190 protein-coding genes, 1 pseudogene and 1 riboswitch (1 of these 192 cut by a window edge) are annotated in these 230,686 nt (G+C 39.9%); of the genes and pseudogenes, 91 read left to right on the forward strand and 100 right to left on the reverse strand.

The genetic code is table 11. From position 1 onward, the window contains the following. Nucleotides 1-74: 74 nt before the first annotated feature. From AC27I2_RS09735 to AC27I2_RS09755, 5 genes are all read right to left on the reverse strand, one after another. Nucleotides 75-350 (reverse strand): hypothetical protein, encoded by a 276-nt coding sequence (locus tag AC27I2_RS09735; protein WP_138530108.1) that lies wholly within the window; start codon nt 348-350, stop codon nt 75-77. 233 nt (nt 351-583) lie between these two features. Next, nucleotides 584-1,060, reverse strand: a complete 477-nt coding sequence (locus tag AC27I2_RS09740; protein ID WP_487204152.1) for a GreA/GreB family elongation factor — start codon at nt 1,058-1,060, stop codon at nt 584-586. Between the two features lie 114 nt (nt 1,061-1,174). Continuing rightward, nucleotides 1,175-2,107 (reverse strand): protein translocase subunit SecF, encoded by a 933-nt coding sequence (gene secF, locus AC27I2_RS09745; RefSeq protein WP_487204153.1) that lies wholly within the window; start codon nt 2,105-2,107, stop codon nt 1,175-1,177. Further along, nucleotides 2,100-3,938 carry a protein translocase subunit SecD gene (gene secD / locus AC27I2_RS09750; RefSeq protein ID WP_487204154.1) on the reverse strand — a complete coding sequence of 613 codons (1,839 nt, stop codon included), beginning with the start codon at nt 3,936-3,938 and terminating at the stop codon, nt 2,100-2,102. The genes secF and secD overlap by 8 nt, the downstream gene beginning before the upstream one ends. Before the next feature lie 111 nt (nt 3,939-4,049). After that, the gene (locus AC27I2_RS09755; RefSeq protein ID WP_487204155.1) at nt 4,050-4,511 is read right to left on the reverse strand and encodes a hypothetical protein; all 462 of its coding nucleotides are present in this window, start codon (nt 4,509-4,511) and stop codon (nt 4,050-4,052) included. Nucleotides 4,512-4,605: 94 nt separating this feature from the next. Between AC27I2_RS09755 and AC27I2_RS09760 the strand changes: the two genes are divergently transcribed. The 4 genes from AC27I2_RS09760 (at nt 4,606) to AC27I2_RS09775 (ending at nt 10,912) form a co-directional block, all read left to right on the forward strand. Further along, nucleotides 4,606-6,384, forward strand: a complete 1,779-nt coding sequence (locus tag AC27I2_RS09760) for an ABCB family ABC transporter ATP-binding protein/permease (RefSeq protein ID WP_487204156.1) — start codon at nt 4,606-4,608, stop codon at nt 6,382-6,384. A 172-nt stretch (nt 6,385-6,556) separates the two neighbouring features. Next, entirely contained in the window at nt 6,557-8,635 is a 2,079-nt protein-coding gene (locus AC27I2_RS09765) for a M13 family metallopeptidase (protein WP_487204157.1), read from the forward strand. Between the two features lie 198 nt (nt 8,636-8,833). After that, nucleotides 8,834-9,547 carry a YebC/PmpR family DNA-binding transcriptional regulator gene (locus AC27I2_RS09770; protein ID WP_058404460.1) on the forward strand — a complete coding sequence of 238 codons (714 nt, stop codon included), beginning with the start codon at nt 8,834-8,836 and terminating at the stop codon, nt 9,545-9,547. Nucleotides 9,548-9,580: 33 nt separating this feature from the next. Beyond that, the gene (locus tag AC27I2_RS09775) at nt 9,581-10,912 is read left to right on the forward strand and encodes a leucine-rich repeat domain-containing protein (RefSeq protein WP_487204158.1); all 1,332 of its coding nucleotides are present in this window, start codon (nt 9,581-9,583) and stop codon (nt 10,910-10,912) included. Nucleotides 10,913-10,982: 70 nt separating this feature from the next. Here AC27I2_RS09775 and gap read toward each other — a convergent pair whose 3' ends face one another. The 5 genes from gap to glk form a co-directional block, all read right to left on the reverse strand. Next, nucleotides 10,983-11,987 (reverse strand): type I glyceraldehyde-3-phosphate dehydrogenase, encoded by a 1,005-nt coding sequence (gene gap, locus AC27I2_RS09780; protein ID WP_058404459.1) that lies wholly within the window; start codon nt 11,985-11,987, stop codon nt 10,983-10,985. A gap of 9 nt (nt 11,988-11,996) precedes the next feature. Then, nucleotides 11,997-12,617, reverse strand: a complete 621-nt coding sequence (eda, locus tag AC27I2_RS09785; RefSeq protein WP_058404458.1) for a bifunctional 4-hydroxy-2-oxoglutarate aldolase/2-dehydro-3-deoxy-phosphogluconate aldolase — start codon at nt 12,615-12,617, stop codon at nt 11,997-11,999. Between the two features lie 33 nt (nt 12,618-12,650). After that, on the reverse strand, nt 12,651-14,501 hold the full coding sequence (gene edd / locus AC27I2_RS09790) for a phosphogluconate dehydratase (RefSeq protein WP_058404457.1): 1,851 nt from the start codon (nt 14,499-14,501) through the stop codon (nt 12,651-12,653). A 327-nt stretch (nt 14,502-14,828) separates the two neighbouring features. Continuing rightward, nucleotides 14,829-15,845, reverse strand: a complete 1,017-nt coding sequence (locus AC27I2_RS09795; RefSeq protein WP_487204159.1) for a LacI family DNA-binding transcriptional regulator — start codon at nt 15,843-15,845, stop codon at nt 14,829-14,831. Between the two features lie 31 nt (nt 15,846-15,876). Next, complete coding sequence (gene glk / locus AC27I2_RS09800) at nt 15,877-16,869, reverse strand: glucokinase (RefSeq protein WP_487204160.1); 993 nt, start codon at nt 16,867-16,869, stop codon at nt 15,877-15,879. A 292-nt stretch (nt 16,870-17,161) separates the two neighbouring features. Between glk and AC27I2_RS09805 the strand changes: the two genes are divergently transcribed. Then, nucleotides 17,162-18,178 (forward strand): LacI family DNA-binding transcriptional regulator, encoded by a 1,017-nt coding sequence (locus tag AC27I2_RS09805; RefSeq protein ID WP_138530090.1) that lies wholly within the window; start codon nt 17,162-17,164, stop codon nt 18,176-18,178. A 297-nt stretch (nt 18,179-18,475) separates the two neighbouring features. On the opposite strand, the gene AC27I2_RS09810 is transcribed toward AC27I2_RS09805, so the two are convergent. The 6 genes from AC27I2_RS09810 to AC27I2_RS09835 form a co-directional block, all read right to left on the reverse strand. Further along, nucleotides 18,476-20,887, reverse strand: a complete 2,412-nt coding sequence (locus tag AC27I2_RS09810) for a glycoside hydrolase family 15 protein (RefSeq protein ID WP_487204161.1) — start codon at nt 20,885-20,887, stop codon at nt 18,476-18,478. Nucleotides 20,888-20,896: 9 nt separating this feature from the next. Further along, nucleotides 20,897-22,396: an MFS transporter gene (locus AC27I2_RS09815; protein WP_487204162.1), complete on the reverse strand. Its 1,500-nt coding sequence runs from the start codon at nt 22,394-22,396 to the stop codon at nt 20,897-20,899. After that, a complete protein-coding gene (locus AC27I2_RS09820) occupies nt 22,389-24,248 on the reverse strand; it encodes an alpha-amylase family glycosyl hydrolase (protein ID WP_487204163.1) in 1,860 nt (619 codons plus the stop codon). Before AC27I2_RS09820 ends, AC27I2_RS09815 begins: the two co-directional genes overlap by 8 nt. Before the next feature lie 84 nt (nt 24,249-24,332). Then, entirely contained in the window at nt 24,333-26,189 is a 1,857-nt protein-coding gene (locus AC27I2_RS09825) for a glycoside hydrolase family 13 protein (RefSeq protein WP_487204164.1), read from the reverse strand. Then, entirely contained in the window at nt 26,189-27,682 is a 1,494-nt protein-coding gene (locus AC27I2_RS09830) for a tryptophan halogenase family protein (protein ID WP_487204165.1), read from the reverse strand. The genes AC27I2_RS09825 and AC27I2_RS09830 overlap by 1 nt, the downstream gene beginning before the upstream one ends. 144 nt (nt 27,683-27,826) lie before the next feature. After that, nucleotides 27,827-30,613: a TonB-dependent receptor gene (locus tag AC27I2_RS09835; RefSeq protein WP_487204166.1), complete on the reverse strand. Its 2,787-nt coding sequence runs from the start codon at nt 30,611-30,613 to the stop codon at nt 27,827-27,829. A gap of 660 nt (nt 30,614-31,273) precedes the next feature. Here AC27I2_RS09835 and AC27I2_RS09840 point away from each other — a divergent pair. Further along, nucleotides 31,274-32,896, forward strand: a complete 1,623-nt coding sequence (locus AC27I2_RS09840) for an alpha-glucosidase family protein (protein WP_487204167.1) — start codon at nt 31,274-31,276, stop codon at nt 32,894-32,896. Nucleotides 32,897-32,964: 68 nt separating this feature from the next. Here the strand turns inward: AC27I2_RS09840 and AC27I2_RS09845 are convergent, their stop codons facing one another. Further along, the gene (locus AC27I2_RS09845) at nt 32,965-33,519 is read right to left on the reverse strand and encodes a TIGR00645 family protein (protein WP_058404447.1); all 555 of its coding nucleotides are present in this window, start codon (nt 33,517-33,519) and stop codon (nt 32,965-32,967) included. Nucleotides 33,520-33,750: 231 nt separating this feature from the next. Here AC27I2_RS09845 and AC27I2_RS09850 point away from each other — a divergent pair, with 231 nt between their 5' ends. Continuing rightward, nucleotides 33,751-33,993, forward strand: coding sequence for a hypothetical protein (locus tag AC27I2_RS09850; RefSeq protein ID WP_058404446.1), 243 nt, complete (start codon nt 33,751-33,753; stop codon nt 33,991-33,993). Between the two features lie 159 nt (nt 33,994-34,152). Here the strand turns inward: AC27I2_RS09850 and topA are convergent, their stop codons facing one another. Both topA and AC27I2_RS09860 read right to left on the reverse strand, forming a co-directional pair. Next, nucleotides 34,153-36,861 carry a type I DNA topoisomerase gene (topA, locus tag AC27I2_RS09855; RefSeq protein ID WP_058404445.1) on the reverse strand — a complete coding sequence of 903 codons (2,709 nt, stop codon included), beginning with the start codon at nt 36,859-36,861 and terminating at the stop codon, nt 34,153-34,155. 244 nt (nt 36,862-37,105) lie between these two features. Further along, nucleotides 37,106-40,456 carry an autotransporter outer membrane beta-barrel domain-containing protein gene (locus AC27I2_RS09860; protein ID WP_487204168.1) on the reverse strand — a complete coding sequence of 1,117 codons (3,351 nt, stop codon included), beginning with the start codon at nt 40,454-40,456 and terminating at the stop codon, nt 37,106-37,108. 191 nt (nt 40,457-40,647) lie between these two features. On the opposite strand from AC27I2_RS09860, the gene AC27I2_RS09865 reads away from it, so the two are divergent. Next, complete coding sequence (locus AC27I2_RS09865) at nt 40,648-41,979, forward strand: dicarboxylate/amino acid:cation symporter (RefSeq protein ID WP_010557477.1); 1,332 nt, start codon at nt 40,648-40,650, stop codon at nt 41,977-41,979. 77 nt (nt 41,980-42,056) lie between these two features. Here AC27I2_RS09865 and sohB read toward each other — a convergent pair whose 3' ends face one another. Both sohB and AC27I2_RS09875 read right to left on the reverse strand, forming a co-directional pair. Beyond that, nucleotides 42,057-43,073 (reverse strand): protease SohB, encoded by a 1,017-nt coding sequence (gene sohB / locus AC27I2_RS09870; protein WP_487204169.1) that lies wholly within the window; start codon nt 43,071-43,073, stop codon nt 42,057-42,059. 102 nt (nt 43,074-43,175) lie between these two features. Next, complete coding sequence (locus AC27I2_RS09875; RefSeq protein ID WP_487204170.1) at nt 43,176-45,605, reverse strand: VolA/Pla-1 family phospholipase; 2,430 nt, start codon at nt 45,603-45,605, stop codon at nt 43,176-43,178. 206 nt (nt 45,606-45,811) lie between these two features. On the opposite strand from AC27I2_RS09875, the gene AC27I2_RS09880 reads away from it, so the two are divergent. Next, complete coding sequence (locus AC27I2_RS09880; RefSeq protein ID WP_058551847.1) at nt 45,812-46,558, forward strand: YciK family oxidoreductase; 747 nt, start codon at nt 45,812-45,814, stop codon at nt 46,556-46,558. 71 nt (nt 46,559-46,629) lie between these two features. Here the strand turns inward: AC27I2_RS09880 and rluB are convergent, their stop codons facing one another. The 4 genes from rluB to AC27I2_RS09900 form a co-directional block, all read right to left on the reverse strand. Next, the gene (gene rluB, locus AC27I2_RS09885) at nt 46,630-47,499 is read right to left on the reverse strand and encodes a 23S rRNA pseudouridine(2605) synthase RluB (protein WP_487204171.1); all 870 of its coding nucleotides are present in this window, start codon (nt 47,497-47,499) and stop codon (nt 46,630-46,632) included. Continuing rightward, entirely contained in the window at nt 47,496-48,086 is a 591-nt protein-coding gene (gene scpB / locus AC27I2_RS09890) for an SMC-Scp complex subunit ScpB (protein ID WP_058404439.1), read from the reverse strand. The genes rluB and scpB overlap by 4 nt, the downstream gene beginning before the upstream one ends. A 349-nt stretch (nt 48,087-48,435) precedes the next feature. Then, nucleotides 48,436-48,957 (reverse strand): EF-hand domain-containing protein, encoded by a 522-nt coding sequence (locus AC27I2_RS09895; RefSeq protein WP_058404438.1) that lies wholly within the window; start codon nt 48,955-48,957, stop codon nt 48,436-48,438. A gap of 218 nt (nt 48,958-49,175) precedes the next feature. Then, complete coding sequence (locus AC27I2_RS09900; RefSeq protein ID WP_487204172.1) at nt 49,176-49,607, reverse strand: exonuclease III; 432 nt, start codon at nt 49,605-49,607, stop codon at nt 49,176-49,178. A 240-nt stretch (nt 49,608-49,847) separates the two neighbouring features. Between AC27I2_RS09900 and xthA the strand changes: the two genes are divergently transcribed. The 3 genes from xthA to AC27I2_RS09915 are packed head-to-tail and all read left to right on the forward strand — an operon-like array spanning nt 49,848 to nt 52,101. Then, the gene (gene xthA / locus AC27I2_RS09905) at nt 49,848-50,654 is read left to right on the forward strand and encodes an exodeoxyribonuclease III (RefSeq protein WP_058404436.1); all 807 of its coding nucleotides are present in this window, start codon (nt 49,848-49,850) and stop codon (nt 50,652-50,654) included. A 5-nt stretch (nt 50,655-50,659) separates the two neighbouring features. After that, nucleotides 50,660-51,307 carry an energy-coupling factor ABC transporter permease gene (locus tag AC27I2_RS09910; protein WP_487204173.1) on the forward strand — a complete coding sequence of 216 codons (648 nt, stop codon included), beginning with the start codon at nt 50,660-50,662 and terminating at the stop codon, nt 51,305-51,307. Continuing rightward, nucleotides 51,304-52,101 (forward strand): putative RNA methyltransferase, encoded by a 798-nt coding sequence (locus AC27I2_RS09915; protein WP_487204174.1) that lies wholly within the window; start codon nt 51,304-51,306, stop codon nt 52,099-52,101. Before AC27I2_RS09910 ends, AC27I2_RS09915 begins: the two co-directional genes overlap by 4 nt. 16 nt (nt 52,102-52,117) lie before the next feature. Here AC27I2_RS09915 and yfbV read toward each other — a convergent pair whose 3' ends face one another. After that, nucleotides 52,118-52,564 (reverse strand): terminus macrodomain insulation protein YfbV, encoded by a 447-nt coding sequence (gene yfbV, locus AC27I2_RS09920; RefSeq protein WP_058404433.1) that lies wholly within the window; start codon nt 52,562-52,564, stop codon nt 52,118-52,120. A gap of 283 nt (nt 52,565-52,847) precedes the next feature. Between yfbV and AC27I2_RS09925 the strand changes: the two genes are divergently transcribed. From AC27I2_RS09925 to AC27I2_RS09955, 7 genes are all read left to right on the forward strand, one after another. Beyond that, nucleotides 52,848-54,062: an acetate kinase gene (locus tag AC27I2_RS09925; RefSeq protein ID WP_058404432.1), complete on the forward strand. Its 1,215-nt coding sequence runs from the start codon at nt 52,848-52,850 to the stop codon at nt 54,060-54,062. A 1-nt stretch (nt 54,063) separates the two neighbouring features. Further along, nucleotides 54,064-56,217 carry a phosphate acetyltransferase gene (gene pta / locus AC27I2_RS09930; protein WP_487204175.1) on the forward strand — a complete coding sequence of 718 codons (2,154 nt, stop codon included), beginning with the start codon at nt 54,064-54,066 and terminating at the stop codon, nt 56,215-56,217. A 212-nt stretch (nt 56,218-56,429) separates the two neighbouring features. Further along, nucleotides 56,430-56,816, forward strand: a complete 387-nt coding sequence (locus tag AC27I2_RS09935) for an ACT domain-containing protein (RefSeq protein ID WP_487204176.1) — start codon at nt 56,430-56,432, stop codon at nt 56,814-56,816. 3 nt (nt 56,817-56,819) lie between these two features. Continuing rightward, complete coding sequence (locus tag AC27I2_RS09940; RefSeq protein WP_487204177.1) at nt 56,820-57,317, forward strand: PTS glucose transporter subunit IIA; 498 nt, start codon at nt 56,820-56,822, stop codon at nt 57,315-57,317. Between the two features lie 3 nt (nt 57,318-57,320). Further along, the gene (locus AC27I2_RS09945) at nt 57,321-57,665 is read left to right on the forward strand and encodes an ArsC family reductase (protein WP_058404428.1); all 345 of its coding nucleotides are present in this window, start codon (nt 57,321-57,323) and stop codon (nt 57,663-57,665) included. Then, nucleotides 57,665-58,792, forward strand: a complete 1,128-nt coding sequence (dapE, locus tag AC27I2_RS09950) for a succinyl-diaminopimelate desuccinylase (RefSeq protein ID WP_487204178.1) — start codon at nt 57,665-57,667, stop codon at nt 58,790-58,792. Before AC27I2_RS09945 ends, dapE begins: the two co-directional genes overlap by 1 nt. Then, on the forward strand, nt 58,792-59,478 hold the full coding sequence (locus tag AC27I2_RS09955) for a M15 family metallopeptidase (RefSeq protein ID WP_487204179.1): 687 nt from the start codon (nt 58,792-58,794) through the stop codon (nt 59,476-59,478). Before dapE ends, AC27I2_RS09955 begins: the two co-directional genes overlap by 1 nt. A 10-nt stretch (nt 59,479-59,488) precedes the next feature. On the opposite strand, the gene AC27I2_RS09960 is transcribed toward AC27I2_RS09955, so the two are convergent. Beyond that, nucleotides 59,489-60,358 (reverse strand): DMT family transporter, encoded by an 870-nt coding sequence (locus AC27I2_RS09960; protein ID WP_487204180.1) that lies wholly within the window; start codon nt 60,356-60,358, stop codon nt 59,489-59,491. 308 nt (nt 60,359-60,666) lie between these two features. Between AC27I2_RS09960 and AC27I2_RS09965 the strand changes: the two genes are divergently transcribed. From AC27I2_RS09965 to AC27I2_RS09980, 4 genes are read left to right on the forward strand one after another with little or no spacing between them, the layout of a single operon-like run. After that, nucleotides 60,667-62,031 carry a COG3014 family protein gene (locus AC27I2_RS09965; protein ID WP_487204181.1) on the forward strand — a complete coding sequence of 455 codons (1,365 nt, stop codon included), beginning with the start codon at nt 60,667-60,669 and terminating at the stop codon, nt 62,029-62,031. A gap of 8 nt (nt 62,032-62,039) precedes the next feature. Beyond that, a complete protein-coding gene (locus tag AC27I2_RS09970; protein ID WP_487204182.1) occupies nt 62,040-62,480 on the forward strand; it encodes a YcfL family putative periplasmic lipoprotein in 441 nt (146 codons plus the stop codon). Continuing rightward, nucleotides 62,477-63,091: a penicillin-binding protein activator LpoB gene (lpoB, locus tag AC27I2_RS09975; protein ID WP_010557495.1), complete on the forward strand. Its 615-nt coding sequence runs from the start codon at nt 62,477-62,479 to the stop codon at nt 63,089-63,091. The genes AC27I2_RS09970 and lpoB overlap by 4 nt, the downstream gene beginning before the upstream one ends. A gap of 17 nt (nt 63,092-63,108) precedes the next feature. Further along, nucleotides 63,109-63,576, forward strand: a complete 468-nt coding sequence (locus AC27I2_RS09980) for an outer membrane lipoprotein (protein ID WP_487204183.1) — start codon at nt 63,109-63,111, stop codon at nt 63,574-63,576. A gap of 54 nt (nt 63,577-63,630) precedes the next feature. On the opposite strand, the gene AC27I2_RS09985 is transcribed toward AC27I2_RS09980, so the two are convergent. Both AC27I2_RS09985 and AC27I2_RS09990 read right to left on the reverse strand, forming a co-directional pair. Then, nucleotides 63,631-64,848: a pyridoxal phosphate-dependent aminotransferase gene (locus AC27I2_RS09985; protein WP_487204184.1), complete on the reverse strand. Its 1,218-nt coding sequence runs from the start codon at nt 64,846-64,848 to the stop codon at nt 63,631-63,633. Between the two features lie 166 nt (nt 64,849-65,014). Continuing rightward, the gene (locus AC27I2_RS09990; RefSeq protein WP_058404420.1) at nt 65,015-65,359 is read right to left on the reverse strand and encodes an Hpt domain-containing protein; all 345 of its coding nucleotides are present in this window, start codon (nt 65,357-65,359) and stop codon (nt 65,015-65,017) included. 134 nt (nt 65,360-65,493) lie between these two features. Between AC27I2_RS09990 and AC27I2_RS09995 the strand changes: the two genes are divergently transcribed. Both AC27I2_RS09995 and AC27I2_RS10000 read left to right on the forward strand, forming a co-directional pair. Beyond that, nucleotides 65,494-66,087 carry a tRNA-uridine aminocarboxypropyltransferase gene (locus tag AC27I2_RS09995; protein ID WP_487204185.1) on the forward strand — a complete coding sequence of 198 codons (594 nt, stop codon included), beginning with the start codon at nt 65,494-65,496 and terminating at the stop codon, nt 66,085-66,087. Nucleotides 66,088-66,108: 21 nt separating this feature from the next. Then, nucleotides 66,109-66,894 (forward strand): CLCA_X family protein, encoded by a 786-nt coding sequence (locus tag AC27I2_RS10000; protein WP_487204186.1) that lies wholly within the window; start codon nt 66,109-66,111, stop codon nt 66,892-66,894. A gap of 2 nt (nt 66,895-66,896) precedes the next feature. Here AC27I2_RS10000 and dcd read toward each other — a convergent pair whose 3' ends face one another. Beyond that, the gene (gene dcd / locus AC27I2_RS10005; protein WP_058404418.1) at nt 66,897-67,484 is read right to left on the reverse strand and encodes a dCTP deaminase; all 588 of its coding nucleotides are present in this window, start codon (nt 67,482-67,484) and stop codon (nt 66,897-66,899) included. A 5-nt stretch (nt 67,485-67,489) separates the two neighbouring features. Next, the gene (apbC, locus tag AC27I2_RS10010; RefSeq protein ID WP_487204187.1) at nt 67,490-68,566 is read right to left on the reverse strand and encodes an iron-sulfur cluster carrier protein ApbC; all 1,077 of its coding nucleotides are present in this window, start codon (nt 68,564-68,566) and stop codon (nt 67,490-67,492) included. 187 nt (nt 68,567-68,753) lie between these two features. On the opposite strand from apbC, the gene metG reads away from it, so the two are divergent. After that, nucleotides 68,754-70,775, forward strand: coding sequence for a methionine--tRNA ligase (gene metG / locus AC27I2_RS10015; RefSeq protein WP_487204188.1), 2,022 nt, complete (start codon nt 68,754-68,756; stop codon nt 70,773-70,775). Nucleotides 70,776-70,898: 123 nt separating this feature from the next. Continuing rightward, nucleotides 70,899-71,549, forward strand: a complete 651-nt coding sequence (locus AC27I2_RS10020; protein ID WP_487204189.1) for a bifunctional 4-hydroxy-2-oxoglutarate aldolase/2-dehydro-3-deoxy-phosphogluconate aldolase — start codon at nt 70,899-70,901, stop codon at nt 71,547-71,549. A 77-nt stretch (nt 71,550-71,626) separates the two neighbouring features. Here the strand turns inward: AC27I2_RS10020 and lepB are convergent, their stop codons facing one another. Then, entirely contained in the window at nt 71,627-72,277 is a 651-nt protein-coding gene (gene lepB / locus AC27I2_RS10025; RefSeq protein ID WP_487204190.1) for a signal peptidase I, read from the reverse strand. A gap of 169 nt (nt 72,278-72,446) precedes the next feature. Between lepB and AC27I2_RS10030 the strand changes: the two genes are divergently transcribed. Next, entirely contained in the window at nt 72,447-72,944 is a 498-nt protein-coding gene (locus tag AC27I2_RS10030; RefSeq protein ID WP_487204191.1) for a fasciclin domain-containing protein, read from the forward strand. A 71-nt stretch (nt 72,945-73,015) separates the two neighbouring features. Here the strand turns inward: AC27I2_RS10030 and AC27I2_RS10035 are convergent, their stop codons facing one another. From AC27I2_RS10035 to aceK, 3 genes are all read right to left on the reverse strand, one after another. Then, the gene (locus AC27I2_RS10035) at nt 73,016-73,270 is read right to left on the reverse strand and encodes a DUF2999 family protein (protein ID WP_058404412.1); all 255 of its coding nucleotides are present in this window, start codon (nt 73,268-73,270) and stop codon (nt 73,016-73,018) included. A 69-nt stretch (nt 73,271-73,339) separates the two neighbouring features. Next, the gene (locus AC27I2_RS10040; protein ID WP_487204192.1) at nt 73,340-74,302 is read right to left on the reverse strand and encodes a zinc-binding dehydrogenase; all 963 of its coding nucleotides are present in this window, start codon (nt 74,300-74,302) and stop codon (nt 73,340-73,342) included. Nucleotides 74,303-74,349: 47 nt separating this feature from the next. Further along, nucleotides 74,350-76,131: a bifunctional isocitrate dehydrogenase kinase/phosphatase gene (gene aceK / locus AC27I2_RS10045; RefSeq protein ID WP_487204193.1), complete on the reverse strand. Its 1,782-nt coding sequence runs from the start codon at nt 76,129-76,131 to the stop codon at nt 74,350-74,352. A gap of 117 nt (nt 76,132-76,248) precedes the next feature. On the opposite strand from aceK, the gene AC27I2_RS10050 reads away from it, so the two are divergent. Together AC27I2_RS10050 and AC27I2_RS10055 are read left to right on the forward strand one after the other, a co-directional pair. Continuing rightward, the gene (locus AC27I2_RS10050) at nt 76,249-77,196 is read left to right on the forward strand and encodes a LysR family transcriptional regulator (RefSeq protein WP_487204194.1); all 948 of its coding nucleotides are present in this window, start codon (nt 76,249-76,251) and stop codon (nt 77,194-77,196) included. 586 nt (nt 77,197-77,782) lie between these two features. Beyond that, on the forward strand, nt 77,783-78,220 hold the full coding sequence (locus AC27I2_RS10055) for a hypothetical protein (protein ID WP_487204195.1): 438 nt from the start codon (nt 77,783-77,785) through the stop codon (nt 78,218-78,220). 12 nt (nt 78,221-78,232) lie between these two features. On the opposite strand, the gene icd is transcribed toward AC27I2_RS10055, so the two are convergent. After that, nucleotides 78,233-79,501 (reverse strand): NADP-dependent isocitrate dehydrogenase, encoded by a 1,269-nt coding sequence (icd, locus tag AC27I2_RS10060; protein WP_487204196.1) that lies wholly within the window; start codon nt 79,499-79,501, stop codon nt 78,233-78,235. A 186-nt stretch (nt 79,502-79,687) separates the two neighbouring features. On the opposite strand from icd, the gene AC27I2_RS10065 reads away from it, so the two are divergent. After that, nucleotides 79,688-80,488, forward strand: coding sequence for a M61 family metallopeptidase (locus AC27I2_RS10065; protein WP_487204197.1), 801 nt, complete (start codon nt 79,688-79,690; stop codon nt 80,486-80,488). 40 nt (nt 80,489-80,528) lie between these two features. Here AC27I2_RS10065 and AC27I2_RS10070 read toward each other — a convergent pair whose 3' ends face one another. Further along, nucleotides 80,529-81,083, reverse strand: a complete 555-nt coding sequence (locus AC27I2_RS10070) for a hypothetical protein (protein ID WP_487204198.1) — start codon at nt 81,081-81,083, stop codon at nt 80,529-80,531. Between the two features lie 390 nt (nt 81,084-81,473). On the opposite strand from AC27I2_RS10070, the gene AC27I2_RS10075 reads away from it, so the two are divergent. Together AC27I2_RS10075 and AC27I2_RS10080 are read left to right on the forward strand one after the other, a co-directional pair. Next, complete coding sequence (locus AC27I2_RS10075; RefSeq protein ID WP_008113633.1) at nt 81,474-81,617, forward strand: hypothetical protein; 144 nt, start codon at nt 81,474-81,476, stop codon at nt 81,615-81,617. A 126-nt stretch (nt 81,618-81,743) separates the two neighbouring features. Continuing rightward, complete coding sequence (locus AC27I2_RS10080; RefSeq protein ID WP_487204199.1) at nt 81,744-82,577, forward strand: transporter substrate-binding domain-containing protein; 834 nt, start codon at nt 81,744-81,746, stop codon at nt 82,575-82,577. A gap of 59 nt (nt 82,578-82,636) precedes the next feature. Here AC27I2_RS10080 and AC27I2_RS10085 read toward each other — a convergent pair whose 3' ends face one another. From AC27I2_RS10085 to rnm, 5 genes are all read right to left on the reverse strand, one after another. Further along, nucleotides 82,637-83,215, reverse strand: a complete 579-nt coding sequence (locus AC27I2_RS10085) for a YceI family protein (protein ID WP_219421780.1) — start codon at nt 83,213-83,215, stop codon at nt 82,637-82,639. A 1-nt stretch (nt 83,216) separates the two neighbouring features. After that, entirely contained in the window at nt 83,217-83,768 is a 552-nt protein-coding gene (locus AC27I2_RS10090; protein ID WP_219421781.1) for a cytochrome b, read from the reverse strand. Nucleotides 83,769-83,925: 157 nt separating this feature from the next. After that, nucleotides 83,926-84,750: a segregation and condensation protein A gene (locus AC27I2_RS10095; protein WP_487204200.1), complete on the reverse strand. Its 825-nt coding sequence runs from the start codon at nt 84,748-84,750 to the stop codon at nt 83,926-83,928. Nucleotides 84,751-84,756: 6 nt separating this feature from the next. Further along, on the reverse strand, nt 84,757-85,377 hold the full coding sequence (locus tag AC27I2_RS10100) for an L-threonylcarbamoyladenylate synthase (protein WP_006792208.1): 621 nt from the start codon (nt 85,375-85,377) through the stop codon (nt 84,757-84,759). After that, a complete protein-coding gene (gene rnm / locus AC27I2_RS10105; RefSeq protein WP_058404401.1) occupies nt 85,374-86,228 on the reverse strand; it encodes an RNase RNM in 855 nt (284 codons plus the stop codon). The genes AC27I2_RS10100 and rnm overlap by 4 nt, the downstream gene beginning before the upstream one ends. Nucleotides 86,229-86,671: 443 nt before the next feature. Here rnm and AC27I2_RS10110 point away from each other — a divergent pair, with 443 nt between their 5' ends. Genes AC27I2_RS10110 through trpA form a run of 6 tightly spaced genes read left to right on the forward strand, consistent with a single transcriptional unit; the run spans nt 86,672 to nt 93,259 of the window. Continuing rightward, nucleotides 86,672-88,240 carry an anthranilate synthase component 1 gene (locus AC27I2_RS10110; protein ID WP_487204201.1) on the forward strand — a complete coding sequence of 523 codons (1,569 nt, stop codon included), beginning with the start codon at nt 86,672-86,674 and terminating at the stop codon, nt 88,238-88,240. A 1-nt stretch (nt 88,241) separates the two neighbouring features. Next, the gene (locus AC27I2_RS10115) at nt 88,242-88,844 is read left to right on the forward strand and encodes an aminodeoxychorismate/anthranilate synthase component II (RefSeq protein WP_487204202.1); all 603 of its coding nucleotides are present in this window, start codon (nt 88,242-88,244) and stop codon (nt 88,842-88,844) included. A 10-nt stretch (nt 88,845-88,854) separates the two neighbouring features. Continuing rightward, a complete protein-coding gene (gene trpD, locus AC27I2_RS10120) occupies nt 88,855-89,892 on the forward strand; it encodes an anthranilate phosphoribosyltransferase (RefSeq protein WP_487204203.1) in 1,038 nt (345 codons plus the stop codon). Then, a complete protein-coding gene (trpCF, locus tag AC27I2_RS10125) occupies nt 89,885-91,249 on the forward strand; it encodes a bifunctional indole-3-glycerol-phosphate synthase TrpC/phosphoribosylanthranilate isomerase TrpF (RefSeq protein WP_487204204.1) in 1,365 nt (454 codons plus the stop codon). The genes trpD and trpCF overlap by 8 nt, the downstream gene beginning before the upstream one ends. Before the next feature lie 7 nt (nt 91,250-91,256). Next, a complete protein-coding gene (trpB, locus tag AC27I2_RS10130; RefSeq protein WP_058552009.1) occupies nt 91,257-92,441 on the forward strand; it encodes a tryptophan synthase subunit beta in 1,185 nt (394 codons plus the stop codon). After that, nucleotides 92,438-93,259: a tryptophan synthase subunit alpha gene (gene trpA, locus AC27I2_RS10135; protein ID WP_487204205.1), complete on the forward strand. Its 822-nt coding sequence runs from the start codon at nt 92,438-92,440 to the stop codon at nt 93,257-93,259. Before trpB ends, trpA begins: the two co-directional genes overlap by 4 nt. 73 nt (nt 93,260-93,332) lie before the next feature. Here the strand turns inward: trpA and AC27I2_RS10140 are convergent, their stop codons facing one another. Together AC27I2_RS10140 and AC27I2_RS10145 are read right to left on the reverse strand one after the other, a co-directional pair. Then, a complete protein-coding gene (locus AC27I2_RS10140) occupies nt 93,333-93,911 on the reverse strand; it encodes a type 1 glutamine amidotransferase domain-containing protein (protein ID WP_487204206.1) in 579 nt (192 codons plus the stop codon). Between the two features lie 208 nt (nt 93,912-94,119). Beyond that, nucleotides 94,120-94,389 (reverse strand): HU family DNA-binding protein, encoded by a 270-nt coding sequence (locus AC27I2_RS10145; protein ID WP_487204207.1) that lies wholly within the window; start codon nt 94,387-94,389, stop codon nt 94,120-94,122. Between the two features lie 171 nt (nt 94,390-94,560). On the opposite strand from AC27I2_RS10145, the gene ispZ reads away from it, so the two are divergent. Together ispZ and AC27I2_RS10155 are read left to right on the forward strand one after the other, a co-directional pair. Continuing rightward, entirely contained in the window at nt 94,561-95,136 is a 576-nt protein-coding gene (ispZ, locus tag AC27I2_RS10150) for a septation protein IspZ (protein WP_487204208.1), read from the forward strand. A 62-nt stretch (nt 95,137-95,198) separates the two neighbouring features. After that, complete coding sequence (locus AC27I2_RS10155) at nt 95,199-95,840, forward strand: CPBP family intramembrane glutamic endopeptidase (RefSeq protein ID WP_138530000.1); 642 nt, start codon at nt 95,199-95,201, stop codon at nt 95,838-95,840. 54 nt (nt 95,841-95,894) lie between these two features. On the opposite strand, the gene AC27I2_RS10160 is transcribed toward AC27I2_RS10155, so the two are convergent. Continuing rightward, the gene (locus tag AC27I2_RS10160; RefSeq protein ID WP_058551806.1) at nt 95,895-97,319 is read right to left on the reverse strand and encodes a sodium-dependent transporter; all 1,425 of its coding nucleotides are present in this window, start codon (nt 97,317-97,319) and stop codon (nt 95,895-95,897) included. Nucleotides 97,320-97,508: 189 nt separating this feature from the next. On the opposite strand from AC27I2_RS10160, the gene AC27I2_RS10165 reads away from it, so the two are divergent. The 6 genes from AC27I2_RS10165 (at nt 97,509) to AC27I2_RS10190 (ending at nt 101,805) form a co-directional block, all read left to right on the forward strand. After that, a complete protein-coding gene (locus tag AC27I2_RS10165) occupies nt 97,509-97,811 on the forward strand; it encodes a YciI family protein (protein ID WP_058404391.1) in 303 nt (100 codons plus the stop codon). 155 nt (nt 97,812-97,966) lie between these two features. Then, nucleotides 97,967-98,227 (forward strand): PepSY domain-containing protein, encoded by a 261-nt coding sequence (locus AC27I2_RS10170; RefSeq protein ID WP_487204209.1) that lies wholly within the window; start codon nt 97,967-97,969, stop codon nt 98,225-98,227. A 2-nt stretch (nt 98,228-98,229) separates the two neighbouring features. Further along, nucleotides 98,230-98,904, forward strand: a complete 675-nt coding sequence (locus tag AC27I2_RS10175; RefSeq protein WP_487204210.1) for a response regulator transcription factor — start codon at nt 98,230-98,232, stop codon at nt 98,902-98,904. Next, nucleotides 98,898-100,235 (forward strand): ATP-binding protein, encoded by a 1,338-nt coding sequence (locus tag AC27I2_RS10180; RefSeq protein WP_138529994.1) that lies wholly within the window; start codon nt 98,898-98,900, stop codon nt 100,233-100,235. Before AC27I2_RS10175 ends, AC27I2_RS10180 begins: the two co-directional genes overlap by 7 nt. Beyond that, on the forward strand, nt 100,222-100,632 hold the full coding sequence (locus AC27I2_RS10185) for a hypothetical protein (RefSeq protein WP_138529992.1): 411 nt from the start codon (nt 100,222-100,224) through the stop codon (nt 100,630-100,632). The genes AC27I2_RS10180 and AC27I2_RS10185 overlap by 14 nt, the downstream gene beginning before the upstream one ends. A 102-nt stretch (nt 100,633-100,734) precedes the next feature. Beyond that, complete coding sequence (locus tag AC27I2_RS10190; protein WP_138529990.1) at nt 100,735-101,805, forward strand: flavin monoamine oxidase family protein; 1,071 nt, start codon at nt 100,735-100,737, stop codon at nt 101,803-101,805. Nucleotides 101,806-101,843: 38 nt separating this feature from the next. Here AC27I2_RS10190 and AC27I2_RS10195 read toward each other — a convergent pair whose 3' ends face one another. Continuing rightward, nucleotides 101,844-102,878 carry an AI-2E family transporter gene (locus AC27I2_RS10195; RefSeq protein ID WP_058404385.1) on the reverse strand — a complete coding sequence of 345 codons (1,035 nt, stop codon included), beginning with the start codon at nt 102,876-102,878 and terminating at the stop codon, nt 101,844-101,846. A 170-nt stretch (nt 102,879-103,048) separates the two neighbouring features. Here AC27I2_RS10195 and AC27I2_RS10200 point away from each other — a divergent pair, with 170 nt between their 5' ends. Both AC27I2_RS10200 and AC27I2_RS10205 read left to right on the forward strand, forming a co-directional pair. Then, complete coding sequence (locus AC27I2_RS10200) at nt 103,049-103,939, forward strand: TIGR01777 family oxidoreductase (protein ID WP_138529988.1); 891 nt, start codon at nt 103,049-103,051, stop codon at nt 103,937-103,939. 143 nt (nt 103,940-104,082) lie between these two features. Beyond that, complete coding sequence (locus tag AC27I2_RS10205) at nt 104,083-105,246, forward strand: GGDEF domain-containing protein (RefSeq protein WP_487204211.1); 1,164 nt, start codon at nt 104,083-104,085, stop codon at nt 105,244-105,246. A gap of 108 nt (nt 105,247-105,354) precedes the next feature. On the opposite strand, the gene AC27I2_RS10210 is transcribed toward AC27I2_RS10205, so the two are convergent. Together AC27I2_RS10210 and AC27I2_RS10215 are read right to left on the reverse strand one after the other, a co-directional pair. Further along, nucleotides 105,355-107,904, reverse strand: a complete 2,550-nt coding sequence (locus AC27I2_RS10210; protein WP_487204212.1) for a glycoside hydrolase family 3 protein — start codon at nt 107,902-107,904, stop codon at nt 105,355-105,357. Next, a complete protein-coding gene (locus AC27I2_RS10215) occupies nt 107,904-109,178 on the reverse strand; it encodes a sugar MFS transporter (protein WP_487204213.1) in 1,275 nt (424 codons plus the stop codon). The genes AC27I2_RS10210 and AC27I2_RS10215 overlap by 1 nt, the downstream gene beginning before the upstream one ends. Before the next feature lie 258 nt (nt 109,179-109,436). On the opposite strand from AC27I2_RS10215, the gene AC27I2_RS10220 reads away from it, so the two are divergent. The 3 genes from AC27I2_RS10220 to AC27I2_RS10230 are packed head-to-tail and all read left to right on the forward strand — an operon-like array spanning nt 109,437 to nt 113,203. Further along, nucleotides 109,437-110,765: a GH1 family beta-glucosidase gene (locus tag AC27I2_RS10220; RefSeq protein WP_487204214.1), complete on the forward strand. Its 1,329-nt coding sequence runs from the start codon at nt 109,437-109,439 to the stop codon at nt 110,763-110,765. Nucleotides 110,766-110,817: 52 nt separating this feature from the next. Continuing rightward, nucleotides 110,818-112,155: a glycoside-pentoside-hexuronide (GPH):cation symporter gene (locus tag AC27I2_RS10225; RefSeq protein WP_487204215.1), complete on the forward strand. Its 1,338-nt coding sequence runs from the start codon at nt 110,818-110,820 to the stop codon at nt 112,153-112,155. Nucleotides 112,156-112,198: 43 nt separating this feature from the next. Further along, on the forward strand, nt 112,199-113,203 hold the full coding sequence (locus AC27I2_RS10230; RefSeq protein WP_058404378.1) for a LacI family DNA-binding transcriptional regulator: 1,005 nt from the start codon (nt 112,199-112,201) through the stop codon (nt 113,201-113,203). Nucleotides 113,204-113,250: 47 nt separating this feature from the next. Here AC27I2_RS10230 and AC27I2_RS10235 read toward each other — a convergent pair whose 3' ends face one another. Next, nucleotides 113,251-113,919, reverse strand: coding sequence for a DUF2987 domain-containing protein (locus tag AC27I2_RS10235; protein WP_487204216.1), 669 nt, complete (start codon nt 113,917-113,919; stop codon nt 113,251-113,253). After that, the gene (locus AC27I2_RS10240) at nt 113,912-114,721 is read right to left on the reverse strand and encodes a glucosaminidase domain-containing protein (RefSeq protein WP_487204217.1); all 810 of its coding nucleotides are present in this window, start codon (nt 114,719-114,721) and stop codon (nt 113,912-113,914) included. The genes AC27I2_RS10235 and AC27I2_RS10240 overlap by 8 nt, the downstream gene beginning before the upstream one ends. Nucleotides 114,722-114,890: 169 nt before the next feature. On the opposite strand from AC27I2_RS10240, the gene AC27I2_RS10245 reads away from it, so the two are divergent. Next, complete coding sequence (locus AC27I2_RS10245) at nt 114,891-116,183, forward strand: anti-phage deoxyguanosine triphosphatase (RefSeq protein WP_487204218.1); 1,293 nt, start codon at nt 114,891-114,893, stop codon at nt 116,181-116,183. 90 nt (nt 116,184-116,273) lie between these two features. Here the strand turns inward: AC27I2_RS10245 and AC27I2_RS10250 are convergent, their stop codons facing one another. Continuing rightward, nucleotides 116,274-118,433: a prolyl oligopeptidase family serine peptidase gene (locus AC27I2_RS10250; RefSeq protein WP_138529980.1), complete on the reverse strand. Its 2,160-nt coding sequence runs from the start codon at nt 118,431-118,433 to the stop codon at nt 116,274-116,276. A 156-nt stretch (nt 118,434-118,589) separates the two neighbouring features. Between AC27I2_RS10250 and AC27I2_RS10255 the strand changes: the two genes are divergently transcribed. Further along, on the forward strand, nt 118,590-118,904 hold the full coding sequence (locus AC27I2_RS10255) for an Mpo1-like protein (protein WP_138529978.1): 315 nt from the start codon (nt 118,590-118,592) through the stop codon (nt 118,902-118,904). A gap of 84 nt (nt 118,905-118,988) precedes the next feature. Here the strand turns inward: AC27I2_RS10255 and AC27I2_RS10260 are convergent, their stop codons facing one another. From AC27I2_RS10260 to AC27I2_RS10270, 3 genes are all read right to left on the reverse strand, one after another. After that, nucleotides 118,989-120,035: a branched-chain amino acid aminotransferase gene (locus tag AC27I2_RS10260; protein WP_138529976.1), complete on the reverse strand. Its 1,047-nt coding sequence runs from the start codon at nt 120,033-120,035 to the stop codon at nt 118,989-118,991. A gap of 162 nt (nt 120,036-120,197) precedes the next feature. Next, complete coding sequence (locus tag AC27I2_RS10265) at nt 120,198-121,250, reverse strand: fatty acid desaturase family protein (protein WP_487204219.1); 1,053 nt, start codon at nt 121,248-121,250, stop codon at nt 120,198-120,200. Further along, nucleotides 121,247-122,290, reverse strand: coding sequence for a ferredoxin reductase (locus AC27I2_RS10270; protein ID WP_138529972.1), 1,044 nt, complete (start codon nt 122,288-122,290; stop codon nt 121,247-121,249). Before AC27I2_RS10270 ends, AC27I2_RS10265 begins: the two co-directional genes overlap by 4 nt. Nucleotides 122,291-122,694: 404 nt before the next feature. Between AC27I2_RS10270 and AC27I2_RS10275 the strand changes: the two genes are divergently transcribed. The 4 genes from AC27I2_RS10275 to AC27I2_RS10290 all read left to right on the forward strand — a co-directional run bounded on the left by AC27I2_RS10275 (nt 122,695) and on the right by AC27I2_RS10290 (nt 125,892). Continuing rightward, nucleotides 122,695-123,858 carry a PQQ-dependent sugar dehydrogenase gene (locus AC27I2_RS10275; RefSeq protein WP_487204220.1) on the forward strand — a complete coding sequence of 388 codons (1,164 nt, stop codon included), beginning with the start codon at nt 122,695-122,697 and terminating at the stop codon, nt 123,856-123,858. Between the two features lie 143 nt (nt 123,859-124,001). Continuing rightward, nucleotides 124,002-124,181 (forward strand): DUF6435 family protein, encoded by a 180-nt coding sequence (locus AC27I2_RS10280; RefSeq protein ID WP_010557371.1) that lies wholly within the window; start codon nt 124,002-124,004, stop codon nt 124,179-124,181. Nucleotides 124,182-124,599: 418 nt separating this feature from the next. Then, nucleotides 124,600-125,445 carry a hypothetical protein gene (locus AC27I2_RS10285; RefSeq protein ID WP_487204221.1) on the forward strand — a complete coding sequence of 282 codons (846 nt, stop codon included), beginning with the start codon at nt 124,600-124,602 and terminating at the stop codon, nt 125,443-125,445. 69 nt (nt 125,446-125,514) lie between these two features. After that, nucleotides 125,515-125,892, forward strand: a complete 378-nt coding sequence (locus tag AC27I2_RS10290; protein WP_487204222.1) for a hypothetical protein — start codon at nt 125,515-125,517, stop codon at nt 125,890-125,892. A gap of 372 nt (nt 125,893-126,264) precedes the next feature. On the opposite strand, the gene AC27I2_RS10295 is transcribed toward AC27I2_RS10290, so the two are convergent. From AC27I2_RS10295 to AC27I2_RS10325, 7 genes are all read right to left on the reverse strand, one after another. Then, the gene (locus tag AC27I2_RS10295) at nt 126,265-126,720 is read right to left on the reverse strand and encodes a GNAT family N-acetyltransferase (protein ID WP_487204223.1); all 456 of its coding nucleotides are present in this window, start codon (nt 126,718-126,720) and stop codon (nt 126,265-126,267) included. A gap of 22 nt (nt 126,721-126,742) precedes the next feature. Further along, nucleotides 126,743-127,333, reverse strand: a complete 591-nt coding sequence (locus AC27I2_RS10300) for a DUF2238 domain-containing protein (RefSeq protein ID WP_058404363.1) — start codon at nt 127,331-127,333, stop codon at nt 126,743-126,745. Nucleotides 127,334-127,434: 101 nt separating this feature from the next. After that, a complete protein-coding gene (locus tag AC27I2_RS10305; protein WP_487204224.1) occupies nt 127,435-128,226 on the reverse strand; it encodes an SDR family oxidoreductase in 792 nt (263 codons plus the stop codon). Between the two features lie 18 nt (nt 128,227-128,244). After that, nucleotides 128,245-128,748 (reverse strand): Mpo1 family 2-hydroxy fatty acid dioxygenase, encoded by a 504-nt coding sequence (locus AC27I2_RS10310; RefSeq protein WP_138529952.1) that lies wholly within the window; start codon nt 128,746-128,748, stop codon nt 128,245-128,247. A gap of 88 nt (nt 128,749-128,836) precedes the next feature. Further along, nucleotides 128,837-129,238 carry a hypothetical protein gene (locus AC27I2_RS10315; RefSeq protein WP_487204225.1) on the reverse strand — a complete coding sequence of 134 codons (402 nt, stop codon included), beginning with the start codon at nt 129,236-129,238 and terminating at the stop codon, nt 128,837-128,839. A 268-nt stretch (nt 129,239-129,506) separates the two neighbouring features. Then, nucleotides 129,507-130,184, reverse strand: coding sequence for a Crp/Fnr family transcriptional regulator (locus tag AC27I2_RS10320; RefSeq protein WP_487204226.1), 678 nt, complete (start codon nt 130,182-130,184; stop codon nt 129,507-129,509). 1 nt (nt 130,185) lies between these two features. Then, nucleotides 130,186-131,127 (reverse strand): LysR family transcriptional regulator, encoded by a 942-nt coding sequence (locus AC27I2_RS10325; protein WP_487204227.1) that lies wholly within the window; start codon nt 131,125-131,127, stop codon nt 130,186-130,188. A 113-nt stretch (nt 131,128-131,240) separates the two neighbouring features. Between AC27I2_RS10325 and AC27I2_RS10330 the strand changes: the two genes are divergently transcribed. Further along, a complete protein-coding gene (locus AC27I2_RS10330; RefSeq protein WP_487204228.1) occupies nt 131,241-132,188 on the forward strand; it encodes a sodium-dependent bicarbonate transport family permease in 948 nt (315 codons plus the stop codon). 33 nt (nt 132,189-132,221) lie between these two features. Here the strand turns inward: AC27I2_RS10330 and AC27I2_RS10335 are convergent, their stop codons facing one another. From AC27I2_RS10335 to AC27I2_RS10350, 4 genes are all read right to left on the reverse strand, one after another. Continuing rightward, entirely contained in the window at nt 132,222-132,749 is a 528-nt protein-coding gene (locus tag AC27I2_RS10335; RefSeq protein WP_487204229.1) for a M23 family metallopeptidase, read from the reverse strand. 146 nt (nt 132,750-132,895) lie between these two features. Then, entirely contained in the window at nt 132,896-133,303 is a 408-nt protein-coding gene (locus tag AC27I2_RS10340) for a hypothetical protein (RefSeq protein WP_138529939.1), read from the reverse strand. A gap of 314 nt (nt 133,304-133,617) precedes the next feature. Beyond that, nucleotides 133,618-134,022, reverse strand: a complete 405-nt coding sequence (locus tag AC27I2_RS10345) for a hypothetical protein (protein ID WP_138529936.1) — start codon at nt 134,020-134,022, stop codon at nt 133,618-133,620. Between the two features lie 345 nt (nt 134,023-134,367). Beyond that, nucleotides 134,368-135,180: an alpha/beta fold hydrolase gene (locus AC27I2_RS10350; RefSeq protein ID WP_138529934.1), complete on the reverse strand. Its 813-nt coding sequence runs from the start codon at nt 135,178-135,180 to the stop codon at nt 134,368-134,370. Between the two features lie 203 nt (nt 135,181-135,383). Between AC27I2_RS10350 and sbcB the strand changes: the two genes are divergently transcribed. Continuing rightward, entirely contained in the window at nt 135,384-136,829 is a 1,446-nt protein-coding gene (sbcB, locus tag AC27I2_RS10355) for an exodeoxyribonuclease I (protein ID WP_138529932.1), read from the forward strand. A gap of 612 nt (nt 136,830-137,441) precedes the next feature. Here the strand turns inward: sbcB and AC27I2_RS10360 are convergent. Then, nucleotides 137,442-138,323 carry an NAD(P)-dependent oxidoreductase gene (locus tag AC27I2_RS10360; RefSeq protein WP_138530961.1) on the reverse strand — a complete coding sequence of 294 codons (882 nt, stop codon included), beginning with the start codon at nt 138,321-138,323 and terminating at the stop codon, nt 137,442-137,444. A gap of 121 nt (nt 138,324-138,444) precedes the next feature. On the opposite strand from AC27I2_RS10360, the gene AC27I2_RS10365 reads away from it, so the two are divergent. The 3 genes from AC27I2_RS10365 (at nt 138,445) to AC27I2_RS10375 (ending at nt 140,799) form a co-directional block, all read left to right on the forward strand. After that, nucleotides 138,445-138,966, forward strand: a complete 522-nt coding sequence (locus tag AC27I2_RS10365) for a glutathione peroxidase (RefSeq protein ID WP_487204230.1) — start codon at nt 138,445-138,447, stop codon at nt 138,964-138,966. A gap of 73 nt (nt 138,967-139,039) precedes the next feature. Then, nucleotides 139,040-140,026 (forward strand): 2-hydroxyacid dehydrogenase, encoded by a 987-nt coding sequence (locus AC27I2_RS10370; protein WP_487204231.1) that lies wholly within the window; start codon nt 139,040-139,042, stop codon nt 140,024-140,026. Between the two features lie 104 nt (nt 140,027-140,130). Beyond that, nucleotides 140,131-140,799 (forward strand): NYN domain-containing protein, encoded by a 669-nt coding sequence (locus AC27I2_RS10375; RefSeq protein WP_487204232.1) that lies wholly within the window; start codon nt 140,131-140,133, stop codon nt 140,797-140,799. A 4-nt stretch (nt 140,800-140,803) separates the two neighbouring features. Here the strand turns inward: AC27I2_RS10375 and AC27I2_RS10380 are convergent, their stop codons facing one another. Then, nucleotides 140,804-142,126: a sodium-dependent transporter gene (locus AC27I2_RS10380; protein WP_058404348.1), complete on the reverse strand. Its 1,323-nt coding sequence runs from the start codon at nt 142,124-142,126 to the stop codon at nt 140,804-140,806. Nucleotides 142,127-142,266: 140 nt separating this feature from the next. Between AC27I2_RS10380 and AC27I2_RS10385 the strand changes: the two genes are divergently transcribed. Further along, a complete protein-coding gene (locus AC27I2_RS10385; RefSeq protein WP_487204233.1) occupies nt 142,267-143,016 on the forward strand; it encodes a 4'-phosphopantetheinyl transferase family protein in 750 nt (249 codons plus the stop codon). Here AC27I2_RS10385 and lysC read toward each other — a convergent pair. Further along, nucleotides 143,013-144,392: a lysine-sensitive aspartokinase 3 gene (gene lysC, locus AC27I2_RS10390; RefSeq protein WP_487204234.1), complete on the reverse strand. Its 1,380-nt coding sequence runs from the start codon at nt 144,390-144,392 to the stop codon at nt 143,013-143,015. The genes AC27I2_RS10385 and lysC overlap by 4 nt on opposite strands. 75 nt (nt 144,393-144,467) lie before the next feature. Then, nucleotides 144,468-144,640: riboswitch (Lysine riboswitch) on the reverse strand. Nucleotides 144,641-144,750: 110 nt separating this feature from the next. Further along, the gene (nhaD, locus tag AC27I2_RS10395; RefSeq protein ID WP_058404345.1) at nt 144,751-145,998 is read right to left on the reverse strand and encodes a sodium:proton antiporter NhaD; all 1,248 of its coding nucleotides are present in this window, start codon (nt 145,996-145,998) and stop codon (nt 144,751-144,753) included. Between the two features lie 219 nt (nt 145,999-146,217). On the opposite strand from nhaD, the gene AC27I2_RS10400 reads away from it, so the two are divergent. From AC27I2_RS10400 to AC27I2_RS10415, 4 genes are all read left to right on the forward strand, one after another. Beyond that, nucleotides 146,218-147,504 carry a hypothetical protein gene (locus tag AC27I2_RS10400; protein WP_487204235.1) on the forward strand — a complete coding sequence of 429 codons (1,287 nt, stop codon included), beginning with the start codon at nt 146,218-146,220 and terminating at the stop codon, nt 147,502-147,504. A 5-nt stretch (nt 147,505-147,509) separates the two neighbouring features. Continuing rightward, nucleotides 147,510-148,058 (forward strand): condensin complex protein MksE, encoded by a 549-nt coding sequence (locus AC27I2_RS10405; RefSeq protein WP_487204236.1) that lies wholly within the window; start codon nt 147,510-147,512, stop codon nt 148,056-148,058. Continuing rightward, nucleotides 148,055-150,829 (forward strand): AAA family ATPase, encoded by a 2,775-nt coding sequence (locus AC27I2_RS10410; protein ID WP_487204237.1) that lies wholly within the window; start codon nt 148,055-148,057, stop codon nt 150,827-150,829. The genes AC27I2_RS10405 and AC27I2_RS10410 overlap by 4 nt, the downstream gene beginning before the upstream one ends. Nucleotides 150,830-150,965: 136 nt before the next feature. Beyond that, a complete protein-coding gene (locus tag AC27I2_RS10415; protein ID WP_487204238.1) occupies nt 150,966-151,517 on the forward strand; it encodes a DUF4136 domain-containing protein in 552 nt (183 codons plus the stop codon). Nucleotides 151,518-151,799: 282 nt separating this feature from the next. On the opposite strand, the gene AC27I2_RS10420 is transcribed toward AC27I2_RS10415, so the two are convergent. Continuing rightward, a complete protein-coding gene (locus tag AC27I2_RS10420) occupies nt 151,800-152,285 on the reverse strand; it encodes a peptide-methionine (S)-S-oxide reductase (protein ID WP_487204239.1) in 486 nt (161 codons plus the stop codon). 191 nt (nt 152,286-152,476) lie between these two features. Between AC27I2_RS10420 and AC27I2_RS10425 the strand changes: the two genes are divergently transcribed. Next, the gene (locus tag AC27I2_RS10425) at nt 152,477-154,333 is read left to right on the forward strand and encodes a TonB-dependent receptor plug domain-containing protein (RefSeq protein WP_487204240.1); all 1,857 of its coding nucleotides are present in this window, start codon (nt 152,477-152,479) and stop codon (nt 154,331-154,333) included. Nucleotides 154,334-154,502: 169 nt separating this feature from the next. Here AC27I2_RS10425 and AC27I2_RS10430 read toward each other — a convergent pair whose 3' ends face one another. Continuing rightward, nucleotides 154,503-155,459, reverse strand: a complete 957-nt coding sequence (locus AC27I2_RS10430) for a hypothetical protein (protein ID WP_487204241.1) — start codon at nt 155,457-155,459, stop codon at nt 154,503-154,505. Nucleotides 155,460-155,472: 13 nt separating this feature from the next. Beyond that, nucleotides 155,473-155,778: a hypothetical protein gene (locus AC27I2_RS10435; protein ID WP_128081084.1), complete on the reverse strand. Its 306-nt coding sequence runs from the start codon at nt 155,776-155,778 to the stop codon at nt 155,473-155,475. A 264-nt stretch (nt 155,779-156,042) separates the two neighbouring features. Between AC27I2_RS10435 and AC27I2_RS10440 the strand changes: the two are divergent. After that, a pseudogene (locus AC27I2_RS10440) lies at nt 156,043-157,113 on the forward strand (TonB-dependent receptor domain-containing protein); the annotation flags it as partial. Nucleotides 157,114-157,397: 284 nt separating this feature from the next. Here AC27I2_RS10440 and AC27I2_RS10445 read toward each other — a convergent pair. After that, on the reverse strand, nt 157,398-157,661 hold the full coding sequence (locus AC27I2_RS10445) for a YkgJ family cysteine cluster protein (protein WP_487204242.1): 264 nt from the start codon (nt 157,659-157,661) through the stop codon (nt 157,398-157,400). Nucleotides 157,662-157,829: 168 nt separating this feature from the next. Here AC27I2_RS10445 and AC27I2_RS10450 point away from each other — a divergent pair, with 168 nt between their 5' ends. The 4 genes from AC27I2_RS10450 to AC27I2_RS10465 all read left to right on the forward strand — a co-directional run bounded on the left by AC27I2_RS10450 (nt 157,830) and on the right by AC27I2_RS10465 (nt 163,464). Next, complete coding sequence (locus AC27I2_RS10450) at nt 157,830-159,011, forward strand: efflux RND transporter periplasmic adaptor subunit (RefSeq protein ID WP_487204243.1); 1,182 nt, start codon at nt 157,830-157,832, stop codon at nt 159,009-159,011. Beyond that, entirely contained in the window at nt 159,008-162,157 is a 3,150-nt protein-coding gene (locus tag AC27I2_RS10455) for an efflux RND transporter permease subunit (RefSeq protein ID WP_487204244.1), read from the forward strand. The genes AC27I2_RS10450 and AC27I2_RS10455 overlap by 4 nt, the downstream gene beginning before the upstream one ends. A gap of 141 nt (nt 162,158-162,298) precedes the next feature. After that, the gene (locus AC27I2_RS10460) at nt 162,299-162,472 is read left to right on the forward strand and encodes a hypothetical protein (RefSeq protein ID WP_487204245.1); all 174 of its coding nucleotides are present in this window, start codon (nt 162,299-162,301) and stop codon (nt 162,470-162,472) included. Between the two features lie 101 nt (nt 162,473-162,573). Continuing rightward, complete coding sequence (locus tag AC27I2_RS10465; protein WP_487204246.1) at nt 162,574-163,464, forward strand: dienelactone hydrolase family protein; 891 nt, start codon at nt 162,574-162,576, stop codon at nt 163,462-163,464. Between the two features lie 79 nt (nt 163,465-163,543). On the opposite strand, the gene rhlP is transcribed toward AC27I2_RS10465, so the two are convergent. The 8 genes from rhlP to dapB all read right to left on the reverse strand — a co-directional run bounded on the left by rhlP (nt 163,544) and on the right by dapB (nt 172,900). Beyond that, nucleotides 163,544-164,374, reverse strand: a complete 831-nt coding sequence (gene rhlP / locus AC27I2_RS10470; protein ID WP_487204247.1) for a rhombotarget lipoprotein — start codon at nt 164,372-164,374, stop codon at nt 163,544-163,546. Nucleotides 164,375-164,386: 12 nt separating this feature from the next. Further along, nucleotides 164,387-164,731 carry a VOC family protein gene (locus AC27I2_RS10475; protein ID WP_487204248.1) on the reverse strand — a complete coding sequence of 115 codons (345 nt, stop codon included), beginning with the start codon at nt 164,729-164,731 and terminating at the stop codon, nt 164,387-164,389. A 364-nt stretch (nt 164,732-165,095) separates the two neighbouring features. Then, a complete protein-coding gene (locus AC27I2_RS10480) occupies nt 165,096-165,545 on the reverse strand; it encodes a hypothetical protein (RefSeq protein ID WP_487204249.1) in 450 nt (149 codons plus the stop codon). 124 nt (nt 165,546-165,669) lie between these two features. Next, nucleotides 165,670-166,713 (reverse strand): S66 family peptidase, encoded by a 1,044-nt coding sequence (locus AC27I2_RS10485; RefSeq protein ID WP_487204250.1) that lies wholly within the window; start codon nt 166,711-166,713, stop codon nt 165,670-165,672. 131 nt (nt 166,714-166,844) lie between these two features. Further along, nucleotides 166,845-167,321, reverse strand: a complete 477-nt coding sequence (gene greA / locus AC27I2_RS10490; RefSeq protein ID WP_006792433.1) for a transcription elongation factor GreA — start codon at nt 167,319-167,321, stop codon at nt 166,845-166,847. Nucleotides 167,322-167,368: 47 nt separating this feature from the next. Beyond that, nucleotides 167,369-170,587 carry a carbamoyl-phosphate synthase large subunit gene (gene carB / locus AC27I2_RS10495; protein ID WP_487204251.1) on the reverse strand — a complete coding sequence of 1,073 codons (3,219 nt, stop codon included), beginning with the start codon at nt 170,585-170,587 and terminating at the stop codon, nt 167,369-167,371. A gap of 16 nt (nt 170,588-170,603) precedes the next feature. After that, the gene (gene carA, locus AC27I2_RS10500) at nt 170,604-171,740 is read right to left on the reverse strand and encodes a glutamine-hydrolyzing carbamoyl-phosphate synthase small subunit (protein WP_487204252.1); all 1,137 of its coding nucleotides are present in this window, start codon (nt 171,738-171,740) and stop codon (nt 170,604-170,606) included. 362 nt (nt 171,741-172,102) lie between these two features. Beyond that, nucleotides 172,103-172,900 carry a 4-hydroxy-tetrahydrodipicolinate reductase gene (dapB, locus tag AC27I2_RS10505; RefSeq protein WP_058404328.1) on the reverse strand — a complete coding sequence of 266 codons (798 nt, stop codon included), beginning with the start codon at nt 172,898-172,900 and terminating at the stop codon, nt 172,103-172,105. Nucleotides 172,901-173,248: 348 nt separating this feature from the next. Between dapB and AC27I2_RS10510 the strand changes: the two genes are divergently transcribed. Together AC27I2_RS10510 and AC27I2_RS10515 are read left to right on the forward strand one after the other, a co-directional pair. Then, the gene (locus AC27I2_RS10510) at nt 173,249-174,562 is read left to right on the forward strand and encodes a Na+/H+ antiporter NhaC family protein (RefSeq protein ID WP_058404327.1); all 1,314 of its coding nucleotides are present in this window, start codon (nt 173,249-173,251) and stop codon (nt 174,560-174,562) included. Nucleotides 174,563-174,678: 116 nt separating this feature from the next. Beyond that, the gene (locus AC27I2_RS10515) at nt 174,679-175,467 is read left to right on the forward strand and encodes a nucleoside-binding protein (protein ID WP_487204253.1); all 789 of its coding nucleotides are present in this window, start codon (nt 174,679-174,681) and stop codon (nt 175,465-175,467) included. 79 nt (nt 175,468-175,546) lie between these two features. Here the strand turns inward: AC27I2_RS10515 and AC27I2_RS10520 are convergent, their stop codons facing one another. Next, complete coding sequence (locus AC27I2_RS10520; RefSeq protein ID WP_487204254.1) at nt 175,547-177,451, reverse strand: hypothetical protein; 1,905 nt, start codon at nt 177,449-177,451, stop codon at nt 175,547-175,549. 105 nt (nt 177,452-177,556) lie between these two features. Further along, nucleotides 177,557-178,354, reverse strand: coding sequence for a M48 family metallopeptidase (locus AC27I2_RS10525; protein ID WP_058551744.1), 798 nt, complete (start codon nt 178,352-178,354; stop codon nt 177,557-177,559). Between the two features lie 180 nt (nt 178,355-178,534). On the opposite strand from AC27I2_RS10525, the gene AC27I2_RS10530 reads away from it, so the two are divergent. Further along, nucleotides 178,535-179,737, forward strand: a complete 1,203-nt coding sequence (locus AC27I2_RS10530; RefSeq protein ID WP_219421861.1) for a multidrug effflux MFS transporter — start codon at nt 178,535-178,537, stop codon at nt 179,735-179,737. 30 nt (nt 179,738-179,767) lie between these two features. Here AC27I2_RS10530 and grpE read toward each other — a convergent pair whose 3' ends face one another. Beyond that, nucleotides 179,768-180,382, reverse strand: a complete 615-nt coding sequence (gene grpE / locus AC27I2_RS10535) for a nucleotide exchange factor GrpE (protein ID WP_058404323.1) — start codon at nt 180,380-180,382, stop codon at nt 179,768-179,770. 58 nt (nt 180,383-180,440) lie between these two features. Further along, nucleotides 180,441-181,406 carry an HrcA family transcriptional regulator gene (locus AC27I2_RS10540; RefSeq protein WP_058404322.1) on the reverse strand — a complete coding sequence of 322 codons (966 nt, stop codon included), beginning with the start codon at nt 181,404-181,406 and terminating at the stop codon, nt 180,441-180,443. A gap of 174 nt (nt 181,407-181,580) precedes the next feature. On the opposite strand from AC27I2_RS10540, the gene nadK reads away from it, so the two are divergent. The 3 genes from nadK to recN all read left to right on the forward strand — a co-directional run bounded on the left by nadK (nt 181,581) and on the right by recN (nt 184,850). Then, nucleotides 181,581-182,465, forward strand: a complete 885-nt coding sequence (gene nadK / locus AC27I2_RS10545) for an NAD(+) kinase (RefSeq protein ID WP_058404321.1) — start codon at nt 181,581-181,583, stop codon at nt 182,463-182,465. Nucleotides 182,466-182,543: 78 nt separating this feature from the next. After that, complete coding sequence (locus AC27I2_RS10550; RefSeq protein ID WP_219421864.1) at nt 182,544-183,101, forward strand: hypothetical protein; 558 nt, start codon at nt 182,544-182,546, stop codon at nt 183,099-183,101. A gap of 75 nt (nt 183,102-183,176) precedes the next feature. Continuing rightward, nucleotides 183,177-184,850, forward strand: coding sequence for a DNA repair protein RecN (gene recN, locus AC27I2_RS10555; RefSeq protein ID WP_487204255.1), 1,674 nt, complete (start codon nt 183,177-183,179; stop codon nt 184,848-184,850). A gap of 384 nt (nt 184,851-185,234) precedes the next feature. Here recN and AC27I2_RS10560 read toward each other — a convergent pair whose 3' ends face one another. From AC27I2_RS10560 to gltB, 3 genes are all read right to left on the reverse strand, one after another. Further along, complete coding sequence (locus tag AC27I2_RS10560) at nt 185,235-186,176, reverse strand: GGDEF domain-containing protein (protein WP_487204342.1); 942 nt, start codon at nt 186,174-186,176, stop codon at nt 185,235-185,237. 620 nt (nt 186,177-186,796) lie between these two features. Beyond that, nucleotides 186,797-188,212, reverse strand: coding sequence for an FAD-dependent oxidoreductase (locus AC27I2_RS10565; RefSeq protein WP_487204256.1), 1,416 nt, complete (start codon nt 188,210-188,212; stop codon nt 186,797-186,799). A 9-nt stretch (nt 188,213-188,221) separates the two neighbouring features. Next, nucleotides 188,222-192,679 (reverse strand): glutamate synthase large subunit, encoded by a 4,458-nt coding sequence (gene gltB, locus AC27I2_RS10570; RefSeq protein ID WP_219421868.1) that lies wholly within the window; start codon nt 192,677-192,679, stop codon nt 188,222-188,224. Between the two features lie 878 nt (nt 192,680-193,557). Between gltB and AC27I2_RS10575 the strand changes: the two genes are divergently transcribed. The 6 genes from AC27I2_RS10575 (at nt 193,558) to AC27I2_RS10600 (ending at nt 200,826) form a co-directional block, all read left to right on the forward strand. Further along, the gene (locus AC27I2_RS10575) at nt 193,558-194,811 is read left to right on the forward strand and encodes an efflux RND transporter periplasmic adaptor subunit (RefSeq protein WP_487204257.1); all 1,254 of its coding nucleotides are present in this window, start codon (nt 193,558-193,560) and stop codon (nt 194,809-194,811) included. Between the two features lie 37 nt (nt 194,812-194,848). Further along, nucleotides 194,849-195,559: an ABC transporter ATP-binding protein gene (locus AC27I2_RS10580; RefSeq protein ID WP_138527919.1), complete on the forward strand. Its 711-nt coding sequence runs from the start codon at nt 194,849-194,851 to the stop codon at nt 195,557-195,559. A gap of 3 nt (nt 195,560-195,562) precedes the next feature. Beyond that, a complete protein-coding gene (locus tag AC27I2_RS10585; protein ID WP_058404314.1) occupies nt 195,563-196,876 on the forward strand; it encodes an ABC transporter permease in 1,314 nt (437 codons plus the stop codon). A gap of 11 nt (nt 196,877-196,887) precedes the next feature. Further along, the gene (locus tag AC27I2_RS10590; RefSeq protein WP_487204258.1) at nt 196,888-198,096 is read left to right on the forward strand and encodes an ABC transporter permease; all 1,209 of its coding nucleotides are present in this window, start codon (nt 196,888-196,890) and stop codon (nt 198,094-198,096) included. An 85-nt stretch (nt 198,097-198,181) separates the two neighbouring features. Further along, nucleotides 198,182-199,513, forward strand: coding sequence for a sigma-54-dependent transcriptional regulator (locus tag AC27I2_RS10595; RefSeq protein WP_487204259.1), 1,332 nt, complete (start codon nt 198,182-198,184; stop codon nt 199,511-199,513). Next, nucleotides 199,513-200,826, forward strand: a complete 1,314-nt coding sequence (locus AC27I2_RS10600) for a sensor histidine kinase (RefSeq protein WP_487204260.1) — start codon at nt 199,513-199,515, stop codon at nt 200,824-200,826. The genes AC27I2_RS10595 and AC27I2_RS10600 overlap by 1 nt, the downstream gene beginning before the upstream one ends. Nucleotides 200,827-200,918: 92 nt before the next feature. On the opposite strand, the gene AC27I2_RS10605 is transcribed toward AC27I2_RS10600, so the two are convergent. Continuing rightward, complete coding sequence (locus AC27I2_RS10605; protein WP_006792409.1) at nt 200,919-201,257, reverse strand: Grx4 family monothiol glutaredoxin; 339 nt, start codon at nt 201,255-201,257, stop codon at nt 200,919-200,921. 265 nt (nt 201,258-201,522) lie between these two features. On the opposite strand from AC27I2_RS10605, the gene AC27I2_RS10610 reads away from it, so the two are divergent. From AC27I2_RS10610 to AC27I2_RS10625, 4 genes are all read left to right on the forward strand, one after another. Beyond that, nucleotides 201,523-202,104: a superoxide dismutase gene (locus AC27I2_RS10610; protein ID WP_058404311.1), complete on the forward strand. Its 582-nt coding sequence runs from the start codon at nt 201,523-201,525 to the stop codon at nt 202,102-202,104. A gap of 208 nt (nt 202,105-202,312) precedes the next feature. Beyond that, nucleotides 202,313-204,235: a PrkA family serine protein kinase gene (locus tag AC27I2_RS10615; RefSeq protein WP_487204261.1), complete on the forward strand. Its 1,923-nt coding sequence runs from the start codon at nt 202,313-202,315 to the stop codon at nt 204,233-204,235. Between the two features lie 30 nt (nt 204,236-204,265). Continuing rightward, the gene (locus AC27I2_RS10620; protein ID WP_487204262.1) at nt 204,266-205,549 is read left to right on the forward strand and encodes a YeaH/YhbH family protein; all 1,284 of its coding nucleotides are present in this window, start codon (nt 204,266-204,268) and stop codon (nt 205,547-205,549) included. A gap of 17 nt (nt 205,550-205,566) precedes the next feature. Next, nucleotides 205,567-207,081: a SpoVR family protein gene (locus AC27I2_RS10625; RefSeq protein WP_219421876.1), complete on the forward strand. Its 1,515-nt coding sequence runs from the start codon at nt 205,567-205,569 to the stop codon at nt 207,079-207,081. A gap of 46 nt (nt 207,082-207,127) precedes the next feature. On the opposite strand, the gene AC27I2_RS10630 is transcribed toward AC27I2_RS10625, so the two are convergent. Together AC27I2_RS10630 and AC27I2_RS10635 are read right to left on the reverse strand one after the other, a co-directional pair. Then, nucleotides 207,128-208,099, reverse strand: coding sequence for a sensor domain-containing diguanylate cyclase (locus tag AC27I2_RS10630; protein WP_058404307.1), 972 nt, complete (start codon nt 208,097-208,099; stop codon nt 207,128-207,130). Between the two features lie 3 nt (nt 208,100-208,102). Beyond that, the gene (locus tag AC27I2_RS10635; protein WP_058551725.1) at nt 208,103-209,107 is read right to left on the reverse strand and encodes a response regulator; all 1,005 of its coding nucleotides are present in this window, start codon (nt 209,105-209,107) and stop codon (nt 208,103-208,105) included. A 229-nt stretch (nt 209,108-209,336) separates the two neighbouring features. Between AC27I2_RS10635 and tpx the strand changes: the two genes are divergently transcribed. Next, nucleotides 209,337-209,918, forward strand: a complete 582-nt coding sequence (gene tpx, locus AC27I2_RS10640; RefSeq protein WP_487204263.1) for a thiol peroxidase — start codon at nt 209,337-209,339, stop codon at nt 209,916-209,918. 47 nt (nt 209,919-209,965) lie between these two features. Here the strand turns inward: tpx and adk are convergent, their stop codons facing one another. The 9 genes from adk to AC27I2_RS10685 form a co-directional block, all read right to left on the reverse strand. Further along, nucleotides 209,966-210,610 carry an adenylate kinase gene (gene adk, locus AC27I2_RS10645; protein ID WP_487204264.1) on the reverse strand — a complete coding sequence of 215 codons (645 nt, stop codon included), beginning with the start codon at nt 210,608-210,610 and terminating at the stop codon, nt 209,966-209,968. 154 nt (nt 210,611-210,764) lie between these two features. Next, nucleotides 210,765-212,681, reverse strand: a complete 1,917-nt coding sequence (htpG, locus tag AC27I2_RS10650) for a molecular chaperone HtpG (protein WP_487204265.1) — start codon at nt 212,679-212,681, stop codon at nt 210,765-210,767. Between the two features lie 456 nt (nt 212,682-213,137). After that, nucleotides 213,138-224,153 carry an LPD38 domain-containing protein gene (locus AC27I2_RS10655; RefSeq protein WP_487204266.1) on the reverse strand — a complete coding sequence of 3,672 codons (11,016 nt, stop codon included), beginning with the start codon at nt 224,151-224,153 and terminating at the stop codon, nt 213,138-213,140. Next, a complete protein-coding gene (locus tag AC27I2_RS10660) occupies nt 224,143-225,387 on the reverse strand; it encodes a hypothetical protein (RefSeq protein WP_487204267.1) in 1,245 nt (414 codons plus the stop codon). The genes AC27I2_RS10655 and AC27I2_RS10660 overlap by 11 nt, the downstream gene beginning before the upstream one ends. A gap of 10 nt (nt 225,388-225,397) precedes the next feature. Continuing rightward, nucleotides 225,398-225,634 (reverse strand): hypothetical protein, encoded by a 237-nt coding sequence (locus tag AC27I2_RS10665; RefSeq protein ID WP_487204268.1) that lies wholly within the window; start codon nt 225,632-225,634, stop codon nt 225,398-225,400. Nucleotides 225,635-225,636: 2 nt separating this feature from the next. Then, nucleotides 225,637-226,071 carry a hypothetical protein gene (locus AC27I2_RS10670; RefSeq protein WP_487204269.1) on the reverse strand — a complete coding sequence of 145 codons (435 nt, stop codon included), beginning with the start codon at nt 226,069-226,071 and terminating at the stop codon, nt 225,637-225,639. Between the two features lie 8 nt (nt 226,072-226,079). Next, on the reverse strand, nt 226,080-226,706 hold the full coding sequence (locus tag AC27I2_RS10675) for a hypothetical protein (protein ID WP_487204270.1): 627 nt from the start codon (nt 226,704-226,706) through the stop codon (nt 226,080-226,082). A 2-nt stretch (nt 226,707-226,708) separates the two neighbouring features. Further along, complete coding sequence (locus tag AC27I2_RS10680) at nt 226,709-227,125, reverse strand: hypothetical protein (RefSeq protein WP_487204271.1); 417 nt, start codon at nt 227,123-227,125, stop codon at nt 226,709-226,711. Nucleotides 227,126-227,163: 38 nt separating this feature from the next. Continuing rightward, nucleotides 227,164-230,686, reverse strand: the 3' portion of a protein-coding gene (locus tag AC27I2_RS10685; protein WP_487204272.1) for a phage tail tip fiber protein. It continues 404 nt past the right edge of the window; the window shows 3,523 of its 3,927 coding nt (coding positions 405-3,927); its start codon lies beyond the right edge, outside the window; it ends in the stop codon at nt 227,164-227,166.

Raw genomic sequence — 230,686 nt, forward strand, 5'->3', positions numbered from 1 at the left:
CTAATAATGGGCTAAAAATAGTTTGCTAAAATGTTGAGGAACGAAAACAGCAAACTGTTTTAAGTCCTTATTTATTAGCTTGTTATATGCACTTTAACCTTGTTTTTAATAATGTAAAGAGCATGCATAAACAACAGTGTAAGTGCCGCAACAATTACTGATTTAAATAATACACCAAATATAAAGATTGCATCTAGATCAGGTTGTTTAGCGGTGAACTCTGAGACAAATTCAATAACCAGCCACAGTACACCATTAGCAATAGAAAAGAGGCTCAAGTATTTCTTACTCCAGAAAAGCGGAGCAACAATTGAAATGCTAATTATTAATATAAGTATCGCAATCATCATGTGCATATAACAACTTATTGAACACCATTTTGGTGGTTTATAACACCCCAAAACGGCGTATATTACATAGCTCAATAATTCCACCAAACAACTCTAATGTAAACAATAAATTACGTATGTTATAAAATCTCTGTTGGTAAAATACACCAAAACGACTTTTGATAATGTTGTGAGATACATTAGCTTTGTCGGATGGCGCTTCGCTTATCCGACCTACATCTAAAACCAATGTTTTATAGAATTTCTACCACTTCATATTCATGGCTTTTGCCTGCAATGGTTAAACTTACTTCATCATCAAGCTGCTTGCCTAACAGTTGTTTGCCCAGCGGGGCTTCGGGTGTAACAACTTGAATAGTTTGCCCTTTTACTTCAACCGTTAAACCGCCTGCGGCTGGGCCTAAATAAAACCATTTTTGTGCGGTGTTTTCATCTTCCAAACAAACGAGTGAGCTTATAATCACTTTATGGTGAGCAGGCTCTTTAAAAATAGATTCAAATTGTTTAATGCTTTTGTAGCATTCGTTTACACGCTCGGCTTGGCCTTGTGCTAAATAAGCGGCTTCGAGCCCTAAGGTATCGTATTGCGTTTCTGCTACGCTTTCTTCGTGAGTTGCGGCGTCGTGCGCGGCTTTGGCAGCTTGTTTTGCGCTGTTTAATTGTGCTTCAAGTGCAAATTTAAGGTGTTCAATTACGTGGGTTTTGTTCATGAGGGAGCGCTAATAACCAATGCTGTAAACTATGCGGTTAATTTTAACGTTTTAAGGCGCTTAAAACCATTGTTTTAAGCGCCGTTATGTTTACTCAGTTATTTAAACCCGCATTTATGGCATATCTATTAATGCTTGGGTTTTTACATCTAATTTTTCTTCGTAGTTTTTAGCACTTAACCCTAAAAGCTCAGGCAAGGTTGCCGCTATACAAATAGACGAAAACGTGCCCACTACAATGCCTGTAAATAATGCAATGGCAAAGCCTTGCAGTGGTGCGCCTGCGAGTAACCAAACGCTGGCAACCGTTGCAAGCGTGGTGCCCGATGTAATAAGTGTGCGCGTTAAGGTGCTTTTTATCGCGCTGTTAATAATACTTGCAGGGCTAAGTGCATTATTAGATTTAACACGTAAAAGCTCGCGTACTCTATCACCTACTATTATTGAGTCGTTAAGTGAGTAACCTATAATGGCGAGTAAACTGGCAAGTACGGTTAAATTAAACTCAATATTTAATAGCGAAAATAGCCCCAGTACGAGTAGTAAATCATGTACTAGGGCAACCACAGAGCCTACGGCTAAACGCCATTCAAACCGCACCGCTAAATAAAGCATTACTGCAACCATAGCTGAAAATAATGCTAAACAACCTTGCTCAAACAGTTCATCACCCACTTGTGAGCCAATATACGCTGACGATAATACCTCAGCGTTTATATCTGCGTTTTGAGTAATGGCAGATTGCCAATCATTACTATTTGCTGTTGAATCGCTAGGCGCTTCGCGTAGTTGATAGTGGCTATTGCCTTGCGCGGTTAGCTCAAACTCGCCATTGTGATTTTTAGTAATAAACGATTTAAGCTCTTTTAGCTCAACACCTTGGCTGGTGGTAAATTCCGTTAGGTAGCCACCGGTAAAGTCTAGGCCAAAATCAAGCCCTTTTTGACTAAGTGTAAATACCGATAGCAGCACAAGTATGGCGCTCAAAAGCATGCCTGAAAAACGCAAACGAGTGCCCGCCTCGCCCTTTAAAAAAGTTTTAAGCATGTGCATTTACTCCTGCTTTTTTTGCCAATTTTAAATATAACGTTTGGCTTAGTACTTTTGATACGTACACGCCAGTAAATACTGAAGTAATTAATCCAAGTGCCAATGTTATGGCAAAGCCTTTAACTGGCCCGTAACCTATGCCGTATAAAATAAGCGCGGTGATCATAGTGGTTATATTGGCATCAAATATTGTATTGGCCGCCTGTTTATACCCTTCTTGGATTGCTTGATATGGCGTACGCCCTTTTCGGCGCTCTTCTTTAATACGCTCAAATATAATAACGTTGGTATCTACCGCCATACCAATAGTGAGTACCAGCCCGGCAATACCCGGAAGGGTTAATACAACCCCCGGTAATAACGACATTAGGCCAACTAGCGATGTTAAATTTAACAACAGCGCTACGTTTGCAATAAGCCCTAAACGGCGATACCACAGCGCCATAAAGGCAAGTGTAATACCCATGCCCAGCATGAGTGCAGCTAAACCATTACTAATGTTCTCGCTGCCAAGGCTTGGCCCTATTGTTTGCTCATGCACTATAGTTACCGGCGCGGTTAGTGAGCCGGCGCGTAATAACAAGGCTAAATCTGCCGCTGCTTGCTGGCTTTTCATATTGGTAATGCTAAAGCGTGAACTTAAATGCTGCGCAATATTAGCCACATTTATAACTTCGCTTTTTTTAACGGTTTCACCGCTTGCGTTTTGAGAGTACTCAGAGTAAACCGTGGCCATAGGCTTACCAATATTAGCTTTTGAAAAAGCCGACATAGCATCGCCGCCTTGCCCATCTAGGCTAAGTTGAACCAGTGGCTTACCCCAATCGTCGCGGCCAATGTTGGCATTATTAATATGATCGCCGGTAAAAATAGGCACAGGGTCAAGGTTTATGGTGCCACCCGACTGCATATTAAATGTTTTACCACCCACTTCTTTTAACTGATAAAACCCAAGTGATGCAGTTGCGCCTATAATGCGCTTTGCCTCGGTTGGGTCTTGTACACCTGGCAGCTCAATACGTATACGCTGCTTACCTTGACGCTGTGTTACGGCTTCGGTTATACCTAATTCTTCAATGCGTGAGCGAAGCGTAGTAAGCGTTTGGCTCATTACTTCTTTATCAAAGTTGCTGCGCCCTTGCTCTGAGTAGCTAAACTTGGCGTTTTTGACATTGCCATTATTGGTTGTTGTAACCGCTAAATTAGCAAAGCGACTTTGAAGCTCATCAATCACTGGGGTAAGTTTTTGCACCGCGTTAGGCAGTGCGTTGATTTCAAAACCATGCTCAGTTTGCTGCGCTTTAAGACCGTGCGCTTTTTGCTTAACAATAATTGATTTAGCTTGCTGATACGCACTCACTAATTGCTCATCAATTGCTTTATCTAAATCTACGTCGAGTACAAATAACACACCGCCATTTAAATCAAGACCCAGCTTTATTGGTGATAAACCAAAATTTTGTAACCATGGTGGGCTGGTTGCATGCTCTACAATTTTAACTTGTTTGTTTGGGTACTGCGCCTTTATAGCCGCTTGCGCTTGGGCGCTTTTAGTTGGCTCGTTTAATAAAATATTTATAGTGGATTGCTTATCAAGGCCTTGCTCGACTTTTAAGCCTTGGTTATTTAAAAAAGTAACGAGTGCTTTAGTGCTTGGCACGACTTGGATTTCGCTATGTGGCGCGCTATTTACATGCAACCACGATTTATTAGGGTATAAGTTGGGTAATGCACTAATAGCTAATAAAATCAGTACAATAAGCATGGCTATATAGCTTAATTTAAATTTAGCCATAAATGGCTTTTGATCTTTTTTTACACTTAACATGTTTTTTCCTTATTGCCAGTAAATTACTGGCAACGTACTTATTAAAAGTACAATTAATCTCAAGGCTTAAACGAAAAACGTTAAAACCTAATAAAAATTAAATAAGGAAAATTAAGCGTGGTAGTTAGTGACAGCGGTATAGAGTAAGTTTGCGTCTTTCCAGCCGCTGAGCCGCGACTTCTTGCTATGCGTTACAAGCGTATACCAAGGCTGAATAGTATTTACAGCTTGGGGGCGTAAAAATATTTGCCTTACAAGGTGCTGCGCAAAAAACTCAAAAACAACATCGTATTCTGGCTCACTTTGAACTGTGTGCAAAAAAAGTGACGCATTACTTGCTGTAAGCCTTGGCTGATGTGAGTCAAAATCGGTATGTTGTGTTTTTTTATGCGCAGGTGCGTCTGCAGACTTTGTAGTAGGCTTTGTTTTAGTTATATCAACGGCATCTGTAAATAAAATCTGTGAATTGACAGCTGGATTTAAATGTTGTGTTACCTGCACAGCATTGCTCTGCACACTAAAAAGTGCAGCTAGTAGCAAAAAAGCAGTTATAAAAACACGAAATTTAAACATACTTAAATCAAACTAAAATAAAGGATGCCTAGTATATTAGGGCAACTATTTAAAATACAATGCTTAATAATTAAGTATTTAATCGAGAAAAATAATGCGCTCCAGACAAAACGTTGAAAAACGTGCAGACGCCATGAATTTAAAACAAAGCGTTAAAACATTGTGGCCTTACATTACAAAATTTAAAGGGCGTGTTTTTATTGCGCTTTTAGCGCTTATTGGTGCCAAAGGCGCCACTCTTTTAATGCCTTGGGCACTTAAAGAAATTATCGACTCGGTTGATAAGTCAATAAACCCAGTATTGGTCGTTCCCGCTTTATTGTTACTTATGTACGGCAGCTTACGTTTCGCTAGCGTGTTTTTAGGCGAGGTACGCGATGCAGTGTTCTCGCGTGTAACAGAACATGCCATGCGCAATATTGGCTTAAAAGTATTTAAACATTTACATAGCCAAGAGCTTGCCTTTCACCTAGACAGACAAACTGGTGGAATAAGCCGTGACATAGAACGTGGCACCAGTGGGCTCAGCTTTTTAATGCGCTTTTTAATGTTTAACATTGTACCCACCCTTTTTGAAATACTCACCGTCGCGATTATTTTTGGGACGCTATTTTCTGTCTGGTTTGCTTTAATTACGCTCCTTGCTGTAGGTGTGTATATATTTTTCACTGTCACGGTCACTCAGTGGCGTAACCGTTTTATTCGTGAATCAAACGCGGCTGACAACCTCAGTAACACGCGCGCAATTGACAGCCTTCTAAACTACGAGACTGTAAAGTACTTTAACAACGAAGAGTTTGAAGCCAACACATACGACTCCTTTTTAGCAAACTGGGAAACTGCGCGATTAAAAAATAGAATGTCTCTTTTAGCGCTAAACTCTGGGCAAGCGTTAATTATTGCCAGTGCCATTACCGCTTTAATGTGGTTAGGCTCAAGTGAGGTAGTGACTGGATCACTTAGCATTGGTGAATTAGTAATGATAAACGCGTATATGATCCAACTATTTTTACCACTTAACTTTTTGGGGTTTGTGTACCGTGAAATACGTCGCGCCCTTACCGACTTAGAAAATATGCTGGGCTTACTTAATAAAAAGCCACAAGTAACTAATGCTCCACAGGCAAATACCCTTAATGTAAAAAAGGGAGAAATTGCCTTTAATAACGTCAGTTTTAGCTACAATGCAAACCGCCCTATTCTTGATAATATTAGCTTTAAGGTTAAAGCGGGTAGTAAAGTGGCTATTGTGGGTGCAAGTGGTGCCGGCAAAAGTTCATTAGCGCGCCTGCTCTATCGTTTTTACGATGTAACTTCGGGCAGTATTACTATTGATAACCAAGCAATTAGCTCTGTTACGCTTGATAGCCTTCGTAAAGCCATTGCTATCGTGCCGCAAGATACCGTTTTATTTAATACAACAATTCGTGAAAATATTGCCTATGGCCGACCTTCTGCAAGCGACACTGATATTGATAAAGCCATTGAAATGGCCCATCTAAAAGGTTTCATTAACACGTTGGCTGATGGCGATAAAACGCGAGTTGGCGAACGCGGTTTAAAAGTATCCGGTGGCGAAAAACAGCGCATTGCAATTGCACGCGCAATTTTAAAACAATCCCCTATTTTAATATTTGACGAGGCCACATCGGCACTCGACTCTCAGGCCGAACAAGCAATATTAAAGGCCATGCATGAGGTAGCCAGCGAGCACACCAGTATTGTAATTGCGCATCGCTTATCAACCATTACCGATGCACACTCTATCATTGTGCTTAAATCAGGCCAAATTGTTGAACAAGGCAAACATAATGAGTTACTGGCCTTGGGCGGTGAATATGCAAATATGTGGGCATTACAACAACAAGATTAACCTGTTTATTAATTTATATTGGTCGCTTATTGCTTACGTTGTTTATTGGTTTTATCGGGTCAGGCTGTGATTCACCTCAAAAGAATTGTGTGCCTGTCTTTTATACATAACAATCAAAAATGATATTTTTTATAACAAAAATTAACAAATTCATTATCCAGGGGGATAAACAATGAAAAAGAGTTTAATTGCAGCGGCCTTAGCTGCCACTTTTATAACGGGCTGTTCAGAGCCACAAACTACAAACAGTGAAGTTCAAACTGCAAGCGCTGAAAGTACAGCCATTAGCAATAAAGCCGAACTAGGTAGCTTTGGTGTAGATTTATCAGCGCGTAACGAAGCCATTAAACCCGGTGATGATTTTTTCATGTACGCCAGTGGCACATGGTACGACAACTACAATATGCCAGCTGACAAAACGCGTTATGGTGCGTTTTCAGCATTAGCAGAACGCAGTGAAGACCGTGTTAAAAAAATTATCGAAGACATAGCTGCACGTAAAGAGCTAAACGCTGAAGAGCAATTGGTTGCTGATTTTTATAATTCATACATGGATACCGACACACTTAATGAGTTGGGTGTTAAACCTATTCAACCGCTGTTAAATCAAATTAGTAATATGGAATCAACCGACGACTTAGCTTATGTATTTGGGCAATCGTGGTTATCGGGCCTTCGTACTCCTATTGGTGGTGGTATGTGGTTTAACCGTTTAGATCCAAATAAATACGAAATGTCGTTAGGCGCTGGTGGTTTAGGCTTACCTGACCGTTCTTACTACTTAGAAGATGCTGAGCGTTTTGTTAAAACTCGCGAAGCTTACGTGGCTCATATTGCCGACATGCTAAAATTTGCCAATGTTGATAACACAACAGAACGCGCAAAAGCCATACTAGAGCTTGAAACTAAAATAGCACAAGGGCATTGGCCACGCGAAAAACGACGTAACCGCGACCTGTCGTTAAATCAAATTAAACGTGAAGATTTAGCCGCTACTTACCCTGGTTTTAACTGGGATGTATACTTTGAGCAAACAGGGTACAAAGTACCTCAGCTTAACGTATCTCAGCCTGAACCGGTTAAAGCCATGATTGAGCTTATTAATAATGAAGATATGGCGGTTTGGAAAGATTACCTAACTTACCATGCAATTAGCGGTAATGCGGGTTTACTTTCTGAAGATATTTTTAATACGCGTTTTGCATTTTATGGCAAAGAGCTAAACGGCCAACAAGAGCCGCGTCCTCGTTGGAAACGCGCTATTAACGAAATGTCGGGCACAAGCTCGCTAGGCTTTGCGATTGGTAAAATTTACGTTGACCAATACTTTCCTGAATCATCTAAACAACAAATGTCTGAACTGGTTGAAAACCTGCGTTCAGCTTTAGGTGAGCGTATTGATAACTTAGACTGGATGGGCGCTGAAACTAAAGTAAACGCACGTGCTAAGTTAGCTGCATTTGTTCCAAAAATTGGTTACCCGGATGTATGGCAGTCTTATGATGGTTTAACTATTAGCCAAAACGATTTAGTGGGTAACGTTAAAAACATGCGTGAGTTTTTCCGCGCTGAAAGCGTAGAAAAAGAGCTACAAAAAACGGATCGCAACCGCTGGGGCATGACACCACAACGTGTAAATGCCTACTACAATAGCTCGTTTAACGAAATTGTGTTTCCTGCCGCCATATTACAACCTCCGTTTTTTGATCCAAATGCCGATCCAGCAGTTAACTATGGCGGCATTGGCGCTGTAATTGGTCACGAAATGGGCCATGGTTTTGATGATCAGGGTTCAAAATCTGATGCTAACGGTATTCAACGCAACTGGTGGACAGACGAAGACCGCGCTGCATTTGATGCAAAAGCAGACCAACTTGCCGCACAGTACAGTAAATACGAACCTATTGAAGGTAACTTTGTAAACGGCCGTAACAGCCTAGGTGAGAACATTGGTGATGTGGGTGGCTTAGCCATGGCTTACCACGCGTATAAACTAAGCCTAAATGGTAAAGAAGCGCCTGTAATAGATGGCGTAACAGGCGATCAACGTTTCTTTTTAGCTTGGGCACAAGTATGGAAAGAAAAACGTACTGAGCAAAGCATGTTAAACCAGTTACGCGGTGGAACACATGCTCCAGGTCGCTTTAGAGCGCAAGCACCACGTAACCACGATGCTTGGTACAAAGCGTTTGACGTAAAACCAGGTGATGCCCTGTATTTACCAGAAGAAGAACGCGTTCGTATTTGGTAATTGCCTTATAATATGTAAATCAATACTAAACAGCCCGCAATAGCGGGCTGTTTTATTTAGAACGTATTTTATTCAAATGGCTATATTGGCTTTTTAACTATTAATGTTCCCCAATCCGTACTAGCCCTTAATGTCATTTACCTTTAGAATACGGTCTATTATTTTTTCAGTTATTTATAAAATTAAGGCGAAACGCAGATGGGAAGAGCTTACCAAAACAAAAAAGATTCAATGGCTAAAACTGCGGGTGCTAAAACTAAAGTTTACTCTAAGTACGGTAAAGAAATTTATATTTGTGCTAAAAATGGCGGTGTGGATACAGATGGTAACTTATCATTGCGCCGCTTAATTGAACGTGCAAAAAAAGACCAGGTACCAGCACACGTAATTGACCGCGCAATTGAAAAAGCAAAAGGCGGCGGTGGTGAAGACTACGCTGCAACACGTTACGAAGGCTACGGCCCAGGTAACTGTATGATTATTGTTGACTGCTTAACCGATAACAACAAACGTACATTTGCAGACGTACGTGTTTGTTTTACTAAAGCGAATGCTAAAATTGGCGCTCAGAACTCGGTTTCACATTTATTTGATCACCTCGCTATTTTTGTTTTTGATGGCGACGATGATGAAGCGGTTCTTGAAGCACTTATGATGGCTGACGTTGATGTAACCGATGTTGAAGTTGATAACGGTAAAGTAACCGTATTTGCTCCGCATACAGAGTACAACAATACTCGTACAGCACTTGAAGAAATGGGCATTACTGAATTTGACGAAGACTTAATTGCGTTTGTACCACAAGTAGAAGCGCCAATTGAAGGCGAAGACGTTGAAGTAATGGAGCGCTTTTTAGCCATGCTAGAAGATTGTGACGACGTTCAAAACGTTTATCATAACGCGCAATTCTAAACCTTATTCACATATTAATTAAAGCCAACAGCCATGTTGGCTTTTTTATTTACAGGGCTTTATAAATTAATGAATACCCTTGCAGAGCTTAATACTGGTAAGTTAGCCGGTGCGAAGCACTTACAGCTGGTTGAGCAATTATCTGAGTTTCCAGCAGACATTTTTAAGCTTGCCGATACACTCGAAGTACTTGATCTTTCAAATAACAATTTAAGTGATTTACCAGACGAATTTGCTTGTTTACACCGCCTTAAGCGTGTGTTTTTATCGTTTAATCAGTTTAAGCATGTACCCAAAGTTTTGGCCAAATGCCCTGCTTTAATTATGGTGGCATTTAAAGGTAACCAAATTTCAAAGTTTGCACCTAACAGCCTGCCAAAAAAAATTGAGTGGCTTATTCTCACCGATAATAACCTACACGAGTTACCTGAAGATTTTGGTAATTACACCCAGCTTAAAAAGCTTGCACTTGCGGGTAATAAGTTAAAACATTTACCGACAAGTATGGCTAACTGTACTAATTTAGAGCTCGTAAGGCTCTCTGCCAACAACCTAACAAAACTCGATGATTGGCTAATAGAATTACCCAAACTTGCTTGGCTTGCTTTTGCAGGTAACGACTTTAATAAAGCGCAGTGCTTAACTAAAAGTACGTTGAAAAATACTCCGCTTGAAAGTTTTCAACTTAAAAAAGTAATAGGGCAAGGCGCATCGGGGGTTATACACCTAGCAAAAGCTGAGCAAACTAGTGTTGCAGTAAAGCTGTTCAAAGGTGCAATCACCAGCGATGGTTACCCTCTTGATGAAGTAAATTGCTGCCTTCAAGCAGGTAATCACACTCACTTAATTAATGTACTGAGTTACATAGAGCTAAGTGAACAACTTGGCTTGGTAATGGAATTAATGGATACCAATTATACAAATTTAGGGTTACCACCAAGTTTACAAACATGCACACGCGACACGTTTAATGTCGGTTGTAACTACCCTATTGAAGCTGTTTATAAAATAGCAAAACAGATGGTAAATACGCTAACTCACCTACATTACAATTACGTAAGCCATGGTGATATTTACGCACACAACACCATGATAAACGAACAATATGATATTTTGTTTGGTGATTTTGGTGCAGCTACAAACTTAGCTATGCTCAGCGCATATCAGCAGCAGCGAATACAGTTAATAGAAGTGCGTGCTTTTGGCTGTTTAATAGAAGATTTACTAAGTACTGTTAGCTCAGCAGATAAACAAAACGACCTCTTTGATAAAATGTCCGATATAGCCGCGCGTGCTATAAATACCGCTATTGCATCGCGCCCTAGTTTTAAAGCGCTAAACGCTTTATTAAACGACTTGGTATAAATTAATCAAAAATAAAAAAGCCTGCATAACGCAGGCTTGGTTGGATAAAGCTAAACTTTTACAGGGTCAATTATAAGTACTGACCTAATGCTTTAACTTGGTCTAACATGCGGTTCGAGAAACCCCATTCGTTATCGTACCAAGCCATTACTTTAACTAGTTTACCATCAGCTTTTGTTTGCGTTGCATCAAAAATTGATGACGCTGGATTGTGATTAAAATCAATAGAAACAAGCGGAAGCTCGTTGTACTCTAAGATTTCTTTCATTGAGCCCGTTGCTGCGGCTTTCATTACTTCGTTAATTTCTTCAGCAGTTGTGTCACGTTTAGTAATAAACGTAAAATCAACTAAAGAAACATTGATAGTAGGTACACGTACCGACATACCGTCTAATTTACCCGCAAGCTCAGGAAGTACTAAGCCAACAGCTGCAGCGGCACCTGTTTTAGTTGGGATCATAGACTGTGTTGCACTACGCGCACGGTATAGATCTGGGTGGTAAACGTCAGATAAGTTTTGATCGTTTGTGTAAGCATGAATTGTAGTCATGCTACCTTGCTCAATACCAACTGTGTCGTTAATTGCTTTTGCAATAGGTGCTAAACAGTTAGTAGTACAAGAAGCATTTGAAATGATGTTGCTATCAGCATTAATTACATCGCTGTTAACACCGTGCACTACAGTTGCATCTAAGTCTTTACCTGGCGCAGATACAATTACTTTTTTAGCGCCTGCTGTAATGTGCTTAGCTGCGTCTTCACGTTTAGTGAAAAAGCCTGTACATTCTAAAACGATATCTACGCTTAGCTCTTTCCACGGTAAGTTTGCAGGGTCACGTTCTTGAGTAAGTGTAATTACGTCATCACCAATTAACATGGTGTTATCTGCAAGTGTTACTTTTTTAGAAAATTGACCATGAACTGAGTCAAACTGAGTTAAATGTGCATTTACGTTAGCAGGTGCTAAATCGTTGATTGCTACAATTTTAATTTCACTGTTTTGCTCTGACTCATAAAGTGCACGTAATACATTGCGACCGATACGACCATAACCGTTAATTGCTACATTAATCATTTTAGACTCCTATTTAAGTTCACTTGCTTGGCGAGCAAGCGCTTCAATGGCTTGCCAGTCTTTATTTTCAATAAGTTGTTTATCTAACATCCACGTACCACCAACACAAATAACATTGTTAAGTGCTAAATAGTTAGGTGCAGTTGCTAGGCTAATGCCGCCAGTTGGGCAAAAAGTAACGTGCGGTAATGGGCCACCAATCGACTTAAGCATTGCCGTTCCACCAGCAGCTTCAGCTGGAAAGAATTTTAAAAACTTGAAGCCATGACTTGCTAACTGCATTACTTCGCTCGCAGTTGCAGCGCCTGGTAAAAATGGGATATCAGACTCTTTTGCAAGTGCTAATAACTCAGTGCTCACACCTGGGCTCACCATAAAGTCAGCACCTGCCGCCACTGAGGCTTCAAAACTTGCTTTGTCCACTACAGTACCTGTACCCACAAAAGCTTCTGGCACTTCAGCTTTCATTAACTTTACAGCTTCTGCTGCAACTGGTGTACGCAGTGTAATTTCAAGTGCTTTTAAGCCACCGTTGTATAACGCTCTAGCAAGTGGTGCAGCATCTTCTAATTTTTCGATTACAACCACTGGCACAACAGGTGCCGATGCTAAGATTTTTTCAATACTCATTACTTGTTCCTCATTACCCAGTTCGGCTAATTATTATTCAAGTCCAAAAGCACTCGCGCCTAAATCGGCACTGCTTACTATATTTCTAAATCCTGTAAATAATTCACGTCCAGTACCAAATGTTAAACTTGGTTGGCTAATTTCAAGCTCACGTTTAGCAAGCTCGTCATCACTAACATGTACTTTTAAAATTCCGTTAGGCGCGTCAAGGGTTACTAAGTCACCTTCTTGAATTTTTGCAATAATGCCACCTTCTACAGCTTCTGGGGCTAGGTGAATTGCAGCAGGAACTTTACCAGATGCACCCGACATACGGCCGTCGGTTACAATGGCAACTTTAAAACCTTCGTCTTGAAGAGTTGCCATAACCGGCGTTAATTTATGAAGCTCTGGCATCCCTTTCGCTTTAGGGCCCTGCTCTTTAAGTACGGCTATAAAGTCTTGGTTTAACTCACCGCGGCTATACGCATCTTGAAGTGCCCCTTGCGAGCTAAATACTTTAGCCGGTGCCGTAACCACTTGATGCTCTTGTGCAACAGCAGATACTTTGATTACCGCTTTACCTAAATTACCAGTAAGCAGTTGTAGGCCACCTTGTTTACTAAATGGATTACTTACAGGACGAAGTACTTCTTCATCAAGTGAATTTGCAGGGCAATCAACCCATTTAACTTTGCTTGGGCCATTTGAATCGCTCATGATCAGGCTTTCGTCTTTATCTAAACGTGGCTCTGTCATGTAAGGTGCTAGGCCATCACCAAGCATTGTTTTAACATCAGTATGCAAATAACCTGCGCTTGCTAGTTCGCGCATTAAGAAACCCATTCCGCCTGCGGCTTGGAAATGGTTTACATCTGCTGAACCGTTAGGGTAAATACGCGTAAGTAGTGGTACAACTTCTGATAAATCAGACATGTCTTTCCACGTCACTTGAATACCTGCAGCCTTTGCAATTGCAACAATATGAATAGCGTGGTTTGTAGAGCCACCTGTAGATAGCAAGCCAACTAAACCATTAATAATGGTTTTTTCGCTAATTACCTCTGCTAAACACGGGCTTTCTTTATCATCTGTAAGCTGCTTAAGCATGGTTTCTACAGCATTACCTGTTAGTCCATCACGAAGCTCTGTGTATGGGTTAATAAATGAGCTACCCGGAAGGTGCAAGCCCATTATTTCCATTAACATTTGGTTTGAGTTAGCAGTACCGTAAAACGTACAGGTACCTGCACTGTGGTAAGATGCGCTTTCAGCTTCTAGTAAGTCTTCACGGCTAACTAAGCCTTGTGCAAACTTTTGGCGAATACGTGCTTTTTCTTTATTTGGGATACCTGATTGCATTGGACCCGCTGGTAAAAAGAACACAGGTAAATGGCCAAACGATAGTGCGCCAATTAATAAACCTGGGACAATTTTGTCACACACGCCTAAACAAAAAACGCCGTCAAATACGTCATGCGATAATGAAACTGCGGTAGACATTGCAATAACGTCTCGAGAAAACAGTGATAATTCCATGCCATCACGCCCTTGCGTAACGCCATCACACATTGCAGGAACGCCACCCGCTACCTGAGCGGTTGCGTCGAACTTAGTTGCAATGCTTTTGATTACGTCTGGGTAATCTTTGTAAGGTACATGCGCAGATAACATGTCGTTGTATGAATTGATAATGGCTAGGTTTGGCACTTCATCTGCTTTTAAGCGAGCTTTATCATCGCTACTGCAGGCAGCCATTACGTGGGCAATATTGCCACAACCTAATCCCGCACGAACTCTTGTTTGTTTTTTTGCATGCGAAATACGATCTAAATAATCTTGACGGGTGTTTTTACTGCGTTCAATAACGCGTTGGGTAACTTCTTGAATTCGAGGATGTAACATAATTAACTCATCTCTATTAGTTAGAGGATAAAGGCTCAGTAGCAATTACAGACTCCACGTAAATAACTGTACTGAGCATCTTTGATTGACCCGTTCAAAGGTACGATATCAGGGAGCCTCTCACAACAAACCTGACACCGGTGTCACTGTATTAACTCACAGCTATGACACCGGTGTCAACCCTGGCCGCTAAATTTAATTTAACTTTTTATCATGACCAATTAATGAACACTTAAATTCTTGTGTACATACACACTTTTATCAAGCTGCGGGCAAAAAAAGCCTGAATAAGCGTCACTCATATTCAGGCTACTGTGAAAAAGTATTTTATGGATTTACGCGTGCTGTTGATTCACGCGTTATTAAACGTGATTCAAGCGTGATTTGAAAGGGTTGCTCTTGTGGCTCTGTAATGTGGTTAATTAATTGGGTAACCGCAAGCTTTGTCATTTCTTCTACTGGTTGGGCTATGGTTGTTAACCCTGGCCAAATATGACGTGCAATAGGTGCATTATCAAAACCGGCTATAGAAATGTCGTCAGGTACACGCAATTGCCTTTGTGTTGCGAGTTTGAGTACAGCCGCGGCCATGTAATCGTTTGAAGCAAATACGGCGGTGGGACGAGGTGACAAATCTAAAATGCTGCGCGCGCTGTCTACACCTGAGTGGTAACTAAAGTTACCTTCTTCAACTAATCGCTCGTCAAACTCAATATTGTGATTTGCTAAAGCGCGCCTGTACCCTTTAAAGCGTTGCTGTGTTGCACTATGATCAGGATGACCTTTAATAAATGCAATTGACTTATGCCCAAGGCTGATTAAATGTTCTGTGATTTCAAATGCGCCCTGCTCGTCGTTGCTACGAACAGAAATAGATTCATCTTTTAGAATTGCGGAAGCAACTCTAGCAAACGGAATTTTTTTAGCTGTTAAAAACTCGACCAACTCAGGAAAATCACCAAAAGGTGGCGTAAGTACAATGCCATCTAGACGAGATGTTTGAAGCAACTGCTCAACATTACTAATTAAAGCTTCGCCTCTGTATTCGCATGGATGAATTAGTAAGTTGTAATTGTTTTCTTGGCAAGCGGCTAATGCACCAGTTTGAACACGCGTGATATAACTTTTACTGGGATTGTCGTATAAGCAGCCAATAATAAAGCTTCTGTTTTGTGCTAAACCACGCGCAATAGGATTTGGCGTGTAATCTAGTTCTTTAAACACAGCGAGTACTTTTTCACGTGTGGCTGCACTTACGTTAGGCTCATTATTTAGAACCCGCGACACTGTTTTTTTAGACACACCAGCATGACTTGCTACACTGTTGATTGTTACTTTTTTCATCACTCTATTTTCCACATGCAATCAACAAAAACTACTTGGCGTTGTGCAAACACGCCGCTGCGCCAATTAAAGGTATGTTGTCTTGTGTTACTAATGTAACAGGTATTTGACCTGTGTATTGCGACATAATCCCTTTTTGCGAAAAGCGTTCAACAAAGCGACTTTCGAGCAAGCGGGCTTGCATACGCGGTAGTATTCCACCACCAATAAATAAACCACCTAACGCGCCGTAAGCTAACGATAAATCACCTGCTACACTGCCTATCCAATCACAAAACTGGTTTAATGTTGCATCGCACACATCACACTCGCCACTATTTGCTAAACTGCTAATTTGAGCAGCATCAAGGTTTTTAGGCGATTGCCCTTTAACGGCAGCCATTGCTTTATACAAATGGGTAATGCCTGGGCCAGAAAAAACGGTTTCAACGGAAACGTGTTGATGCTCTTTTTTTAGTTCTTGAATTAATAAAGCGTCGAGCTCTGTCACCGCTGCAAGTGATATGTGTCCGCCTTCGGAGCTTAAAACAGAAGTAGAATGAGATGTTCTAACTAGGCAAGCCGCACCAAAACCCGTTCCTGGGCCCATAACGCCAATGTTTGCGTTATCGTCTGCCTGACCGGCTTTTATAACAACATTTTGCGATGGGCTTAAATAAGGTGCAGCGTACGCAAAAGCAGCAAAATCATTAATAACATCAAGCTCATTCAATTCAAAATGGGCTTTAAAATCGTTAACACTAAAGTGCCAGCCTAAATTTGTTAAGTGAACCTGACCTGCCTTTATTGGGCCTGCTACCGCCAAACATGCACGTTTTGGTGTAATGTGTGGTACGGTTGTTAGGTAATGTTCCAGTGCTTTTTCAAGTGAGCCAAAGTTAGCACTAGGGAATGTATTATTGTGCTCAATAGTAAATTGATTTGTTGTATCATCAAACCATGTAATTAAAGCAAAGCGCGCGTTAGTTCCACCAATATCGGCAACTAAGATAGGATCAAATTGGGTAGAAGAGTTTAGGCTCATGGTGTTATCTCTTTTGTTTAAGCAATCAGTGCTTTTTTGTTCTACAATAGTAAACCATTGGTGTAATTGCTTTAGGCTATCACCCTAAAGCGGCTATCAGAGAAAAAATGCTGCCTGTAGCTATTACAAACAGCCAATTCGTTTTGACAACAAAATGATAAAACATAAATATTATGACACCGGTGTCACAGTCAAATCAATAAATAATTTGCTTTAAACACAAAAAGCTTGAAATATTTAATTAATAAACGAAAATGGCACTATTGTGTATTACATTAACTAAGTTGTGATAATGAAAGGTAAAGCTACATCATTTGATATTGCCCACTATGCAGGGGTATCTCAATCAACTGTATCTCGTGCTTTACGAAATAGCCCGCTTGTAAATGAAGAAACACGCAAGCGTGTTCACGACATAGCAAAAAAGCTCAATTACAAGGTCGACAAAAACGCAAGTAACCTGCGTACTCAGCAAAGCAGCACGCTAGCCTTATTATTATTTGAAGACCCGACTTCTGACGAATCACAAATAAACCCATTCTTTTTATCTATGCTGGGCAGCATTACTCGCGCGTGCGCAAAAGAAGGTTACGATTTGTTAGTGTCGTTTCAATCAGCCAGTGCAGATTGGCAAGCCGATTACGAGGATAGCCACAGAGCCGATGGCATTATTTTACTCGGTTACGGTGATTACATAGACTTTCAGCCAAAGTTTAAAACCCTACTTGATCAAAACACTAAATTTGTATGTTGGGGTGCAACGGTAGACAACAGACCCGATCTAACCGTGTGCTGCGACAATTACGGCGGTGGTAAACAGGCGGCGGCGCATTTTATAGCCCACAACAGGCAAGACTGTGCATTTATTGGCGATGCCTCTGACCACAGCCCAGAATTTTTTGCTCGTTTTCAGGGGTTTAAAGACGAACTAGAGGCTAACAATATTGCTATAAACGAACGTAAAATGGCTAACGCTATTTCAACGGAAGAATCAGGCTATCATGCAACTCGCTCACTCATTGCCAATAATATTAAATTTAACGCGTTATTCGCAGCAAGCGACTTAATTGCAATTGGTGCTATTCGAGCACTCAAAGAAGCAAATATTAACGTCCCTAAAGATGTTGCAGTCGTCGGGTTTGATAATATAGCTATAGCCAGCTTTGTAAACCCACCACTGACAACCATAGAGCAAAACACTACCGTTGCAGGTCAAATGCTCGTTGAAAATTTACTAAAATTAATTCGTGAAGAAGAAGTACAAAGCACCCTTTTACCCCCCGTGTTAATTGCTCGCGGATCGAGTTAAATATTTAACCTGAACTGTGGATAATATATCTATTTAAAGCAGCTATTCTTAGCACTAACTGCGTTAAATTTATTTGCAATAGGCTCGCTGTTGATCCGTAAATTCGCCTTGTTTTCACTTAAAAATTCTTGCTAGAGAAAAACAGAATTAAATTTAGTTAAAATTTAGTTGGTTAATAAATCTCTTAACCAAAGTTCAAGTTATTCAATACACAGCACCCTGTTTCAAATATAACTTTACCTTAAATATAAAAAAACCACGCTATAAGCGTGGTTTTTCTTTACTTAGTAGACAAGTTTACTTTAGTGCTTTTTCTACCACTGGGTAATAATCCCATACTTGTTTATCGCTTAATGAGCGAACTAGCTTTACGTACTCGGCATGTGTCCACGCTAATGGTGTAGCTGAGTTAGTACCTTCGCCCAACTCATAACCGGCTTTATTAACACCTACGCCATCCCAAACTTGCTCAGGCAACATCATGCCTTCATTCGCAAACTGTTCTAGGCCTTTTACGTAACTATTTCTAATATCAGCCTGCTTAGCATCATTAAGTGTTTTGCTAGCGTTAGCTGCAGCAATTTCGTAATGGCCACGTTCACCAGTGAAAAATGGCCATACACGACCACGTTGCCCAGGAGTGTTAGCGCCGCCCTCTGCGTAATTTGTACCTGTTACTTCATCTTCGCCGTAACCGTCGTTACCGTAACGGCGGTAGCCTGCAAATGTGCCAGTGCCATCTTCAAAACTAAAGCTATATTTTACCTGTAGGTTATCTTCAAGCGTTTCATCGTCATATTCAGGCAATGTTTTAACAATGCTTTCGTCGTTAGCGCCACGCACACCGTAGCGTACAAGTTCTAAAAAACCACCATCTAAAATTTGCTTTTTATTAAACCCTTCACGGCCATTATTCGCATTAATTTTGGTGTCTGAATTAGCATCAGTATCTTGGCCTATACGAATAAAGTACTCACCATCGGTATTTTCGCTTTTTAAATTACCCTTTGTGGTAAACATTTGCGATTCTATTTCGCTGTTATACTTCTTAGCCGTTTCTAAATAACGCTTAGCGTTTTTATCGTCACCGCTAAGTGTTGCTATATCGCTGGCTGTTATCAAGCCCGCAACAATTGCAGCCGTCGTAGAAGGCGAGTAACCTTCTTGCTCTTCCCAGCGCTCCTGCTGTGTTGCCGGTGGAGTAATTTGCGTGTCGTTCCATAAAATTTTAGCAAGGCCACCATCAACTAAAAAATCGGCTGCCGGTTTTAGCATTTTACCGTACCAACTTTTTAGTTCATCGTCGCTAAGTACATTGGCTTTATGTAACTTCCAGGCAAGCATAATAGGCATAGCGGTTTGATCTAACTGTACACCTACCCATTCAAGCTCACCATCTACATGTGTTTTTTGTAAAAACCAGCCAGTATCGCCATTATTACCGGGCGTATTGCTGTTAACTTGTACTTTTTCAAGGTACTCAAATGCTGTTTTAGCAGTGGCTGTATCGCCGAGCGCCATAAATGCCATTGCAACTTGGTAAAAATCGCGCACCCATACCGCTTTATAACCAGTAGAACCTTCTTTTGCAGATACAGTTTCACCCCATGGGTTTGACAGTGATGCAATAAGTGCACCCGCGTGTGTTTTATCTTCTTGTGCTTTTAAAACCATGGCACTGGTGTATAAAAGCTTGCCGTTATCGGCAGTTTGCTCAACCATGCTTGCTAGTGGCTCAAGACTTTGTATGTAGTCTTGCCAACCTAGCTCGTCGCCTTTACCGTTGTAGTGATCAAGTACCGCTTTATAGCCCTTTGCCAAGCTTTGCTCACCGTGCTGCATACTTTGCTGCTGCGTGTTACCAAAGCTTAAAGCTAAATCAAATGTAGTGTTGTTACTGATATCACCGAGTTCTGCAAGCATGTTTACATTACCTGAAGCATCACCGGTATTCGTATACTGATTGCTAATTGCTTGTGTTGTTTTAAGTGAGCTTATGCCATCACTTTCACCTGTAAAGCCAACGGTTTGCGCTTTAAAAGGTGAACTTGATTGTAATGTTAAATAGTTATCGCCTTCCCAGGCTACAAGCCCTTGCTCTGTTGTTTTAGCAAAGTCACCTAATCCGTTATTATTAATGTATGGGTTAACGTTAACGTAGGCTTTTAAACCCTCTAATTGAGTATTAAATACACTTCGTACAAATAATGTTTGTGTATCTGGGTCGGTAAATATGTGTTTTTCTAAACTAAAGCGACCTTGCTTGTCGGTACTTGTTACTTTATAAGCTAGTGAAAGTGGTCTGCCTTGCTCATCTTTGTATAAGTAATCAATGGTTACGTCTAAGTCATCAGCCTCGGTTACCGTAAAGTCTTCACCGCTAACAATAAATTGCATGTCTTTTATTTGTGCTTGGTGAATAAGCCCAAACATAGTTTCTGTGATCATCCCTTTAGCAATAGAAAACCACACTTTCGATACATTGCCTGTTGCAGCTGAGTCACTGTACTGACCGTTTTTATATTCTTCAAACGATGTGCCGATACCTGTTTTACCTGCATACGCCCAAAATGGCTCTGCGCCTGGCGCGCCAGGTGCCGATTTAACCTGTGCAGCGATATTTTCATTATCTGTGCTTGTGTTTTGTGCACCGCAGGCAGTTAAACCCAATGTTAAAAGTGAGGCAGTTATAAGGTTATATTTTTTCATTGTGTGTCCTTAATTAGAATTTTTAACGCGCATTACGGCTACAGCGGCAACGACAAATGAGGCTGCGCCAATTAGTAATGCGTAAATAGGCTGATTTGAAAATGCGTGACGTAAAATAAGCCCTAGAATACTGGCTGCTAGCAATTGCGGGATAACAATAAAGAAGTTAAAAATGCCCATGTAAACGCCCATTTTATTACTTGGTAAGGCGTTACTTAACATAGCGTATGGTAGCGATAGAATAGAGGCCCACGCAAAGCCCACACCAATCATAGGTATAAGTAACATTTTAGGATCTTGAATAAACATAAAGCTTGCAAGGCCTAACGCGCCTAGCAATAAATTAAAACAATGCGCGCCTTTTAGACCCATTTTTTTAACTAAAAACGGAATACACATAGCGGCAATAGCAGCAAAACCATTGTAAGCGGCAAATAAAATACCCACCCAATCTGCACCATCGTTAAATGCTTTAGAAGTTGCATCGCTACTACCATAGTGAAAGCTAGTCACCGCGGCAGTGGTGTAAATCCACATGGCAAATAACGTAAACCAGCTAAAAAACTGTACCCATGCAAGCTGCTTCATGGCCTCTGGCATTGTGAATACATCTTGCACTACTTGGTAAAAACCACCTTGGGTTTTATTAGCACTTTTAAGCGCTGCTGCAATCCACTGCACAATCCCAAATGCTAGTAAACCACCAGCAAGTAGGTAAAGCTCTTTTTCAAGCGATAACCCCATTACTAATGCAAGAGTTGCTAAACCTAACACCACAAAAATAATGGCGCCTTTGTTAAAGTTAATATCGGCAATAATTGCAGTGGTAGACTTCGCTGTTTGCTTTTCAAATTCAGCAAGTTGTTCTGGGCTATATTCCTTGGTGCGTGCCACAGTCCATAAAACAGCTACTAATAAAACCACCCCACCCCAGTAAAATGAATATTTGACTGACTCGGGAATTTGCCCTGCCCCTGCCGTATTGCTTACATCAAACCAGTTGGTCATCATCCAGGGTAATGCTGAGGCTAATACCGCTCCAATACCAATAAAAAAGCTTTGTAAACCATAGCCTGTTGCACGTTGTTTCTCTGGCAGGTTATCACCAACCAGCGCTCTGAAAGGTTCCATGGTCACGTTAATCGAGGCATCCATGATCCATAACATACCTGCAGCAATCCAAAGGGTTGGCGAATGCGGCATAATAAATAACGAAAGCGTTGTTAACACTGCCCCTACAAAAAAGAACGGACGACGGCGGCCAAATCGGCCCCAAGTTTTATCGCTCCAATAACCTATAATGGGCTGAACAATTAAACCGGTTAGTGGTGCAGCAACCCATAAAATGGGTATATCATCTACTTGGGCGCCTAATGTTTGAAATATACGGCTCACGTTACCGTTTTGCAGGGCAAAACCAAACTGTATGCCTAAAAAGCCAAAGCACATATTCCATATTTGCCAAAAACTTAGATTTGGCTTGTCACTATTATTATTTTGATTATTCATTATTAGCCTTATTTGTTAATACTGCGCTGCTAAATGCTTCAAGTGTCAGGTTAAATGTGGCGCCTTGCGAGTGTGTTTTAAGTGCCACTTGGTGTTGCTCAAGTAAATCAACAAGTAGTGAGCTTTCACCCAGTTTTGTTACTTGCTCAAGAGATAAATCAACAGAGATACTCTGTGTTTGCTCACTAAAGTTACTGAGTACCAAAATTGTTTGCTGCCCAAGCGCTCGGCTAAACCCAACAATACGATCGCTGCCTGTAATAGTAAGCTCTTGCATATCGCCGCCCACAACAGCAGGTAAAGTATTTAAAGCCATAATTGCTTTGTAATATTCACGCAATGCAGCTTGTTCGTTAGTGAGTTTTGCACCATCAAACTGACCCTTATTCATCCATGCTTGATGAGCGGGAACACCTATATAATCAAAAATACTGGTGCGCGTTGGCGAACCAAATCCAGCATTTTCAGAACCATCTTCACCCACATCTTGACCAAAATATAATAAGCTTGGCGCGCGACTAATTAAGTTAGATACCACCATAGCGGGTTTACCCCACGCTGCATTTCCTGCAAAGTCTGGGCTGGCAATGCGTTGCTCGTCATGGTTTTCTAAAAAATGCAGCATGTGTTGCTCTATATCGGCAACGGTTTTATGCGCATCAAAAATAGTGTTTGCTGGCTGCTTGACTTGCATAATGGCCTTTAACGTATCGTAAAAGCCGACTTTATCGTAAAGGAAATCCATTTTACCTTGATGAATATAAGCACGATACATTTTCGGGTTGTATACTTCAGCCAATAAAAAGGCGTCTGGCTTTTGCATTTTTATTGATGAATTTAAAAAGCTCCAAAATTCAACCGGTACCATTTCGGCCATGTCGTATCTAAAGCCATCAACGCCTTTGTCGAGCCAAAAAAGTGCAATGTCTCTAAATTTATACCAGCTGTTAGGAAGCTCTTTATCTTGCCAAAATTCATAATGAGCACGATAATCTTGCGTCGCTATAGTTTTTGGTAATGTTGGAAAGTCGTAACTGCCATTTGGTTTAACACCGTAATTAACTTTTACGGTTTCGTACCAATCATTTATGTCGGGTTTTGGCGCTCTTGCACCATTACCTGTCCATTTTGCTGGGTTTTCGTCAAAAAAGCCGTCCGCAAGTGGATGAGCATTGCCACCTAGGACTTGGTAATTAGCATCTGTAGGTACTTGAAAAGACTTTCCTGGTACATAGTAAAAATTATTATTTTTATCATACTCTTTGCTGGTGTCATCTTCTTCACCAAAGTCTTTAACACCTTTTGGCTTACCCAGCGATTCGTAGTTACGCGCCACATGGTTAGGTACTATATCAATAATGACCTTCATTCCATGATTATGTGTGCGTTCAATAAGCTCACTAAATTCGCCCATTCGGTTAGTGACGTTAATCGCTAAATCGGGGTTTACGTCGTAGTAGTCTTTAATTGCATAAGGTGAGCCAGCGCGCCCTTTTACAACATCAGGATCGTCTTTAGAAATACCGAACTGCGTATAATCACCCACTAATGCGTGATGCAATACACCCGTATACCAAACGTGCGTGGTACCTAGTTCTTTAATACCCTTAAGCGCAGCGTTGTTAAAGTCGGCAAATTTGCCCACGCCGTTTTGCTCTTTGCTGCCCCATGGCACATTGGCGGTTTGCGTATTACCAAATAAACGAGTGAAAACTTGATATACAACAGGCTTAGCTAACTCATTAGCTTTACTCTGTGTTACTTGGGGTTGCTCATCTTTATTACTTTCTGAGCAGCTACTAATTAATAGTGCGCTACATAAAATTGCAGGTGCATAAACTGATTTTTTCATTGTGTGTCTTTTGTCAGTGCGTATCACTTAATACTAATGATTAGTGCAGCAACCATATAGTTGCTGCATACGTATTCAGGCAAACTATTGTGGTGTATTTATTACTAAAACGGTGGCACTCATTGCCGGTAAAGCCACTGTATCACCTAGTAATTGTGTTTTGTTGGTGAATAAGTTATGCGCTTTAGCATTTTTTGGCATTACTTCCTGCATATACTCAATATTCTTAACTAGCTCTTTTGTGTTTTTATTCATAAATACCAACACAGTTTGCTCGTCGCTAATACGCGCATAACTATACACACCTTGTTGAGGCGTAAAGTGCACTAACTTGCCTTTATCTAGTGCAGTGCTGCTTTTTCTAAAGTTAAGCAAGGTGCTAATTGTTTTATGCATGTCTTTTTGCTGCGAGGTAAGCCCTTTACCTGTAAATCCATTACTCGTTTGGCCTTTAAACCCACCCGGGAAATCTATTCTAATATCACCATGGTCTTTACTTGGGGTGTTATCTAGTAAAACCTCCGTACCGTAATACATTTGTGCAATACCGCGCGTGGTTAAAAATAGGGTCATAGCCATTTTAGTTTTTGCAACATCTTGACCAAGCTCGGTGTATACACGGCTCATATCGTGGTTATCAGCAAACACCATAATGTTATTGGTATCAGGGTATAAAAAGTCATTCGCCAACGACTCATAGACTTTAACCCAGCCCGTGTTCCAACTTTCATCTTCATTTAGCGCTTGAATTACCGACTCTTGTAACGAAAAGTCCATCACACTGGGTAGGCTTGATGTATAGCCATCTTGATTATTTTTACCACGTTGCCAGTAAGAGGCAATTGCAGGGTTAGAGGTCCACTCCTCTCCTACAATATTAAAATCTGGGTATTCTTGCATAATGGCTTTTGTCCAATCGCTCAAAAATGCTTTATCTGAGTAAGAGTAGGTATCAACGCGAATACCGCTTAAATCCGCGTATTCAATCCACCAAATAGCGTTTTGAATTAAATATTCACTTAACAGTGGTTGCCGCTGATTTAAATCAGGCATGGTTTCTACAAACCAACCATCGTTAAACTGGCGCTTGTCGTACTCACTGGCGTGTGGGTCTTGTATAGTTTGGCGTGCATGGCTTGTGGCGTTTTTGCCATTGTTAAATTCACCATTAAAGTTAATCCAATCTTTGGTAGGCTTATCTTTAACCCAAGTATGCTCTGAGCCAAAATGGTTGAGTACCATATCCATTACAAGGCCTATGCCTTGCTCTTTTGCTTTTGCAGATAGCGTTTTATATAACTGATTTGAGCCCATACGTGGGTCAACTTTATAAAAGTCAGTAATTGCATAACCATGGTAAGAATAATCTGGCATGTTGTTTTCAAGTACTGGCGTTAACCAAAGCTGAGTAATGCCTAAATCGTTTAAATACGGTAATGCGTTTATAACACCTTGTATATCACCCCCGTGGCGTCCGCCCTTTATACTAGGATTTGCGGCTTCTAACATGCTAGGAACAGTATCGTTTTGCTCATCACCATTAGCAAAGCGATCTGGGTTGATTAAATAAAGGGTATCGTTAGACGTAAAGCCTTGGCGCTTTGCACTGTTTTTATCACGTGCAAGTAGTGGAAATTCGAAACTTTGGCTCGCTTCGCGGCTATTAAATTGAAGAGTTCCCGCTTGAGCGGCGTCGGTAATGGTAATATTTAAAAATACATAATTTGGATTATCGGTACGGGTTACTTTATTTAACTTAACGCCATTGTATTTAGCTAATTTAATTTGCTCGTTTGCAATGTTTTGCTCATGCACCATGATGGTAATCGTGTTTTTATTCATGCCTACCCACCAATTAGTAGGTTCAACGTCAAGTGCATAGGTTGAGCATGAAAAAGCACACGCTGTTGTAAGTAATAGTTTATTTAAAAATCGCATCATTAAACCCTTTTTATATTGGCTAAAAATTCTTTATGGGTGGGTAATTGTTCTACCGTTGAATTAATAAGCGCTTTTAATGTAGAAAATAAATCGTTTAGTTGTTCACTACTGAGTGAGTCAACAATACTATTGTAATCATCGGGAATAAGGCCTTGCCCAATGCATACCTGTTGCCAAGCCACTTCTGCAAATAGCTCGTCACTTTCTCGAACTACCTTGCCTGTTTGCCTAAATAAATCCATTTTATGAGCTAACGATTGAGGAATATCCATCTGCTTACACTGGCGCCAAAAAGGAGTATCTTCTCGTTCGGTTAACTTGTAGTGTAAAATAATGAAGTCGCGAATATGCTCTATCTCGGTCACACTTTGCTTATTAAATTCAGTAACAAGCGCATCACTAACGCCATTGTGAGGAAATAACTTAATTAAACGTATAACCGCACTTTGAATTAAATGAATACTAGTGGACTCCAGCGGTTCTAAAAAACCACTAGAAAGGCCCACTGCTACTACGTTTTTATGCCATTGCTTTAGACGTCGTCCTGTTTTAAATTTTATTAAACGAGGGGATGTTGTCGGTTCACCCGGTAAGTTGTTGAGTAAAAGCGCGGTAGCTGACTCGTCAGATAAATAGCGGCTGCAATAAACCAACCCATTACCTGTTCTATTTTGCAAAGGTATTTGCCACTGCCAACCTGCGTTATGTGCAATAGAACGTGTATAAGGCCTTAATTCATCACTTCCTGTTGATTGCACTGCTACGGCGCTATCGCATGGTAAATAATGCGACCAATCAACAAAGCCTGTATTAAGTGTTTGCTCAATTAAAAGTGCACGTTGCCCCGTACAATCTATAAATAAATCACCCTCAATTTGGCTATTATTATCAAGCGTTAGACTGTTAATTTGGCCTGTGTTAGGGCATTGCGTGATATGCTCAATTTTTGCATCTATGTGTTTTACACCGCGTGATAACGCCAATTTTTTTAAGTACTCAGCATATAGAGTCGCATCAAAATGAAAAGCGTAGCTAAGCCCAGGCAGTTGTGTATTTGGAATAGATTTAAGTGGTGCAAATTTGTGCTTTTTAGCGGCTTGGTAATTAAGTGAAAAATCCCATAACGAATCTTCACTGCCACTTATTTGCCCTTTTATCCAAAAGTTATAAAAATCACAAAAGGGAAAATCTTTACCAAACGAGCCAAATGCATGCATGTAACTATGAGATGGTGTTTTCCAGTTTTCGAACTCGATGCCAAGTTTTATAGAGGCATTGGTGGCGTTTATAAAGTCTTGTTCATTAATACCCAACGCATTGTTAAGCTGAATAATAGGCGGAATGGTCGCTTCACCGACGCCTATTGTGCCAATGCTACTGGACTCTATAAGCGTGATGTTAATTACTTTACCTAACACTTTATTAAGTAGCGCTGCGGCTATCCAACCAGCGGTTCCACCACCCGCAATAACAACGTTTTTTATTGGTTTCATAGTATTGCCCACGTGTTAATACCAACTCAACATAGCACTTAATGGTTTGATTGGTATAAATCAGATTTTGATAAAATTTAGATAAAGTAGCTATAAAAAAGCCCTTGTAAAATAAATTACAAGGGCTTCTACACACAACGTTTATTATAGCTTGTAACTAAAGCCCAGTAAGAACGTACGACCATAATCTTGGTAGTCACGTACTTGCAGCGCGTTATCGCCACTTAAAGTAGTAAACGGTTCTTCAGTAATATTTTGTACTTGGAAGGTTACATTTAAGCCATCTAAGCTATCAACACCAGCTTCGCCAAAATCAAAGCCCAATTGCGCATCCCAAATTGTTTCACCTTTAATATCAACTTGAGTTGCAGCAAGACCTAATCCGTTTACGTTACCTTTAAAGTCACTACGCTTACGCATGCTTGTACGCGCTTGGAAACCATTACGCTCGTAGTAAACTGTCAAGCTATCTATTTGGTCAGATAAGCCAACAAGTTCATATTCATTACCGTTTTGATCTTCAACGTCTTGCTCAATACCGGTATGACTTGCAATTAAACCAAAGCCATCTAGTGAAGAGTGGAATACATTGAATGGTAACGCAAGTGAAAGCTCGTAACCCCATAGATCACCGCCGCCGCCATTGACTTTACCATTACCAGTACCCGACGAAGTTGCAGGTATTTCACCCGTTGCAGGGTTAGCTACACCAGACATATCGACTTCGTATGTACCGTCGAATATCCATTGATTGATATCTTTATAGAAAACCGCAGCAGAAAAATAACCTTCTGCATTAAAGTAGTTTTCGTAACTTATATCGAAGCCTGTCGCTTCTTTTGGCTCTAGTTTAGGGTTACCACCCGAAATGCTCCAAAAGTTACCATTATCATCTGGTTGTTGTCCGTATGATGCATTAATTGACGCATTCATATCGTTTAACAACGCGCGTGAAATAGTTTTTGCCGCACCAAAACGTAACGTTTGTTCTTCATCGATTGCAAACGATAAGTTAATGCTTGGTAAAACGTGGCTGTAATCGTGACTTACATCTGTTGGTGTAACAACAACCAATCCGTCTACTGTGTTAGCAGCTGAACCTTGTGAAGACTGTTCAGTTTTAACATAACGAACGCCTACATTACCTGTTACCGGAATTGATCCAATCTCTGCATTAATATCGGCTTGAACAAAGAACGCAGTTACTTTTTCTTGTACTGTCCACGACTGCGTTTTGTGTTTTTGGTCAGTTAGGCTTTCTTGAAGTAAATCATAGTAACCATCGTTTATTAAGGCACGAGTATCGTAGGCAATCATATCGCCCATACCAATGAAGTCTAAGCTAGCTGAACCTAAACGGTACTGCTCTGGAACAGAAACCATACCCGGGTTTGACAGTGAAAAATCTTTAAGTGTTAAGAAATAACCTTCAGACAATTTTGATTTTTCACGGTCACGATAAGACATACCAAATTTAACAGCATTTACGTATTCGTTATCAAGAATTTTAGTTGCAGCAAGTTTTAACGTGGTTAGTTCATCATTCACTTCTGGCGCATTGATAAAGCCATCTTGTGCTGTATTTTGAAATGGAGTGTCAGTTAAACCATATTTGTCATTTAGGGCTTTACTTCCGCCCCACGATAACGGACCACCTAATTGAATTAGGTTATAGTCGCTGTAATCTAGCTCATGAGAGAACTGTGCACCTGTGTTACCACCATCAAGCATATAACCTATGTTGTCAGCAACGCCATTAGCATCACCTCGGCCTGTGCCTGAATAACTTTCAATGCTCCACAACTGACGCTCAACCTCAGAGCGACTAATATCAAACTCTGTGCTCCAACTGTCATTAATGTCGTACTTTGCATTAAAACCAAACTGCGTCAATTCTGCTTTTCGTTCTTGATGATCGTTACGAACAACAACACGTTGGCCTTCAGTCACAGCACTTGTAATAAAACCAGTCTCGGCATCAACCGTTGTTGAATCAGGGCTAATTGAACCTTGACCCCATGCAAATGGAATTTCGATACCGCGTAAAATTTGCTCATCTGCAAAATCGATGTAAAGCGCATCAAACGTCATGTTTAATTTATCAGTAGGAGCCGCTTCTAATACAAGCATAGCTGAGTCACGCTCAAGCGTTGAAGAACGTACGTAAGGCTTAGCGCCACCTAAAATAGAATATGACTGACCATCTTCAGCAGTAAACTCTGGGTAGCCCCATGAGTTCCAGCGCTTTTCTTGGTTTGGTGAACTCATTGTGTTTAGAGCAAACGCAACACCAATCGTGTCATCTGCAAATTGGTCAATGTATGAAACGGTACCGCGGTAACCTTGATCATCACCGTCTGGATTAAGTTTACCAAAACCAGTTTGCTCAAGTTGGCCGTTGAACATGATTACACGTTCGCCTTTACTTAAAGGTTTTACGGTTTGCATGTCTATAACACCGGCGATGCCTTCAGCTTCGATACTCGCACTGGGTGTTTTGTAAACCGTTACGCCGCTCATTATTTCAGATGGGTAAAGGTCAAACTCAACGCCACGGTTATCGCCAATCGATACTTGCTCACGGCCATTAAATGTAGTGGCACTTTCATTTTCACTAAAGCCACGTACACTCACTCGACTTGCACGACCGTCTAGGCGCTGTGCTGTTAAGCCAGGTAAACGAGCGATAGACTCAGCAATCGACGAATCAGGCAGCTTACCAATATCTTCTGCAGAGATAGACTCAACGACTTCTGGTGAAAAACGTTTAGTGTTGATTGATTCTACAATGCTGCCACGAAAACCTTTAACTTCGATAACTTCTACGTCATCATTTTTTAATTGTTTTTCTTCAGCTGCAGTTGCTGCAAAACTAGTGATGCCAGCAGCAGCTAACGCCAGAGTTAATATACTTGGTTTGAACATAGACATGATGTTTTCCCGTTACCCATATTGTGATACCCGCTCAATTGTTTAGTGATAGTAAACCGAGGCGAGCTTATTTTGTTGTCAGGATGGATATTAACGCTTGGTTTATTTTATTAACAAGTTTATGCATACGTATTCAAGCCTTATAAAACCATTATAAATTAACATAAACTTCACATAAGACTTAGTAACACACTGTTTTAAATGGTATTTATTGGTGCAACCAATTCCATCCAAATATTACAATTATGCAAAATAGCCTAATGATTTTAACGTGCTTTAACAGCCTGTAATTATTAAGAAATAAATTTTAACCATGCACCATAAGCTAAATTTAATTAATAGATATGAATGTGAAATTGGTAAGACCATTACATACAATCACTATTATAGTGCAATCCAGTAAAAATATGCACTGGCGAGGTGCTATGCCATGTTTCTTTTTTATTAAACGCAATTGGTAAACAGGTTTAATTTAGTTATAACGCTTAATTGACACTAAATATCTATTTTTTGAAGTAACTCAAACATGCTTATTTTTGTGCATACGTATGCAGTCTTTTTACAGTATCTCGGCCTTCACGTATGCTTTTTGAAAACAACGTGATTCACCATAATCACATATAAGAATTTAAAAAACTGTTTGGAATGACGGAGAAAAGCATGGCCCAAAAGCAGTGGTATAAAGGTGCGGTTATTTATCAAGTTTACCCGCGTAGCTTTCAAGATAGCAACAACGACGGTATTGGTGATTTAAGAGGAATAATTAATCGTATTGATTATATTAAGAGCTTAGGTGTTGATGCTATTTGGATTTCGCCATTTTTTAAATCTCCTATGAAAGATTTTGGTTACGATATTAGTGACTACCGTGATATTGATCCTTTATTTGGCAATTTAAACGACTTCGACGAACTTATTGAACAAGCACACGACCGCGATATTAAAATTATTATCGATCAGGTGTTAAGCCACACATCAGATCAACATCAATGGTTTTTAGACAGTCGTGAAAACCAAAGCAACGATAAAGCCGATTGGTATGTGTGGGCTGACTCTAAAGAAGACGGCACAGCACCAAATAACTGGTTATCAATTTTTGGCGGCGGTGCATGGCAATGGGAACCACGCAGAGGGCAATACTACCTTCATAACTTTTTAACTGAACAACCCGATTTAAATTTTCATAACCCAGATGTTAGAAAAGCAGTCCTAGATAACGTTGAGTTTTGGCTTAAAAAAGGTGTTGATGGTTTTAGACTCGATGCCATTAACTTTTGTTATCATGATGCGCAGCTTCGTGATAACCCTGCTAAACCAAAAGAAAAACGCCAAGGCCGTGGTTTCAGTGAAGACAACCCTTACGCATTTCAATACCACTACTACAATAATACCCAACCTGAAAATATTGAGTTTATGCAAGATATTCGTGCGTTACTTAATAAATACCCTGGCACTGTATCACTAGGTGAAATTTCGTCAGAGGACTCTTTAGCCACGATGGCAGAGTACACACAAGGCGGTGATAAGCTGCATATGGGTTATAGCTTTGAACTTTTAACTAACGATTATTCAAGTGAGTATATAAGAACAACGGTGCAAACCCTTGAAAAAGGGATGACAGAAGGCTGGCCATGTTGGGCATTTAGTAATCACGATGTTGAACGTGTAGCAAGCCGTTGGAGCCAAAATGGCGAAATTAATTCACAGCAATGTAAAATGCTCACCGCCCTACTCGCATCTTTACGCGGTAGTGTGTGTATGTACCAGGGTGAAGAATTAGGCTTAGGCGAAGCAAGCGTAGCCTTTGAAGATCTGCAAGACCCTTATGGAATAACCTTTTGGCCTAACTTTAAAGGCCGTGATGGTTGTAGAACGCCTATGCCATGGGATAATGCAAGTTTACAACATGCAGGCTTTAGCGAAACTAAGCCATGGCTGCCAGTAGACGAGCAGCATAAGCAGCAATCAGTAAAACAGCAAACTCTTGATAGTAATTCTATTTTAAATGCTTATCGTGAGTTTATGGCATGGCGAAAAACAAAGCCCGTGTTACTTGAAGGTGATATTGAATTTATTAACACACATGAGCCTGTTCTTGCTTTTTACAGAACATTCGAAAATGAAAAGATGTTATGTGTTTTTAATTTAAGTGGCGCTGAAGCAGCCTTATCGCTGCCAACTGTTATCTCTACAGAGTTTGGTGAGCTTAGTCATCACAAAGGCCACATAGAGAACGAGCAATTACTATTAGCGCCGTATGCATGCTATTACGCAACGTGCTAATTGATACTAACCACTAATTAGTGACAACAAAAAGCCCATGTAATGACATGGGCTTTTTTGTAGGTAAATTAATGATTGTGGGTTTTACTATTAAGGTAGTCAGTAAATGCAAACAACACGCCCGACATCACAAAAGTAACGTGGATTATTACTTTCCAGAGTAGCTCGTCGTTTGAATGTGCCTCTGAATTTATAAACACTTTTAAGAGTTCAACAGCTGATATTGCAACAATTGCGCTGATCAGCTTCATTTTAAGCCCTGAAAACCCTACTTTGCCCATCCAAGATGGCTTATCTTCGTGATTATCTATGCCCAGCTTAGATACAAAATTTTCGTATCCACTGAAAATAATAATCAACAAAAGGCCTGCGAGTAACGCTGTATCAACTAGCGTCAATATACCTACCAGTAAATCTTGGTTTGATGCTGTAAAAGTAGCAATCCCCATTAAATACAGTTGTTTAAAAAATTTAATCAATAACAAAATAACCGCAAACAAAAGGCCAACAAAAAAAGGCGCTAACAACCAACGGCCTTTAAAAATAAATGACTCCAATGCATGCTCTATTTTATTGGTCGATTGAATGCTTTTTTTAGGTGTATCGGGCGTGTTAGGTGTCATTTGTTATTCTATATATTAAAAATAGGCGACATTAACGTATTAATTAAGCTTATACAAATAATTATAAAAAAAACGGCCTATAAATAAACTTATCTTTACGATAAATATTTTTCGTTATCTTTTATTTAAAATTCGATTAAATTCAGCATACCAACAGAAGCGTTCTGCTTGGGCACGTTTGTTTTATAGCGACAATAACCGTTATGAAACCATTTTTTTAGGAATAAACGAATGAAAAAAGCATTACTTGCATCATTAACAGCGTCACTATTTGCAGTATATGCAACATACTCAGTAGCAGACGACACACCAGTAGCTTCATCGCAAATGATAAAAGAGTACACTGAGATGTGCGTTAACTGGGCTAAAGACGACGATGTAATGAATGAAGACCTTTACGCATATGTTTTAAATTGTGTAAATGATGAGCTTGAATCTGAAGGCTATCAAAAAGTAACGTCTGTAAAGATTTAACGCTGACTCAAAACTGTAATTTAAGGTTAGCTATGCTTAGTTGATTGAACAGCCAAAAAGCCGTTGCGAACACAATTACTAAGCATAAAAAAAACCGGAATAGACACAGGCTGTGCATTCCGGTTTTTTTATCGATAAAGTGTTACTACCTAGCTTTAGTTACTCTTCATCTTTTTTTGCTTTTGCTTTAGGTTTTGCCTTAGCTGGGGCTTTTTTAGCAGCTGCTTTCTTTTTAGGTGCCGCTTTTTTCTTGGCTTCCTCTACCCATTTACCTGCTTCATAATGAGCAGTCCAACCAGTTGCTTTACCGTCAATTTCAGTCATAACATACTGCGCTTTGTTTTTACGGCTGTAGCGTACAACAGCAAGATTACCATCAGGGTCTTGTGCTGGCGCGTCAGCTAAATAGTAAAATTTAGGGGATATACGGTCTCTAAAGCGTTTTAACTCTTCAACCTTAGGCGCTCGAGTTTCACGCGATTTAGGGAATGTATTTGCAGCTAAAAATATACCCGCAGCACCATCACGTAATACAAAATAAGCTTCCGATTTTTCACATTCTAATTCAGGAATATGAACTGGATCTTCTTTAGGCGGAGCAGCTTCACCATTTTTTAGTAACTTACGTGTATTTTTACACTCTTCGTTATTACAGCCAAAGTATTTACCAAAACGTCCAGATTTAAGTTCCATGTCTGAGCCACATTTATCACACTCAATAATTGGGCCGTCATAGCCTTTAATCTTAAACGTGCCTTGCTCAACAATATGCCCTTTACACGCTGGGTTGTTACCACATACATGTAACTTGCGGGTCTCATCAATTAAATACGAATCCATCGCTGTTTCACAAATAGGACAGCGCTTCATTTGCATTAATTTTTCTGTTTCTTCGTCTTCAACGTCAGCGGCTACCGCTTCATCGCCCGACACTAAATTCATAGTAGTTGTGCAACGTTCTTTAGGTGGTAGGTTATAACCCGTACACCCTAAAAACACTCCAGTTGAAGCAGTTCGAATACCCATTTTACGACTACATGTAGGGCATTCTATATCAGTTTCAACCATTTCATTAAGACGCATGCCACCTTGTTCTGGTTCGTCTTTTGCAATAGTTAATTGTGTTGAAAAGTCAGCGTAAAACTTATCAAGGACTTGCGTCCAAACACGTTCACCTTCAGCTATGTCATCTAAACGGCCTTCCATTTTTGCCGTGAAGTCGAAGTTCATTAAGTCGGTAAAATTTTCAACTAAACGGTCAGTAACAATCTCACCCATTTTTTCAGCAAAGAAACGACGGTTTTCTACGCGTACATAGCCACGGTCTTGGATTGTAGAAATAATTGAGGCATATGTAGAAGGACGACCTATTCCTCGTTTTTCTAGCTCTTTAACTAAACTTGCTTCGCTAAAGCGCGCTGGCGGTTTAGTAAAGTGTTGCTTAGGATCAAGTTCGACAAGTGTCAATGTTTCGCCCATAGTAACAGCAGGAAGTGATTGATCTTCTTCGTTCTTTTTACGAACAGCAGGTTGTACTTTAGTCCAACCATCAAAACGAAGTACACGCCCTTTAGCTTTAAGTTGAAAATCATTAGCCGCAACAGTCAAGGTTGTTAAATCGTACTCTGCAGGCACCATTTGACACGCTACAAATTGACGCCATATTAACTCGTAAAGTTTTTTAGCATCGGCATCTACACCTTCTAGGTGTCCAGACAACACGGTAACGCTTGAAGGACGAATAGCTTCATGCGCTTCTTGGGCGTTTCCTTTTGAGCTGTAGTTAATTGGCTCTTTTGGTAAATACTTTGCACCAAATTGTTCTGTCACGTATTCACGACACATCTCAACCGCATCCTTAGATAAGTTAGTTGAATCGGTACGCATATAAGTAATATAACCACCTTCATACAATCTTTGAGCTAGCATCATGGTCTTTTTAACACCATAACCTAAACGTGTACTGGCGGCTTGTTGCATTGTTGATGTAATTAAAGGTGCACTTGGGCGACTTTTGCTTGGTTTTTCTTCAACGTTAACAACTTTGTATTCGGCATTCTCAAGGCTTTTTACTGCCTCTTTGATTTGTGCTTCGTTTACAGGCTTAAACGGCTTGTCTGCTTGTTTAGTGACTTCTAAACGTAATGCTGACTCAGTATTTGTAACATCTGCATGAATATCCCAAAACTCTTCTGGGATAAACGCTTTAATTTCACGCTCTCGTTCTACGAGTAATCGCACTGCAACTGACTGCACTCGCCCTGCCGATAATCCACGCGCTACTTTTGCCCATAAAAGCGGCGATACCATAAAGCCAACAACACGGTCTAAAAAACGACGTGTTTGCTGAGCAAATACCATGTCAGTATTTAGCTCACCCGGTGTTTCAAACGCTTGCTGGATGGCATTTTTAGTAATTTCGTTAAAAACAACGCGTTTATATTTTTCTGGCTCACCACCGATGATTTCTTGAAGGTGCCAAGCAATTGCTTCCCCTTCTCTATCCAAATCCGTTGCGAGGTATATTTGGTCTGCTTTTTCCGCCAGCTTTTGTAATTCTTGAACAACCTTTTCTTTACCCGGTAGAATTTCGTAATGAGGCTGCCAGCCTTTTTCAGGATCAATCCCCATACGTGCAACTAAGTTAGTATAATCTCGTTGCTGTTTATACGCTGCTTTCTCATCCGGTGGCATTTTACGCACTTCTGCTGGCGTTTTAGTTGCCGGCACTTTTGCTTTGCTCGAACCTGAGGTAGGTAAGTCTCGTACATGCCCAATACTGGACTTTACGATAAAGTCATTACCTAAGTATTTATTAATTGTTTTAGCCTTAGCAGGTGACTCTACAATTACTAGCGATTTGCCCATAGTTGCCTATTTCTAACCAAATATTGAAAATGTGTTTACCGCATTAGCGGTGCGAATATTTATAGGTATATCTACAAACACTAGTTGTTACAAGCTTTTAATACAAACTTTTCAGTATTTACTGAATAAACGAACAATTTTTGTTGCTAATTTAGACAAACTGGTGTTTTTAGAATAATTGCTGTGGAATATATAGAACACAAAGAAAAATGCCAACCTAAAGGTTGGCATTTTTTACGAAAACTTAAACATCATCAAAAATTGTGATGCCTCTCGAGACGGTTTTACTAGCCCCTAGTTGGTTTTCAAATTCAAAAGTAATACTTAGAACCCCACTTGTTTGGTCGTTACCGTCTGTCTCTCGTGAAATTAATACATCCGAGTACATAGGCTTATCTGTATTGGTATTCGGTATCGTTTCACTGTGACTAATGATTGACAGATCGCCATTACTCGTCGTTAAAGATACCACTGTGTTTGCAGGTAATGGATTACCAAATTCATCTGTATAGTGAATACGCACAGCCATTGAAGTTAAACCTATGTCTACAGTGAGTGTTTCAGGGTCTGTTTCATCAGGGTCATTAGGATCGAAATCAGGATTAGCGATTTCGACATTATTAACCGATAAGTCGATAGCAGCAACATCACAACGCTGAGATACATCCGACTCCTCTAACTCTACAAATGTTCTGCTACCAGAGACTGAACTTGAACAATCAGCGGGCACAAATACTTCAAATGGCGCTGGTAATGCATCCGTTTTAACAACAGAGAAACGCACGTAGGGTTCATCACCTGACATAACTAGTTCAATGTTTTTACGAACCTCAACCAACTCGCGCGAACATTCACCGGCAGCATTTGCAGCTTCACTACATAATAAACCATTGTATAGGCCGTCAGCGGCATCGTAAATTCCGTCATTGTCTAAATCACGCCACGTTTCGTTATGTCCACCACGCGAGTTTAACTCTGAACAAGCATCTGTTACTGGATCGTAATCATCGCCGCGAGCATCGCTACAATCCGCTTTATCAAAGCTATTGTTTTCATTGTGGTCAATAAAGGCTTCAGGTAAATCATAACTTGCGTAGTATTCACCTATATCGAATAAGCCATTCGTGCGTTTTACGCCATCAGTTGATTGTTCATCTACAAAGTTCTCTTGGCCTTTGGTAACTGCAAGCACACTTACACGCCCGCCCATTACTACGCCGTTTTCGTCATTTTTAGCGCGTGTAATACCATTAATACACGGTGCAGCTGCACCAAAGTATGGGTCACAGTTAATTTGGCCTGTTTTAGGGTTAATACCTTCAGTTGTCGACGCATTGCCATCAATTTCACCGATTCTGTTACCCCATTTGTAATCTTCGAATGGGCGGTCGCCTTGTGAGCGCCACGTGACGACACAAGTAGCGTCATTTGTTTTACATGTCTCTTCGTTACTTGACGAACCAACTACGCCAGCCTCTGAAAGAACCGTTGCCTCTACACCATCGCCGTTATAATTATTAAACTGATCACCAAAAAATACAGTTAAATCAGTAATAATACCGTTGTAGTAAAGTGAATTAGTATTAAATGTAGTTGGGCTTAAATCAAAGCTGTTTTGATCAGTCACACCTGAAGCAAGCGTAAGCTGCGCAGATACAGAACTAATTTGTTCAGAAAGTGGGATTAAATTTAATGTACCTTCAGGGCAAATTTCATTGCCAGGATCAGTTTGACACAATTCAAAGTCATCAACCCAACACGTTAAATCATCACCTTCGGGCAGTGCTTTAACATCGTCTTTAGATACATAACACGCTTTAACAACTAAAGGCCCCGGCACAATACCTGAGGTTACAGTCGTTTGTACTAGCCCTTCATTATCGGTATTGCCACTGGTAAGCGTTAAGTTTGCAGCGCCCACTGAATCAGTTAATTTAAAATCTATTCGTTGCTGAGAAGACGCTATATTATCAGCATCAAGTAATTTAAACGTAACGATTGATTGCGTTGGTAAACCACCTTCGCCTGGTGGTAATGCTATAAATGTCTCGCTTACATCTACAAATTGAATAGATTGTACTGCAGAGCTTTCTACTGGAATAACCGTTGATTCAGTAAAGTTTTGTCCGCCTGTTTCAACAGTAATTGTTACATCATCGTCAATGTTACAACCTGTTGCTCTGTAAGTTGCTGTAGCAATACCATTTGACGATTTTACGCTGTCATCAATTACAGACTCACCGGCAACTGCACAGGTAGAGCTAAATTCAACGTCAGTAGCCGTTAAATATAAGTTTCCGTTTTCGTCTGTAAGCGTTACTTCAATGACAGTACTACCACCTGCTTTAAGTGGTATTACACTCCCGTCATCATTGGTATTCAATCCGTTATCAACGCTAAGCGTTAAGTTTGCAATACCTACTGCAAAATTTAAAGATGCACTTTCATCTAGAGCCGTTGCCGTAACAGTTCCTGCCCCACCGGTATTACCTGGCTGAAGTTTTAATAGTGCAATACCAAAGTTATCAGTTAAAGCAGTACCCGAAGAAGGTAGAATTGTACCTAAATTAGTTTCAATATTTACAAGCGCGTTTTTACTGCCTTCGCCACTTTGCTCGTTAGTGACCTCGACAAATAATTCACCCAATTCAGAAGATGAAATGCTGTTGGTTACAGTACAACCAGACGCTACAGATAACGGATCTAATTTAACATTGCTGCGGTTATCATCCCAATCCGCATTACAACCTGTAAGTAGTTTTATGGAAACTGAAAATTGCGCTTCATCTTGCGCAGCCCCATCACCCGATGAGTAAAAAACAGCTGTATTACTTACGTTTGTACCACTTGCTGGAGAATAACTAGCTACAACTTGGCCTGCACCTGTTGCTACACCACTACCTAATGTGACGCGTGCTTCACCCGAGTCATCTGTGATTGCAGTGCCAAGCTCAGGCGTTATAACACCTGTAAAATTAGTGCCAAAAGAAATAAGCTTATCTGCAACTGCTACACCATCTGATTTTAACGTTGCAACAACAACACCGGTGTTATCTGCCGTGACTGGGTTTGTACTGGTAAATTTTTCACCATTTTGGTCAACAATTTTGACTTCTAATGTTGTTGAACCACTCACGCCAGTGTCGTCACCTTGACCACCCGTTGACTGAAATGCAAATGTGGCTGTATATGTTTCATCATCGCCATTATATGTGGCAGTAACTTCACCAGCACCCGCCTCTGAGCCTGCACTTAATTCGATTGTTGCTATACCATCATTTTGCGTCAGCGCTGAATCAGGGTTTAAACCCCCAATATCATCGGCCAACGTGAACGTGATACGTTTGCCAGCAACAACAGCGCCATCATTGTCTTTTAGGGTTGCACGTAAATCTAACGAAGCTGTATTTGTGACAGTATTTGATTGCGTTGCGTCTGCTTGAGAGAACCCTTGAAGCGTTAATGTATAGGTTGTTGTATCTGTGTCTGTATCAGTGCCACCAACTGTACCGCTTTTTTCAATTGATCCACCGCCACCACAGGCTGTGAGTAATAAACTGAGCAATGAAATGCCAAGTAGTCGCATTAAAGGCATGAACCTCTCCCTAGCGTTGTTATTATTAACAATATGTTGTTTACCTCATATTAACCTATAACTTAGTCTAAAATCACAGTTTTTTATTACTTTTTTGTACAAAAATATTTCGTGTAAATACTAATTTTTTCTGTAGTAAATAATTTCTTACTGGTAGTCTATGGCAAATTTATAAAAAGTAGATTCGGTGTATGTCAAAAATCGGTACGTTAAGTTTAACTACTCGCATCATGATTGGTATGGTGCTCGGTGTTACAGTTGGTTTTATATTTCAAGCAATCTTAGCTGGTCAAGACGATTATCTAATCCCTCTTGGGTTATTCTCTTTGCCAATTAAAGCATTTTTTGTTGACGGTATTTTTCATGTCGGCGGTCAAATATTTATTGCTAGCCTTAAAATGCTCGTTGTTCCTCTTGTTTTTGTGTCGTTGGTATGTGGAACCTGCAGCTTAAGCGACCCAAAAAAATTAGGCCGTTTAGGTGGTAAATCAATTGGGCTGTATTTGATTACAACAGCGATAGCCATAACCGTGGCTATGACTCTTGCCTTATTATTTAACCCAGGTGAAGGCATTGGCTTGCCATCTCAGGCAAGTTACGATGCAAAAGAAGCCCCAACCCTTGCGCGCGTTATTATTGATATGTTTCCTACTAATCCTTTTGAAGCGATGGCAAAAGGTAACATGTTGCAAGTAATTGTGTTTGCATTGCTATTTGGTATTGCTATGGCTTTAAGTGGCTCTGCAGGTAAACGTGTTGCAGCTGTTTTTGAAGATTTGAACACCGTTATCTTAAAGTTAGTAACGTTACTAATGAACATTGCCCCTTACGGTGTGTTCTTTTTAATGGCCAAACTATTTACTACCATTGAACTTAATTTGATTGTAAGTTTAGCTAAATACTTTGGTGTTGTTGTATTAGCGCTATTGTTTCATGCCTTTGTAAACTACACCTTGTTATTAAAACTCCTTACCGGCTTAAACCCTGCTACTTTCTTAGCAAAAATGAAACACACGTGTTTATTTGCCTTTAGTACATCAAGCTCTAGTGCAACCATGCCAATAACACTTGAAACAGCAACTAAAAAGTTAGGTGCCAGTAATTCTGTAGCTTCATTTACTATTCCGCTAGGTGCAACCATTAATATGGACGGCACTGCAATCATGCAGGGTGTGGCTACGGTATTTATTGCACAAGTTTTTGCCGTTGATTTAACGGTGTCTGATTACTTAATGGTAATTTTAACAGCCACACTTGCGTCCGTCGGTACGGCAGGTGTACCTGGGGTTGGTTTAATAATGCTTGCGATGGTGCTTAATCAAGTGGGCTTGCCGGTAGAGGGCATTGCCATAATTATTGGTGTAGATAGACTGTTAGATATGACTCGCACCGCTGTCAATGTTACAGGCGATTGTATGGTTACCTGTGCGGTTGCTAAAAGCGAAGGTGAGTTAGATGAAACTATATTTAACGACCCTAATGCCGCAAAAGATTTAGAAGATTACCATAAGTCAATTGACTAATTGCCATGCATTTTATGGTGCGAAAAAACCCTGATAATTATCAGGGTTTTTTATGCTTAACATTCTTGCACGAACATCTACGGATTTAGCGATTTAAACTTAGATATTAAGTTTATCCCTATTTTATTTACGCCACTACTTAGCCCAAGCGCAAATTTATCGCTTAGTCCTTTTTTTACTTTGTACTTAACCTTATATATTTGACGTTTGTATTGCTGTTCAAGTAATGCATCGTCACTTGTTTTAATAACGTCAACTAGGCCTTTGTCTATTGCTTGTGTTGCAAACCAATGCTCACCCGTTGCAACTTGGTCTATATCTAAACTCGGACGCTGTGAACTAACAAAGGTTTTAAATAAATCATGCGTTTGTTCTATTTCATCACGAAACTTTTCACGTGCTTTGTCTGTGTTCTCACCAAAAAGAGTTAAAGTTCGTTTAAACTCACCTGCAGTAATTTGTTCAAACTCAACATCATTTTTTTTCAAAATTTTATTAAAATTTGGAATTTGCGCTATTACGCCAATAGACCCAACTATAGCAAAAGGCGCTGCTAGTATTTCATCAGCAACACAAGCCATCATGTAACCACCACTTGCTGCTACTTTATCAATAGACACACTCAGCGGTATTCCTGCCGATTTAATGCGTTGCAATTGCGATGCAGCAAGCCCATAACCATGTACTACTCCGCCGCCACTTTCCAAGCGAATTAGGACTTTATCTTTTTTAGGATCTGCAATTGAAATGATTGCTGTAATTTCTTCTCTTAAACTCTCAACTTCATGAGCATCCATACTCCCAATGAAGTCAATAACATAAAGACGAGGTTTTACACCTTCTTTATCTGACTTTTTGTCGAGCGCTTTACGCTCTTTATCGTGCACTTTAAGTTCTTTTTTACTTAATGTATTTTGTAAAAAATCTTCTTTAAGCTCACTCAGCTGAGCCGATACATCATCAATTTGTATTTCACCCTTTTTTGCTTTTGGCTTTACAGCAGCGCCAACAAGCATCATTAAAATAAGTCCTACCGCGATAACAAAGGTAACTGTTTTGGCAAAAAACAAACCGTATTCGTATAAAAATTCCAACTGATTTCTCCGATTTTAAATTTACGCTAATTTATCATGCTTTTAAGCAAAAAAAAGCCACTTTAAAGTGGCTTTGTATTAGATATATTTTAGAGCGTATGTTTAGTCAGTAACAACATCACTGTTTGTTACTAATAACGTACGACCGCGAGTAGCTAAATAAACAGCAACTTGCATTTGCATTTCAGCATTTGCAGCAGCACTTCCCTCTGCAGTAGATGACTGAGCAGCATCTTGTGCAGGTGTCAAAATAGAACCATGATGACCCTTAGAAAATTTAACTAAGTAGCTAGATGGTGTTTCTGTCATTGCCTGCGTTGTGCTTACTGCTTCTAATCCCATAAAATTAGCAAGTGGAATTGTGCCAGAAATAGGATTGTTAGCAGCCATTGGTGGAATAACTTGATCTGGCTTGTTTTCACCGCCGTCACCCACTACTACATTAGTATAAACAGGTGTACCCAACGCTTGTACCGCTGCTGCGTAATTAGTTGGGTCACCACTATCTAATGCTGTTTGAGAAGCAAACGCAAACTGCGTAAACACGCCTTGAATATTTGTAAGCTTAGCTGTTTCGCCTGCCGTTGTAATAGACGCAATGTATTCGTTATAACCACACGTTAAGTATGCTTCCATATCGGGTAGTGTAGCGCCACAGTTAGAAACTGCATCACCTTGCAAGAAGGCATTAAACTCATCAGCTTCAGTTGTACCAGCTTGAGAAAGTACAGAGCCTTGAATAAACGGGCCAAATGCTGCTGATTCTAATAAGAAGCTAGCAATACCGCCACCGCCACTTGCAAGAGCCACTGTGTTTACATTAAATAATGGGTCAACAGTCGGCGCTAATGGATTGTTAGCCTGTGCAATAAACGCAGGAGCAACAATAGAGCCAAGCGAATGTCCAATGTAAGTAACATCTTGGCTGTTAATAGTTGCATCTTGTAAAAAGTTTAAACCTAAACGTAAACCTAATAAATCTGCTGCAGATTGGCGCAAACTATCACGTGCAACTAATAAAGAACTTAAATTCATGTAACTAAGTACTGAACCGGTTGTTGCATTAAAGTCGTCGTTACCATCACCGTCAACATCTACACCACGTTCACCATGACGAGGATGATCAATTGCAATCGTTGCAAAACCTTGAATAGAAAGCTGAGCAGTTAATGCAAGCATACTTTCTTTGTTGGTTGTAATACCATGTTGCATCATAACAACAGGCCAACCACCTTCAGGCATTTCAATTGCAGGTAACTGTAGCTGCGCGCGCACACCGTTAATAATTGGTAAAATTGGCTTAGTCATTTGTACTGGCACGTTAGCCATGCTTTGTACTTTAGGAATTGAGTTATATTTTGTTAAATGACGTGTGCTATCGATACCTAAATCACGTAACTGTCCGCCACTCAGTGCCGAACATAACCCATCGTTTTCACTGATAGGATCAGTTGGAAATGCATCACCTGCAACTGCTTTGTAACCCTGAAGAGCTACAGCGTTATCACACATACCTTGCCAGTATGTGTCGTTTAAATCGCTAATATCTGTGCCTGTTGGCGTACCAAGGTACATAGGTAACATAATGCTACCTTTTTGATATTGAACGCCTGAAAACGCAGCCGATACCGTTACACCCTGAGATGCAAACACTTGTTGCACATTAACCATTGGTTGTTCAGGAACTTGAAGTGCAGGTGTAGGCAAAGCGTCGTTCTGTAAACTTGCAGCCAATAGATTTTTTATTGTGCCAAGTACCGGACCCGCTGACTGAATTGTCATTGCGCCGGAGAAAATAATATCTTCTTTTGAAATATCACCAGAGCTTACAACTACATTCTCGTAACTATTTACAGCACCTTGCAATGCCAGTTGAGAGGCGGTAATTAATGGCGCTTCTTGTTTCACTAAACCATAAGTAGACGACGGTGCAATAGAGCGACCCATTGAATCTTTAAGACCCGTAGTTAGCACGTTAATGTACGAGCTACCTGCCTTAAAAGGCTTAAGAGGAATAATCGCAACGGCATTTCCAGAAGCTTGAGTAACAAAATCAACACCAAATGTTAATTCACCTACTAGCTTACAAGCAGCGCCTGCTGGAGCAACAGAACATTCTGCATCTGTTAAGCTTGCACCCATTATTACTTCAAAAATTCTTACGCTGCCTGGTGTTCCAGCTGACGCTTCGTCAAGTGATACAGTGGGTGGAAATGTCAAATCAACTTTGTAAGGAACCTGAGACGACCAGCCGTCAAGTGCACCTAGCGCAAGCTGAGGGTCAGCATAAGCTGCTCTTGGGATAGATACATTATCGTCATCTAGCTCACCCGGAATGTTTAAAGTACCATCTTGGGTGCCGCTCATTAATAAATCGTTGGGAACAGAAATCACACCGTTGGCGGGGTCAAAGCTAACCGTGGCCATGGGTACTACTGTAGCGGTTTCATTCTTAACATCTTCTAACGTTTCTCCGCCGCCACAACCTGCTAAAGCAGCAGTGACAGAGAGTGAAAGTAGCATTTTCTTCATATTGGTGACTCCGAACATATTTTATTTTTATAGTGTGTTTAATCAGTGTATCAAGTTAAAACAATGTAATCAGATTATTAATGAGACATTAGACCAGTTAAACTTAACGTAAAGTTTCTTTTTTCGCCACCTAATTTTTCAATAAATTCGATTACTTGTCGATTTGCTATGTTAAAATCAAAAAAAATCTATCAATTGGTACTTTTATGCACACTTATCAAGCAGCTGAAAATGCATTAAACGATAAAGTTATTTTAATCACCGGCGCGGGCGATGGTATTGGCCGAGTAGCGGCTATTACTTATGCCAAACATGGTGCTACAGTCATTTTATTAGGTAAAACAACAAATAAACTTGAATGCGTATACGATGAAATTGTGAATGCCGGATATCCTAAACCTGCAATTGTACCAATGGACTTAAAGGGCGCGACAAAACAAAATTATCGTGATCTTGCTGCGACTATTGAAAATCAGTTTGGCCGTTTAGACGGGCTTCTAAATAATGCAGGCATACTTGGATCTCTTGGGCCACTAGAGCATTTTTGTTCATCTACGTTTGAGAACATCATGAAAGTTAATGTGACAGCTCAAGCAATGATCACCAAAGCATTATTCCCCGTAATGCGTAAATCAGACAACGCGTCTATTGTTTTCACCTCATCAGGTGTTGGTCGAAAAGGCCGTGAGTTTTGGGGGCCCTATGCCATCTCTAAGTTTGCAGTTGAAGGTATGATGCAAACGTGGGCTTGTGAAGTAGGTAAAACAAACATTCGCGTAAACTGTATTAATCCAGGCGCCACACGTACATCAATGCGCGCATCGGCATACCCGGGTGAAGATAGAGATAAGTTGGCAACGCCTGAAAGCATAATGCCTACTTACTTATATTTAATGAGTGATGATTCAACTGCAGTCAATGGCGAGTCATTAGATGCACAAATAAAAAAGTAACAGGTATTAATTTTTTAATAGCCTAAATAAAAAAGCCGCAACAATGCGGCTTTTTTATGAACGTTAAAATGTTACTTACGTTTAGTCGACTTAACACGTTGATTGTGCTTTTTAACCGCTTTTCTAATTTGATTAATTTTAGCGCGTTTGTCTTTACGTTTCTCTGGCATAACTGAAAGTTTAGTTTGCGTTTCACGACCTAACTTAACCGTTTTACGTAAATAGTTAACGGTATCTAAGTCGTATTCAATCCAACCACCTTGTGGAACACGCTTGTCGAGCTCTAACTTACCGTAACGAATACGGATAAGACGCGACACTTCAACATCTTGAGATTGCCACAAACGACGAACTTCGCGATTACGCCCTTCATTTAACGTCACATTAAACCAACGGTTAATTCCTTCACCACCAAGCGGTTTAATATTTGTGAACTTTGCAGGACCATCTTCAAGTTCTACACCGCGCATCAAGTTTTTAAGTGTTTCGTTTGTTACTTCACCAAACACACGCGAAGAATACTCACGCTCAACTTCATAACTTGGGTGCATTAAACGATTTGCTAATTCACCATCATTAGTAAACAACATTAAACCAGATGTATTTACATCCAGTCGGCCTACAGCTATCCAACGATCGCCATCAATACGAGGTAGTCTGTCAAATACAGTACGACGACCTTCAGGGTCTTTGCGTGTACTCAATTCTCCCTCTGGTTTGTTGTACATTATCACACGACAAATTCTGTCTGCTTTCTCTTCAATTTTTACGGTATGACCGTCTACTCGAATTAAATCGGTTTCTTCAACGCGGTCACCTAATTTAGCGACTTTGCCATTAACACTAACACGATTTGCGTCAATGTATTTTTCCATTTCACGGCGCGAGCCTACACCAGCTCTGGCTAGGACTTTTTGTAACTTTTCACCTTGTACATTCATTCGGATGGTTCTCTCACAGAAGGATCACTTAATAACTGGTCTATTTTACTTTCTTGTTGCGCAGGTAACGCAGGTAAGTTTTCTAAACCCGTTAATGAAAAATAATCTAAAAATTGTTTAGTCGTGGCGTATAAAGCGGGTTTACCCGGTACCTCTTTATGCCCTACTACTTTAACCCACTCTCTTTCGAGTAAAGTTTTAATTATATTCGAACCCGTTGTTACCCCTCTTACTTGCTCAATTTCGCCACGTGTAATGGGTTGACGATAGGCAATAAGTGATAGTGTTTCCAATAAAGCACGTGAGTATTTAGGCGCTCGTTCTTGCCAAAGGTTACTCAACCAAGGACTTAAACTGCTACATGCTTGAAATCGATAACCACTGCCCACTTCAACAAGGCGGATACCACGGGTTTGAAAATGTGTTTGTATCGTTTCTATGGCATGGTTTATTCGTGACATAGAAATTGCAATATCCATTAAAACAGTGTCTTTAATATGGCGTTTACTTATGGGTTTGTCTGCAACAAAAATTGCAGCTTCAATGATTTCAACTAACTGCTCATCACTAATTCGCCGCCCAGCCATATACACTCTTAATAAATAAAAATACACAGCCATCTATTATGACAGAATAAGCACTAACTAGGAAAATATATCTGGTAATTTATTAGGTCTGTTATCTTTACGAATGAAGATGAGTTTAAACTAGGTGCTGTTTAATCTCGGCGCAAAGTTTGTAAATTGGTGGGCTCGATAACGGCTCCTGCGTCATAGCCAATTTATAGGGAATAACCACACTAAGCAGGCTCTATTTTGCCTAAATACCAAACAGATTGCTGCAATTTCAACCTTGGAAGATAAGCGCTTACTGAGCTTTACCCATAAAAAAAGCCAGTTACTATAACTGGCTTGCTGTTTTGAAACTAAATCACAGTTAGCTGTGTTTGATTACTTTTAATGCATCATCTTCAGCTACGGCTTTACCATATTTCTTTATGTAACCCGTAAACTCGTTTTTACTAATTCGTTTATCTTTGTTTTTGTCCATGTAACCAAAGTGGTTAGAGATATCGTCGTCATTACCTTCAACAACTGATATGTAACCATTACTGTCGTTATCTAAACTTGCAAAGCTACTTTCAATTTTATCAAACTTAGCAATATTTGCTTTAAAAGCTGATTCGCTCACATCACTGTCAGTAGCAACTTTACCAGTATTTAATTGCATGTAGGCATTAAATTCTTTACGACTAATTTCTTCATCCATATTAGTGTCGATATTAGAAAAATGCCCCCAAATATTATCATCGTCAGCTTCAACTTTTGAAATGAAACCATCACTATCGTTGTCTAGACTTGCAAAGTCGCTATCTATTTTATCAAGACCTTGATTAGACGCACAGGCCGCTAAACTTAATGTTGCTAGGATAGTTGTTGCTAATGTTAACTTTTTCATAAGACGTGTCCTTCGTTGTTAGTAAATGTCACAACAACTAATACAAGTCTAATGCCAAAATTAAATAAACATAAATTTCAATAGCTTGCAGGTTTCCTGTGTATTTTTCATTCTATTTCAATGCGTTAGACTTGAAACCTTTTCAATCAACCTTGTAAATTTTGCAAAAAAAAGCCCAGCTATAAAAGCTGGGCTCTCGTTAATTCTTGTTGTACTAATTAAATTGCAGCATTTTGGTAACGCTTAACAAAATCAGTAACTTTTTGACCATTACATTTTAGCGAGTTTAAGTTACCGATTTTTTGGCGTACTGGCGCTAAACCTTGCTTTAGTGCAGTAATACATAGTTGAGTTTCTTGTTGAGCGTCTTTAGCAAACACTTCTACTTTGTTTTCAATTATGTTGTTTGTTGAATCTTTTTTTGCAATATCGCGAATATCTTGGCCGTTACACATAATGCTTTGTGAAAAACGCGATAAGTAAACGTTGTGCTTAGCTGCTAATTTACGTGCCGCAGAAAAACCTTCGTTTGCGCTTAATACACACAATTTAGACTCAATTGAGTTGTCTTGACTAAAGTAAGTGTTACTTTGAGCTGAAACAGAAGAAGATACTAATAATGTTGCCGCTAAAAATAATTGTGCTTTCATGAGAGATCCTATGTGAACGAGTTTGCCAATGAATTTGCGCGCATTATATAGCCAATTTTGTGCAGATCAATTGAATTTTTTATTTATTTTATAAATTAATACAACATTAACAATGTTTAAACTTTCACCAGCATTTGATCAACATTTGCGCAGCTATTTTGTCATTTCAGACATGTTATATAAGCTAAATTACTGATACAATTTACCATTAAAATAAGCACTAATTTAAAGGTAAATCGAATGAAAGTGATTTCTTTCAATATCAATGGTCTGCGTGCTCGTCTTCACCAATTACAAGCTGTTATTGATAAGCATCAACCAGACGTAATTGGCTTACAAGAAATTAAAGTTCATGATGAAGCGTTTCCATTAGACGATGTTCAAAAAATGGGTTACCACGTCTACTTTCATGGTCAAAAAGCACATTACGGCGTAGCTATGTTATGCAAAAAAGAGCCAAAATCGGTCTTAAAAGGGTTTGCTACCGACACAGAAGAGTCGCAAAAGCGTATGATCAGTGTCACTATTGAACAAGATAGCGGCCGCGACATTACAGTTATGAATGGTTATTTCCCGCAAGGCGATAACATTAGCCACGAAACTAAATTCCCGTATAAACGTCAATTTTATAAAGATTTGATGACCCACTTAAATACACACCTTTCTCCCGAACAAGATGTGGTTGTTATGGGTGACATAAATATATCCCCTACAGACCTGGACATAGGTATTGGCGAGGTAAACGCTAAACGCTGGTTAAAAACAGGTAAGTGCTCTTTCCAACCAGAAGAACGTCAATGGCTAGCAACACTTCTAGATTGGGGGTTCAAAGATACATTCAGAGAACTCTACCCCGAGGTGAACGATCAATATTCATGGTTTGATTACCGCTCTAAAGGCTTTTTAGATAATCGCGGCCTGCGAATTGATGTGGTGCTTGCAACCCATTCACTTGCTGAGCGTTGCACTGAGTCTGGAATAGATTATGAGCTTCGCGCGATCGAAAAGCCATCAGATCATGCGCCTATTTGGTCAACGTTTAAGTAGCTATAATGTTAAACACTGAAATACAAGGGCTGTTGTGGGTCCTTGTAGTTGCTATTGCGATTTTTAGTTTTGACAAAAACACCTATAAATCGCTTTATAAAACGTCTGCGAGGCAAACCGGCGTATTAGCCTATGCCCTTGTGTTTGCATTACTTTGGCGCATTAAAGCCGGTATTTTAACCGGCCTAGACTTACATATACTGGGTATTACCGCAGCTACATTAATAGTGGGCTGGCGGCTAGCCATTTTGAGTAGCCTACTAGCAAGTGCTTTGTTGTTTTCATTTGGGCAGGTTAGTTTTAACCTTTTACCTGTACAGTTACTTATTGGCGCTTTTATTCCCATATTGCTGAGTTATTTAAGTTTTATTTTATGCTATCACTATTTACCGCGGCATTTTTTTGTATATATATTTGTTTGTGCTTTTATAACTGCAGGGTTTATAGCATGTATCAAAATAAGTTTGGGTGCCCTCTTTTATTTCTTTTTAGGCCAGTACAATTGGCCAGAACTTGCAGACAATTACGTTTATTTAAGTGCTATAATTTGGTTTCCAGAAGCCATGTTAAATGGAATGGCTATCACTATCTTAATCACGTACCGTCCCCATTGGGTTAAAACTTTTTACGACAAGGACTACCTTGACTCATGAGTCTTGAATATCAATGCCCTTTATGTAGCAAATCGCTATCACACTCTTTAAATTCGCTGAGTTGTGAAAACAATCATAGTTTTGACTTTGCGAAAGAAGGCTACGTTAACTTACTCCCTGTTCAAAACAAAAACTCTAAACAGCCCGGTGACTCACTTGAAATGGTACAGGCAAGACGTACTTTTTTAGAGCAAGGCTATTATGCGTTTTTACAACAAGCACTCAGCGATATTGTCAGCCGTTTACAAGGTAATAATATTATTGATTTAGGGTGTGGTGAAGGGTTTTACACTCATGCTATTGCAGATAACACACAAGCAAATATTTATGGTGTAGATATTTCAAAATCAGCTATTAAATATGCCGCAAAGCGATATGCTCATTGCCATTTTAGTGTGGCTTCAATCAGCCAGGCACCGTTTAAAAAAGAGTTTGCTGATATACTGATAAGTGTATTTGCGCCTTTATTTTCTAAAGAGCTTGATAGACTCGCTAAACCAAATGCCACGCTTGTGGTCGCAAGCCCCGGCCCATGGCATCTAAAAGAGTTAAAAGCTTATATTTACCAAACAGTAAACAAGCATACGAAAGTAGATGTACCTGAGGGTTTCACTGAAACTCACCAAGATTTAATCACTGAGCAAGTTACACTGAGTATTAATGATGTTAAAAACCTGATTATGATGACACCGTTTGCGTGGAAATTTAGACCTGAACATTGGCAGGCCTTAGAAGAAAAAGGTGACCACCTAGTTACTTTGTCATTTTATATTACGCAATTTAAGAAAGCATGATTAACGCTAGCGTTTATTAAAACTGTTCTTTAGTAAACGCTTTATCCATTTTTTCGAACATATCTTTAAGTAAATGCGCTAATTCTAAATAGCGAGGCTTCTTTTCACTTAGTTTGGCTTGATACCCATTAGCGACCATTTTTGTGTGAAGCTCTTTGTACCAGTTTTGCATAACAGGGTCTAGTGGTGTTTGCGCACGTTTCCCTAGCCATAATAAACCTTGCAAAGGTAGTGAGATGAAGAATAATGCACTGGCAATAGCTTGAGGTAAAAAATCAGGCCCCAAATAATTAAGTTGAAAAAACAACGTTAACATAGCAAGTATCGGCATAACCGTGATAGCCAGTTCTGTTGCTTTAATAACTCTGAACTCACTAAACAACGGAGCGAGCTCTTTTCGCATTGGCCATTGTTTTGCGTACTGTCGGCCAATTTGAACTTGTGACATCACACTTTTTTGCATCATGACTCCTCACATTAACTTTATTCAATATATAAATGAGCTTGCGCTCAATAAATTGTAACACAAATTCATATGGTTTCACTTAATCAGTAAAAGTGCTTAATTTTGCTGTTAAATTATGCAAAACACTAAACTAAATACAGCAGATGGTTTAAAATAAAAGCCTAAAGTAGCTTATTGATAGCCTTACTTAATAACCCACTTTAGCCGCTTTATTAATATATTAGTGTAACAAAATAGCTTAACGTTCACTGACTAAACTTTATTTATGGAAATCAAATCTATGCCTACACCTGCTCCTAAACCACAACATGTTTTAGTACTAAATTGTGGTAGCTCAAGTTTAAAATTTGCCATTATTGATGCAAACACCGGTAATGAAATAATATCTGGTTTAGCAGAACGTTTAGGTGCAGCAACTCCGTCGGTAAAGTATAAATTCAAGGGAGTTAAAACCCTCATTGATTTAACGCCGAATCAAGCTCATGCTGAGGCAATTGATACGTTAGTAACGTTAATAAAAGATCATAAACTAGATGAACAGCTAATCGCTGTGGGTCACCGTGTTGTTCATGGTGGTGAACATTTCACTAAATCAGTATTAATTAACGACAAAGTAATTGAAAGCATCACTCAAGCGGCTACGCTTGCACCGCTTCATGGGCATGCTAACTTACTGGGTATTTCGTCAGCGCAAGCCTCGTTTAAAGGCTTGCCTCAAATTGCCGTATTCGACACCGCTTTTCACCAAACAATGGACAAGGTCGCATACCTTTATGCTCTACCTTACAATTTATATACCGAGTTTGGTGTTAGACGCTATGGCTTTCACGGTACAAGCCATTTTTATGTTGCCGGCCAAACAGCAAAATTACTTAACCAACCTATTGAAAAAAGCAATTTTATAAGTGCTCATTTGGGTAATGGTTGCTCAGTATGTGCGATTAAAAATGGTAATAGTGTTGATACAAGTATGGGCCTAACCCCCCTTGAAGGGTTAGTAATGGGCACTCGCAGTGGCGATATTGACCCTGGCTTATTTAACTTTTTAACGACGCAACTTGATTATAGTGCGCAGCAAATAGATGACCTACTTAATCAAAAAAGTGGCTTATTAGGCATTAGCGAACTTTCTAACGATTGCCGTACCATTGAGGAAGCCGCTGTAGCAGGAAATGAACAAGCAACTCTAGCCTTAGATATGTTTTGCTATCGTTTATCTAAGCAAATTGCGTCGTACATGGTGCCTTTGCAGCGTCTTGATGCACTTATTTTCACCGGCGGTATTGGAGAAAACTCAGATATCATACGTAAAAAAGTGATCACTCAACTTGGCTTTTTAGGCATAGAATGTGACGCACAAGCAAACTTAGATGCTCGCTTTGGCCAACAAGGTGTGATCAGCACAGAACACTCTCGTATCAAAAGTGTTGTTATGCCAACAAATGAGGAATGGGTCATCGCCCTAGACTCTGCAAACATTGTTAAGGAGCTTTAATATGGCACACCGTATTATGTTGATACCGATTTCTACGGGAGTTGGGTTAACATCAGTTTCAGTTGGGCTTGTACGTGCATTAGAGCAAAAAGCAGTTAAAGTTAATTTTTTTAAACCTATTGCTCAACCACGTTCTGGCGAAACCGGTCCAGAAAAATCGACACAAATAATAAAACAAGGCTCCCCTATTGACCCACCAACCCCGTTTGCACTGGATTACGCAGAGCAAATGATTGGCGATGCAAAAGGCGACGACTTATTAGAAGAAATTGTTGAACGCTTCGAAAGTAAAATTAACGATGATGAAGTAGCCATTATTGAAGGCATGGTTCCTACTCGTAAACAGCCTTATGCAGGGCGTGTAAACCGTGAAATAGCGCAAACTTTAGGTGCAGATATTGTATTTGTATTAACGCCTGGTAACGACAATATTACTCAACTTGAAGATCGCCTTGAAATTGCTGCTGGTAACTATGGTGGAATTGACCACCCTCGTGTATTAGGTTGTATTTTTAATAAAGTAAATGCTCCGCTAGATGAAGAAGGCAGAGCACGCGCCGACTTAGTTGACTCTTACAAACCTGATGAAGTGGATAACGAACTAAACCGCTTAGCATCCCTACCAATTTTTAGAAAAAATCCATTCATGTTGCTTGGTGCAATACCATGGGATTTTGATTTAGTTGCCCCCCGAGTAAAAGATCTAAGTGCGTATTTAAAAGCCACAATTATTAACGAAGGTGACATGCTGCATCGACGCCTACGTCGTATTACATTTTGTGCACGCACAGTGTCTAATATTCTAAACCACTTCACACCTGGTGCATTATTAGTTACCCCAGGCGATCGCTCCGATATTTTAGTTGCTGCGTGTTTATCGGCAATGAATGGCACAAAAATTGGTGCAATATTGCTTACCGGTGGGTTTATGCCAGAACAGCGTATTATGGCGCTGTGCGAACAAGCGATGCAAACGGGCCTACCAATATTAGCGACAGAGGCCGATACATGGCGAACATCGTTGTTACTTCATAACTTTAATATGGAAGTGCCAAGCGATGATGACCAACGTATAGAAAAAGTGAAAAGCCACAATGCTGAATATATTGACTCAGATTGGCTGAACTCACTGGCTAAAAATGTGGGGAAAACACGTAAACTCTCACCACCTGCTTTCAGATACTTACTTACAGATAAAGCGCGTAAAGCAGGCAAAACGGTTGTTTTACCTGAAGGCAACGAACCTCGAACGATAAAAGCCGCGGCTATCTGTGGGCAACGCGGTATAGCAAAAACCATTTTATTAGGTGATCGCGAAGAAATAATGCGTATTGCTGAGCAACAAGGTATAGAGCTTAACGAAAATGTAAGTATTGTAGAACCAAGCAGCATCATCAATGATTATGTCGAGCCTATGGTCGAAATCCGAAAAAGCAAAGGTCTCACTACTGTTGTAGCGCGAGAACAATTACTTGATAACGTCGTACTAGGTACTATGATGCTTGAACAAGGTAAAGTCGACGGACTCGTTTCTGGCGCAGTTAACACTACGGCTAATACAATTCGACCACCACTGCAGCTCATCAAAACAGCGCCAGGTTCGTCGCTTGTGTCGTCGGTATTTTTTATGTTGTTACCTGATCAGGTTCTCGTTTACGGAGACTGTGCAATAAACCCAGATCCAAATGCTGAACAACTCGCTGACATTGCTATTCAATCAGCTGATTCAGCTGCCGCGTTTGGTATAGAGCCACGTGTAGCCATGATTAGCTATAGCACAGGTACTTCAGGTACAGGTGCAGACGTAGAAAAAGTGCGCGAAGCAACTAAAATAGCACAACAAAAACGTCCCGATTTAATTATTGATGGTCCCCTTCAATACGATGCTGCAATTATGGAAAACGTTGCGCTTAAAAAAGCACCTAACAGCCCTGTTGCTGGTAAGGCAACAGTGTTTATTTTTCCTGATTTAAATACCGGTAATACTACATATAAAGCCGTACAAAGAAGTGCAGATCTAATTAGTATTGGTCCAATGCTTCAAGGCATGCGTAAACCAGTGAACGATTTAAGCAGAGGCGCATTAGTTGATGATATTGTGTACACAATTGCATTAACAGCTATTCAAGCAGCACAAGTAGAAGCCCTTAATTAAACGCTTTAATAAACATGTGCTTTTTATAGCCTAGCTAATTTCTAATTATAAATTAGTTAGTTAGGCTATTTATACCTCTCAACCCCCATAGTTATCCACAGAAATTGTGGGTAAGTTTTTTTAGTCTACATTTTGCAACCTAGTTACCGCTTTAATTTAGCTTTAATAATCTATACTATTAATAAATCCTCTTTGCTGTTCGCAGGTTTTTAATGTCAAAACAAACATTACAATTACACAGCACCATTTTATCTATACATAGTTTAGATATAGATGCAGATATTCCTGCGGCTTTGTTAAAACTTCCGATGTTTTTTATCTCAAAAACTCATGACGAACTATCAATTGTATGCCCCAGCAATTTTGAATTACAAAGTCTAGATACGGAATCTAATTGGCAAGCACTTGAGGTAATTGGCCCTTTGGGGTTTTCCTTAACGGGGATTATGGCAAATATTTCTGGTGTGTTAGCAAAGGCAAAAATATCTATTTTTTCTCTTTCAACTTACGACACTGATTATATTTTAGTGAAAAAACAAACTGCGAAAGAAGCGATTAAAGCACTCCAAAAAGATGGCTATAATGTGGTAACAAACTAATTTATGAAAGCACTACCAATAGAACTAATTGCACAAAATAAAATACCCCGAGACGCCATTAATATCACCAGTCCTTTTACGGGAAAGGTAATAGAATTGAGTAACCACCCAGAGCCTTTGTTCAGTTTTGGTACCCTTGGCCCAGGCGTCATGGTGCAAACAACAAGTCATAAAATATTAGCGCCTTTTGATGGGGTTTTACTACAGGTTAAAAACGCGGGGTCTGAGTTTATTTTACAGGCTAAAAATGGGTTGAAGATACTGATTAACCTAACTTTACCGAAATCTGCAGCAATTACACATACCCATATAGCCCAGTTAAATGGCAGCCAAGTATTTAAAGGTCAACGACTAGCATATTTTGACTTAAGAGAATTAGACTCCCCTCTGCTGGGAAGTTTAATTTTACTTAATGGTCACAACCTAGGTACATTTCATCAATCACACCTGCAAGTAAAGGCAGGCGAAGACACTCTATTAACTATCATTAAAAAGAAGTAACTTATGATCACTCTTTACGGAATTAGTAACTGCGACACAATTAAAAAAGCTAAAAAATACCTTACAGATAATAATATTGAGTTTACCTTTCACGATTACCGTAAAGAAGGGGTTAATACACAAATGGTCGCGGAATTTGCTGATAAATTAGATTGGGAACAACTAGTTAATAAACGCGGAACTACATACAGAGCACTCAGTGACGAACAAAAGCAAAATTTAACTAAGCAAAATGCCATTGAATTATTAGTTGAACAGCCCGCCATGATAAAGCGACCAGTATTAGTGAATGGCACTGACTTTCATTTAGGCTTTAAAGCCGCGCAATACGATGAGATTTTTAAATAATGAATGAAGTAATTGCACTTGCACAAGCTTTGATACAGCGTGAATCTGTCACTCCAGAGGATGCTGGCTGTCAACAAATGATGAATGAACGGCTTGAAGCGATAGGCTTTAATATAGAGTCACTATTTTTTACTGATACATTAAATACTTGGGCTCGCAAAGGCGACCAGTCGCCGCATTTTTGTTTTGCTGGCCACACAGATGTAGTGCCTACTGGACCCGCAAAAAACTGGCAGCACCCACCATTTTCTGGATTGATAGAAAATGGTTTATTGCATGGTCGGGGAGCTGCCGACATGAAAGGCTCCCTTGCTGCCATGATTGTAGCTACTGAGCGTTTTGTAACTAAGCACCCCAACCACAAAGGATCAATTTCTTTTTTGATCACTTCTGATGAAGAAGGTCCATTTATAAATGGAACCACCCGAGTTATTGATACACTTGAAGCTCGCGGCGAAAAGATTGATATGTGTTTGGTTGGCGAACCCTCATCTCGGGATGTATTAGGTGATGTAGTTAAAAATGGCCGACGCGGCTCGCTTACCGGATTTTTAAAAGTTAAAGGAATTCAAGGACACGTTGCCTACCCTCATTTAGCTCAAAATCCGATTCACTTGGCCACTGAAGCATTAACCGAACTTAGCCAAACCCAGTGGGACAATGGAAATGAGTTTTTTCCGGCAACCAGCTTTCAAATATCAAATATTAATGGAGGTACCGGCGCAGGTAATGTGATCCCTGGTGAGCTAGACGTGCAATTTAATTTTAGATTTAGTACCGAAGTCACACATCAACAATTACAACAGCGTGTAATAGACATATTACAAAAACACAAATTAAACTACGAGTTAAGCTGGATTGTGAATGGCCTTCCATTCATCACTGAACACGGCCCTCTAGTCGATGCAACGGTTAACGCAATTAAGTCTGTAACAGGGTCACCAACCAATCTAGAAACGACGGGAGGTACATCTGATGGGCGCTTTATTGCACAAACGGGTGCTAAAGTTATAGAGCTTGGGCCTCGTAATGCCACCATTCACAAAGTTGATGAATGCGTAAGTACAGATGACTTAATTAAACTCACCGACATTTACGAGCAAATCCTTGAGCAATTGTTAACCTAATGACTGATTTACAATTACCCACAATAGCGTGTATCACAGGCCAAAGTGATGCACATTTAACTAACATCCAAAGCCATCGTTTACATAGCGCTATTATTGAAGATTTTTTCGCGCTACAAAACGCAGCTAAACAAGCCGGGTTTGATTTAACTATTGCATCAAGTTTTAGAGATTTTGAACGCCAGTCGCTAATCTGGAATAACAAATTTTCTGGACAAAAGCCTGTTTATAATTCGCAACAAGACGTTGTTGATTTAACGCAATTAAGCGATATTGAAAAATGTATAGCCATTATGCGTTATTCAGCACTGCCTGGCGCAAGTAGGCATCATTTAGGTACTGACTTTGATGTATATGATAAAAGTGCCGTTACTCATGATTATCAACTGCAATTATCACCCCATGAATATGAACAAACTGGCCCCTTTGCACCGTTAAGTGATTGGCTAAGCGCACACCTTCATGAATTTGGATTTTATCGGCCTTATCGCGAAGACTTAAACGGAGTAGCGCCTGAACTTTGGCATATTAGTCACATTAAGCAATCGCAATTACTAGTGACCCAACTAACTGAAAGTGCTTTACATGCATGTATTAAAAGCAGTGATCTACTTGGTAAAAATGCCTTATTAGCGCACTTACCTGCACTTTATAAGCGCTTTGTGACTAACGTAAGTCCACCATAAAAAGAAGGAGCTACTCCTTCTTTTTATTTAAAATAAATACCAGTACCGCTGTTAAAATAAGTAAACTTGCACTAATAAATTCAAGTGTTAATTGCTCTTGCAAAAAAATAACGCCAGCAACCGCTGCAATTATGGGCACACACAACTGTACAACCGCAGCTTGAGTGCTTTTAAGTAATGGAATTGCAACGTACCAAATACTATAACCAATGCCAGATGCTATTGCGCCAGAGGCGCAAGCAAGTATAACACCTTGTATTGTCAGCGAATTAAAATAACTCATACTAACAAGCAATAAAATGGGGAGCGCTACCAAACTTCTTACAAAGTTAAATCCTGTAGTTCGCAGTGGTGAAACACAGACCTTGCCACGAATACTATATACACCCCAAGCTACACCACTCAAAGCCATTAATCCTGCTCCTATCAGAGAAGGCACTGCGGCTGAGGGCAACATTAAATATACAAAACCTGCTACAGCTACAAAAAAAGCAGCCCACTGCACACCGCTCAATCGCTCTTTGTTGTAGATACCCCAACCAATCATAGTAAGTTGTACCGCTGAAAATAAAATAAGTGCCCCTGTGCCGGTATCTAGCTCAACGTAGGCCACCGAAAAACATACAGCATAAACCAGTAAACTAATACTACTTCGCCAACTGCCGGTATCACTTAAAATTGCATCATTAAATAACCCTTTACGTTTTTGGTTATAAGTGGTGACACTCATGATGATACCTAAACACGCGGCTCCGCTTAACAAACGAATGATGGTAAAGTTGTAGGGATCTATATCCCCTTCAGCTAATGCCATTCGGCAAAATAATGAATTTGCGGCAAATGCTATTAAAGCAATTAATGTATATACAGCTGCTTTCAAAATAATCCTTTTTAACCTAAATCAGGTTAATAATTAATTTTTTTTAAAGGTGAGTAGTTAAATAACTAAAACTGCTATAAAAGTAAGTTATTTATACAGCATAAGGCAAAGTGTGCAAAAACTTTCAACTCATTAAGACCTTAACTTTTCGCTGAATCTTTCACACATTACTAAATTCACGCCTTATTCATATAAAAAATGCTTATTTACTTTGAGGATGAAATAGCTCTACGTTTTTTTACAATGTTTCACACTCTTGCATAAAAAGAGTGTGTTAACCTACTTTGGTAGATTAAAAGGAGTGCTGTGTGCGCAGAAGTATAATTTTTAGCGTTTGTTTTATTTTGAGCGGCTGTAGCTCGATGGGTTTTAATGACCTATTTAATGATTACGCCACACAAATGACGCCTGTGCGAAATGCAATTGAAAATAGTAACTTAGAACAAGCTAAAACGTTAATTGCTAACAATACCACTATGCACAGTAGTTATTTGCTTAACCAACTTGAACAAGCGCGTATCAACGACCTTGCTAATTCAGCTGACGACGCTCAAAGCAAATTCGAAAACGTATATGCCCAAATGCAAACTAAACGTCAGGCAGCAAAAATTCAGCTAAGTGCCGGGCTTGAACAAAGTAATGCGTTATTTACGAATGACTCGGCAATTACCTATGTTCCACCAGCGTATGAAATGAGTATGCTTCATAGCTATAAAGCGCTTAACTACGTTTATAAAAATGATATTGAGGGCGCATTAGTAGAAGTACGCCGTGCAAATAAAGTGCAGGCAGATGAGCTTATCAGTAATCAGTCAGAAATTGATTCAGAAGAAAACGAAGCACAGCAGCACTACCCAAGCATGGATAATGTAACAAGAGACGTAAAAAATGGCTTTCAAAACGCCTACACATTTTACTTATCCGCTTTACTTTATCAAACTGCAAAACAATTTGACGACGCCTACATAGACTACAAAAAAGCGTTAGCGATACAACCAAATAATAAATACTTACAGCAGGATGTAATTCGCCTAGCTAAAAAACAAGGGTTTCAGCAAGAGTTTGACGAATTTAAACAACGCTTTGGCGAACCCACCACTTTAAAGTCTTCCCATGGTGAAGTAGTTGTATTACTTGAGCAAGGTTTGGTACCTAAACAAACCGAATTTAAATTAAGACTACCGATTGATACAAGTCGAGGTGATGTTCGTTTTTATAGTCTTGCAATGCCGGTATATAAAGATAGTGCTTACATTAGCGCGATACAAAATGTGAGTATTGCTGGGCAAAACGTCGCATTATCACCGTTAGTGTATTTAGAAGCCCTTGCTGCCAAAACGCTTGAACAAGAAATACCAGGCAAAATTACACGCCAAGTATTACGGCTTATAACGAAAGAAAAAGTCCGCGCTGAGCTTGCGCGTAGTGCTGGTGATGTAGGAAATATATTAGCTAATATATACAATTTAGCGTCAGAGCAAGCCGACACCCGAAGTTGGCTTACATTACCAAATCAAATTGCTGTGGCACGTAAAAGTCTCACAGCAGGTGAACATTCATTAAATATTGGCAATCAACCGCCAATTAATTTTACCGTTAGTAAGCAAGGGTTAACCTTAATTTACCTAACCTCTATTAACAACTATTTTAACTACCATGTAGTTCAACTCTAGGAGTTACCATGAAATACATAGTGCCAATGTGTGCCGTATTACTGCTAAGTGCTTGTGCAACACAGCCTGTAACATCAGGTATATCGGTTGAACAAACTAAAGGAAATTTTAATGATCAACTTAGAGTGGATAACCCTGACTTAGGTGAAAAACTTGCCATTACCGACGTTAAAACGCGTCAAACAAATCAGTTAACTGATGTGGTGGTTACCCTCTCGAGCCAATATAAAAAATCACAATATTTACAGTATCAATTTAAATGGTTTGATAAAGACGGATTTGTAATTAAAGGAAATCATTCACCCTGGCAACCATTAACTTTATTTGGTTTTGCTAAAACACAATTACCTGGCCTAGCGCCAAGCTCTGATGCAGTGACATTTTCACTAGCAGTCAGAAAAGTATCAACTCAGTCTCAAGAATTTAAAGATCAAAGGAAAGTACTATGAACACCACATTTAAAACAGCATCCACCTACGCATTAGTCGGGCTCAGCGCATTGATATTAAGCGGCTGTGCAAACAAAGCTGTAGTCAGTTATGGTGACGCTCAAGCAGTTGAAACAACGGATATTAATTTTGGTTCTACTGATTTACAAAAAGTTGCCAGCCAAATGACCGACTCACTACTCAGTTCGCCAGTGGTAGGAAGCATGACCCAAAACAACCGTCCGGTTGTATTTGTTGAGCGCATAAAAAACAAAACCAGTGAACATATTGATACAGAGTCAATCACTGATTCTATTTCAACACAAATGCTACGCAGCGGTAAATTCCGTTTTGTTGACATGACACGCGTAGAAGCTGTTCGTGAACAGCTTACCTTTCAAAATGAAGATGCATTAGTTAATCCTGCAACAGCGGTCGCTTTTGGACAACAAATTGGTGCGCAGTACATGTTGTATGGCAACCTCTCAAGCATAGTAAAAACAAATGCTGATAAATCAGATGTATATTATAAATTTACAATGCGCCTAATGGATATGAAAAGCGGCCTAATCGAGTGGGCAGACGAAACTGAGATTCGTAAAACTAAAGAAAAATCAACGTTTGGGTGGTAAGCCGACAGGAGTAAGTTATGAAAGCAATTGCTGTAATTATGTGCGTTTTACTTACATTAAGTGCGCCCTCTTTTGCTAAATACGAGCGAAATAAAGCCGTGGCAGTTCAAAAAGTTCTATTTGGTGACATCAAATCAGTACGAAATATCACCGAGCAAGAACTCATACAAGACAAAAAGAATGGTTGGAAAACGTTTGGTGGCGCCCTTGTTGGTGGTGTTATTGGCAATCAGTTTGGTGGTGGCAGCGGTCGTGCTGTAGCCACAATTTTAGGTTCAGTTATTGGTGGAAGCGTTGCTAACAACAGTCAGCAAGGTAGCTATTATATACAAACTCAGTTAGTTGAATTACTCATTCAGGTAGAAAATGGCGAGCAATTTATGGTGGTTCAAGACCAAGACCAAGGTATGCGATTTCACAGAGGTGATAACGTGAGACTCGTTTATTTAGGTGACAACACAGTAAGAGTCGATAAAGCATATTAATAACTCGCCTTTAAAAACAAAAACGAGCCAACAGGCTCGTTTTTTTATAAAGTTTTATAACTGGCGATAATCTTTAAAGAAACGTTGCATTTTTTGCATTGCGTCAGTTAAGTCATCTTTATTGGGTAAAAAAACCAGCCTAAAATGATCAGGCTCTGGCCAATTAAACGCCCGCCCATGCACTAACAATATTTTTTCGGCTTTTAGCAAATCAAACATCATTTGCTCATCGTTTTTCACATTAAAATGGGCAGTATCTACTTTAGCAAAAGCATATAAAGCCCCTTTTGGCTTTTTACAGCTAATGCCTTCAATTGCATTTAAACCACGCCATGCAATGTCACGTTGTTCGTACAACCGCCCGCCCGGGTTAATTAAGTTATCAATTGATTGCACACCACCCAATGCCTGCTGAATAGCATATTGAGCAGGCACGTTGGCACATAAACGCATTGACGAAAGTATATCTAGCCCTTTACTTAAATCGTCCATGGCTGAAGTTTTGCCACTTAAAACCATCCAGCCCATTCTTAGCCCAGCAGCACGATAAGTTTTAGCTAAACCGTTAAAAGTAATCATTGGCACATCATCACACAATGAAGCAATTGAAGTGTGAGTAACGCCATCGTATAAAATCTTTTCGTAAATTTCGTCACTTAACAGGAGTAATTTATGCTCTCGCGCAACATCTATTAATTGCTTAAGCAGGTCATCACTGTATACCGCACCGGTCGGATTGTTAGGGTTAATTAACACCAAGGCTTTAGTTTTAGAGGTGATTTTACTTTTTATGTCATCTATATCAGGAAACCAATCTTGCTCTTCATCACACAAATAATGAACAGGGTTGCCACCCGCTAACTTAACAGACGCAGTCCACAACGGGTAATCAGGCGCAGGGATGAGCACTTCATCATCGTTATTAAGTAAGGCTTGGGTGATCATTTGGATTAGCTCACTCACTCCATTACCAATGTAAATGTTGTCTACATCTAAATTGTTCAATCCACGTTGTTGATAATGCTGATAGATAGCCACTCGGGCTGAGTAAAGTCCTTTAGAGTCACAGTAACCTTGGGCTGAATACAAGTTACGGATGATATCGCGATGCATATCTTCGGGCATATCAAAGCCAAAAGCAGCCGGATTACCAATGTTTAATTTTAAGACTTTTTGACCATCGTCTTCCATTTTCTTAGCTTGAGCTAAAACAGGACCACGAATGTCATAACACACGCCTTCTAATTTATGACTCTTTTTTATATCTGACATTTTACCTCTACTCGCTGGCGCCTGATGACCTTTGTAAGTTAATTTGATATTAGCAAGGTCTAATTTATCTTAATGATAAAAGCCCCCGGTAACCTGTTAGACTAACCGAGTAAATATAAAACACCAGCAAATTTAACAGCTTAAAACTGAAATTAATTCACGTTTGTTATTGAGCATCTAGCCACTGTTTAAATTCAGATTGAGAACCCTCTACCTGCGGCATTAAGCTTGCACATGCGTCCATTGCTTTGTCTAAATCGTCATCAACTAAACTTAGCTCAATAGTGCGCGAAACCTCAGCAAGACTCGATGCTCCAAACTGTGCTGCATTTGATTTTAAACTATGAGAATGACGAATCGCGGCTTCTTTATCTTTGCCAATTGTTGCCACAACTTCTGAACCTAAACGCTCAAACTCTGCACAGCAAAAGTCGAGCGTATCAGCAAACTGCTCTCCGAGTAACGATTTCATGTTTTCTAATGCTGATGTGTCTATGGTAATGTCTGCCATAATTTAAGTCCTCAAACTATCCATAAGTATTCTGATTGTAATAACTACTTTATATTGATAAACAAAAAAAACCAACTTAATTGCCCGTACAAATGTATAATTAATGGGTTAATAACGTTATGAAAGTTTTTAAAATGGCACGCACTCTTTGTAATCACTGTAATTTTGCTCTCAACACCTGCGTATGCAGCGCTGTCAAAATCATACCTAATAAAGTTAAAGTTGTTATTCTGCAACACCCTAGCGAAGAAAAAATAGCCAAAAACACCGCAAAACTACTTAACTTAAGTTTGACTAATTGCTCAATAATAAAAGGTGAAAACAGCCATGACTTTAAGGCTTTAAATAACCTGCCAAAAGAATCAACAGGTCTGCTTTACCCTAACGATGACGCCACCTATTTAGATGAGCCGAACTTCACAACTAACAACTATATTACCCATTTAATTGTTATTGATGGTACATGGAATAAAGCTTATAAAATTTTGCAGCTCACTCCCATACTTAGCCAGTTTAAAACCATCAGTTTTAAACAAGTACCTAAAAATCGTTACACTATTCGTAAAGCGCCTCGTGCCGACAGCCTTTCAACGCTTGAAGCCGTTGCACATAGCTTAACCCTCATTGAGCAATTAAACCCAGAGCCTTTATTTGCACTACTAGAAGAATTAATAAATAAACAGACCCAACACATGCCCGAGCACGTAAAAGCACGTTACTTAACTTAAATTTAGTTTTTCATAAAACAGATGCGACATTACCCAAATAGATTAAAACGAGGATTTACTCGCCAAGGCCCTGATTATCGCTTTGATGACCAAGTTGATTTTAGCGATATAAGAACCACATTTGGGTTCAGATCAATGGTGGTTGGTAAATGGGTCACTAAAGAAGAGCATTTTATTAGTGCTAATTTAATTTATGATGCCCTAGCCGACCTTGCGCAAATACTGCACCTACCACCTAAAGCGATTGGCCTACGCGGCAAGTTAAACTTTGCATTTGGCCACGGTGGCCAAAAAGGAGTTCAAGCTCATTATAATGCTGGCAGTCAAACACTGGCGCTTGCAAAAAATGCAGGGGGCGGAGCATTGGCCCATGAGTGGTTTCACGCGTTTGATCATCACATTAGTGAGCATTTATTTAAAGCAAAGCCACGCTATGGCTTTGCATCAAAACTTTGGCTTTCTAACACGCCAAATTTATCGCACCCACTTAATGACGCGCTGAACAGTTTTTATAAAGAAGTATTTTTAGATGAAAATGGCGAAAATGCCAATGAATTTGTGCAAGCATGTATTAAACACGACAATACGCATAATATGAATTATATGAGTATGCCTGAAGAAATTGCCGCTCGATGTTTTGAAGCCTGTATATCTGCAAACCCCCACATAAAAAATAGTTTTTTAGTGGGCGGCTTACAAACAAGTAATTTAATATACCCACCAACGCAGCACATAGCCAAAGCGGGTAAGGCGCTTAACCATTATTTTGAACTATTAGGTTATGCGCTTCACAATAAACACGATTAAATTTAGCTGTTATCGTCGCTTATGCGACTCGCTACTGCACTACTTTGATCTTTGTATTTAGCATCTTTACGAATATTGTAAGGGTTTTCACAAGGCCCTGAGAGCATTTCGAAACTCATGGCACCAATTTTCATCATTGGGCGCAATGCTAAAGGTAGTTTTCCTGAGTTGTAAAACTCCAATACAATATTACCACTCCAGCCGGGATCAATTCGGTGAGCTGTTACATGCACCATTAAACCCAAACGAGCAAGCGATGAACGCCCATCTAACCAACCTACAATGTCAGCAGGTAAGGTTACTTTTTCATGAGTAATGGCCAATGCAAGTTCACCCGGGTGTAAAAAAAAGGCTTCTCCATCAGCAAGCTCAATCTCTTCACTCATAATTGATTCCATGGCCTTATTTAACTGATCCTTTGGGCCACTCAAATCTACATAAGCCGCATTGTGGGCATTAAACGTTCTAAACTTATTACCAAGGCGCAAATCAGCTGTCACACCCGATATCATCTCACTGCTTGGAGCAGGCTCTATTACAATACGGCCATCTTGTAAGTGTTCTTTTATATGTGTGTCTGAAAGTCTCATGCTTTTTAATCTTCCGAAATCACAATTTCAATACTATTGTGATGCTGTTGATAATATAGCGTGCTGGCTATTAGCCTAGCTGCTGCGCTGTATGTTTTGCTTATTGCCGCATTGTTATCGTTAGCAATAAGTTTTCCCTGCTCAGAGTACTCTCTTATATCTATAGCTAGGGGAATGTGGCTTAAAACGGGAACGCCATGCTTATGCGCCAATTTTTGTGCGCCTTCTTTGCCAAATACATGGTTTGCCTCACCGCAATGGCTACAAATGTAATGGCTCATGTTTTCTATTAAACCAAGTACGGGTACGTTCACTTTATTAAACATAGCAATACCCTTTTGCGCATCTGCTAGCGCTAAATCTTGGGGTGTAGTCACAATTACAGTCCCACTGGCAGGCACTTTTTGGCTCATAGTAAGTTGTATATCACCTGTACCAGGAGGCATATCTACAATTAAATAATCAAGCTCTCCCCAGTCAGTTTCGTTCAGTAATTGGCTGAGTGCACCGGATGCCATTGGACCTCGCCATACTGTTGCATCATCGCTTGGCACTAAAAAACCAATAGATTGGGCTTTAATGCCATTGGCATCAAACGGTTGTAATTGTTTGTTATCTTTTGTTTTTGGCTCAGCACCAACAAGACCCAATAACATAGGTATCGAAGGACCATAAATATCAGCATCTAAAATACCTACTTTTGCTCCCTCAGCTTTTAATGCACCCGCTAAGTTAACAGCTGTAGTCGATTTACCTACCCCACCTTTTCCTGAGGCAATAAGTACAATATGTTTAATCTCTTTAAACTTTGCAGGCTCTTTAATATCGACCTTTGACTTTATCGATACTGCAATATTGAGTGCATCACTCATATGTAGTTCAACAAGGGGCATTTCTGATTGCGCGGCAAAAGGCAAGCTAAGAGTGATTTGTAGTGATTTATCGTCGTTTTCATAAATTGAGTCAATAAATTTTTCGCCAATTCCTATGGCAAAAGCCGCACTACGATAAGCCGCTAAAGCGGCAATAATCGGTTGTTTTTGCACCGATTTAGAAGAGAAAAGTTTTGACAGTCCAAACATAGCAATTAAATAGCGTTTCTTTGATGAAAAGTGCCTCGGAATTATGTAACATTCAGGTCATTAACACCAGTCAATTAATAAAAATCCATGAGCAGTGTGTGCGCACAGCCACCTACTTATAGATAAATTAATGATAACAGCCGTTTGAATAGTAAAAACGGTAGCTTATCCTCAATTCGGAATGATTATGGCACAGCGAAAGATCCTGATTACCAGCGCATTACCTTATGCAAATGGCCCAACACACTTAGGTCATTTATTGGAATATATTCAAACTGATATTTGGTCACGTTTTCAAAAACTACAAGGCCATGAAACCTATTACGTTTGCGCAGACGATGCCCACGGCACACCAATAATGCTAAATGCGCAAAAGCAAGGGATCACACCTGAAGAAATGGTAGAAAATGTGAGCATTGAACGCCAGCGCGACTTTGCCGACTTCAACATTAAGTTTGATAATTATCACAGCACGCACAGCCAAGAAAATAAAGAGTTTAGTGAGCTAATTTATAACCGTTTAAATGAGGCGGGCCATATTAAAAAGCACACTATTTCACAACTATTTGATCCAGAAAAAGGGATATTTTTACCCGACCGTTTTGTAACAGGCACTTGCCCTACGTGTAAGTCTGAAAACCAAAATGGCGACAGCTGTGATTCATGTGGCGCAACTTACAGCCCAACAGAGCTTATTAACCCGCGTTCAGTTATGTCGGGTGCTGAGCCTATTTTAAAAGATTCAGAGCATTACTTTTTTGACTTACCAGCATTCGAAGGCATGCTTAAAGAGTGGTTACACTCAGGTACTATTCAACAAGAGATGGCTAACAAACTAGATGAATGGTTTACTGACGGTTTACAACAATGGGATATTAGCCGCGACGCACCTTATTTTGGTTTCGAGATTCCAAACGCACCGGGTAAATACTTCTACGTATGGCTAGACGCGCCTATTGGTTACATGGCCAGTTTTAAAAACCTGTGTGATAAAAAAGGTATTGATTTTGACGCATTTTGGGCTGAAGGCTCAGACGCTGAGCTTTACCACTTTATTGGCAAAGATATTATTTATTTCCACAGTTTATTTTGGCCTGCAATGCTAGAAGGCGCTAACTTTAGAAAGCCGACCAACGTATTTGCACACGGTTTTGTTACTGTAAATGGCGAAAAAATGTCTAAGTCTAAGGGTACGTTTATTAAAGCACGTACTTATCTAGATAACCTAAACCCAGAGTATCTTCGTTATTACTACGCAGCTAAATTAAACAGCGGCATTATTGATCTTGATTTAAACCTAGAAGACTTTGCACAACGTGTAAATTCAGACCTAGTTGGTAAAGTAGTAAACATAGCGAGTCGCTGTGCTGGCTTTATTACTAAAAAGTTTGATGGCAAGCTAAGTAGCACTATTATGCAGCCAGAGTTACTTGAAGAGTTTCAGGCAGCGGCTCCAAGCATTACTGCTCATTATGAAAACCGTGAATACAGCCGTGCTATTCGTGAAATTATGGCTTTGGCTGACAAAGCGAACCAATTTATTGATGGCGCAGCACCTTGGGTACTCATTAAAGACGAAACTAAGCAACAAGAAGCGCATGATGTATGTTCGCTTGGTCTTAACTTGTTCCGTGTTTTAATTACCTACTTAAAGCCAGTACTACCAGCCATGGCCGAAAACGTAGAAGCGTTTTTAAACGATGACTTAGCTTGGAATGCAGTGCAAACACCACTAGTAAACCACTCTATTAATAAATTTAAACCGTTAATGCAACGCGTAGAAATGGACAAAGTAAACAAAATGGTTGAAGAATCAAAAGAAAGCCTAGCGCCACAAACTACAATTGATCCAAATAGTCCACTTGCAAAAGAGCCTATAAGCGAAGAGATTGAATTTGATGACTTTGCAAAAGTAGACTTACGCGTAGCTAAAATTGCAAAGGCAGAGCACGTTGAAGGCGCAGATAAACTACTTAAGCTAACACTTGATTTAGGCGGTGAAACGCGCCAAGTGTTTGCTGGTATTAAATCAGCTTACGCACCTGAAGATATCGAAGGTAAACTAACTGTTATGGTAGCAAACCTTAAGCCTCGTAAAATGCGCTTTGGTATGTCTGAAGGCATGGTATTAGCAGCAGGACCCGGCGGCAAAGAAATCTATATTCTTAACCCTGACGACGGCTCAGAGCCAGGTATGCGTGTAATGTAAACTTACACTTATGAATAAAAAAACCGCTGATTTACAGCGGTTTTTTTGTATTATTGATACTCCGTTTGCGACTCTTATCGATTTTTTGTACCATCTGTCAATTAATAGTAAAAAAGTAACACAATGCCCAGTACGGTCACTCAACAACAAACGGCAATTTGCAGCAAAATTCTAGAGCAAAAAATAGTCGCTATTATCCGCTTAAAACAGCAAGCCGATGTGGCCCCACTTTTAGACTCCTTAGTTGAAGCGGGCATAACGGTGCTTGAAATAACCTCAAACACACCGGGGTTTGAGCAAGAAATAAAGAGTGCGCGTACGCGTCACCAACATATTTTGGTGGGTGCAGGCACTATTACAAATATTGAACTTGCCAAAAAAGCAATTAATGCCGGCGCACAGTTTATAGTCACCCCAAATACTAATAAGCATATAGTGTTACTTGCCCACCAACATAATTTGCCCGTTTTAATGGGGGCTTTAACGCCCACAGATATTGCTAACGCGATTGAATATAACGCGGATATTATTAAGGTATTTCCAGCAGGCAGTATGGGAATTGGCTATTTTAAGGCATTAAAAGGGCCATTTGATAGCGCCAATTTAATGCCTGTTGGTGGTATAAATTTAGATAATGTTGATCAGTGGTTTAATGCAGGCGCTTGCGCCGTAGGCATCAGTAGTGACTTTTCAAAAGTAATTAAAAACCAAGACGATAAGCACGCTCTTATACATTTAGTTCATGACTATTTAGCTAACATCCCCACTGGGTAAAGGGCTTTGATTCAGCCGTAATTACGCGGTATGGTTTAAACTTAAATTAAAGCAGACACTCAAAAGACAAAATGCATTTAGTTTAAGGAGAGCAGTACACGATCTTTCCTTGGTAAATAATAATTATCGTAATCAAGCGACACAATAACTTTATTTGCTTTCCCGAGTAATTCACCACGAGGGATTAAACCAATTACGCGCGAATCTGCGCTATTGTCACGGTTATCCCCCATTGCCAAATAGTAATCATCTGGAATGGTGATCATTTTAAAGTCAGCTAATTGGGATGGTATATTTGCCACCCTAATAGTGTGCTTCTTAGCGTTTAACATCTCTATTTTATCAACCGAATCGATATTATTTTGTGCATGTTCGTAATTAAGTTTTTTGCCATTAATAATTAATTCGTTATTTACCAAAGAAACGGTATCACCGGGTACACCTATCACACGTTTAATTAATCGGTTACCTGCCGCTTGTGAGTCGAATACAATGATGTCCCCGGTTTGTGGTTCGTTTAATTTAAGAAGAGAAATATGTGTAAAAGGCACTCGTAAGTCGTATGCCATTTTGTCGGTTAAAATTCTATCTCCTTGCGCAATCGTAGGTTTCATCGAGCTCGTAGGTACTTCATACCAATCGGCTACAGCGCTTCTAAACACACTCATTAAGGCAATAAATACAATGAGTGAACGATTATTTTTCCAAAATTTATAAAGCACCTTCATAACTGTTCCCTTTAATTGATCGAGTAACGTTATGACCTAACACCGCTTTAGCAGTTCAAAAAAGGATGTAACAAAAAATGTTTGACCAATAAATGCTTTTTGATCGATTAAATTTACAACAGCGTAGCATCTTAGGAGTTTATAAAATATTAACGTAAAGGAAGCTAACATGTTTAAGAAGATAACCACCGCAGTTTTAATCACCGTCGCAAGCATGGGTTTTTCATTGACAGCGCAGGCCAATCATCATGGTATGAAGAAAGACGTGGTTGATGTAGCAGTTGAAAATGGTTCTTTCACAACACTTGTTGCAGCAGTCAAAGCAGCCGGATTAGTTGATACCCTCAAAGGCAAAGGACCATTCACTATTTTTGCTCCAACCGATGCCGCTTTTTCAAAATTACCTGACGGCACCGTTGAAATGCTACTAAAGCCAGAGAACAAAGACAAACTAACCGCAGTGCTAACCTACCATGTCGCCGCTGGTAAAGTGATGGCAAAAGATGTGGTTAAACTAGACAGTGCTAAAACATTGCAGGGCCAGTCTGTAATGGTCAAAACAGACATGGGCGTGATGATAAACAACGCACACGTTGTTATGCCAGATGTTAAGGCAAGTAATGGCGTCATTCATGTCATTGACACGGTACTTCTTCCAAAAGAATAAGCACTAAAGTTTAAATAAAAAAAGAAGCATCAGCAGGTGCTGATGCTTCTTTAACTAAAAATATCACACACTTATTGTTGATTGAGCTTATCTTTTGCTTCTTTTACTTTTTCAAAGTCTAAACCTAATTCTTCAGTCGCTTCTTTAATTAAATGGGGCTGGGTCATAACAACGGCCATCAATTGCTGAAGTTTTTCAGGTGGAATACCTAGCTCTTGTACAAGTGCCATAGCCATCATTGGGTTTTGTGTAAACGCCTCAAATAACGCTTTCACTTTCTCATCGCTTACATTGTGTTCTTTTAAAATTGCAATTATTGGATTCATTTTTAACCTTGGTTTTATAATAACGTGTGCATGATTAAATTATATGGGCATAACGTGTAAAATAAAGCGTTATTCTACAAGCAATACGACTTTTCCCGCATTTTCGTTGCGCTCTAATATTGCATGCGCCTCTGCAGCCTGTGTCCAGGGCAGAGTTCTGTATACGTTAAAGTTATAGTTTTTAGATGCTATATCGTTGTAAAAGCGTGCAACTAGGTCATCTCTTAGTTGGCGTTTAAACTCAATACTGCGGTTACGAAGGGTTGATGCATGAAACGAAATCCTTTTGCGCAAAAGCGCTGCAAAATCAACCTCAGCAAAACGTCCGTCTAAAAAGGCAAGCATAATTATTTGACAGTCCAAGGCTGCAATTGAAGCATTTTTATTTAAATAACGCCCTGCTACAGGATCAACAATTACATTCGCGTTTAAATTATGGCTTTGCATGTAATCTACAAACTCAGTGGTTTTATAGTTAATTGTATAATCGGCTCCTAGTGCCTTGGCGTGCTGGCATTTTTCATCTGAACCTGCAGTTATAACAACCGTAGCCCCTGCGCTTTTTGCCATTTGAATTGCGGCACCACCTATTCCACTGGCCCCGGCATGGATTAATACCGTTTGCCCGTATTGTAATTTGCCAAGCTCAAATAATGCACCAAACCCAGTTAAATACACTTCGCTTATGGCGGCACCTTCAACCATAGTAAGGTCTTCAGGTAGCTCCATTAGTTGTTTGGCATCTACGGCAACATATTCGCTATAAGCACCACCTGCGCACAGTGTAAAAATGCGTTTATTTAACCATATTTTATCCACTTTGCGACCAACCTCAACAACAGTGCCTGCGCACTCTAACCCTAAAATTGGGCTATCACCGTTTGGGGCTGGGTATTTACCTTGGCGTTGCATGCAATCAGCACGATTCACACCAATTGCAGCCACTTTAACAAGTACTTCATGATTTTTTAGCTGCGGTTTACGGGTATCACTAAAGGCAAGGTCTCCACCTTCATGGGAAATATATTTCATTACCACTCCTGTGCTTTAACTAAGTCATACTCTAAATATGGGGGTAGTTATTCCGGTTTAAACCGCCAACTTTGCTTATACGGGTAAACATCAGGTAAAAAGCCGTTTTGTATTTGCTGTTGACACTGTTGCCAAAAAGCAGTTGTGAATAAATCACTGTGGTGGGTGTTAAAGTACTCAAACGCATGGGTATTTGCGCTAAAAAAAACCTTAAATTGGCTTGGAAAAATATCGTTTTCATCAATATCAAAATAAGAATGACTGCTAAGCTCTTCTAGTGCATTTTGTGATTGAGGGACATCTCTAAAATTACACTGAGTTAATGGGCAAATCTCATCAAAGTCGTAAAACACAACGCGTCCCCAACGCGTAACACCGAAGTTTTTCATCAGCATGTCACCTGGAAATATATTCGCCCCGGCTAAATCTTTAATCGCTTTTCCATAATCAAGCATCACTTGCTCTAATGCCATTTCATCGCAGTGGTTAATATATAAATTAAGAGGGGTCATTTTTCGTTCAACATACACATGCTTTAAAATAAGTGCCTTGCCCGATATAACTAAACTGCTGCCGATGTGTGTTTTCATCTGCGTTAATAGTTCTTCGCTAAAACGGCTTAAATCAAACGCCAAATACCTAAATTCGTGGGTGTCTACCAATCGCCCTACCCGGTCGGCTTGTTTAACAAAGTTATATTTTTCTTTTACTTGTGCCTTAGTTGCTGTTTTTGGTGCGCTAAATTTATCTTTTATTACTTTATAGACGTAATCTGAGCCTTCAATGGTAAATACCAGCATAACCATGCCAGGCGTACCGGGTGCATTGACATATTTAAAACTTGTGGGGCTATTTTTGGTGGTATCCACCTTATATCGGTAAAACTCAGTTTTGGCGTGTTTAATAAAGCCAATCGCATTAAATAATTCAAACCGCTTTTTATGTGGCATAAGTACACTGAGGTAATCAACATAACGCGCAGGTTGGTCGGTATCTACCATAAAATAAGTACGGGCAAAGCCAAATAATAAACTTAGTTGATCGGCCCCCATCATTACCGCATCTATTTTTAGGCCTTTTTCGGTGTTTAAAATGGCAATAACAAACGGCATGTTATCGCCATTTTTCGCTATACAACGGCCAATTAAATAACACGCTTTGTTTCTAAAAAATAACGAGTTTGCGTATTCAATAAACCCGTCGTTTAAATTTATAAGTTCATATACCTGCTTACATTGATGCCTAGCACCTTGCATTAGAGTTTGCTGCAAACGCTCTAAATCTGCATTTAATTGGCTAAATGGAACTCTAAACATTTGCTTAGTAATAAGCTGTGAAATTGCAGTATCAAACCCATTTTTAAGCGAGATTCTACTCACTAAACTTTCAAATGAACGAGGCTCACTGCGGTATTTGGCTTTTAATACAAATAAATGCACTGTACGAATTTTTTTATCGTCCCAAATAGCACCAAATGTAGAATTAAAAAATGTATGCGCAATGGGTTTATTCTCATGGCACTCAACCATATCTCCGTAAATATTTTTAGCTAATTGCCATGTTTGCGGGCAGTCTAGTTCTTGATAAGCAATCACTTTAACCGCTTCGCTCACATTTTTTACCTGGCGCTCGTAAACTTGTAGCCGATCACGCATTGCACGTTGTACATCATGGAACTGGCGTTGCTCAAACCGACTTTGTGCGCCAAGTGTAATATTTAAAAACTCAGCAAACATAGCATCAAACCCTGCAAATACAGCACGAGCTAGCTTAGTTGCAATCACCTTTTGAAGAGCATTATTTGAATCATCGATTAATGTATTTGGCATGCTGACAACACTTATATTTTTACCCGTTATGGCGGTTATTTTTTATTAATGGTTTACACCTTAGCAAGCAGGCTTTAATTTAGATAATTAATACAGCAAATAAATAAGATTGATCTAATGAATATACGTAACGTCGATCTCAACCTTCTCGTCTATTTAAACGTGTTAATAGATGAAAAAAGTGTGTCTAAAGCCGCCAATAAATTAGCGTTAACACAACCTGCCATGAGTAATGCACTAAAACGATTGCGTGATTTATTTGAAGATCCGCTCCTTGTTCGCGCCGCAGGCTCGATGACTCCAACAGCTAAAGCTCTTTTACTAAAACCTGAAATAGAAGCCCTATTAAAAATGGCTGAGGCAATCACTCAACCAAGTGAGCAATTCAACCCCGCAACGGCTGAAATAACCTTTAGAATAATGGCAAACGACTATTTAGAATCAACGTTAATAGCGCCATTTATTACCGCTCAATTAAATAAAAATCCGGGTATTAATTTTGATGTTTTAAGCCCAAGCGATGTTAACCTACAAGACATGGAAAAAGGCACTATAGATCTTGCTATTAACCGCTTTAATGGATTACCTCGGTCATTTCACCAAGCTACTGTATGGCGAGATAACTACTGCTGTTTAACACACCCCAAGAATACTTTTTTACAAAACGCCACACTCGATAATTACCTTCAAAAAGAGCATATTTGGGTAAACCGGGCTGGTTGGGGGCCCGAAGCTGCTGTAACTAACAAGTCAGGTAAACAAAAATTAGGTTGGGTAGATGAAGCGCTCTGGCAGTTAGAGCAAACACGTAAAATTAGGGTATTTACCCGCCACTATATGATTGCCAGCTTACTTTGCCAATCAGAACAACTGATGGCTACATTACCGCGTAGGCAAGCTAAGTTATTAACAACACATACTAACTTGGTAATAAGTCCGCCTCCGTTTCAAATAGTACCTATTGAGGTAAAAATGATATGGAGCCCACTGCTTCATCATGCGCCAGCACATCAATGGTTGCGCCGTGAACTACTTGAATTTGCTAAAACAGTAGCAGATAGATAATAAGACTATATACATACTAGAAATCAAATGAGTCAGTAAATAAATTTCAACGCGTGAAGCCACATTTGTGTGAAATTGCTCTCTACTTACCTACTTACGGGTAGCTACAGCTCATGCAACACTCTGTAAATCTATGCGCTAAAACTGAAAATGACGGAATATTAGGGTAAATTAAAAATACAACGTTTAAAAACTAATTTAGCAATAAATAAAACATCGAGACACTCTCTTTAATATAGTGAGTGTCTCGATGTTTTGCTTTGGAGTCGTATAAGTCTTAGCAAGGGGAGTAACCTTACTGTTCACCATGTAGCAAAGCTAATACCAAATTTTTTATTTATATTTAATTCAATACCTTACTTAAAAACTTTATAATCCCTCAGTTAACATTTGTACCACTTTTGTGCATTTATTTATTTTTTGCACCAAATTAAATAAAGGGAGAAGCCCTTAAATTTAAGGCGAAAAATAGGTATAACGAGCTTAATATTGATTGAATCAATGTCAGTTATTGAAAACAACAATTTCATTAATAATACACTTAGCGCTAGAGTGAAGTTAAGCCAACAAACTAAGAGTACTTATTATGACAACAGCTTCTTTCACACGCCAAGACGGATTATTTATTGATGCTAACTTACATCAGTTCATTGAAGAGCAGTTATGCTCTAAGGCAACATTACAAACAACAGATGTATACCAAACACTGGCGACATTAGTTGATGAGTTTGGATGTACTTGCCGTAAAACTAAACACCAACCAAACGATGTACTTGAAGTACAAACATTGCTAAACGCGTACCAACTGCAAAATCATCCGCATTGTCATGTAGATGCGCAAACAACTGAAGCGGTACTTGATGAGTATTGTTGCCAGGTTCCTGCAATTATTGTTGTTGCTTTAATGGATACGCTTAGTGGTACACAATGCGATGAACCCAATGCACACGACATTTACCACCGTGCCGCACAGTTAACTAATCGCCCATGCGTGCACACTGTTAATACTGCGTCAGCAGCTTAATAATGAATGTGTTTAAAAGTGCTCGATAACCTTATTTGCAAAGTCTGTGCAACTTAAGGTTGTCGAGTTATGAATTGTTGAAGTATCACTGCCCTGCTGGGCTAGATCAAAAGTAACATGCCCGCTTGCTAACGTTTTTTCTAATGCATTTTCAATAGTTAACGCCGCTTCATCCCACTTAATAAATTTAAGCATAAGTACTGCACTCAAAATACTACTACTTGGATTCGCTTTATTTTGCCCTGCAATGCGTTCAAATGTGCCATGAGTAGGCTCAAAAAAAGCCACATCATTATTCATATTTGCCGCTGGCATAATACCCACACCACCCACTTGAGCACTGAGCATATCGGCTAAAAAGTCCCCATTTTGATTTGTTGTTGCCACTACATCAAACTGCTCAGGGTTCATTAAACATTGTTGTAGCATGTTATCGGCAATGACTTCTTTAATTATTAAGGGTGCTTGACTATCACGAACAATTTTTAGCCATCGGCCATTTTCGTGCTCAATAGCATTAAATTCTTTTTTGGCTAGCGCAAAGCCCCAGCGTTTAAATGCACCATCTGTAAACTTAAGTACATTGCCTTTATGAACAAAAGTTAAAGAGTCTCGATTGTTATTAAGGGCAAAATTAAGAGCAAAACGTGTTAATCGTTCAGAGCCCTCTTTGGATATATTTTTTATACCTATCCCGCAGTCTTGTGAAAATCTAAGACGTGTAACCCCCATTTCTTCACATAAAAAGTCGAGCATTTTTTCACTTTCAATGCTGCCAGCTTGCCACTCAATGCCAGAATATACATCTTCGCTACTGTCACGAAGCACGGTAATATTAGTTGAAAAGGGATTTTTTAATGGAGAAGGCAAAGCACTCATTCCTTTGATGGTACGCATGTTTACAAATAAATCCATTTCTTGGCGCAAGGCAACATTTAAAGACCTAAACCCTCCGCCTAAGGGGGTTGTTAACGGACCTTTTATTGCTATTTTACATGCTCTTACCGCTTGTATTGTTTCTTGTGGAAACCAATCACCATCGTAAAGCTTGGCAGCCTGCTCACCATTAAACACTTGCATCCAATGTATTTTTCGTTTGTTTTGGTAACAGTGTGTAATAGCACAATCTACAATATTTCTCATAACAGGCATGACATCTTGCCCTACACCATCTCCATTAATATAGGCAATAACAGGCTCTGAAGGAATAACCCACTGCCCTTGCTCATCTACCGTTATATGTTGCCCTTGTTCTGGCATTTTTATATGTTGGTATTGCATTACTAAAGCCTATAAATCAATGTATATGGTCGATTAAAACATGTTAATTGGGATGTGTCTTTAATTGCCTTTTTATAGTTGGTATCAGTTTAAAAAATAACAAATACGGTGTGCTAATGTATACGAAACGGTGGTCTTATAGCGTGTACGGTTCGTATTAGTTTTTAAATGTAATGAGGTATTTTAATGAAGTTAATGTGGACGTTGTTATTTATAAGCTCTTTAAACACCTATGCCCTTGAGGTTGATATACACCAGCTAGACTCGCTATCTAAAAATGGCCAACAAGTGATCACTACCTGGATTGATCAAAGTGTAAAAAAAACTGAAAATACGCTTGGGCCTTTAAAGCAAACTACCTTGCCTATTTATTTAAAGCCGCAATATTTTGCATTTGAGCCTGTACCATGGGCAACGGTAAAGCGAAGCAACCCCGATGGACTTGAACTACACATAGACAGGTATGCTAGTCTAAATGCATTTACTAAAGACTGGACCCTTTATCACGAGCTATCGCATTTATATTTGCCGCTTTTTCCCTATTCTGCATTTTGGTTAAGTGAAGGGTTTGCCAGTTACATGCAAAACGTAATTATGCGTGACAGCGGTGTAATAACCCAGGCGCAATTTGTTCAACGATTAAATGCTGGTTTTGATAGAGCTAGACTTCAAAGCAAAACCAAATCGCAGCCCTTAAGTGAGCTTTCTGCTGATATGTGGAACCAAGGTGCTCAACAACGTGTGTATTGGACAGGCGCTGCGTTTTTTGTTGAAGCCGATTTAGCACTCCACCAGCAAGGTCAAACCCTCGCGGAAGTAATAAAAGCCTATCAACTATGCTGTAAAACAGCACTTTCAAGTGCTAAAACGTTTATCAAAGATCTTGATAAACTCTCACGGAGTAGTATTTTTGCTTCTTTATACGCAGAATATAAAAACCGTTCTGACTTCCCAAACATAACAAAAAAATTAATTAATACACTTTAAGATGTTTTACTTTTTAAATTAAAACACACATCACCCAGGATTATGAAAACTCATTAGACTTTAAATAGTTGCAAAAGTGTTGGTAAGCTTGCTCGTTATAATTTAAAGAACACTTGTTCATAAATCCATGGCAATAATCTGTTGGTTGGCAAATTACGTTTTGCTTTTTATTAAGCTCATTAATAACAGCTGTAACATCAAAGTGTGTTTCATGGTAAGGAAAAATAAATTCACATGGCACATTGGCTTTTAAATTTAAGTAGTTTCGTATTTGCGATGGATAAAAGCCAACCACTTTTTTAAGATGTGGATTGCCTGTTAATAACTGAGCTCGCCACGCAGCGCTAGCCCCCGCACTAAAGGCGATACAAACTGTAGGTGCTGTGAGTCTATCAAATTTTTTATGCAACATTGTTGTATACGCGTTATGACCACACGTCTGTATAAAATTTTTATAGTTATTTTCTTCACTTTCAATAGCTTGCTCTTTCCCGCCATAGGGTTCAACAAGGGTAAACTTCGTGTTTAATGCTTTACAAAAGTCCTGTAAAGCGGGCGTTTTTCCGTAAATATCACTGACTATTATGTAATGCATACTATTCCTTTTAGTCGTAAATCAACGTATTTAACCAGTTGATAAAATCTATGTTTTATATATTTATACAAATAACTTGCGCGTAATTATTATTTAGGTTAAATTCCCCCTCTGGTTTAAGAAACCACCGCGGTTAACCTATTTACCCTGATCCAGTAAGCCCCGCACAACGTATATTTGAAAGCTAAGTTATTGTACGGCGAGTACCCCTTAAATAATACCGAGATGAATTTTACTATCATCGTAAAAGTGTCATAAAGATCGTCAACACTGTAATGAAGCTAAACACAACATCGTTAATTTATTGACTGCAGTTTGCTATAAAAATAGCGCAGAATAAATTACAAGAATAAAGTGAGTTTTATTATGTCTTATAAATATAACGGATCTATGATCCAAATTGCACATCCTGTGCAATCAATTTCAGTAAACAAACATCGTGTTATCTTTAGTGATACGCAAGGTTTAAAAAATGCATTATTTCAAAAAGCAAGTGATGCACGTCAGTTTGTGAAATGGTTAAAAGCCAGCTAAACACAGTTTTCATCGTGGATTAACGCGAGATTATTGAGAATATTATGCCAGCCTTGTTGCTGGCATTTTACTTTTTAATACTTAGGTGTTAAAACACTAACTCAATTACATTCGTTGGTTGCTGTAATGTTACGTGTATTTTTAACTCTTTTACCTTATTTTTTTCTAACTTCATTGTGCCATGCTCAAACAATTAACTGGTTAACCAACGATTTTGCGCCTTACTATATTTTAAATGGTAAATATCAGGGCCAAGGCCGCGACGAAACAATCATTAAATTACTCGAAGACCAACTACCTCATGTTGAATTTAACCGTGTTGTAGTGCCCGCTAGCAAGTTAATTCAAACACTCTCAGATAAAACTAATGACGCGTGTGTGCTCTCTCTTTACAAAAACGAAAACAGAAAGCAGCAAATGGTGTTTACTCAAGAGAGTTCTACAGTGGGTTTGTCTCCCTCTGTTGCACTTCATAAGAAACTAGCGAGTGCGCTATCGCTTAAAAACAACACTGAGGTCTCTTTGTATGATTTGCTGCAAGAGAAAAAGCTAACTTTAGGCGTTTCTTTAAGTCGCTCTTATGGGGAAGCTATTGATCGTATAATCAATTCAACGCCCGATGTTGATATTGTTATTCGCCCTACCCGAGATAGCTTAGCTAGTCTTACCTATATGCTTAATTTAAAACGCATTGATATTTTACTTGGCTACCCAAGTGAACATTTTTATTTAGCTAAATCAATGAACTTTCAAAATAACTTAACCCAGAGGCCGTTAACTGAAGCACCTGCGTTAAGTTATGGCTATATTGGTTGCACTAAAACCGAACAAGGTATTAAAAATATTACTTTGCTAAACAAACATCTTAAGGTAATAAAACAAACAGATGAATACATTCATGCACTATCAAAATGGTTGCCCGAGCATTTAAAGCCATTGCTAAAAACAAGAATGAATTAAACCAAAAAGCGCCACTTAATGCGGCGCTTTAAAGGTTAATTATTTAGTGACAGACCAGCTTATTTACGAATACCTTCAATAAATAATCCTATATCAACATGAGTTGACGCAGGCCCTAAATTATAATTAATACCATAGTCACTTAATTTAAGGCTTGTTTCGCCTTCAAAGCCTACACGGTAACCACCCCATGGGTCTTGGCCTTCACCGATTTTGTCTATTTCAAAGGTGATACTTTTTGTTACACCATGCAATGTAAAATCACCGGTTACTTTACCTGAATTAGCATCATTAAACGTGATGTTAGTACTTTTAAACGTAGCAGTTGGGTATTTATCAACATTTAAAAAATCTTTACCACGTAAGTGTTTATCACGTTCTGCATGATTAGAATCAAGGCTCGTTGTATCTATATTTACCATTATTTGTGACGCATTAGGTTTTTCTGCATCGTAATTAAATTCGCCGTCAAACGTATTAAAACGCCCATGTAACCAGCTGTATCCTAAATGCTTTATTTTAAAGTTCACAAAAGCGTGTGCCCCTTTTGTATCAATAATATATTCAGCAGCATTTACAGCCGATGCTGATAAAACGAGAGCCGCAGATACGGCCGTATTTATTAGTAATTTTTTCATATTAATCTTCCTTCAATGGGGTAATCATTCTTGTTAACGTTTTATCTTTATCTATAAAATGGTGCTTTAACGCACCCAGCGCATGTAAAATAACAAACCCAATTAATATACATGCACCGTAGTAATGAACTTTTCCTGCAATATCAGCTTGATCATCAAAAACAAAATCAAGAGCGGATACATTAAACAGCATAAATACTTCAATCGGTCGTCCGTCTGCTGTTGAAATTAAGTACCCCGCTACCACAATAACAGCCAATAATATGTACATAACTACATGAGTCGTGTGTGCCAGTTGGTTTATTTTCGAATTTGTTCCTAAAGGTTTTGGATTAACAGATAAAACGCGCCATAAAATCCTAAAAACCAAAACGGCTGCAAGCGTAATACCTATACTTTTATGTAAATCTAGGGAGCCTTTATACCAGCTGTCATAATAGGTAAGTTCGACCATGTATAAACCCAAGCCAAATAAGCCTATAACAGTAAGCGCCATTAACCAGTGCAAAGTAATGGCAACGAATCCATAAGATAGCGGCGTATTTTTAACCATAATTAATATCCTGTGTTTTAATACGTACAAGATATAGAAGATTGTCATTTAGTAAAATAGCGTAAACAAACAGCTTCTGTGCATATATGCACAAAAGTAATTGGCGTAAATTAAACTGAGGAAATTAAAGGGTAATTAAAGTGTTTATTAGCAGCGGCTATTCACTAAGACTGACGTAGATTAAACTTTCTGCGTTAACTTGCAGACAAGTAATTAGTCCTTCTTTTATTAGCTCAAGCATAGCTATAAAGCTTACAACAACCCCGCTGCGACCTTCTGATACTTTAAAAAGTTCATTAAATACTATTGCGCTATTTGCCTTGGAGAGTTGGTGTAATATTTGGCTCATGCGCTCACGGGTTGACAAAACTTCTGCTGTTATTTGATGATGTTCAAAGGTTTTAGCTCTTGCCATAACTTCATTCAGGGCAAGCATTAAATCTTTAAGCTCTATTTCGGGTAGGTTTTGGTTTGTATCGTCGTTAATAGGCATGACGGCACGGGCAACAAAAATATCACGCCCAACACGAGGAATGTCATCTAGGTTTTCAGCTGCTTTTTTAAATTGCTCGTATTCTTGTAAGCGTTTAATAAGTTCGGCACGCGGATCTTCCTCTTCTTCGAGCTCTTCATGGACAGGAAGTAGCAGGCGTGATTTTATTTGTGCTAATAATGCCGCCATGACTAAATATTCACCGGCGAGCTCTAATTGAAACTCGCTCATCATTTCAACATAGCTAACATATTGCTCTGTAATACTGAATATTGAGAGCTCAAGTACATCAAGCTTATGTTTTTTTATTAAATAAAGAAGTAAATCAAGTGGCCCCTCAAAGGTTTCTAAAATAACTTCGAGTGCGTCAGGTGGAATATATAAGTCTTCAGGTTTATCAACAACGGCTTTGCCATGCAAAAAAGCCAGTGGCAGATTTTGCTGCACTGGCTCGTCAATTACTGGTGGGTATTTAGTTGTTGATGTCACGTTTATTTACTCAAACGGGCTCACATCACCACAACCAACACGCAGTATTTTTACATCGTCTTCAGACAAATCAATTACCGTTGTTGCTTGCTCTGGTAGGTATCCACCGTGAATAATAAGATCGACGTGTTTATCAAGCCTATCTAAAATTTCGTCAGGATCCGATTCTGTAAATTCTTGCCCTGGTAAAATAAGCGAACACGACATGAGTGGCTCGCCTAACTCAGCTAAAAGAGCACATGCTATTGGGTGCTCAATAACACGTATACCAATCGTTTTTTTCTTATCGTTTAATAAACGCTTAGGAACTTCCTTTGTGCCTTTGAAAATAAAGGTGTAAGGGCCCGGCGTATTATTTTTAATTAACCTAAATAGTTGATTATCAACACGTGCATAAGTTGATAACTCTGATAAATCACGGCATACAAGCGTAAAATTGTCGTTCTTATCAATTCCACGAATACGCTCTATACGCTCTTTGGCTTGCTTATTACCAATATTACAGCCAATCGCATAGCCCGAATCTGTAGGATAAACAACAACGCCCCCTTGCTTTATTATATCAACAGCCTGAGTTATTAGTCTTGCTTGTGGGTTATCTGGGTGAATATGAAATAATTGACTCATGTTAATGCCCCTTCTGGTCCTTCCCAAACTTGCCAAACACCTTGGCAATCTTTGGGTAAGTATAAATTTTTACCAAGCTCTAAATAGCTTGTTGGAAAATGAAAATCAGAGCCTTGCGAACATAATAGTTCGTACTCTCGGCTAAGTTCGCCCAAAAACTGGCGCTCGCTGGGTGCTTGCTGAGGTTGTGCTACTTCCATTGCATCGCCACCTGCGTTTTTAAATTCAATTAACAGTTTACGCAACCACTTATTAGACATTCGATAGCTACTTGGGTGGGCAAGCACTGCAACGCCCCCTGCTGCATGTATTGCGTTAATAGCAGTTTGCATATCGCACCAACAACTTGGTACGTATCCTGTTTTACCTCGCCCTAAATACTTTTTAAATACCCCAGGGAAATTTTTAGCTACTCCACGCTGCATTAATGCACGTGCAAAATGAGCGCGTGTAATTTGTCCATTTACAGCAAGCTCTTTAGCTTGGTCATAAATGCCTTCAAAGCCATTTTTTTCTAAACGAAAGCCTATTTGTGTTGCCCGCTCTTCGCGCTTTTGTTGCTGTGCTGATAATAAGGCATCGAGCTCTTCGTTATCGACATTTATGTTTAAGCCTACAATATGAATCTCAAAACTTTCCCATTTCGTCGATATTTCTGTGCCTGTAATTAATGAAAGCGGAAGATTTTCTGACTTAATAAATGATTGAGCCGGCTTAATAGCTGCCACAGTGTCATGATCGGTAATAGCAAACACATCAATGTTTTTATCTACTGCACGGTTTAATAATTCTTCAACCGTTAAATGCCCGTCTGAATGTGTGGTGTGACTATGTAAATCATATTTTATCAAAAGAAAACTGCTTAAAATTAAAGTTTGAAGGTGTTTATGCAAGTATAACAAGTTTTTTCACTAAATTGTTTTTAATAAACACTTGACACAAAAGCACAAGATACGTTTTACTGTAGCCACTTTAAGACACATCAAGAATTAAATACTATGAACAATTCAAACCTAAACACAATCTGGTGGTGGCACTCGTAATTATCGGGTGATGAATTGTCGTGTCTGACAAAATTTCAAAACCCGCAAACATGCGGGTTTTTTTATAACTAAATTTTAATAAATACATAATAAATTTGAGGCAGAAAAACATGAATAACGGTCTTACTCTTACACATCATTGGTGGTGGCTGGAATAGCGGGACGGTAATGATCTTTTTGTAATTTAGATACGTTATTCAAACCCCGCATTGCACAGCATTGCGGGGTTTAATTTTTTGAGGGAATGAGGTTTGATTTTTAGTCATATAACAACTACACCGGGTGAAGTAACCAGTATTACGCAAACACGCGATTACATCAGTAGCCCACTTGCATTATACGCAGCGCTTGATAAACCCAACTCACTGCTCCTTGAATCAGCTGAAATTGATTCTAAAGACAGTGTAAAAAGTTTAATTTTAGTCGATTGTGCATTACGCATCGTTTGCCAAGGCAAAACAGTCATAATTACAGCCCAATCAAACAACGGGCAGCAGCTGTTAAGTTACTTACAAGCTAATGTTAAAAACTGTAAAGCCGAGCTAAACGATACAAGCCTAACCCTAAATTACTTAAGTACACATAACAACATTGATGAAGCCAGTAAATTAGTAGCGGATAACGCATTTAGTGCCCTACGAACCTGTATAAACTCAATCAAAAGCACCACTAACAATCCATTCTCTTTATTTTTAGGCGGTGTATTTGCCTACGACATGGTTGCAAACTTTGAACAGTTAAGTGATGTGCCCGATGGCGAAAACAGCTGCCCTGACTATGTATTTTATTTAGCTGAAACACTCGTTGTAATTGATCATCAAAAACAAACCACAGAACTGATTGGTAATGTGTTTAACGGCCCAGACGTTCACGCAAACTGTTTTGAAGTAGGTAAACAACTGGAGCGATTAAACAGTCTTTGCGATAACGCAGCCCAGTACAGCGCCCCATTAAACAAAGGGGAATGCGACGTTAGTGTAGACATAAGTGACGAGACTTACTGCGAGCAAGTTGTAAAACTAAAAAAGAACATCGTTGACGGTGATATTTTTCAGGTTGTTCCCTCTCGAACTTTTTCTCTGCCTTGCCCTAACGCTTTACATGCGTACAGCCAATTAAAACAGCAAAACCCAAGCCCTTACATGTTTTACATGCGCGACGAAGAGTTTGCTTTATTTGGTGCATCGCCCGAATCGGCACTTAAATATGATGTTAATAACCAACAGGTAGAAGTATATCCAATTGCAGGGACTCGCCCTCGTGGTAAGTTTGCTAATGGGCAAATAAATCCTGACTTGGATAGTCGTATTGAGCTTGAACTTAGAAACGATCAAAAAGAACGGGCAGAACACCTAATGCTTGTTGACTTAGCCCGTAACGATGTAGCTCGCATTAGTGTTGCAGGTACTCGTCATGCAAAAGAGCTCTTAAAAGTAGACCGTTATTCGCAGGTTATGCATTTGGTTTCACGTGTTGTTGGCACATTAAAACCAGAACTAGATGCACTGCATGCTTACCAAGCATGTATGAACATGGGTACATTAGTAGGCGCACCCAAAGTACGTGCCGCAGAACTTGTTCGCCAAACAGAGGGAAAACGACGCGGCAGTTACGGTGGCGCAGTGGGTTATTTAACCGGTGATGGCGCAATGGACAGCTGTATTGTTATTCGCTCTGCTTTTGTTAAAAACAACATGGCCTATGTTCAAGCTGGGGCTGGGGTTGTATTTGATTCAGACCCGCAATCTGAAGCTAACGAAACACGTGCCAAAGCGCAAGCGGTCATTACCGCCATAAAATCAACTTACGAGGCGGTATAACATGAGTGCATCACAGCCAATCAAAATTTACTTTTTAGATAACTTTGACTCGTTTAGCTACAACCTAGTAGACGAGCTAACCATGTTAGGCGGTGAACTTGTTGTATACAGAAATAACATAAGTGCCGACATTATCTTTAATAAAATGAGCCAAGAGCAAGGCCAAGTTTTACTTGTGCTTTCACCAGGTCCAGGCACACCCAGCGATGCAGGCTGTTTGATGGATCTTATTCAGCTGTGTAAAGGCCATTTTCCAATGCTTGGTATTTGCTTAGGGCAACAAGCTTTAACACAAAGTTATGGCGGAGTAATCGGTCACGCAGGTGAAACCGTACATGGTAAGTCGTCAATCATTGAATTAAACGCACATCCTGTTTTTGAAAATATTGGCGAAACAATGCCGGTAGCACGTTACCACTCATTAATGGCCACGAAGGTGCCCGATAGCATAGACGTAATAGCACAATATCAAGACATTCCAATGGCTATTTATCACCATGGTGACAGTGCGTTGGGTTACCAGTTTCACCCTGAATCAATACTAACGCCTAATGGTGCCTTGTTGCTGCAACAAAGTGTTGCTTACTTAACAACTAAAAAATAAAGAGAACATTATGAGTACACAATTACCCACTTCCCTTAATGTTCAAAGCGCTATTGAACAGTTAATTACAAAGCAATCACTCAACTACAGCCAATCAAAAGCGCTATTTGATGAAATTATGCAAGGTAATATGAGCGATATCGAGCTAACAGCATTACTAATCAGTCTTAAAATGAAAGGTGAAGTTAGTGATGAAATAGCCGGAGCTGCAGCATCCATGCGTGAAAACGCAGTCGCGTTTAATAGCACCTGTAAACAACTTGCAGATAGCTGCGGCACCGGTGGCGATGGGTCAAACACAATTAATATCAGTACCACAGCCGCTATTGTTGCAGCTGCAGCAGGTATCAACGTGGTAAAACACGGCAACCGCAGTGTATCGAGTAACTCAGGCTCTGCCGACTTACTCAAAGCGCTCGGTATTAATATAGATATGAGCCCAGAACAAGCAGCAAAATGCCTTGAGCAAACACACTTTACGTTTTTGTTTGCGCCTCATTATCACAGCGGTGTTCGTCATGCGATGGGCGTACGTACTACACTCAAAACACGTACAATTTTTAATATTTTAGGCCCTCTTGCTAACCCAGCGGCACCTGATGTGCAATTACTAGGTGTTTACGACGAGTCGCTATGTATGCCTATGGCACAAACGCTTAAAACATTAGGCACTAAACGCGCAATGGTCGTGCATGGTTCAGGCACTGACGAAATTGCTCTTCACGGGTCAACGCATGTTGTTGAATTAAACAACGGTGAAATAACCCAGTACACGCTCAACCCAAGCGACTTTGACCTTGCAAACTATTCACTTGAACAACTAGCAGGTGAAGGCCCACAATATAACGCAGATGCAAGTGTTGCTATTTTACAAGGCAAAGGTACTGACGCCCATAATGCCGCTATTGTGGTCAATGTTGCTGCACTTTTATACCTAACAGGAAAAGCCGATTCGCTTAAAGATGGCGCTCAGGCAGTACACTCACTTTTAAGTTCAGGCAAAGCCATGGACACATTAAATGCAATTATTGAGGTAAGTCATGGCTAATGTATTAGACAAAATTGTTGCTGATAAAAAACTAGAATTAATCGAACGAAAAGCCGCACGTCCGCTTGAAAGTTTCAAAGATCAGGCTGTGCCTACCAGTCGCGATTTTTATAGCGCATTGGCAGCACCGGGGATTCAATTTATTTTAGAGTGTAAAAAAGCATCCCCTTCAAAAGGGTTAATAAGAGAACCTTTTGATTTAACCGAAATCACTGCAGCATACAAAAAATATGCAAGTTGCATGAGCGTGCTCACCGACACTAAATACTTTCAAGGTAGCTTTGATTATCTTGAGTTTGTTCGCAGCCAAGTTGAACAGCCTCTTATCTGTAAAGACTTTTTCATAGATGAGTATCAGGTTTACATGGCCCGCATTTATGGTGGCGATGCAATTTTACTTATGCTTTCGGTACTTAATGATGAAGAATATACAGCACTTCACACAGTGGCTGATTCGCTCAATATGGCGGTGCTTACAGAAGTAAGTAATGAAGACGAAGTACACCGAGCACTTGCCCTAAATGCTAAAATTATTGGTATTAATAATCGTGATTTACGTGATTTAAGTACCGATTTAGCAACTACTGAGAGACTGCGTAAATTAATACCTGAAGATAAAGTCGTTATCTCTGAGTCAGGTATCTATACCCATCAAGACGTTAAACGCTTAGCTCCGCTGTGCGATGGCTTTTTAATTGGCAGCTCGCTGATGGCCGAAGCTGATTTAGAGCAAGCATGTCGCCGTGTTATTTTGGGTGAAAATAAAGTGTGTGGGCTTACTCGCAGTCAGGATGCGCAAGCAGCGTATAATGCTGGCGCCATATATGGCGGTTTAATTTTTCACCCTAAATCTCCACGCTGTGTTGATTTAGATTGCGCCCAAGCCATAACGCAATCAGCACCACTAAAATTTGTAGGTGTTTTTGTTGATGAGCCAACAGAGAAGGTTGCTCACGCTGCAAGTGTGTTAAAGTTAGCGGCAGTTCAATTACATGGCAAAGAAAGTGACGATTACATTAAATCGTTGCGTACACAGTTACCAAACAACTGTGAAATTTGGAAAGCACAAGCAATTAAAGATGCGCTACCTACTCCTATCAATGGCGTTGACCGACACTTGTACGACACTCACAGCGATACACAAGCTGGTGGCACAGGTAAGGTATTTGATTGGTCAGTACTTCGCGATGCAACAACGCCATTTATGCTTGCTGGTGGCTTAAATCCAGACAATATAAAAGATGCGCTTTTTCAAGGCGCTTTAGGCCTTGATTTAAATTCTGGAGTTGAAGACGCTCCAGGTAAAAAGTGCCCAAACAAATTACATCATGCTTTTACAAGTATCAGAAATTATTGAGGTTAAAATGCAAAATCCAGCTTATTTTGGCGAGTTTGGCGGTATGTTTGTACCCGAGTTACTTGTCCCTGCGCTTAAGCAGTTAGAAAACGAATTTAACAAAGCGCAAAAAGATCCTGAGTTCCAGGCAGAACTTAGTAAATTATTAAATGAGTATGCAGGTCGCCCTACTCCTCTTACTTTAACGCGTAATTTAGTTAAAAATCCAAAGGTTAAACTTTACTTAAAGCGTGAAGATTTACTTCATGGCGGTGCTCATAAAACAAACCAAGTACTCGGCCAAGCATTACTAACAAAACGCATGGGTAAAAAAGAAGTCATTGCTGAAACCGGCGCAGGTCAACATGGTGTTGCTACCGCTTTAGCGTGTGCACTGCTAGGTTTAAAGTGCCGTATTTATATGGGTGCAAAAGACGTTGAACGTCAACAACCTAATGTATTTAGAATGAAATTAATGGGCGCAGAAGTCATTCCTGTTACAGCGGGTTCTGGCACATTAAAAGATGCCGTTAACGAGGCATTACGTGACTGGTCAGCTAACTACCAAGAAGCGCATTACCTATTAGGAACTGCTGCAGGCCCTCACCCATTCCCAACAATTGTACGCGAATACCAAAAAATAATTGGTGAAGAAGCCAAGCAACAAGTGCTTGAAGCTGAAGGTCGCCTACCAGACGCAGTTATAGCCTGCGTTGGTGGTGGCTCTAACGCTATTGGTATGTTTACCGACTTTATTGACGAGCCTAGTGTAAAACTTATTGGTGTTGAACCTGCGGGTAAAGGTCTAGACACTCATGAACACGGTGCCACTATTTGTAAGGGGACTAAAGGTATACTGCACGGTACATACACTTACATTATGCAAAATGATGATGGCCAAATTGAAGAGTCATACTCTGTATCAGCCGGTCTTGATTACCCAGCGGTAGGCCCACAACATGCATTTTTACATGAAACTGGCCGTGCACAATATGTAGGAATTAGTGATACTGAAGCACTTGATGCATTTCAGTCATTAGCTAAAAACGAAGGTATTATTCCTGCTCTTGAATCAAGCCATGCATTAGCTTATGCGCTCAAATATGCAGAAGAGCAGACGCAAGACAGTGTTATTGTTATTAATTTAAGTGGCCGTGGCGATAAAGATTTAGCACACGTACACAAAGTATTATCTGAAGGAGGCCAGCTATGAGCCAAATTAAGACGGACCGTTATGGCGCTATGTTTGCTGCATTGAATGAAAAAAAACAAGGGGCGTTTGTTCCTTTCGTCACTATTGGCGACCCAGGTAAAGAGCAGAGTATTGCCATCATTAAAAGCTTAATTGATGGTGGTGCTGATGGACTAGAACTAGGTATCCCCTTTTCAGATCCAATAGCTGATGGCCCGGTTATTCAAGCCGCTAATATTCGTGCGCTTGATGTGAATATTAACACCCAAGACTGCTTTGATATTATTAAAGAAATTCGTGAATACAACGCCGATATACCAATAGGCCTGTTACTTTATTCTAACCTAGTGTTTAAGCGTGGCTTAGAAGCGTTTTACAAAGATGCAAAAGCCGTAGGGGTAGACTCTATTTTAGTCGCTGATGTCCCTTTGCATGAGTCTAAAATGTTTAGAAAGGCTGCAATGGACAATGGCGTAGACCCAATATTTATTGCCACGCCTAATGCAAACGACGACACGCTTCGCCAATGTGCTTCATATGGCCGCGGCTATACCTATTTACTTTCACGTGCGGGTGTAACTGGTACAGATACTAAAGCACAAATGCCTGCCGGTAATATTGTAAATAAATTAAAAGAGTATCATGCAGCTCCTGCACTACTAGGCTTTGGTATTTCAACGCCAGAAGATGTTAAATCAGCATTAAATGCAGGTGCAGCTGGCGCTATTTCTGGCTCAGCGGTAGTAAAAATTATTGAAGCAAACCTTAATGATTTAAACGCAATGACTGCGCAGTTAAAAGCATTTGTCAGCGACATGAAAGCCGCAACCGCATTATAATAAGTTTAAATTTACGCATTAAAAAAGGGCATTAAAAATGCCCTTTTTTATTTTAAACTCATACTTAGAAAGCTTAATGAGCTTGGTGTTTACCCTCGAGAACTTCTTCAATAAATTTAGCATTAAAAGCATCTAAATCTTCGGGGCTGCGGCTGGTCACCAACCCTCTATCTACGCACACTTCTTCGTCTACCCAATTGGCACCTGCATTCATTAAGTCACTTTTAATACTTGGGAATGAGGTTACCGTGCGGTCACGTAACTTATTTATTTCTGCCAATAGCCAGGGGGCATGACAAATTGCGGCAACCGGTTTGTTTTTTTCTGCACCAAAAAAACCATCTATGAAGGCTTTTGCATGTTTATCTTGGCGAAGGCTATCGGGGTTAAATAACCCACCGGGTAACATTAATGCATCGTAATCAGCAGAGTTAGTATTTGTTACGAGTTTATCTACTGAGACTTTTTCGCCCCATTTATCTTCATTCCACCCAGTAATTTGACCTTCTTTAATAGAGACTACCTCTATTTTGGCTCCAGCATTCAATAATGCATCACGCGGAGAAAACAGCTCACTTTGTTCAAAGCCATCAGTGGCTAAAATTGCAATTTTTTTACCTTCAAGTGGCGTGCGCGATTGTAATTTATTCATTAGGCTCTCCTTATTAAATAATTAAGTGTTTAGCTCACTTTGTTGTAAGCACATCGGATGCCAGCTTTAACTTACTGAAAATTATTAAAAATTTTAATTTATGATATAGAGCCATGTAAATTATTTATAATTAATGAATAATCTACATGGCGTTTTAAATGGAGCTTTATGTAAATGGAAAAATAAAAAGATAGGTAAACGTGAGGTCTTAAAGGCGATCTTTGAGTGCTTTTGCTGGTTTAAAAACGGCCTTGTTAGCCCCTTCGATTTCAATTGTTTCACCTGTTTGCGGATTGCGACCCGTTCGCGCGGGATAATAGCTAAGTGCAAAGGTACCAAATCCATTAATTTGTACCTGATCGCCTTCAGAGAGCGATTTAGTAATCACTCTTTGCATGCTTGAAAGAGCAGCTTTTGTATCTTTTTTAGTGAGTTCACTGTGTTTTGCCATTTCGACGATAAGTTGAGTTTTGTTCATTTAAGGCTCCTAAATACACGTAAACAATGAATGCGTTTAGCGTGGGAATATAATGATGAATAAATAAAGCCACGCAGGCTAAGGCTTACAGGGCTTTAAGTCAACCTTGTAGTTACCAAGTGTTATGTGGTAAAAACGCTTTAATTTATTTTTGTATAATTTAGGTAGTATATGCACGCACTAATTGAATACATTCCACTCATACTGTTTTTTGCAGTGTTTAAGCTTGTAGATATTTACTGGGCAACGGCTTTATTAATTGCAACGTCTCTCATTCAAGTCGTATTTAGCTATTACAAGCATGGGAAAGTGCCGACCCGCCAGTGGATATTTTTTTCTATTGCTGCCGTATTTGGCACCTTAACGCTGGTTTTTCACGATGAGCAATTTGTAAAATGGAAGGCCACGATTATATACGCTGGTTTTAGCATTATGCTGCTTGTAAGTCGTTATATTTTAAATAAAAACTTAGTAAAAAAAGCCCTAAGTGCCATTTTAGAAAACGCCAACGACACGAATAAAAAAATAATTGTACCCGAACCTTTGTGGAATAAGCTCAATTTAATGTGGGTAGGTATTACTGCGGGCATTGCTGCGCTAAATATTTATATAGCGTATAACTTTTCACTCGATTTTTGGGTGAATTTTAAGGTATTTGGCTTAATGGCCATTACTTTCGTTAGTATTTTTGCCACAATTATTACGCTTTATAAATACCTTCCCGATGATGACGAAGCCGTAAAATAGTTCTCGTCATAAAAGTGTCGTCTTAGCTTGTTAGTTTGTAAAAAAAACAACCTGAGATGACCTTGAACGCTAATCAATACCGTTGGCTAGAATTTACCCTTATATTTATCCTACTACCAATACTGGGCTTTAGCTTACGTCATCATTTAGCCAATTGGCTTTTCCCTGCCCTTATTATTTTAATGAGCGTGTGCGGTATGCTTTTATTAAGCGATCCTCACTTTAAGCGTTTTAGGCTTACCAGCCTTGGGCAGTTCTCTGCTGTAAAAAAGCGTCTGTTTAGCTTCTTTTTTTTAGGCGCCCTTTTCTCAGGTATGTTTTACGGGATCATCCATCAAGAAAACTGGTTTTCCCTGCCTCGTAACTCTTTTAATGATTGGCTACTTTTATTGCTGCTATACCCTGTATTATCGGTTATTCCTCAAGAGCTAATATTTAGAACCTACTTTTTTCATCGTTATAAACACATTATGCCTAAAAAAAGTGTGCGTATAATTGTCAGTGCCACCGTGTTTGCATTAGCACATATTGTTTATGCTAACTTAATTGCAGTAGGCTTAGCTTTTTTAGGTGGATTGTTATTTTCGTATACATATGCACAAAGCCGCTCAACGTTTGTGTGTGTTATTGAGCATAGCCTATGGGGAATTTGGATGTTTACTTTGGGTGTTGGGAGTTATCTAGACTCGGGTGCTTTAAGCTAAATGTTAGGCAAAAAAAAGCCGCGACAAGCGCGGCTAATTTTTGTACTTTACATTTTAAAAGCCAAATAACTTTAAACCAAAGAATTTAGTAGCAACCGTGTTTATAAATATCACGGCTAAAATAAACGGAATAAACGTTGAAAGAGAAAAATTAACGTATTTCTCCATCATGCTACCTTCGTAGCTAGGTGAGCCTAGGCTAAGTTCCTGAGTTAAACGCGCCTTTTTCCAGCGGTACATTACAAACAAACACACCATTAAGCCATTTAAAGGTAATATAGTGTCGTAAAATACATCAATTACAATATCAAAAAAGCTCTTACTGGCACCGCCATAGCTGGTAAACGACGTTAAACTATCAACCATACCAAACGACATTGTGCATATAATTGTTAACACGCCTGTGCTGAGGGTTAAAATACCCAATGCCTTCTTACGGCTGATACCTTTACGATCACTTAATGATGCAGTAGGCACCTCTACAATAGAAACCAATGAAGTGATTGCTGCAAAAAATACTAACAAAAAGAATGCAAACGCTACAGCCGATGCCCCTACATAACCAATATCATTTTGTAATGCTAATAATATTTTAGGTAGGAAAACAAAAATCATTGATACCGACGAGTCTGATAAAGATTCTGGATTTGTGTTTGGGTCAAAACTAAATATAGCGGGTAAAACCATAAGGCCTGCAACAAACGCAACCAATGAGTCTGTTATTGCCACCATTTTTGCACTGCTTACAATATCGTCTTTCTTCGAGATATAAGACGCATAAGTCATTAAAATACCCATACCCAACGATAAAGAGAAAAACGCTTGGCTCAATGCGCCATTGAGTACGCTTGCACTCATTTTTGAAAAATCAGGAATAACGTAATACTCAACACCTGCCAATGCGTTATCAAGCGTTAAAACATAAGCAACCAACGCAAGTAACATGACTAAAAGTGCTGGCATTAATACTTTGGCTGCTTTCTCTATGCCTTGTTTAACACCGCCTAGTAAAATAAGGTTAACAATAACAACCACTACTGCCATATAAGCGAATACGGTATAGCTATTTATAAACGTGCCAAAGTGGCTTGGGTCAGCTAATGCATCTAAGTTACCCATACCTGCTTGTATTAGGTATCCAAAAATCCAAACTGTAATTACCATATAAAAAACGGCAATCATAAAGGGTGTTAATACGGCTAAAAAGCCTGCAAACTTCCATTTTTTATCGTTATTTGCTAGTAAAGTGTATGAGCCAAGCGGATCTTTTTGAGCGTTACGGCCCATGGCCATTTCAGCCATCATGACCGGTAAACAAATAAAAACGACAAATAGAGCATAAATTAATAAAAATGCGCCGCCACCATTTTTAGTCGCAGAAACTGGAAAACCCACTAAATTACCAATACCAACAGCAGACCCAGCAGCTGCCAGTATAAATCCGAGACGGGAGCTAAATCGCTCTCTATTATCGCTCATGTATAAAACCTTTTTATTATTTTGAGTATCTGAGCGACTCTACCAGTGTTAGACAGCGGTTTTCAAGCAAATAACGTTAAAAATAAAATCCAACTGTAAACCTAAGTGTATACGCTTTTGATTCGCCAATTTTCGACGCTGTGGTAGTATTTACATAATAAAATTTAACAACTTTTACGAGAATCCATTATGTTGTACATGATTTATTCAACTGACGTTGAAAACAGTCTTGAATTAAGAAAAGCAGCTCGCCCAGCGCACTTAGAACGTCTGAAAGAGCTTGATGCACAAAACCGACTACTTACTGCAGGCCCTTTCCCCGCTATTGATAATGAAGACCCTCAGGATGCTGGTTTTACAGGCTCAGTTATTATTGCAGAATTTGATTCGTTAGAAGCTGCACGCGAATGGGCAACTGATGATCCTTATGTTTCAGGAGGCGTATACGTCAATACAATTGTTAAACCATTTAAAAAAGTGTTTCCAGCATAAATAACAGCGTGCTGTTGCGAGCTAACCTGTAATTCAGGATTTGTTCACACGTTTTTAATTAAAATTACCAATGTAATTACGGATTTAACGTTTTTACTTGAATTTTAGTAACTTAGTTAATTAAACTAGGGTTATCTGGTCTAGGAGTTTCTGTTATGCGCGTATTATTAAGCCTCATTTTTATTGCTTGTGTTAGCTTTGCTAACAACAGCCAAGCTTCGGCTACGCCCACTAAAAAGGTTGACCAACCGGTGGATAAAAAGAAAGCGGTAATACTTGCTAAACAAAGCATTGGCGGTAAAACGCTTAAAATAACTGAAAAACCAGAGTTTTATACCGTACGAATACTCAAATCTGACGGCCACGTCGTTGATTTACATATTAATAAAAAAACCGGCGAAGTGAAAAAGGATTAAAAATGCGAATCTTAGTTATTGAAGACGATCTACATTTAGCAGACAACTTACGTAATGCACTAGAAAAAGAGCGTTACAGCGTAGACTTATGCCACGATGGTGAAGCGGGTTTATTCCACATCACTGAATACCCTTTGGATATGGCTGTTGTTGATTTAGGTTTACCCAAAATAGACGGTATCGAGTTAATTAACAAAGCCCGTGCACAAGGCGTGACAATTCCGATTTTAATTTTAACAGCCCGTGACCGCTGGCAAGATAAAGTTGAAGGGCTAGATGCTGGTGCAGACGACTATCTGACAAAGCCATTTCATGTTGAAGAATTAGCAGCGCGTTGTAACGCACTTATTCGCCGCAGTGCCGGTAAAGCTAACCCTGAAATGACAGCAGGCCCTATAAAAATTCATACGCGTTCGCAACAAGTATGGGTAGACGACAAAGAGCTAAGCTTAACGGCATACGAGTACAAAGTACTTGAATACCTTATGGTTAACCCACAAAAAGTGATTTCTAAGTCTGAACTTACCGAGCATATTTACGATCAAGACTTCGATCTTGACTCAAACGTAATTGAAGTATTTGTATTACGTCTGCGTAAAAAGTTAGACCCAGAGGGTGTATTAAACCCAGTTGAAACGTTACGTGGCCGTGGTTACAGGCTTAAAAGCCAGTGGTAGGACCGCAAGTATCACTAAAAATAAGGCAAGGATTTATCCTTGTCTTTGTTTTATTGGTGGCACTACCAATTTTATTTTACTCAATTGGTAAAGCGTATTACGCATCCCTCGTCGAGGCCACAGAAAAAACACTAGAAGCACAACTCTACTCTCTGATCTCTGAAGTAGACTTCACTGAGCATGGCATAATTATGCCAAGCACCATATTAGCGCCCGAGCTTAACAGATTAAACTCTGATACTTACGCGATGATCTACCGAGATGATGAGTCAATTTGGCATTCAGAGTCAGCGGTTAATGTAGACTTTGTCCCCCAGCAAATAGAAACAAAAGCGGGTGCCGCCGATTTTAGGCGTGTTGAATATAAAAATACTGTTTATTGGCAGCTAAGCTTAACGGTTATTTTAAATAATATTGACCAATCTGAGCAAGCTCGCTTTATTTTAGTAAAACGCAACGACGCTCTACTTCGTTTAATGGACGGTTTTAAACAAACCTTAGTTGAGTGGATGTTTGTAATGGGGATAGCCATTACAGCTTTAATGGCGGTTGGTTTTATTTGGAGTGCACGCCCACTTCAGCGCTTAGATAAAGAAATAAAGGCCATTGAGTCTGGCGATATTCAAAAAATCAAAGGGCTTTACCCAATAGAATTACAAACTATAAAAGCCGATTTAAACCTGTTACTTGAATCCCAGCAACGACAAAAAGAACGCTACAGAGCATCGCTCAGCGATTTAGCGCATGCTCTTAAAACGCCGCTTGCCGTGCTTAAATCAAGCCCGCTTGCAAATGATGCAGACGCTCAAGAACAGTTAGACCGTATCAATGTGATGATCGAACATCAATTAAAACGAGCCGCCACTGGCGCGTCAGACACTTGGAAGAAACAAACACCCATAAAACCTGTTATTGACTCAATACTCAGTGCAATGGCTAAAGTTTATCGCGACAAAGATATTATTTTTGATTGTATAGTCTCTGATAAAGACTACTTTTTAGGTGACCAAACTGATTTAATGGAGCTGTTAGGCAATTTAATAGACAATGCTTGTAAAGCCTGTCGTTCGCAAGTGACCGTCCAAGTAGTGCAGAGTAAAACGTTATGTATAGGTATAAGTGATGATGGCCCAGGTGTTCCAGAGGATAAGCGTGAATCATTACTTAAACGCGGCACACGCCTGGATACTTATCAAAATGGGCATGGCGTTGGAATGGCCATCGTGTCAGATTTAGTCACTTCGTACCATGGTACTTTGACCATAACCGAAGCTGATAAATTAGGCGGAGCACAATTTATATTAGAGTTTAATTACAATGACAAAAAATAGTACCCGTACAACTTTATTTGCTCTTTTGATACTTTTAATAAGTGTCAATGTAAATGCTAACGATGCTTGCCAATTACCCGACAAGCCAACGATGAATGAGTCGAAGCGCTACATCCAATGTCTTGATACCCAATTAGATAAAGCCAAACAAGAACAAGGTACCTGGGTACAAAAGCGTAAATATGAACTAGTACAATCTGAAGAAGCCACAGGCAATACGCAGGTACTCCAACTATTTATGCGTAGTATAAAAAACAACGAAAAGTACATTGAAAGCGCCTGCCAATGGCGATACATATTACAACTTCCTAACGCAAAAGCAGCCGCTATAAGTTACAAACACTGTGAAATTCAGTTAGTTAACCAATTTACTGAATCATTAAAGCAACCTCTTTAACGCAAATTTACTTAACAACGAAGTTATAATTACACGCTTGACATTATTTAAGCTACAAAACAAACTACCTACCAGTAGATTGATTTAATTAATGAGTAGCTTATGACTAAACCTATACTAATTATTGGAGGCGGGCTTGCAGGGCTTTACGCCGCCACTAAATTGCATCAACGTAATATTGCGTTTTTATTAGTTGAAGCCAAAGCCCAGTTGGGTGGCCGGATTTATTGCGAAGGCTCACTGAGCGCTAGCAATGCGGGCTTTGACCTTGGCCCTACCTGGATTTTCCCTCATCAACCTAAAATTCAGTCATTAGCTAAATCACTCAATTTAACACTGTATGAACAGTACAACCAAGGCGACGTGCTATACCAAGCACCAAATCAAACTGCTCAACAAATTCCAGGCGCTGGCGATATGCAACTGTTTAGGCTCAAACACGGCATGACCACGCTAATAAATAAACTTTACAAGCAATTACCTGCAAAATCAGTGTTATTAAATCACTCAGTCACTGAACTCACAAAAACACATAAAGGCTGGCATTTAACAATAAATAATAATGGCCAAACAGTGCACTACAACACAAAAACTGTGATCACGGCCCTGCCTCCACGCATGATCACTCAACATTTAACGCCCGAGCTCTGGGCAAGCCAAAGGCTCATTAATCGTTTGAATACCACACCTACTTGGATGGCGGGACAGGCTAAATTTGTAGCCACTTTTGATCACGCTTTTTGGCGAGAACGCAATCTATCTGGGCAATGTTTTAGCCGAGTAGGACCTATGGTTGAAATCCATGATGCGAGTGCAGATAACAACAAGCATGCTGCTTTATTTGGCTTTATCGGAGTACCTTATTCAACTCGCAGTAAAGTTACCAAAACACAATTAGTAGAAGCCTGTATTAACCAGTTAACCTATTTTTATGGCGAGGCCGCTAAAAGCCCTACACAGTGTTTTATAAAAGATTGGGCTGAGGATGAATTTGTTGCCAATAACGAGGATAAAACACAACCTTCGCAACACCCAGAGTTTAATTTTAGTGAATTAACACCTGAGCTAAATGAGTTAAATATTCATTTAGTCGGAAGTGAATTTGCAAACAAAGAAGCCGGTTATTTAGAGGGAGCACTTAACGCTGTTGATGACGCATTAAGTGCTATATAGAATTTTAAATGGGGCATAGTGGTAATAAATGCCAGAAGTTAACGTATCGCGTTATCTTCACCACTGCCTAATAATGTGGCGACCCACTTGCCCTCTATGCTGGTTTCAAGACCTATTTTAACAATCATGGTTAATGGGACAGACAAAAGCATACCCACAGTACCAAGTAGCCACCCCCAAAATATTAAAGATAAAAATACAACAAGGGTTGATAGGCCAAGTCCTTTACCTAAAAATTTGGGCTCTACAATGTTACCCATCACCGTGTTTATTGTTAAATAGCCCGCCGCTACCATACCTGCAATTAAAGGTCCTTGAGTTATTAAAGCAAGTAAAACTGCAGGCACAGCAGCAATAATTGATCCAATATTCGGAATGTAATTAAACATAAATGCTAAAACGCCCCACAATATAAAGTAGTCAACATTAAGCACCCACAAATAAATAGATACAATAATACCGGTAGCTAAACTAACGAGTGTTTTTATAGCCAAGTAAGAATTGATAGATTCTAAAAAGCGGTCAATTTGCTTCATTTTACTGTCGGGATCTTCAAGAGCCATATGTATTTTATTGCTAAGAAGCGGGCCTTCAAACAGCATAAAAATAACCGTTAAGATTATTAAAAACATGTTTGCCATTACTCCACCAAGTCCTGTCAGCATGTTCGTTGCAACATCAACCATTTTACCTGGATCGAACATCGAAATAAGTTGTTCTTTATTAATTAAAATATTGTATTGCGAGGCTAGGTCGACCAGCCAGATAAACTCTTCTTTAAGTTGCGCTTTATATTCGGGTAGCTGCTGAGAAAAATCGTTAATTGATTGACCAACTAAGCCACCTAAACTGACTCCCAGGCCAACAATAATGAGTACCACAAGCATCACTGCTATGCCTTTTGGGATTTTATAACGTGCAAAAAATTTAATCAGTGGATTACATATAATGGCAATGAATGCAGCTAATATAAACGGAATAATAATTACACTTGCGGCTTTTATTCCTGCTAATACCACCACTAAAGCAGCAAAAACAATTAAGCTTTTATTTACACCTGTCAAACCAGCCAATTTATTAATCCTTTTATTATTTATATGCACACAGTGTAAGGCAAAACCTAATGAAATGAAATAATTACGAAGTGATCATAACCCTTAGTCGTTCGTATAAAGTTCAAAAGCTAAGTGCTAGTGAGTATAAATTTAAAACACTTGCTACAATTATAATTTAAGGATTCAACATGCATATTTTTGTTACAGGTGCCACTGGGCTAATTGGCCAACATTTATGCCCTTTTTTAGAGCACCACAACACGGTTACAGTACTAACCCGTAATACCACAAAAGCACATGTTTTATTGGGTCATAAAATTAAGGCTGTCACTAACATAAGCGATGTTGATTTTAATACCGTAGATGTTGTTATTAATTTAGCAGGTGAGCCCATAGTTAATAAACGTTGGAGCGATAAACAAAAACAAATCATACGCGATAGCCGCATTAATATAACGCAGCAAATTAGCCATGCTATTGCAACAAGTACCACTCCACCTCATACGTTCATATCAGGCAGCGCTATTGGCTATTACGGCAGACAAAGCAATAAGCGTATTGATGAAACCTTTACTGATCCCCACGACGAATTTAGCCATCAACTGTGTAAAGATTGGGAAAACGTAGCGTTAAAAGCACAGTCTGAAAAAACACGAGTGTGCCTATTACGATCCGGCATTGTGTTAGCTAAAAAAGGCGGTGCGTTGAGTAAAATGCTCCCTGCATTTAAATTGTGCTTAGGTGGACCAATAGGTGATGGCGAGCAAGGCATGTCGTGGATTCATATAGACGACATGACACAACTTATTTTATACATAATGAAACACCCTGAAATTTCGGGCCCAATTAATGCCGTTGCACCAAACCCAGTTAGCAATGCAGAATTTAGTAAACGCTTGGGTAATGCGTTATCTCGCCCCGCTTTTATGCCCATGCCTGCATTTGTTTTAAAGGTATTAATGGGCGAAATGTCTGATTTACTTACTACGGGGCAATTTGTCCTACCCACTAAAGCGCAAAAGCATAACTATCGTTTTCATTATGAAACCGTTAAATCGGCCTTAGATAATTTGGTTTAGCTGGTGTTAATTATCCTCAACGTATACTCTGTCCAATAACAACATGGGTAACTACTACTATTTACCCATATTGACCTTTTAAACTTAATACCTAATACTTAAGCTAACTTTAGTATACTTACCCATTTAAAAAGAGAAAAACAATGCTACACCTGCCTACCGTTATTGGTCTCTCTTTTGTACTTAACTTACTAATAGGGTTATTTTTTTTATCAGTCCACAGTTATAAAAAACAATCTTCTTTTTTAATTTTTGGTTTTGCGTGCATCGCATTTTCATTTGCTGAATTATTGGCTTGTTTAAAACTAGTAATTAACTTTCCCTTTATTACTGGCTATTTAGCGAATATTTTTATAATACTCAGCCCATTTTTAATTATTCTTGGACTGCATAAATACAAATACAGCAAATCATTAAACTTACGCCCAATTTACTACCTTCTGTTATTTACTGCGGTGGTTTTATTGTCGGTTTACCCATACTCTGCAGCTCAAATGTTAACTAGCTTTATCATTGCCGGCTTATATTTATTTTCTGCTTACACCATTAGTACCATGGACTTTGTTGCAACCTTGCAAAAAAAAGCCTTAATTACCTGCTTTTTAATCCATAGTTTACTTATGTTTGTTCAAACAGCACTGCTTGCCTTACCTATTTTGAGCGTAAGCGCTACAACCTACTTAGAACCTTTAGAGCTCATTTTAAGTAGTCATTTAATTTTGGCCACTTGCAGTGCATTGTTACTCCCTTATTTATTAGCATCTAATACAGAACATACGCTTGCCAGCATTGCTAATACCGACGTGTTAAGTCAGCTATTTAACCGCCGTGGTTTTTTTACTAAAGGAAAAAACGCGTTAAGTTTGCCACTTTACCAAAACAAAAGCGTGTCACTTATTTTGCTCGATATTGATTTTTTCAAACGCGTTAACGACACCTATGGGCACGAAGCTGGCGATCAAGCAATAAAGTGGATAGCGCAGCATGTGAAATCACAATTTTTGAATGAAGAAATATCAGCCAGAATCGGCGGCGAAGAGTTTGCCATACTGTTACCAGACTGCTCATTAAGTGATGCGAGAAATAATGCCGAAGAACTACGCGAAAGCATAAGCTGTTATCCATTTTATTACGAGGGGCACGATATAAATTTATCGGTGAGTGCAGGCGTAAGTAGTGCCATAAACGGTGAGCTGACTATAAAAGAATTATTAGCCAACGCCGATAAACGACTGTACCTAGCTAAAGAAACAGGCCGCGACAAAGTAGTTACCTACGATGAAAAAAGCCTACTTTTACAAGCTTAATTACCAATAAAAGTATATTTATTGGTGTATTTTGAATCATAAAAAAAGCCCTTCGATGAAGGGCTTTACTACACACAACAATTTATTTCTAATTAATTTGGCACACTCTTATTCACATTTAAGCGTTGCTTTATCTGCTTTGTTTGGTACAAATTGAATATCTGATACCGATACTGACGCTTCACCGGAACTGTGCAAACTAAATGGACTTGTTAAGCTTGCAAAGTTTACGCCTTTGTCAGCAAAGCATTTAAGGTCAATCGATACTGACTGCCATTTGCTTAGTAAACTAGTATCTACCACGTTAGAGAGGTTAATACTCTCACCACATTCACCCGAACACATTGCAAGTGAAAGTTCATTGCCAAGCGGTTGATTAAGCTTTATATCAAAACTAATAACACCATTTGCTTCAACATAAGTAATGGTATCTTCAGCAAAGCTCGTTACTATTTCAGCACTCGCTTTTTCGCTTCCGTCAAAGTTAAACTGGCGGGCATCTTCTTGCACAACCTTATCTTCAGTTCGGTATTTTATAGCGCCAAATTCATGGGTACTGCTCGACACATCTAATAGTTCATCGCCTGATTTGAGCAATAAACGCCATGGTGCTACCGGTGCTCCCACTAAAATATCCATACTCGTTAGTGATGAATTATCTAATTGCGAGTTTTCATCTAAATTATCGGCAAGTACATTTTTATCACCATAGGTTAAACCAAAGCCATAAGGTAGTAATGGCGAGTAATCATCGTCTCCCTTATTTACAGTTGTTTGAACTGCCGTTTTAGGCCATGAAAAAGACAGCTTGCCTTTAAAGTTGTGTTTAATACTGCCGTCGGCTCCTTTTAGTAGTACATCAGCAACACCGCCGCCTTCAGTACCAGGTAACCATGCGGCGACAAACGCATCAGATGCATTAAGTTCACTATTTACCCACATTGGGCGACCAGAAATAAACACAGAAACAACTTTTATTCCTTGTGCTTTTAATGATTTGAGCAACGCTAACGATTTTTTATTGCCGCGCTCAAATTCAAGGTTATCTCTGTCACCATGGCCTTCCGCGTAAGGCTCTTCACCAAATACAACAATGGCTACATCTGGGCGCTGCTCAAACGCGCCATCATCACTGAGAGTTACTTTACCACCAGCTGCCGTAACTTGCGCTTCTAAGCCTTTATAAATTGACGTGGCTCCTGGGAAGTCAGCATTTTTATTGTTAGTCCCCTGCCAAGTAATACTCCACCCACCAGACTGTTTACCGATATTATCCGCACCGTCGCCGGTGATCAGTACATGTTGATTTGGCGCAAGCGGCAATAAGTCATTTTTATTTTTAAGCAATACCAGTGACTCACGTACTGCTTGTCGTGCTACTTCACGGTGTTGTTGTGCGCCAATTAATTCTGTTTTTCCTGAATATAAGCGGTTAGCTGGGCTTGGTTTGTCAAATAAGCCCGCACGCAGCTTAACGCGCAGTACACGTGCTACAGCGTCGTCAATACGTGCCATGCTAATTTCGCCAGATTTAACTTGCGCAATGGTATTTTCGTATAGTGGTTTCCAAGCGCCCGTTGGCACCATAAATATATCTAGCCCAGCATTAATAGCTTGTGGGCAGCTATCGTTAGTACAGCCTTTGATTTGTCCGTGACCATTCCAATCACCAACTACAAACCCGTCAAAACCCATGCGTGTTTTTAATACATCGGTCAGTAAATATTTATTACCGTGATTTTTAACACCGTTCCAACTGTTAAACGACGCCATTACAGACTGACTACCCGCCGATAACCCACCTACATAACCTTGGGCGTGTATGTCAAATAACGATTGTTCACTGTCGATATTGTTACCTTGATCGTCACCATCAACAGTGCCGCCATCACCTAAAAAGTGTTTAACAGTACTAATGACACGTTTATCACTTAAAAAGTCTTCATCGGCTTTACCTTGCAAGCCATTTACAATAGCTGCTGAGTATTCACGCACTATAGCGGGATCTTCAGAATACCCTTCATAGGTTCTGCCCCAACGATCATCTCGAACAACTGCAACTGTTGGTGCAAATACCCAATCAATACCGGTAGCCATTACTTCTACCGCAGTTACTGAGGCTATTTTTTCAATAAGTTCTGGGTTATTCGCCGCTCCGAGGCCAATATTATGGGGAAATAACGTAGCACCAATCACGTTATTATGACCGTGCACTGCATCGGTGCCCCACATAGTCGGAATTTTGCTGCCATCTAAAGAGTCATCAACAGACGCCTGATACATTTTCTCAGCAAGCGCTACCCAATCTTGTGGTGTAGCATGTTTGTCCCCATTAGGAAACGCCCCCCCACCGTTTAGGTAAGAGCCAAAACCATATTTACGCATGTCTTCTACGGTAATATCACGTATTTCAGGCTGAATCATTTGCGCTACTTTTTGCTCAAGCGTCATTGATTTTAGATAGCTGGCTATTTGCGATTCAATCTCAGCCTCTTTTTTTACAGCTATATTAAGCTTTGGCCATATTTGCTCAGCACTTGTCTGCTCTTTATTGGTATTAACCTCTGTACCATTATCATTAGAACAAGCCGTTATAGTTGTTACTGATGCAATAAGTGTTGCTAATGCAATTTTATTAAGCGTAAAACGTGTGTTCATTATAAAGTCTCCTTAGCTTGAACGGGTTTACTACCGCTTAAGCCATAAAATACGATGAATATGTAACATAAAACCGGTAAAAAATACGAAAGTTGAACACCCATGTAATCTGCAAATGCACCTTGTATAAGCGGAACAATAGCACCACCTACAATTGCTAAACATAAAATACCAGACCCTTGAGCAGTGTGTTTACCTAAGCCATTTAGCGCTAAGCTAAAAATAGTAGGAAACATAATTGAATTAAATAAACCAACTAATAAAATTGACCACATGGCTAATTGTCCCGATGTGCTCATAGCAATAATCACTAAAATAATAGCCATTGTGCCGTTAAAACCAAGCACTTTGCCTGCAGGTAGTTTTTGCATAACGGCGGCACCAATGAAACGTCCCACCATGGCACCACCAAAATAATAAGTGATGTAATGCGCTGCTAAATGCTCTTTTAATCCAGCTATATTCTCTTGTGCTAAAAAGCTCACCAGAAAGCTGCCAATAGCAACCTCTGCGCCAACATACATAAATATGCCTACCGCACCCAATACAAGGTGGCGATATTGCCAAGCACTTCCTTCAATAGTATCTGACTTTTCAGCCGCTTCTTTTTGCTCGCTCATGATGTCTGGTAGTTTGAGCCATGCAAAAATACCCGCTAACGCAATTAACATTGCAGCAAGGATTAAGTAAGGAAGTTGAACCGACTCTGCATTTTGCGCAGGTGTTAAAAAAGCATCTGAGGCAGAGCCTAGTATAAGTAATGCCCCAAATGATGGCGCAACAGTAGTACCAAGCGCATTAAATGCTTGCGTTAATGTTAGACGAGAAGACGCTGTTTTTTCAGGTCCCAACAAGCTCACATACGGATTGGCAGATACTTGCAATAACGTAATTCCGCTTGCTAGCACAAATAGCGCAAATAAAAATACAGGATAATTGTGCATTTGAGCCGCAGGGTAGAATAATACACAACCTACTGCAGCGATAAGTAATCCAACAACAATACCCTGCTTGTAACCTAGCTTTTTAACTATGTGACCGCTGGGAATAGATACTAAAAAGTAAGCGCCAAAAAAACAAAACTGTACAAGCATAGCCTGCACATATGTTAAATCGAATACCGCTTTTAAGTGCGGGATTAAAATATCATTTAGGCAGGTAATAAAACCCCACATAAAAAATAGTGTTGTTAACGATGTGAGTGCAAACCCATAATTATTACCGCCTGTGTTTTGCGATTGTGTGTGTGATGTCAGTGGTGCTGAACTAGCCATGTGCTCTCCGCAATTTATTATTATCGTTAACCTTCTATGGATTATTAATAAATTGGCGGCTAAGCCATGCTATTAAAGAGTTGACCTGAAGGTTAATTAACATTAATCTTAAAAATGTAAGCGCTTTCACAGTTAATTAAATACGAACATGTAACATAATTCAACAATTTTTATTTTTTTATCAAGTCCAGAGTCAGCTACGGGGCACTAAATATCGGCGCGAAAAGTGCAATTAAGGTTTTAAAAGGTTTGTAACTAATGACTAAAATATCTTTACCAACTTGTTCACCTCTATTAACAAAAGAGTTTATTTACGGGGTAGCAACAGCGTCTTTCCAAATAGAAGGGGGGTCAACACACCGCCTGCCATGTATCTGGGATACCTTTTGTGATACTCCAGGTAAAATTGCTGATAACTCAAATGGGCATGTTGCATGTGATCATTACAATAATTGGAAACAAGACATTGATTTAATCCAATCATTAGGAGTCGATGCTTACAGACTTTCTATTTCTTGGCCTCGTGTTATTACAAAAAGTGGTGAGCTTAACCCTGAAGGCGTAAAGTTTTACACCGACATCTTAGATGAACTGAAAAAGCGCAATATCAAAGCGTTTGTCACGTTATACCACTGGGATTTACCTCAGCACCTTGAAGACGAAGGGGGTTGGTTAAATCGAGAAACAGCTTATGCGTTTGCTCACTATGTTGATTTAATTACCCTTGCATTCGGTGACCGAGTCCATTCATACGCTACCTTAAACGAGCCCTTTTGCAGTGCTTTTTTAGGTTACGAAATTGGCATTCATGCGCCAGGTAAAGTGGGTAAACAATACGGGCGCAAAGCCGCTCACCATTTGTTACTAGCACATGGGCTTGCCATGACCGTACTAAAGCAAAACTCACCGACGACTTTAAACGGTATCGTGCTTAATTTTACTCCCTGTTATAGCATCTCTGAAGACGCTGATGACATTGCTGCAACAGCGTTTGCAGATGACTATTTAAACCAGTGGTACATGAAACCCATCATGGATGGTACATACCCAGAAATTATTGAACAATTACCTTGTGAACATCTGCCAGATATTCACGATGGTGACATGGCAATTATTTCGCAATCAATTGATTATTTAGGTATTAACTTTTATACCCGTCAATTTTATAAAGCGCACCCTACTGAAATATATGAGCCAATAGAGCCTACTGGCCCGCTAACCGATATGGGCTGGGAAGTTTACCCTGAGTCGTTCACAGAGTTATTAGTCACACTTAATAATACCTATGCCCTGCCACCTATATTTATTACTGAAAATGGCGCAGCGATGCCCGACAGTTATAATAATGGTGAAATCAATGATGTAGATCGATTAGACTACTACAACAGTCACTTAAACGCTGTTCACGATGCAACAGAACAAGGTGTAAGGATTGACGGCTATTTTGCCTGGAGTCTAATGGATAATTTTGAATGGGCGGAAGGCTACTTAAAAAGATTTGGCATTGTTTACGTAGATTACAGCACACAGCAACGTACTATAAAAAATAGTGGCCTAGCCTACAAAGCATTAATCTCAAATAGATAATAAAACGTATTTATTAACGCAATTAAAAAACATAAAGCGAGATAAAGCAACCATGGTTAGTGTAAAAGAAAAAATAGCCTACGGATTAGGCGACACCGCTAGCAACATTATTTTCCAAACGGTTATGATGTTCCTAATGCTTTACTACACTGACGTGGTGGGCTTATCCCCCGCTGTTGTAGGCACTATGTTTTTAGCTGTTCGCATTTTTGACGCTGTAACCGATCCCTTAATGGGCAACCTAGCTGACAAAACACATACTCGCTGGGGGCATTTTCGCCCTTACCTATTATGGCTTGCGTTACCTTTTGCCATTATTAGTATCTTAGCGTTTACTACACCAGACTTAGAAGGCACTGACAAAATAATATACGCCTTCAGTACCTACACACTTTTGATGGTCGCTTACACGGCTATCAACATCCCGTATTGTGCACTAGGCGGGGTGTTAACCGCAGACGCAAAAGAGCGTGTCACTATTCAATCCTACCGTTTTGTATTTGGTATGCTCGGTGGGGTAATTGTTGCTGGGTGCACCATGCCAATGGTTGAATACTTTGGCCAGGGCGATAGCGCTAAAGGTTATCAGTTAACCATGACCGCCATGAGTGTTTTAGGCCTTGTGCTATTTTTACTTTGCTTTTTAGGTACCAAAGAACGTATTCAGCAACCCAAGGAACAAAACATTCCTTTTGCTAAAAGCATTCAAGCGCTCATAAAAAACGATCAATGGCGTACCTTGTGCATTGCTGCATTTTTCTTACTAACAGGTCAAGTGCTTAGGCTAACTTTGGCGGTTTATTACGTAAAATATTACCTAGGCAGAGAAGATTTAATTACCCTATTCATGACCCTAGGTGTGGTTGCCAGTATGGTCGGTTGCGCTGTTGCACAGCCATTAGCGGCGCGTTTTTGCAAAATAAAGGCCTACATAAGTTTACAACTTATCGCTGCAACTATTTGTGGATTTAGCTACTTTATTAGTAGCGATCAACTCGTTTTGGCGTTTGCTGCTTTTATTTTATGGAAATTCTTTTTAGACATGGCAACCCCGCTCCTTTGGGCAAAAATGGCTGACACCATTGATTATGGCCACAAGGTAACGGGTTTACGAATTACAGGCCTCGTCTACTCGGGTGTTATATTTTTTATTAAGATGGGTGTAGCTGTTGGTGGGGCTATTGCTGGTTGGTTACTATCGTTTTACAGTTATCAGGCTGATGTCACACAAACAATAAGTACTCAGCAAGGAATTTTACTGTCGTTTACTGTGCTACCAGCCCTTGGCTCACTCTTTGTAGCTTATACAATGAGAAAATACACGTTAACCAATCAGGTAGTCGAAAATATTCAATCAAAGCTAACTACAGTGAACAACACTAAGGTATGATTTAGCTGAATAAGTTAAGGGTGAAAGCGAGTCAATAAGTAACATGGCAACAATTTATCAAGTATCAGAGCTTGCAGGTGTATCGTTAGCTACCGTTTCTCGGGTAATGAACAAAAATACAAAAGTAAGCGATAAAACAACTAAAAAAGTACTCGATGCAATGCAAACATTGGGTTACAAACCTAATTCAATAGCCCAGTCCTTAGCATCAAATTGCACTAACAGTGTGGGTATTTTAGTATCTGAATTACACGGTCCTTTCTTCGCTCAAATGATGGCGGGGATTGAGTCTGAGCTAAGAGCTGCCGGTAAACACGTTATTATCACAACCGGCCACAGTGAAGAAGACAAAGAAAAAGAAGGCATCGACTTTTTAATTAGCAGACGCTGCGACGCCATAATTTTGCATGTTGAAGCAGTGACTGATGACTACTTAATATCGCTCAGTAAAGGCACAACGCCGGTTTATTTAATGAGCCGCTACGTGCAAGAACTCAAAAACAACTGCATTAGCCTAGATAACAAGCTAGGCGGATATTTAGCAACTAAATCAGTACTAGAACAAGGCCATACTGAAATTGCCTATATTGCAGGCCCTCAGTTTAAAGCCGATGCTGCAAATCGTTTGGCAGGTCATAAACAAGCCCTTGAAGAAGCCAATATCACTTTTGACCCATCGCTCTTTTTTGAAGGTGACTTTAACGAAACCGGTGGAAGCTCAGCGCTTGAGCATCTGATGAATAAAAACCTAAGTTTTACCGCCTTAGTATGTGCCAACGACGAAATGGCGTCGGGTGCGATGAAGTATGCCCGTGAACACGGCTACCATTTGCCTAACGATTTATCAATTGTTGGTTTTGATAATGTAATATTTGCAAACTACCTCTACCCTACACTAACAACAATTGATAACCCGGTTGCTAAAATGGGTGAAATGGCCGCAAAGCTTGTTCTAAAAGATGTATACCAAACCAAAAATATCGAAATAAACCGTTTTTTTGAGCCTACGCTAATGCAGCGCGACTCCTCTGCACCTCTTAAAATTTAAAAAAGCGGCTAATGCCGCTTTTTAATAGTTCATTGCAACGTTTACTGTTACTTTGCAATCCATGGGGTTACTTTTAGTACATTACTAATATCACCGAATGACTGCTCATCCTCTTCCCAATTATCGTCAACATCAAAGTAACAAATCGATCCCTCACACGTCACGTTTTCATCATTAATGTTTATTGGATTTTTAAAGGTAACAGCCACGCCCTTTTGTTCAGGTAATAAAAACCACATTAATTTACTAACAAAAAAACCAGACAAATCAGTTAGCAATTCATCCAACTCATCATTAATGGTATATAACGCATGTTTTGAAAAGGCTAAATCGTTAAACTCGTTAGCTTCTATTTGTAGCTTTAACTGACAATCATGTTCAGGGTTTTGTGGCTCTATAACAATAACGGCTTTATCTGAATCAAGTTGTTTATCAAAAGGTAGCAACAGCTGCGCACTGTCCGTAAAGTTAAGTGGGTACTCGTTATTTTCTGTTAAAATGGTTCCGTTTTTTATTGCACATGCCTCGTTAGTTGCAATATCGCTTATATAAAAGTTAACGCGAGCATATTGAAAATCCCCTTTATTAACTACTTTTAAACGGTCATAAAAACCATCGTACGACATTACAAACTCTCTGGCATTGGCGCTAAATGCACTAAAGCCCAACAAAAAAAGTAAACTCGCGTAAAAGCAACCGGTTATGTATTTATTCATCAAAGTAAGCTCTGTTTTGTCTGATCATCGTATTTAATTCTTCTATATATGCCTCACCTCGCTCAGAGTAAGACATTAAACCATGGGTTAACTTGGTTGCTAATACTGGTTTTTTTTCACGGCGCAGGTTTTCACGTATGCCTCGTAACTCTTTGTAAGCGCCGTGGGTATTTATATTTCTGAAATAAGAGCTTACCGCAGCACGCACAGATTGAAATGCAGCGACTTCGTGTGCTGCGCCAGTATTACGACGCTTTGGCACCATGCCGCAACCTTTTGAGTAACACCACTGACCAAAAAAATTCAGACCAATTCGCGCAAACCGAGAGGTCCCCCAAGCTGACTCATTTGCAGCTTGCATTAATGCCATTTCTTTAGGAATAATATCAACACGGCGCAAAGCCTGAGTTAGCACAAGTGTGTTAACCGTTTCAGGTAAGCCATATTGTTTAAGGATTTTTACAATATCTTTGTTTTGTTTCTGTTCAAGCGATAGGTTGTTTTCAAGCATCATACGGGCTATTTCTAGCTTGGCACGTTGTTGTAATATCTTTTTATTTTCAGCCTCAACATGAGGGCGAATAAAATCAAAAAATGCGCGTTTTTTCTCTTTTACATCGGTAAATTCAGAAAATTTAGGCAACGTGACATTGTGTAACGGCTTTTCTTTTTTCTTCACTTTTTTAGCTTGTTCACTGGTGGTTTGATCTACGCTATCGGTTTCATCACTTTGTACAAACGGGTACGCAAGCGCCCATATAAAAAGGATGGCTAACAAAAACTGAAAGATAATCTTAAGCATGTATTGTCTCATTCAAACAACTATTTATGTATGGTAACTACACACACATACGAACCTTCATTATACCTAAGCCACTATATAAACGCGAATTACAAAAATATGTTCATTCGCAATTTATAAGTGCATGGGTATACTAAGCACTAAACAGGTTAAATAGTGGTTTAGCAGTATGGACAAAGTTTGGCAAAGTAGAATAATAGAGCAATATAAACACAGACCTAACGACAACCGTTCACCTTGGCAGGTTGACCGCTCAAGAATCATTCATGCCGCTGCGTTTAGGCGCTTACAAGCTAAAACACAAATTATGGGGATTGGCCTAAACGATTTTTATCGTACCCGCCTTACCCATTCGTTAGAGGTGTCACAAATTGGCACAGGTATTTTAAGGCATTTAAAAGCACAGCACAGTGATTTTAGCCATTTCCCATCAACCGGTTTACTCGAAACACTTTGCCTAGCTCACGATATTGGCCACCCACCCTTTGGCCATGGGGGTGAAATTGCCCTCAATTATATGATGCGAAACCATGGTGGCTTTGAGGGAAATGCACAAACCTTACGCATCGTTGCCAAGCTAGAGCCTTACAGTAATGGGTATGGTATGAACCTTACACGCCGCACATTACTGGGGTTTATTAAATACCCTGCGTTTATAAACGAGTTGTGGCACACCATACCTGATACTCATAACACACGTGCGTTTATTAAAGCCGATGATTGGCGCCCAGCAAAAGGGTTATACCAAGACGACGCACACATATTTAACTGGATTGTTGAACCATTAAGCCAAAACGACAAAACACTATTAAACACCCACGCAACAATAGATAAACACCGTGCCAAAACGCTATATAAATCACTCGACTGCGCCATAATGGAACATGCCGACGATATAGCTTACGCCGTGCACGATTTAGAAGACGCCATTGCAACTCATGTTTTAACATTAGATGACTGGCAAACACATGCATTACCTCACTTGCAAGCGCTTAATTTTGACTGGCTAAATAGCTTACTTGAAACGTTAACATCTCGACTTTTTTCAAAAAATGATTTTGAACGAAAAGACGCCATAGGTGAGCTGGTGAACACCTTCATCATTCATATTCACTTAGACATACAACACGAGGCATTTGAATGCCCTATTTTAAAATACACAGCCAAGCTCCACCCAGAGTATGAAAACGTGCTACAAATACTCAAGCACTTTGTATTTCAACGCTTAATTCGCGACCCTGAAATGCAACAAATTGAGTTTAAAGGGCAAAACTTACTCATTGAATTGTTTACCGCGTTTGCAAGCGATCCGCTTCGTTTATTACCCGAAACCACGCAAGCACAGTATATTGCAGCGCAAAAGCACAACCAAGGTATGCGCATTATTTGTGACTACTTAAGTGGCATGAGTGATGAATACGCATATAAAACCTATCAGCGATTATTTTTGCCAGTGCAGTAGTCAAGCATGAGGGCTTTTGAGGTGCCCAACATAAACAAATAAGCCGAGTAAATTTACTCGGCTTATTTATTTTTTAAACGTATACGCGTTTTATAACTCTTTAACGCCCATGTTATATAACGTAAAACCAAACATATCTGCGTATAAATCTATAACCTTACTGGTTGGTGTACCTGCACCATGGCCTGCATTAGTTTCAATGCGGATCAGCGTAGGGTTGTCACCGGCCTGCTTTGCTTGTAATTCAGCGGCAAATTTAAATGAGTGTGATGGCACCACACGATCATCATGATCACCGGTTGTTACCATAGTGGCTGGATATTCAACGCCTGCTTTAACATTGTGAAGTGGCGAGTAAGCTTTAATATATTCAAACATTTCTTTACTTTGCTCACTAGTACCGTAATCGTATGCCCAACCAGCGCCCGCTGTAAATGTATGGTAACGAAGCATATCAAGTACGCCTACGGCCGGTAATGCAACTTGAAATAAGTCAGGGCGCTGCGTCATAACCGCACCGACTAATAAACCACCGTTTGAACCACCGCGCAGTGCTAAACGTTTTTTAGACGTGTACTTTTTATCTTGTAAGTACTCTGCTGCTGCAATAAAGTCATCAAACACATTTTGCTTTTGCATTTTTGTACCGGCATTGTGCCAATCTTTTCCATATTCACCACCACCGCGAATATTTGCAACGGCATACACTCCACCTTGCTCCAGCCAAAGCGCGTTAACGGGGCTAAAACTTGGCGTTAAACTTACATTAAAACCACCGTAACCGTATAAAATAGTCGGGTTTGAACCGTCTAATTTTATACCCGTTTTGTAAGTGATGATCATCGGCACTTTAGTACCATCTTTTGATGTGTAAAAAACTTGCTCAGAGGTGTAATCGTTACTATTGAAATCGATTGCCGATTCACGATAGACCTTTGACTCGCCAGTGCTTACATCAAACGAAAAAGTAGTCCCTGGGGTTTTATAGTTAGTAAACGAGTAATAAAGCGTTGTTTGATCTTTTTTACCGCGAAAACCACGTGCAGTCCCTACGCCTGGTAAACTAATTTCACGGATTAAATCACCTTGCTTGTTGTATTGCTTAACCTGCGAAATTGCATCCACCATGTAATTAGCAAAAAAGGTATTCCCCCCTTTGCTTAGGTTAAGTACGTTATCGGTCTCTGGAATAAAATCGACCCAATTTTCAGGCGCCGGGTCATTTGCGTTTACCGTAACCACTTTTTTATTGGGTGCGTTTAAATTTGTAACTAAGTAGAGCGTATCGCCGTCGTTATCAATCACAGATGTATCTGAATCTGCGTTACCTACAACAGTAATAAAATCACTGTTTTCTTTACTTAAGTCTTTTATAAACAGCTTGTTTCCAGACGTTGAAACACTGGCCGAAATTAGCAAGTACTTGCCATCATATGTCACATCGGCGCCAACGTAACGATGCTTTTGCGCCTCGCTGTCGCCAAATACAACGCGATCGTCATTCTGCGATGTACCTAAAGCATGGTAATACACTTTATGTTGATCTGTTTTAGCCGACAGCTCACTGCCTTTTGGCTTGTCGTAGCTAGAGTAGTAAAATCCTTCATTACCTAGCCAATCAATACCACTAAATTTCACATCAACTAAAGCTTGCTCTACTTGCTCTTTAGTCGTTGTATTAATAACGATAATTTTACGCCAATCACTACCACCTTCAGATACTTGATACGCTAATAAACTGCCATCTTCAGAAAACGACAAACCCGACATAGACGTTGTGCCATCGTCACTAAACTTATTAGGATCTAAAAATACCTCAGGGGCATCATCACCTTTGCTACGGTATAAAACAAACTGATTTTGCAAGCCGTCGTTTTTGTAAAAGTAGGTGTAGCCGCCCTCTTCAAATGGCGCACCTATCTTTTCGTAATTCATCAGTTTTTCAAGGCGTTCCTTGAGCTTATTTCTGTAAGGAATTTGTTCTAAGTATGAAAAAGTAGCTGTATTTTGAGCGTTGACCCAATCAGCTGTTTCTTCACTCATATCATCTTCTAACCAACGGTAAGGATCGGCAATATTTTCTCCAAAATAGGTATCAACTACATCCCCTGTTTTGGTCTCGGGATACACCACTGAGTTAGCTTTATTCATAGATAATTTTACTTCTTTTTGATCCGACGTATTGGTGGGCTCTGAACAGCCACTCAGTGCTAACAATACAGCACAGGCAAGGGTACGTTTAAGTAACATAATGTGTGTTCTTTTTATTTATTAAGTAGTAGTAATAACTTATGAGTTTTTTAAGCTTATGTCTATTAAGATGCGTTAAGTGCCATTTATCGCTGTAAACAAGTGTAAACTTACGCTTTAATGGTAAAAACATACAATAAAAATAAAGCGTGATTTATGGAAAAAAATGAGCCTAGTTTCAACAGTTTTAAAGCTTTTTACCCTTATTATTTAAAGGAGCATCGCAACGTAACCTGCCGGCGTTTGCATTTTGTAGGCAGCCTATTGGTACTTATGGTCATTATTAGCGCATTATTAAGCCAAACATATGCGTTATTGTGGCTATTACCCGTAATTGGCTATGGCTTTGCATGGGTGGGGCATTTCTTTTTTGAAAAAAACCGCCCAGCCACGTTTAAGCACCCTTTTTATAGCTTATGGGGAGACTGGGTTATGTTTAAAGATATACTCACTGGAAAAATAAAATTTTAATAAAGTTACTCGCACCAAAAAGCCACCTTAATTAGGTGGCTTTTTGGTTACTTTATATCAATTCGCTTAATAGAGTATTAAACGCTAAACCACTTTAGTTAACCAACCATGTGTATCTTCTGCTTTACCCCATTGAATGTCGTTCAATGCTTGGCGCAGACGCGCGGTTGTTGGCCCAGGCTCCCCTGTGCCCACTTTGTATTCTTTATCGTTATGAATAAAAGTACCCACAGCCGTTAATACCGCGGCAGTACCAGAAAGCGCAGCCTCTGTACCTGGCTTTGCAGCACGCTCTAAAAGCTCAGTGACTGTAAAATTACGTTCGCTAACCGTCATGCCTAAATCTTTAGCAATCGTTAAAATGCTATTACGCGTTACGCCGTGTAAAAAGGTGGAGTCGAGCGCTTTGGTTATAATTTCGTTGCCATCAATCAAAATAAAGTTGGCAGCACCGGTTTCTTGTACGTCCCCACCTGGGCAAAATAATATTTGGTCTGCTTGATACTGCTTGCGAGCTGCGCTAATTGGACCAAGCGCACTGGCGTAGTTACCGCCACTTTTAACCATGCCCATATGAGGTGCACAGCGCATACCATCTTCTTCAAGTAAAACACGTAGTGCCGTTGCACCACCGGCAAAATAATCACCAACGGGCGAAAGTAAAGTGTATAACAATGAGCTCATTGAAGGTGCTGCTGCCTTACCAATTGCCGCTTCTGTGCCTATGTGTGTTGGACGGATATACATAGAGCCAGGCGGTAATGGAGTTTCATCAGCATATTGGCGAACAATATCAATAATCATCGTTTTAAGCATATCGCCATCAAAACTTGGTAAGCTTAAAAGTGCAGAACTTTGCTGCATACGGGCTATGTTTGCATCCATTCTAAAAATATAAACAGACCCATCGTCATGACGAAATGCTTTTAAGCCCTCAAAACAGGTGCTTGAATAATGAAGAACGTGTGCACCAGCATGAAACTCAAGCTTATCGCATGGAACAACTGAGGTTTCGCTCCATTGATTATCTGAAAAACGAGCTTGAATCATCTGCGGCATAAACACAGTACCAAATGCGGCCATTTTAATCTCTCTTGTGTGGTCTATTTTTCTCCATTGTATGACAATCATGCATCATTTAACCATAGCTAAAGTAACGGATTTTTAATTAACAATAAGAAAAAACAACACTCACTGTATGTTAATTAATCATAACAACAAAAAACCGGCATGTGCGCTAACACATGCCGGTTTATGTTTTAAATTTTTAAAGCGCTTTACGCAGCCCTATCGCTATTTAAACGAGTATCTAATAATTCGCTTTAACACCGAGCCATATTGTTTAAAAAATCCGCCAGTATGGTAATCAATGCCGTGTTTTTGCATAACCGCTTGTACCTGAGGTGCCACTTCTTGATAACGTGACGACGGCATATCTGGAAATAAATGGTGCTCAATCTGGCAACTCAAATGCCCTGTTAAAATATGAAACCAATTCGCCCCTTTAATATTAGACGAGCCCAATACTTGACGATAATACCACTGGCCTTGTGTTTCATTTATACAGTCTTGCTCTTTAAACGTTTCGGTGTCTTCAGTAAAGTGGCCGCAAAATATAATTGTCGAAGTCCATAAATTACGCAGTAAATTTGCTAATAAATTACCCGCTATCACCCACAAAAATAAAGGCCCTGCTAATAACGGAAATATCACATAATCTTTAATTAACTGCCTAGCGCCTTTGCTAAAAAAGCGCTGTTTTAATGTGGTATGCGACACTTGCCCTTCACGGTTTTCTTTCTTTTTACCCATAAAAACACGCTCTGCTGCTAGCTCATGGTACGACACGCCCCACTGAAACATCACACTTAAATTTATATAAGTAAAAAACTGCCACACATTTTTAAAACGCCATTTGAAATCATCACTTAAGCGCAGCAGTCCATAACCAAAATCACGGTCTTTGCCAATAATGTTAGTGTATGTATGGTGCTCAAAATTATGAACCCGATGCCAGCTTTGGCCATCGCAGGCTATATCCCATTCATATTGCTGAGAGTTAAGCTGTTTGTCGTTCATCCAGTCGTATTGGCCATGCATAACATTATGGCCAATTTCCATGTTATCGAGAATTTTAGCCAAGGCCAGTAACAAAACACCTGCAACCCATAGTAAAGGCTGAATAAATCCAAGCATTAATAATATTCGCCCGCTCCACTCACATAGCCTTTGCTTTCGAACGACAGAGCGAATGTAGTCAGCATCTTTTTGCCCTACTTTGGCAAGCGTATTCATTTTTATGGTATCTAAATCGCTTGCAAGCTGGTCAAAGTTTATATTTTTCATAATTGTAACTCCAAGTTACTCACAGGTTGGCTTATACAAAGCTGAATTAATTGCTCGCCGTTGTCTGACATTTCACCTGTTTTTAAATTACGTACAATTCCCGATTTTTTAATACATTGGCACTGATGGCAAATACCAATTCCGCAGCCACGTTTTACCGGTAATTTTTTAGCTTCAAACTGGCTAAGAAGTACATCATTGCCTTCAACAATGTGAGCTTGGCTGTTCACTTTTACAGTAAACTGATCTTCATTGTTTACTTGGGGTAACGTTAAGCCAAACGCTTCTTGGTAGTAATTAAGGTCATGTTTTTTAGCAAACTCTTGTACTGTTTGCATAAACCCTAGTGGCCCACAGCAATATATATCGGGATTGTCCCACTGTTTAATATTGCTGGTAATGTCGCTCGACTGCTCACGTGTTAACAATAAAAATGAAAAATGACTAAATTGTGTGGCCAATTCTCGCAACTCATCAACACATTGGTGCTCGCCTGATTTTGCGTAATACACCAAATTTACTGCTTTGGTTGTTTGCGCTAAGTAATCGTCAAGCATTGCTAGCATCGGCGTTATACCAGACCCACCAGCTATAAATGTGGCGGGAGTATGTGTATTTTTAAATACAAACTCACCCGATGCAGCCGATATATTGCACCATGTACCCGCTTTAGCTTTGTTGTTTAATAGCCCGGTAAATCGTCCTTGTTCGCTTGTTTTAATTAACAAACGTATAAATCCCGTTTCGTTGAAATATTTAACACCTGAAGCAACTGTAAAAACGCGCGTTAATAATCGTCCATTCATTTCAATGGTTAAGCTGATGTGTTGCCCTGCGGTATGCGCAGGCCATTGTCTACTTGGTTTGAGCTGCAAACTCAAAAATTCACCATTCAATGATTCTGAACTAATCAGTTGTGCTCTAAATTGCCCTGCACGCCAAGCAGGTTTGAACACTTGCATTATTGGCTCTATATAGCCTGCAAACGTTTGATGGTGTAAAAACCACGTTGAAAATTGATTTAATGCCTGCGTCAACATTCTAATAAAATCTCTATATTGGTCTATTGCTCAATGGTTTGTGCAAACTGGGGTGTTAGCACAAATCAGAACCTTAATTATTTGAGCGTACAAGTGTAAGCTCAAACTTCAGCGCACAAGTGTACGCTGAAAATTTGAGTTTTCAACCCTATTAGCGTATTTATTCCACAATTTAGTTAAAAAAATCGAATGAAAAACAAACTAAACAAAATTAATAAACGTATTTGTAAACTTACTTTAAAAGTAAAAATAGACTTTACTAATTGAGCTTACTCATTTTAAAAGTTCGCGGCTAACATAGGTAACTAGCTAAAAGTAATAGCATTTTTCACTTATCGCAACGCTTAGCAAATTTTTACTGCTCGTGCTAACGTAACTATAATTTGATTAATTTTGGAAATATCATGGTCAACATAAAATCAAAAAAATATACATATTCTGTTAAAAGCGCCGCGCTAACGGCTGCTTTATTTTCGCTTTCTGCTATGCCAGTCAGTGCAGTAGATTTTAAAGCGCTGTCGAGTTTGCCACTAAATGTAAAAACAATAAGCGTTGCTGAGGGTGTGACTATTCCTTGGGCAATAGAGGCATTACCAAACGGTGATTTATTAATTACCGAGCGAAGTGGAAAACTATTTTTATTACGTAAAAACACCTCAACGCTTACCCAAGTAAAAGGATTGCCCGATATAGATGCTAACGGCCAAGGCGGTTTACTTGATTTAGCACTGCATACCGATGATAAAAACAACCAATGGCTTTACCTTACTTACTCAAGCGCTGAAGGCAAAGGCAGTGGTAGTAACACTGCATTAATGCGCGCAAAATTAAGTGATGACCATACTAAGCTATTAGAGCCACATGTTTTATACAAAGGTGAGCATAATAGTACAAAAGGCCAACACTACGGCAGCCGTATTGTGTTTGATAAACAAGGCTATGTTTATTTTTCAATAGGAGATCGTGGTTCTCGCGACATCAACCCGCAAGATCTTACTCGCGATGGAGGTAAAATTTATCGCCTTCATCAAGATGGCCGTATTCCAACTGATAACCCCTTTGTTAAACAAGCCGATGCTAAACATGCCGTATGGTCTTACGGACATCGAAACCCGCAAGGCATGTGGTTTGATACAAAAAATAATGTACTTTGGGCTCACGAACATGGCCCCCGAGGCGGTGACGAACTTAATTTAATAAAACCAGGATTAAACTACGGATGGCCGGTAGTTAGCTATGGCTTAAATTACAGCGGCACGTCATTTACAGACCTGCAAACAAAAGAAGGCATGCAATCGCCAACATCACAATGGACACCATCTATTGCGCCATCAGACATGCTATTTGTCACCAGCGACAAGTACCCTAAATTAAAAGGTAAAGTCCTTTTATCGTCGATGAAGTTTTCGTTTTTAAGCGCACTTACACTTGAAAACGATACGCTAAAAAGCCAAGAAAAAATATTAGAAGGCATTGGCCGCGTAAGAAGTTTAGCCCAAGGTGCTGATGGTTACATTTATTTAGGCCTAGATGGCCAAGGTATTAAACGCCTAGAGCCTGAGCTATAAAACCGTTTAGTAACCGCAGCATAGCAAATAATTCGTTTACCTTGTTTTAATTTAATAAGGTAAACGCCTTACTGCTAAAAGAACTTTTTATCGCTTTGTAGCGTATGGTAATGCAATCACTTTTATAAAATTAAGCGAGTCCCATGTTTTCGATATTCAAATCAGACCCAACAAAAAAATTACGTAAAGAGTACGACGCCAAATTAGAGCAAGGCATGCAAGCTCAGCGTAAAGGCGACATTAAAAGCTACGCCATGTTAAGCGAAGAAGCCGAAAAAATCTGGAGTGAAATAGAAGCGCTTGAGGCTAAAAAAGCCAAGTGAATTCGTATTAAACGTGTTTGCCCGTTTCACAAGCAGGTAGACGCGTTTAGCAATTATTCATCACCTCCTTTTTACAGATTCCACCCGCAAAAAATCTACCTTTATAATTGCCTTACACTAATAATTGTATTTAAAGCGGTTACTTTTATTATTGCTGCCGCCTTTTTTGTGGCAGTAAAATAATTTTAAAAGGCCTTTAGTTTTCATTTTAAATTTTTAATGACTGCATTTACTAAAGCGATGGCGTTTTTCCTCCTAAGTCAGAAAGTGAAGATACTTTCCTCTTTTGCACCTGTTGTTAAAAGTGCTATGGTCAACTATATCCGACTTAAAGTTTAATACTCGCAATGTGTTACAGGATTTGTTATTAATATTAAATATAAATAACAGGACATACATTACTCATAAAAAGAGGAAGGTGTCCTTTGATAAAGTTGTTAGCATTATTAAGGATACTTCTCAAACGATGGATTATGTTAATCAAATTATAAATAACCCTGATTATGCCGGTTGGTTTGCAGTTACAGGTCTAGGATTAGCTCTATTAGGTATTATTTCTACGGTACTGGCCTTTTATAAAGGGAAAAGAGCTAAAGAGCCGTTCTGTGTAATTACAAATAGAAAAGTTGTTAATTCACAATTAACTGATATTTCTGGTTTAGGCGTGACTTTCAACGGGCAAAAAGTAAGTAATCTGTCCATTACAACACTTTGCTTTTGGAATGCAGGTCAAGAAACAATTAATGGTACTGATATTCCTCCGAATACTCCTTTTAGAGTGTCGGCTAAAAAGGATGTTGTTATATATAGCCAAACTAAAAAGTTCGTCAAAAGGGATTCTAACTCTTTCCAGTCAAATTTAAATAATAATGAAATTAGTCTCAGTTTTGATTTTTTTGACGCTAATGATGGTTTTATTATTGATATCGTTCACTCTGGTAAATCTGAAAAAGATTTAAATTTTGATGCTGTGTTTAAGGGAGCTAAAGAACTTAACAGTAGGGCAACTTTTAGCTTTCATAATGCCCCAAAAGACATACGTGAAATGTTATCAGGTGAGTTTAAGTTACCATTATCGATACTTCTTTTAGTATTTCCTCCACTTATAGTTGTTGATGATCTATTTAATTTAACTCCAATAAGCGAAAATTTTCATTATTATGCTAATTATGTTGTAGGTTCTTTGTTCGTATTATCTTGTTGGGTATTTTCTTATCACCTTTTTAAAGCAAGGGTTCCTAAAGGCTTCAGTATTTCTGAGTAAATTGGCAAAAATAATATTAACAAGTCGGTTAAAAGGTTCATTGTTATCATCAAATTACTTAAAAACTTAATGCCTGAAATACTAGGAACTATTTTCGCTATTTTCATTCTAGCTTTTGCTTATTTACTATTCTTTATTGTATTTGAAATTTCACGCACACAGATTTTTGCTAATGGGATAAAAAAAATGATGTCTGGTGATTTAAATCCAATATCTATCGGTGCTGTTGTTGCAATTAGCATCTTTATAATTAGAGAGATTCTTGAGACTTATAGAAAAATAAACTCAAGAAATAGAAAAGTAAAAGCCTTAAAAGCAATTGTTTCAGAAGAAATAGAAATCAATTATTGGACGTGGCAAAAAATAGAAAGTCTTATTAAACAGGTTAAAGATTTGCCACCAAAGACTTGTTATCAAATAACAACATCTACTTCAGGCGTTGAGTGATTTGAGTTTTTTCGTCCTGATGGCGGAGGCGGTGGACAAGCTTTTCCTGCTGTTACTGAAGAAATATTTAATAAACTTATAATTGACATTGCCGAACTAGATAAGGCTTTTTACATCAAAGCTATCTTGTATAGTAAATCAATCGCTGAGTTGAAACACCTAAGAAATGGCTCTTATGATTTTATACATGAAACTCAAGAAGGTGAGCATTATGCGGATGGATTTGTTAAGTATGCTTTGGATGAGCTACCTGCTATTTATGTATCAATGAGTGATTTTTATGAAATCTGTACAGGCAATAAACTCGAGAAACATCGGATGCGATAAAAAGCCTAACAAGTATTCAAAAACGGATATTGCTCTTCCCCCCGCTTAATTAGCCTCACTATTATTTTCATCATACACATTTACAGGATTAATTTGCATTAGCAGTGCGGGGTTATCAATTGGTTTAAACCCATATTGCGCATACAAGCCATGCGCATCCGATGTGGCTAATAAAAAGCGCCTGAGGCCTTGTAGCTCAGGGTGTTCTACTATTGTTTTAATGAGTAACTTGCTCAGGCCACACCCTTGCAGGTGCGGGGTAATAAATACATCAGCCAAGTAGGCAAAAGTAGCGTTGTCGGTAACTACCCGTGCAAAACCAACTTGCTCGTTATGAGCGCTATACACGCCAAAGCACATTGAGTTATCAATCGCTTTTTGCATCACACTTTTAGGTATGCCTTTTGCCCAGTAACTATTAGCAATAAAGTTATAAATAACGTTAAAGTTAAGCTTAGACTTGTCTGTACTAATTGAGTAGTTGTGAGGTTGTTGAGTCATTTTTAACTATCCAGTGAAGTATTTAATAGTTTTTTACATACTTTAACTGTGTATCGTGTAGTTTTGAAAGCAACAGTAACGAGCAAATAGCACCAAATAACGCTAATGCCATATCAGACTGTGTATCCCACACATACCCTTGCGTCCCTAAAAAAGCCTCAGCGTTTTCACCGGTCAGTACTGCCACCCACCATTCTATTAATTCGTAAAACGCACTAAACGCCAAACTGACAGATATAACAAATAAAGTTAACCAACCTCGGCCATTCACAACCTGCTTTCGTAGCAGTATTTCGCGCGCTAGCAAAGCGGGTACAAACCCCTGAAAAAAGTGCCCTACTTTGTCATAGTTATTTCGCTCGCTACCAAATAAATTATCAAATAAAGGTACCTCTGCGTAGGTATAATGACCACCCACCATCAGCACAATACAATGCACTAAAATAAAAAAGTACAATAAAGAGGTTAATTTAAAGTATTTGTACGTGCTTGCTATAAGTGCTAATCCAATCACTGCGGGAATAACTTCAAGTAACCAAGTGAATTGATCTTTAGGGTTAATGCCAGACCAAATTAATACACCAAAGAAAAGGCTTAGCCATGCAAATTTCACGAGTATACTTACCTTATTCATTTAATTTTAATACAGTTTACCTTTTCAATATTAACAAAACCACCACCTGATATTGGCTTAATTAATAGTAAACAGTACTTTTATCTGTAGTTAGTTTTAGCTGTTAACCGATTAAATAAAGTAGGGAAAAACCGTTTTATTGTTGGTGCCCAACCACTTAACCCTTGCCCTACAATAACTTCGTCTTTTTTGTTGGCAATTGCTTTTATCATTTTTGCAGCAGCACAGGATACTGCCATGCCGTTTTCAATTGATTCTTCGGGTTTATTTTGTGCGACGCCCTGCTCGTTTAACGAGTTATGCGCAATTGCTGTTTTTATCGAACCTGGGCAAATCGTTAAGCAATGAATATTGTGTTCAGCCACTTCCGCCCGCAGGCAATCCATAAATCCTACAACCGCATATTTAGAGCCTGAATAACCCGTTCTAAACTTTGAGCCAACTTTTCCTGCCACACTACTAATAGCCACTATTGAACCGCTTTTTCTGGCAACCATTGAGGGTAATATTGCTTTTGTCAGTGCTATTAAACCAAAATAATTAACCTCCATCAGCTGGCGGTATACATTAAAGTCATTTTCTAAAAATAAACTCCGCTGAGATACCCCGCCATTATTTATTAAAATATCTATGGCGGGTATGTCATCAATTTGTGAATTCACTGAGCTAAGCACTTGCTCTGGGTTTGCTAAATCAAGCGGTATAATTAAATGTCCATCACCTTCAAGCGTTGCTTTTAACTCAGTGAGCTTTTCAACATTGCGGGCAGATAAAATAATGCGTGCGCCTAACTTTGCAAATTGAACGGCAAGCTCTTTACCAATACCTGACGATGCGCCGGTGATCCACACTGTTTTATTATTAAAATCCATTTGCACCTCTTTACTTTATTACGCTTTTGTTGGTCCAGCTATCGTATTCACTTCGTTTTCAAGCTGTTTGTAGAATCCCATTAAAAATAATAATTCAACGGTTACGTACAATGGGCCAATAATTAAACCTATTAAATCATCAACAAACGCAGGCTTTTTACCTTCATAATAATGCCCAATAAACTGCAGCACCCAGCCAAAAACAAATACCCCCACGCCAATGCTTAACCAAGGCCAAAAAGCCATTGCCGCGATTGGCTGCGCCGCTAAAAGTAGTAAAGTAAACAAAACGCCCATTATTAAGCCAAGCGACACACTTAACATTAAGTAATACACCACGCTTGCAAAAACAAAAAGCTGTGCACCATCAATAAGTAAGCTGCCAAGGGGTAACTGAATACGTGCTAATAAGCACAGCACCGCAAATACAATAAGCGGAATACCAAAAAAGTGAGTTAAAACATTGCGTTTAGAGCGGTGGTATAAACCATATTTGCCCAGTTGTTGTTGAAGTGTTTGCATTGTGTATTCCTCTATAAAGTTTTAACTAAAAACTGAACATAACAAATAAAAGTGTAGCAACAATGTCACCTACCCGACACTTACAAAACTAAACCAACGCTGAAATAATACGTCTCTTTTCCCACTCTGGTTGACTATCCATTCTTTCGCGCCCTTTTTGATACTCCTGTTCAAGCATTTTTTGTAGTTCATCCATTTTTTTATTAATTGAATCACTGTCAGCGCCTTGCTTTTGTAACTGCTCAGATAACGCTTCTATTAATGCTTTTATCTCGGTTATTTTGTCTTTATCGATACCTAAACGCTGGTATACCAATGCCTCTTGGGCATTTTGTAAAAAGTTATTAGCAACCTTTGGCCCATTTAACGATTTCTCTTCTTTGGTGGTCTGTTGAATAGGGACATCAATTGCCGCACGGTTACTTTTTAATGCCGTATTAGTGTCACTCACATAGCGACTATATTGATTTATAGAGGGAATTATCATCATTAGCTTAAATCCATTGCCGCAAAGTATTACTTGTAGCAATTTTAGTTCCAACAAAGAGCACAAATAAACTAGTCTAAAGCTAGGGTTTATTGATCTTTTATGGTTGAATTTTCAGCGACCTATTTGGTATTTGGGTAAGGTAAAGCTAGGCAACCAACACTCTAGTTAAACTATTTAGGGTGTGTTTTCATCTGGCTAGTAATTTTCAATTCAACGCAGTTAGCGCTAAAAAAACGGTTTGTTATAGGCTTATTGTTCACCGCTCAAGTTAACTAGCAAGCGCTTGTAGTTTACGTATATCCAACACAGTAATGCACTGATACCCCAAACTTATGGCACTTTGTTTTACCAGTTTTTGTAGTATTTGATTAATAGTTTGCCGTGTTAGGTAGGTCATATCAGCTAACTGTTGCTGAGATAATGCCAAAGGCGCTGAAAAATTGGTTTGCTCACCCAGCATTAATAATCTGTTACATACCTTTTGCTCTGCACTGTGCAATGCATGATCTTCCATTGAAGAAAACATAAGGCGTAATTTTTGTGCCAATAGTAAACCAAACTCTTGCCAATACTCAGGGTGTTTACCTAATAACTGCTCCAGTGAGCGTTGTGGAACGAAATATAGCTCTGCATTAGTTTGCGCATAAACGTCATGGGTTCTTAAGCCTTTATCAAATAATGTTACTTCACCAAACCATAGTGACGCATCAATGAAACTCAATACGGCCTCTTTTCCATTACTATTTACGCCACTTATTCGCATAATGCCGCTTAAAACAACGTATATTCCGTCGTGTGGGTCACCACGTAAAAATAATGACTCATGCGCATTAAGGCTTATGCATTTGCCATTAGCTAACAAAAACTGTTTTAAGTGCTCACACCGGCTAGCAAACCATGGTCCCTTTTCAATAATGTCGATTTGTTTTTGTGTTATTGCGCTCATTTTAAATCCGTAATTTATCTAACTCGTTTCTCACCCATTGTGAGCCAAGATATTGCTCTAAATGCTGCTGTGCAAATTTTAAAAAGTTTCGCGCCGCATGCGATATATGCCTGTCGGTTCGCATAACAAAATACCAATGGCTTGCCAAATGAGTGTCGGTAACTGTTAATACCTTAAAGTTTGCATCGTCTTTTGCAAGCACGTGGCGAGATAAAACAGCGATTCCCATGCCCGACGATACCGCAACTCTAATTGCTTCATTACTGGCCATTTGTACCGAATCGCTGAGTACTAAACCACGACTTTGTAGCTCGCTTTCAAATAACATGCGTGTTGCCGAGCCATTTTCGCGTAATAAAAATCGGTATTGCATTAAATCCCCAAGCTTTACTGACTTTACACTGGCAAGAGGATGATTAACCGGCACAATAAACTCAAGCGGATTATGTAAAAAACGTGCAGCTTGCGCATGTTCAAGCGATGGAGGATGGCTGAAAACATAAATATCGTCTTCACCTCGCTCAAATCGATCAAGCACTTCTGCACGGTTGCCTATCTCAAGAGGAAGCTCTACATGCGGGTGCAAATTACTATAAGGCCCCAACAATTTGGGCAAAATGTACTGCGCGGTATTGACCATGGCTATTTTACACCTGCCGCGCTCTCCGCCATTGAGCTCTGTTAAAAAGTCTTGGTAGTCTTCAAAATGCCCAAATACTTGCTGGCAAGTTTTAAAAAGCGCTAACCCAGCCTCTGTTACATGCAGTTTTTGTTGCTGCATATGTATTAATGGCTCGCCTATGGTCTCTTGCAAGCGTTTTATTTGCAGCGAAACAGTGGGCTGGGTTAAGTGCAAGCGCCTCGCGGTTTCACTAATTGAACCTGTTTTTACTACGCTCATAAATACTTCGAGCAACCTAAATGAAATATGTCGTAAATCCATAACGCCCACCTATAGATAATTACCTATACCTAACTAGTATTTATTTTATTATTTACTATACAAAGTTTTAAATACAATAGCGCTACTTAATTTCATATTTAAAAGGAAATGTTGTGCCTGATATAGTTGTTATGTTTTTTATTTTAGGATTAGTAGCAGGAATATTACGCTCTGATTTAACCATTCCTAAAGCAACGTACGAAACGCTAAGCTTATTACTCATGCTAACTATTGGTTTAAAAGGCGGCATGGTACTTCATGGTAATTTAAGTTGGCAGCTACTACCAGAAATGGGCACAGTTATGCTTTTAGGCGCACTTATTCCGCTACTGTTATATCCCATTTTAAAATACGTTATTAAATTATCGGTGGCCAACAGCGCCAGTATTGCAGGGCATTATGGCTCGGTAAGTGCCGGTACTTTTGCGGTTGCGTTAGCGTATGCCGAATCTGCAAATTTAGCCGTAGGCGCTGAAGTAACACTCTATTTAGTTATGCTGGAACTTCCCGCTATCATTGTTGGCTTATTACTTTACCGCAAGCTTGATAAAGACCCAGGCCAAACAAGTTCACTCTCATTAAAAGCGCTCTGGCACGAAACCCTTACCAACAAAAGTGTTATTTTATTAGTGGGTGGTGTAATTATTGGCATGATGTACGGCACATCACAAGGCAGCCAGGTTACCAGCTTATTAACAAGCAGTTTTAAAGTAGTGCTCGCTTTATTTTTACTAGAAATGGGATTAGTAGCTGCACAAACACTTCGCCCTTTCCCATGGCAACATTGGAAATTAGCCACTTTTGCTATTATTACCCCATTATTTTTGGGCACACTAGGTGTGGGCGTAGGTACTTTATTAGGATTAGAACTTGGTTCAGTGGTTATACTCGGTAGCTTGGTAGCCAGTGCCTCTTACATTGCAGCCCCTGCTGCAATAAAAGCCGCTATTCCCAAAGCCGATATAGGCCTTGCCATGCTTAGCTCGCTGGGTGTTACTTTTCCGTTCAATGTAATAGTAGGTATTGGCCTTTACCACCAGCTTGCCGTCGCTATTCAATAGCTAACATTTAGCGCGGTGAGTTGCCACTGACCTTTAACGGTTAACCAGTTTTGTGTGTGGGTTAATATAAAACATTCTTTTCCAACCTTGGCTTTCATTTGTTGCAAGCCAAGGCAGTGGAAATAAAGACACAATTGAATAATGAACATGAGGTGGCTTACCGACTGTATTTCCTGTGCTACCCAGTAAGCCAATATTTTCATTTAGCTTTACAACGTCACCTTCACTTACAGTGTAGCTATTTAAATGTGCTAAATAATGAATACGCCATTTAGCCCCAAGTATAGCAACTACCTTACCGCCTCTTTTAAGCTCGCCACTAAACACAACAAGCCCGTTAACGGGTGCAACAACATGCGTATTTTTCTTACCAAAAATATCAATACCTTTATGAACCCCCGACTTACCCCATGGCTCATACCAAAAAGTAGCATGATTCCAATCGTTGGGTGTTGCTCCTAATACGGGATTAGCTATTTTTTCAGGCAAAGCAAACACGGCGAGTACTAGGGTTAATATAATAATGACTAAGGTGAGCAGTAATATTTTTATGGGTTTCAAAATAGGGCTTATTTTTGAGTTAAACAATTAAATGTATTATTAACCCGCAATTATGAATAGATGATGAGCATTTTAAAAAGCAAAGAACACAAAAAAGCCGATGCAAGATTACTCTAACATCGGCTTTTTCACTATGGTAATACTTATTATAAAGAAAGCTCTTCTTTAGCACGTGTTAAATTGTGCGACACCATTGTGCTATTAGACATTGATTTAGCTTCGTATAAATCAGCAAGACCAGCTGTTTCGTTGTTCGCTTTTAAACGCGCTATACCGCGGTTGCTTAACGCAAATGAAGTCAACTGGCGTACTTTAAATCGAGGTGCATCAGCATCTTTTAACAATGCAATTGCTTTAGTACAAATTGCTTCAGCCTGTGCGTAATTTTTAGATTTAACATTAAGTGCGCAGTTGTTAAACGATTGCTCAAGCGGCTGCGGCGCAGTTTGCGCTTCAATAACCATTAATTTGTAATCACTTGAATCAGCCATTACAGCTGCAGAGCAAGTTAATAATGAGCCAAGAGCGATGGTTTTTAAAAGTGTACGTTTCATGGTTTGCCTTTCCTAATTAAGTGAGTCGTGCTTGTTGCCGACAACTGAACTTTAGAGTAAAAGCTCAAACCTCACAAACGATAAAAACAAACTCAATAAGTGAATAAAATTAACCTATAGACTTTAGTCTAATAACCTTAAAAATATCTGGATTATTTAGTAAATTACATTTTATAAACTATGACTAAAAATAACGCTGTGGTTATAAAAATAGGATTAAAACAATAAAAACTATAATGATACCAATACAAAAAAGCCCCAGCAGGTTAAACCTAGCTGGGGCTTTTTTTTAACTTGGCGCTAACTAAAGCAGCTTATAAAGAAAGCTCTTCTTTAGCGCGATTTAAGTTGTGCGATACCATAGTGCTGTTAGACATTTGGTTAGCTTCGTACAAATCGGCTAAAGCAGCTGTTTCGTTATTTGATTTTAAACGCGCTACACCACGGTTACTTAATGCGAATGATGTAAGCTGGCGTACTTTAAAACGTGGTGCGTCTGCATCCTTTAAAAGCGCAATTGCTTTAGTACAAACTTCTTCAGCTTGTGCATAATTTTTAGACTTAACATTAAGTGCACAGCTATTAAATGATTGCTCAAGTGGCTGCGGCGCAGTTGCAGTTTCAATAACCATTAATTTGTAATCACTTTGATCAGCCATTGCAGCAGCTGAACAAGTAAGTAAAGAGCTAAGAGCGATAGTTTTGATAAAAGTTTTCATGGTCGTAGTCCTGTTATGCCAATTGTTTAAATTAGTGAGCTTTTTTAGCGTCAAGAAAATAGCTTAATAACAAGGCAAAAATTATGAAATATAGTCGTTCTATATAAATAATTTTTAACGCAGTTAGTGAGTTATTTAATTCGCTAAAATGATCATGTTTTAATAAAATTGGTATTAGTTAAGTCGTGCTTGTTGCCGACAACTGAACTTTAGAGAATTACCATCAAACCGACAAACGATAAAAACAAAACCAATAAGTGAAGATAATTAACTTATAGACTTTAGTCGAATGCCGACCATTAATTTCGAAGATTGACATCTATCAAAACAACCAAAAATTTAAACTTATTGAGTGCGTTCAAGCAACTTCACTATTTGGGCTACAACCATTTCTGGCTCATCTTTTTGCGGGTAGTGATAGCTTTTATTTGTTATGACTATTTCACCTTGGGGAAATGCATTAACCCATTTTGAATGTAAGTCACCCCACATTTCACGCGCTTTGTCGGTAAAAAATAATACAGATGGCTTTTTATACTTTTTAACGGAGGCGATAACAGTCACGGGTATATCAGCAATTTGCGGATAATCAGGTAGCGGGCGTTTTGCCCAGAAATCTAAATACTGATTCGACATGCCATTTTTCATGTCATCAAGCTTTATTGCTGCAATTTCTTTTTCAGCGCGTGGTAAATCAATCGCGCGCATAATATCTACATCATGCTCTGATGCAGGCTCAATTAACATCAGCGCTTTAATCTGATTAGGGTATGTTGCAGCAAATACACGCGCAATATAAGCACCATAAGAGTGCGCAACATACACAACAGGCTCATCTACTTTAAGTGCTTTAAGTAATAACACAGCCTCAGCTGCATATTCTTCAGAGCTGTAGTTTTTCTTTATTTGCGCAGAGCCACCATTACCAATACGAGAATACCGTATAACTTTCGCGTGCTTGGTAAGTGACTCAAAAACAGGATCCCAATCACTTAAACCAGCAGAGCCGCCCGCTTCAAGTAAAATAGTATGTTTACCTTCACCTGCTAATTCGTACTCTACATCAAAGCCATTTATTTGAACCTTAGCTCTACTGGCCATTACAACGTGCGGGATAAAAAGCGAATAAAAAATGATTGCGGTAAAGAGTATTCTCATCTTATTTTTTACGTAAGTTTATTTTAAAAATTACCTTAAGCGATATTAAATATGACTTCCAGCGATAATAGTTAAATTTACTAAAGTTTAAATTAAGGTACCTATAAACTCTCTCGCCCATATGCCATAATCTAAATAATTCATTATTTTAGTAACTTGGCGCATATTTGTGCATTTTAAAGTTAACTACTCAGGGTTTTACCATGGCATATCAAGAGCAAAATCAAGCAACTATTTACTGGCACGATTATGAGACTTGGGGGGCAAGCCCTCAAAAAGATAAGCCGAGCCAATTTGCGGGTATTCGTACCGATCTTGATTTAAATATAATTGGCGAGCCGCTTATTGAATATTGTAAGCCGCAAGCGGATTACTTACCCCACCCTGAGGCATGTTTAATTACCGGTATTACGCCACAAGTGGCGATGAAAAAAGGCTTGGTTGAAGCTGAGTTTATTGCAAAAATTCATGCTGAATTTAGTGCGCCAAATACCTGTGTGGCTGGTTATAACAGTATTCGCTTTGATGACGAAGTAAGCCGTTATAGCTTTTACCGTAACTTTTACGACCCTTACGAGCGCGAATATAAAAACAATAACAGCCGCTGGGATATTATTGATTTAGTACGTGCTTGCTATGCGCTACGCCCTGAGGGCATTGAATGGCCGCTAAAAGAAGACGGTAGCCCAAGCTTTAAGTTAGAACATTTAACAGTAGCCAACGGTATTGAACACGCTGCTGCGCACGATGCGCTAAGCGATGTTACAGCCACTATCGCACTGGCTAAGCTAATAAAAGAAAAACAGCCAAAGCTTTATAACTTCTTTTTTGGGCTACGAAATAAAAAAGCGCTTGGCGATTTAGTTGATGTATTTAACATGACGCCGCTGGTACATACTTCATCGCGTATTCCTGCAACGCAAGGCTGTACAACGTGGGTGGCACCTATGAGCTTTCATCCGGTAAATAAAAACGCCGTTATTTGTTTTGATTTAACCCAAAGCCCGCAAGTGTTAATTGATTTAAACGTAGAAGAATTACGTAAACGACTATACACCAAACGCGTTGATTTAGCCGAGGGCGATTTACCTGTTGGTTTAAAGCTGGTGCATTTAAACAAGTGCCCTATTTTAGCGCCTGCTAAAACGTTATTGCCTGAAAACGCAGCCCGTTTAGGAATTGACCGCGAGCAGTGCCTTGCTAATTTAGCTGTTTTAAAAGCCAATACCGAGCTTCGCGATAAAGTAACTGAAGTGTTTAACGAACAAGGCGATTACAGCGCAACTACTAACGTTGATTACTTACTTTACGATGGCTTTACAAGCCATGCCGACAAAGCTAAATTTGCGATTATTCGCGATGCTAAGCCAGATGAACTAGCGGGCTTAAATTTAGATTTTGAAGATAAAAAGTTCAATACATTACTGTTTAGATACCGTGCACGAAACTGGCCTGAAACGCTCAACCAGCAAGAGCTTGATCAATGGCGCCAGTATTGTCAAAACAAGTTAATGCACGGGGAAGATCAACCCTCAATTAGCGCACAAGATTTTATGATAACCCTTGAAAACTTGGCCCATGAGCACGACGACAGCGAAAAGAACCTCACCATTTTAAAGGCGCTTTATAACTACGCGCAGAGTATGTAATTTGCTTTAAGTTTATTTTTATAGTGCATATAAAAACGCGACGCTTTAATTACTAAAGCGTCGCGTTTTTTGTTTGAATTATTATGGGCTTCGCCCATCACGCAAGCAAGCTTCGCGTCTACAAGTAAAACACACATCTACACCTTCGCGGTAGACGTTGAGTTTGCTCACGTGAAAAGCTCAGCTTTTAATTGCTAAAATAAAACATAATCCTCAAAGAGAAGATAATGAGGAGTAAATGATAAAACATAAGCCAATAATAACTTTGCCTAATCACTTCCTCTAAAAGCGCAGCGCCTCTTTTCCTCTTTGTGAATACATCAGTTTACGGGCTTGCCCGTCACGCAAGCAAGCTTAGCGTCTACAAGTAAACCCTCACCTACACTAGCGCGGTAGACGTAGAGCTTGCTCACGTGAAAAGCGCAGCTTTTAATTGCTAAAATAAAACATAATCCTCAAAGAGAAGATAATGAGGAGTAAATGATAAAACATAAGCCAATAATAACTTTGCCTAATCACTTCCTCTAAAAGCGCAGCGCATCTTATCCTCTTTGTGAATAAATCACTTTACGGGCTTTGCCCGTCACGCAAGCAAGCTTCGCGTCTACAGAGTTATTTTTTATGCAGCGCTTCTATACGAGCAAGTAAGCTTGAAGTGTCATATCGGCCGCCGCCAAGTGCTTGTACGTCGGCGTAATATTGGTCGACCGTTGCCGTCATTGGCAATGTTGCGCCGTTGTTTTTAGCTTCATCAAGCGCAATCCCTAAATCTTTACGCATCCAATCTACCGCAAAACCAAACTCGTATTCGCCTGCCCACATTGTTTTGTAACGGTTTTCCATTTGCCACGAACCGGCAGCCCCTTTAGAAATGGTTTCTATAACTTTTTCGCCATCAAGCCCCGCTTGCTTGGCAAAATGTAATCCCTCGGCTAAGCCTTGTACAACACCTGCAATACAAATTTGATTAACCATTTTACAAAGCTGGCCCGAGCCTACGCCACCTAACAATTGGCTAAAACGGCTAAACGCCGCCATTACAGGCTGTACTTTTGCAAATACGGCTTCATTGCCACCGGCCATGACCGTTAAAACACCATTTTCAGCGCCGGCCTGTCCGCCAGATACGGGGGCATCAATAAAGTCGATATTTTGCAGCGCCGCTTTTGCAGCCACTTCACGGGCTACTTCCGCAGAGGTTGTTGTGTGATCAACCAATATAGTGTGCGGTAACATACCCGCTAAAACACCGTCGTCGCCATAAACTACAGAACGTAAATCATCATCGTTACCAACACACATAAATACAATATCAGCGCCTTGAGCCGCTTCGCGTGGGGTGTGTGCAAAGCTTCCTTTGTATTGTTCAGTCCAACTTTGCGCCTTGGATTGTGTTCGATTAAATACACATACGCTATGACCTTTATTGGCTAAATGCCCCGCCATGGGGTAACCCATTACGCCTAAACCTATAAATGCGACTTTCATTGACATAAAAATGACCTATTTAACTGCTAACTTAGAAACTAGGTCTCGATTATGTCAACCGACCAACAAAAAAGCGAATGAAAGTCTTTGTAAAATTTCCACCAATTGGAAATTAAGTAGGTAACCTATGGATAGTATTTATCAATTTAATGCACCACTTTATAACAGTGATAATTTTTCTTTAAGCCAGTTAAAAGGCAAAACCGTACTCATTGTCAATACGGCCAGTAAATGTAGTTTTTCAATGCAATTAAATGCCCTCGAAAAGCTTTACCAAGAGTACAAGCACCGTGGTTTTACGGTACTTGCATTCCCATGTAATCAGTTTGGACAGAACGAACCGCTTGATAATTTAGCTATAAAAGATTTTTACCAAATGCAGTTTGGCGTATCGTTTGAAGTATTTGGCAAAGTCATGGTCAATGGCCCAGACGCCCACCCTTTATTTGGCTATTTAAAATGCCATACACGCGGTATTTCACAAAACCGGGCAGTTAAATGGAATTTCACAAAATTTTTAATTAACTCACAAGGGCAACTAGTTGCTCGTTATGCACCGCGTACAAAGCCCGACACACTCAAACACGTTATTGAAACAAACCTGCTGCAAGCAGCTAAATTAAGTAATAAAAAAGCAATCGCTACTTGAGCACATGGCAGTAACGTAGTTTAATTTAAGCATATTCACTATTTTAAACGCACCAAATTGCTGGAGCCTCATCATGAACATTGCTTTTTTTAGCGCGCAAAAGTACGAAAAACCTTTTTTTGAACACAGTATTGCACCTCATAGTAGCTTAGCAATGACCTATTTTGATCAATCGCTTAACGAGCAAACTGCGGTTTTAGCAAACAACTTCAATGCAGTATGCGTGTTTGTAAACGATACAGTTAACGCTGAGGTTATAAAACTATTGGCAGAACAAGGTGTAAATACCATACTACTGCGCTGTGCCGGTTTTAATAATGTTGATTTAGGTGCGGCCAAAGCACATAACATCAATGTATTACGTGTACCTGCATATAGCCCCGAGGCCGTTGCTGAACACTGTATTGCACTTATGCTTGCACTGAGTCGAAAAACACACAAAGCCTACAACCGCGTGCGCGAAGACAACTTTGATTTAAACGGGTTACTTGGTTTTAACTTACACAACAAAACAGTGGGTATTATTGGGTGCGGAAAAATTGGCTTAGCGCTTTGTAATATACTCAATGGGTTTGGCGCAAAGGTGTTGGTATGCGACCCAAATGCAATGCCGGGTAACTACACCATTACCGACCTAAACACGTTACTAACCCAAAGCGATATTATTTCACTGCATTGCCCACTCAACGAGCAAACACATCACCTAATCGATGAACGTGCTTTTGATAAAATGAAGCCTGGCGTTATGCTTATCAACACTTCACGCGGGGCATTATTAAACAGTAAAGCGTGCATACAAGCACTTAAAACACAAAGGCTTGGCTACTTAGGGCTCGATGTTTACGAACAAGAATCCGAACTGTTTTTTAAAAACCACAGCGACGAAATTAACCAAGACGATATATTTTCCCGTTTAGTCGGTTTTAAAAATGTGCTGATCACCGGGCATCAGAGCTTTTTTACTCAAGAAGCACTCACCGAAATAGCAAACACTACTATTACCAATGCCCTTGAGGTAGAACTAAATAAACCGCTAAGCAACGTAGTTTTTAATAATTAACCTGAACTCAGGTTATTTAACATTTATAGCCATTTACACTTGCCAAAATATGCTGCGCGATGGTATCTATTAATTAAATTTGATGGCTTTTAGCAGGTGTTTAAATGGAAAAAACAGCGTTATTCATAGATGCAGAAAATATAAGCCATAAATTTATAGATCAAATAATGGCTAAGTTTGAACATATTGAGGTTAAAAAAGCGTACGGCAACTTTGGGGCAGTACAATTAAAACCTTGGGTAAATATTTGTTCGCGCCATGCAATAGAAATGGTGTACCAAGAAAAACTCGTAAAAGCTAAAAGTAATGCGGCCGATATTGCGTTAACTGTTGGGGTTATGGAGTCTTTGTATGTCTCCCCGATTGACACTTTTGCAATAGCCTCTTCTGATTCTGACTTTGCGGCTTTAGTACACTTTTTAAGACGAAATGGTAAAAAGGTAATTGGATTTGGTAATAATACAGCCAGTGCTAAACACTATTTTGATGACTTTTATATTTTAGGTAAAAAAAATACAATACCTAAAGTAAAAAGTATTGCCTCTGCTGATACCTACCATTTAGCACTTGTAAAAGAAGCCGTTGAAAACACACAACACGCAAAAACTGGACTCTCCGAAACAGTGGATGTGGGTACCTATCTCCATCGAATATTCAACATTACAAAAAAGCAGCTTGGCGTAAATAAGTTGTATCAATATTTTAAGCATCACGACCAGCATTTTAAAATGCAAAAAGCCCCCGACGGAGGCTTTTTAGTTTCACTGCATTAAGTCATTAACCAAACGCGACGTTTGCAAATACCAAGGTCATTAATATTGGGCATACAAAGCGGATATACTGGGCAAACCAAAAATGCGCGCCCGTGCTAGCTTGGTGTAACTTATTACCCCGTTTGAACATCCAACCAACCGTTATGAAGTAAAACAACCCCATCAGCGGGAGCTGATATTGCGTAAACAGCATAATAACTAAACCAAATAACCAATCGAAGTTTAATATAATTGCACTTGCACATATTAAAACCACTAAGCTCACTAACCACGTAGCTTTAGTGCGGTTAACGTTGTGGTTTTCCACTAGAAATGCAACTGGAATTTCAGTTGATGAAATAGTAGACGTCACTGAGGCTATCGACATTAATACAAAAAACAATAAACCAACCAGTAACCCTATTTCTCCCATGGTATTAAATAGCTCTGGTAAAATGGCAAATATAAGCTGCCCTTCACCAATTAATTTACCGCCACTAAATACCTCAACGCCGTTATGTTGTGCAACATAAATAGCCGGAATAATGAGTAAGCCAGCTAAAAACGCAACGCTCGTGTCAAGTAATGCAACACTTGCAGTTAGCTTTGGTAAATTAGCATCAGGTTGTAAATACGAGCCGTAAATCATCATACAACCCACACCCAAAGAGAGCGAAAAAAATGCTTGCCCCATAGCCGCGATAATTAAATTTGGATCGAGTATTTGGCTAAAATTAGGCATTAAATAGGCTGCAAAACCTTCGCTTGCACCATCCAAAGTGGCTATGTAAGCAATAAGCGCCACAAGTAACACTAATAGCATTGGCATGAGTCGGCGCGACCACGTTTCAATACCCGATTTAACCCCTTTTAAAATAATGCAGGCCGTTAAAATAAGCATTAATGGTGTAAACACAAAATTACGCGCGACTGAGTCACTGTGCAAAAATTCGCTCACACTGTGTAAACCAACAAAGGTTGTCACAGGCTCAATTGCGTACGACAACATCCAGCCTGCCACAATTGAATAAAAGCTCAGCATAACTACGGCACCCGCAAGGCCAATATAGCCCGCAGCTGCACCTATTTTACGATTACTATCTTGCCACGCGTCACCCAGTGCTTTTACCGGGTTTGCTTGTGCGTTATGACCTAAATAAAGCTCAGTATAAAGCGCCGGAAGTGCCAATAAAAAGATGACCAGAAAATAGACGAGTAAAAACGCACCACCGCCATGGTTAGCAGCTTGTGTAGGAAACCCCCAAATATTACCCAAACCCACTGCCGCGCCAGCAGCGGCCAAAACAAAACCAAGTCGGCTTTGAAACCCATCACGCATTTGTGCCATACATCTACAAATCTGTTATTATTTTGATTGTTGTGAATTAAACCATATTTAATGCCAGCTGAGTAATAAAATTGTATTCAGGCTTTATTAGTCGCGTTAATTGCTCACAATAACAACGACTTTCTTATTTATGGGCCTATATGACCGCACATTTTTTTAATAACGCATTAAGTATCAAGTCAACTAATTTTGCCAATTTACCCCAAAGCGCAAATACCGTTTTGTTATTTAACGCCAATACACTTAATGTAGCTGATTACGACTTACCTCGTTTACTTAGCGAGCTTGAATTAAGCGTTATTAATCGCCGAAAAAACCCAACAGCTAAACAAGAATATTTAGCAAGCCGCTTACTTTTAAAAATGCTTGTGAAAACCACCTTCCCTGAATTTGCAAATGTGGCGCTAAATGCTATTACTACAAACTTTAACCACACTACGGCTAAGTTAGAGTTACATATTAACGATTGTGTTGTTAATACGTGCATATCGCATTCTCATGGTTTTGTTGGGGTTGCTTTAAATTCAAAAAATAACACTTTTGGCTTCGACCTTGAAAAAATAAGCCTAACACGCCCAATTGAAAAACTAGCCAAACATTTTTACCACTCAGACGAAGTGACGTTAATTACATTGCAACCTAATACGCAAAGCCAGGCCAATACCTTTTTTAGAATATGGACATTGAAAGAATCATTAGCTAAAGCAACTAGCCGCCCTATTGCGAAATTACTTAGTCCCAATGTATTTACCGAACTTGCGGTAGCAAACCTTGCTTCAAGCAGCCAAGTTGTTAGCACGCAAACAGAGGCATTTGATTTAACCTTAGTGCATAAAAAAAGCACCGACTGGCGATGCTTTTTATTAACCGAACAGTCGCTTAGTATTTAAGCCTCTAATAACCGGCTATGAATAGCCTGAACCACGTTGTCAGATTCACTCTGCTCAACTAAAAAGCATAAGTTGTGCTTACTTGCACCGTGACAAATTAATCGAATATTAAAGTCGCTTAATACCTGCATTAACTTCATTTCGTGTTGGCGAAGTTGAATTTCTGAACCAATAAGCGCCACCAGCGTTAAGTTGTTCTCAACCGATACATGGCAAAATTCAGCAAGCTTATCTAAACACGCTTGGTCTAGCTCTGGGCGTGATGCGTTAGGCGCGTTATCAAGCGTTATTGCCACACTGATTTCAGAGGTGGTTACTAAATCAACCGATATATTAAACTCGCTTAAAATAGTAAATACACGGGCTAAAAAGCCGCTAGCCAGTAACATTTCAGGGCTTTTAAGGGTAAGCAAAATTTGGTTTTTACGTTGCGTTACAGCGCGTATACCTGGTTGCTGCGATTTTTCACGCTCTATCCACGTACCACCGCGTTCAGGTTCGCGGCTTGAACCAACAAATACATTAATATGACTACGACTGGCTGGCAAAATAGTCGCTGGGTGCAATACCTTAGCTCCAAAGGTAGCCATTTCAGCGGCTTCATCAAAGCTCAAACGGGCAATAGGCGACGCCTTTACACATAAACGCGGGTCGGTGCTAAAAATCCCCACTACATCCGTCCAAATATGTACACTTTTAGCGTTTATTGCCTCTGCAAGTAAAGCGGCACTGTAGTCAGACCCACCACGGCCAAGGGTTGTTGTTTGGCCAAATTCGTCACTACCAACAAAACCTTGCGTTACAATAACTTGTTCATCTAATAGAGGAATTAAATATTCTTTTGCAGCTTGTGCTGTTGCGCTTACATTAGGTGTTGCTTTTCCAAACTGGCTGTCTGTTTTAAGGACTTGGCGTACATCAAACCGATCGGCATTTAAGCCTTTTAAACGCAGCACTTGCGCAAATAAATACGACGATAAACGTTCACCAAAGCTCAACAGTTCATCGTGTTGTTGTGCAGTAGTCAGTTGTTGCTGAGCGAGTGCTTGAAATGCTTTTAATGTTTCGTTAAAGCCTACGGCTAAATCGGCATCAAGTGATAATTCATCTAAAATGGCTTGTTGAATAGCAAGAACACCGTCAATATTTTCTTGGCGTTGTTCGCTAGTAATATCACTTTTACACAGTGCAACTAAGTGGTTAGTTACGCCGGCACTGGCGCTCACAGCAACAATACGAACACTTTTATCGGCAACAATAATTTCGCTACAACGACTCATCGCATCAAAGTTAGCCACACTGGTTCCACCAAACTTGGCAACGATGTAATCTGATTTAACGCCCGATACTGTTTGCGGCACTGATTGGGTAGTCATTTAGTCTCCTTTTGCGGTATCCAAACCGCGATAAAACAAGAAGAACTTGGCAAGTGAATGCATGAAGGTAAATCCACTGCCAGAAGCTCTCCACCTAGATTGGTGACAGTTTTGAGGATTCAGCCCCATAAACCGAAAAACAACATCGACGTAACGTTGGTTTTCTCGGCGAGTACTTCCCTCTTTAATGGTTATGGGCGTTCGTCACCTACCATTAAATACCTAAGTATCGCACCTCTTCTGAATGTTGTATTAACCAATGGCTAATAAAACAAAACCCCACTTTTAAGCGGGGTTTGAAAGTTAACGTTTAGCCGTCTAGCTGTCAAGCGTTTTAATGTGGTTAGTTAAGCAAAACTTAAACAAACCCGCCCATGTAATACGCGCCCGCGTAGCCAACGGTATAACTTACTAACAAATACAGCGATAAACGTAAGTAACTCATAAAAGTTAGCTCTTTTACTTTACTCATGGCAATAATACCCGCAGCCGATCCAATAATAAGCATTGACCCGCCAACACCGGTTGCATAAGTAAACGACAACCAATCTTGCTGACTCATTACTATATTGGCTTTTAGTAAAGCAGCGGTAAGCGGCACGTTATCTACCCCAGCCGATAAAATACCCATTAAGTAGTTAGCGTACTGTGGCGCCATAACGGTGTAAAGGTCGGTAAACTTACTTAGCATGCCAATCTCTTTTAATGCGCCTACCAATAATAAAACCCCGACGAAAAACAGTAAGGTGTCGTATTCTATGTCGCGTACGTAGTCGATAATATTTTTGTTTATGTCTTTTTTGCGCATTAAAAATTGCGCCACTAAAAACATAATTGATAAACCACATAAGAAAGTTAATAAAGGCGGTACACTGTAAATAACACTCAACGCGAGTATGCTGATAACTGTAGAAACAAAAATAACTGCGATAGTGATATCGGTTTTTTCTATGCGTTTTTTCCCTGACTTAGAAAAGGTCACTTCCCCTTTCATGCCAATACTTAACATTGCCGCTAACAACATAACACTGATAAATGCAGGTGCAATAAGCAGTAATAAGTTAGCAATGGTTACTTTTCCATCTAAAAATATCATTAAGGTGGTAACGTCACCGGTAATTAACGACACACCGCCGGAGTTAACACCAAATACAATGAGCGTGGCATATTTTATGAGTTTTTTAGGCGGCAGTTTTAACGACATAACCACAGCGAGCGATATTAACGTGGCTGTTACGTTGTCTGAAACAGACGAAAACAAAAACGCAAATACCCCAACCAAAAACATCAGCTTGCGTTCGCTAATACTTGTTGGCATCACTCTGTGCACAATATTTTCGATAAACCCTTTTGAGTTTAAATAAGCAACAAAGGTCATGGCGGCCATTAAAAACAACCACAGCGATGCTATCTCTAAAATATTTTCGTTAAGGAGTTCTTGCACTTGCTCTGGGCTTTGCCCATGCAGGGGGAAAATAAACAGGAGGATCCAGCAAAGCGTGCCAAAAAAAAGCGTGGTTTTAGCTTTATTTACATGGATGATATCTTCTATAACGATCAATAAGAATCCGATCGCTATCAGGGTTAGAATAATCGTGGAAACCATGGGTATTAAATAACCTTTGATATTGTTTTAAAGAACACACGTAAAGTCCCTCTCAACGTGCCTATTTTCGGCGCGAATGTTAGCACTGCGGCTATGCAAAAACTATTATTAAATAGTCTTAAAAACGAATACTATATACAGGCTAGATTAATTAGAATACGTAATAATGAGACGCTTCTAAATTCTCAATAATAAATTACTAGGATGTTGTAACGCCTTATGATCCCAGCTAAAAAGCGACTAAATACCCTTAGCGAACATTGGGGGGTTTTAGAGTTATTATTTAAACGTTTTAAAATGGCCGACTTTAGCCTAAAAGACGTGCAAAATGCCATAAAACAAAAACAGCCCACGTGGTCAAACGAGCGCATATACAAAGAAACCAATCGCTTGCTCAATCAAGATATTTTAATTCCACTCGCTAAATCGTCGCAGCTTGAAATTAACCGTGCCATTGCTGATTTTGCTACTTTTTTACTCCAAGAAGAGCACTTAGGTTTAGCGCAAGAAATTAGCGTATTAGTTGATGATTTAGCCCGCTTAGGTAATAAATTAGATAACGCAGGAAACGTTGAAGACTTTGACGATTTACGCCGCTACAGCCGCATTATGGATGATCGGGTACGTAAAATAATGAAGCTTTTTTCACACAACGAAAACGCCATATTAAATATAGTCGAACACGCTAAATCTGACCATGGCGTGCAATCGCTGCAAAAACGCTATAAGGCAGTAATAGAGGCCTTTGACGAATACATAGAGCCAATGCTTGAAATGGTCGATATTAGGGGCGATTTTCATGCCTGCTTTACAATAATAGAGCAACAAATTAGTAAGCAAATAGAATACATTGAGCGCTCAGGTAAAGCATATACCGACAAACGCATGCTAGAGCAATTACGAACTCGCATACTCGAAATGCACTTAATAGGGCGTGAAAGCTTACGTAAAAGCGCCGATATGCTCATGCCACTGCGCGAAGAGCTGCGCCGTAATAACTTAGTTACTCGCCAGGCAGCAAAAGTGCTCGGCCTTGTACGTAAAAATGGCGTAGACAATATGCTAAGTGCTGTACAGCCAAATTTTGTAAGCGACTCTCAGCGCTATTCGCTTGGCCAGCAGCGCCATATAGTTGCCTATATGGCAAGCTTGGTGGAATTTGAACACGAAGAATACCAGCTCCCAGAGCAACAAGACGTGCCGGCTTTTATAACGCCTAACATACCTGACTACAATGATGTAAAAACAAGCTTTGCAAAACGCTTTAACAAAAAACGTAAAAAGCCTCAGCCATTGCTGCAATTTTTAGATGAAAGCTATCCCGAGCTAGACGCCGACGAAATGCTATTTTTATATCAAAAACTAATCAGCGATAGCGACATTAACATTAGCCAAAGCGATGAAAAAGCGCGTGTTAAAATTGCCGGACAGCACTTTTCACTTTATCCATTTAATTCTCAGGCACCAGATTTAGCCGTTCAGCCTAATACTAAGGCAGATAAGTAATTACCATGACACATATAAACCTAGACGAACTAACTCACCTGCAAGCAATCAATAAAAAATTAACGGCGGGTTACCACATTTGTGAACAAGACAACGTAATGTGGCAAGAGCTTGACCAATACATTGAATCTTACAGCGCACTATTTACCGCATTAGGTCATGAGCTAAAACACGATAGCCGTGGCTTTTACTATTTTGCCAGCGACGAAAGTACACCAAACATGGGGAAAATATCCCGTGCTGTTGCGCTCACTATTTACATTTTAATTGAACACTACGCCAACACGGGTAAAGACCCAATGCGCGCCCTGTTTGATGAAGTAAACGATTTAGAACTGATGCAAACACTAGTGCAAATTAACAAGCACTTGTTTGATCAGCTGGAGATATTTTCGGGCTCAGATTTACGTAAAGACGTTTACCTGCGCATGGTACGTTTAGGCCTCGCCCGCGAAGTAGAAGGCGGCTTTATGCTGCAAGCGCCAATTCACCGCTATATAGATGCATTAATGGAAGTAAACGAAGAAACCTACATTACGGAGGACGAGGAATGAAAAACTTATACGGACTGAGTAAACTCGCCCTACTTAATACCGCAGGTTATGCAAAATGTGTGATCCCGCTTGATAAAAGCAGCTCTATTTGTGCGCCAAACAATACCGGTAAAAGCTCGGTTATTAACGCCCTGCAATTTCCGCTTATCAACGATTTACGCCTTACCGAATGGGACGGGCACGATTTAGATGAAACCCGTAAGTTTTATTTTTCATCGGATCAGTCGTACATTTTACTTGAAGCTAACCTCCCTCATGGCTCGGTCGTTATTGGTGTAGCAGGACTTGGTAAAATAGCCGGTTACGCACACCAGTACTTTTGTTATCAGGGCAAACTTGATTTAGCGCAGTACACGCAAGGTAATACCATAATTAAGTTTACCAAGCTGTTTAATCATTTAAAGTCGCTTAATTACAACCCTATTGAGCTAAAAGCACAAGAGCTAAACGCCCTACTTACCGGCGGCGCAACACCCTTTGACGGCGACATTAATTTAAAAATGATCCCGCTTAATAACGTGCAAGACTCAGCTATTTATAAAGAAATTTTTAGGCGTATTCTTAACTTACACAAATTAGGCGCAAGCGATGTTAAACGCTTTATGCTGCGTGTGTTTGAACGCCATATGTCTAACTCTAAGGTCGATTTTTACGAAGTATGGCGTCGCTCGTTTGATAAAGTAAACCGCGCTAAACGTGAATTAAAAGCCCTTGAATCAATGCAAGAGCCAATAAGTGCGCTTGAATCAATGCTTGAAAATCAGACCGTACTTAAAGGTAAGTTAGCAGCCTACGCACCTAAAATTGACCAAGCCCTAATTGACTTTGATACCTATCAAGAAGATCAATTAAATGAACTCGGTATTGCACTTGAAGACATAGAACACGAAAAACACGAGTTTGAACAAAAGCAAAGCCTATACGTACAGCAATCGCGTGATATAGAACGCAAACAAACTCAAATTGAACAATGGTTTTTAGATTACAGCGCCCTTAAAAGCGAGTTTGAGCTGGTAAATAAAGCCACAATTAAAACCAGCCTTGCCCAGCTTAAGCACGATTACGAGTCGCTTTCGCACTCAATAACCAGCGCACAAGGCCAAAGCCTGCACACCCTTGATTACCGCATTAGCGAAACGCAAAAACAAATCAAAAGTTTAAAACTGCAGCTTAAAAACCTTGAGTTTAATTTGTTTACCCGTATGCGCGAAGATCTATCGCTTAAAGAAGTAGAAGAAATATCGCGCATTTTAAATCCCGACCTACTCTCGTTTGCAACCACCACTAATGGCGATATAACCATTGACGATGAAGACGCCTTTGGGGAGTTTTTATCCCTATTAAGTGAAAACGTTAAAGGCGGTGTGCTAACGCTTCCAGGTGCAAGTATTAAACTTAAAAAGCTTTCACCTGTGCAAATGCAAAGCGGTGAAAATAAAGAGCAATTAAGCGCCCAGCTCAACGCACTTGAAAATTCGTTAAAAGAATTTAAACAACAACGTGACGTTGCAGCCAATGTTGCAGATAAACAAAAAGAAAAAGACGCACTCTACGATGAGCTAATGAGCCTTGAGAGCGCCCTAAAACGCTTAGAGCAATTTGAGGTAATGCAGCAGTCGGTAGAAGCGCAAGCCATGCTAAAAGAGCAATTATTAGCAGAGCGCGAACAAGTCGACGACTACCTGCAAGACATTCAAAAAAATAGCGGCTCAATTGCAGACAGACGCTCGTTAATTAAATCAAAGCAAGAGCAAATTAATCGCCAAACCGAGCGCCTACGCCAAGTTAAAAGCGAGCGAATTGATCACACTCTCGATTTATACAGCGGGAAAGTAACCCCATACATGATTGATATAACAGTCGACTTTGATAACTTAAGCGACCTAGTACATTACTTTAATAAAGACTGCCAAGAGCTGCGCAATTTTGACATAAACGTGCGAAATACCTATTTGCATGTTTATAACGCAGGCATTACTAAGTTCGATAACGAAAACGACGAATTTACTAAATACCAAAAACTAATTAGCGCATTTCACAACCTTGATAACGAACGCGATGCCGTTGAGCGCCAAGGACGCGTAGCACTGACCGAAGTGGCCGCCACTATTAAAGGCTTGCGTGAAGATTTAGACCGCCTTCGCCGCGAAATGAATAGCTTTAATAAAGGTATAAGCCAGCACCGTATTTCTAACCTGCAAGCGTTTAAAATTAACGTAATACCGCGCAAAATGCTGGTTGATAGTATTGATACCATTATCAGCACGTCGCATCAGTTTGAGCAAGGCGACACCCTTGATTTACTAAGCCAAGAACCTTACAGCGAAAGCGCAGTAAACGAAGCAAAAGATCATTTAATAAAACTTGCTTCAGACAAAGCAGGCCTAACCTTAACTGATTTGTTCGACATTCGTTTTGAAGTGGTAAACCGCGCAGGTGATACCGAACACTTTGAAAAAATAGACTCAGCTGGTTCAAACGGAACACGTATAACCATTAAGTTATTATGTGGCATGTTGTTTATTCGTTACTTATTAAGCGATCAAGAACAAAATCTTTACCGTATACCCATTTACATAGATGAAGCGGCCGATATCGACCCGCAAAACCAAAAAGCAATTATAGAAACCGCATTAAGCTTTGGCTTTGTGCCTATATTTGCCTCGGTTAAGCCACAAATAAGTTGTGACTACATTGTGCCGATTCGTTCAGTAAAAGATGGCGCACAAAACTGGGTAGATGAAAAAGATTGGATAGAAGTAGAACATTAACTTTTTTGAATGACGAATTAACATTAATTAGTCATTCATATTCATCAAACTAAACTAATTTTTAGGACCTTTTAATAATACACATTTAAATGATGTGTGTTATTTTAAGGTAACGCATTTTATTGGAGCAAACGTAATGAAAAATATACTTATTGTTGCAGCACTAGCACTACTTACTGCCTGTACACATACCCCTGATTGGGATTACGATAGATCTGCTAACTTTAGTAATTTTAAAACATTTGCGTGGGTAGAAAACGCGAGCTTAACTAAAGACACTACAAACTATCAAATTAATGGCTTAATGGAAAAACGTGTTCGTACTGCGGTAAATAATGAGCTTACAAACACCTTAGGTATGACGTTAGTAGACCCAACTCAAGCTGACGTACTAGTTAACTACCATGCGTCGGTAGATAAAGAATTAGAAGTAGATACGTTTAACACGGGCTACAGTAACCGTTGGGGTTACTGGGGTACTGGTTTTCAACGTGATACAACAGCGCGTGAATACGAAGTGGGTACATTGGTTATCGATATTGTAGACAGCGCATCTAATCAGTTAATTTGGCGCGGTGCTAAAGAAGGCCGTTTAAAGAAAAAACAATCGCCAGAGCAACGCGAAGCGTCAATTAAAAAAACAGTCGCAAATATTTTAAGCAACTTCCCGCCGCAAAAGCAGCAGTAATTTTAAAGTTAGTTTTTAAAAAGCTCACAGTATGTGAGCTTTTTTGTGGGTGTTAATTTTTGGGCTTACAAACTAAAGTAATTACGAGCAGCGCTCGTCACGTCAGCAAGCTGCATGTCTACAAAATATCAGATTAAACTTTACCTGTAGGCGCTAAGCTTGCTTGCGCGAGAAGCGATAGCTTCTAATTACTTATATTTATAGCGCTATATTCCACCTTAAATTACGAGCAGCGCTCGTCACGTTAGCAAGCTGCACATCTACAAAAACACCGCGTTAAATTTACAATTTATACTTATGCAATAACTCAAGCGGTATATGGCAATAATCATCAGGGTGGTTAGTTAAGCGGTCTTGATGCTCTGGATCGCTTGGAACGTAATTAGTTAACTGCTCTACCTCTACTACAATTTTTTCGGCATCGCTGCGCTTATTTATATAATTGTTTGCTGCATCTAGATGATTTTGGTTTTTGCTGTAAATGCCTGTACGGTATTTAGGGCCTTCATCTACCCCTTGCTTATTAACACTGTAAGGGTCAATAATTTCAAAAAAATAGTCAAACAGTTGATTGAGTGAAACACTTGAGTCAAACATTACTTTTACACACTCAGTATAGCCATCGTATGCCCCTTGTGTGCTATTACTTGCGCCATTAGCACGCCCTGCTTGGGTTGTTATAACGCCCGGTAAATGCTTCATAAACTCTTGCACGCCCCATAAGCAGCCGCCGGCAAAATAAAGTGTATTGTGTTGCTGAACCGTCATTGTTTATCTAACTCAATAAAGTTAATTAAAAATACATGTGTATTGTAACGCGTTAATTATACAAATGATTATCAAATGCAGATTTTTATAATTACTGTACAATAGCGCACAAAATCGCACTGACTAAATTAAGCTAGCCCACCCGCTTTATATAGTTTTTATAAGTGCCCTAACACATTATGAGATATACCATGAATCGCACTGAGCATTTTATATTTTCTGCACTGCTGTGCAGCGTTACACCTTTTACTTATGCGCAAGCTTCAACCAACAGTGAAACAGCAATAGAACAAATAACTGTTGAGGCATCGGCCACGGCAAATAAATTACCTGTTGGCACCTTTGACTCCCCCGTCTCTAATTTAGAATACGACCCACGCGTTGATTTACAGTCACGTAATATGGCAGAAGCGCAAGCTGATGTAACAATTCGTGGCGGTATTTTCGAAAACACGGGGTTTAGAGTCGGCAGTGCTACCCTACTAGATCCTCAAACAGGTCATTATGTTGCAGAGCTTCCCATTGCACCGCAAATGCTAACGGGCCCTTACATTTTAACCGGAGCCGACAATGCCTTAAACGGTATGAACAGCTCAGTGGGATCGATTTCGTTTGGTTTTAAACCTATCACAACTGGCGGCAATGTATCTGTTGGTACAGGTACAAACAACTTTAACTTACACAGTATTTACGCAGGAATAAGCACAGAAATTGATGATGCTAAAAATTGGCAACTGGGCTTTGAGGGCGAATATTCTCATTCACAAAGTGACGGCTCAATAGAAAACGGCGATCACGATTTTAATCGCGCCTCTGCGCGCATACAGTTAATAGGTGCGGATTCGCAAACCGATTTAATGTATGGCTCACAAGACAAGTTTTTTGGCTGGCCAAACATGTATACACCATTTGGCGTAAACGAAACTGAAGAACTAGAAACCCGCTTACTCATGCTTAACCACCAGCAAAATTACGCAGACAATAGCCATTTTGAGGTGTCGGCCTATTACAGAAAACACAACGACCATTATATATTTTCTCGTGAGAATCCAAGCGCCTTTGAAGCCTTTCATGAAACTAAAGTAAAATCGATTGCAATATCAGGAAGCCATGCACAAAACACCGCGTTTGCAGTAAATTATTCAGCGCAATACATTGAAGATGAAATAGAGTCGACAACCCTTGAAAATAATTTCACTTCTCGCACTTATTACAAACTGAGCGTATTACCTGAGTATAAAATCGACCTTAAACAAAATCAGTTATTAACTCTTCGTCTCGGTGCTGCTTTTGACGACACAAACCGAGATGACTCTGAGTTATCGATCATTGGCGATATTTCACTAAACACTCAAAACAGTGACGGCTCTGAACAAACACTTTACGTATCCTACGCACAAGCAAGCCAAGTTGCTGGCTACACTGCTATTGGTGGCAGTGAGCAAGGCGGGTTATTTAGAAGTAATTACAACCTTGAGCGCGAAACGACTAAAAACATAGAGCTTGGTTATTTAATGCAAGAACAAAGCTGGCAACTTAATTCAGCGGTTTTCTACCGTGAGGATAACAACCTAACCGATTGGACTTTTAGTTTTGACTCTAGCTCTGCCCGCTTTGCTAATCCGGTTGACATAGACGCCACCGGCGTTGAGTTTTTTGCGACTAAGTACTTTGATAAAACCGAGCTCATTGCAAGCTACACCTACTTAAATAAGTCAGAAAACTATGGTGATGCAGATATCGACGCCAGCTTTTACGCCTTAAACTTTCCAGATCACCGTGTGACCTTAGGTGCAATTTGGACACCAAACGACCTAATAGAAATGAGGGTTGATAACGAGTGGCGTAAACAGCACGAAAACGCACTACGCAATGGTAAAGACACTGCGTTATTTACGCAATTGTCGCTAAAAATTACGCCAACCGTAATCAATAATTTATTTATTACGTTAGCTGCAGACAATGTATGGGATGAATCGTTTGAAGAAATACCCGGCACACCAGGACGCGGTGAGCAATATACGTTAAGCGCAACGTATAGTTGGTAGCACATCTAACCGAAAAGGGATTAAAACACTCATTTTATTAAACGTAACAAGCCCAGAACACTCTGGGCTTGGCTGTATAATCTAAGATTAGCTTACTCCCGATGCGGCAGCTATATGCCATGATTAAAGTGGTAAAACATAATCAAAGGGAGAAGACCATTATCTCAAATTAGTGAAAGGTTTTCTTTAATGCTTGCAAACGATTTATTTTTGCTTGTATTCCTGCAATTGATTTATCCAGCTCTTGTATTTCAGCCTGTGTGAGCCCAGATTGCAGTTTAAGAGCCCGCGTTATATTTAACATTTTATTACCATAGCCAATAGCTCCAAGTACCATTTTGTATTCAGAAACATATTGACTATTTTTCTGGTATTCTTTTACATCGAATTCTTCAGCAACATACTTATTTACGACAGTTGCCCTATTAGCGACTAATTCAGCAGGAAAAGCATACGTTAAACCGCCTGGGTCGCTTTCTTTTATATAACTCACCAATTGTGGTGAACCAAAAGTTAGCCCCAGTTCTACTAATTTTTTATAATGCTCTGAGCCTATTCCTGATTCATTTACCCACCTTTGTATATTATCTTTATCTCTTATACTTCCCAACTTACTAAGCCAAGCATTACTGGTATCAATTACAGCGCCAAGATCCATAAACTCATTAAATTGTTCAGGTCTTACTTCGTCTAGTGATGATAACGCCACAAACAAAGGTGTATAATAAGCCGATCTGTTTTCATTTCCTTTAAGAGATTCGTTAACCCCTAGAGTGCCATTTTTTATTAACATCAATAAAATTTCTGTAGAGTGCTCTATATACGCATCGGTCCCTAATAGTTTTACAACTATCTCATTTGATGTTAAACCATCAAGCCCCTTAATTAATTGCTCAACCTCTGATAACTGATCTAAAATTAATGGCTCATCCTGTTGTAAACTGTCCTCGGCTGAATCATGAAATAAGGGGTCAGTAGGCACATATTTTTCTGTCGGTGTTGGAGATATCGATAGTTTTACATGTGTTGCTTTATTGAGAGTTGTATTTTCAAAAATAACAAGTAGCCCTATCACCACCACTAGCAAGACTAGAGTAAAGAAAAATTTCACTTTATTGATTTTCATTACTAAACCTTTACTAACATGCTTCAAATAAAAAATAACCGTACGCTTCAACAGGGTCAGCTCGAATAAAGTTACATGCTTCATCATGCAAAACAGTACCTTTATAAGTCACTGAGTAATTACCTGTAGAACTTAATATAAATCGAAGCCCTCTTTTAATATAACTAACATCTAACGAAATCAAACTGATAGCAAACTCCCTTTGCTCAACGGCTATATGCCATTCTTGTGCATCATCACTAAGTTCATATAGAATCAGCCCAATTGTTTTTTCCGGATTGACTAATAGCTTTACGTCTCCTGCACTTTTAGCAGACACACTAAAATTAGAATTAATACATAGAATCAATACAATACAATACAATACAATACATTTTTCATTTCAATAGTTCCTTTATTATGAAAGTTAAAGCCCTATGACTTTAAAGCAATAAACAACTAAAATGATATCAACAATAATTATCATTTGCAACTTCATTTGCATTTTCTTTATTGCTTATCAATAACACTATATTGAAAAAAATATTTTGTTTGAGTTGAGTAAATAACTCGATATTCATAAAAATATATTAAGCTTTAGTCCAGAGGTATATATGCTGCTAAAAACACACAACTTGATAGCTTAGCTAACTATACCCAGGGCTCTGAAGGTAAGTATTCTCATTCGCAAAGTGATGGCACTATTGATAATGGCGATCGTGACTTTTCGCGCGCCTCAGCACGCGCGCAATTAGTAAGCGAGCATAGCCAAACCGATTTATTTTATGGCTCGATTGAATCAACAACACTTGAAAACAACTTTACCTCTCGTAAGTATTATAAATCAAGCGTATTGCCTGAATACAAAATAGCGCTTGAGGATAATAAACAACTTACATTTCGTTTAGGCGCAGCCTATGACGATACAAATCGTGATGATGCTGAAGTATCAGCTATTGGTGACATAACCTTAAACACCCCAAATAGTGACGGCACAGCGCAAACTCTTTACTTATCATACGCGCAGGCGAGTCAAGTTGCAGGCTACACAGCCATTGGCGGCAGTGATTCAGGCGGGTTATTTAGAAGTAACTACAACCTTGAGCGCGAAACCACATCAAACTTGGAGCTAGGTTTATTACTTGAAGAACAAAGCTGGCAGTTAAACTCGGCTATTTTTTATCGAAAAGATAATAACTTAACCGATTGGACCTTTAATTTTGATTCAACTTCAGCGCGCTTTGCAAACCCAGTTGATATTGATACAGCAAGGGTTGAATTTTTAGCGAGTAAGCACTTTGATACAGCAAAACTTATAGCAAGCTACACGTATTTACATAAATCAGAAAACTACGGCGCAGCCGATATCGATGCCAGCTTTTACGCGTTAAACTTTCCTGATCACCGTTTAACACTTGGCGCCGTGTACAACCCAACTGATATTTTAGAATTTAGAATAGATAACGAATGGCGTACACAACACAAAAATGCACTTAGAAACGACAATGACAACGCGTTATTTACCCAGCTAACGCTTAAAATAACGCCGCCACAGTTGAGTAATTTATTTATCACCTTAGCGGCAGATAACTTATGGGATGAGTCGTTTGAAGAAATACCCGGCACACCTGGGCGCGGTGAGCAATATACCTTATGTGCAACGTATAGTTGGTAGACATTAAATTCAGCGTTTACAAACTTAATGTTTACCTTAGTTTGTAAACGCTGTGTTGGTTTATAAAAACAACTTTTAGGCAAAAAATATTGCACAAAGAGGAATGAATGAGGAGTAAATGAGATAAACGTAAATCAGCCAATGCTTTAAATTAATCTTCCCTCTAAAAGCGCAGCGCCTCTTACCCTCTTTGTGAATTATTTTACTTTTTTGCTTCTAGCAATCACGGAATCGCGCAATATATTTTTAGATAAATGTAACTATGTGTGTATTGAACACACCAGCTAGGTTAATTGTTCAAGCTCTGTAATAAGCGCTAGAGCCTCTGCATTAGTTGACCCACACACATCCACTGTGGCAGTAAAATCACTGCATACTTTTGGTCGAGACTCATCGCCAAATAACTTACATAAATTGCGTTCATCTAGCTGAATACAACGTTCTCCGGCCTTTTTTCCATTTGGCATACCCGGTATTGGCGAGCTAATACTTGGCGCAATACAGCATGCACCGCAGCCTAATCGACACGTCATTGGCTCTGTTTTCATAACACCCTCTATTTAAATTAACCACATATTTAACAGTATCGACTCATTTTTAGAGCCAAATATTTTTTTGTAATACACATATGTAATGCTTTGTTACATCTTCAAACGCCTTGTAAACACTTTATTGCGTATTATTGCCCTATCACCACTTTTATGAAGGAATGCCTTGTGGCTACTAAAAAACAAATTGTTCTTCCAATCGCAGTTTTAGCTGCCGGGATTGCACTGGCAATTGGCTTTTCAAATATGAAAACGCCGCCTGAAGAAAAACCAGAGCAGGATACTCGCCCACTGGTTGCTGCGCAAACAGTCAACATTGACGCAATAACACTCGACGTAAAATCGTACGGGGTTGTAAAACCTAAAGACCGTACCGAGCTAATTGCACAAGTCAGTGGCCAAGTTATTTCCGTAGCAGATGGATTTGTTGAAGGTGCATTTGTAAAACAAGGCGACATATTAGCACGAATTGATCCAAATGATTACGAAGCCGACTTTATTGAAGCGCAAGCAGGCCTTGCTCAAGCAAGTTCAGCCCTCGAAATAGAACGCGCCCAAGCACATGTAGCAAAAGCTGAATGGGAACGTATTAAATCAGACTCGAGTGACTCTATTGCTTCAGAGCTTTATTTACGCAAACCACAGTTAGCCGAAAAGCTAGCGCGTTACCGCTCTGCACAAGCCAGTGTTAAACGTGCAAAGCGCAACCTAGAACGCACTTATATAAAAGCCCCTTACGACGCTATTATTAATGCACGTACAATAAGCTTAGGCTCTGTAGTAAACCCGGGCAGTAGCTTTGGCGCATTAAGTGCAACATCGATTGCAGAAGTGCGTTTACCTGTAGCCGATAGCGAAATGCAATACCTTGCCAATGGAGGCATTGGTGCCACCGTGACCCTTAATGCAGAATTTGCAGGCAAGCAAACATCATGGCAGGCCGAAGTTGTGCGCAGCGAAGGCGTTATAGATCAAGTAAGCCGTATGAGTTATTTAGTTGCGCAACTGCCCACACCATACGCAGATAACACTAAACCACTGCGTTTTGGTTCATACATTAATGCAACCATTGAAGGGCGCCCCCTTGATAACGCAATTATTGTCCCGCATCACCTTGTTAAAGATAAACAAATTGCCATTTTAAACGCGAACAATACCTTAAGCTTTAAAACACTTAATATTATACGTGAACAAGATGGCATGGTAATAGCCGACCAAGGATTGCAACTAGGCGAACAGTTGATTACCTCAGCACTAGAATACCCAAGCGAAGGAATGGCTGTTAAAACAGATGAAAATGACGAACAAGGCGAAGTAACACAGCTTGCGCTTAAAGAGGACACCTTATGAGTACCTCTGAAAAGGGCTTAATTGCCTGGTTTGCTCGCAACCCTGTTGCAGCAAATTTAATCATGATTTTTATTCTGGTTGGCGGTTTATTAACAGCCTTAACAATTCGTAAGCAAGCATTTCCGCAATTTGAAAGTAACTGGGTAAGTGTTCAAGCCGTTTACCCTGGCGCCGCACCGCAAGAGGTTGAAGAAGGCATTACAATAAAAATTGAAGAAAACCTAGAGGGATTAGAGGGCATTAAACGCTTTATAACCTACTCTAATCGCGGTTATGCACAGGCGTGGATTGAAATTGAAGACAAATACGACCTTCAAGAAGCCTTAGATGAAATAAAAGCCCAAGTAGATTCTATTAACTCGTTTCCAGCAGGTATGGAAAGGCCTATTATTCAGCGTGATAAATTTCAACAAGAAGTAATGTTCATTGCGCTATATGGAGATATGACCTATGCACAACTAAAAGAGCTCGGCCGAGATATAGAAGATGAATTACTTGCTTTACCTGGCGTTAATTTAGTCAGCTTTTTTAGCGGCTTAAATTATGAAATAGGCATTGAGATTAGTCCAGACAAACTGCGTGAATACGGACTTACTTTTAGAGATGTATCAAACGCTGTAAGAAACTTCTCAACTAATATGTCGGCAGGGCAAATTCGTTCAGACAACGGGTATATTTCTATGCGTGTTGAAAAACAAGCATACAAAGGCAATGAATTTGAACAGTTACCTTTAATTACCCTTGCTGATGGCGCACAAATATATTTAGGCGATGTAGCCACTATTAACGATGGTTTTGAAGAAGGCTTATTATATTCAAAGTACAATGGTAAAAATTCGTTAATGTTTGATATTGCAGCATCTAAAGATCAAGACATTACCGACGTTGCCAAAGTACTTAAAAATTACATGGCCGAAAAAGAATCTAAATTACCACAAGGCGTAAAACTTTCCCCTATGGTTGATTTAACCTACTACCTGCAAGGTCGTCTCGATATGATGATCGACAACATGGTATGGGGTGGTGTTTTAGTTATGCTGGTATTGGCATTGTTTTTACCGCTTAGATTAGCATTTTGGGTGATGATGGGGTTACCAGTGTCTTTTTTGGGTGCCTTTTTGTTTATGCCAATCGGCTTTTTAGACATCACCATCAACATGGTGTCGCTGTTTGCCTTTATTATTGTACTCGGTATTGTGGTGGACGATGCAATTGTCGTAGGCGAATCGGCCAGTGCCGAAATAGAAAAACACGGCCACTCTCTCGATAACGTAATCCGTGGTGTTAAACGTGTTGCAATGCCCGCTACATTTGGCGTACTCACCACCATTGCTGCTTTTTTACCTCAAGCTATGGCATCAGGCCCAGGTGCTGCGTTTTCTAAAGCGATTGGTGTGGTTATTATTTTGTGTTTGATTTTTTCGTTAATTGAATCAAAACTTATTTTACCGGCTCATATTGCCGCAATGAACCCACGTAAACCTAACCCTAAAAACCCATTGCACAAGGTGCGTATGGTTGTTGATAAAGGCCTTAAATCGTTTGTTCAAAACTACTACACGCCGTTTATAGGGCACTGTATTCATTACCGCTATACCGTCATTGTTGGGTTTATATGTATTTTAATTATGAGCGCAGGCATGTTTGCAGGCGGTTTAGTTAAATTTGTACCAAACCCTAAAATACAACATGATTTTCCGCGTGTTGTTGTAGAAATGAATCTTGAATCGTCAGAGCAAGCAACACTTGAAACAGCTAAAAAAATTGAAGCCGTACTTCTTAGTGTAGATGAAGAACTTGAAGCACAATACGGTCAAAAAATGATTCGTGACCTATCGATAAGCCTTCGTGGCCGTACAACGGCACAATTAATGGCTGTTCTTATTGAACCTGATAAACGCCCTATTGATACCTTCACTCTTAGCTCATTATGGCGTGAAAAAATGCCACCACTGCCGGGCGTTAAAACGCTAACTATTGAAGACAACTTATTTGGCGGCGGACGAGATGACGGCGACGTAAGTTTTAGACTGCAAGGCAAAGATACCGACAAACTAAAAGAAGTTGCCGCGTTATTAAAAACTAAATTACAAAGCATGGAAGGTGTAGGCGATGTTAACGACTCACTACAAAGCGCTACAGATGAAGTACAACTTGATTTAAAACCACTTGCATACAGCATGGGATTAACCCTTGCAGATGTGGCATCGCAAGTTAGCTTTAGTTACTACGGATTAGAGGCACAACGTATTTTACGCGAAGGGGAAGAGATCAGAGTGATGATCCGCTACCCTGAAAACGAACGTAACTCTATCAGTAATATACACAGCACACGTATTATCACGCCAACAGGTGTTGAGGTGCCGTTAAGTGAAGTGGCACAAATCAGCATTGTAGATGGTGTAAACAGAATTCGTCGTGAAAACGCAAACAGAACAGTCAATGTATGGGCAGCCATTAATACTGATAAAGTTGAACCTTTTGCCATTGTAAAAGAAATCACTGACGAGTATTTACCAACCCTTTTACAAAATTACCCAGGTGTTACCAGTAATGTAGCTGGTCGAGTGCAAGAGGAAATGGAAAGCGCTGATGAACAGTTGCGCGACTTTGCAATTTCACTAATGATTATATTTGCATTATTAGCCATTCCGCTTCGCTCATACTCACAACCGTTGATTATTATGTCGGTCATCCCATTTGGTGTGGTCGGGGCAATGTTCGGACACATGGTACTAGGAATGACCATGAGCGGCCTTTCAATGTTTGGCATCATTGCAGTAGCCGGTATTGTAGTAAACGACTCCCTTGTTATGGTTGATTTTGTAAATAAGGCGCGTGCTGAAGGCGTACCTATAAAAGAAGCTGTTATGCAAGCGGGTGCACGTCGTTTTAGAGCTATATTGCTTACTTCAGTAACCACCTTTATTGGCGTGTTACCGATTATTATGGAAACGAGTTTGCAGGCACAAATTGTAATACCTATGGCAGTATCGCTTGCCTTTGGTGTGCTATTTGCCACCGTGATTACGCTTATTCTTATACCGTGTCAGTATGTCGCGCTTGAGGACACAAAACGAATGATTCGTAAGTGGCGTGGTAAACACCCTATTGTCGATGGCCAACCAACAACAACCAATAGCTAATTAAGTAAACCCCCAACCAAAAAAGCTCGGCACAATGCCGAGCTTTTTATTTATAGTTTAAAAATAACCTTTAATTATTTGCTAACTCTCCATTTTAACTGGTATTTTATCTCACAGTTTGCTTTTTTTAAGGGATTAACCATGGCTACACTTCAACTTATTTTATTTATCATATTTGCAGTACTAACTATTGTTGGATACAGAAAAAACAATCGTAATTTAATGCTATTGGGTGCAATTGTTGTGGCGTTCGCCTTTGTAGGATTAGATTTTATGATGGGAATTGATCATGCTCTCTCTGCTAATAGCCAATAAATAGTGCTAAAAGTAATTATATATAAAATTATTGCACGTTTTTTGTTCCAGATACGTTAATGTATTTTAATATTCAAAAATCATAACAATTAAGGGAAACCATGAATTTACCCCACTCTGAACACATTCCTCAAGAAGCGTTTGATTGGTACGACGAATATGCCCACGGTTTAATGGACCGTCGCACATTTATGAAAAAACTTGGTGGCCTTGCAGCACTTGGGATTTCAATGAGTGTGCTCACCAGCGCACTTTTACCTAACTACGCACTTGCAGAGCAAGTCTCGTTTAACGATGACGATATTAAAGCCACCTACGAAGAATTTGATTCGCCAAATGGGTATGGTAAAGGCAAAGGTTACTTAGCCGTTCCCAGCAAAATTGAGGGTAAGCTTCCTGTTGTTTTAGTTATTCACGAAAACCGTGGTTTAAACCCTTACATAAAAGATGTAGCAAGGCGCTTAGCCAAAAAAGGGTTTATTGCCTTTGCACCCGATGCACTCTTCCCGCTTGGTGGTTACCCGGGCAATGACGATGAAGGCCGTGCAATGCAACGCACCATGGACAGAGCTAAAATTCAAAACGACTTTGTCGCCGCCGCTCAGTTTTTAAAAGCGCACCCTAGCAGCAACGGTAAATTAGGCGCCGTAGGCTTTTGTTTTGGGGGTTATATTGTTAATTACCTAGCAGCCGTTGACAGTGATTTACTCAGCGCTGGCGTGCCTTTTTATGGCACTGCTGCCAGTGAGTCACTGCACAAAAATATAAAAGCGCCTTTAATGATTCAACTAGGTGAGCTTGATAAACGTGTTAACGCTACATGGCCTGATTATGAAAAAAGCCTAAAAGCTAACAATGTTGAGTACACTATGCACATGTACGAAGGTGCTAATCATGGTTTTCATAACGACTCTACTGGGCGCTATGATGAGCAAAAAGCAGAACTTGCTTGGCAGCGTACCTTAGCATTTTTTAATGAAAAATTAAGCTAAATACCATAAAAAGCGCCGCAAAAATTGAATAATGCGGCGTTTTAAATTTAAGTATTTAACGACTTAGTTGCGTAGATATTTAGCTGTTTATGTTCCTGCGCTTTAAAACAAGTAGCGATGTTAAAAACAGAAAAAACACACTAAACGCCCCTGCGCTGCTCGAGCCATCTTTATTTTCTATTTTTGCAATTTTTTCTTCTTTTACCCGTGTTTTAAAGCGGGCTAATTCTGCATCTAAATTTAGGCTCATATCGGTAACCGCTAAATTAAACCCCTCAAGTGACTTTTCATTGAGCGTTTCGTCAATACCAATAGCGGTAGTTCTTTTTTCAAGCTTGCTGATACCGGGTGCTCTAAAAAGCATTTTTTTACTTTTTATATCAAAAACAGCTGTGTCGACAAAGGTTTGAATAGTATTTTCATTACCTGGGATCACATACATACCTACAATGGTCCAATACAATAATGCAGCGTTATTTTCATAGGTTTGTGTTACTTGATCGTAAGAAACCAATGCCATTACATCTACATCGTATAGTCGGCCTACTTGTTCAAGTGCTGAAAACCCTTCCCCACCTTTGAGGTATGTACTTGGAATCACTTCTATGCGGTCAATGTAATCATATTGTAAAAACGACTTTTTTACTTTTTCGAGCAACGCTACCTCATTTTGACTTTCAATACCGTTTGCTCGCCACTCTTTCGACGGCACAAATGAAATACCCACTGTAACGGGTAATTTCAACACCGGAATTTCTGGTTTATACGCAGCACGGCTATCCTCGTTTGGATAAAGAAAGTCAACCAAACTGCTAGAACGCGTATTTTTATTAGAGTGATTACTGACAAGCGCACTACATGAGGTCAGTAAAAAGACCATCAACATGACAAAAAATGTACTTTTTTTCATTATTATTCCTTTTTAATTAAATTCAGTTATGTGCAAAAGCTCGCCCGAAGGTCCCCATAAATAAATCAGTTTACCCCACGGCTCTTGTTTTATCCCTTCAAAGCGAATATCAAAGCGAGTTAACTTACTAATAGTGTTAAAAGCTTCGTTTATGTTTAATACGCACACTTGAAGCATTAAATTTTCAGCAAATTCTTGGTTGTAGTAACGCTGTAAAAACAAACTACATTCACCTGATGTTGCAATGCTTAAATCAGCTGACGCCGGCTCAACATTAAAGCCTAGCGCCTGATAAAATGCACACGATTGTTCATAGTTTTTACACGGAACAAACACTCTAATATCATCTATTTTCATTGTTATCCTGTTGTTATTTAGGTGCAGCAGGGCTTATTAACTTATTTTTGAAAGCGACTTTGATTAGATTCTCATTTTTCTGGGCAATCGTCATCAAATAAACGTTACCCAAGCCCACTAAAACTAGTGCGCATAGATTTTTAGCGATTTAAGTTAGAGCAATTTATCTGGGGTTTAACTAAGGCAGGATCTATGTTGTTAATTATCATAAATAAGTAATAATGCAGCATAATAGCCAAACATGCGGCGCCATTTAGATTGCTCTAGGGTAGTTAACCCTTTGCGACTGCATTAATGCGAGTAAAGGCGAAAGCATCGCTCAGTTATTGCTTCGCCCGCTCGGCTGCACACATCGCTCAATAAATTACACGTAGTTGATATCAATGTTCTCTTTTTCATTTGAATTTAGCAGTGAGTTGAATTGTTGATCTATTTCTTCTTTTGAGCCTAAAAGCTGAAAATCGTAACCTTTACCGTTTCCGTCAATAATTATTGATAACCAATTATCACTTATATTAACAATAGAAATTCGCTTAACTTCGATCGACTCTTGACCTGATAAAAACTTAAAGTGACTCCACTTTGGCTTTGAGATTTTTATTGTGTCGGCGCTTCTCTTTATAAGATTATATGGGGAATGTTTAGCTTTATATTCATCGGTAAATCGATACCTAAACGATAAGCATGCAAAAAATAAAAGCAAAAAAGCAGCTTCAACTTCTTTGTTTACATACCAAATTATAAAAAATGCGATAAACATAACAACGGCAATAAAAGCAAAGCCATTTTTATAATGAGCGTCCGTAATTTTCAACTTAACGATTCCTTTTCAAATACACAATACGTATAAAAACTAATGATTAATTAAGGTAAATTAAAGAGCTTAATTTATCCATTACTTTTTAGATGATTAGCCATCAATAAGAGCGACTTTATAATTAACACAGCTTAGTGCTTAGCGATGCCTCAATCACTTTGCCTTCATTTATCTCTGCATTAATTGTACAGCGTGCCCCATTAATTAAGTTAAGGTTAGGTGCTATATGCCCTATATCGGCATCAAACAGAACTGGGAATATACATTTACCAAGTGCTAATTGAATTGCTTGGTAATAATCAATCTGCTTGTGTGGGCTATTAATAACGGCGCTGCGCCCAAGTATAATACCGTTTACATCAGTAAGTACGCCATTTAGTTTTAATGCAATGAGACTACGTGCTACGGCTGTTGGGCTTAACTCTGCATTTTCAAGGAAGAGCACAAGGCCTTCGGGGGCATACTCTTGTTTAAATCGGTGTAAATCAAGGTATGGAGAGCCAAGCAGTAAGCTGAGCGTATCTAAACAACCACCAAAAAGTCGGCCCGTTATTTCTAATTTACGTGCATCTTTGTAATTTAAACATTGCCATTGCGAAGGCTCAGTAAGTTCGAACAACGCATTCGGTTCGCTTGCATAATCAATTAATTTACTTTGGTATGATGTTGAAGGGACTTGTTCAAATTGCTCGCCTTTTGTGAGCCCTAAAGTGTGAAAAATATTTATACAATTGTACTCAGTTTCATTTGGATGTAGCTGCATTAAGTTAGCAGTATGAAGAGTTGCCCAACCACAACGAGAAGTGAGCACACACGCTAATGTACTAACATCAGAGAACCCCACTAACCACTTTGGTTTAGCCGTTTTCACTATGTTAAAGTCAATATATTGCAAAACGTCTAGGGCGAGCTCTCCACCCCAAGGTGGCATTATTGCAGCAATATTATCGTCAATAAGAAATTGCATTAGCTCTAAAGCTCGCTCTTTAGCGCTGATATTTTGCCTTACACTGTCACCTTCGATGACTTTATACCCTTGCGCTTTTAAACCATTTAGCACCGTATCTAATCGTGTTTGAAAGTGCTTACCAACACCTGACGAAAACGCACAAATTGCAATATTATCATTAGGCTTAAGTGGCTCAGGAAAATTAATTAAGGACATCAGTACTCTCAATTATTAGGATGTAGTCAACCTAACGTACCCAATAAAGTAGACAAAGTCGAGATTATTAAAGGCATAAAAAAACCGATGTAATAACATCGGTTTTTATGTAACGCTAAAGTGAGGATATATTAAAGGTACTCAACTTCAATGATTTCGTATTCAACGTCGCCCTTTGGTGTTTTAATGGTAACTGCATCATCCATTTGCTTACCAATCAAACCACGGGCTATAGGTGAGTTAACAGAAATTAAGTTATTTTTAATATCTGCCTCATCATCGCCCACTATTTGGTATTTAACTTCGGCATCAGTTTCTACATTAACAATAGTTACTGTGGTACCAAAAATAACCTTACCTGTGTTAGGCATTTTAGTTACGTCGATTATTTGAACATTTGAAAGTTTAGCTTCAATTTCTTGAATGCGACCTTCACAAAAACCCTGTTGCTCACGCGCAGCGTGGTACTCAGCGTTTTCTTTTAAGTCACCGTGTTCACGCGCATCAGCGATATCAGCGATAATTTTAGGACGGGTAACTGTTTTTAATTCGTTAAGCTCTTTACGCAGTAAATCTGCGCCACGAACTGTCATCGGAATTGTTTGCATATTTTCTCACTTAACACCAAGGCCTAATTAGGCCTTGGTACATTTCCTTAGTTCAATCGCAGGTGTAGCTCTTGAACTGACGCCACTTTACTGCGGTCATCTGCTTTATTAGCAGTACAGTTAGCGAATGCCGCGTTCAAGGTTGTCGTATAGTTGGTTTTATTTTGCAATGCACCACGACGTAACACCTTCGAATCTTCGATCGCTTGGCGACCTTCGGTGGTATTAACGATATAGCTGTATTCTTTATTCTTAATGTAATCAAGAATATGTGGACGACCTTCGTAAACTTTGTTTACGCGGCGAACGTTAATACCCGCTTCTTCAAGCGCTTTGGCTGTACCACCTGTTGCATCTAATTCAAAACCTAACTCAGTCATGATTTTAGCTAATTCAACAATACGTGGCTTATCGCTATTACGAACAGATAATAACGCGCGACCACCGCGTGGTAAAGTATTGCTTGCACCTAATTGTGCTTTTGCGAATGCTTCGGCGAAAGTATCACCAACACCCATTACTTCACCTGTTGAGCGCATTTCTGGGCCACGTATAGGGTCTACACCTTGGAACTTAGCAAATGGTAAAACCACTTCTTTAACGCTGAAATAAGGTGGGATAATTTCTTTAGTAATGCCTTGGCTTGCTAAAGATTGACCCGCCATACAACGTGCAGCTACTTTTGCAAGCGCAACGCCGGTGGCTTTAGATACAAATGGCACCGTACGTGCAGCACGAGGGTTAACTTCAATTAAATACACTTTGCCATCTTTTACTGCAAACTGTGTATTCATCAAGCCCACAACACCTAGTTCAAGTGCCATATCGGTTACTTGCTTGCGCATAACGTCTTGCACTTCTTGAGATAAAGAATGCGCTGGTAATGAACAGGCAGAGTCACCAGAGTGGACACCGGCTTGCTCAATGTGTTCCATAATACCGCCAATGATTACTTGCTCGCCGTCACAAATTGCATCAACGTCAACTTCTATAGCGTTATCTAGGAAATGGTCTAACAGAACAGGCGCCTCGTTTGAGGCTTGAACCGCTTCAGTCATGTAACGACGTAAATCGTCTTCATCGTATACAATTTCCATTGCACGGCCACCTAATACGTATGATGGGCGAACAACCAGCGGGAAACCAATTTCAGCTGATTTTAAAATAGCTTCTTCAGTCGATGTAACCGTTGCGTTTTCTGGCTGCAGTAAATCTAAACGCTCAACAAGTTGCTGAAAACGCTCACGGTCTTCTGCACGATCAATTGCATCTGGCGAAGTACCAATCACTGGCACACCATTCGCCTCAAGCTCACGCGCTAATTTAAGTGGTGTTTGCCCACCGTACTGAACAATAACACCCTTTGGTTTTTCAACACGTACAATTTCAAGTACGTCTTCAAGGGTAATTGGTTCAAAGTAAAGTCGATCAGACGTATCGTAATCGGTAGAAACCGTTTCAGGGTTACAGTTAACCATGATGGTCTCGTAACCGTCGTCACGAAGTGCAAGCGCTGCATGTACACAACAGTAATCAAATTCAATACCTTGGCCGATACGGTTAGGACCGCCACCAATAACCATGATTTTATCTTTGTCTGTTGGGTTTGCTTCACACTCTTCATCGTACGATGAATACATGTAAGCAGTGTCTGAACTAAATTCTGCTGCACACGTATCTACACGTTTGTACACTGGCACAATGTTTAGTTGATGACGTTTTTTACGAATTTCGGCTTCAGATACACCTGCAATTTCAGCAATGCGTGGATCAGCAAACCCTTTACGTTTAAGCTTGCGTAAAAAATCTGCATTAAGACCAGCCATTCCGCCTTCAGCGATTTTTGCTTCGTCTTTTAAAATGTCTTCAATTTGAACTAAGAACCAGCGGTTAACTTTAGTTAGCTCATAAACATCTTCAACGCTCATACCGTGGCGCATTGCATCGGCAATGTACCAAATACGCTCAGCACCTGGCTCACGTAATTCACGGATGATTTTTTCTTTCGCTTTCGGGTCGTCAAGGGCAACTATTGGGTTAAAACCTGTTGCGCCTACTTCAAGGCCACGTAATGCTTTATGTAATGACTCTTGTTGGTTACGACCAATTGCCATTACTTCGCCCACTGATTTCATTTGCGTGGTTAAACGGTCGTTAGCACCGGCAAATTTTTCAAAGTTAAAACGAGGTATTTTGGTAACAACGTAATCGATTGACGGTTCAAAAGACGCTGGCGTTTTTCCGCCCGTAATATCATTTTGAAGTTCGTCAAGCGTGTAACCTACAGCCAGTTTTGCTGCAATTTTAGCAATTGGGAAACCCGTTGCTTTAGAGGCTAGTGCAGATGAGCGTGATACACGTGGGTTCATTTCAATGATGACCATACGGCCGTCTTTTGGATTTATACCAAACTGTACGTTAGAACCACCGGTTTCAACACCAATTTCACGCAGTACTGCCATAGAGGCATTACGCATAATTTGGTATTCTTTGTCGGTTAATGTTTGCGCTGGTGCAACTGTGATTGAGTCGCCTGTATGCACGCCCATAGGGTCAAAGTTTTCAATAGTACACACAATGATACAGTTGTCTTTTTTGTCACGAACAACTTCTGTTTCGTACTCTTTCCAACCAATCAGTGATTCATCAATTAGTAATTCGTTAGTAGGCGATAAGTCTAAACCGCGCTCACATATTTCTTCAAACTCTTCCATGTTGTAAGCAACACCGCCACCGGTGCCACCCATGGTGAAAGAAGGACGAATGATACACGGTAAGCCGATACGGGTCATTGTATCTTTAGCTTCTTCCATTGAGTGTGCTATCTCTGCACGAGGACATTCAAGACCAATGTTTTTCATTGCAGTGTCAAAGCGTTCACGGTTTTCGGCTTTGTCTATTGCATCAGCCGTTGCACCAATTAGCTCAACGCCATGCTTAGCCAATACACCGTGCTTGTCTAAATCAAGTGCACAGTTTAATGCTGTTTGACCACCCATTGTAGGGAGTACTGCATCTGGCTTTTCTTTTTCAATGATTTTTTCTACTACTTCCCAATGAATTGGTTCGATGTATGTTGCATCCGCCATTTCTGGGTCGGTCATAATCGTTGCTGGGTTTGAGTTAACGAGTATAACTCTATAGCCTTCTTCTCTGAGTGCTTTACACGCTTGTGCACCAGAGTAGTCAAATTCACAAGCTTGACCAATAACAATTGGGCCTGCGCCTAAGATAAGAATGCTTTTTATATCGGTACGTTTTGGCATTATTACTCCAGTTAAATTAGTGTTTACGCGCTTGCATCAAATCGATGAAGTGATCAAATAATGGGGCTGCATCGTGCGGACCTGGACTTGCCTCAGGGTGACCCTGAAAACTAAATGCGGGCTTATCTGTACGATGAATACCTTGCAGCGTGCCGTCAAATAATGACTTGTGTGTTGCACGAAGCGTGCTTGGCAAGCTTGATTCTTGAGCAGCAAAACCATGATTTTGTGCGGTGATCATCACAACATCGCGGTCAAGATCTTTAACTGGGTGGTTACCACCATGGTGGCCAAATTTCATTTTTTCTGTTTTAGCACCCGACGCAAGCGCTAATAATTGATGACCCAAACAAATACCAAAAATAGGCGTGTCGGTTTCTAAAAATGATTTGATAGCATCAATAGCATAGGTACACGGCTCAGGATCGCCAGGGCCATTAGATAAGAAAATACCATCGGGGTTTAATGCAAGTACATCACCAGCACTGGTTTGTGCAGGTACTACGGTAAGTTTACAACCACGGTCAACAAGCATACGTAATATATTACGCTTAACACCGAAGTCGTAGGCTACAACATGAAACTTTTCATCGGCGGTATCTAAGGTTTTAAATCCCTCGCCTAATGCCCAGCTTGATTCGCGCCACTCAAAATTTTCCTTGGTTGAGACAACTTTTGCTAAATCCATGCCTTTTAAGCCTGGGAAGGCTTGCGCAGCTTGAAGCGCTTTTTGTTCGTCTAGTTCGTCACCTGCAATAATACAGCCATTTTGAGCGCCTTTATCGCGCAAAATGCGTGTTAGCTTTCGGGTGTCGATGTCCGCAATACCTAAGATATTACGTTCTTTCAAGTAATCGTCTAACGATTGCTCGTTACGAAAGTTACTTGCTAGCAGTGGCAAATCACGGATCACTAGGCCTTTAGCCCAAATTTGATTCGCTTCTTCGTCTTCGCTGTTGGTACCCGTATTACCGATATGTGGGTACGTCAAAGTTACGATTTGTTCCGCGTACGAAGGGTCAGTCAAAATTTCTTGATAACCAGTCATAGACGTATTGAATACCACTTCACCGACTGACATGCCGTCAGCGCCGATTGCAGTACCGCGAAACACTGTGCCGTCTTCTAGGACTAACAGAGCGGATTTAGTCAAGTTAAACCTCCTAACAGTAAAAAACGGGAGTAAGCAAATTGCCTAACACCCCGCCAATACCCAGAGGGATCGTAAAAACCAGATTTTGTATGAGATTAAATTGTTTTACGCAGTCTTAAATGAGGCCGATATAACCGCTAAATCTTCAACATTTTTTCTTGCCTAAAACTCTTATCATTCCCACTGAACCCCTGATTTTACTAGCCACTTGGGTATAATTGGAAACACGCATTTAGTAATTTTTGGCAAATTGGCTGTATACTACATGATGTTGTGTTTTAGGTCTAACATTATTTGGTAAATCATAATAAATAAGTGCTTTTAGCTAAAATTAGACCCAAACACCCAAAATAGATACTAAACTACTTTAAATCGAGCACATCTTGCATGTCATAAAGTCCTGGTGGTTTATTTTGCAACCAGCCCGCAGCTCTTACAGCACCTAGTGCAAAGGTCATTCTTGAACTTGCTTTGTGCGTTAATTCAAGCCTTTCCCCCATTGTGGCAAAGTATGCGGTATGTTCACCTACTATGTCGCCTCCTCTTAGGACTGAATAACCAATTTCGTTTTGAGATTTTTCAGTTTCAACTTGGCTTCGATCATACACAGCAACCTCTTCGTGGTTCCACCCTTTTGCATCTGCAATTGACTCACCAATTGCCAGTGCGGTGCCCGATGGCGCATCGATTTTATGACGGTGATGCGCTTCAAATATTTCAATATCTAAATCGTCACCAAACTTTGTGGCTGCCGTTTTAACTAAATTCAATAACACATTTACGCCAACACTGTAGTTACGGGCAAACACAATAGGTATATGTTTAGCAGCATTTTCTAATAATGCCATGTCATCGGTCGTTAAGCCTGTAGTTCCAATAACTAATGGAAGGGATTGTTCAACTGCATGCTTTAAGTGGTTACGCATACCCTCTGGCAGGGTAAAATCAATTAAAACATCAACACTTTCGAGTGTGTTTTCGTCGCTAAAACAGACGTTTTTATCGGCAGCACTATTTACTTGGTTTACATTAACTCCAATTAGCGATGACCCACTGCGAACATAGGCACCTGTTAGTTGTGTTTGCTCTTTTATAGTTGCGGCTTCCAATAAAGCTAAACCCATTCTGCCGTTAGCACCAAAAACACCTATTCGAATCATCACTATGCCTTAATCTATTTTTGTTTAAACCGTAAACCGATCGTTTTATATATGTTGAGTGTATATATTGCTGAATTAACATCAATCACTGAAAGTAACTTACTTAGTAGATTTTATCTAAAAGTCATGTAATAGTCAGTCAAGCATTTAATAAAAGAATAATAACAATACCAGTTTACTTTAGCCATCTATACATTTAAACTTCTCTTTCGCGTCGATTTGGTCTTTGGCTTGCGGGCGCTGCATTGCTCTACTATTTGTTAGCTTTTAACAACCTAGTTAGACTTGCTAAATTCAGCTAAAAGAGGAATTTTTGGCTGTGGTAATTAATTGGTTTCGAGGATTATGATGCAGCCATCATTTAATAAAAATAAAGCAATACTTTCTTTACTACCCCTATTAACGTTTGTAGCCCTATTTTTAGGTTCAGGTTTATACCTGCAATCTCAAGGGGTTGATTATGCTTTTTATCAACTTCCAGCACCGGTGGCAATATTACCCGCCATTATGCTTGCCTTTATACTTAATAAAGGCTCTGTCAATCAGTGTGTCGAAACCTTTATAAAAGGGGCTGGGCATAACAACATTATTACTATGTGTTTAATTTACCTGCTTGCTGGTGCATTTTCCGCGGTAGCAAGTGCAACAGGTGGTGTTGACGCAGTCGTTAATGCCGGTTTATCACTAATACCGCCCGCTTTACTACTCCCTGGTTTATTTTTAATAGCCGCAGTTGTATCGACTGCCATGGGCACATCAATGGGTACTATTGGTGCAATTGGCCCAATTGCTTATGCGGTATCGATTAAAACAGGTATAGACCCTGCGCTTATGGCCGGTACTATTGTATCTGGTGCTATGTTTGGCGATAACTTGTCAATTATTTCAGACACCACAATTGCAGCTACGCGTACTCAAGGCTGTGAAATGAAAGATAAATTTAAAGAAAACCTCAAAATAGCGGTACCCGCTGCGGTTCTTACTATAGGTTTATTATTTTACCTTACTCCAGCAGCACAAGTGGTTGAGACACAAGATTACGACATTTGGTTAGTACTCCCTTATGCCTTTATTTTGGTTTTAGCTGTGGCAGGGTTAAATGTATTTGTTGTGTTATTTAGCGGGATTATATTTGCTGCATTAATGGGCTTTACCGGTAGCTACGAAGGTTCAAGCTTTGTAAAAGACATTTATCAAGGCTTTACCGACATGCAGGAGATATTTTTACTCTCTATGTTTATTGGTGGTCTTTCTGAGTTTATTCGCATCAATGGTGGACTTGATTTTATTGCTCAAAAAATTCAAGCCATTACCAAAGTTATTGCAAAATGGCACCGCAAAGTAGCTGACCAGCTTGGTATTGCAGCCCTTGTGATGACAAGTAACGTTTGTATTGCCAATAATACCGTTTCAATTATTGTGGCGGGACCTATTGCTAAAAAGTTAGCTGACGATGGTCAAATTAGTGGCAAACGCTCTGCAAGCCTACTTGATATTTTTGCCTGTGTAACTCAAGGCTCATTACCTTACGGAGCACAAGCACTATTACTTGGCGCTACGTTTAAAATTAGCCCATGGGAAGTCTCTACATCGTCTTATTACTGTTTCATTTTAGCATTTACCGCTATTGCAATAATTTGTTTACGTCGTAATAAAGCTTAAAAGCCTCCCCCTGTTGCAGCTTAAAAACAAGCTGCAACATATTACTCTACATATTAATCACGTTTGCTATAATGCGCTCCTTCGCGTGTCACTAAAATTATAGTTAAATACAGATTATGAAATTAAATAAATTACTTCCCTTTGTCACCCTTACATCTATTGCGTTATCGTCTTCTGCTTTTGCCGCTAATTGGAGCAGCACAGCATTACACATTAACAATGGTAAGCAAAAAAACCCTTTTACTGAGCAAAAGTCTGATACGACTGTTTACTCTGTTCAACATGCATCAGGTTACGATTACGGCGATAACTTCTTTTTTATCGATTACAGTAAAGACAATACAACTGACGGCTATCAAGACAGTGATTTTTACGGCGAGTGGTATTCAACCGTCAGCTTATCGGCGATCAGCGGTAAAAAAATTGGCACTGGTGCGTTATTAGATGTTGGCCTTACCGGCGGAATTAACGTAGCTGGCGATGCTAAAGTAATGAAATATTTACCGGGCGTTAAGTTAAGCTGGGATGTGCCTGGGTTTAACTTTTTTCAAACAATTGTAACAGCTTACATTGACGACAGTGAAGGTGTCGCTAAAGGCGGTGCCCCCATAGAAACAAATAGCTGGATGTTTGATGTAGCTTTTGAGTACCCTTTTACCGTTGGCTCACAAAAATTTAGCTTTAAAGGCCACGCCGAGTATATTGCTGAACGAGAAGATGAATTTGGTAACGATGTAGAAGCATGGATACTCGCGCAACCTATTTTAGTGTGGGACATGGGTCATGCCCTTAAAATGCAAGAAAACACACTATTACTAGGCATGGAGCTTCAATACTGGCACAACAAGCTAGGTACTGAAGTGACAGAAACCGTTCCGCAAATTCATGTAGAGTGGACCTTTTAAAGAACAAAGTAAATTAAGAAGTGCGAACCATTTCGCACTTTTTTAAGTTCAAAAATATATGTTTTATTCAAGTATTAACCTACCGACAGTTAACTGAGAAGTAGTCGTCCCCGCTCATTACTTCTAACTCAGGAAAGTGTGTTATCAGACTATCATAGCTTTTTTTAGATTGAATTTTGAGTGCAAATGCAGCTCGAAGGTGTTGCGGTTCAATGCGAACTCCATTGCGAGTAAAAAAGTCTATAAATGCTTTATTTTTCTTATTTTCATAGGTAATTGGATTGCCGGAATGAATAGAAAGTTCTGAATAATTTTGGATAAAAAAATAAAAAGGATCTAGTTCATTCTCAGTATTAAAAGCAACACCATGCAGCCTAGTGTTTAATATATCGAAGGGTTCAAAAACGCCTTTAGCTGCAAAACTATTCAATAAACTCTGCGCATCTTTTAACTGCTCGAAATTAAATGAATTAAGCCACAATGTTAACCCTTTTAATCCTGCCAACCCTCCTAATAATTCCGAATGACTACTCGACGGTTTTAAACCCACATTACTTAGTCTAGCTATAATTTCTTGCTCATCTAAGCTAGTTGCTTGCAGGTAATCTCGAGCAAAAATAACTGCTAAAATAGATTTTGCTTCAGGTAACAAAACAGGTAAATCTAAGTTTTCTAAATCGAGCTCCTCCAACGAGGAGCTTTGATCAGCCATTGCTTGATTAATTATCTTACTCACTGAAGTCATCTGACTTTTTATTAACGGTGAGTTCTGTAAAGCTTTTTTATTTTGACAGTGCTTAAATTCAGGTGAAGATTTAATCTTTGCAATGAAAGGCTGGTCTTTAAATGTTTCAATTTCATTGGGTGTTAATTCACGGCTTGTAAGCCAATCCGTCGTTGATTGACACTTTTTAAGGTCCAGTTGTTGCTCGCCAGTTAAATTGTATTCTTTTATGTTCAGTTGCAATATAGGACTCGGTTTCTCTATATCATCGACTAAAACGATTTTAATAACTATTCCTTCGTTACTTAATTTCTCAACCCCCTTATTAACCTCTTCGTTACTAAACCAGGGATGTGTAATTTTTTGATAATAAACCTGCTTATCTAATAACCCTAAAAGAGTTAAGAACAATTTATGATCTGTTGGATTAGTAATTTCATAATCTTCACCACCTATAATAGTGAGAAAATTCAATGCTAATTTATTATCGAAGTTTACATCTGATAACTTTAAATCAGGGTAACGCTGCAAAAGCATAATAGCGGATTGTAACTGCTGTTTAGTCAACAACAGATTTAAAATTGAATTTAAAGGAGAAAGTTGATTATTGTTAAGGACATCATATGGGATTTCTGAAAAAGTCCGTTCAATTTCGTTAAAAATTTCAACGGCAGAGGCATTTGTTGAGCTGACCTTTTTGTAAAGCGTATCTGTGGGCAAGTTTTTCCAGAGCATATCCAAAGAGTCTGTGTAATCGACAACAGTTGTTATGTTTAAGTCAGGTGCGTTAACATAATCGTATTGAGCGATTAATCTTTCACTATTCGTTATTGATTGTAAAATCGGAAGCAGCTTTTCAACTGACTCTGCTAATGCCGCTTTATCATACCAAGTTTTAGCTACTGACCAGTAGCTCGAAAACCATATGGCCTCGGCGACCTGCTTTGCTGTATACCCGTTTTTAAAGGCTTGTGAAGCCTTGAGTTCAATATCACGCTCATTATTATCTCGTAGCTGATACTGTTTATAATTTAGTTCTTTGCATTGAGCCTTATTCGGGATATCAGTAGGAAATGGCTGTTTAACATAAATTTTTTTGGTATTTGTGTTATTCCCAAAATTAACTTTTTGCTTTTTAATATCAACATTGTCTTCTGTTGGTGTAAGTAGGGTTGAATTTGGACCCTTACTGGATAATACACTAAAAACTGTAATTAAGCTGATCAAAACAACGCCAGTTATTACAACTATTTTCTTCATCCTTGAATCTTCCTATTTTTAGCCTACTTCAAACTACATGTTTTCATTTTCAAGTTAATTGAAGTAGGCTCGCAAACTAATGTTAAACGAGTTTGTAAGGTTTTGTTAAAGCTTACACTGTGGATTTTTATCTTGTGCTTTAGCCTTTTTTTGCTCACTTAATGCTTTACTCATTTGCGACTGCAAATTTGCAATACGGCTCGTTGGTGCTGGGTGAGTAGACAAAAATTCTGGCGTTGCACCACTGCCCGCTTGGCTCATATTTTGCCAAAGCGTTACAGACTCTTTAGGATTAAACCCTGCTTGCGCCATAAGTTCTAAACCTATGGTGTCGGCCTCAGATTCATGTGAGCGGCTAAACGGTAAAACCACACCATATTGAGCGCCCAAGCCCAGCCCTTGCATAATTTCATTGCGGTATTGCACGTTACCCATTTCTAGCGCAACACTCCCCAATTGCATTCCCGTGCTTAACAATGAACTTTGTGACACACGTTCATTAGAGTGTTCTGCAATTACGTGCCCTACTTCATGTCCTAAAACAGTAGCTACTTGATCTTGATTAGTCGCTATTTTAAGCAACCCAGTGTGGACACCAATATAACCGCCAGGCAAAGCAAAGGCATTTGCTGAGTCATCTTCAAACACGACCACTTCCCAGTTTTGAGACGCATACTCATTAGGTAGAACGGCAATTACTTTATTAGCAATACAATTTACATATGTATTGGTTTTTGGATCTTTATTAATTGGCTGATTTTTTTTCATGTCAGCAAAACTCGCCGTACCCATTTCACTCATTTGCTGATCTGAATAAAGCGCTATTTGAGTACGCCCTGTTGGCGATGTTTTACACCCAGCTAAAACAGCCGTTGCTATTAGTGCCAATACCAATTTTTTCATTGTATTACCTTAAGTCATTTATACTGCAATTAGGATAGCAAACACAGTGCCAGTTTAAAATCATTGGTTTAAGTGAAGTGCTTTGCGATGAAGTAAGTAACCTACCAGCTAAACTAAGTTTATACATATACAATGCCCTGCTACACTATAGCCCTTGTTTTAGTTACCTTGAGTTTATGTATGGGCGCCTCGTCTACGTCTTTTAATACCCGTATTTTATTGCCTTTATTAGCCAGTATTGTTGCTATTACGCCCCTTGCAATTGATATGTACTTACCCGCAATGTTGGTCATTGCGAATAATTTACAAACAAGTATGCCAAACGTACAAATATCGCTCAGCATTTATTTAGCAGGTTACTCGTTAGGCATGTTGTTTTTTGGCCCAATAGCGGATCAAATTGGCCGTCGAAAACTGGCTAAAATTGGTTTAACGTTATTTGGGTTAACCTCTACCGCGTTAGCATTTACAACAGAGATCCATACTTTTTGGGCACTAAGAGCAGTACAAGCCTTTACTGGCGCTGCAGCTACGGTGGTTGTGCCAGGGATAATAAGGCATATTTATCAGCAAAACACGGCAAAAGGTATGTCGTATGTATCGATGATCATGATGGTTGCACCATTAATAGCACCATCTGTGGGCTCATTTATTTTAGGATTTTCGGTTTGGTCTACCATATTTTTAGTATTAGCGGCTTATAGCTTTATAATCCTTGTGTTTGTGCAAATATATTTAATTGATATACCTATTCATACCAGCGAAAAGAAAGGCTTAGCACTGTTTTTTGACAGTTATAAAACTGTTTTGAGTAATACCGATGCACGCGCAGATATTTTAAGCTCAATGTTTGTCTCGTTTGGCTTTTTTTGCTTTTTAACCTCAGTGCCTTTTATTTATTTAGACTTATACAAAGTGTCGGAGCAAGTGTTTGGGGTACTATTTGCCTTTAACGTAATGGCATTGATGTTTGGTAACTTTTTAAATACACGCATTGTGCCCCGTATCGGTTCACGCAAAATGTTATATATTGGCTTGGTGTGCGGTTTTATATCAGGGCTATGCCTTTTAACTTTTAGTATTTTGCATTTATCGCTTTACTATATAGTCGCTGCAATCGCACCATTAATGATGAGTTTAGGCGTAACTGCCAGTAATGCCGATTCGTTAATACTCATGAAATTTGAAAAAAACACCGGCACAGCGACTGCCGTGATTGGTACGCTTAGGTTTGGCAGCGGTGCCTTGGTGGGTCCTATTCTTGCTGTTATGCATGCTCAAAGCTCGGTGCCATTTTCGAGCCTCATGTTTAGCGCAGTGCTACTGACTATATTAGTGCAGATAATTCATTATAAAAAAGACAAAAAAAATGCCTCTATTTGAGGCATTTTTTAAATTTTATAAAGAGCTAAATTAAGCATCAGCTGCTTTTGAAACCATTACCATAGCTGGGCGTAATAAACGTCCATTTAATGTGTAGCCTTTTTGCATTACTGCCAATACAGTATTAGGTGTTACATCGTTGCTTGGCTGAATTGACATTGCTTGATGGAACTCTGGGTTAAATTGCTCGCCTTGTGGGTTAACAATTTCAACGCCAAATTTAGCAACAGCATCGTTAAAGCTTTTAACCGTCATATCAATACCTTCAAGCAGCGGCTTTAACGTTTCGTTTTCTTTATCAGAAAACTCAATAGCGCGCTCAAGGTTATCAATTACAGGTAGTAATTCGTTTGCAAACTTTTCTAATGCAAATTTGTGTGCTTTTTCTACATCTTGTGCAGCACGACGTCGAATGTTATCAACGTCGGCAGCGGCACGTATAACACCGTCTTTTTGATCTGCAATAGTTTGCTTAGCAGCTTCTAGCTCTGCGTAAAGCATCGCAATTTCAGCTTCAGGGCTTTGCTCTTGATCTGCTTCGTGTTGCTCTGCAGCTTCTACCGCTGCTTCAACGTCAGCTTCCATTTGAGCTACTTCTTCGTTTAGTTCTACTTCTTGCTCAGGGTTTTGTGTCTGCTCAGACATAAAATACGTGCTCCAATTCTTTTCAACTGCGGTAATTATGGGGATTGAATAAAAAGATTCAAGAGTTTGATGTCTCAATTAATTTAAATTCTTGGATTATTTGTTCTATTTGCGCTGATTTTGGGCAAATGATACAAAAGCGGCTTTGGTATTCTTGATTTTGAAAGTACGGGACGCTGATGGTTATTAAATCATTACACTCACTAAACGGAAGCTTTTTACCGCTGATCACCGATACACCATTTTTAAATGCCAGCGCGTCTTCAACAAAGTTCAAAAACGACACCCCAATATTTAAACTCTTTTCACAATTTATTTTTTTATAGAGGTAGTTTTCACCTACAACGATACTGTTGTCTGAGCCTAATTTTTGACTTAGCTGTCGTGTCCACTGAGTGAGCGAGTCGTGACAGTTTTTAGGCGCGGTGTTTGCCATTGCTTGCATTCTGTACAAGCCTTCCATCAATGTTTGTTGGCTAAACACTGTATTTAACCATGTTGCAAATTGGTACCGAACCGTATCTGAGGCATCATGTGGCTTATCAATACAAATATTATGACTTTGCCCTGCTCGATCGATCAGTAAAATAAGCCAATCAGTAGAATCAAAATCAAGTACCTCGACTCTAAATACATGCTGTGAGCTCACTTGCGGTAAACCAACACAACAACACACCTGATATTTTTGACTCAAGCCATGTGCTAATTCAACTAGCTGGGCTTGTTCTGGCTGCCAGTAGTTAGCAATATCTGATAACGGAAAAAACTCATCAAACCAATAATTAAACCCTTCATCTGTAGGGACACGTCCTGCAGAAGTATGAGGGGAGTACAATAAACCCACTTTTTCAAGACGAGCCATTGCATTGCGAACGGTTGCTGAACACACAGCCATGCTTTTTAGCTTAGCAATTTTTGTTGATGGAACGGGCAACCCCTCACCATTACAGTACATGTTCATTACAGCTGAGAATATTTGCTGATCGCGCGGGTTTAGTTTCATGTTATCTACATCTTGTTGCATGAAACTTATATCGGGGCATTTAATGTTATTTCAAGTCATGCGTGCCTTTGTTAAGCAATATAAAACAAAAAGATTAAACTAAATTGAATCAAACTCATTTAGTTAAAATCTGTATTTTCAAACACTTTGCTTTTGAGTTACTCTACAATTATTAAAACTTATTGTGTGCAGATTATGGATTCTCCTTTCAAAACTATTGGCCTTATTGGCAAACCAAATCATCCGAAAGCTGCTGCAACGCTTCAGCGCTTGCATACATTTTTACTGGCACTTGGTTTTGAAGTTATTGTTGAAAAGCGAACAGGTGGGCAATTAGTCGATGTGCCCAAAGAAAACCTTGTTAAACTAGTGGATTTGGGCGAACACGCTGACCTGGCAATCGTTGTGGGTGGTGATGGTAATATGTTGGGAGCAGCGCGTGTGCTTGCTCGTTTCAACATTGCTGTCATTGGCGTTAACCGAGGAAACCTCGGCTTTTTAACCGACTTAGATCCTGAAGGCTTTGAAGCTAGCCTCGAACATGTTCTGAGTGGCCAGTTTATAGAAGAAAACCGCTTTTTATTGGAAGTAGAAGTCTATCGCCACAATGAACTAAAAAGTGCAAATTTAGCGGTAAATGAAGCTGTATTGCATGCCGATAAAGTGGCCCACATGATTGAGTTTGAGGCATTTATAAATAGCGATTTTGTATTCTCTCAGCGCTCTGATGGGTTAATTGTATCTACACCAACGGGCTCAACTGCTTACTCGCTTTCTGGTGGCGGTCCAATATTAACGCCTGAATTAAATGCAATATCTTTAGTACCTATGTTTCCACACACGCTATCAAGTCGACCTTTAGTTGTCGACGCCGATAACGAAGTAAGGCTAAAACTTAGCTTAGACAATACAGACAGTTTGCAAGTCAGTTGCGACAGCCACGTTGTGCTCGCCGTTTTACCCGGTGACGAAGTGGTAATAAAAAAAGCGGATAAAAAATTGCGGTTAATTCATCCAAAAAACTACTCTTACTACAACGTTTTACGTACAAAATTAAATTGGGGCAGCCGTTTATACTAATTTTATTGCTAAAGGTTTATCTTTAGCGCAAAATGCAGCTTATAACAACAATACACCAATTTTTAGGAACAAATAGCAATGACATATGTCGTATTTTTTGCTTTGCTACTGTTAATTACCCTTTTAGCAACCTACTTAAAAATAGAAAGCAATCGACGCAAAGCAATCGAAGCTCAAAAAAAACAATTTAATGAACGAGTGTCGCAAGTTGGCGGACGCCTAAAGTCAAAATTAAATGAATTAGTAGAGGTGAAAATTCTTCGTCCTAAATACGCACCGCGAATTCAAGCAATAGTGTCTAACTTTTTTGTCGTTCAAAAACACACGGACGAGAATTTACAAACCCTTGAAGATGTATCTGACCTATTAATCAATACACTATCTAACGAATTAACCAAAGCTAACCAAATTGGCAATGGCCAAAGTTTGGAGGAAAACATCCAGTACTTTGTGTCTGAACTTCCGCAGCAAGGTATTTCGTATAACAAAACGTTTTACTCAGAGGCATTACCAAACCTTATCGAATTAATAAAAACGAATGACACACCACAACCCCTTGATAATACAGAAAATGAATACACCCCAGAAAGTCAAGACTCGAACAACCAGCTCAATCAACATGCTAATATGGCCTAAATAATCAAAAATTAATTTGCAAAAAAGCTAAACACTGTATAAATTACCAGTTAATTAACTGGATGGATAAACAGTATGTTAGTTGGTTTAGAAATTAAAAATTTTGCGATAGTTAGTAACTTAAGCACTGAGTGGCAAAATGGCATGACTGCCATTACCGGTGAAACAGGCGCTGGTAAGTCTATTGCTATTGATGCACTTTCATTATGTCTTGGAGAGCGCGCTGAAGCCTCTGCGGTAAGACCTTCTGCAGACAAAGCCGAGGTATGCGCTCAATTTGATATAAGCGCACTCCCGCTAGCTCAAGCATTTTTGGAACAACACTTTCTAACTAGTACTGATAACGATTGCTTACTCAGACGTGTGGTATGCAAGAACGGCAGGAGCAAAAGTTATATTAACGGAAGCTCAGTGACTGCATCTCAGCTTAAAGAACTTGGTCAGTACTTAATCTCTATACATGGACAACACGCCCATCAACACCTTTTAAAAGCAGAACATCAATTACATCTTCTTGATGCATATGCTGGCCACCAAGCGCTGGTTACCAAAGTTAGTGAAAGTTATAAACAATTTGCTAGCCTTCAAAAAGAATTTAAACATTTAGAACAGCAACAACAGCAACAAGCAGCACAAAAGCAACTGCTAGAATACCAAGTGGCAGAGCTTGACGACTTTAACTTACAAGCAGGTGAGTTTGAACAAGTTGAGGCTGAGCATTACAAGTTAAGTAACAGCCAAACAATTTTAGAGTCATGTCAAAAAGAGCTCCAATACCTGTATGAAGGCGAAGAGCAAAGTGCGTGTTCTGTATTACAGCACAGTGCACAGCAATTTGCAGATTTAGCGCAATATGATGAAAGCTTAGCCAGTGTCGCTACAATGTTAGAAGAAGCGGCTGTTCAGGTTGAAGAAGCTAGCAGAGAAATCCGTAACTATACAGAACAGGTTGATTTAGACCCTGCGCGTTTAACTGAAATAGAAGACAGGTTAAGTGGCGCAATGGATTTAGCCCGCAAGCACCATATAAAACCGCAGGCATTAGTTGAATTTCATCAGTCAATTTCACAAGAGCTAGAGTCTATTAGTAATAATAGTTCGCGGTTGGAGCAACTTGACTCTGAAATAAACGATGCATTACTTAACTACAAGCAAGCAAGTGAAGCGCTAAGTATTAGTCGCAGAGGGTATGCTAACACCTTAAACACCTTAATAAGTGAAAGCATGGCAAATCTATCCATGGAAAATGGTGTATTTGAGATTTCACTTATTGAAGAGCCAGAACGAGCACCCAACATTTTGGGCCATGATAGTGTTTCGTTTTTAGTGTCGACCAACCCTGGACAGCCCCTTCAACCTCTAGCTAAGGTAGCATCTGGTGGTGAGCTTTCACGTATTAGCCTAGCTATTCAGGTGATTATTGCCCAAAAAGTAACAACACCAACATTAATATTTGATGAGGTAGACGTAGGCATTTCTGGGCCTACTGCCTCTGCAGTTGGCAAACTATTAAGGCAACTTGGTAAGTCGACTCAGGTGATTTGTGTAACCCATTTACCGCAGGTTGCAAGTAGTGCACATCAGCAATTTTTTGTAGCAAAAGAAATTGCTAAAGGTGAAACATTTACCAACATGTTGGCACTAACAAAAGACGGTAGAATCGACGAAATAGCAAGATTACTTGGCGGTGACAATATAAGTAAAACAGCAAAAGCGAACGCAAAAGAGTTAATAAAAGCGCATGTGTAAATTAAAGCTAATTAACTGCATAACATGATTTCAATTTTAAATAAGGCGTTTTATGTTAAGTGATTCTGCTTTAACTTTTATGATTATAAGCTGCCTGCTAGTTTTAATTAGTATAGTGCTAACCCTATTTAGCCGCTATAAACACACACAATTTAAACAACACTTGATGGTTTTTTTAAATATTACCTTGCTTACTCAAATAACTTTAAGCATTTACAATTTAACTAGTAACCAAAATGATAACTTAAATAATTTCATTGTTAGTTGTACATGTGTTTTGCTGGCTCAAATACTGTGTAATGTATTTTGTTATATGAGTTTAAAAAGGCGAATTGCTAAGGTAAAGCGAACGCTTGATTCATTCTCAATGGAATAGCAATAAAGCTACTCGGAGCAAGTTCTGTTTTTACCTTGCTCTTTTGCTTTATAAAGCAATTCATCTGCGCGCTTGATATCGATATCTATAGAATCACTTTCACGGGATTGAACAACCCCCATACTTATCGTCAAGCTCAAGCTCTGAGAAGATGTATCAACCGGAAATTGTTTTAACGCAGCATGAATTTTATTTGCGATTTCTTCACCCTTTGCATTAAATACATGCGGAATGGCAATCAAAAATTCTTCCCCGCCCCAGCGAGATGCTACGGCATTATTTGGAATATGTTGGTTTAAAATATTTGCTAGGTGAATAAGGGCTTCATCACCAAAGCTATGCCCGTATTCATCGTTAACTTTTTTAAAGTTGTCTACATCGCACAAAATAAGTACAAACGGTGTTTGCTCTTTGGTGAGAGCTAATTTAAATTCTTTTAACTTATTCATGGTGTAGCGCCGGTTAGGTAAACCCGTTAGAGGATCAATCGTCGCTAACAATTCATTTTTTTTACTTAGTGCTAATATTTTTTGATTATATTTTTCCCTTGAGTTTTCATAAAAACCACTCAACATTGCAACAATAATAAATGAGAACAAAATTCGATAAGGGAACTGACTCGGTTGGTAGTCATAAAAGCTGAAAGTATGAGCGCAATAAAAGGCAAAAACTACAGCGAGTAAAAATAATAAAATATCAAAAATACCGCGCCTTAAACCTCTAATCGAAAACGTAACTGGCGAAACGATAAAAATCCAAATAGGACCAGTTCCCTGCGCGCCTCCAGTTAAAACCAGATAAATCATCAATGCATATAAGTTATAAAGTATTGCACTGGCTGATTTTTCTACCGATTTATAAATACTCAATGCCCACGCATAAATAAATGAGGAACACAGTAAGGTAGAAAATAAGAAATAATCGCTGTTGGAATAGGCGATGCAAGCCATCACAAAAGTAGCAATAAAGCCTATTGATGAAAAAAACCTAACTATCAGTTTTCTTTCTGGATTGTTTGAATATTCATGCATAGTAAGCGCGATTTTTCTTATATTATTGAATTAATTTTCAGCAAGGCTGCTACTAATTCTTCTTGATAACACTCAATACTCTCCTTTTTAAGCAGTTAAATCAAGATTGAAGTATTACTCATGTAAAATTAATGCTGGTACCTTTTAAGCGAATTATAACTTTATGAATTTTAAAACTACGCATTTGTATATTTTGTTCACACAACCAAATTATCATCGATAACTAAAATGGTCAAAATTAAAAAATAGGTAATACTTATACCAATTTGCTTAATTAAGTGAGCTATTTTGAAGCTGTGAAAACATGTTAATAACAAGGCAATAAATTCGCTATTTACCTGTTCTCGGCACTTGTTCCTGCATAGCTCTACCTTCTGCATCCATGCAGTCGTAAATAAAATTTTTTAACGCAAATTAGCAACACCTTTAGCCCCGCAAAATGATTAAGTATTATTACGGATTGATATTAATTAGTTAAAGGCACAAAAAAGCAAGCCACATGGCTTGCTTTTGGATGATGGATTACTGGGCTAACTAAGTTAAACTTTTAAATAATCCATAATGCCTTCAGCTGCATTGCGGCCTTCAAAAATAGCAGTTACTACTAAATCTGAACCACGCACTATATCGCCTCCGGCAAATATTTTAGGGTTAGTTGTTTGATGTGTGAATTCGCCTCGCTCTGGTGCATTAATACCGCCCCAGTGATTTATTTCTACATCATACTTTTCTAACCAGTCCATTTTGTGTGGCTTAAAACCAAACGCCATGATCACTTGCGTTGCGTCAATTATATGCTCTGAACCGGCTACCTCTTCTGCGCGGCTACGACCATTCCCATCAGGCTCACCCAGTTTAGTTTTAACCATTTTTACGCCTGCAACATGGCCGTTATCGTCTAGCACGATACCTTTAGGTTGGACATTATATGTAAATATAACCCCTTCCTCTTTGGCATTTTTAACTTCACGCTTAGAGCCAGGCATATTTTCTTCATCACGGCGGTACGCACACGTTACCTTTGCGGCACCCTGTCGTATAGAGGTTCTCACACAGTCCATAGCTGTATCACCACCACCTAATACAACTACCTTCTGGTTTGCCATATCAATATAGGCTTGATTCGTTTCATCGTAGCCCATAACACGATTAGTATTACCGATTAAAAACGGCAACGCATCGTGAACACCCGGCGCATCTTCATTTTCAAGCCCTGCGCGCATACTTTGATACGTACCCACGCCCAAAAATACTGCATCATAGTCAGCTAAAATATCATCCATAGTGATATCAACACCTACTTCAACATTCAGCTTAAACTCTACGCCCATTTCAGTGAAAATCTCACGGCGTTTTTGCATTACTTCTTTTTCAAGTTTGAAAGATGGAATACCAAATGTGAGTAGCCCACCAATTTCTGGGTGACGATCGAACACGACAGGTTTAACACCATTTCGAACTAAAATATCTGCACAACCTAAACCCGCGGGGCCTGCACCAATAATAGCCACTTTTTTATCCGTCCATGTCACGTAAGACATGTCTGGCTTCCAACCCATTTTAAACGCCGTATCGGTAATATATTTTTCAATATTACCTATCGTTACGGCACCAAACTCTTCATCAAGCGTACATGAGCCTTCACACAAGCGGTCTTGCGGACAAACTCGCCCACACACTTCAGGTAAGCTATTTGTTCGATGAGAAAGCTCTGCGGCTTCTAATATACGCCCTGTGCGTATTAATTTTAGCCACTGTGGAATGTAGTTATGTACCGGACATTTCCATTCACAGTATGGGTTACCACAATCCAAGCAACGATCCGCTTGAGAGTTAACCTGATTTTCTGAAAAGGGTTCGTAAATTTCTACAAATGATTTTTTACGTGACGAAATTGGTTTTTTGCGTGGGTCTACACGCTGCACGTCTATAAATTGATATACATTTTCGCTCATACTGCCCCCTTATTGCGCCTGAACACGTAGTTCGGCACTACTGCGAGCGCGGTGCCCGAGTAAACTTTTTACGTCACTTGATTTAGGTTTTACTAATTTAAACATAGGTAAGTAGAGCTCAAAATTAGCTAAGATGCTTTCCGCTCGGCATGAGCCAGTTAGCTCTAAATGCTCAGCGATTAAGCCACGTAAATGCTCTTGGTGTGACGTTAATGCTTCTAATGTCACAACTTCGACAAGCTCTGGGTTTATGCGTTTTTCAAAGTCGTTACGCTCATCTAACACATATGCAAAACCACCCGTCATCCCTGCCCCAAAGTTAACGCCAACATTACCAAGCACACACACTACACCACCGGTCATGTATTCACAGCCGTTATCTCCAACGCCTTCAACCACGGCTTGAACGCCTGAGTTACGTACTGCAAAGCGCTCGCCTGCGCACCCTGCAGCAAACAATTTACCACCCGTTGCACCGTATAGACACGTGTTACCAATGATCGTTGCTTTATGACTTTCAAATGATGAGCCCACAGGTGGACGTACTACCAGCTTACCACCAGCCATGCCTTTACCAACGTAGTCATTAGCGTCACCAACGAGGGTCATTTCAAGTCCACCTGCATTCCAAACACCAAACGATTGACCCGCCGTGCCATGTAGCTCAATGGCAACAGGATCGGCGGCCATACCTTGGTTACCGTGTTTATCAGCAATATAGCCTGATAACATTGCGCCAACTGATCTGTCTGTATTACAAATTCGGCTTACTAATGAAATCCCACTTGAAGCATCTATCGCTTCTTGCGCCTTTCCTAATAGGCTCTCGTTCAGCTCACCTAGATAGTGCGAACTATTTGGTGCGCTACAAAACAGTGTTTCGCCTGTTGGATTATTTGGCTGTGCAATAACAGCAGATAAATCTATCTTTTTCTGTTTAGCTGTCTTGCCTTCAATTGCTTCAAGTAAATCAAGACGACCAATTAAATCAGTTAAGTTTGCAACTCCTAGGCTTGCCATAATTTCACGCGCTTCTTGTGCAATAAACTTAAAGTAGTTCATCGCCATTTCAGGTAAGCCGTGGTAATGCTTTTGACGAAGTGTTTCGTCTTGCGTTGCTACACCGGTCGCGCAGTTATTTAAATGACAAATACGTAAGTATTTACACCCTAACGCCACCATAGGCCCTGTACCAAAACCAAAGCTTTCAGCACCCAAAATAGCGGCTTTAATAATATCTAAACCTGTTTTTAAACCACCATCAGTTTGTAAACGAATGCGATGGCGAAGACCATTTTCAACAAGAGCTTGCTGAGTTTCAGCTAGGCCTAATTCCCATGGGCTGCCTGCATATTTTACAGATGTAAGCGGGCTTGCGCCTGTGCCACCGTCATAGCCCGATATAGTAATTAAATCGGCATACGCTTTAGCTACACCCGTTGCGATAGTGCCAACACCAGGTTCCGAAACGAGTTTTACTGATACAAGTGCTTTTGGATTAACTTGTTTTAAATCAAAAATTAGCTGAGCTAAATCTTCAATTGAGTAAATATCGTGATGTGGTGGCGGTGATATTAACGTCACGCCAGGTACCGAATAGCGAAGTTTAGCAATATAAGGTGTTACTTTTTCACCTGGAAGTTGTCCACCTTCACCAGGTTTTGCACCTTGCGCCACTTTAATTTGTATTACATCTGCGCTGCGCAAATAATGCGGTGTAACACCAAATCGACCTGAAGCCACTTGCTTAATACGTGAATTTTTCTCTGTACCGTAACGAAGTTTATCTTCACCACCTTCACCTGAATTTGAACAGCCACCTAAGCGATTCATTGCAATTGCAAGTGCTTCATGAGCCTCAGGCGATAACGCACCAATACTCATTGCAGCTGAATCAAAGCGTTTGTAAAGCGCTTCTGCAGGCTCTACATCATCAATGCTAATCCCGTTTTCTGGTAATTTAAGTGCCAGCATGTCACGCAATGTTGAAATCGGGCGATTGTTAACAAGCTTTGCATACTCGTTGTAATCTTTATATTCACCAGAGCGAACTGCTACTTGCAGCGTTTGAATTACATCTGGGTTATAGGCATGGTATTCACCACCATGTACATATTTAAATAAACCGCCGTGACTAAGTAACTTACGCTTGCTTAGTGCTAGCTTATGTAGGCTTTGTTGGTCGTCATCAAAGTCTGTAAAACATGCACCTTTGATGCGGCTAGCCACACCTTTAAAACACATATCAACAACCGCATCAGATAAACCCACTGCCTCAAATAACATTGAGCAACGGTAAGAAGCGACTGTACTAATACCCATTTTAGACATTATTTTGTATAAACCTTTGTTTACCGCTTTACGATAAGCAAGGGTTACCTCGCAATAAGATTTATCAATGACTTTGCTGTCGCTCATCGCAACTAACGACTCATACGCTAGGTATGGGTAAATAGCGGTTGCCCCAAAACCAAGCAGCACAGCGAACTGATGCGGGTCTCTTACACTACCTGTTTCAATTATGATGTTTGATTCACAACGTAAGTTGTTATCAACTAAACACTTTTGTACAGCACCTACGGCCATAGCAGCAGGGATAGGTAAGTTTACATCATCAAAATTACGGTCAGTTAAAATAAGCATGATAGAGCCGGCAGCTGCTTTTTCTTTTGCTTTATCGCAAATGCGTTTAACTGCGTTTTCTAAGCCTTCCTCAACAGTGTAAGTAATATCAATTTTACAATAGCTGTAATGCGCTTCATCTGCGTTAAGTAGCTGCTGCATGTCCGCATACATCAAAATTGGAGTATCAAACTGTAAGCGCTTAGCGTGGCCTGTTGTTTCGTTAAACACATTTTGCTCGCTACCAATACACGTAGCCAAAGACATCACATGATTTTCGCGCAGGGGATCAATTGGCGGATTAGTGACTTGTGCAAATTTTTGACGGAAATAATCGTAAAGTGAACGATGCCCTTCGCTCAATACTGCAAAAGGCGTGTCATCACCCATAGAACCGGTTGCTTCTTGCCCGTTTTCACCCATTACACGAATAACGCTATCCAACTCTTCGTTGGTGTAGCCAAACATTTTTTGATATTTAGCTAACGTTTCGTCGTCAAATGAACGGTTGCCTGCATCTTGCTCTTTTAACTCTTCAAAAGGCGTTAAACGCTTAACATTTTCTTCAAGCCACGACTTATAAGGATGGCGAGACTTTAAATCTTGATCTATTTCATCTGAATGCCAAATTTTACCCAGCTTGGTATCTATGACGAGTAATTCACCTGGACCAACCCGGCCTTTTTCAACCACTTCATCGGCTGTGTAATCCCAAATACCGACTTCTGATGCCAGGGTAATAAAACCATCTTGTGTGATTACATAACGCGCAGGACGCAGACCATTTCGGTCTAAGTTACAGGCTGCAAAACGACCATCTGACATAACAATACCCGCTGGGCCATCCCAGGGTTCCATATGCATGGAGTTAAAATCATAAAAAGCACGTAAATCGTCGTCCATGGCACGGTTTTTTTGCCATGCCGGTGGTACAAGCATGCGCATTGCACGGAATAAATCCATGCCACCCGCTAAAAACAGCTCTAACATGTTATCGAGGCTTGAGGAATCTGAGCCAGTTTCATTAACAAATGGCGCTGCGCTTTGTAAATCTGGAATAAGTGGCGACGAAAATTTGTACGAGCGAGCACGAGCCCACTGACGATTACCTTCGATGGTGTTAATTTCACCATTATGCGCTAAATAGCGGAAAGGTTGAGCTAGTGGCCAACGAGGCTGTGTGTTTGTTGAAAAGCGCTGATGAAAAACACAGATTGCGCTGGTCATACGGATGTCAGCTAAGTCTAAATAAAAATTAGGCAAATCAGCAGGCATCATAAGGCCTTTATAGATAGTCACTAACCCGGATAAACTTGCAATATAAAATGATTCATCGTCTGCTAAACGTTTTTCAGCACGACGGCGCGCTACGTATAAGCGACGCTCTAAGTCTTTTGAACGCCAACCTTCAGGCGCGCTTACAAAAATTTGTTCAAAACCAGGTAGCTGTTGCACCGCAATTGGACCTAGCATCGATGGATCGGTAGGCACTTCGCGCCAACCTAGAATATTTAGCGTTTCTTTTTCTAATTCTTCGCTAAGAACTTGCTTTGCAGTTTGTGCTAAAACAGGATCTGAATTTAAAAAGATCATGCCAACTGCATAGTTTTTACCAAGGTGCCAATTATGCTCACTTGCAATAGCACGGAAAAAACTATCTGGCTTTTGCAAAAGTAAACCACAGCCATCGCCTGTTTTACCATCAGCAGATATACCGCCGCGGTGTTGCATACGATCCAACCCTGTAATAGCAGTACGAATAAGCCGGTGACTAGCCTGACCATTAACTTGGGCAATTAAGCCAAAGCCACAATTTTCTTTCTCTAATTTCGAGTCGTATAACATAGACCCCTCCCCTTGCTGCACTGTTAGCGTTAATGAACTGCTCGACGATTTGCTAACAGCCGGTCAAAACTAGCCTCTATATTAAATAGAGTCAACAGTAATTTGAATACATATTCACATTCTTGAATATTTCTCACTTCATAGCAAGATTTCTTTTTTATCATTTTTATTAACATTTAGCGGTGTTTTCACCGTTATTTTTTCATGACACTGGTGTCAAGTTTAACATTTTGTAAAAATAGCCATAAATACAAATACAGTTTACGTAAACGTAAACCTCGGCATTAGTGAATAAATATTCAATCGCAGGGTTATTATAAAGTGCTCGGATTATGCAAATAATATTACCCCCTTTCATTAACGTATTATAAAACGGATAAATAAAGGCAGAATTATGTTCTTTATTACTCATTCGGCTTAATAATTATCATTTAATGACTAAATACTTTGATTAATTATTTGCAAACAGAAGAAAACTTTATCAGGCAAGACTTGAATCTCATCCTTCTATTTAATCGCCTGAGTAGCTTACCTTTAAACACGCTTAGATTTTTGATTTCACTGAAGCGCCTACGTTATTGGTTACCAAGCACCCGTAACAAATTACTTACTCTTTATATATTGCTTTTAAGGTGTCCGCAGCGGACACATAAAGTGTCCGCGGACGTATCATTTTAAAAAATAAATTATCAAGCTATTTAATATCAATAACTTAACTTTTGGCATGCTAATCGTATAGTGTAATTTAGTCATTATTATTTGGAAGAATTATGTTCACTTTAAGCTTGTTTTTACTCTCGCCTATGGCCGCTATTTTTGCAGCATCACTTTATGTCATGTTTGAAAAAAATATAAATTCATTTAGCTAAGGTTCAATAATGATTAAAGACACCAGTGCTCAAGACATACAAGTTAATAAACCTGCAAACTATAAAAAACGTCTTCTTTTAATTATCGCTGCGTTATTACTTATTATTTCTGCTGTTTATGGCGTTATGTCAGGCTCTGATGCAACCAGCTCATTTAGTAGAGAAAGGGTGCAAATAGCAAAAGTAGAAATTAAAACGCTTGTCCGTGACGTAGCCGCAAGTGGAAAAATCGTTGCCGCCAACGCGCCAAGTATTTACAGCCCAGAGCGAGGCTTTGTTAGCTTGCACGTTAAAGCCGGCGATACCGTTACCAAAGGCGACGAGCTCGCTTTACTTCATAGCCCTGAACTTACTAATGAATTAAAACAACAACAATCTGTTCTGCAACGATTAGAAGGTGAACTTAAGAGGCAACACTTACAATCAAGAAGAGATACTTTAACTCTTACAAAAACACTCGATATGGCCAGTGTAGAATTAAACGCAGCACAACGAGAAAATCGCCGCGCAAAGCTATCAATTAAAAAGCATTTAATAAGCCAAATAGACCTTGAAAAAGCAATAGATGACTTATCACGAGCACAACTTACTTATAAACACGCACAACAAGAAGTGGCGCTTGCTAAAGATACACTCGCATTTGAATTGCAAGCCGCTAAAAGTGATGTAGAACGCCAGCAGCTTATTGTTGATGATTTACATAGAAAAGTAAGTGAGCTGTCAATTAGAGCAACAGTTACAGGTATTGTTGGTAATTTGCTTGTGCAACAAAAAGCAGCGGTTACACAAAGTCAGCCTTTAATGACACTGGTTGATTTAAGTCATTTTGAAGCGCAATTACAGGTGCCAGAAAGTTATGCAAACGAACTAGGGTTAGGGATGGACGTAGAGCTTAAATTAGGAAACGAAACAATAATGGGCGTGCTATCAGCTATATCGCCAGAAGTTAATAATCGTGAAGTAACCACACGGGTTCGTTTTGCAGGCAACAGCAATAATATTCGCCAAAATCAACGTTTGACTGCTCGCATTTTGCTCGACAATCGCCAAAATGTGCTGCAAGTGCAGCGAGGAGCCTTTATGCAACAAGGTGGCATTGTTGCTTATAAAATAGACGGCATCGTTGCAAGGCGTGTACCTATAACCGTAGGTGCCACCAGCATTAATGCTGTAGAGGTTTTAACCGGCTTAAATGAAAATGACGAAATAATAATTTCTAGCTACAACCAATTTAATCAAGCAGATACGCTTTTACTAAATTAGAAACGCTCCCAACCAGCGCCAAGTTAAGGAAAAAATCATGTTACAAATGAAAAATATAAGTAAAGTATACCAAACTGAAATGGTTCAAACTCACGCATTGAGGGACTTTAACTTAAATGTAAATGAAGGTGAATTTATAGCTGTCACAGGCCCGAGCGGCTCTGGGAAAACAACCTTTTTAAATATTGCAGGGATGTTAGAACCATTTAGTGAAGGTGACTATATTTTGGATGGTGTCAATGTTGGCAGTTTAAACGACAACCAACGTGCTGATTGTCGAAATCAAAAAATTGGTTTTATTTTTCAGGGTTTTAATTTAATACCAGATTTAAATTTATATGAAAATATTGAGGTACCTCTTCGCTATAGAGGTATTAAAGCAAAAGAACGTAAACGCACAATAGAGCAGTGTTTAGAACAAGTAGGCTTAGCCTCTCGCGCTAAACACCTACCCCAGCAATTATCGGGCGGCCAGCAACAACGTGTGGCAATAGCCCGCGCACTTGCCGGAAAACCTCGTTTTTTACTTGCCGATGAGCCCACCGGTAACTTAGACAGCCTGATGGCTCGCCAAGTGATGGAGTTACTTGAGCAAATAAATCGCGATGGCGCCACTATTATAATGGTGACACATGATAGCGAATTAGCCCGCCGTGCACCGCGCAACATTCAAGTAGTTGATGGACAACTAGCCGACTTTACTTTGTACCAAGGTGCACAGCCAATAAATGTAGCACAAGGAGTATAATTCATGCTTGTTCATTATATTGACCTAAGTTGGCGTAGCTTTAAGCGCACACCACTTGTAAGCTCTTTAATGGTACTTGCTATAGCAATTGGTATTGGCATCACCATGACTAGTTTGAGCGTTTACCACATGATGTCGGCCGATCCAATTCCACATAAAAGCAGCCAGCTTTTCAGTGTGCAATTACAAATAATGGATGATGGGAGTACATGGTGGACGTCCGATAACCTCCCTCTTCAACTGACGTATCAAGATGCTGCAAATCTTTATCAGTCTCAATTAGGTGCTCAACGTTTAAAAATGGTACGAAGTGGTTTTTCTGTATACATAGATTCAGACAAAGTAAAACCGTTTAGCCAAAGTGCAAGACTTACTACTCCTGAGTTTTTTAATATGTTTGACCTCGAATTTATTTATGGTAACAAGTGGTCACAGCAGCAAGAAGACGATGCAGCGCCCGTTGTTGTAATTAGCGAGGAGTTAAACGATAAGTTATTTGCTGGTAAAAATTCAGTAGGTCAGATTATCTATCTTGACGATGCAAGTTACGAAGTAATTGGTGTTACAAAAAACTGGCCACTAACCATTAAATATTACGATTTAAACAATGGCGCATTTAACGATCCCGAACAACTTTTTATGCCATTTGGCCTTCTTGAAGCAAAACAACTGGGTAATTGGGGCAATACTAATGGTTGGAAGCATGAAGATGTTCGAAGCTTTACTGCCAAGTTACAGTCAGAAATGGTCTGGATTCAATTCTGGGTTGAGTTAACTACCGAGCAACAAAAAAATGATTACGAAAATTATTTATTAGCTTATATGCAAGATCAGCAAAAGCTTGGTCGATTTGATCGCAAAGAGCTCGCCTTCAGCATTCGAGATGTTAACCAATGGATGGCTTACAATAATGTGGTTAGTGAAGATAACAAAATTTTAGTGGCACTCAGTTTTATGTTTTTAGCTGTGTGTTTGGCTAATATTCTTGGCTTACTACTTGCCAAATTTTTACGTCGAGCGCCGGAGGTTGGTGTGCGCCGTGCACTTGGTGCTAATAAACGTCAGATTTTTATGCAACATATTGTTGAAGTCGCTATGTTAGGGCTTTTGGGCGGGCTACTGGGGATTGTATTTGCTCAGTTAGGTTTATTAGGTGTTCGTCAGAGCTACCGTTATTACGAAAGCTTAGCGACGATGGATTTAAGTATGTTACTGAGCGCCCCTGTTATTGCTATCAGTACCTGTGTAATTGCCGGGCTTTACCCTGCTTGGCTGGTATGTAAAACCAACCCTGCAATTTATCTAAAAAGCCAATAAGGACGAACGCAATGATATTAGAAATTAAACCTATTTTTCATGCGCTGTGTCGATCTAAAGTGGGTGCACTTTTGCTACTCATCCAAATAGCGATTACCACTGCAATTGTTAGTAACGCAGCCTTTATTATTCAAGACAGAGTAACCTACCTTAACCAAGAAACTGGCTACCCAGAAGACGAAATACTTGCTTTTCATGTCATGCATTTTGGTAAAGATGTTCAAAGCCACCAGCAATTTGAACTGGATGAAACCATGCTTAGAGCTATACCCGGTGTTAAAGACGCCGTGTATATTAATAATATACCGTTATCAGGTAGTGGTAGCTCTTCTGACTTCAGTGTTAACTCAGCGCCAGAACCTGGACTTTCAGCAAGGACGGCTTACTTTTTTACTGATGATCATGCAATTAATACACTTGATGTTGAGCTGGTTGCAGGACGAAATTTCACCCAAGACGACATTGTCGTAACCAACGATAATGATCAACGCGCTAATGTAACTATTGTGACCCAAGCATTACTAAATGAGCTTTTTCCTGGTGAAAATGGCCTAGGAAAAACAATTTTCCTTGGTGATATTCCACTGAAAGTTGTTGGTGTAATTAAGCATGCAAAAGGGCCTTGGTTAAAAGACAGCCGCCCAAATAATATCGCATTAATTCCTTACATTAACCCCAATATATCTGGCAACTTTTTAGTTCGTACTGCTTCTAATGACCGTGCAGAAATAGCCAAACAGATTGAAGACGAAATGCTTAAAAATTATAACAAACGTGTAATTATCCGAATTCGTGGGCTAGACCAAGATAAAGCGCAATATATGGCTGAAGACACATTAATGATGCGTATGTTAGTTGTGCTTATTACTATCCTTTTACTTGTCACCGCTTTAGGAATATTTGGCTTAACCTTGTTCAACATAAGTAAGCGCACCAAGCAAATTGGAACCCGTCGTGCTTTAGGCGCTCGTAAATCTGCTATTATCAATTACTTTTTAGTTGAAAATGCCTTGATTTGCATTGCTGGATTAGTTTTAGGCGTAATTGCTGCCCTCGTACTTGGGCAATTGCTAATGCAACACTTTTCAATTGCTGCGTTACCCTTAGGCTATGTTGTAGCGACTGCCATTATGGTTTTTATAATGAGTCTTTTGGCTGTATTTGGCCCAGCTAAACGTGCTGCAAATATTTCGCCCAGTATCGCAACCCGAACCATATAACGCAGCTCCCAACCTATGCTACACTGACCAAACACGGTGTAGCATTTTCAATATTTAAATAATAATAAACAGCGATTAAATTCACATGGAAAAAATACTTATTGTTGATGATAATCCGGCCGTTTTAGAGGCGTTATCATTACTACTAGAGATACATCACTTTAATGTAGTTACCGCATCAACGCCCTTTGAAGCCATTCAAATTGTGCAATACCAACGCATTGCTCTCGTTATTCAAGATATGAATTTTACCAGCGATACTACCTCCGGCGAAGAAGGTAAAACTTTATTTTATGCGCTGCGTGAAGAAAACCCACACCTCCCTATTATATTAATAACCGCCTGGACTGAACTTTCAACGGCTATTGAACTTGTTAAAGCAGGCGCTGCCGATTACCTTCCAAAGCCATGGGATGACCACAAGCTTCTTACATGCATTAATAATTTAATAGAGCTGGGGCGCACTAAGCAACTTGTGGCCACGCACAACCGCCAACAAAAAGAGCGGGATGATAAATATAATACGGCTAACTTAGCAGGCCTTATTTTTAAAAGTACCGCAATGGAACGATTAGTCACAATGGCATTACAAGTGGCTAAATCTGATATTTCTGCACTCATAACAGGCCCTAATGGCAGCGGAAAAGAATGCATTGCGACTATAATTCAAAAAAACTCTTCACTAATAAATCAGCCTTTCATTAAAGTAAATGCTGGCGCCCTACCCCAAGAACTTTTAGAGGCTGAATTATTTGGCGCAGAAGCCGGTGCCTACACAGGTATAACCAAGCAACGTATAGGTCGCTTTGAAGCGGCCGATGGTGGAACATTATTTTTAGATGAAATTGGCAACTTGCCACTTTCTGGGCAAATGAAGTTGTTGAGAGTATTACAAACAGGTGAATTTGAACGATTAGGCTCTACACAAACGCGCAAAGTTACGGTTCGTGTTATATCAGCCACCAACGAAAATTTATTGCACGCAATAACCGAAGGTCGTTTTAGAGAAGATTTGTACTATCGCCTTAATGTTATTGAGTTAAACGTACCTGCGCTTTGTGAACGTGTTGATGATATTGCCCCACTCATCAATCATTTTTTACCACATAGAGAGTTAAGCATTGATGCAGAGCAGGCGCTTAATCAATATCAATGGCCAGGTAATGTGAGAGAACTTGAAAACGCCTGTAAACGTGTGGGTGTTATAAAGCCTGATGGCTTGCTTAGCGCTGAAGACTTTGGCCTAACACCATCACTGCCAATAAAAATTAATGACGAAAAAAAAGAGCCTTCAAAACTCGAAATTGAACAATCAATACGCGCTAATCAGGGTGTTATTGCCAAAGTAGCACGAGAGTTTGGTTTAAGCCGCCAAGCACTGTATAGGCGCTTACAAAAAATGGGTATTGATTACTAATGTTTAATTTTATTAGTCGCTTATCATTAACTCACAAAGTGGTAGGCATATGCATTATATGCAGCGTTTTACCTGTTATAAGCATTACAATAATTGCACAACCCCCGCTTTATTACTCTGTGTTGTTAGTCATAGCAGCTATGCTTACAAGTTTATTACTTGCTAGAGCCTTAACAAAGCCCATTAAGTTAGGGTTGCAATCGTTAGAAACTGGCTTGCTTAATTTTAAGGATGGTGAGCTTTCAAGTTTATTAGCTTATAAAAACAACGATGAGTTAGGAAAGCTATGTCAGCTTTATAATCAAACTGCAAAACAACTTCGCCAAGAAAAACAGTGGATTTATCAACGAGAGTTAATGCTAGACAAGGTATTACAAAGCTCTCCACAAGCCCTTTTACTCGTTAACGATAACAGTATTGTTGTGTTTAGTAACTTAATCAGCCGTACGTTATTTAATAGCGCAACACAATTGGAAGGCACGCAGCTTCAACAATTATTGTCTGATGCGCCTATTCAGCTTGCTAATGCTATTGAGCAAGGCGTAGATGGTTTATTTAATATTGAAGTAGACAATCACGATTCTCAAACTTGGCATTTATCTACTGGCGAGTTTTTACTTAATAACCAAAAACATCACTTATACATATTTAAACAACTTACCCGTGAGCTCAGCCGCCAGGAAGTAGCAGTATGGAAAAAAGTTATTCGAATAATAAGCCACGAGCTTAATAATTCACTTGGCCCTATGTCATCGATGCTACATAGCGCTCAGCTTTTAGCTAGCCGCGTAGATGAGCCGCGTCTTGCAAGAGTGTTTTCAACAATCGATGAGAGAATAGGCCACTTGACTGAATTTGTTCAAGGCTATGGCAAATTTGCAAAGCTACCTACACCACAAAAATCAGCAATAAATTGGCAAAACACATTAAGGGATCTGAATAGGCAATGGCAGTTTAGCTACACAGTAAACACCACTCAAAGCATATTACATGCAGATCAGGCACAACTTGAGCAATTGCTTATCAACTTACTCAAAAATGCACACGAGTCAGGCTCGGATCCGTCTAAAATAAATATATCTGTAGCGTTTTTTAATAATGCTTGCATAGTAGATATAAGCGATGGCGGAAAAGGGATGAGTGAGCAGGTCATGGCTAATGCACTCGTACCTTTTTATTCTACAAAAAGTACAGGAAGTGGTTTAGGGTTAGCGTTATGCAGAGAGATTGCTGAAGCACATAAGGGACAAATAAGCTTACATAATAAAATAGGTGGTGGCCTAAACGTGCAAATTACCTTGCCATGCACATAATTGATGTTGTTAAAAACAGCTAAAAACAACAAAGCCACTTAACGTGGCTTTTATCATCACAGCACTATAAAAATAGCACTCGCAAAGTAAGATTACTCAGCGTCAGCTTCTTTGTACTTAGCCGCTGTTTCTGTGATTAACGGTTGTAATTCACCACGTTGAAACATTTCTATGATGATGTCACACCCACCAATTAGCTCACCTTCAACCCAAAGTTGTGGAAATGTAGGCCAATTTGCGTACGCAGGAAGTTCAGCACGAATGTCTGGGTTTAGTAAAATATCAACGTATGCAAACGGTTCGCCACACGACATAAGTGCTTGTGAAGCTTGTGAAGAAAAACCACAATTTGGTAACTTAGGTGACCCTTTCATGAAAAGGATAATTGGGTTTTCTGAAATTTGCTGTTTAATTTTATCAATGGTTTCCATCTACAACCTCAAAGTAACGATAGCTAAATATACTTAAGTCTTGAAAATAACTCATCGTGACCATAAATATATAACTTAAAATGGGCAAATAAAGCCACAATTGAAATAGTCTTTAGCAATAGCATTGCTGTTTGCTTAAACTTGAGTAAAATACTCAACAATTATAGTAACACTATATTCCCGCTTGGTATAGGTAAGTGGTCTGTTTCAACAGGCATTACGTATTACCAAATGGACTATCAACTAAAAAAGATGGAGATAAAAAATGGCATTTGAACTACCGTCACTACCATATGCAATCGACGCACTTGAGCCACATATTTCAAAAGAAACATTAGAGTTTCACCACGGTAAGCACCACAACACTTACGTTGTTAAGCTTAACGGTTTGATCCCTGGTACAGAGTTTGAAAACAAATCTCTAGAAGAAATCGTATGTTCATCAGAAGGCGGTGTATTTAACAACGCAGCGCAAATCTGGAACCACACGTTTTACTGGAACAGCTTATCTCCAAATGGCGGCGGCGAGCCTACTGGCGCAGTTGCAGATGCGATTAACGCTAAATGGGGTTCTTTTGATGCGTTTAAAGATGCATTAAACGACAAAGCAGTAAACAACTTCGGTTCAAGCTGGACTTGGTTAGTAAAGCTTGCTGATGGTTCATTAGACATCGTTAATACATCTAACGCTGCGACACCATTAACTGACGAAGGCGTTACACCTGTTCTTACAGTGGATTTATGGGAACACGCATATTACATTGATTACCGTAACGTGCGTCCAGATTACCTTAAAGGTTTCTGGTCACTAGTTAACTGGGAATTTGCAAACGCAAACTTCGCTTAATTAGTACTTACCACTAATTTAAAAAAGGCGCTTCAGCGTCTTTTTTTGTGCCTGTTATTTGTACTTTTACACTCTGTAATTTGACATAATAACCTTCTCCAACATGATCTTTTTTCACTTAAATTTTTATTTTTATTACACAAACATACACTTTCGCGACTAGACTTTAAAATGTAAGCACCTTTTACAGCGGGTTTCGGAGGTTATTATGACGATTTTTGAGCATTACCAAGCACGTTACGAAGCGGCACAAGAAGAAGAGTACAGTATCGCCGAGTTTCTTGAAATATGTAAAACCGATAAGTCTGCCTACGCCAGTGCACCAGAACGCCTTTTAATGGCCATTGGTGAACCTGACATGGTCGATACCGCAACGGATGCACGCCTCAGTCGGTTATTTTCTAATAGAGTAGTTGCACGCTACCCTGCCTTTACCGATTTTTATGGTATGGAGGATGCCATTGAACAAATTGTTTCTTATTTAAAACATGCAGCCCAAGGGCTCGAAGAGTGTAAACAGGTTCTTTACCTGTTAGGTCCTGTAGGTGGTGGTAAATCATCTATTGCTGAAAAACTAAAGTACCTCATGCAACAAGTACCAATTTATTCAATTAAAGGCTCGCCGGTAAACGATCATCCACTGTCTCTATTTGATCCCATTGAAGACGCAAATGTACTAGAGCAAGAATACGGAATTAAGCCGCGTTATTTAAAAACAATTATGTCACCATGGGCAGGTAAACGGCTCAAAGAGTTTAACGGCGATATAAGTAAATTTAAAGTGGTAAAACGCTACCCCTCAATTCTTAATCAAATAGGTATTGCTAAAACAGAACCAGGCGATGAAAACAACCAAGACATATCCGCATTAGTCGGCAAAGTAGATATACGTCAGCTTGAACATTTTGCCCAAAATGATCCCGATGCTTATGCGTATTCGGGTTCACTTTGTATGGCAAATCAGGGTTTGATGGAATTTGTAGAAATGTTTAAAGCCCCTATTAAAGTGCTCCATCCACTACTAACTGCCACACAAGAAGGTAATTACAATGGGACTGAAGGTATTAGCGCTCTCCCCTTTAATGGCATGATCCTCGCGCATTCGAACGAATCCGAGTGGCAAACCTTTAAAAATAACAAAAATAATGAAGCCTTTTTAGACCGGGTGTACATAGTCAAGGTACCTTATTGTTTGCGTGTCACTGAAGAAATTAAAATCTACGACAAACTTCTTCAGCATAGTGAACTTCATAGCGCCCCTTGCGCGCCGGGTACCCTTAAAGCTTTAGCACAATTTACAACTCTCTCGCGGTTAAAAGAGCCAGAAAACTCAAGCCTATATTCTAAAATGCGAGTGTACGATGGTGAAACACTCAAAGACACAGATCCAAAGGCAAAGTCGTATCAAGAGTATCGCGACTACGCTGGGGTGGATGAAGGCATGACAGGTCTTTCTACTCGCTTTGCATTTAAAATTTTATCTCGAGTATTTAATTTTGATAACACTGAAGTGGCCGCAAACCCCGTTCATTTATTTTATGTACTTGAGCAACAAATAGAACGTGAACAATTTAGCAGCGATGTTGAAGAACGTTACCTGAGCTTTTTAAAAGGCTATTTAATTCCTCAGTATGTTGAATTTATTGGTAAAGAGCTACAAACCGCGTATTTAGAGTCTTACTCAGAATACGGGCAAAATATATTTGATCGCTATGTTATTTATGCCGATTTTTGGATTCAAGACCAAGAGTATCGTGACCCCGATACAGGCCAATTATTTGACCGAGCTGCGCTTAATGCTGAGCTTGAAAAAATTGAAAAACCAGCTGGCATTTCTAATCCTAAAGATTTTCGTAACGAAATAGTCAATTTTGTACTTCGCGCACGGGCTCACAACAATGGTAAAAACCCGCTCTGGACGAGCTATGAAAAATTACGCACTGTGATTGAGAAAAAAATGTTTTCGAACACAGAAGATCTATTGCCTGTGATTTCGTTTAACACAAAGACCTCCGCTGAAGATCAGCAAAAACACGAAGACTTTGTTAATCGGATGGTCGAGAAAGGCTATACGCAAAAGCAAGTCAGGTTGTTATCTGAGTGGTACCTACGTGTTAGAAAATCGCAATAACCTTCATAGTTGTGATTTTAGGAGGTAAATATGGCGCATTTTATAGACAGGCGTTTAAACGGTAAAAATAAAAGTACCGTGAATCGTCAGCGCTTTATCAGGCGTTATAAAAAACAGATAAAAGAAGCGGTGTCCGATGCAATAAATAATCGCAGTGTTACCGACTCTACATCGGGTGAAAGTATTTCTATTCCGCAACGTGATATTAGTGAGCCAAGCTTTCACCAAGGTAAAGGCGGTAATAAAAAACAAGTACACCCGGGTAACGATCAATTTGCAACTGGTGATAAAATAGAGCGCCCTAAAGGCGGTCAGGGTGATGGTTCAGGTCAAGGAGAGGCAAGCGACTCTGGTGAAGGTCAAGACGAATTTGTATTCTCTATTTCAAAAGATGAATACGTCGATCTACTTTTTGAAGACTTAGAACTACCTAACCTTCAAGAAAATCAGCTTGATAGACTTGTACAAATGAAAACCCACCGTGCAGGTTTTTGCAGTGAAGGCATGCCAAGTAATATTGATATTGTACGTTCGCTACAGGGTTCACTTGCTCGACGTGTTGCTATGAGCGCAGGTAAAAAGCGCCGCTTAGCCGAGTTAGAAGCTCAGTTAAAAATATTAATACATGAACAACATAGCGATAAAGCAGCTGTTGCACTTTTACAAAAAGAAGTAAGCCTACTTAAACAGCAAATTAAAGCTGTGCCATTTATTGATAACTACGACTTGCGATTTAGAAATTACGAGAAGCGCCCTCATCCCACCAGTAAAGCAGTTATGTTTTGTATTATGGATGTGTCGGGTTCTATGGACCAAGCCACGAAAGACATGGCAAAACGGTTTTACATTTTGTTATATCAATTTTTAACTCGCAGCTATAAAGACATTGAGGTGGTTTATATTCGTCATCATACGCAAGCCACTGAAGTAGATGAACAAACGTTTTTTTACTCTCAAGAAACTGGCGGAACTATCGTATCCAGCGCACTTAAATTAATGGATAAAATAATTAAAGAGCGATACAACGCAGACGAATGGAATATATATGCAGCACAAGCATCTGACGGTGATAACTGGGCTGACGATACTCCGCATTGCGGGCAAATATTACGTAATAGCCTTTTAAGTGCTGTTCGCTATTTTGCCTACATTGAAATTACTACGCGTGCTCATCAAAGCCTATGGCGAGAATATCTAAATATTACGCAAACACACTCCAACTTTGCCATACAGCACATTCAAAGTGTTGAAGACATTTACCCTATATTTAGGGAGCTATTTAAAAAAGGTCGGCAACAAGAAGGCGCTGCATAACTAAGCGAGGTATTAATATGAATACTAAACGAATGAGTGACGGCCCTGATTGGACTTTTGATTTGTTAACTGAGTATCAAACAGAAATAGCCCGCGTTGCAGATCAATACCGGTTAGACACTTACCCTAATCAGATAGAAGTGATCACCGCCGAACAAATGATGGATGCATACTCAAGCGTTGGGATGCCTATTGGCTACAACCATTGGTCTTACGGGAAAAAATTCATCCAAACAGAGCAAAACTATAAACGCGGGCAAATGGGCTTGGCGTATGAAATAGTGATTAATTCAGACCCCTGTATTGCATATTTAATGGAAGAAAATACGTTACCTATGCAAGCACTGGTTATGGCGCATGCATGTTATGGCCACAACTCTTTTTTTAAAGGTAATTATTTATTTAAAACATGGACCGATGCCAGCTCTATCATTGATTACCTTGTATTCTCTAAAAATTACATCAGCCGCTGCGAAGAGAAATACGGTGTGACGGCAGTAGAAACCTTACTAGACTCATGCCATGCACTTATGAACTATGGTGTTGATCGTTATAAGCGCCCGCAACAAATTTCGTTATTTGAAGAGCAAAAGCGCCAAGAGGAACGCGAGGCTTATTTGCAATCTCAAGTGAACGAATTATGGCGAACAATCCCCGAAAACCATCAAGAAGCTAAAAAGAAAGAACGCCACTTTCCCAAAGAGCCACAAGAAAATATTTTGTACTTTATAGAAAAAAATGCCCCTCTTTTAGAGCCTTGGCAACGTGAAGTTATTCGTATAGTTCGTAAAATATCACAATACTTTTACCCCCAAAAACAAACACAAGTAATGAATGAAGGCTGGGCCACCTTTTGGCATTACACCATTTTAAATCACCTATATGATGAAGGTAAACTTACTGATTCATTTATGCTGGAATTTTTACAAAGCCACACAAATGTTGTTTACCAACCACCTTACAATAGTCAGTATTACTCGGGGATAAACCCGTATGCCTTGGGTTTTAATATGATGGTTGATATAAGGCGACTATGCGAACAGCCTACTGAGGAGGATAAAAGGTGGTTTCCTGAATACGCTGGTAGTAATTGGCTTGATACCCTGCATTTTGCTATGCAAAACTTTAAGGATGAAAGCTTTATAAGCCAGTTTTTATCCCCTAAATTAATTCGCGACTTTAAGCTATTTACACTTATTGATAACGCAAGCGCTCCGCATTTAGAAATAGGTGCAATTCATAACGACAGTGGCTACAAAGCTGTAAGAGAAGCGCTTTCAGCTCAATATAACTTAAGTAATCACGAACCTAACATTCAAGTGTACGATGTTGATATCAGAGGAGATCGCTCGTTAACGCTTAGGTATGTGCCGCACAATAATATACCTTTAGCAAATACACATGAGGAAGTACTTAAGCATCTTTATAGATTATGGGGATTTAAAGTAAAACTTGAACAACTCGACAATAATGAACAAGTAACAACAGTTGGGCAATGCCCTAAAGACGACTCTCGCCATACAACCGAGTAATTAAAATCAAGGCGGCAGACTAAAAATAATTAATAAAAAATGACGCTTAAGCGTCATTTTTCATATCAGCATAGGCGGTGACTTTATTTCGCCCATTCTTTTTAGATTGATACATGGCTTTATCTGCAGCTTCTATCCAGCGCTCATGGTCCTTGAACTCATTACTAAAACAAGCAAAACCAATACTCACGGTCACTTTCACTTCAAGTTGTTTGTATAAAACAGGACTTTGCTCAATTAATACCCTTAAGCGTTCAGCGAAAATCTCGGCCCCCTTCTCGTCAGTATCAAGTAAGGTTACAACAAACTCCTCACCACCGTACCTTCCTGCAATATCTGTTTCTCGCAATGTTGTTTTTAATAACTTTGACAAGTGGCGCAATGCTTCGTCACCACAGGTATGGCCATATTCATCATTAACGACTTTAAACCTGTCTATATCAAACATCAGTAAAGCGCTAGAACCACCATTGCGCTTAATCCTCAAAAACTCCTGTTTAAGCGTCGATTCCCAATGACCACGGTTATACAATTGAGTAAGGCTATCTGTTTGGCTTACTTGTTCTAAACGTGCGTTTAAATCTTCTAATTCTTTTTTATTTACAGCAATATCGGTTACGTCGTACAAAATAATACACAAGTGACTCACTTCAGCACGAATATTAGTCAATGGTATAAATGTGGCATTTTGATACATATATTCGGCTTTGCCGGTAATAGGCCTATAATTTTTAAATCTAAATATGTAAGGCTGTTGCTCCCAAATAGTAAATGAGCGATTTTTTAAAACGAATACAGATTCAGACTTACTTCTGAACCACTTCTCATCTATTGCAGGAAACAAATCAAATAAATCTTTATGCTTTACCGCACTTGGCAACAGGCCTGAATGGTTTTCCATAAAGCCATTCCACACACATACTTTGTAATCTCTATCAAGAACGACCAGACCCACATCAACGGTATTAAACATATCCATTAACCAATGGATCTCATTCATATCTAAATCAGCAGCCATAACTTAATCTTCTAATAGGTAAGCAACTTTGTATTTCAAAGTTTTGAGTGAGTCTTCGGTGAATAACAACATTAAATCACAGTTTATATCGTGATTTTCAATGCCGTAGCTAATCTCAATTGCAAGTGTTCGCTGCCAGCGAGACTTGTTTGCTTTTACAAGTTCAGAAACATCTCTGTGTTGGCCTAAAACAATTGGGTGGCCTTGACTAAACGACATATCGAGTTGTTTTGAAAGCCCTGTTAAAATAGCACCAATTAAAATGTTACTAATGTCCATCAGTAACTCAAGCTCTACGTTATCGTTAAGCACACCGTCGTAGTTCATCAAAGACGCAATTTCTTTAAAACTGGAATCATTTAATAATAAAAGCGCCTCTCCCGATACACCACCGCCAATAAAGCCTTGGCACACACCAGATGTAGAGGCGTTATTATCAATGGAGCGAAGCGCCATATCAAGTTCGCTCACCTCTAAAATATTAACATTTGGAATGGGTAATTCAACAAACACATTGAGTAATCTTGCAAGCAAGTCGCCTGCTTGCCCCATAGCAACGTTTGTAAGTTCTTGGTAAATATCTCTAACATCAGGGTCAACTTGCTCGCCTAATGAGTGAGATAAGCGCTCACGCATGGCCTTATCTTTAATTCCATGATGCTCTATTATTTCGGCAAGCTTTTCTGGTGAGCAAGGTTTTTGAATAAAATCGATAGCGCCCAAGTCTAGTACACGCTGATGAGCGTTAGGTTGTATGTCTCCAGACACAACAACGGTGAGCACATTTAACCCTAACTCTTTCATTGCCATTAACACTTCATACCCGTCCATTTCGGGCATATTAAGGTCAAGGAATAGAATTTCTGGTTCAACAGCTTTTATTTGCTTTATACAATCAACACCGTTAATTGCAAACTCAACTTTTATGTCCCAATCTTCCGGCAATGAGCGAGCTAATTGACGCCTCGCTAATTTGGAATCATCACATACTAATACTGATGTTGGCATACTATCTCTCTATTTTTAAACCAAGTATTAACATCAAAAAATGATAGTGGCTTTTTATTTTTATTATTTAAGATATTTTTTGTAACTATATGTTAATCAAAGTTTCAGCCGTTTACAATTTAAAATCTCATAATTAATTCTTACTGAGCAAGAACGTATAATCTCTTGGTTACTTATACGCAGTATAATACACTGTCACCCATTGCGTTAATTTAAAAGGAAATACCTTATGTTTCGTTCGCTCGCGTTTGTGCTGAGTGCATTTTGCTCCGTTGCTTTTGCAGCCGATTACCCAGAAAATACCCTCGATGCAGGTAAAGTATCGGTCCAAGGTAAACCAATTACTTTAATGGGCAAAGGCGTAGTTATAGGGGATAACGCTCCTGACTTTAAAGTAGTTGATGGCAATTTTACGCCAGTAACACTTAACGATTATAAAGGGCAAGCTTTACTAATTAGTGTAGTACCAAGTTTAGATACCGGCGTGTGCAGTTTACAAACAAAGCATTTTAACGAAAAAGTGGCGCTGCAATTTCCAAGTATTGAAATATTGACTATCAGTGCTGATTTACCGTTTGCCCAAAAACGATTTTGTAAAGCAGAGAACATAGATAAAGTTATCACATTATCTGATTCGGTATGGCGTGATTTTGGCCAAAAATATGGTGTGATTATAAAAGATATGGGGCTTCTAACGCGCTCTATTTTTATACTCGATAAGAGCCATAAAGTGGTTTATAAGCAATTGGTGAATAACCTATCTACCGAGCCCGAATACGACAGCGTAATAGAAAAACTTAAAACTTTATAAGTGTCTAAATAAAAAACCGCCAACTGGCGGTTTTTTTGTTATTAGGCTTAGCCTAATAGCTCACCTAATTTTTGGCTTACTGCTTCAACGGCTTGTGTACCGTCTAGTTTGTGGTACTGGGTGTTACCCGATGCAGCTTCTGCTTGGTAGTAATCAACCAATGGCATCGTTTGCTCGTGGTAAATACCTAGACGTTTACGCACTGTTTCTTCAGTGTCGTCGGCGCGAACAATTAATTCTTCGCCCGTTTCATCATCTTTACCTTCCACCTTTGGTGGGTTGTAAACAACATGATAAACACGACCTGAACCAGGGTGAACACGACGTCCGCCCATACGTTCTACAATAATTTCATCAGCTACATCAAATTCAATAACGTGATCGACCACTACGCCATTTTCTTTCATTGCATCTGCTTGTGGAATAGTACGTGGGAAACCATCTAGTAAAAAACCTTTTTCGCAATCAGCTTTAGCAATACGCTCTTTCACTAAACCAATAATGATATCGTCAGAAATTAGCTGACCTGCGTCCATTACTTTTTTTGCTTCTAAGCCAAGTGGAGTGCCTTCTTTAATAGCAGCACGTAGCATATCGCCAGTCGAAATTTGTGGAATACCGTACTTGTCCATTAAAAACTGAGCTTGAGTGCCTTTACCTGCACCCGGCGCGCCCAAAAGAATAATGCGCATATCATTGTCCCCTAGTATGAGAGTTTATTTTAAAGCCTGAATTCTTCCATAAGCGCCGCTGATACTCAAGCAACTTATACTAATTGCCTACTTTGTAGCGTATAAAAAAAGGAAGCCTAGGCTTCCTTTTTAAATATGTACACAATTTATACTTTTATTTGCTTAGCTCTAACATTAATTTATTTAGGCGTGTAACAAATCCTGTTGGGTCTTTTAATGTTCCGCGCTCTGCAAGTAATGCCTGGTCTAATAATACATGTGACCATTGTGCAAATTTATCTTCATCCTGCTCGTCATTTAAATGCTTAACAAGTTGGTGCTCTGGGTTTAATTCAAACACAGGTTTAGCCTCTGGTGCTGCTTGGCCAACAGACTCCATTAACTTTTGCATTTGCGAGCTCATGTCGTTGTCATCACTTACAACACAGGCTGGAGAATCGGTTAAACGATGCGTAAAGCGCACGTCTTTAACATCTTCACCTAACGCTGTTTTAATGCGCTCTACTAAGCCTGCCATCTCTTTTTCAGACTCTTCTTGGGCTTTCTTAGTCTCTTCATCATCAAGCTTACCCAAGTCTAAGTCACCACGTGTGATTGACTGTAGTTGCTTATCTGCAAACTCAGTTAGGTGGCTCATCATCCACTCGTCAACACGGTCACTTAGCAATAATACTTCGATGCCTTTTTTGCGGAAAATCTCTAAATGCGGCGAATTTTTAGCGGCTGTAAAGGTATCAGCTACCACGTAGTATATTTTTTCTTGGCCTTCGTTCATACGCTCAACATATTGTTCAAGCGACACATCTTGCGTTTGCGAATCAGTATGAGTTGAAGAAAAACGAAGTAGCTTACAAATCGCTTCTTTATTTGCTGCGTCTTCCGCTGGACCTTCCTTCATTACCTGGCCAAACTCATTCCAAAATACTTGGTAATCGTCAGCTTTGTTTTTCGCCATACGCTCAAGCATTTTAATAATACGCGAGGTACACCCTTTACGAATCGCTTGCGTTACTTTGTTATCTTGTAAAATTTCACGCGATACGTTCAATGGTAAATCGTTTGAGTCTAATAATCCTTTTACAAAACGTAAGTAGCTTGGCATAAACTGCTCAGCATCATCCATTACGAATACACGTTGTACGTAAAGTTTTAAACCACTTTGGCGTTCACGGTTCCATAAGTCGAAAGGTGCTTTTTTAGGGATATATAAAAGGCTGGTGTACTCTGTTTTACCTTCAACTTTATTATGTGCCCAGCTAAGTGGATCTTCCCAATCATGGCTTACATGCTTATAAAACTCTTTGTATTCTTCATCAGAAAGCTCAGACTTATCACGTGTCCATAATGCGGTTGCGCGGTTAATGCTTTCCCACTCACCCGGTACTGCTGGAATTTTTTCGCCATCTTCGCCTTCAGATTCTGGTACTTCTGCTTTGTACATTTGTACAGGCGTAGAAATATGATCCGAGTATTTAGTCACAATACCACGTAGGCGGAATTCGTCAGCAAATTCTTTTTCGTCATCACGAAGGTGTAAAATAATTTCGGTACCACGGCCTTCTTTTTCAATTTCTTGCAGCGTGTACTCGCCTTCACCTTGTGACTCCCACTCATAAGCAGTTGTTTCGCCAGCTTTGCGTGTGCGAACAGTCACTAAATCAGCAACAATAAATGCAGAATAAAAACCAACACCAAACTGACCAATAAGCTGTGAATCTTTACTTTGATCGCCCGTTAAGTTTTTGAAAAACTCAGCGGTGCCCGATTTTGCAATAGTACCTAAAGAGTTGATAACTTCTTCACGGGTCATACCGATGCCGTTATCTGAAATAGTGACGGTATTGGCCTCTTTATCTGCACTAATACGAACGCGTAGGTCTGCATCGCCTTGGTAAAGATCACCATTTGAAAGCGCTAAAAAACGTAACTTGTCGGCTGCATCTGATGCGTTTGATACAAGCTCACGTAAAAAGATCTCTTTATTTGAATAAAGAGAATGAATCATTAAGTTTAATAGCTTGCCCGTATCTGAACCAAACTCATGTTTTTCAATGTTTTTTTCTTGTGTCATGGTCTTGCCTTTTTCCGTTTTGGTACACAAATTGGTACTCATTTAGATTTTACAACGAATGTTATTCAACTAACATGGACTAGAATATTGTGATTTAGGAAGTGTAATTCAAGGGCTGGGCGGCAAATTTCTCGTAGACTTAACGATCAACCTACTATAGCTTAATTACGCAATATTAATACAGGCAATTTTAAAATGCACATATTGGCAATGTTAGCAGGTATGATCATAGGATTATCAATTGGCACCCACGCAACCTGGTTGCTAGGAATACCTATCATGTTACTTAGTTTGCTTTGCTTAAAAATTGGCTCAGCGGCATGGCGTGAAAGACAAGAAGCCTTCGCATTGTTTTTTGGCTTATGCTGTGGCGCGTTTATTTTTGTCTATAATATTATTGTTGGTTGATGACTCGATACTCTGTTAAAAGCCCGCTTTATAGCGGGCTTTTTATTTCTACCACTCGCCTAAGTTTAAAGCGACATACGCCTTATGATAAATCGCATTTATCTTGCGCTGTATCTCGTCCAGTTTTGCACGCTTCTTAGCGGCGTCTAATTTATCATTGTCATTAATCGCTTTTTGCACCTTCCTTAATTTAGAAACCATACGCTGTACTTTTGCAAGCGTTGCTTTAGAGCGTAACTTTTTACCGTCCTTTTCTATAAGCTCTTGCTGTCTTGCCGTATCGCCAAGCTCCATTGCACGCTTATAACTTCCGTAAGCCTGATTGGCCGCGTCTAATGCTTCATAAAAGTCATTAGCAAACTTGGTGTTAGTTTTTGGCCCACTTCCTTGGTAAAACGCTTTTACAACTGGGTAACGGCTAACCGGTGTTTCTGGCGCCACCTTACCTGTTATCATGCGCGCCACAATATCACTTGCACCTAATACGTAGCCGCCAATCGTGCCAGTGTAACCTTTAACTAAATGTTCAACTTTCTTAGGCGATACACCAAATTGTTGAGCAATCGCTTTGGCCGTGTCACTTGTGTAAGCGTTGTAGCGGTCCTCTGCTTGCTTATTCTGATCGGCCATCCCTTCAATTGGTGCCTGTTTAAAGAATGACTTGTTAATCATAACTTCCGCTGCAGGTAACACCATTTGTGGAATAGGGTTCAATGCCATTGTATTAAATACTGCGTTGGCAACTGCTTTACCTAAGTCCTTATCTGTTTGCGTTCCCGTTCCGTAATGGAATAGTCGCTCTGGCATGGTGCCAAAAACAATACCGAGCTCAAACGGCTTAGGTATTCTTATATGCTCACCATCTGCGAAAATATGCCAGTTCATATCCTTATCCCAATCGGGCAATTGCTGGTATTCTTCATCGTCATCATTAGCCCAAGCCAATGCAAGGCTAAATCCAGCAACATAGATACCTTTCATAGCTAGGTTAGCACTTAATACGCGTAACACTCTGTCATCACTGCTTGCCTTTGCAGCCCTTACTAGCTTACTCATACCCTGCAAGCGTGCGTTAAAGAATGGCAGCATGTCAATCATAGTGCCTATGAGTTTGTAATTTCCTTTTAAACTGTAGTCCATTAAATCTTTTGCTTCGTATGCTGCTTGGCGCTTGCTTTTGCCTGCTGCTATAGCTGCCTCATAGGTACTTAATCGGTTGGCATTTTCAACTTTGTCACTAATGCCGCGATACTTTTCTAATAAAGTAGCACCGCTGGTTACAATAGTAGCCATGTAACCCTCAACCTCTTTACTGGTCAAGCCTTTAGCTCTCAGTGCTCGGCGCATTTGTTGTGCGCCTGCTTCTGGATCGGCACCATGAATGTAGCCGCCTTGAAACGCTGCGCCACTAAATATCAAATCTCGGTAGGCTTCATCCTCTTTGAATGCTTTTTTAAGTCCTTTTATGCTATCAGAGCCAAATGTAAAACCGTCCTTGTTGATCATCCAGGCTTGCGCCGCATCACGTACAAAGTTTTTAAATATAAAGTCTGGTGACAGTGTAATGCCTGCAGTTAAAAAGCGTTTAGCGCTTCGGCCAAGCTTGTTAAACAGACTTTGACTACCTACATCGTTTACTTGAATTAAGGCTCTTAGTAACGCTGGATCGCTCACAACATAAGCTTGTGGCTTACCGTTAACCATCACCTTAACTTTACCAAGCTTGTTTAAATCTTGTTGGCTTAGGCTGGCAATATCTTCGCTTGTTTCTGATTTTAAATAATCAGTGCCATCAAGGTTATTAACAACCTCTTGCATTGCTTTATTCTTTAATGACGCATCAATTAGCGTGCTTTGTCTCGCTATAATATTCTCTAGCAAGTCCTTGGTTGATTGCGTACCACCTTTAAGTTTTTTGATTTGTGCCGACTGACCTGATATACCTTTGCGCGTGTGCGGCTCTACTATCATGCGCTTTATATCGTCCATTTCTGGATCTGTTTCACCCATATCACGGAAAAACGGCACGTAGTATTCCTCGTCAAACCCTGCGCGTTGCGCGCTGCTTAATAGGCCTGCTTGCTGGGCCATATCAAGAATAGCTGAGTTAACCTTGTTGTACTCAAGTCTGGTTTGCTCGAACAAGCGCTCTTTACCATTGGCTAAGGCTTTAAGCTCGGCAATATCAGCATCACTTAAATTGTTCTCTTTGCCCTGGGCTTTTAACTGCTCTGCTCTGTGCGCGCCCATCCATGCAAGCCAGTTGTTAAGATCATCGCCAACCATGCCAAACACTTCTAGTAAGCCTTTGGTGCCTTCTTTGCGCTGTACTATCCCATCGCGCCATTGCGGAGCGCCATAGTTAAATACGCCGTGTAGTACATCGGCCAAGCCGGATGCAAGGCGCGCGCTAACATAGCCCTGCTTGTTTGGGTCGGTTACGCCGGCGGCTTCTTCTGCGTTTTTAATGCCCGATAGGCCGTCAAATATTCCTTCGTTTAATCGGTTCCAAAATGGCGAGCTCTTTAACGTATCAATGGTTTCGTTTACTTTGTCTTTAGCTATATCTGAAAAAGTTTTTGCTGCTTGTTCTTCAAGTCCAAGCTTTTGTTTTGCTGTGCGGGTATCTTCTTCGGCTGTTCGACTAAACTTAAATGGCTCTGTGCTCCCTGATAGTTTATGAGCTTCATAATCGCTGATACCGTCCCTCTCAAGATACCCGATAATGTCATCTTTAAGTTGAGGCGATAAATCAGAGAAGTCGTTGTTGTAAAAGTTATTTGATTTAACGTCAAGCTCTGCTAAAACAGGGCTTATATCTCTAACCGTTAAGCCATTTTTAACAACTTGTTTTTCAAGTGGAGAATAGTCTGCCGTTAATGATTTTATAGCCTGCTTAGCAGTGTAAGAGTCCGTCCCCTTCCAAAAGCCGTTAGAATCAAGCTGATTTAATACGGACTCAATATCTGACTGACCGAAGTTATCTATATTATCTATAACCCAGCTAATAGGCTTTTTAACTTTTTCAATGTTAATTGGCTTATTAATCTCGCCATTAAAGCCGGTATCGCCGCCTGTTGTTCGGCTAAGTTTTTTGCCCGATTGACTGTAAGCTAAATTGCTTTCCTTTTGGCCTGCAGGATCACGTTGCGCCTTAAAGCCTTTCACTATACTTTCAAGCATTTCACGCATTGCTGTCAACTCGTCATCTTCACGATAAACAATACCAAGCTTATCTAGCTGCTTACGTATAAAGCGTTTTAACGCGTTCCACCAATATTTAACCTCGCCTTTGCTTGGCTCGCTTTCTACAAAGCGAGCAAAAATTTCTTCTGCTTTTACATCATCGCTCATATCCCAATAGTCGTTATTAGCATCTTTCCAATACTGTTCAAACGCTTTACGGCCTTTGGTCTTTTTAATGCGATCAATAAATGCTTGTTTTGCTTCTTTACCAATAACGGTATCAAGTCCGCCATGCGCGATAGTTTCATGTGCTAGCGTTTGTTTTAAGTCTGTTTCGCTATCAATATTTTCAGCAATAACATAAACAGTATTGGACATTTCGCTATAGGCACCCTTAACAGTTGCGCCGTCAAGGCTCATGCGCCACATTTTTTCTGCTTCGGCAGTGGTGGATAATATGCGCACCTTAATCCCATTAGCGCCGTTCAAGCTCTCGATAAAGTCATCAGCAATTGTTTGCGCTTGCTTCGCATTAACGCCTTTTGCATTTTGCTTAACTTTAGATTTTGAAAACTTAATATCATTGTCGCCGCTAATTACGCTCTTAGCTTGCGCATTAAATTGTGTCATATCATCCAAGTTGCTAAACATGAATTTTTGACCGCGAGCCCAGCCGCCAAACTCTTTAGCAAGCTCTTTTAGTGCTGAGTAAACTTCACGCTCTTGGCGGTTTTTCATTTCAGTTACTAAAAACTCTTTGCCGCGCTTGGTGGTGTACGTTTCACCGGTGGCTTCAAAGTGCTCGTTGCTTTGCTGGCCTTCTACACGCACTTTTTTCTTTGGAGGGCTGAAATTAAATTCAATGCCGCTCTCCTTTGCTTCTTCAATAGTTTGCGCAATGAAGTTTGCAAAGTCTTGTCTAGCCTCGTCATTATCAAGCGTATAAACTTGCTCGTCACGCGTAGGAATAGCGCCAAACTCACTAGCAGCCTCTTTGTCTATAACGCTTTTAACATCAGTAGGAAGAAAGCCGTATAGCTGTACTTTAAATACAGACTCGCCTTTACGGTTGGTTGTAGGCTCGCTTGATGCGTCCATGTACTGATCAATATCATACACTTTTGCCGTAGGCTGGTTGCGTTGCTTTAGTTCAACATCTTTTATGCGCTCGAATAGTTCATTAATATCTTTTGCGCCGGTAAAGCTAATACGCTGCATGGCCGGCGCGTCTGATTCATTATCAAAGCGGTCTAGCACTATTATTTTAGTTTTTACGCCTGTACCAGCGCGATCAAACACGCCTGCTGGTAAATCAATTTCAGCCGCTTGATATATATTCGTTAACTTTTCATCCGTTAATAACGCATCTAAACGCTTGTTTGCTGCTGGCCCGTCCGGCACTAAAGCAACTATACGGCCACCGTTTACAAGGTGGGTAATTGCTTTTCTAATGTGGTCATAAGCAAGCTTGCCGCCTTTACCAAATGGCGGGTTCATAGGGATGCCTTCAAACTTATTGATCACGTTTAAATCTTCAAACGGTATGTTATCCACTTCGCCAGGGAAGTTCATTTGAGCTAGCGATGTAAGTTTAAAGCTTTTCTCTGTTGCTTTATTTCTCGTTGTGCCAGGGAACCAGCGACCAATAGCGGCATGGCCCACACTAGGCTCAAGCAGTCTATTACCCGGTGAAGGCTGTAACCATTCAACCATTTTTTTACCTAACGGTTCAGGCGTAGCAAAATAATCATCACCTTCTGCGCTCTTGGTGCCGGCATTTCGTTTTAGGTTTGCATAATAAAAAGACTTAGCACGATCCCAATCATTTATTTCTGTTGGTCTGTCTGAAACCTTACCGCCTTTGCCTATATCTTCTTTAACTGGAAGGTACGCAGCATCTAAATAGCCCTCACTAATGCTTTCTTTTAAGCTTCTAGCAAACTCACCCATAGCTAAGTTTTCTGCGGTGCTGGCGCGACCAGCTATTTTGCTAGCAAAAATGTTTCTCTCAAAAGCAGTGCCGGTTGTAAGGTTTTCAAATTGTGCGTCTGTTTTTACACCTACACGATAAATACGGCCTTCTATCTGTATAAATTGCGTTGGCTTAACTGGCATACCTATGTTTATTAATACACGCTGTTTGCCGCCAGTTATATCGTGCAAGCTAATGCCGGCCTCACCCGCCTCTTGTTGCACAACGATAATATCAACACCGCTATTATCTTTATTAAACAGGTCTTTCGCCTCTTTACGCGCTTTATCTGGCACATTGCCATTGTAAAACCTTACTGAGTTACCAAACTCATCAGCAAACAAGTCAAGCGGACGAGCCAACACGCCAAAGTCTATATTGGTCATGCCTGGGAACTCTGATTCAAATTGCGCCATTAATTCAGGTTTAAGCTGTCTAACCTTTTCTATTGGGTCAAACGAACCACCAACGTTATAAGAATGGAAAAGCACAACCTTTCGGCCTTTCTTTACATGCTCTTTAACTCGGTTTACAGCTTCTTCGGCTTTTATTGCTTCTGTTAGTTTTATTTTTTGTGTGTAGTCGAACGTTTTATTAAGAATATCGGCCAACTCTGAATAAGGTCGCTCGCTTGTTTCGCCTTCGGCTTCACCACCTACTGAGTGATCGCGCCACTTCTCGATTAAATCATCTAACTTTTCGCCGGCGGCGGTCTCTACCTTTATAAAGTCTCGGCGGTAGTCTGCTTCTACTTCAAGCGTTCGGCCACCAAGAACGCCTTTTTCCTTCATGGTCTCATGGAATTGACGCTCCATAAGGCTTTGATCTACGTCCGCGCCTGGCGTGTTTAATTTGTGGTATCTCCAACGATACCCAAAGTTTTGAATGTAAAACGCATTTCGACCAGTAAAGGCATTATCATAACCACCCTCAAACTTGTCGCCATAATCTGTGTAGTTAAATAAGTAACCTTCGGCATAGTCTAAGTTTTTAACATAAGGGAACGGTGTAGCGGATAGGAATAACACTTTGCTATCGGTTGGGCCTTCCTCTTTGAATTTAGAGGCGAGCGATTTTATTTTGTCGTGCAGCTTTGTTAGGTCTTTTTGATAAAACGATTTCGCCTCTGCAAGTGCTTTTGGCTTTTCCTCTCCATCGGCCTCAAAGCGCTTGGCCTTTGCTTTTATTTTCTTGTCTAACGCTTCGATTTCATCGGTTAAATAAGCCTTAGCTCGTCTATTTGATCCCGCCTCATGGTTTGTTAGTGCTCTCAAGCTATCTAGCGCATTGGTTACTTTAGCTTGCTGGCTACCCATAAGGTTTTGAGATTCATCGGCAATAATAATATCAAACGCCTTGCGGTCTCTGATTAATCGGTCATTACTGCCTAGTGTCGCGTAAGTTGTAATGGTAATGCCTCGGCCAGCATCTTTAGCTTTTGCTCCACCATCTGAGCCAATTAAATAAACGTCTAAACCAAAGTGCTCTTTTGCTGCTTGAACCCATTGCTGAGCTATGCCGTCATTAGGAACCGCAACAAGCGCGTTAGTTTTGCCGGTTTGCTCAAAGCGTTTTAGCACGCCTAGACCAACAAAGGTTTTACCTGTGCCTGTACCGTTTGTGTTTTGGTATCCGGTGCCAGGGTTTTCGGTGCCAAAAAACCTGTTTTCTATTTTAGCAATGTCGCCTGCTTGCTCGGGCATAAGTACAGGCACACTTTTTAATATGTCTGACTCATTGCCCCACTTAGCGTTATGCGATTTTTTAGCGGCTGTTTGCTCTGCCTGTAGATCAGTTGCTAACCGTTCAGTAGCTTCGTTAGTTGCTGTTGCTGGTCCGTGTTCAGCCTGTGCTCTAGCGTCATTGTCGCTATTGCTTCGTCCATCGTTTCCGGCACTGCCAGTATTTGCAGTTCCCTTAACATTCCCTGATTCGTTAAATAAGTCGTCAACGCTTCTCTCTCCAAGTAAGGCACCATCATTTGCTGATAGGCTAGGCTCACTGTCGGGTCGTTGCTCTTGTTTAGTATCTGACTTTGACGGTCCATTGCTTTGTTTAGATCCGTCTGATTCATCATCATTAATGTTTTCAGGTTTTGATTTTTGATCGGTGCCTTGGCTATTTTGTTCCAAGTTTTCGCCGGTAGTTGGTACATTGCTTTCACTCTCTATAGTGCTTATGTCAAACTTGCGCACACTTCTAGGCAAGTCCATTGAGTCGGCTGTGCTTTCGTCAATATTATAACGCTCAGGGTTTGCACTCATTGCACCGTAAGCCTCTTTTAAAAATGGCTTAACGTCCTCGTCCTTAATGCCCACTGCTCGTGTAGTATTTAATACATCGCGAGCCCATTGCGCAAATTTTACTGCGCCCTCGGCAATAGATAGCGCGCCAACTTCGGCAACTGCCACCATTACTTCTGGATCTATGCCGCTGTTAAACTGGCCCTTGCGCGAGTTAATCAGCTTTTTAAGTCGCTCTGCTGCTTCGCGCTTCTTATCGCTAATTGCGCTCGCTGCATTGTCTAGCTTGCTTACGCCTTCACCGCTTACTGACTGCTCTTTATCATTAATGGCAACGGGCTTTATATCGCCCGTTGAAACCAGCCTGTCATAAGCCCCTCTAGCTAAGCTTAATTCATCTTTTGTAACGCTGTCGCGTCCTTTACCAAAATCTCTACCGCTAAAATTATGAAACCTAGCCGCTACAATATCTTTTAAATAATCATCTACAGATTTATATTCGTTTCCCGACGGGTTTGTTCTAAGTGTGTACTCAAGCTTACTTATAAAATCATCTTTTTCGTCAAATGTAGCCGGTTCGCTATCACCAAACAGATCAGGACCGCTGTCTTGCTCTGTGGCTTCTGGCTCTGCGGCTGTTTCTGTAATAGGTGCGGTATTAGGTGCGGACGTTTCCGTATTAGGTGCGGATATTGAGTCGCGTATTTGCTGGACCATTTCAGGGTTTGTGTGCCAGTTATCCCACGCTTTAACTTCATTCGCTAACTCGTCTGTGCGCTTTTTCAAGGCTTTCGGGTTTTTAACGTTAACACCTTCGGCCTTGGCAATTTCTGGCTTATTAGCTGCGCCACGGATAGCAGACAAACGGTTTCTAATTTCGCGCTGCTTTGTTGCGGCCACTTTTGCCATTTGCTCAGCTTCTTGCATAGCTGAGTCATCAAAGCCAAATAAGTCGCCGCTCTGTCCGCCTTGGTCTTGATTCGCATCTAATGCCGATACGGCGTGAATTAAGTTTTTTGCAAACGTAATTGAACGCTGATCATCGGCAATTGATTTGATACCTAATACTTGTAAACGCTCATTACCTGGTGCGGCATCGGCTATTGCTTCGGCTGCTTGGGCGCTGATCCGCCCTGTCCTCTGTGCTTCAATTGTTTCATTAGTCGCACTATTTGCGATTTTGAATGCTGTTCGCCCTGTTGCTCTGTCGAGTAACCCATACTGTTTTGCTTCTGACTCGGTGATCCCGTCTTGTTTAAAGAGTTCGACATAATCTTCTACCTGCCCTTTATCTTCTCGAATGTTTAATATTGCGTCCAAGCGCTTACCATCGTCTGCGGTAAAGCCGTCTGACTCATAGTGATACTGCGCCGGTATGTTTTCAACACCATCACGTTTTGCTAAATCAAAGCGGTGACGGCCTGTTATTATTTCTTTATTGCCATTATTGCGCACCCATACTTGAACCGGTGACATACCCACTGGATCAAACTTACCTGTTAGTGGCTCGACAACACCGTCAGTATTTGAGCCCGACTTAAATTGCGGTATATCTTTAGATAATGATAGTTCACTTACTGGCGTGTCGATAACTTGAACGCCGTTAACCTTATCATTAACAGCAATGTTTTTATCATCTTCATCTTTACCTGGTGCCGCGTCAACGTTTAACGATAACGCTTCACCTTCTTGTTGGGCTGGCTGCGCTTGATCACCCTGTTCATTTTGCGCAACTGTATCAGACTCAGGACTTTGCTCCGCTGCTGCCTGCTCTGAATCCTGCTTGGTGCCGTCATCACCTTTAATCGTCCAGCCAAAGCCGTTATCAAAACTAACCGCTTTTGTTTTGTGGCCGGCTCTGCGTGCTGCGCGTGCTTCTTTACTTAGTAGCGCATCGCGTTTCGTTTTAAATGCTTCACCATTTTTAGCAACATTAACGCCGCTTTCGTTACCGGCAAACACAATATCTTTTTGTGGCAATAAATTTTGCGAGTCTTTACCGGCTTGTTTTACACGCTCTGCTGCGCGTTGCTGTGGCCGGCCATCTTCACCAAAAATAATATCTTTTTGTGCAATGCCTTTAGGCTGTGACTCAAGATCCGCTTGTGCTTGCTCGCGCATTTCACGGTTTTTAGTTTGCTCTGTTGTTGGCAGCTTGCCTTGCTCTGGTATTACTTGGCCGTCTATTGGTGCGTTTTCTATGCCTTGGGCGTTTTTAGCGTCTGGACCTAATAGCTCGCCTTCGTGCTGATACTTTATAGGACTAAAACGATCTTCTGGTGTGGGCGCTTTATTAAATGCGGCGGCTTTTACGCGTTCGTCTACTGTAGGTGAATTGTTGCCGGCCTCTAAATCTCTTAACGATTGCTGTGCGGGGCTGGTAAGCATATCACCATACTGGCCGGCTGCTTTTGCTGTTTGATCAAAGCCTGCTTGCCTTGCGGCTGTTGGCGCATCGTAGTTAATATTTTCTTTTGCAAGTCGGGCTTTTTCTGCATCTTCCGCCTTTGACTCATCAAGTATATCTTGATCTTCTTTAGTCCAATGACCATCCGTTCTTAGTGGCTCAAGCTCTTGTTCGGCTTCTGCTTCTGCTTCTGCTTCTGCTTCTGCTTCTGGCACTGTCGCCGGCTCTGCTGCGGCTGTAAACAAAGGATCATCAATACCAAATTTTTCTTTCATTGTACGGGCAACAATTGCTGAGGCTTCAACCTCTGTAAATCCTTGCTTAATTGCTGAGTCGTATTGCTGCTTTTTAACTGTTTCAATCGCTTCTTCTGGCGTTGCGCCTGCTTCAACAAGCTGATCGGCACCATTTTTAACTGTTTCTGCTGATTTTTGTTGATAGCCCATAGCCTTTTGTGCCGTTTCTGAGCCGGTACGCATAACGCCACCCACTAAAACGCCACCAACAAACGCCTCGTCTAAGCCTTCAAATTCATCAATGCTTTTGCCTGCGCCCCATTGCGCTAATGCTTCTTGACCTGTTTCTGTTAAACCCTCTGCGCCTGCGCCTTTTAGTATGCGCTTAGCAAAGCTTGGATCACGTACAGCTTCAACCAATTCACCACGGCCCATGCGTTTAGCGGTTTCGACTACGCCATCTTTTAAAATATCTTTACCAAGTTGGCCCATGCTCACCTTGATACCTAAACGCTCAAGTAGCATTTGGCCGGCGCCGGACGCAACCGCTTTAACTTCGTCTTTTTCGCCTTCGGGTTGTTTTTCGTAAGCTTCGTTAGCTAAGCCGCCAGCCATACCAAACGCACCCACACCGGTAGCCGCACCCGCCATGTAAGGCAGTGAGCCCGCAACTAGCTCGCCGGTATAGCTACCCAAGCTGCTAAGGCTATCAATATCTTTATATGACTTAACGGTAGGCTCGTATGATTGCTGCTCCTTTACGTTACGATCTATGCCTTCTTGCGCCCACTTAGATAATGTACCTCCTTGACCTATAGCTTTGCCTATCGCGCCTGTTTGTTCTTCTTCTGGCACACCAACGTCAGTAAAGCCCTTAACGGCTCGATAGCCAAGCTCTTGTAACTTATCAACGCCTGCTCCTAGCGCTGCAGACATACCGCCTTCGGCTTCTGGCTTTGCAAAGGGATCAATAAATTCGATTTCTTTATTAGTAAATGGGTCTAGTATTTTATTGGCCATTTGATAAGTACCCTTGTTGGATAGCTATTTGCGTAGCTTGTTGTTCAGTTAGATTTTTGTTGGCTTCCATAAATTTCTTGATAACACCGCCTGCATCAATACCATCTATTTTGCTTGTGTATTTGAACTGGCTACCACCTCCCCCGTTATCACCGCCTGATGATTCAACGCCATAAGCATTTTGAAGCTGATTAATGCGGCTCTGATATAGGTCTTTTACGCGCTTTTTCGCGGCTTCTCTGCCGCCATCTTCTAGGTAATCCAAGTCTGAACCACCCTCAATTTTTGCAAGGGCTTTGGTCATTTCATCTTGAATAGAGTTGAGTTGTTTTTGATAATCGTTGCCACGGCTTGAGCTGACTTTTGTGCCACGGCCAAAGTTAGCCGCAACCTCTGCGCCCATTTTATCCCAATATTCGGGGCGCTCTATCATATCAGCCATCATTGCACGCGCCTTGATAGTGCCTACTAACTCTTTAGGCGTGTACGTCATTACAGGATCATCACCCTCAGACGTTCTTCCTTTTGTCATTGGCTTTATTTCTTTCGCACCATTTTCATAGGTAACTTGTAACGCCAAGGCTACGCTTCCATCTTCACGCTCTGCCGGCACAAAACCAGCAAAATCGACACTGGCTATTTTTGATTTAACGCTCTCGTCATATTGACCAACGGATGAATTGATCTTGTCTTTGAATACGCCATTAAATAACTTAATGGTTTCAGGCGAGTTAGCTTCGGCCATGTTTCCGTTTTTAATCACTGTATCAAGCTTTGCGCTTAATCCTTTTACCGCTTCGCGATATTCCGGCTTCATGTATGTGCGCGGGTCCATTCCTTTGTTACGTGCTAGTACATCACTTAATTCTTCTGGCACTTGGCCTGTTTCTCTAAACGATTGCCAGGCTACAGGTATTGCTTGCTGATCTTTTTGCCATTGCGCTTGCTGCGCTTGAAAATTTTGCTGCCACTGCCTTTGCTGCTTATTCGCTTCGAGCGTGCTATTGCGGTAATCTTGATTAGCTTTAGCTTGTCCATTACGATAATTAACGTCTTGCTCGCGATTAGCTTTGCGTTCTTCATCTAGTTTCGCTTGGCGATCTAAGCCATCTTGATAGCGTTGCTCATTGCGTTTATCCATATCAGCTAACCGTGCTTTATTATCTTTGCGTGCCTGATGGCGCTCCATCATTTCAAAGCCTTTCAATGCACCGTCTACAAATGCGCCTGCCATACATTACCCCTTAAAGTGAACCCGCAACAAAACCTATTGCACCGCCAATAGCCGCGCCCCACGGACCGCCTACCATTGCACCAGCCATTGCACCACTTGCGGTACCGCTTATTTGGGCGCTTTTCTGCTGTTGATCTAAATTTTCATTAGTCATATCGCGGTTTTGTTCCATATCCGACAATGTTTTAAGTGAACCGGTGGCCTTGTTCTTCGTACTTTGGCCGGCTTGCATAATTGAATAGCCCATTATTAGCTACCTCCAATATCAGCTAGAGACTTAGGCGCGCCGCCTTGCCCCGTTAGTATTTGGTTTTGTAAATCATCTACAGATTCACGCGTTTCATTATTTACAGAGGCCGTTGTAAGGCTTTTTAAAAGCCCTGTATTAGCACTGCTTTGTTTTGTTTCGTCCGGCGATAAACCGTATCGACCTAAGCGCTGCGCCTCTGCCACCTCAGATTGTTTAAAAGAAGTGCCTATGTTTTTTTCATTGCGTTCTAACTGTTCATTTAACAATTTGTCGCTAGTAGCAAGGCCAAACAATTCTTCTTGCACAGGTAAAAACCGGTTTTTGTAATCTTCAAATTGTTGGCGCGTCAGGTCGGCTAAAGCGTTCTGATACTTGTCTGTTCTGATGTTGGTGGTATCTACACCGTAAATATCGTATTCAAAATCTTCGTCCATATATCCCCCTAAGCTACCGGAAAGCCGCTATTGTTAGGCGTTCCAGCTATAACACTGACATCGTTAACGTCAACGCTTGGTAAGTTGCTGTAATAGCTACCTGCAGCGCCCGCCAACGCACCCGCCGCACCTAAAACTGAGTCTTTGCCTGCTCGACTGTTATTTGCATCATTGAATGCTTTTTGTTGCGAGCTTGCCGCTATATCGCTGAGTGTTGCTGTAGCCTCTTGTGACTGGCCTTGGCCCATTGCCATTACATTGCTCATTTTTCCTATGTAACGCTCTTGGCCGGCTACTTGTGAACGCGATTTAGCATCACTAGTTACTGATGCTTCATTGTCCGCCATATCACTAACAACGTTTTTAAACTTGCCGCTGTTTGGGTTTATTCCGTTAGCTTCCATACTTGAAAGCGTGTTGTTACTCGCCTCTGAAAACGATTTTTTATAACCGAGATTGGTGTTTTCGGCTATATCATCGTAAACGCTTGCGTCATTGGCTTGCTTTGCCTCATCAATAACTTGGTTTTCAAATGGAACAATGTTCTTTTGGTAGTAGCCCCATTCTTCGGCATAAACTTTGGCTAGCTCTTTCTCGTACTCAGTCTCTTTAACTTCGCCGCTGGATTTACCCATTACTATTCCCCTAAAAAATGCCGCCATACGGTTAGGCCATCACGCGCGCCAGCGTGAGCCCATCCGTGTAAGGGAGCTACTTTATTAAAACCGCGTCTAGCGGTTGCAAATTCAATGAACTTAGCCTTGCCGCATTTAGCAAGTCTAATGATGTGGTGTAGGTATCGCTGTGTAGCGTTCCCGCCATGGCAAGATGCTACTGTTATTTCTATGTAGGTTTGGTTATCAATGTGACGGGGCCACAATATAAAGAAACCATCAGGCACCAAAAACAAAAAAGCCCACTCATTTGAGCAGGCTTTGTCGATTTCTTGGTATAGGTGTGGGTCGTTTGCAATATTACCTATTCGAGTTATTGGCTCTTTAAGCCGGTCACGGTGTTTAAACCATGACACGCATTGCAGGTATGACTTTTCCATTGTGATAAAATATTAACCTATATTGGGGGGTTTATCCATTAGGAAAGTGAAGAACCCTTTTTGAATATCTGAAATAAAACGTCTTGAGCTAAGTAAGGTGTTGTTCCTGGATAAATAGTACCTCCAAAACCGCCACCTATAGTTTCAGCGCCTTTATTGCTTATCATTTTAAGTGATAGCTCTCCCGTTATAGAGGTTGGTATAGTTAAAAGTACATCCTCCAATACGCCAGTATCTTTTCTTACCGTTTTATCAAGTAATTTTGTCGAGCCTTTGTATATTAAAAACCTAAAGTTTGTATCAGACGCGTCCTTGTATGTAATAGTAAATAAAGCCTTTTTCATATACAGCACTCGATCAAAACTAGCGCTTCCTACGTTTAAAGTCGCAATTGTTGTAAGCTGATTGGCTCCCATCGTTCTAACAGGGAACTCTTTTATTGCGGAGTCAGTAATGTCACCTGCCAAGTTTTCCGCATAAACAGTACCGTAAAAGCTCGCGTTCTGACCAAACAACTGATTTATGTAAGCTTGGTTTATTTGTGCTGATCCAATAGCGCCATTTGCAATGTAGGTGGTTACATTTGAACTCAGAATTTTACTAAGTCCCGCGAATGGGCCAAGTGTAGGCTTGCCGGTTACATCGTCATAAGCAAGTGAGTTTAAATAAGCAAACGAACCTAGGTTTGGCCTGCCGCTAAGCTCGTTATAACCAAGCGAGTCTTTAGAAGCTAAATCCCCCAACCCCGTCACTTTAGAAGAAGGTATTGCGCCAGTAGATGACATTACAACGTTGCCGTCATTATCTTTTATGGTTACCGATTGTAATGTTGCACTTTTAGCAAGCATGTTGCCGTTCGGGTCTATCGAAAAGTTGCCGCTTCGAGCGCCGTTGCTTGGATTGTAGTTAATTGATGGTGTTGTCAGTCTTGAGCTAACAAGCAATCTATTGGCAAGTAGGTCATCAGTAACTAGGCTTTTAATAAATGCTTCGTCAATAATGGCGGTGTTAATAACTGTTTTACCATCCGACACCGCAAAAACAGGTGTTAAGTTGGTAGGATCTTGATCTGTTATAACTGCAAGCTTAGCGCCTTTAACTGCGAATATAGGTTCAACACCATCATTAACAAGACCAAGACTCGTTGTGAGTCCATTTACAGTAGACTTAACACCCCATAATGCACTGTACTCGCCTTGGTTCGTTGCGACTGTTTCGCTTACTGTTTGTAGTGATGTTCTCACCCCGTTTACTTCTGATAGCAGCGTTTCAGATGCGGTTGATATCGCCTGCTCTGATTCCGTTTTGGTGGTGTAATTATTGACAATAAGCGCGCCAATGCTCCCCCCTTCCGGATCTTCGATAAGTGACCTAAGCGCGTTAGTGGCTGAACTTATAGCGCTATTTGTATCAGACTTTGTGTAATAGTTTAATTGTAAATCCGCGCCTATGCTGTTGCCTTCGGGATCTTCTATGGTTGCTCGCAACGCTGTGTCAGCACTGGCGATTGCTTCGTTAACTTTTGCGGTTGTTGAATAGTTGTTTAAAAGGTCTGCTTTAACCCCGCCAACATCGCTATCAAGTTTTAAAATTTCTTCGGCTGTTGCCTGTACTCTACTAGCAAAGGTTGTTTGTAAACGGTATAAGCCTGCTTGGTTTTCACCTATGGCGGCATTCAGTAGTGTTAAATTTTCGGCAGCTGCTTGCAGCTCGTTAGCTATCACGTTTTGACGGTTTATTATATCTGCCTCTGCAAATAAGCGCCTTTCTTCTGCAAGGTCATTAGCAAGCGCGTTTTCAATAACCGCTTGTGCACTTGGTTCATACTCTGCTCTTAGCTGTTGACTCACTTCGGCTGTTGACTCGTCCGCGTCAGCTTTTGTTTGAAATTCATTAAATAATGTTGCGCCAAGGCTATTGCCGTCTGGATCTTCTATTTCACTTTTTAAAAGTGTTGTTGCTTGGCTAATAGCTAAATTTGTTTCTACTGTCGTTAAAAAATTATCATAAATATCTGATACAGCACCGTCAATTGAGCTCTGTAAACGTTCGCTAGATTGGCTTATTGCGCTTTGCGTATCAGCTTTAGTTAGGTAATTTACCTCTAAAAATGCCTTGTTTTCATCTACCTTTGTATCAAGCTGTATGATGTTATTAGCGGTCGCACTCGTAGCATCGGCAAAGGCTTCACTAAGCTGCGTGATCTGAGACTCATTATTAAGGTAGTTAGCCTCTAGCACTGTAATGGACTGCGCCATGGCCTCTGTTTGGGTTGTTGTCGCCTCTTGGGTGCGCAATATACCGGCGGTGACAATATTTTGTCTTTGTGCTTGCTGATCGTTTGCGAGCGCGTTTTCAATAACAGCTTGTGCCAATGGCTCATTTACAAGTTCTATCTCACTGCTTACTTGAAATATAGCCCTTGATACAGCTTCCTCTACATTCGCCTTTGTGCTGTATTCGTGAAATAGCGTAGCGCCTATGCTGTTACCCATAGGATCTTCAATTTCACTTTTTAGCAATTGAGCTGATGATGTTATTGCGCTATTGGTTTCTGCTTTGGTGTAGTAATCTTGCGTAAGTGTCGCGCTTACTTCTTCGTCTATCGTAGATTTAAGCTGCGTTGTAGCTTGGCCAATAGCTAGATTAGTTTCTGCTGTTGTGCTGTAATCTTGTTTTATCAGTGCGCCAAGGCTTTCCCCGTCTGGATCTTCTATCTCGCTTTTTAACTGCAGTCCATAAGCTGCTATAGCATTGTCTGTGTCAGTTGATGTGTAGTAATCGTTAAATAGCGTAGCGCCTATGCTTTCGCCTTCGGGGTTTTCAATTAATGATCTAAGCGTTTGCGTTGCAGCGGCTATCGCTTCGTCCGTAGTTGCTTTGGTATAATAGGTGCTTGCAATGTCGCCACTTAACGCGGTTCCATTTTCCTCAATCATCACCTGTATAGTTTCTGCTGCAGCGGCTATGGCTTCATTGGCTTCTGTTTTGGTTAAAAACTCTGCTTCTATTCGAGCATTAACATCACCGAGCTTAGATTCAAACTCATATAGCTTAACTGTGTTTGCTTCCCAGTTAAGATCAGACAGCAAAGCGCTTTCAATTAGCTGCCTCGCTAATGAATCTGTATCAAAGTCTAAAGCCTCAACTCTACCGATAGCATCATCGGCCTCTTGTCTTGCTTGCTGGGTAATAATATCAAGGCTGTCTATTCGCTCTTGTATGCTAGGAATATCAATTAAATGTTGGTCAACATCGGCGCGTAGCTCGTCTATATCTAAATCAAATTTATCAATGTCCACCTTTAATGCGGGTATTTCATTAAGTGCAACATCTTCAATTAGGTATTCCAGCCCTGGTATCTTATCGACTGTCGTTGATAGAAAGTCACTCAAATGTGATTTTTCTATCAGCCCGCCAATTTCATCGAGTATGAGTTCTGCTGATTTTTGCGTTTTGGCAAATACACCTGCTGCGCCCTGTGTCGGGCCTTTCATATCGGCAACGTTTACAAAGCGAACCCAGTAATAGTATTCCGCCCCCATGCTTACAGTATCGCTA

The organism is Pseudoalteromonas sp. NH0006-46 (assembly GCF_057547735.1).

Excerpts from the sequence above, each read along its gene's own strand:
- AC27I2_RS09735 (WP_138530108.1), bottom strand. The coding sequence starts at position 350 with ATGATGATTGCGATACTTATATTAATAATTAGCATTTCAATTGTTGCT.
- AC27I2_RS09740 (WP_487204152.1), bottom strand. The coding sequence starts at position 1,060 with ATGAACAAAACCCACGTAATTGAACACCTTAAATTTGCACTTGAAGCA.
- secF (WP_487204153.1), bottom strand. The coding sequence starts at position 2,107 with ATGCTTAAAACTTTTTTAAAGGGCGAGGCGGGCACTCGTTTGCGTTTT.
- secD (WP_487204154.1), bottom strand. The coding sequence starts at position 3,938 with ATGTTAAGTGTAAAAAAAGATCAAAAGCCATTTATGGCTAAATTTAAA.
- AC27I2_RS09755 (WP_487204155.1), bottom strand. The coding sequence starts at position 4,511 with ATGTTTAAATTTCGTGTTTTTATAACTGCTTTTTTGCTACTAGCTGCA.
- AC27I2_RS09760 (WP_487204156.1), top strand. The coding sequence starts at position 4,606 with ATGCGCTCCAGACAAAACGTTGAAAAACGTGCAGACGCCATGAATTTA.
- AC27I2_RS09765 (WP_487204157.1), top strand. The coding sequence starts at position 6,557 with ATGAAAAAGAGTTTAATTGCAGCGGCCTTAGCTGCCACTTTTATAACG.
- AC27I2_RS09770 (WP_058404460.1), top strand. The coding sequence starts at position 8,834 with ATGGGAAGAGCTTACCAAAACAAAAAAGATTCAATGGCTAAAACTGCG.
- AC27I2_RS09775 (WP_487204158.1), top strand. The coding sequence starts at position 9,581 with ATGTTGGCTTTTTTATTTACAGGGCTTTATAAATTAATGAATACCCTT.
- gap (WP_058404459.1), bottom strand. The coding sequence starts at position 11,987 with ATGATTAATGTAGCAATTAACGGTTATGGTCGTATCGGTCGCAATGTA.
- eda (WP_058404458.1), bottom strand. The coding sequence starts at position 12,617 with ATGAGTATTGAAAAAATCTTAGCATCGGCACCTGTTGTGCCAGTGGTT.
- edd (WP_058404457.1), bottom strand. The coding sequence starts at position 14,501 with ATGTTACATCCTCGAATTCAAGAAGTTACCCAACGCGTTATTGAACGC.
- AC27I2_RS09795 (WP_487204159.1), bottom strand. The coding sequence starts at position 15,845 with ATGAAAAAAGTAACAATCAACAGTGTAGCAAGTCATGCTGGTGTGTCT.
- glk (WP_487204160.1), bottom strand. The coding sequence starts at position 16,869 with ATGAGCCTAAACTCTTCTACCCAATTTGATCCTATCTTAGTTGCCGAT.
- AC27I2_RS09805 (WP_138530090.1), top strand. The coding sequence starts at position 17,162 with ATGAAAGGTAAAGCTACATCATTTGATATTGCCCACTATGCAGGGGTA.
- AC27I2_RS09810 (WP_487204161.1), bottom strand. The coding sequence starts at position 20,887 with ATGAAAAAATATAACCTTATAACTGCCTCACTTTTAACATTGGGTTTA.
- AC27I2_RS09815 (WP_487204162.1), bottom strand. The coding sequence starts at position 22,396 with ATGAATAATCAAAATAATAATAGTGACAAGCCAAATCTAAGTTTTTGG.
- AC27I2_RS09820 (WP_487204163.1), bottom strand. The coding sequence starts at position 24,248 with ATGAAAAAATCAGTTTATGCACCTGCAATTTTATGTAGCGCACTATTA.
- AC27I2_RS09825 (WP_487204164.1), bottom strand. The coding sequence starts at position 26,189 with ATGATGCGATTTTTAAATAAACTATTACTTACAACAGCGTGTGCTTTT.
- AC27I2_RS09830 (WP_487204165.1), bottom strand. The coding sequence starts at position 27,682 with ATGAAACCAATAAAAAACGTTGTTATTGCGGGTGGTGGAACCGCTGGT.
- AC27I2_RS09835 (WP_487204166.1), bottom strand. The coding sequence starts at position 30,613 with ATGTCTATGTTCAAACCAAGTATATTAACTCTGGCGTTAGCTGCTGCT.
- AC27I2_RS09840 (WP_487204167.1), top strand. The coding sequence starts at position 31,274 with ATGGCCCAAAAGCAGTGGTATAAAGGTGCGGTTATTTATCAAGTTTAC.
- AC27I2_RS09845 (WP_058404447.1), bottom strand. The coding sequence starts at position 33,519 with ATGACACCTAACACGCCCGATACACCTAAAAAAAGCATTCAATCGACC.
- AC27I2_RS09850 (WP_058404446.1), top strand. The coding sequence starts at position 33,751 with ATGAAAAAAGCATTACTTGCATCATTAACAGCGTCACTATTTGCAGTA.
- topA (WP_058404445.1), bottom strand. The coding sequence starts at position 36,861 with ATGGGCAAATCGCTAGTAATTGTAGAGTCACCTGCTAAGGCTAAAACA.
- AC27I2_RS09860 (WP_487204168.1), bottom strand. The coding sequence starts at position 40,456 with ATGCCTTTAATGCGACTACTTGGCATTTCATTGCTCAGTTTATTACTC.
- AC27I2_RS09865 (WP_010557477.1), top strand. The coding sequence starts at position 40,648 with ATGTCAAAAATCGGTACGTTAAGTTTAACTACTCGCATCATGATTGGT.
- AC27I2_RS09875 (WP_487204170.1), bottom strand. The coding sequence starts at position 45,605 with ATGAAGAAAATGCTACTTTCACTCTCTGTCACTGCTGCTTTAGCAGGT.
- AC27I2_RS09880 (WP_058551847.1), top strand. The coding sequence starts at position 45,812 with ATGCACACTTATCAAGCAGCTGAAAATGCATTAAACGATAAAGTTATT.
- rluB (WP_487204171.1), bottom strand. The coding sequence starts at position 47,499 with ATGAATGTACAAGGTGAAAAGTTACAAAAAGTCCTAGCCAGAGCTGGT.
- scpB (WP_058404439.1), bottom strand. The coding sequence starts at position 48,086 with ATGGCTGGGCGGCGAATTAGTGATGAGCAGTTAGTTGAAATCATTGAA.
- AC27I2_RS09895 (WP_058404438.1), bottom strand. The coding sequence starts at position 48,957 with ATGAAAAAGTTAACATTAGCAACAACTATCCTAGCAACATTAAGTTTA.
- AC27I2_RS09900 (WP_487204172.1), bottom strand. The coding sequence starts at position 49,607 with ATGAAAGCACAATTATTTTTAGCGGCAACATTATTAGTATCTTCTTCT.
- xthA (WP_058404436.1), top strand. The coding sequence starts at position 49,848 with ATGAAAGTGATTTCTTTCAATATCAATGGTCTGCGTGCTCGTCTTCAC.
- AC27I2_RS09910 (WP_487204173.1), top strand. The coding sequence starts at position 50,660 with ATGTTAAACACTGAAATACAAGGGCTGTTGTGGGTCCTTGTAGTTGCT.
- AC27I2_RS09915 (WP_487204174.1), top strand. The coding sequence starts at position 51,304 with ATGAGTCTTGAATATCAATGCCCTTTATGTAGCAAATCGCTATCACAC.
- yfbV (WP_058404433.1), bottom strand. The coding sequence starts at position 52,564 with ATGCAAAAAAGTGTGATGTCACAAGTTCAAATTGGCCGACAGTACGCA.
- AC27I2_RS09925 (WP_058404432.1), top strand. The coding sequence starts at position 52,848 with ATGCCTACACCTGCTCCTAAACCACAACATGTTTTAGTACTAAATTGT.
- pta (WP_487204175.1), top strand. The coding sequence starts at position 54,064 with ATGGCACACCGTATTATGTTGATACCGATTTCTACGGGAGTTGGGTTA.
- AC27I2_RS09935 (WP_487204176.1), top strand. The coding sequence starts at position 56,430 with ATGTCAAAACAAACATTACAATTACACAGCACCATTTTATCTATACAT.
- AC27I2_RS09940 (WP_487204177.1), top strand. The coding sequence starts at position 56,820 with ATGAAAGCACTACCAATAGAACTAATTGCACAAAATAAAATACCCCGA.
- AC27I2_RS09945 (WP_058404428.1), top strand. The coding sequence starts at position 57,321 with ATGATCACTCTTTACGGAATTAGTAACTGCGACACAATTAAAAAAGCT.
- dapE (WP_487204178.1), top strand. The coding sequence starts at position 57,665 with ATGAATGAAGTAATTGCACTTGCACAAGCTTTGATACAGCGTGAATCT.
- AC27I2_RS09955 (WP_487204179.1), top strand. The coding sequence starts at position 58,792 with ATGACTGATTTACAATTACCCACAATAGCGTGTATCACAGGCCAAAGT.
- AC27I2_RS09970 (WP_487204182.1), top strand. The coding sequence starts at position 62,040 with ATGAAATACATAGTGCCAATGTGTGCCGTATTACTGCTAAGTGCTTGT.
- lpoB (WP_010557495.1), top strand. The coding sequence starts at position 62,477 with ATGAACACCACATTTAAAACAGCATCCACCTACGCATTAGTCGGGCTC.
- AC27I2_RS09980 (WP_487204183.1), top strand. The coding sequence starts at position 63,109 with ATGAAAGCAATTGCTGTAATTATGTGCGTTTTACTTACATTAAGTGCG.
- AC27I2_RS09985 (WP_487204184.1), bottom strand. The coding sequence starts at position 64,848 with ATGTCAGATATAAAAAAGAGTCATAAATTAGAAGGCGTGTGTTATGAC.
- AC27I2_RS09990 (WP_058404420.1), bottom strand. The coding sequence starts at position 65,359 with ATGGCAGACATTACCATAGACACATCAGCATTAGAAAACATGAAATCG.
- AC27I2_RS09995 (WP_487204185.1), top strand. The coding sequence starts at position 65,494 with ATGGCACGCACTCTTTGTAATCACTGTAATTTTGCTCTCAACACCTGC.
- AC27I2_RS10000 (WP_487204186.1), top strand. The coding sequence starts at position 66,109 with ATGCGACATTACCCAAATAGATTAAAACGAGGATTTACTCGCCAAGGC.
- dcd (WP_058404418.1), bottom strand. The coding sequence starts at position 67,484 with ATGAGACTTTCAGACACACATATAAAAGAACACTTACAAGATGGCCGT.
- apbC (WP_487204187.1), bottom strand. The coding sequence starts at position 68,566 with ATGTTTGGACTGTCAAAACTTTTCTCTTCTAAATCGGTGCAAAAACAA.
- metG (WP_487204188.1), top strand. The coding sequence starts at position 68,754 with ATGGCACAGCGAAAGATCCTGATTACCAGCGCATTACCTTATGCAAAT.
- AC27I2_RS10020 (WP_487204189.1), top strand. The coding sequence starts at position 70,899 with ATGCCCAGTACGGTCACTCAACAACAAACGGCAATTTGCAGCAAAATT.
- lepB (WP_487204190.1), bottom strand. The coding sequence starts at position 72,277 with ATGAAGGTGCTTTATAAATTTTGGAAAAATAATCGTTCACTCATTGTA.
- AC27I2_RS10030 (WP_487204191.1), top strand. The coding sequence starts at position 72,447 with ATGTTTAAGAAGATAACCACCGCAGTTTTAATCACCGTCGCAAGCATG.
- AC27I2_RS10035 (WP_058404412.1), bottom strand. The coding sequence starts at position 73,270 with ATGAATCCAATAATTGCAATTTTAAAAGAACACAATGTAAGCGATGAG.
- AC27I2_RS10040 (WP_487204192.1), bottom strand. The coding sequence starts at position 74,302 with ATGAAATATATTTCCCATGAAGGTGGAGACCTTGCCTTTAGTGATACC.
- aceK (WP_487204193.1), bottom strand. The coding sequence starts at position 76,131 with ATGCCAAATACATTAATCGATGATTCAAATAATGCTCTTCAAAAGGTG.
- AC27I2_RS10050 (WP_487204194.1), top strand. The coding sequence starts at position 76,249 with ATGAATATACGTAACGTCGATCTCAACCTTCTCGTCTATTTAAACGTG.
- AC27I2_RS10055 (WP_487204195.1), top strand. The coding sequence starts at position 77,783 with ATGACAACAGCTTCTTTCACACGCCAAGACGGATTATTTATTGATGCT.
- icd (WP_487204196.1), bottom strand. The coding sequence starts at position 79,501 with ATGCAATACCAACATATAAAAATGCCAGAACAAGGGCAACATATAACG.
- AC27I2_RS10065 (WP_487204197.1), top strand. The coding sequence starts at position 79,688 with ATGAAGTTAATGTGGACGTTGTTATTTATAAGCTCTTTAAACACCTAT.
- AC27I2_RS10070 (WP_487204198.1), bottom strand. The coding sequence starts at position 81,083 with ATGCATTACATAATAGTCAGTGATATTTACGGAAAAACGCCCGCTTTA.
- AC27I2_RS10075 (WP_008113633.1), top strand. The coding sequence starts at position 81,474 with ATGATCCAAATTGCACATCCTGTGCAATCAATTTCAGTAAACAAACAT.
- AC27I2_RS10080 (WP_487204199.1), top strand. The coding sequence starts at position 81,744 with ATGTTACGTGTATTTTTAACTCTTTTACCTTATTTTTTTCTAACTTCA.
- AC27I2_RS10085 (WP_219421780.1), bottom strand. The coding sequence starts at position 83,215 with ATGAAAAAATTACTAATAAATACGGCCGTATCTGCGGCTCTCGTTTTA.
- AC27I2_RS10090 (WP_219421781.1), bottom strand. The coding sequence starts at position 83,768 with ATGGTTAAAAATACGCCGCTATCTTATGGATTCGTTGCCATTACTTTG.
- AC27I2_RS10100 (WP_006792208.1), bottom strand. The coding sequence starts at position 85,377 with ATGAGTCAATTATTTCATATTCACCCAGATAACCCACAAGCAAGACTA.
- AC27I2_RS10115 (WP_487204202.1), top strand. The coding sequence starts at position 88,242 with ATGAGTGCATCACAGCCAATCAAAATTTACTTTTTAGATAACTTTGAC.
- trpD (WP_487204203.1), top strand. The coding sequence starts at position 88,855 with ATGAGTACACAATTACCCACTTCCCTTAATGTTCAAAGCGCTATTGAA.
- trpCF (WP_487204204.1), top strand. The coding sequence starts at position 89,885 with ATGGCTAATGTATTAGACAAAATTGTTGCTGATAAAAAACTAGAATTA.
- trpB (WP_058552009.1), top strand. The coding sequence starts at position 91,257 with ATGCAAAATCCAGCTTATTTTGGCGAGTTTGGCGGTATGTTTGTACCC.
- trpA (WP_487204205.1), top strand. The coding sequence starts at position 92,438 with ATGAGCCAAATTAAGACGGACCGTTATGGCGCTATGTTTGCTGCATTG.
- AC27I2_RS10140 (WP_487204206.1), bottom strand. The coding sequence starts at position 93,911 with ATGAATAAATTACAATCGCGCACGCCACTTGAAGGTAAAAAAATTGCA.
- AC27I2_RS10145 (WP_487204207.1), bottom strand. The coding sequence starts at position 94,389 with ATGAACAAAACTCAACTTATCGTCGAAATGGCAAAACACAGTGAACTC.
- ispZ (WP_487204208.1), top strand. The coding sequence starts at position 94,561 with ATGCACGCACTAATTGAATACATTCCACTCATACTGTTTTTTGCAGTG.
- AC27I2_RS10160 (WP_058551806.1), bottom strand. The coding sequence starts at position 97,319 with ATGAGCGATAATAGAGAGCGATTTAGCTCCCGTCTCGGATTTATACTG.
- AC27I2_RS10165 (WP_058404391.1), top strand. The coding sequence starts at position 97,509 with ATGTTGTACATGATTTATTCAACTGACGTTGAAAACAGTCTTGAATTA.
- AC27I2_RS10170 (WP_487204209.1), top strand. The coding sequence starts at position 97,967 with ATGCGCGTATTATTAAGCCTCATTTTTATTGCTTGTGTTAGCTTTGCT.
- AC27I2_RS10175 (WP_487204210.1), top strand. The coding sequence starts at position 98,230 with ATGCGAATCTTAGTTATTGAAGACGATCTACATTTAGCAGACAACTTA.
- AC27I2_RS10185 (WP_138529992.1), top strand. The coding sequence starts at position 100,222 with ATGACAAAAAATAGTACCCGTACAACTTTATTTGCTCTTTTGATACTT.
- AC27I2_RS10190 (WP_138529990.1), top strand. The coding sequence starts at position 100,735 with ATGACTAAACCTATACTAATTATTGGAGGCGGGCTTGCAGGGCTTTAC.
- AC27I2_RS10200 (WP_138529988.1), top strand. The coding sequence starts at position 103,049 with ATGCATATTTTTGTTACAGGTGCCACTGGGCTAATTGGCCAACATTTA.
- AC27I2_RS10205 (WP_487204211.1), top strand. The coding sequence starts at position 104,083 with ATGCTACACCTGCCTACCGTTATTGGTCTCTCTTTTGTACTTAACTTA.
- AC27I2_RS10210 (WP_487204212.1), bottom strand. The coding sequence starts at position 107,904 with ATGAACACACGTTTTACGCTTAATAAAATTGCATTAGCAACACTTATT.
- AC27I2_RS10215 (WP_487204213.1), bottom strand. The coding sequence starts at position 109,178 with ATGGCTAGTTCAGCACCACTGACATCACACACACAATCGCAAAACACA.
- AC27I2_RS10220 (WP_487204214.1), top strand. The coding sequence starts at position 109,437 with ATGACTAAAATATCTTTACCAACTTGTTCACCTCTATTAACAAAAGAG.
- AC27I2_RS10225 (WP_487204215.1), top strand. The coding sequence starts at position 110,818 with ATGGTTAGTGTAAAAGAAAAAATAGCCTACGGATTAGGCGACACCGCT.
- AC27I2_RS10230 (WP_058404378.1), top strand. The coding sequence starts at position 112,199 with ATGGCAACAATTTATCAAGTATCAGAGCTTGCAGGTGTATCGTTAGCT.
- AC27I2_RS10235 (WP_487204216.1), bottom strand. The coding sequence starts at position 113,919 with ATGAATAAATACATAACCGGTTGCTTTTACGCGAGTTTACTTTTTTTG.
- AC27I2_RS10240 (WP_487204217.1), bottom strand. The coding sequence starts at position 114,721 with ATGCTTAAGATTATCTTTCAGTTTTTGTTAGCCATCCTTTTTATATGG.
- AC27I2_RS10245 (WP_487204218.1), top strand. The coding sequence starts at position 114,891 with ATGGACAAAGTTTGGCAAAGTAGAATAATAGAGCAATATAAACACAGA.
- AC27I2_RS10250 (WP_138529980.1), bottom strand. The coding sequence starts at position 118,433 with ATGTTACTTAAACGTACCCTTGCCTGTGCTGTATTGTTAGCACTGAGT.
- AC27I2_RS10255 (WP_138529978.1), top strand. The coding sequence starts at position 118,590 with ATGGAAAAAAATGAGCCTAGTTTCAACAGTTTTAAAGCTTTTTACCCT.
- AC27I2_RS10260 (WP_138529976.1), bottom strand. The coding sequence starts at position 120,035 with ATGATTGTCATACAATGGAGAAAAATAGACCACACAAGAGAGATTAAA.
- AC27I2_RS10265 (WP_487204219.1), bottom strand. The coding sequence starts at position 121,250 with ATGAAAAATATAAACTTTGACCAGCTTGCAAGCGATTTAGATACCATA.
- AC27I2_RS10270 (WP_138529972.1), bottom strand. The coding sequence starts at position 122,290 with ATGTTGACGCAGGCATTAAATCAATTTTCAACGTGGTTTTTACACCAT.
- AC27I2_RS10275 (WP_487204220.1), top strand. The coding sequence starts at position 122,695 with ATGGTCAACATAAAATCAAAAAAATATACATATTCTGTTAAAAGCGCC.
- AC27I2_RS10280 (WP_010557371.1), top strand. The coding sequence starts at position 124,002 with ATGTTTTCGATATTCAAATCAGACCCAACAAAAAAATTACGTAAAGAG.
- AC27I2_RS10290 (WP_487204222.1), top strand. The coding sequence starts at position 125,515 with ATGCCTGAAATACTAGGAACTATTTTCGCTATTTTCATTCTAGCTTTT.
- AC27I2_RS10295 (WP_487204223.1), bottom strand. The coding sequence starts at position 126,720 with ATGACTCAACAACCTCACAACTACTCAATTAGTACAGACAAGTCTAAG.
- AC27I2_RS10305 (WP_487204224.1), bottom strand. The coding sequence starts at position 128,226 with ATGGATTTTAATAATAAAACAGTGTGGATCACCGGCGCATCGTCAGGT.
- AC27I2_RS10310 (WP_138529952.1), bottom strand. The coding sequence starts at position 128,748 with ATGCAAACACTTCAACAACAACTGGGCAAATATGGTTTATACCACCGC.
- AC27I2_RS10315 (WP_487204225.1), bottom strand. The coding sequence starts at position 129,238 with ATGATGATAATTCCCTCTATAAATCAATATAGTCGCTATGTGAGTGAC.
- AC27I2_RS10320 (WP_487204226.1), bottom strand. The coding sequence starts at position 130,184 with ATGAGCGCAATAACACAAAAACAAATCGACATTATTGAAAAGGGACCA.
- AC27I2_RS10325 (WP_487204227.1), bottom strand. The coding sequence starts at position 131,127 with ATGGATTTACGACATATTTCATTTAGGTTGCTCGAAGTATTTATGAGC.
- AC27I2_RS10340 (WP_138529939.1), bottom strand. The coding sequence starts at position 133,303 with ATGAAACGTACACTTTTAAAAACCATCGCTCTTGGCTCATTATTAACT.
- AC27I2_RS10345 (WP_138529936.1), bottom strand. The coding sequence starts at position 134,022 with ATGAAAACTTTTATCAAAACTATCGCTCTTAGCTCTTTACTTACTTGT.
- AC27I2_RS10350 (WP_138529934.1), bottom strand. The coding sequence starts at position 135,180 with ATGAGAATACTCTTTACCGCAATCATTTTTTATTCGCTTTTTATCCCG.
- sbcB (WP_138529932.1), top strand. The coding sequence starts at position 135,384 with ATGGCATATCAAGAGCAAAATCAAGCAACTATTTACTGGCACGATTAT.
- AC27I2_RS10360 (WP_138530961.1), bottom strand. The coding sequence starts at position 138,323 with ATGTCAATGAAAGTCGCATTTATAGGTTTAGGCGTAATGGGTTACCCC.
- AC27I2_RS10365 (WP_487204230.1), top strand. The coding sequence starts at position 138,445 with ATGGATAGTATTTATCAATTTAATGCACCACTTTATAACAGTGATAAT.
- AC27I2_RS10370 (WP_487204231.1), top strand. The coding sequence starts at position 139,040 with ATGAACATTGCTTTTTTTAGCGCGCAAAAGTACGAAAAACCTTTTTTT.
- AC27I2_RS10375 (WP_487204232.1), top strand. The coding sequence starts at position 140,131 with ATGGAAAAAACAGCGTTATTCATAGATGCAGAAAATATAAGCCATAAA.
- AC27I2_RS10380 (WP_058404348.1), bottom strand. The coding sequence starts at position 142,126 with ATGGCACAAATGCGTGATGGGTTTCAAAGCCGACTTGGTTTTGTTTTG.
- AC27I2_RS10385 (WP_487204233.1), top strand. The coding sequence starts at position 142,267 with ATGACCGCACATTTTTTTAATAACGCATTAAGTATCAAGTCAACTAAT.
- lysC (WP_487204234.1), bottom strand. The coding sequence starts at position 144,392 with ATGACTACCCAATCAGTGCCGCAAACAGTATCGGGCGTTAAATCAGAT.
- nhaD (WP_058404345.1), bottom strand. The coding sequence starts at position 145,998 with ATGGTTTCCACGATTATTCTAACCCTGATAGCGATCGGATTCTTATTG.
- AC27I2_RS10400 (WP_487204235.1), top strand. The coding sequence starts at position 146,218 with ATGATCCCAGCTAAAAAGCGACTAAATACCCTTAGCGAACATTGGGGG.
- AC27I2_RS10405 (WP_487204236.1), top strand. The coding sequence starts at position 147,510 with ATGACACATATAAACCTAGACGAACTAACTCACCTGCAAGCAATCAAT.
- AC27I2_RS10410 (WP_487204237.1), top strand. The coding sequence starts at position 148,055 with ATGAAAAACTTATACGGACTGAGTAAACTCGCCCTACTTAATACCGCA.
- AC27I2_RS10415 (WP_487204238.1), top strand. The coding sequence starts at position 150,966 with ATGAAAAATATACTTATTGTTGCAGCACTAGCACTACTTACTGCCTGT.
- AC27I2_RS10420 (WP_487204239.1), bottom strand. The coding sequence starts at position 152,285 with ATGACGGTTCAGCAACACAATACACTTTATTTTGCCGGCGGCTGCTTA.
- AC27I2_RS10425 (WP_487204240.1), top strand. The coding sequence starts at position 152,477 with ATGAATCGCACTGAGCATTTTATATTTTCTGCACTGCTGTGCAGCGTT.
- AC27I2_RS10430 (WP_487204241.1), bottom strand. The coding sequence starts at position 155,459 with ATGAAAATCAATAAAGTGAAATTTTTCTTTACTCTAGTCTTGCTAGTG.
- AC27I2_RS10445 (WP_487204242.1), bottom strand. The coding sequence starts at position 157,661 with ATGAAAACAGAGCCAATGACGTGTCGATTAGGCTGCGGTGCATGCTGT.
- AC27I2_RS10455 (WP_487204244.1), top strand. The coding sequence starts at position 159,008 with ATGAGTACCTCTGAAAAGGGCTTAATTGCCTGGTTTGCTCGCAACCCT.
- AC27I2_RS10460 (WP_487204245.1), top strand. The coding sequence starts at position 162,299 with ATGGCTACACTTCAACTTATTTTATTTATCATATTTGCAGTACTAACT.
- AC27I2_RS10465 (WP_487204246.1), top strand. The coding sequence starts at position 162,574 with ATGAATTTACCCCACTCTGAACACATTCCTCAAGAAGCGTTTGATTGG.
- rhlP (WP_487204247.1), bottom strand. The coding sequence starts at position 164,374 with ATGAAAAAAAGTACATTTTTTGTCATGTTGATGGTCTTTTTACTGACC.
- AC27I2_RS10475 (WP_487204248.1), bottom strand. The coding sequence starts at position 164,731 with ATGAAAATAGATGATATTAGAGTGTTTGTTCCGTGTAAAAACTATGAA.
- AC27I2_RS10485 (WP_487204250.1), bottom strand. The coding sequence starts at position 166,713 with ATGTCCTTAATTAATTTTCCTGAGCCACTTAAGCCTAATGATAATATT.
- greA (WP_006792433.1), bottom strand. The coding sequence starts at position 167,321 with ATGCAAACAATTCCGATGACAGTTCGTGGCGCAGATTTACTGCGTAAA.
- carB (WP_487204251.1), bottom strand. The coding sequence starts at position 170,587 with ATGCCAAAACGTACCGATATAAAAAGCATTCTTATCTTAGGCGCAGGC.
- dapB (WP_058404328.1), bottom strand. The coding sequence starts at position 172,900 with ATGATTCGAATAGGTGTTTTTGGTGCTAACGGCAGAATGGGTTTAGCT.
- AC27I2_RS10510 (WP_058404327.1), top strand. The coding sequence starts at position 173,249 with ATGCAGCCATCATTTAATAAAAATAAAGCAATACTTTCTTTACTACCC.
- AC27I2_RS10515 (WP_487204253.1), top strand. The coding sequence starts at position 174,679 with ATGAAATTAAATAAATTACTTCCCTTTGTCACCCTTACATCTATTGCG.
- AC27I2_RS10520 (WP_487204254.1), bottom strand. The coding sequence starts at position 177,451 with ATGAAGAAAATAGTTGTAATAACTGGCGTTGTTTTGATCAGCTTAATT.
- AC27I2_RS10525 (WP_058551744.1), bottom strand. The coding sequence starts at position 178,354 with ATGAAAAAATTGGTATTGGCACTAATAGCAACGGCTGTTTTAGCTGGG.
- AC27I2_RS10530 (WP_219421861.1), top strand. The coding sequence starts at position 178,535 with ATGGGCGCCTCGTCTACGTCTTTTAATACCCGTATTTTATTGCCTTTA.
- grpE (WP_058404323.1), bottom strand. The coding sequence starts at position 180,382 with ATGTCTGAGCAGACACAAAACCCTGAGCAAGAAGTAGAACTAAACGAA.
- AC27I2_RS10540 (WP_058404322.1), bottom strand. The coding sequence starts at position 181,406 with ATGCAACAAGATGTAGATAACATGAAACTAAACCCGCGCGATCAGCAA.
- nadK (WP_058404321.1), top strand. The coding sequence starts at position 181,581 with ATGGATTCTCCTTTCAAAACTATTGGCCTTATTGGCAAACCAAATCAT.
- AC27I2_RS10550 (WP_219421864.1), top strand. The coding sequence starts at position 182,544 with ATGACATATGTCGTATTTTTTGCTTTGCTACTGTTAATTACCCTTTTA.
- recN (WP_487204255.1), top strand. The coding sequence starts at position 183,177 with ATGTTAGTTGGTTTAGAAATTAAAAATTTTGCGATAGTTAGTAACTTA.
- AC27I2_RS10560 (WP_487204342.1), bottom strand. The coding sequence starts at position 186,176 with ATGGCTTGCATCGCCTATTCCAACAGCGATTATTTCTTATTTTCTACC.
- AC27I2_RS10565 (WP_487204256.1), bottom strand. The coding sequence starts at position 188,212 with ATGAGCGAAAATGTATATCAATTTATAGACGTGCAGCGTGTAGACCCA.
- gltB (WP_219421868.1), bottom strand. The coding sequence starts at position 192,679 with ATGTTATACGACTCGAAATTAGAGAAAGAAAATTGTGGCTTTGGCTTA.
- AC27I2_RS10575 (WP_487204257.1), top strand. The coding sequence starts at position 193,558 with ATGATTAAAGACACCAGTGCTCAAGACATACAAGTTAATAAACCTGCA.
- AC27I2_RS10580 (WP_138527919.1), top strand. The coding sequence starts at position 194,849 with ATGTTACAAATGAAAAATATAAGTAAAGTATACCAAACTGAAATGGTT.
- AC27I2_RS10585 (WP_058404314.1), top strand. The coding sequence starts at position 195,563 with ATGCTTGTTCATTATATTGACCTAAGTTGGCGTAGCTTTAAGCGCACA.
- AC27I2_RS10590 (WP_487204258.1), top strand. The coding sequence starts at position 196,888 with ATGATATTAGAAATTAAACCTATTTTTCATGCGCTGTGTCGATCTAAA.
- AC27I2_RS10595 (WP_487204259.1), top strand. The coding sequence starts at position 198,182 with ATGGAAAAAATACTTATTGTTGATGATAATCCGGCCGTTTTAGAGGCG.
- AC27I2_RS10600 (WP_487204260.1), top strand. The coding sequence starts at position 199,513 with ATGTTTAATTTTATTAGTCGCTTATCATTAACTCACAAAGTGGTAGGC.
- AC27I2_RS10605 (WP_006792409.1), bottom strand. The coding sequence starts at position 201,257 with ATGGAAACCATTGATAAAATTAAACAGCAAATTTCAGAAAACCCAATT.
- AC27I2_RS10610 (WP_058404311.1), top strand. The coding sequence starts at position 201,523 with ATGGCATTTGAACTACCGTCACTACCATATGCAATCGACGCACTTGAG.
- AC27I2_RS10615 (WP_487204261.1), top strand. The coding sequence starts at position 202,313 with ATGACGATTTTTGAGCATTACCAAGCACGTTACGAAGCGGCACAAGAA.
- AC27I2_RS10620 (WP_487204262.1), top strand. The coding sequence starts at position 204,266 with ATGGCGCATTTTATAGACAGGCGTTTAAACGGTAAAAATAAAAGTACC.
- AC27I2_RS10625 (WP_219421876.1), top strand. The coding sequence starts at position 205,567 with ATGAATACTAAACGAATGAGTGACGGCCCTGATTGGACTTTTGATTTG.
- AC27I2_RS10630 (WP_058404307.1), bottom strand. The coding sequence starts at position 208,099 with ATGGCTGCTGATTTAGATATGAATGAGATCCATTGGTTAATGGATATG.
- AC27I2_RS10635 (WP_058551725.1), bottom strand. The coding sequence starts at position 209,107 with ATGCCAACATCAGTATTAGTATGTGATGATTCCAAATTAGCGAGGCGT.
- tpx (WP_487204263.1), top strand. The coding sequence starts at position 209,337 with ATGTTTCGTTCGCTCGCGTTTGTGCTGAGTGCATTTTGCTCCGTTGCT.
- adk (WP_487204264.1), bottom strand. The coding sequence starts at position 210,610 with ATGCGCATTATTCTTTTGGGCGCGCCGGGTGCAGGTAAAGGCACTCAA.
- htpG (WP_487204265.1), bottom strand. The coding sequence starts at position 212,681 with ATGACACAAGAAAAAAACATTGAAAAACATGAGTTTGGTTCAGATACG.
- AC27I2_RS10655 (WP_487204266.1), bottom strand. The coding sequence starts at position 224,153 with ATGGCCAATAAAATACTAGACCCATTTACTAATAAAGAAATCGAATTT.
- AC27I2_RS10660 (WP_487204267.1), bottom strand. The coding sequence starts at position 225,387 with ATGGCAGGCGCATTTGTAGACGGTGCATTGAAAGGCTTTGAAATGATG.
- AC27I2_RS10665 (WP_487204268.1), bottom strand. The coding sequence starts at position 225,634 with ATGGGCTATTCAATTATGCAAGCCGGCCAAAGTACGAAGAACAAGGCC.
- AC27I2_RS10670 (WP_487204269.1), bottom strand. The coding sequence starts at position 226,071 with ATGGACGAAGATTTTGAATACGATATTTACGGTGTAGATACCACCAAC.
- AC27I2_RS10675 (WP_487204270.1), bottom strand. The coding sequence starts at position 226,706 with ATGGGTAAATCCAGCGGCGAAGTTAAAGAGACTGAGTACGAGAAAGAG.
- AC27I2_RS10680 (WP_487204271.1), bottom strand. The coding sequence starts at position 227,125 with ATGGAAAAGTCATACCTGCAATGCGTGTCATGGTTTAAACACCGTGAC.